This is a genomic window from Pseudomonas sp. P2S-1 (genome assembly GCF_057197725.1).
In genome coordinates this window covers 5,472,919-5,698,041 of record NZ_CM170068.1, presented here as the reverse complement: position 1 = coordinate 5,698,041, position 225,123 = coordinate 5,472,919, and the positions used below count along the sequence as shown (strand labels likewise).

Annotated in this window: 206 protein-coding genes, 1 tRNA gene and 4 pseudogenes (2 of these 211 cut by a window edge); 87 read left to right on the top strand and 124 right to left on the bottom strand. The window is 64.1% G+C overall.

The genetic code is table 11. The features are described from left to right. A protein-coding gene (gene pmbA, locus AC2CQI_RS25570; protein WP_075806608.1) for a metalloprotease PmbA crosses the window boundary here: on the bottom strand, positions 1–794 show its 5' portion. The gene continues 553 nt to the left of window position 1, outside the view; 794 of the gene's 1,347 nt are visible here — the first part of the coding sequence; the start codon lies at positions 792–794; its stop codon lies off the left edge, out of view. A gap of 108 nt (positions 795–902) precedes the next feature. Here pmbA and yjgA point away from each other — a divergent pair, with 108 nt between their 5' ends. Next, positions 903–1,424: a ribosome biogenesis factor YjgA gene (gene yjgA, locus AC2CQI_RS25565; protein WP_484578274.1), complete on the top strand. Its 522-nt coding sequence runs from the start codon at positions 903–905 to the stop codon at positions 1,422–1,424. A gap of 42 nt (positions 1,425–1,466) precedes the next feature. On the opposite strand, the gene tldD is transcribed toward yjgA, so the two are convergent. The 8 genes from tldD to mreB form a co-directional block, all read right to left on the bottom strand. Beyond that, positions 1,467–2,906 carry a metalloprotease TldD gene (tldD, locus tag AC2CQI_RS25560; RefSeq protein WP_484578273.1) on the bottom strand — a complete coding sequence of 480 codons (1,440 nt, stop codon included), beginning with the start codon at positions 2,904–2,906 and terminating at the stop codon, positions 1,467–1,469. 2 nt (positions 2,907–2,908) lie between these two features. Further along, positions 2,909–3,760, bottom strand: coding sequence for a carbon-nitrogen hydrolase family protein (locus AC2CQI_RS25555; RefSeq protein WP_484578272.1), 852 nt, complete (start codon positions 3,758–3,760; stop codon positions 2,909–2,911). 9 nt (positions 3,761–3,769) lie between these two features. Continuing rightward, complete coding sequence (locus AC2CQI_RS25550; protein ID WP_484578271.1) at positions 3,770–7,582, bottom strand: YhdP family protein; 3,813 nt, start codon at positions 7,580–7,582, stop codon at positions 3,770–3,772. Positions 7,583–7,661: 79 nt separating this feature from the next. Then, positions 7,662–9,119 carry a ribonuclease G gene (gene rng, locus AC2CQI_RS25545; protein WP_075806603.1) on the bottom strand — a complete coding sequence of 486 codons (1,458 nt, stop codon included), beginning with the start codon at positions 9,117–9,119 and terminating at the stop codon, positions 7,662–7,664. 83 nt (positions 9,120–9,202) lie between these two features. After that, the gene (locus AC2CQI_RS25540; RefSeq protein WP_484578270.1) at positions 9,203–9,811 is read right to left on the bottom strand and encodes a Maf family protein; all 609 of its coding nucleotides are present in this window, start codon (positions 9,809–9,811) and stop codon (positions 9,203–9,205) included. 37 nt (positions 9,812–9,848) lie between these two features. Next, positions 9,849–10,337 (bottom strand): rod shape-determining protein MreD, encoded by a 489-nt coding sequence (gene mreD, locus AC2CQI_RS25535; RefSeq protein WP_075806601.1) that lies wholly within the window; start codon positions 10,335–10,337, stop codon positions 9,849–9,851. Beyond that, a complete protein-coding gene (gene mreC, locus AC2CQI_RS25530; protein WP_484580667.1) occupies positions 10,337–11,350 on the bottom strand; it encodes a rod shape-determining protein MreC in 1,014 nt (337 codons plus the stop codon). Before mreC ends, mreD begins: the two co-directional genes overlap by 1 nt. Before the next feature lie 195 nt (positions 11,351–11,545). Continuing rightward, a complete protein-coding gene (mreB, locus tag AC2CQI_RS25525) occupies positions 11,546–12,583 on the bottom strand; it encodes a rod shape-determining protein MreB (protein WP_008371426.1) in 1,038 nt (345 codons plus the stop codon). A gap of 194 nt (positions 12,584–12,777) precedes the next feature. Here mreB and gatC point away from each other — a divergent pair, with 194 nt between their 5' ends. The 6 genes from gatC (at position 12,778) to AC2CQI_RS25495 (ending at position 18,020) form a co-directional block, all read left to right on the top strand. Then, entirely contained in the window at positions 12,778–13,065 is a 288-nt protein-coding gene (gatC, locus tag AC2CQI_RS25520) for an Asp-tRNA(Asn)/Glu-tRNA(Gln) amidotransferase subunit GatC (protein ID WP_075806599.1), read from the top strand. A gap of 15 nt (positions 13,066–13,080) precedes the next feature. Continuing rightward, positions 13,081–14,532, top strand: coding sequence for an Asp-tRNA(Asn)/Glu-tRNA(Gln) amidotransferase subunit GatA (gatA, locus tag AC2CQI_RS25515; RefSeq protein WP_484578269.1), 1,452 nt, complete (start codon positions 13,081–13,083; stop codon positions 14,530–14,532). A gap of 11 nt (positions 14,533–14,543) precedes the next feature. After that, positions 14,544–15,989, top strand: coding sequence for an Asp-tRNA(Asn)/Glu-tRNA(Gln) amidotransferase subunit GatB (gene gatB, locus AC2CQI_RS25510; RefSeq protein ID WP_484578268.1), 1,446 nt, complete (start codon positions 14,544–14,546; stop codon positions 15,987–15,989). Positions 15,990–16,151: 162 nt separating this feature from the next. Continuing rightward, positions 16,152–16,523, top strand: a complete 372-nt coding sequence (locus tag AC2CQI_RS25505) for a septal ring lytic transglycosylase RlpA family protein (protein ID WP_484578267.1) — start codon at positions 16,152–16,154, stop codon at positions 16,521–16,523. A gap of 65 nt (positions 16,524–16,588) precedes the next feature. Continuing rightward, positions 16,589–17,632 carry a calcium/sodium antiporter gene (locus AC2CQI_RS25500; RefSeq protein ID WP_484580666.1) on the top strand — a complete coding sequence of 348 codons (1,044 nt, stop codon included), beginning with the start codon at positions 16,589–16,591 and terminating at the stop codon, positions 17,630–17,632. Positions 17,633–17,642: 10 nt separating this feature from the next. Beyond that, the gene (locus tag AC2CQI_RS25495) at positions 17,643–18,020 is read left to right on the top strand and encodes a carboxymuconolactone decarboxylase family protein (RefSeq protein WP_484578266.1); all 378 of its coding nucleotides are present in this window, start codon (positions 17,643–17,645) and stop codon (positions 18,018–18,020) included. A 31-nt stretch (positions 18,021–18,051) separates the two neighbouring features. On the opposite strand, the gene AC2CQI_RS25490 is transcribed toward AC2CQI_RS25495, so the two are convergent. The 4 genes from AC2CQI_RS25490 to AC2CQI_RS25475 form a co-directional block, all read right to left on the bottom strand. Continuing rightward, positions 18,052–19,407 carry an amino acid permease gene (locus tag AC2CQI_RS25490; protein WP_484578265.1) on the bottom strand — a complete coding sequence of 452 codons (1,356 nt, stop codon included), beginning with the start codon at positions 19,405–19,407 and terminating at the stop codon, positions 18,052–18,054. A 54-nt stretch (positions 19,408–19,461) separates the two neighbouring features. Then, on the bottom strand, positions 19,462–20,403 hold the full coding sequence (locus AC2CQI_RS25485; protein WP_484578264.1) for an AEC family transporter: 942 nt from the start codon (positions 20,401–20,403) through the stop codon (positions 19,462–19,464). A 191-nt stretch (positions 20,404–20,594) separates the two neighbouring features. After that, positions 20,595–21,155, bottom strand: a complete 561-nt coding sequence (locus AC2CQI_RS25480) for a response regulator transcription factor (protein WP_075806591.1) — start codon at positions 21,153–21,155, stop codon at positions 20,595–20,597. Continuing rightward, on the bottom strand, positions 21,155–22,417 hold the full coding sequence (locus AC2CQI_RS25475; protein WP_075806590.1) for an ATP-binding protein: 1,263 nt from the start codon (positions 22,415–22,417) through the stop codon (positions 21,155–21,157). Before AC2CQI_RS25475 ends, AC2CQI_RS25480 begins: the two co-directional genes overlap by 1 nt. 204 nt (positions 22,418–22,621) lie before the next feature. Here AC2CQI_RS25475 and AC2CQI_RS25470 point away from each other — a divergent pair, with 204 nt between their 5' ends. From AC2CQI_RS25470 to AC2CQI_RS25430, 9 genes are all read left to right on the top strand, one after another. Next, a complete protein-coding gene (locus AC2CQI_RS25470; RefSeq protein ID WP_075806589.1) occupies positions 22,622–23,332 on the top strand; it encodes an SIMPL domain-containing protein in 711 nt (236 codons plus the stop codon). Positions 23,333–23,680: 348 nt separating this feature from the next. Next, entirely contained in the window at positions 23,681–25,306 is a 1,626-nt protein-coding gene (locus AC2CQI_RS25465) for an ABC transporter substrate-binding protein (RefSeq protein ID WP_484578263.1), read from the top strand. 247 nt (positions 25,307–25,553) lie between these two features. Further along, positions 25,554–27,149 carry an ABC transporter substrate-binding protein gene (locus AC2CQI_RS25460; protein WP_484578262.1) on the top strand — a complete coding sequence of 532 codons (1,596 nt, stop codon included), beginning with the start codon at positions 25,554–25,556 and terminating at the stop codon, positions 27,147–27,149. A 106-nt stretch (positions 27,150–27,255) separates the two neighbouring features. Then, positions 27,256–28,632: an OprD family outer membrane porin gene (locus AC2CQI_RS25455; protein ID WP_484578261.1), complete on the top strand. Its 1,377-nt coding sequence runs from the start codon at positions 27,256–27,258 to the stop codon at positions 28,630–28,632. A gap of 66 nt (positions 28,633–28,698) precedes the next feature. Then, positions 28,699–30,294, top strand: coding sequence for an ABC transporter substrate-binding protein (locus tag AC2CQI_RS25450; protein ID WP_484578260.1), 1,596 nt, complete (start codon positions 28,699–28,701; stop codon positions 30,292–30,294). A gap of 73 nt (positions 30,295–30,367) precedes the next feature. Then, on the top strand, positions 30,368–31,378 hold the full coding sequence (locus tag AC2CQI_RS25445) for an ABC transporter permease subunit (RefSeq protein ID WP_075806585.1): 1,011 nt from the start codon (positions 30,368–30,370) through the stop codon (positions 31,376–31,378). Between the two features lie 10 nt (positions 31,379–31,388). Further along, positions 31,389–32,306, top strand: coding sequence for an ABC transporter permease subunit (locus AC2CQI_RS25440; RefSeq protein ID WP_075806584.1), 918 nt, complete (start codon positions 31,389–31,391; stop codon positions 32,304–32,306). 10 nt (positions 32,307–32,316) lie between these two features. Further along, entirely contained in the window at positions 32,317–33,285 is a 969-nt protein-coding gene (locus AC2CQI_RS25435; RefSeq protein WP_075806583.1) for an ABC transporter ATP-binding protein, read from the top strand. Next, positions 33,285–34,253 carry a peptide ABC transporter ATP-binding protein gene (locus AC2CQI_RS25430; RefSeq protein WP_484578259.1) on the top strand — a complete coding sequence of 323 codons (969 nt, stop codon included), beginning with the start codon at positions 33,285–33,287 and terminating at the stop codon, positions 34,251–34,253. Before AC2CQI_RS25435 ends, AC2CQI_RS25430 begins: the two co-directional genes overlap by 1 nt. 180 nt (positions 34,254–34,433) lie before the next feature. Here AC2CQI_RS25430 and AC2CQI_RS25425 read toward each other — a convergent pair whose 3' ends face one another. Then, a complete protein-coding gene (locus AC2CQI_RS25425) occupies positions 34,434–35,333 on the bottom strand; it encodes a hypothetical protein (protein WP_484578258.1) in 900 nt (299 codons plus the stop codon). A 282-nt stretch (positions 35,334–35,615) separates the two neighbouring features. Between AC2CQI_RS25425 and AC2CQI_RS25420 the strand changes: the two genes are divergently transcribed. The 4 genes from AC2CQI_RS25420 to AC2CQI_RS25405 all read left to right on the top strand — a co-directional run bounded on the left by AC2CQI_RS25420 (position 35,616) and on the right by AC2CQI_RS25405 (position 39,396). Further along, positions 35,616–36,419 (top strand): helix-turn-helix domain-containing protein, encoded by an 804-nt coding sequence (locus AC2CQI_RS25420; protein ID WP_484578257.1) that lies wholly within the window; start codon positions 35,616–35,618, stop codon positions 36,417–36,419. Positions 36,420–36,485: 66 nt separating this feature from the next. Next, positions 36,486–37,892, top strand: coding sequence for an NAD(P)/FAD-dependent oxidoreductase (locus AC2CQI_RS25415; protein ID WP_484578256.1), 1,407 nt, complete (start codon positions 36,486–36,488; stop codon positions 37,890–37,892). Positions 37,893–37,918: 26 nt separating this feature from the next. After that, the gene (locus AC2CQI_RS25410) at positions 37,919–38,260 is read left to right on the top strand and encodes a cupin domain-containing protein (RefSeq protein WP_075806579.1); all 342 of its coding nucleotides are present in this window, start codon (positions 37,919–37,921) and stop codon (positions 38,258–38,260) included. Between the two features lie 56 nt (positions 38,261–38,316). Continuing rightward, entirely contained in the window at positions 38,317–39,396 is a 1,080-nt protein-coding gene (locus AC2CQI_RS25405) for a polyamine ABC transporter substrate-binding protein (RefSeq protein WP_075806578.1), read from the top strand. Positions 39,397–39,495: 99 nt separating this feature from the next. Here the strand turns inward: AC2CQI_RS25405 and AC2CQI_RS25400 are convergent, their stop codons facing one another. From AC2CQI_RS25400 to AC2CQI_RS25390, 3 genes are all read right to left on the bottom strand, one after another. Further along, positions 39,496–41,079, bottom strand: a complete 1,584-nt coding sequence (locus AC2CQI_RS25400; protein WP_075806577.1) for a peptide chain release factor 3 — start codon at positions 41,077–41,079, stop codon at positions 39,496–39,498. Between the two features lie 104 nt (positions 41,080–41,183). Next, the gene (locus tag AC2CQI_RS25395) at positions 41,184–41,513 is read right to left on the bottom strand and encodes a helix-turn-helix domain-containing protein (protein ID WP_075806576.1); all 330 of its coding nucleotides are present in this window, start codon (positions 41,511–41,513) and stop codon (positions 41,184–41,186) included. Further along, the gene (locus tag AC2CQI_RS25390; protein WP_484578255.1) at positions 41,510–41,866 is read right to left on the bottom strand and encodes a type II toxin-antitoxin system RelE/ParE family toxin; all 357 of its coding nucleotides are present in this window, start codon (positions 41,864–41,866) and stop codon (positions 41,510–41,512) included. Before AC2CQI_RS25390 ends, AC2CQI_RS25395 begins: the two co-directional genes overlap by 4 nt. A gap of 388 nt (positions 41,867–42,254) precedes the next feature. On the opposite strand from AC2CQI_RS25390, the gene AC2CQI_RS25385 reads away from it, so the two are divergent. Genes AC2CQI_RS25385 through AC2CQI_RS25370 form a run of 4 tightly spaced genes read left to right on the top strand, consistent with a single transcriptional unit; the run spans position 42,255 to position 45,691 of the window. Further along, on the top strand, positions 42,255–42,968 hold the full coding sequence (locus tag AC2CQI_RS25385; RefSeq protein ID WP_075806574.1) for an ABC transporter permease: 714 nt from the start codon (positions 42,255–42,257) through the stop codon (positions 42,966–42,968). A gap of 13 nt (positions 42,969–42,981) precedes the next feature. Then, a complete protein-coding gene (locus AC2CQI_RS25380; RefSeq protein WP_484578254.1) occupies positions 42,982–43,890 on the top strand; it encodes a glycine betaine ABC transporter substrate-binding protein in 909 nt (302 codons plus the stop codon). Continuing rightward, positions 43,887–44,540 carry an ABC transporter permease gene (locus AC2CQI_RS25375; RefSeq protein WP_075806572.1) on the top strand — a complete coding sequence of 218 codons (654 nt, stop codon included), beginning with the start codon at positions 43,887–43,889 and terminating at the stop codon, positions 44,538–44,540. Before AC2CQI_RS25380 ends, AC2CQI_RS25375 begins: the two co-directional genes overlap by 4 nt. Next, entirely contained in the window at positions 44,537–45,691 is a 1,155-nt protein-coding gene (locus AC2CQI_RS25370) for an osmoprotectant ABC transporter ATP-binding protein OsmV (RefSeq protein ID WP_484578253.1), read from the top strand. Before AC2CQI_RS25375 ends, AC2CQI_RS25370 begins: the two co-directional genes overlap by 4 nt. Positions 45,692–45,801: 110 nt before the next feature. Here AC2CQI_RS25370 and AC2CQI_RS25365 read toward each other — a convergent pair whose 3' ends face one another. From AC2CQI_RS25365 to AC2CQI_RS25355, 3 genes are all read right to left on the bottom strand, one after another. Further along, positions 45,802–48,246 carry a TonB-dependent siderophore receptor gene (locus AC2CQI_RS25365; protein ID WP_075806570.1) on the bottom strand — a complete coding sequence of 815 codons (2,445 nt, stop codon included), beginning with the start codon at positions 48,244–48,246 and terminating at the stop codon, positions 45,802–45,804. A gap of 82 nt (positions 48,247–48,328) precedes the next feature. Continuing rightward, entirely contained in the window at positions 48,329–49,300 is a 972-nt protein-coding gene (locus AC2CQI_RS25360; RefSeq protein ID WP_484578252.1) for a FecR family protein, read from the bottom strand. A 17-nt stretch (positions 49,301–49,317) separates the two neighbouring features. After that, positions 49,318–49,806, bottom strand: coding sequence for a sigma-70 family RNA polymerase sigma factor (locus AC2CQI_RS25355; protein ID WP_075806719.1), 489 nt, complete (start codon positions 49,804–49,806; stop codon positions 49,318–49,320). Between the two features lie 664 nt (positions 49,807–50,470). On the opposite strand from AC2CQI_RS25355, the gene AC2CQI_RS25350 reads away from it, so the two are divergent. Further along, on the top strand, positions 50,471–51,634 hold the full coding sequence (locus AC2CQI_RS25350) for a type III PLP-dependent enzyme (protein WP_484578251.1): 1,164 nt from the start codon (positions 50,471–50,473) through the stop codon (positions 51,632–51,634). Between the two features lie 144 nt (positions 51,635–51,778). On the opposite strand, the gene AC2CQI_RS25345 is transcribed toward AC2CQI_RS25350, so the two are convergent. Both AC2CQI_RS25345 and AC2CQI_RS25340 read right to left on the bottom strand, forming a co-directional pair. Continuing rightward, positions 51,779–52,528, bottom strand: coding sequence for a tetratricopeptide repeat protein (locus AC2CQI_RS25345; protein ID WP_075806568.1), 750 nt, complete (start codon positions 52,526–52,528; stop codon positions 51,779–51,781). Between the two features lie 3 nt (positions 52,529–52,531). Beyond that, on the bottom strand, positions 52,532–53,212 hold the full coding sequence (locus AC2CQI_RS25340) for a Fe2+-dependent dioxygenase (protein WP_484578250.1): 681 nt from the start codon (positions 53,210–53,212) through the stop codon (positions 52,532–52,534). 211 nt (positions 53,213–53,423) lie between these two features. On the opposite strand from AC2CQI_RS25340, the gene AC2CQI_RS25335 reads away from it, so the two are divergent. Both AC2CQI_RS25335 and AC2CQI_RS25330 read left to right on the top strand, forming a co-directional pair. Then, positions 53,424–55,769: a TonB-dependent receptor gene (locus AC2CQI_RS25335; RefSeq protein WP_484578249.1), complete on the top strand. Its 2,346-nt coding sequence runs from the start codon at positions 53,424–53,426 to the stop codon at positions 55,767–55,769. A 108-nt stretch (positions 55,770–55,877) separates the two neighbouring features. Next, positions 55,878–58,439 carry a PepSY domain-containing protein gene (locus AC2CQI_RS25330; protein ID WP_484578248.1) on the top strand — a complete coding sequence of 854 codons (2,562 nt, stop codon included), beginning with the start codon at positions 55,878–55,880 and terminating at the stop codon, positions 58,437–58,439. A gap of 101 nt (positions 58,440–58,540) precedes the next feature. On the opposite strand, the gene AC2CQI_RS25325 is transcribed toward AC2CQI_RS25330, so the two are convergent. The 21 genes from AC2CQI_RS25325 to trmJ form a co-directional block, all read right to left on the bottom strand. Continuing rightward, entirely contained in the window at positions 58,541–59,332 is a 792-nt protein-coding gene (locus AC2CQI_RS25325) for an amidohydrolase (RefSeq protein WP_484578247.1), read from the bottom strand. Next, positions 59,320–60,468, bottom strand: coding sequence for a pyridoxal phosphate-dependent aminotransferase (locus AC2CQI_RS25320; protein WP_075806564.1), 1,149 nt, complete (start codon positions 60,466–60,468; stop codon positions 59,320–59,322). Before AC2CQI_RS25320 ends, AC2CQI_RS25325 begins: the two co-directional genes overlap by 13 nt. A 159-nt stretch (positions 60,469–60,627) precedes the next feature. Beyond that, a complete protein-coding gene (gene der, locus AC2CQI_RS25315) occupies positions 60,628–62,094 on the bottom strand; it encodes a ribosome biogenesis GTPase Der (protein WP_075806563.1) in 1,467 nt (488 codons plus the stop codon). Between the two features lie 116 nt (positions 62,095–62,210). After that, a complete protein-coding gene (gene bamB, locus AC2CQI_RS25310; RefSeq protein ID WP_484578246.1) occupies positions 62,211–63,362 on the bottom strand; it encodes an outer membrane protein assembly factor BamB in 1,152 nt (383 codons plus the stop codon). Further along, positions 63,355–63,996, bottom strand: a complete 642-nt coding sequence (locus tag AC2CQI_RS25305; protein ID WP_075806561.1) for a YfgM family protein — start codon at positions 63,994–63,996, stop codon at positions 63,355–63,357. The genes bamB and AC2CQI_RS25305 overlap by 8 nt, the downstream gene beginning before the upstream one ends. Positions 63,997–64,032: 36 nt before the next feature. Continuing rightward, positions 64,033–65,322 (bottom strand): histidine--tRNA ligase, encoded by a 1,290-nt coding sequence (gene hisS / locus AC2CQI_RS25300; protein ID WP_075806560.1) that lies wholly within the window; start codon positions 65,320–65,322, stop codon positions 64,033–64,035. A gap of 28 nt (positions 65,323–65,350) precedes the next feature. Continuing rightward, complete coding sequence (ispG, locus tag AC2CQI_RS25295) at positions 65,351–66,460, bottom strand: flavodoxin-dependent (E)-4-hydroxy-3-methylbut-2-enyl-diphosphate synthase (protein ID WP_075806559.1); 1,110 nt, start codon at positions 66,458–66,460, stop codon at positions 65,351–65,353. 3 nt (positions 66,461–66,463) lie between these two features. Continuing rightward, positions 66,464–67,486: a RodZ domain-containing protein gene (locus AC2CQI_RS25290; RefSeq protein WP_484578245.1), complete on the bottom strand. Its 1,023-nt coding sequence runs from the start codon at positions 67,484–67,486 to the stop codon at positions 66,464–66,466. Continuing rightward, entirely contained in the window at positions 67,486–68,238 is a 753-nt protein-coding gene (pilW, locus tag AC2CQI_RS25285) for a type IV pilus biogenesis/stability protein PilW (protein ID WP_075806557.1), read from the bottom strand. Before pilW ends, AC2CQI_RS25290 begins: the two co-directional genes overlap by 1 nt. Before the next feature lie 13 nt (positions 68,239–68,251). Further along, positions 68,252–69,394, bottom strand: a complete 1,143-nt coding sequence (rlmN, locus tag AC2CQI_RS25280) for a dual-specificity RNA methyltransferase RlmN (protein ID WP_484578244.1) — start codon at positions 69,392–69,394, stop codon at positions 68,252–68,254. A gap of 28 nt (positions 69,395–69,422) precedes the next feature. After that, positions 69,423–69,848: a nucleoside-diphosphate kinase gene (ndk, locus tag AC2CQI_RS25275; RefSeq protein ID WP_075806555.1), complete on the bottom strand. Its 426-nt coding sequence runs from the start codon at positions 69,846–69,848 to the stop codon at positions 69,423–69,425. Positions 69,849–69,939: 91 nt separating this feature from the next. Further along, the gene (gene iscX / locus AC2CQI_RS25270) at positions 69,940–70,140 is read right to left on the bottom strand and encodes a Fe-S cluster assembly protein IscX (RefSeq protein ID WP_075806554.1); all 201 of its coding nucleotides are present in this window, start codon (positions 70,138–70,140) and stop codon (positions 69,940–69,942) included. A 14-nt stretch (positions 70,141–70,154) separates the two neighbouring features. Then, the gene (gene fdx / locus AC2CQI_RS25265; protein ID WP_484578243.1) at positions 70,155–70,496 is read right to left on the bottom strand and encodes an ISC system 2Fe-2S type ferredoxin; all 342 of its coding nucleotides are present in this window, start codon (positions 70,494–70,496) and stop codon (positions 70,155–70,157) included. After that, the gene (gene hscA, locus AC2CQI_RS25260; RefSeq protein WP_484578242.1) at positions 70,496–72,361 is read right to left on the bottom strand and encodes a Fe-S protein assembly chaperone HscA; all 1,866 of its coding nucleotides are present in this window, start codon (positions 72,359–72,361) and stop codon (positions 70,496–70,498) included. Before hscA ends, fdx begins: the two co-directional genes overlap by 1 nt. 42 nt (positions 72,362–72,403) lie before the next feature. After that, positions 72,404–72,925 (bottom strand): co-chaperone HscB, encoded by a 522-nt coding sequence (gene hscB / locus AC2CQI_RS25255; RefSeq protein ID WP_075806552.1) that lies wholly within the window; start codon positions 72,923–72,925, stop codon positions 72,404–72,406. Positions 72,926–72,933: 8 nt separating this feature from the next. Next, complete coding sequence (iscA, locus tag AC2CQI_RS25250) at positions 72,934–73,257, bottom strand: iron-sulfur cluster assembly protein IscA (protein ID WP_316919268.1); 324 nt, start codon at positions 73,255–73,257, stop codon at positions 72,934–72,936. Positions 73,258–73,285: 28 nt separating this feature from the next. After that, positions 73,286–73,672, bottom strand: coding sequence for a Fe-S cluster assembly scaffold IscU (gene iscU / locus AC2CQI_RS25245; protein WP_003248539.1), 387 nt, complete (start codon positions 73,670–73,672; stop codon positions 73,286–73,288). Between the two features lie 46 nt (positions 73,673–73,718). After that, entirely contained in the window at positions 73,719–74,933 is a 1,215-nt protein-coding gene (locus AC2CQI_RS25240) for an IscS subfamily cysteine desulfurase (RefSeq protein ID WP_484578241.1), read from the bottom strand. A 43-nt stretch (positions 74,934–74,976) separates the two neighbouring features. Continuing rightward, positions 74,977–75,465 carry a Fe-S cluster assembly transcriptional regulator IscR gene (gene iscR, locus AC2CQI_RS25235; RefSeq protein ID WP_009398503.1) on the bottom strand — a complete coding sequence of 163 codons (489 nt, stop codon included), beginning with the start codon at positions 75,463–75,465 and terminating at the stop codon, positions 74,977–74,979. A 167-nt stretch (positions 75,466–75,632) separates the two neighbouring features. Further along, positions 75,633–76,415, bottom strand: a complete 783-nt coding sequence (gene cysE, locus AC2CQI_RS25230) for a serine O-acetyltransferase (protein ID WP_075806549.1) — start codon at positions 76,413–76,415, stop codon at positions 75,633–75,635. After that, positions 76,416–77,177 carry a tRNA (cytosine(32)/uridine(32)-2'-O)-methyltransferase TrmJ gene (trmJ, locus tag AC2CQI_RS25225; protein WP_484578240.1) on the bottom strand — a complete coding sequence of 254 codons (762 nt, stop codon included), beginning with the start codon at positions 77,175–77,177 and terminating at the stop codon, positions 76,416–76,418. A 150-nt stretch (positions 77,178–77,327) separates the two neighbouring features. On the opposite strand from trmJ, the gene suhB reads away from it, so the two are divergent. Beyond that, positions 77,328–78,143: a type III secretion system regulator SuhB gene (suhB, locus tag AC2CQI_RS25220; protein ID WP_075806547.1), complete on the top strand. Its 816-nt coding sequence runs from the start codon at positions 77,328–77,330 to the stop codon at positions 78,141–78,143. Between the two features lie 172 nt (positions 78,144–78,315). Here the strand turns inward: suhB and AC2CQI_RS25215 are convergent, their stop codons facing one another. The 6 genes from AC2CQI_RS25215 to queA all read right to left on the bottom strand — a co-directional run bounded on the left by AC2CQI_RS25215 (position 78,316) and on the right by queA (position 84,402). Further along, positions 78,316–78,864, bottom strand: coding sequence for a glycine zipper 2TM domain-containing protein (locus AC2CQI_RS25215; RefSeq protein ID WP_075806546.1), 549 nt, complete (start codon positions 78,862–78,864; stop codon positions 78,316–78,318). 121 nt (positions 78,865–78,985) lie between these two features. Next, positions 78,986–79,897: a protein translocase subunit SecF gene (gene secF / locus AC2CQI_RS25210; protein ID WP_009399715.1), complete on the bottom strand. Its 912-nt coding sequence runs from the start codon at positions 79,895–79,897 to the stop codon at positions 78,986–78,988. Positions 79,898–79,906: 9 nt separating this feature from the next. Continuing rightward, a complete protein-coding gene (secD, locus tag AC2CQI_RS25205) occupies positions 79,907–81,772 on the bottom strand; it encodes a protein translocase subunit SecD (RefSeq protein ID WP_484578239.1) in 1,866 nt (621 codons plus the stop codon). Positions 81,773–81,832: 60 nt separating this feature from the next. After that, positions 81,833–82,174 carry a preprotein translocase subunit YajC gene (gene yajC / locus AC2CQI_RS25200; protein ID WP_075806543.1) on the bottom strand — a complete coding sequence of 114 codons (342 nt, stop codon included), beginning with the start codon at positions 82,172–82,174 and terminating at the stop codon, positions 81,833–81,835. Positions 82,175–82,222: 48 nt separating this feature from the next. Next, positions 82,223–83,338: a tRNA guanosine(34) transglycosylase Tgt gene (gene tgt / locus AC2CQI_RS25195; protein ID WP_178392087.1), complete on the bottom strand. Its 1,116-nt coding sequence runs from the start codon at positions 83,336–83,338 to the stop codon at positions 82,223–82,225. A gap of 14 nt (positions 83,339–83,352) precedes the next feature. Next, positions 83,353–84,402: a tRNA preQ1(34) S-adenosylmethionine ribosyltransferase-isomerase QueA gene (queA, locus tag AC2CQI_RS25190; protein WP_484578238.1), complete on the bottom strand. Its 1,050-nt coding sequence runs from the start codon at positions 84,400–84,402 to the stop codon at positions 83,353–83,355. A 112-nt stretch (positions 84,403–84,514) separates the two neighbouring features. Here queA and AC2CQI_RS25185 point away from each other — a divergent pair. Next, a tRNA-Leu gene (locus tag AC2CQI_RS25185) sits at positions 84,515–84,599 on the top strand. Positions 84,600–85,001: 402 nt separating this feature from the next. Here the strand turns inward: AC2CQI_RS25185 and AC2CQI_RS25180 are convergent. Beyond that, positions 85,002–85,499, bottom strand: coding sequence for a hypothetical protein (locus AC2CQI_RS25180; protein ID WP_484578237.1), 498 nt, complete (start codon positions 85,497–85,499; stop codon positions 85,002–85,004). Between the two features lie 486 nt (positions 85,500–85,985). On the opposite strand from AC2CQI_RS25180, the gene AC2CQI_RS25175 reads away from it, so the two are divergent. After that, positions 85,986–86,231, top strand: a complete 246-nt coding sequence (locus tag AC2CQI_RS25175; RefSeq protein ID WP_484578236.1) for a hypothetical protein — start codon at positions 85,986–85,988, stop codon at positions 86,229–86,231. A 71-nt stretch (positions 86,232–86,302) separates the two neighbouring features. On the opposite strand, the gene AC2CQI_RS25170 is transcribed toward AC2CQI_RS25175, so the two are convergent. From AC2CQI_RS25170 to AC2CQI_RS25160, 3 genes are all read right to left on the bottom strand, one after another. Next, positions 86,303–86,623 carry a transcriptional regulator gene (locus AC2CQI_RS25170; protein WP_484578235.1) on the bottom strand — a complete coding sequence of 107 codons (321 nt, stop codon included), beginning with the start codon at positions 86,621–86,623 and terminating at the stop codon, positions 86,303–86,305. Positions 86,624–87,034: 411 nt separating this feature from the next. Next, positions 87,035–87,586, bottom strand: coding sequence for a UDP-4-amino-4,6-dideoxy-N-acetyl-beta-L-altrosamine N-acetyltransferase (pseH, locus tag AC2CQI_RS25165; RefSeq protein ID WP_484578234.1), 552 nt, complete (start codon positions 87,584–87,586; stop codon positions 87,035–87,037). 145 nt (positions 87,587–87,731) lie between these two features. Next, positions 87,732–88,448, bottom strand: coding sequence for a DUF4339 domain-containing protein (locus AC2CQI_RS25160; RefSeq protein ID WP_484578233.1), 717 nt, complete (start codon positions 88,446–88,448; stop codon positions 87,732–87,734). 175 nt (positions 88,449–88,623) lie between these two features. On the opposite strand from AC2CQI_RS25160, the gene AC2CQI_RS25155 reads away from it, so the two are divergent. Beyond that, a complete protein-coding gene (locus tag AC2CQI_RS25155) occupies positions 88,624–89,343 on the top strand; it encodes an SDR family NAD(P)-dependent oxidoreductase (protein WP_484578232.1) in 720 nt (239 codons plus the stop codon). Here AC2CQI_RS25155 and AC2CQI_RS25150 read toward each other — a convergent pair. Both AC2CQI_RS25150 and AC2CQI_RS25145 read right to left on the bottom strand, forming a co-directional pair. After that, positions 89,284–89,802 (bottom strand): sterol desaturase family protein, encoded by a 519-nt coding sequence (locus tag AC2CQI_RS25150; RefSeq protein WP_484578231.1) that lies wholly within the window; start codon positions 89,800–89,802, stop codon positions 89,284–89,286. The two genes, AC2CQI_RS25155 and AC2CQI_RS25150, sit on opposite strands and share 60 nt — an antisense overlap. A 145-nt stretch (positions 89,803–89,947) precedes the next feature. Further along, positions 89,948–90,124: a hypothetical protein gene (locus AC2CQI_RS25145; protein ID WP_484578230.1), complete on the bottom strand. Its 177-nt coding sequence runs from the start codon at positions 90,122–90,124 to the stop codon at positions 89,948–89,950. 162 nt (positions 90,125–90,286) lie between these two features. Between AC2CQI_RS25145 and AC2CQI_RS25140 the strand changes: the two genes are divergently transcribed. Further along, positions 90,287–90,694 carry a RidA family protein gene (locus AC2CQI_RS25140; RefSeq protein WP_484578229.1) on the top strand — a complete coding sequence of 136 codons (408 nt, stop codon included), beginning with the start codon at positions 90,287–90,289 and terminating at the stop codon, positions 90,692–90,694. A 136-nt stretch (positions 90,695–90,830) separates the two neighbouring features. Here AC2CQI_RS25140 and AC2CQI_RS25135 read toward each other — a convergent pair whose 3' ends face one another. Genes AC2CQI_RS25135 through AC2CQI_RS25120 form a run of 4 tightly spaced genes read right to left on the bottom strand, consistent with a single transcriptional unit; the run spans position 90,831 to position 95,598 of the window. After that, positions 90,831–91,688, bottom strand: a complete 858-nt coding sequence (locus AC2CQI_RS25135; RefSeq protein WP_484578228.1) for an efflux RND transporter periplasmic adaptor subunit — start codon at positions 91,686–91,688, stop codon at positions 90,831–90,833. 10 nt (positions 91,689–91,698) lie between these two features. Further along, positions 91,699–91,899 carry a DUF1656 domain-containing protein gene (locus tag AC2CQI_RS25130; RefSeq protein ID WP_064302741.1) on the bottom strand — a complete coding sequence of 67 codons (201 nt, stop codon included), beginning with the start codon at positions 91,897–91,899 and terminating at the stop codon, positions 91,699–91,701. Continuing rightward, positions 91,889–94,075 (bottom strand): FUSC family protein, encoded by a 2,187-nt coding sequence (locus tag AC2CQI_RS25125; protein WP_075806524.1) that lies wholly within the window; start codon positions 94,073–94,075, stop codon positions 91,889–91,891. Before AC2CQI_RS25125 ends, AC2CQI_RS25130 begins: the two co-directional genes overlap by 11 nt. Beyond that, a complete protein-coding gene (locus AC2CQI_RS25120; protein WP_484578227.1) occupies positions 94,072–95,598 on the bottom strand; it encodes an efflux transporter outer membrane subunit in 1,527 nt (508 codons plus the stop codon). Before AC2CQI_RS25120 ends, AC2CQI_RS25125 begins: the two co-directional genes overlap by 4 nt. 185 nt (positions 95,599–95,783) lie before the next feature. Between AC2CQI_RS25120 and AC2CQI_RS25115 the strand changes: the two genes are divergently transcribed. Both AC2CQI_RS25115 and AC2CQI_RS25110 read left to right on the top strand, forming a co-directional pair. Beyond that, positions 95,784–96,731, top strand: a complete 948-nt coding sequence (locus AC2CQI_RS25115) for a LysR family transcriptional regulator (RefSeq protein ID WP_484578226.1) — start codon at positions 95,784–95,786, stop codon at positions 96,729–96,731. 74 nt (positions 96,732–96,805) lie between these two features. After that, the gene (locus tag AC2CQI_RS25110; protein WP_075806521.1) at positions 96,806–97,777 is read left to right on the top strand and encodes a 2-hydroxyacid dehydrogenase; all 972 of its coding nucleotides are present in this window, start codon (positions 96,806–96,808) and stop codon (positions 97,775–97,777) included. A 128-nt stretch (positions 97,778–97,905) separates the two neighbouring features. On the opposite strand, the gene AC2CQI_RS25105 is transcribed toward AC2CQI_RS25110, so the two are convergent. Beyond that, positions 97,906–98,808: a DMT family transporter gene (locus AC2CQI_RS25105; RefSeq protein ID WP_484578225.1), complete on the bottom strand. Its 903-nt coding sequence runs from the start codon at positions 98,806–98,808 to the stop codon at positions 97,906–97,908. 134 nt (positions 98,809–98,942) lie between these two features. Between AC2CQI_RS25105 and AC2CQI_RS25100 the strand changes: the two genes are divergently transcribed. Next, entirely contained in the window at positions 98,943–99,818 is an 876-nt protein-coding gene (locus tag AC2CQI_RS25100; protein ID WP_484578224.1) for a helix-turn-helix domain-containing protein, read from the top strand. Between the two features lie 165 nt (positions 99,819–99,983). Here AC2CQI_RS25100 and AC2CQI_RS25095 read toward each other — a convergent pair whose 3' ends face one another. From AC2CQI_RS25095 to AC2CQI_RS25075, 5 genes are all read right to left on the bottom strand, one after another. After that, a complete protein-coding gene (locus tag AC2CQI_RS25095) occupies positions 99,984–102,320 on the bottom strand; it encodes a TonB-dependent siderophore receptor (protein WP_484580665.1) in 2,337 nt (778 codons plus the stop codon). A 146-nt stretch (positions 102,321–102,466) separates the two neighbouring features. Then, on the bottom strand, positions 102,467–103,732 hold the full coding sequence (locus tag AC2CQI_RS25090) for a sigma-70 family RNA polymerase sigma factor (protein WP_484578223.1): 1,266 nt from the start codon (positions 103,730–103,732) through the stop codon (positions 102,467–102,469). 4 nt (positions 103,733–103,736) lie between these two features. Next, positions 103,737–104,063 carry a DUF3325 domain-containing protein gene (locus tag AC2CQI_RS25085; RefSeq protein WP_484578222.1) on the bottom strand — a complete coding sequence of 109 codons (327 nt, stop codon included), beginning with the start codon at positions 104,061–104,063 and terminating at the stop codon, positions 103,737–103,739. Continuing rightward, on the bottom strand, positions 104,063–105,640 hold the full coding sequence (locus tag AC2CQI_RS25080) for a PepSY-associated TM helix domain-containing protein (protein ID WP_484578221.1): 1,578 nt from the start codon (positions 105,638–105,640) through the stop codon (positions 104,063–104,065). The genes AC2CQI_RS25085 and AC2CQI_RS25080 overlap by 1 nt, the downstream gene beginning before the upstream one ends. Next, a complete protein-coding gene (locus AC2CQI_RS25075; protein ID WP_484578220.1) occupies positions 105,637–105,942 on the bottom strand; it encodes a DUF3649 domain-containing protein in 306 nt (101 codons plus the stop codon). The genes AC2CQI_RS25080 and AC2CQI_RS25075 overlap by 4 nt, the downstream gene beginning before the upstream one ends. A gap of 171 nt (positions 105,943–106,113) precedes the next feature. Between AC2CQI_RS25075 and AC2CQI_RS25070 the strand changes: the two genes are divergently transcribed. The 4 genes from AC2CQI_RS25070 to AC2CQI_RS25055 all read left to right on the top strand — a co-directional run bounded on the left by AC2CQI_RS25070 (position 106,114) and on the right by AC2CQI_RS25055 (position 110,729). Beyond that, the gene (locus AC2CQI_RS25070) at positions 106,114–106,617 is read left to right on the top strand and encodes a sigma-70 family RNA polymerase sigma factor (RefSeq protein WP_484578219.1); all 504 of its coding nucleotides are present in this window, start codon (positions 106,114–106,116) and stop codon (positions 106,615–106,617) included. Next, positions 106,614–107,537: a FecR domain-containing protein gene (locus AC2CQI_RS25065; RefSeq protein ID WP_484578218.1), complete on the top strand. Its 924-nt coding sequence runs from the start codon at positions 106,614–106,616 to the stop codon at positions 107,535–107,537. Before AC2CQI_RS25070 ends, AC2CQI_RS25065 begins: the two co-directional genes overlap by 4 nt. A 199-nt stretch (positions 107,538–107,736) precedes the next feature. Beyond that, the gene (gene fecA, locus AC2CQI_RS25060) at positions 107,737–110,061 is read left to right on the top strand and encodes a TonB-dependent Fe(3+) dicitrate receptor FecA (RefSeq protein ID WP_484578217.1); all 2,325 of its coding nucleotides are present in this window, start codon (positions 107,737–107,739) and stop codon (positions 110,059–110,061) included. Between the two features lie 281 nt (positions 110,062–110,342). Then, entirely contained in the window at positions 110,343–110,729 is a 387-nt protein-coding gene (locus AC2CQI_RS25055; protein WP_075801167.1) for an HPF/RaiA family ribosome-associated protein, read from the top strand. Between the two features lie 173 nt (positions 110,730–110,902). Here the strand turns inward: AC2CQI_RS25055 and AC2CQI_RS25050 are convergent, their stop codons facing one another. Continuing rightward, on the bottom strand, positions 110,903–111,268 hold the full coding sequence (locus tag AC2CQI_RS25050; protein WP_484578216.1) for a lysozyme inhibitor LprI family protein: 366 nt from the start codon (positions 111,266–111,268) through the stop codon (positions 110,903–110,905). Positions 111,269–111,291: 23 nt separating this feature from the next. Then, positions 111,292–112,203 (bottom strand): LysR family transcriptional regulator, encoded by a 912-nt coding sequence (locus AC2CQI_RS25045; RefSeq protein ID WP_075801169.1) that lies wholly within the window; start codon positions 112,201–112,203, stop codon positions 111,292–111,294. 95 nt (positions 112,204–112,298) lie between these two features. Here AC2CQI_RS25045 and AC2CQI_RS25040 point away from each other — a divergent pair, with 95 nt between their 5' ends. Continuing rightward, positions 112,299–112,778, top strand: a complete 480-nt coding sequence (locus AC2CQI_RS25040; protein WP_484578215.1) for a DMT family transporter — start codon at positions 112,299–112,301, stop codon at positions 112,776–112,778. Positions 112,779–112,782: 4 nt separating this feature from the next. On the opposite strand, the gene AC2CQI_RS25035 is transcribed toward AC2CQI_RS25040, so the two are convergent. From AC2CQI_RS25035 to hmpA, 9 genes are all read right to left on the bottom strand, one after another. Then, on the bottom strand, positions 112,783–113,148 hold the full coding sequence (locus tag AC2CQI_RS25035; RefSeq protein WP_075801170.1) for a YkgJ family cysteine cluster protein: 366 nt from the start codon (positions 113,146–113,148) through the stop codon (positions 112,783–112,785). A gap of 175 nt (positions 113,149–113,323) precedes the next feature. Beyond that, positions 113,324–114,556, bottom strand: a complete 1,233-nt coding sequence (alaC, locus tag AC2CQI_RS25030) for an alanine transaminase (RefSeq protein ID WP_075801171.1) — start codon at positions 114,554–114,556, stop codon at positions 113,324–113,326. A gap of 280 nt (positions 114,557–114,836) precedes the next feature. Further along, on the bottom strand, positions 114,837–115,724 hold the full coding sequence (gene cyoE / locus AC2CQI_RS25025; protein WP_484578214.1) for a heme o synthase: 888 nt from the start codon (positions 115,722–115,724) through the stop codon (positions 114,837–114,839). A gap of 11 nt (positions 115,725–115,735) precedes the next feature. Next, positions 115,736–116,071 (bottom strand): cytochrome o ubiquinol oxidase subunit IV, encoded by a 336-nt coding sequence (gene cyoD, locus AC2CQI_RS25020; protein ID WP_075801173.1) that lies wholly within the window; start codon positions 116,069–116,071, stop codon positions 115,736–115,738. Further along, on the bottom strand, positions 116,072–116,695 hold the full coding sequence (cyoC, locus tag AC2CQI_RS25015; protein WP_484578213.1) for a cytochrome o ubiquinol oxidase subunit III: 624 nt from the start codon (positions 116,693–116,695) through the stop codon (positions 116,072–116,074). 3 nt (positions 116,696–116,698) lie between these two features. Beyond that, positions 116,699–118,717 (bottom strand): cytochrome o ubiquinol oxidase subunit I, encoded by a 2,019-nt coding sequence (cyoB, locus tag AC2CQI_RS25010; RefSeq protein WP_484578212.1) that lies wholly within the window; start codon positions 118,715–118,717, stop codon positions 116,699–116,701. Positions 118,718–118,720: 3 nt separating this feature from the next. Then, positions 118,721–119,677 (bottom strand): ubiquinol oxidase subunit II, encoded by a 957-nt coding sequence (gene cyoA, locus AC2CQI_RS25005; protein WP_075801176.1) that lies wholly within the window; start codon positions 119,675–119,677, stop codon positions 118,721–118,723. A gap of 559 nt (positions 119,678–120,236) precedes the next feature. After that, a complete protein-coding gene (locus AC2CQI_RS25000) occupies positions 120,237–120,743 on the bottom strand; it encodes a disulfide bond formation protein B (protein WP_484578211.1) in 507 nt (168 codons plus the stop codon). Positions 120,744–121,037: 294 nt separating this feature from the next. Next, positions 121,038–122,219 carry an NO-inducible flavohemoprotein gene (hmpA, locus tag AC2CQI_RS24995; protein ID WP_484578210.1) on the bottom strand — a complete coding sequence of 394 codons (1,182 nt, stop codon included), beginning with the start codon at positions 122,217–122,219 and terminating at the stop codon, positions 121,038–121,040. Between the two features lie 161 nt (positions 122,220–122,380). On the opposite strand from hmpA, the gene norR reads away from it, so the two are divergent. From norR to AC2CQI_RS24975, 4 genes are all read left to right on the top strand, one after another. Further along, the gene (gene norR, locus AC2CQI_RS24990) at positions 122,381–123,907 is read left to right on the top strand and encodes a nitric oxide reductase transcriptional regulator NorR (RefSeq protein WP_484578209.1); all 1,527 of its coding nucleotides are present in this window, start codon (positions 122,381–122,383) and stop codon (positions 123,905–123,907) included. An 84-nt stretch (positions 123,908–123,991) separates the two neighbouring features. Continuing rightward, positions 123,992–124,891 (top strand): chemotaxis protein, encoded by a 900-nt coding sequence (locus tag AC2CQI_RS24985; RefSeq protein WP_075801180.1) that lies wholly within the window; start codon positions 123,992–123,994, stop codon positions 124,889–124,891. A 163-nt stretch (positions 124,892–125,054) separates the two neighbouring features. Continuing rightward, the gene (locus AC2CQI_RS24980) at positions 125,055–125,357 is read left to right on the top strand and encodes a hypothetical protein (RefSeq protein ID WP_075801181.1); all 303 of its coding nucleotides are present in this window, start codon (positions 125,055–125,057) and stop codon (positions 125,355–125,357) included. Beyond that, the gene (locus AC2CQI_RS24975; protein ID WP_484578208.1) at positions 125,336–126,106 is read left to right on the top strand and encodes a YkgJ family cysteine cluster protein; all 771 of its coding nucleotides are present in this window, start codon (positions 125,336–125,338) and stop codon (positions 126,104–126,106) included. The genes AC2CQI_RS24980 and AC2CQI_RS24975 overlap by 22 nt, the downstream gene beginning before the upstream one ends. A gap of 9 nt (positions 126,107–126,115) precedes the next feature. On the opposite strand, the pseudogene AC2CQI_RS24970 reads toward AC2CQI_RS24975, so the two are convergent. Both AC2CQI_RS24970 and AC2CQI_RS24965 read right to left on the bottom strand, forming a co-directional pair. Next, positions 126,116–127,102: pseudogene (locus AC2CQI_RS24970) on the bottom strand (methyl-accepting chemotaxis protein); the annotation flags it as partial. A 312-nt stretch (positions 127,103–127,414) separates the two neighbouring features. Beyond that, a pseudogene (locus AC2CQI_RS24965) lies at positions 127,415–127,696 on the bottom strand (PAS domain-containing protein); the annotation flags it as partial. Positions 127,697–127,928: 232 nt separating this feature from the next. Between AC2CQI_RS24965 and AC2CQI_RS24960 the strand changes: the two are divergent. The 7 genes from AC2CQI_RS24960 (at position 127,929) to AC2CQI_RS24930 (ending at position 138,085) form a co-directional block, all read left to right on the top strand. After that, on the top strand, positions 127,929–129,104 hold the full coding sequence (locus AC2CQI_RS24960) for an efflux RND transporter periplasmic adaptor subunit (RefSeq protein ID WP_484578207.1): 1,176 nt from the start codon (positions 127,929–127,931) through the stop codon (positions 129,102–129,104). Then, entirely contained in the window at positions 129,101–132,217 is a 3,117-nt protein-coding gene (locus tag AC2CQI_RS24955) for a multidrug efflux RND transporter permease subunit (RefSeq protein WP_484578206.1), read from the top strand. The genes AC2CQI_RS24960 and AC2CQI_RS24955 overlap by 4 nt, the downstream gene beginning before the upstream one ends. 9 nt (positions 132,218–132,226) lie before the next feature. After that, a complete protein-coding gene (locus AC2CQI_RS24950; RefSeq protein ID WP_075801186.1) occupies positions 132,227–132,901 on the top strand; it encodes a heavy metal response regulator transcription factor in 675 nt (224 codons plus the stop codon). Continuing rightward, the gene (locus AC2CQI_RS24945) at positions 132,876–134,258 is read left to right on the top strand and encodes a heavy metal sensor histidine kinase (protein WP_484578205.1); all 1,383 of its coding nucleotides are present in this window, start codon (positions 132,876–132,878) and stop codon (positions 134,256–134,258) included. The genes AC2CQI_RS24950 and AC2CQI_RS24945 overlap by 26 nt, the downstream gene beginning before the upstream one ends. A 237-nt stretch (positions 134,259–134,495) precedes the next feature. Further along, on the top strand, positions 134,496–134,720 hold the full coding sequence (locus AC2CQI_RS24940; protein ID WP_484578204.1) for a hypothetical protein: 225 nt from the start codon (positions 134,496–134,498) through the stop codon (positions 134,718–134,720). Between the two features lie 207 nt (positions 134,721–134,927). Then, the gene (locus AC2CQI_RS24935) at positions 134,928–136,262 is read left to right on the top strand and encodes an OprD family porin (protein ID WP_484580664.1); all 1,335 of its coding nucleotides are present in this window, start codon (positions 134,928–134,930) and stop codon (positions 136,260–136,262) included. A 314-nt stretch (positions 136,263–136,576) separates the two neighbouring features. Next, a complete protein-coding gene (locus tag AC2CQI_RS24930; protein WP_484578203.1) occupies positions 136,577–138,085 on the top strand; it encodes a sensor domain-containing diguanylate cyclase in 1,509 nt (502 codons plus the stop codon). A gap of 125 nt (positions 138,086–138,210) precedes the next feature. On the opposite strand, the gene AC2CQI_RS24925 is transcribed toward AC2CQI_RS24930, so the two are convergent. Next, positions 138,211–138,681 (bottom strand): ferritin-like domain-containing protein, encoded by a 471-nt coding sequence (locus tag AC2CQI_RS24925; protein ID WP_075801190.1) that lies wholly within the window; start codon positions 138,679–138,681, stop codon positions 138,211–138,213. Positions 138,682–138,890: 209 nt separating this feature from the next. Here AC2CQI_RS24925 and AC2CQI_RS24920 point away from each other — a divergent pair, with 209 nt between their 5' ends. Together AC2CQI_RS24920 and AC2CQI_RS24915 are read left to right on the top strand one after the other, a co-directional pair. Next, positions 138,891–139,115, top strand: coding sequence for a DUF3820 family protein (locus AC2CQI_RS24920; protein ID WP_484578202.1), 225 nt, complete (start codon positions 138,891–138,893; stop codon positions 139,113–139,115). 15 nt (positions 139,116–139,130) lie between these two features. Continuing rightward, the gene (locus AC2CQI_RS24915) at positions 139,131–140,327 is read left to right on the top strand and encodes an aminotransferase class V-fold PLP-dependent enzyme (RefSeq protein WP_484578201.1); all 1,197 of its coding nucleotides are present in this window, start codon (positions 139,131–139,133) and stop codon (positions 140,325–140,327) included. Between the two features lie 86 nt (positions 140,328–140,413). Here AC2CQI_RS24915 and AC2CQI_RS24910 read toward each other — a convergent pair whose 3' ends face one another. Genes AC2CQI_RS24910 through ptsP form a run of 3 tightly spaced genes read right to left on the bottom strand, consistent with a single transcriptional unit; the run spans position 140,414 to position 145,943 of the window. Further along, positions 140,414–142,138 carry a PTS fructose-like transporter subunit IIB gene (locus AC2CQI_RS24910; RefSeq protein ID WP_484578200.1) on the bottom strand — a complete coding sequence of 575 codons (1,725 nt, stop codon included), beginning with the start codon at positions 142,136–142,138 and terminating at the stop codon, positions 140,414–140,416. Next, positions 142,135–143,091, bottom strand: coding sequence for a 1-phosphofructokinase (gene pfkB, locus AC2CQI_RS24905; RefSeq protein WP_484578199.1), 957 nt, complete (start codon positions 143,089–143,091; stop codon positions 142,135–142,137). The genes AC2CQI_RS24910 and pfkB overlap by 4 nt, the downstream gene beginning before the upstream one ends. Before the next feature lie 2 nt (positions 143,092–143,093). Then, complete coding sequence (gene ptsP / locus AC2CQI_RS24900; RefSeq protein WP_484578198.1) at positions 143,094–145,943, bottom strand: phosphoenolpyruvate--protein phosphotransferase; 2,850 nt, start codon at positions 145,941–145,943, stop codon at positions 143,094–143,096. Positions 145,944–146,233: 290 nt separating this feature from the next. On the opposite strand from ptsP, the gene cra reads away from it, so the two are divergent. Both cra and AC2CQI_RS24890 read left to right on the top strand, forming a co-directional pair. Then, on the top strand, positions 146,234–147,229 hold the full coding sequence (gene cra, locus AC2CQI_RS24895; protein ID WP_075801195.1) for a catabolite repressor/activator: 996 nt from the start codon (positions 146,234–146,236) through the stop codon (positions 147,227–147,229). A gap of 1 nt (position 147,230) precedes the next feature. Continuing rightward, entirely contained in the window at positions 147,231–148,010 is a 780-nt protein-coding gene (locus AC2CQI_RS24890; RefSeq protein ID WP_484578197.1) for a TatD family hydrolase, read from the top strand. Between the two features lie 103 nt (positions 148,011–148,113). On the opposite strand, the gene AC2CQI_RS24885 is transcribed toward AC2CQI_RS24890, so the two are convergent. From AC2CQI_RS24885 to AC2CQI_RS24870, 4 genes are all read right to left on the bottom strand, one after another. Next, the gene (locus AC2CQI_RS24885) at positions 148,114–148,818 is read right to left on the bottom strand and encodes a methyl-accepting chemotaxis protein (RefSeq protein ID WP_484580663.1); all 705 of its coding nucleotides are present in this window, start codon (positions 148,816–148,818) and stop codon (positions 148,114–148,116) included. Between the two features lie 1,571 nt (positions 148,819–150,389). Continuing rightward, positions 150,390–151,223: a regulatory signaling modulator protein AmpE gene (ampE, locus tag AC2CQI_RS24880; RefSeq protein WP_484578196.1), complete on the bottom strand. Its 834-nt coding sequence runs from the start codon at positions 151,221–151,223 to the stop codon at positions 150,390–150,392. 3 nt (positions 151,224–151,226) lie between these two features. Then, positions 151,227–151,787, bottom strand: coding sequence for a 1,6-anhydro-N-acetylmuramyl-L-alanine amidase AmpD (ampD, locus tag AC2CQI_RS24875; RefSeq protein WP_484578195.1), 561 nt, complete (start codon positions 151,785–151,787; stop codon positions 151,227–151,229). Positions 151,788–151,867: 80 nt separating this feature from the next. After that, positions 151,868–154,060, bottom strand: a complete 2,193-nt coding sequence (locus AC2CQI_RS24870) for a DUF1631 domain-containing protein (protein WP_484578194.1) — start codon at positions 154,058–154,060, stop codon at positions 151,868–151,870. Positions 154,061–154,317: 257 nt separating this feature from the next. Here AC2CQI_RS24870 and nadC point away from each other — a divergent pair, with 257 nt between their 5' ends. Both nadC and AC2CQI_RS24860 read left to right on the top strand, forming a co-directional pair. Continuing rightward, positions 154,318–155,166 carry a carboxylating nicotinate-nucleotide diphosphorylase gene (nadC, locus tag AC2CQI_RS24865; protein WP_484578193.1) on the top strand — a complete coding sequence of 283 codons (849 nt, stop codon included), beginning with the start codon at positions 154,318–154,320 and terminating at the stop codon, positions 155,164–155,166. A gap of 313 nt (positions 155,167–155,479) precedes the next feature. Then, positions 155,480–156,874, top strand: coding sequence for an amino acid permease (locus AC2CQI_RS24860; RefSeq protein WP_484578192.1), 1,395 nt, complete (start codon positions 155,480–155,482; stop codon positions 156,872–156,874). A gap of 64 nt (positions 156,875–156,938) precedes the next feature. On the opposite strand, the gene trxB is transcribed toward AC2CQI_RS24860, so the two are convergent. Together trxB and AC2CQI_RS24850 are read right to left on the bottom strand one after the other, a co-directional pair. Further along, positions 156,939–157,901 (bottom strand): thioredoxin-disulfide reductase, encoded by a 963-nt coding sequence (trxB, locus tag AC2CQI_RS24855; RefSeq protein WP_075801203.1) that lies wholly within the window; start codon positions 157,899–157,901, stop codon positions 156,939–156,941. A gap of 119 nt (positions 157,902–158,020) precedes the next feature. Then, positions 158,021–158,620: a peroxiredoxin gene (locus AC2CQI_RS24850; RefSeq protein WP_042120946.1), complete on the bottom strand. Its 600-nt coding sequence runs from the start codon at positions 158,618–158,620 to the stop codon at positions 158,021–158,023. A gap of 257 nt (positions 158,621–158,877) precedes the next feature. On the opposite strand from AC2CQI_RS24850, the gene cysZ reads away from it, so the two are divergent. After that, entirely contained in the window at positions 158,878–159,612 is a 735-nt protein-coding gene (gene cysZ / locus AC2CQI_RS24845) for a sulfate transporter CysZ (protein WP_484578191.1), read from the top strand. On the opposite strand, the gene AC2CQI_RS24840 is transcribed toward cysZ, so the two are convergent. Continuing rightward, on the bottom strand, positions 159,613–160,254 hold the full coding sequence (locus AC2CQI_RS24840; protein ID WP_075801205.1) for a DUF1109 domain-containing protein: 642 nt from the start codon (positions 160,252–160,254) through the stop codon (positions 159,613–159,615). It lies immediately after the preceding gene. Then, a complete protein-coding gene (locus AC2CQI_RS24835) occupies positions 160,241–160,828 on the bottom strand; it encodes a sigma-70 family RNA polymerase sigma factor (RefSeq protein WP_484578190.1) in 588 nt (195 codons plus the stop codon). The genes AC2CQI_RS24840 and AC2CQI_RS24835 overlap by 14 nt, the downstream gene beginning before the upstream one ends. A 199-nt stretch (positions 160,829–161,027) precedes the next feature. Between AC2CQI_RS24835 and AC2CQI_RS24830 the strand changes: the two genes are divergently transcribed. The 4 genes from AC2CQI_RS24830 to AC2CQI_RS24815 are packed head-to-tail and all read left to right on the top strand — an operon-like array spanning position 161,028 to position 163,374. After that, positions 161,028–161,306 (top strand): BufA1 family periplasmic bufferin-type metallophore, encoded by a 279-nt coding sequence (locus AC2CQI_RS24830; protein ID WP_484578189.1) that lies wholly within the window; start codon positions 161,028–161,030, stop codon positions 161,304–161,306. A gap of 15 nt (positions 161,307–161,321) precedes the next feature. Then, complete coding sequence (gene bufB, locus AC2CQI_RS24825; protein WP_484578188.1) at positions 161,322–162,155, top strand: MNIO family bufferin maturase; 834 nt, start codon at positions 161,322–161,324, stop codon at positions 162,153–162,155. After that, positions 162,146–162,901 carry an HvfC/BufC family peptide modification chaperone gene (locus AC2CQI_RS24820; RefSeq protein ID WP_484578187.1) on the top strand — a complete coding sequence of 252 codons (756 nt, stop codon included), beginning with the start codon at positions 162,146–162,148 and terminating at the stop codon, positions 162,899–162,901. Before bufB ends, AC2CQI_RS24820 begins: the two co-directional genes overlap by 10 nt. Before the next feature lie 11 nt (positions 162,902–162,912). Continuing rightward, complete coding sequence (locus AC2CQI_RS24815) at positions 162,913–163,374, top strand: DoxX family protein (RefSeq protein ID WP_484578186.1); 462 nt, start codon at positions 162,913–162,915, stop codon at positions 163,372–163,374. A gap of 144 nt (positions 163,375–163,518) precedes the next feature. Here AC2CQI_RS24815 and AC2CQI_RS24810 read toward each other — a convergent pair whose 3' ends face one another. Beyond that, positions 163,519–164,832, bottom strand: coding sequence for a methyl-accepting chemotaxis protein (locus AC2CQI_RS24810; protein WP_484578185.1), 1,314 nt, complete (start codon positions 164,830–164,832; stop codon positions 163,519–163,521). Between the two features lie 179 nt (positions 164,833–165,011). Between AC2CQI_RS24810 and AC2CQI_RS24805 the strand changes: the two genes are divergently transcribed. After that, positions 165,012–166,229, top strand: a complete 1,218-nt coding sequence (locus AC2CQI_RS24805; protein WP_075801212.1) for a glycosyltransferase family 4 protein — start codon at positions 165,012–165,014, stop codon at positions 166,227–166,229. Here the strand turns inward: AC2CQI_RS24805 and AC2CQI_RS24800 are convergent. From AC2CQI_RS24800 to AC2CQI_RS24790, 3 genes are all read right to left on the bottom strand, one after another. Next, a complete protein-coding gene (locus AC2CQI_RS24800) occupies positions 166,198–167,301 on the bottom strand; it encodes an NADH:flavin oxidoreductase (protein WP_484578184.1) in 1,104 nt (367 codons plus the stop codon). The two genes, AC2CQI_RS24805 and AC2CQI_RS24800, sit on opposite strands and share 32 nt — an antisense overlap. A 211-nt stretch (positions 167,302–167,512) precedes the next feature. Next, positions 167,513–167,995 (bottom strand): glutathione peroxidase, encoded by a 483-nt coding sequence (locus tag AC2CQI_RS24795; protein ID WP_075801214.1) that lies wholly within the window; start codon positions 167,993–167,995, stop codon positions 167,513–167,515. 156 nt (positions 167,996–168,151) lie between these two features. Further along, positions 168,152–168,637, bottom strand: a complete 486-nt coding sequence (locus AC2CQI_RS24790) for an FKBP-type peptidyl-prolyl cis-trans isomerase (RefSeq protein WP_075801215.1) — start codon at positions 168,635–168,637, stop codon at positions 168,152–168,154. Here AC2CQI_RS24790 and AC2CQI_RS24785 point away from each other — a divergent pair. The 3 genes from AC2CQI_RS24785 to AC2CQI_RS24775 are packed head-to-tail and all read left to right on the top strand — an operon-like array spanning position 168,606 to position 171,945. Beyond that, on the top strand, positions 168,606–168,932 hold the full coding sequence (locus tag AC2CQI_RS24785) for a DUF3565 domain-containing protein (protein WP_075801293.1): 327 nt from the start codon (positions 168,606–168,608) through the stop codon (positions 168,930–168,932). The two genes, AC2CQI_RS24790 and AC2CQI_RS24785, sit on opposite strands and share 32 nt — an antisense overlap. 34 nt (positions 168,933–168,966) lie before the next feature. Further along, positions 168,967–171,063: a phosphate acetyltransferase gene (gene pta, locus AC2CQI_RS24780; protein ID WP_075801216.1), complete on the top strand. Its 2,097-nt coding sequence runs from the start codon at positions 168,967–168,969 to the stop codon at positions 171,061–171,063. A 3-nt stretch (positions 171,064–171,066) separates the two neighbouring features. After that, a complete protein-coding gene (locus AC2CQI_RS24775; protein ID WP_484578183.1) occupies positions 171,067–171,945 on the top strand; it encodes an acyltransferase in 879 nt (292 codons plus the stop codon). An 80-nt stretch (positions 171,946–172,025) separates the two neighbouring features. Here the strand turns inward: AC2CQI_RS24775 and AC2CQI_RS24770 are convergent, their stop codons facing one another. Together AC2CQI_RS24770 and AC2CQI_RS24765 are read right to left on the bottom strand one after the other, a co-directional pair. After that, on the bottom strand, positions 172,026–172,721 hold the full coding sequence (locus AC2CQI_RS24770; RefSeq protein WP_484578182.1) for a YiaD family glycine zipper/OmpA-like lipoprotein: 696 nt from the start codon (positions 172,719–172,721) through the stop codon (positions 172,026–172,028). A gap of 92 nt (positions 172,722–172,813) precedes the next feature. After that, the gene (locus AC2CQI_RS24765) at positions 172,814–173,458 is read right to left on the bottom strand and encodes an MBL fold metallo-hydrolase (RefSeq protein ID WP_075801219.1); all 645 of its coding nucleotides are present in this window, start codon (positions 173,456–173,458) and stop codon (positions 172,814–172,816) included. Between the two features lie 166 nt (positions 173,459–173,624). Between AC2CQI_RS24765 and AC2CQI_RS24760 the strand changes: the two genes are divergently transcribed. Both AC2CQI_RS24760 and AC2CQI_RS24755 read left to right on the top strand, forming a co-directional pair. Further along, on the top strand, positions 173,625–174,950 hold the full coding sequence (locus AC2CQI_RS24760) for an AAA family ATPase (RefSeq protein ID WP_484578181.1): 1,326 nt from the start codon (positions 173,625–173,627) through the stop codon (positions 174,948–174,950). Between the two features lie 6 nt (positions 174,951–174,956). Beyond that, on the top strand, positions 174,957–175,643 hold the full coding sequence (locus AC2CQI_RS24755) for a retron system putative HNH endonuclease (protein WP_484578180.1): 687 nt from the start codon (positions 174,957–174,959) through the stop codon (positions 175,641–175,643). Between the two features lie 33 nt (positions 175,644–175,676). Here AC2CQI_RS24755 and AC2CQI_RS24750 read toward each other — a convergent pair whose 3' ends face one another. After that, on the bottom strand, positions 175,677–176,603 hold the full coding sequence (locus AC2CQI_RS24750; RefSeq protein WP_484578179.1) for an AEC family transporter: 927 nt from the start codon (positions 176,601–176,603) through the stop codon (positions 175,677–175,679). A gap of 90 nt (positions 176,604–176,693) precedes the next feature. Beyond that, entirely contained in the window at positions 176,694–177,578 is an 885-nt protein-coding gene (locus AC2CQI_RS24745; protein ID WP_484578178.1) for a LysR substrate-binding domain-containing protein, read from the bottom strand. A gap of 148 nt (positions 177,579–177,726) precedes the next feature. Between AC2CQI_RS24745 and AC2CQI_RS24740 the strand changes: the two genes are divergently transcribed. Together AC2CQI_RS24740 and AC2CQI_RS24735 are read left to right on the top strand one after the other, a co-directional pair. Continuing rightward, the gene (locus AC2CQI_RS24740) at positions 177,727–178,119 is read left to right on the top strand and encodes an NUDIX hydrolase (protein ID WP_075801225.1); all 393 of its coding nucleotides are present in this window, start codon (positions 177,727–177,729) and stop codon (positions 178,117–178,119) included. A gap of 196 nt (positions 178,120–178,315) precedes the next feature. After that, entirely contained in the window at positions 178,316–178,600 is a 285-nt protein-coding gene (locus AC2CQI_RS24735; RefSeq protein ID WP_075801226.1) for a DUF6555 family protein, read from the top strand. Positions 178,601–178,707: 107 nt separating this feature from the next. On the opposite strand, the gene AC2CQI_RS24730 is transcribed toward AC2CQI_RS24735, so the two are convergent. Next, positions 178,708–179,199 (bottom strand): GNAT family N-acetyltransferase, encoded by a 492-nt coding sequence (locus AC2CQI_RS24730; RefSeq protein ID WP_484578177.1) that lies wholly within the window; start codon positions 179,197–179,199, stop codon positions 178,708–178,710. Positions 179,200–179,454: 255 nt separating this feature from the next. On the opposite strand from AC2CQI_RS24730, the gene AC2CQI_RS24725 reads away from it, so the two are divergent. The 3 genes from AC2CQI_RS24725 (at position 179,455) to AC2CQI_RS24715 (ending at position 181,593) form a co-directional block, all read left to right on the top strand. Then, positions 179,455–180,339 carry a DMT family transporter gene (locus AC2CQI_RS24725; RefSeq protein WP_484578176.1) on the top strand — a complete coding sequence of 295 codons (885 nt, stop codon included), beginning with the start codon at positions 179,455–179,457 and terminating at the stop codon, positions 180,337–180,339. Between the two features lie 365 nt (positions 180,340–180,704). Next, positions 180,705–181,016 carry a hypothetical protein gene (locus AC2CQI_RS24720; protein WP_484578175.1) on the top strand — a complete coding sequence of 104 codons (312 nt, stop codon included), beginning with the start codon at positions 180,705–180,707 and terminating at the stop codon, positions 181,014–181,016. Positions 181,017–181,257: 241 nt separating this feature from the next. Continuing rightward, positions 181,258–181,593, top strand: a complete 336-nt coding sequence (locus tag AC2CQI_RS24715) for a YceK/YidQ family lipoprotein (protein ID WP_484578174.1) — start codon at positions 181,258–181,260, stop codon at positions 181,591–181,593. 97 nt (positions 181,594–181,690) lie between these two features. Here the strand turns inward: AC2CQI_RS24715 and AC2CQI_RS24710 are convergent, their stop codons facing one another. The 4 genes from AC2CQI_RS24710 to AC2CQI_RS24695 form a co-directional block, all read right to left on the bottom strand. Further along, the gene (locus AC2CQI_RS24710) at positions 181,691–182,032 is read right to left on the bottom strand and encodes a hypothetical protein (protein ID WP_484578173.1); all 342 of its coding nucleotides are present in this window, start codon (positions 182,030–182,032) and stop codon (positions 181,691–181,693) included. 114 nt (positions 182,033–182,146) lie between these two features. Next, complete coding sequence (locus tag AC2CQI_RS24705) at positions 182,147–182,842, bottom strand: sensor histidine kinase (protein ID WP_484578172.1); 696 nt, start codon at positions 182,840–182,842, stop codon at positions 182,147–182,149. Then, a complete protein-coding gene (locus AC2CQI_RS24700; RefSeq protein WP_484578171.1) occupies positions 182,842–184,449 on the bottom strand; it encodes a response regulator in 1,608 nt (535 codons plus the stop codon). Before AC2CQI_RS24700 ends, AC2CQI_RS24705 begins: the two co-directional genes overlap by 1 nt. 246 nt (positions 184,450–184,695) lie before the next feature. Next, positions 184,696–185,895 carry a benzoate/H(+) symporter BenE family transporter gene (locus AC2CQI_RS24695; protein WP_484578170.1) on the bottom strand — a complete coding sequence of 400 codons (1,200 nt, stop codon included), beginning with the start codon at positions 185,893–185,895 and terminating at the stop codon, positions 184,696–184,698. A gap of 179 nt (positions 185,896–186,074) precedes the next feature. Here AC2CQI_RS24695 and AC2CQI_RS24690 point away from each other — a divergent pair, with 179 nt between their 5' ends. Beyond that, the gene (locus AC2CQI_RS24690) at positions 186,075–187,475 is read left to right on the top strand and encodes an aminotransferase-like domain-containing protein (protein WP_484578169.1); all 1,401 of its coding nucleotides are present in this window, start codon (positions 186,075–186,077) and stop codon (positions 187,473–187,475) included. Positions 187,476–187,738: 263 nt separating this feature from the next. Here AC2CQI_RS24690 and peaD read toward each other — a convergent pair whose 3' ends face one another. From peaD to peaA, 4 genes are read right to left on the bottom strand one after another with little or no spacing between them, the layout of a single operon-like run. Further along, complete coding sequence (peaD, locus tag AC2CQI_RS24685; protein WP_484578168.1) at positions 187,739–188,854, bottom strand: quinohemoprotein amine dehydrogenase subunit beta; 1,116 nt, start codon at positions 188,852–188,854, stop codon at positions 187,739–187,741. Between the two features lie 32 nt (positions 188,855–188,886). Continuing rightward, positions 188,887–189,210: a quinohemoprotein amine dehydrogenase subunit gamma gene (gene qhpC, locus AC2CQI_RS24680; RefSeq protein ID WP_484578167.1), complete on the bottom strand. Its 324-nt coding sequence runs from the start codon at positions 189,208–189,210 to the stop codon at positions 188,887–188,889. 1 nt (position 189,211) lies between these two features. Then, positions 189,212–190,642, bottom strand: a complete 1,431-nt coding sequence (gene peaB / locus AC2CQI_RS24675; RefSeq protein WP_484578166.1) for a quinohemoprotein amine dehydrogenase maturation protein — start codon at positions 190,640–190,642, stop codon at positions 189,212–189,214. Between the two features lie 46 nt (positions 190,643–190,688). After that, complete coding sequence (peaA, locus tag AC2CQI_RS24670; protein ID WP_484578165.1) at positions 190,689–192,266, bottom strand: quinohemoprotein amine dehydrogenase subunit alpha; 1,578 nt, start codon at positions 192,264–192,266, stop codon at positions 190,689–190,691. Between the two features lie 398 nt (positions 192,267–192,664). Here peaA and AC2CQI_RS24665 point away from each other — a divergent pair, with 398 nt between their 5' ends. Both AC2CQI_RS24665 and AC2CQI_RS24660 read left to right on the top strand, forming a co-directional pair. Further along, entirely contained in the window at positions 192,665–194,158 is a 1,494-nt protein-coding gene (locus AC2CQI_RS24665) for an aldehyde dehydrogenase family protein (protein ID WP_484578164.1), read from the top strand. A gap of 346 nt (positions 194,159–194,504) precedes the next feature. Continuing rightward, positions 194,505–195,361 (top strand): annotated as a pseudogene (locus tag AC2CQI_RS24660) (DMT family transporter). A gap of 334 nt (positions 195,362–195,695) precedes the next feature. Here the strand turns inward: AC2CQI_RS24660 and qhpG are convergent. From qhpG to AC2CQI_RS24615, 9 genes are all read right to left on the bottom strand, one after another. Then, positions 195,696–197,003, bottom strand: a complete 1,308-nt coding sequence (gene qhpG / locus AC2CQI_RS24655; protein WP_484578163.1) for a flavin-dependent monooxygenase QhpG — start codon at positions 197,001–197,003, stop codon at positions 195,696–195,698. Next, the gene (gene qhpE, locus AC2CQI_RS24650; RefSeq protein ID WP_075801241.1) at positions 197,000–197,665 is read right to left on the bottom strand and encodes a subtilisin-like serine protease QhpE; all 666 of its coding nucleotides are present in this window, start codon (positions 197,663–197,665) and stop codon (positions 197,000–197,002) included. Before qhpE ends, qhpG begins: the two co-directional genes overlap by 4 nt. Further along, positions 197,658–199,373 (bottom strand): ABC transporter ATP-binding protein, encoded by a 1,716-nt coding sequence (locus AC2CQI_RS24645; protein WP_484578162.1) that lies wholly within the window; start codon positions 199,371–199,373, stop codon positions 197,658–197,660. Before AC2CQI_RS24645 ends, qhpE begins: the two co-directional genes overlap by 8 nt. Next, entirely contained in the window at positions 199,373–201,268 is a 1,896-nt protein-coding gene (locus AC2CQI_RS24640; RefSeq protein ID WP_484578161.1) for a sigma-54-dependent Fis family transcriptional regulator, read from the bottom strand. Before AC2CQI_RS24640 ends, AC2CQI_RS24645 begins: the two co-directional genes overlap by 1 nt. A 210-nt stretch (positions 201,269–201,478) precedes the next feature. Beyond that, a complete protein-coding gene (locus tag AC2CQI_RS24635; protein WP_484578160.1) occupies positions 201,479–204,184 on the bottom strand; it encodes a helix-turn-helix transcriptional regulator in 2,706 nt (901 codons plus the stop codon). Between the two features lie 352 nt (positions 204,185–204,536). Next, positions 204,537–205,901: a DUF1329 domain-containing protein gene (locus AC2CQI_RS24630; RefSeq protein ID WP_075801295.1), complete on the bottom strand. Its 1,365-nt coding sequence runs from the start codon at positions 205,899–205,901 to the stop codon at positions 204,537–204,539. A 29-nt stretch (positions 205,902–205,930) separates the two neighbouring features. Then, complete coding sequence (locus tag AC2CQI_RS24625) at positions 205,931–207,832, bottom strand: DUF1302 domain-containing protein (protein ID WP_484578159.1); 1,902 nt, start codon at positions 207,830–207,832, stop codon at positions 205,931–205,933. A 321-nt stretch (positions 207,833–208,153) separates the two neighbouring features. After that, positions 208,154–209,836 (bottom strand): fatty acid--CoA ligase, encoded by a 1,683-nt coding sequence (locus AC2CQI_RS24620; protein ID WP_075801246.1) that lies wholly within the window; start codon positions 209,834–209,836, stop codon positions 208,154–208,156. A gap of 137 nt (positions 209,837–209,973) precedes the next feature. Beyond that, positions 209,974–210,600 carry a LysE family translocator gene (locus tag AC2CQI_RS24615; protein WP_484578158.1) on the bottom strand — a complete coding sequence of 209 codons (627 nt, stop codon included), beginning with the start codon at positions 210,598–210,600 and terminating at the stop codon, positions 209,974–209,976. A gap of 233 nt (positions 210,601–210,833) precedes the next feature. On the opposite strand from AC2CQI_RS24615, the gene AC2CQI_RS24610 reads away from it, so the two are divergent. The 5 genes from AC2CQI_RS24610 to AC2CQI_RS24590 all read left to right on the top strand — a co-directional run bounded on the left by AC2CQI_RS24610 (position 210,834) and on the right by AC2CQI_RS24590 (position 214,646). Beyond that, a complete protein-coding gene (locus tag AC2CQI_RS24610; RefSeq protein WP_484578157.1) occupies positions 210,834–211,409 on the top strand; it encodes an NAD(P)H-dependent oxidoreductase in 576 nt (191 codons plus the stop codon). Positions 211,410–211,423: 14 nt separating this feature from the next. Then, positions 211,424–211,780, top strand: a complete 357-nt coding sequence (locus AC2CQI_RS24605; protein WP_484578156.1) for a MerR family transcriptional regulator — start codon at positions 211,424–211,426, stop codon at positions 211,778–211,780. A 19-nt stretch (positions 211,781–211,799) separates the two neighbouring features. Next, on the top strand, positions 211,800–212,756 hold the full coding sequence (locus tag AC2CQI_RS24600) for a 2-hydroxyacid dehydrogenase (protein WP_484578155.1): 957 nt from the start codon (positions 211,800–211,802) through the stop codon (positions 212,754–212,756). 53 nt (positions 212,757–212,809) lie between these two features. Continuing rightward, positions 212,810–213,808 (top strand): methyltransferase, encoded by a 999-nt coding sequence (locus tag AC2CQI_RS24595; RefSeq protein ID WP_484578154.1) that lies wholly within the window; start codon positions 212,810–212,812, stop codon positions 213,806–213,808. Positions 213,809–214,061: 253 nt separating this feature from the next. Further along, positions 214,062–214,646 carry a TMEM165/GDT1 family protein gene (locus tag AC2CQI_RS24590; RefSeq protein ID WP_178391948.1) on the top strand — a complete coding sequence of 195 codons (585 nt, stop codon included), beginning with the start codon at positions 214,062–214,064 and terminating at the stop codon, positions 214,644–214,646. Between the two features lie 136 nt (positions 214,647–214,782). Here AC2CQI_RS24590 and AC2CQI_RS24585 read toward each other — a convergent pair whose 3' ends face one another. Then, positions 214,783–215,601, bottom strand: coding sequence for a M48 family metallopeptidase (locus tag AC2CQI_RS24585; RefSeq protein WP_484578153.1), 819 nt, complete (start codon positions 215,599–215,601; stop codon positions 214,783–214,785). A 91-nt stretch (positions 215,602–215,692) separates the two neighbouring features. On the opposite strand from AC2CQI_RS24585, the pseudogene AC2CQI_RS24580 reads away from it, so the two are divergent. After that, positions 215,693–216,997, top strand: a pseudogene (locus AC2CQI_RS24580) (cache domain-containing protein); the annotation flags it as partial. 63 nt (positions 216,998–217,060) lie between these two features. Then, entirely contained in the window at positions 217,061–217,903 is an 843-nt protein-coding gene (locus AC2CQI_RS24575; RefSeq protein WP_420057708.1) for a methyl-accepting chemotaxis protein, read from the top strand. Positions 217,904–218,026: 123 nt separating this feature from the next. Here AC2CQI_RS24575 and AC2CQI_RS24570 read toward each other — a convergent pair whose 3' ends face one another. From AC2CQI_RS24570 to AC2CQI_RS24560, 3 genes are read right to left on the bottom strand one after another with little or no spacing between them, the layout of a single operon-like run. Next, complete coding sequence (locus AC2CQI_RS24570) at positions 218,027–218,647, bottom strand: SOS response-associated peptidase (RefSeq protein ID WP_484578152.1); 621 nt, start codon at positions 218,645–218,647, stop codon at positions 218,027–218,029. A 10-nt stretch (positions 218,648–218,657) separates the two neighbouring features. Then, positions 218,658–218,918: a putative signal transducing protein gene (locus AC2CQI_RS24565; RefSeq protein ID WP_075801255.1), complete on the bottom strand. Its 261-nt coding sequence runs from the start codon at positions 218,916–218,918 to the stop codon at positions 218,658–218,660. Beyond that, the gene (locus AC2CQI_RS24560; RefSeq protein ID WP_075801256.1) at positions 218,918–219,100 is read right to left on the bottom strand and encodes a CPXCG motif-containing cysteine-rich protein; all 183 of its coding nucleotides are present in this window, start codon (positions 219,098–219,100) and stop codon (positions 218,918–218,920) included. The genes AC2CQI_RS24565 and AC2CQI_RS24560 overlap by 1 nt, the downstream gene beginning before the upstream one ends. 107 nt (positions 219,101–219,207) lie before the next feature. On the opposite strand from AC2CQI_RS24560, the gene AC2CQI_RS24555 reads away from it, so the two are divergent. Beyond that, positions 219,208–220,374 carry a 1-acyl-sn-glycerol-3-phosphate acyltransferase gene (locus AC2CQI_RS24555; protein WP_484578151.1) on the top strand — a complete coding sequence of 389 codons (1,167 nt, stop codon included), beginning with the start codon at positions 219,208–219,210 and terminating at the stop codon, positions 220,372–220,374. 156 nt (positions 220,375–220,530) lie between these two features. Here the strand turns inward: AC2CQI_RS24555 and AC2CQI_RS24550 are convergent, their stop codons facing one another. Further along, a complete protein-coding gene (locus AC2CQI_RS24550; RefSeq protein WP_484578150.1) occupies positions 220,531–220,791 on the bottom strand; it encodes a hypothetical protein in 261 nt (86 codons plus the stop codon). A 158-nt stretch (positions 220,792–220,949) separates the two neighbouring features. Between AC2CQI_RS24550 and AC2CQI_RS24545 the strand changes: the two genes are divergently transcribed. Continuing rightward, positions 220,950–221,156 carry a hypothetical protein gene (locus tag AC2CQI_RS24545; protein WP_075801259.1) on the top strand — a complete coding sequence of 69 codons (207 nt, stop codon included), beginning with the start codon at positions 220,950–220,952 and terminating at the stop codon, positions 221,154–221,156. A gap of 161 nt (positions 221,157–221,317) precedes the next feature. On the opposite strand, the gene AC2CQI_RS24540 is transcribed toward AC2CQI_RS24545, so the two are convergent. Further along, positions 221,318–221,902 carry a YajG family lipoprotein gene (locus AC2CQI_RS24540; protein WP_009405912.1) on the bottom strand — a complete coding sequence of 195 codons (585 nt, stop codon included), beginning with the start codon at positions 221,900–221,902 and terminating at the stop codon, positions 221,318–221,320. Between the two features lie 172 nt (positions 221,903–222,074). Here AC2CQI_RS24540 and AC2CQI_RS24535 point away from each other — a divergent pair, with 172 nt between their 5' ends. Then, positions 222,075–222,308 (top strand): hypothetical protein, encoded by a 234-nt coding sequence (locus AC2CQI_RS24535; protein WP_075801260.1) that lies wholly within the window; start codon positions 222,075–222,077, stop codon positions 222,306–222,308. A 606-nt stretch (positions 222,309–222,914) separates the two neighbouring features. Beyond that, complete coding sequence (mqo, locus tag AC2CQI_RS24530; RefSeq protein WP_484578149.1) at positions 222,915–224,420, top strand: malate dehydrogenase (quinone); 1,506 nt, start codon at positions 222,915–222,917, stop codon at positions 224,418–224,420. A 173-nt stretch (positions 224,421–224,593) separates the two neighbouring features. Here the strand turns inward: mqo and AC2CQI_RS24525 are convergent, their stop codons facing one another. Further along, on the bottom strand, positions 224,594–224,884 hold the full coding sequence (locus AC2CQI_RS24525) for a PA4642 family protein (RefSeq protein WP_075801262.1): 291 nt from the start codon (positions 224,882–224,884) through the stop codon (positions 224,594–224,596). A gap of 61 nt (positions 224,885–224,945) precedes the next feature. Then, positions 224,946–225,123: the final stretch of a hypothetical protein gene (locus AC2CQI_RS24520; protein ID WP_484578148.1), read on the bottom strand. The gene runs 290 nt beyond the window's last position; 178 of the gene's 468 nt are visible here — the last part of the coding sequence; its start codon lies beyond the right edge, outside the window; its stop codon occupies positions 224,946–224,948.

The window sequence follows — 225,123 nt, the reverse complement described above, 5'->3', positions numbered from 1 at the left end:
CCGCCGGAAATCGCCGACAGGAAACTGCCGAACAGACCACCGGCCAGTTCCGCCGAGAACAGCACCGGCACTTCGCAGGTCGGCACCGGCCGCGCACCCAGGCGGCTGGCAGCACGCTGGGCGGCGCGGATACCGATGGACGCCGGATCGGCCAGCAACTCGCCCTGGCGGTTCACGTCGTACCAGTAATCGCGCTGCATCTGCCCGTCGCCTTCGGCGATCATCACGCAGCTGAGGCTATGGCGGGTCGAGGCGTAGCCGCCGACGAAGCCGTTGCTGTTGCCGTACACACGGCAACCCTGGTGGGTATTGAGGGTGGTGCCATCGGCATTCTTGATCCGCGGATCGGCATCGAAGGCCGCCGCTTCACAGAGCAGCGCTTTCTCGATGGCCTGCTCCGGGGTGATATCCCAGGCGTGATACAGGTCGAAATCCTGCAGGTCGCGGGCCATCAGCGCCGGATCGGCCAGGCCTGCGCAATCATCTTCGGAGGTGTGCTTGGCAATCGCCAGGGCCGCCGCGACGGTTTCCCGAATGGCGTCGCTGCCGCTGGCCGAAGTGCTGGCCGAGCCCTTGCGCTGGCCAACGTAGAGGGTGATGCCGAAGCCCTGGTCGCGGTTGAACTCCACCGTTTCCACTTCGCGCTGACGCACCGAGGTGGACAACCCCTGCTCCAGCGACACCGCCACCTCGCACGCCGTGGCGCCCTGGCGTTTCGCCTCGGCGATGATCTGCTCGACCTGCTCCTGCAAGGCCGGCAGGGCTTGCGGACCTACGCTCTGCACTGCACTCATGGTTTTCTCCACTCAAATTCGGCGTTCGGCGAGGGTCATCGAGCGACCGGGCCGGACAAGCGGCCCCCGACTGGTTATCATGGCGGCGATTCTCAGCGGACTGCCCCCATGGTTGATTCTTACGATGCCTTCGACGAAGGCGAAAAAAGCAAAACCCAGATCAAGCGCGAGCTTCAGGCGCTGGTCGATATGGGCGAGCGCCTTACCACGCTCAAGCCCGACACCCTGGCCAAACTGCCTCTGACCGACGAGCTGCGCAAAGCGCTCGAAGAGCACAAGAAGCACACGGCCAACGAGGCCAAGCGCCGTCACCGCTCGTTCATCGGCAAGCTGATGCGCGACCAGGACCTCGAAGCCATCAACGCCTTGCTCGACCAACTGGACGCGTCTTCGCGCCAGTACAACGAGCGTTTCCACAATCTCGAACGCTGGCGTGACCGGCTGATCGGCGGCACCGACGAGGTCCTGGAAAAGTTCGTCCAGGAATACCCGGAAGCCGACCGTCAGCAACTGCGCTCGTTGATCCGCCAGGCCCAGCACGAGGCCAAGACCAACAAGCCGCCAACCGCCGCGCGCAAGATCTTCAAGTACATCCGCGACCTCGACGAGAGCCAGCGCGGCCTGCGCTGATTCACGCAACCGGGCGGGCACCCTGCCCGCCCGGTCTCACCTTCATGCGCCCGTGCCACCCACGGTGATCGCATCGATCTTCAGGGTCGGCTGGCCCACGCCCACCGGCACCGATTGCCCATCCTTGCCACAGGTCCCCACGCCGCTGTCCAGGCTCAGGTCGTTACCGACCATGGACACCCGGCTCATGGCTTCCGGACCGTTGCCGATCAGGGTCGCGCCCTTGACCGGGGCGGTGATCTTGCCGTCCTCGATCAGGTACGCCTCGCTGGTGGAGAAGACGAATTTGCCGCTGGTGATATCCACCTGGCCGCCGCCGAGGTTGGCGCAGTACAGACCGCGCTTGACCGAGGCGATGATCTCCGCCGGATCGCTTTCACCGGCACGCATGTAGGTGTTGGTCATACGCGGCATCGGCAGGTGCGCGTAGGACTCGCGACGCCCGTTGCCGGTGACCGCCATGCCCATCAGGCGGGCATTGAGCTTGTCCTGCATGTAGCCGACCAGCTTGCCGTTCTCGATCAGGGTGGTGCATTCGGTCGGCGTGCCTTCGTCGTCGACGCTCAGCGAGCCACGGCGGTCCTTCAGGGTGCCGTCATCGACGATGGTGCACAGGCTCGAAGCAACCATCTCGCCGATGCGCCCGCTGTAGGCCGAACTGCCCTTGCGGTTGAAGTCGCCTTCCAGGCCGTGGCCAACCGCTTCGTGCAGCAGCACCCCGGACCAGCCCGAGCCCAGCACCACCGGCAGCGTACCGGCCGGGGCCGGCACCGCTTCGAGGTTGACCAGTGCCTGGCGCAGCGCCTCGCGGGCATAGCCCATGACGCGATCTTCGGTGAAATAGCGGTAATCGGTACGCCCGCCGCCGCCATGGCCACCGCGCTCGCGACGGCCATTCTGCTCGACGATGACACTGACATTGAAGCGGATCAGCGGACGGACGTCTGCGGCCAGGCTGCCATCGGCAGCGGCAATCAGGATGCGCTCCCAGACCCCGGCCATGCTCACGCTGACCTGCTGGATACGCGGGTCGAGGGCACGGGTGGCAACATCGACGCGCTTGAGCAGCTCGACCTTTTCCGCGCGAGTCAGGACTTCCAGCGGGTTATCCGCGGCATACAGCGGGGTGATCGCCTGGCTCCTGAACGCCTGCACCGTGCCATTCTGCCCGGCCCGGGAAATCGAGCGGGCGGCCTGGGCGGCAGCGGTCAGGGCTTCGAGATTGATGGCATTGCTGTAGGCAAAGCCAGTCTTCTCGCCGGACTGGGCACGCACGCCCACGCCCTGGTCGAGGTTGAAGCTGCCTTCCTTGACGATGCCGTCTTCCAGTGCCCAGGACTCCGAGATCTGGCCCTGGAAATACAGGTCGGCCGCGTCGATGCCCGGCCCGGCCAGCTCGCCCAGCACGCTTTGCAGGCTGTCGAGGGTCAGGTCGCCGGGGGCCAGCAGTTGCTCGCTGACGCTGGTTAACAACTCGCTCATAGTCACTCCGAGGTGTGCGCAGGCCGCAAGGCGTCCTGCGAGAAAAAGCGCCGGTGCGAGGCCACCGGCATCCGCGCCCTGATGGACGCCTGTTCTGCGCTGTCGCGCGTGCCCAGCAGCACCGCTTCGCCGCGGGCCTGCTGCGCGAGAATCCGTCCCCAGGGGTCGACGATCGCCGCCTGGCCGTGGGTTTCCCGTGGTCCCGGGTGCATCCCGCCCTGGGCGGCGGCCAGCACATAGCACTGGGTTTCGATGGCGCGGGCGCGGATCAGCACTTCCCAGTGCGCCGCGCCGGTGACGGCGGTGAAGGCCGCCGGCGCCGTGATCAGTTCCGCCCCGGCTTCGCGCAGCGCGCTGTACAGCTCGGGGAAACGCAGGTCGTAGCAGACCGTCAGGCCCAGCTTGCCCACCGGGGTATCGGCTACCACCACATTGGTGCCGTGGGCATAGTCGTCCGATTCACGGTAGCGGCCACGGCTGTCGGCCACATCCACATCGAACAGGTGCAATTTGTCGTAGCGGGCGACCAGCTCGCCGTGCTCGTCCACCAGCAGGGAGCAGGCATGGGCTTTGGCCTCGGGCCGGTCGACGGGCGGCAGCGGCAAGGTGCCCGCCACTATCCATAACCTGAGGTCGCGGGCCGTCTGTTTCAACCAGGGCAGGATCGGACCTTCGCCCCGGGCCTCGGCCAGGCCAATGGCGGCGCTGTCGCGGCGGCCCATGGCGGCGAAGTTTTCCGGCAACACGGCGAGCCGGGCGCCCTGCTGCGCCGCCTGCTCCAGCAACGCGCGGGCGCGCTGGAGATTGGCGACGATATCGTCCTGGCTGATCATCTGGATGACGGCGAAGGTCATGGCCACGCTCTATCTGGATTTGTCGAAAGGTTTCACAAAGGTAATCTTAGGCTCTTTCACCGGGCCTTCGACCCGATAGTTGACGCTGGCATAGCGCGCCACCCGGTCACCCAGCAGCTTGTCTACCAGGAACAGCGCCCCGCCCACGGCGGGCGCACCGACGATCAACGCCGCCAGTGGCAGGTTGTTGGTCACCGGCAGGGTCACCATCAGATTGGCGGCGATGCGATCACGCACCAGGTCCAGGGTGCCTTCCAGCTCGAAATTGCTCGACGGGCCGGTGACGGTGATCGGCTCGCGGGTCACATAGACGCCGTCACTGGCCACCAGCAGCCCCTTGACCCGGTCGTAGCTCAGCCCTTTGCCCAGCAGGTCGGAGAAGTCCAGGCGTAAACGGCGCCCGATCGAGTTGAAGTTGAGCAGGCCGAACACCCGCAAGGCCTGGGCACTGCCGTCCACTTCGATGATCTGCCCGTCGCGCAGCGAGGCATCCATGCTGCCGGAGAAGCGCTTGAGGCTGACCCAGGCCGGCGAACCCGGCCAGCGGCCATCGGCGTCCATATGGAAATCGCGGCTGGTCACGGTCGGCGCGAAGCCCCAGGCCTTGAGCACATCGGCCAGGTTGCCGCCCTCCAGGCGTCCCTTGTACCAACTGCTGCTGGCACCGGGCGTACCTTCCCAGCCAGCCGAGCCATTGATCGCCAGGCCCTTGAGATTCAGATCGAGGTCGTTGAACGCCACGCCCTGGGCACCGGGCCGGGACTTGAGCGACACGCTGCCCATCAGGTCATCACCGCGGAACAGCTTGCCGATGTTCAGGTTCACCGCCGGAACCTTGCGCGGATCGGTCGACGCCAGCGGATCCGGGGCATCCGGCGCGGCTTCCGTCGCCGGGTCGGCGGCCGGCAGGCGCAGGGTCGGCAGGTCGACCACGATGGGCGCGGCCTTGGCATCGGGGATCCGGGCGTTGCCGATGACTTCCTGGCTGTCCAGGCGCAGGCCCCAGTTGTCGCTGTTGCGGTCCAGGCGTACCACCGCCTGGTTGAGCTCGAAGTTCCAGGCCTTGATCCTGCCGATGCTCAGGTCCACGCCACGCAGGATCTGCCGGGCACTGCCGCTGGGATCATCGCCGGTATAGCTGCCAGCCTTGCTTTGCCAGTCCTCGAGGTTCAGCTCGGCAATCCGGCCGCGCACGCGCAGGCCCTGGCTCGCCGGCAGTTGCGCGGTGCCACCGCCCAGCAGCAACTCGCCGCGCACCTGCTCGGTCTTGCCGGCAGGCGCAGCCATGGCCAGGCTCGCGAGATCGACGTAATTCGCATCGATACGCCGCTCGTTGCCCCCCAGGTTCATACGGAACTTGCTGGCGCGGGCCTCGCTGGCGTCTTTGCCGAAGGGCGCCGGAAGGTCGATGGCCAGGCCCTTGAGGTTCGACTCGACACTCAGCAGGTTGTCGCGACCCAGCACCACCTGCAACTGATAGGGAAGTTCGCCGGAGACCGGCAGCGCCTGGTTGAACTGCAGCCAGTCGGTCAAGGATTTCAGGGCAATCTGGCCATTGGCGACGATCCGCGTCTGCAACTGCCCCGGCTTGCCTTCGGCGAAGATCTCCGCCGTCACCGGCTTGCCGAAGGCCAGGGTGCTGATGCTCTGGCCGCTCAGACCTTTGTCCAGGTCAAAGCGGAAGTCACCCTTGAGCTTGCTCAGTTCGAGCACCGGTTCGCTGAGCTTCAGGCGCGCCTGTTCAGTGCGGAAGTCCACCACCACTTTCGGTTCGATGCCGTGGGCCAGCGGGATATCCAGTTTCAGCGAGCCCTTCAGGTCGCCCTCGCCTTCCCAGCCGGCGAAGGTGGGACCGGTGCCGATCGGCGCATCCTGGAGAATCTTCACCCCGTCCGCCAGGGTGCCGTCGAAATCGCCATCGACGAACAGATGACTGTGCTCGCCTGCCGGAACATGAGGGATATCCACCAGCACATCGCTGACCCTGGTATTGAGCATCTGCCCGGTGCTGGCCTTGATCCGCACGCCGTGGTCGTCGATGAACACATCACCGTCCACCTTGCTCAGCTGCGGCCAGCCTGGCTGGAAGTCGAGCGCTGCGTCGCGCACCTTGAAGAACAGGCTGATGCTGCGGGCATGGTCCGGCGCGCCGTGGTTCAACGAACCCTGGTACTGGAAATAGCCCTCGTCGACATCGCCCTTGAGAATCGCGGTGCGCAGCCAGTGATCGACATCGGGACTGAGCACTTCCGGGAGGTACTTGGCGGTATAGCGTCCGTCACCCTCGACCAGGCCGACCCGCAGGTCCATGTAGTCTTCGTGACCCGGCTCGAGATGAATACGAATGAGGAAGTCGCCGGCGATCTTGCCCTCTTCACCCAGCACCTGGAGATAGGGGGCGACCAGGGTGAAGGCTTCCTTGTCCAGCTTCCAGGTCAGACGCGCATTGGCCTTCAGGTAATGCCAGGGATCGGCGAAGATCGGTACCAGGTGCAGCATGAACTTGTCGGTGTCCAGGCGCAGTTCGCCATGCCCGAGATCGCCGCTGATGCTGCCGCTGACATTCCCCGCTGCCGGAGCGCCGTGATAGGCATCGAAGCCGACCCGGTCGAGGTTGGCGGCAAAGCTGAACAGGCGATCGCCCTCGACCTGGGGCCGCACGTCCAGCAGGACGTTGCGCAGGCCGCCGGTGACCTTGAGGCCATCGACCACCGCCATCGCCGGTTTCGGCAGCGGACCGAGGGCCTGGATCACCGGGGTCAGCGGGGTCAGGTCGACGCGGTCGGCCTGGATCTTCCAGAGCTCGCCGTCTTCGCCGGCATTCGACTGGTTGATCTGCACATGGGATTCCCAGCGGGTTTCGCCCAGGTTCATGGCCAGTGAATCGATAGTGAGCTGCAGGCCTTCATCGCCACGCCGCAGCCAGGCATTGAGCGCCAGATTCTCGATCTTCACCGGCTTGCGCTCAGCGTAGGCGCCTTGCAACTGCGGAGCATTCAGGCGAATCGTGGCACTTTGCACCTTGCCGTTGCCCCAGCCCAGCCAGACGTCACCCCCGGCGCGCAGCTCAGGCAGTTGCCATTGCCCCAGCAAACGCGCCGGCAGCCATTTCGCCCAATCGCTTTGCGGCAGGCTGGCATAGGCGTCGACCTCGGCGTCCTGCCATTTGGCCGGGCGAATCCGGCTTTTCAGGCTGATGGCCATGGGTTGGCCATCAGGCAGGGTCATGCGTGCATCCAGGCGCTGGCGCACGCTGCCGGTCTGCAGGCTCAGGCCGACATAGGTCAGGGTCATGGGATCGTGATCGAAGGGTTCCAGGGTGATCTGGCTATCGAGCACCGAGACTTTCGATACCACCTGCATACGCCGCAGCGCCTGCTCGACATCCAGTGGCTGGTCATCATCCTGCACCGGCAGGCCCTTGAGCGACCACTTGCCGCTTTCATCTTCATGCAGGTTGAGCTGCAGGCCGCCCAGCTCGACCCGGGCCAGGCGCACATCGCGGGCCACCAGGCTGGCCCACAGGTCGGGCACCACCTTGACTGTATCCAGGCGCAGGGCCGAGGCGCCCTCGCCCACCTGCACATCATGCACCATGAGAATCGGCGCCAGACCGCTCCAGCGGCCTTCCAGCGCACCAATATGCACCGGCAGGCCAAGGCTGGCCTCGGCCTTGTCCTCGACATCGGTACGGTATTCAGCGACCAACGGAATCAGCTCGCGACCGAGGCTGACGTAGAGCGCCACCAGCACCGCGATCAACGCGCAGGCGCCCAGCCCCCAGCGAGTCAGGGCAGCCAGAACGCGGATCAGACGCTCCATTGCTGTGGCCCCCGAGTCATCCAAGCCCTAACTATGGCCCGACATGCAGGGTTTGCCACCATCGACGGTTCAGGGCAGGTCAGAGCAGCACCACATCGTATTGTTCCTGGGAATACATGGACTCCACCTGGAAACGAATGGTTCGCCCGATAAAGGCTTCCAGTTCGGCGACATTCCCCGACTCTTCGTCCAGCAGGCGGTCCACCACCTTTTGATTGGCCAGCACTCTATACCCTTCGGCCTGGTAGGCCCGCGCCTCGCGAAGAATTTCCCTGAAGATCTCGTAGCAGACTGTTTCCGGGGTCTTCAGCTTGCCGCGGCCCTGGCAGCAGATGCAGGGTTCGCAGAGCACCTGCTCCAGGCTTTCGCGGGTGCGCTTGCGGGTCATCTGCACCAGGCCCAGCTCGGTCAGGCCGATGATGTTGGTCTTGGCATGGTCGCGTTCGAGCTGCTTCTCCAGGGTACGCAGGACCTGGCGCTGGTGCTCTTCGTCTTCCATGTCGATGAAGTCGATGATGATGATCCCGCCGATATTGCGCAGGCGCAGTTGCCGGGCAATGGCGGTGGCCGCCTCGAGATTGGTCTTGAAGATGGTCTCTTCAAGATTGCGATGGCCGACGAAGGCGCCGGTGTTCACATCGATGGTGGTCATGGCCTCGGCCGGGTCCACCACCAGGTAGCCGCCGGACTTGAGTGGCACCTTGCGCTCCAGGGCGCGCTGGATCTCGTCCTCGACGCCATAGAGGTCGAAGATCGGCCGCTCGCCCGGGTAGTGCTCCAGGCGATCGGCGATTTCCGGCATCAGCTCGGCGACGAACTGCGTGGTTTTCTGGAAGGTTTCCCGGGAGTCGATGCGGATCTTCTCGATCTTCGGGTTGACCAGGTCGCGCAGGGTGCGCAGGGCCAGGCCGAGGTCTTCGTAGATTTCCGTGGGCGCGCCAACGGTCTTGATCTGCGCGCCGATCTGGTCCCACAGGCGGCGCAGATAGCGGATATCCATGAGAATTTCGTCGGAGCCGGCGCCTTCGGCCGCCGTGCGCAGGATGAAACCACCGGAATCCTGGATGTTTTCCTGGGCCACGCAGTCGCTGACCACCTTCTTGAGGCGCTCGCGCTCGGCTTCGTCCTCGATCTTCAGGGAAATGCCGACATGCTTGGTGCGCGGCATGTATACCAGGTAACGCGACGGAATCGACAGCTGGGTGGTCAGGCGCGCGCCCTTGGAGCCGATCGGATCCTTGGTCACCTGCACCACCAGGCTCTGCCCTTCGTGGACCAGGGCACTGATGCTTTCCACCGTAGTGCCTTCGCGCAGGGAAATTTCCGAGGCATGGATGAAGGCCGCGCGGTCCAGGCCGATATCGACGAACGCCGCCTGCATACCCGGCAGCACCCGCACCACCTTGCCCTTGTAGATATTGCCGACGATGCCGCGGCGCTGGGTGCGCTCGACATGGACTTCCTGAAGGACGCCGTTTTCCACCACCGCCACGCGGGATTCCATCGGGGTGATGTTGATCAGGATCTCTTCACTCATGGCAATCTCTCGTCAAAGGGGCTTCGGGTAATCATGGATCGCCCGACACCGACTGGCGAGCGATAAAGGGCTTGGGTACATCCTCACTCGGCGTTGGGCACGCCCTGCCAGCAGGGGATGCCGAAGCGGGCCAGCAGTTCGGCGGTTTCCGCCACCGGCAGGCCGACCACGGCGGAATAGCTGCCTTGCAGGCCCTGGACGAACACCGCGCCAAGGCCCTGGATGGCATAGGCGCCGGCCTTGTCCTGCGGCTCGCCGCTGGCCCAGTAGCGACTGGCCCGTTCTGCGCTGATGATATTGAAGGCGACCCGGCTGCTGATGCACAGGCTTTCCGTGCGCTGGCCATCGCTGACGGCGACGGCGGTCAGTACATCGTGCTCACGTCCGGAAAGTGCGGCCAGCATGGCCAGGGCATCGTCGCGATCGACCGGTTTGCCGAGGATGCGCCCGTCGAGGACGACGGCGGTATCGGCACCCAGCACCGCCAGCGGTTCACTGGCGCCACTGGCGGTCAGCAGGGCCAGGCCGGCGGCGGCCTTGGCGCGGGCCAGGCGCTCGACATAAGCACCGGCCTGCTCGCCGGGCAGCGGGGTTTCGTCGATGGAGGCGCTGACGACGGTGAAGGGAATGCCGATCTGGGTCAGCAGTTCACGGCGGCGCGGCGAACCGGAGGCCAGGTACAGCGGGGTCATCTTGACTACTCCCTGTCAGCGTCGAAAAGCGAAGGTTTCAGTAGATACTCAGGCGGCTGCGCAAGCCGCGCAGGCCGAAGCTGATCCACGGCCAGAGCAAGGCACTGGTGACCGCCGGCCAGACCAGCGCCAGGGTCGGCTGGCGGTTGCCGGTCAGGGCACTGAGCCAGAGTTGCACCAACTGCGCGACGCCGAAAATCACCAAAATGGTCAGGCTCTGCTGCCACATCGGGAACATGCGCAGACGTTGCTGCAGACTCAGCACGAGGAAGGTGATCAGGGTCAGGACCAAAGCGTTCTGGCCGAGCAGGGTGCCGTAGAGCACATCCTCGCACAGGCCGAGGGCGAAGGCGGTGGTCATGCCGACCTTGTGCGGCAGGTTGAGGGTCCAGAAGGCGACCAGCAGGGCCAGCCACAAGGGACGGAAGATATCCATGAACGGCGGCATCGGCCAGACGCTCAGGAGCAGGCCGACCAGGAAGGTCAGCCAGACCACCCAGCCATTCTTGCCGTGGGTACTGACCATCAGTGTCTCTCCCGGGAAGGTGTGGTTGGCGCTGCGGGAGTCGCCGGGGCGGCGGCCGGAGCCGGCGTTGCCGCTGGCGCGTGGGGCGCCGCGGCAGGGGTCGCGGGAGTGGCAGGGGCCGGGGTCGTGGCCGGATGTGCCGGGTCGGCGCCTGGCGCCGGCGGGCCCATCTGTTCCGCTTCCTGGGCCTTGACCGCGTCGCTGGCGCGCTCTTCGGGCGTGCGGCCGTCAGAGAACACCAGCAGCAGGTAGCGGCTGCGATTGAGCGCCGCCGTCGGCACCGCACGCACGATGGCGAACGGCTGCCCGGAATCGTGGATCACTTCCTTGACCGTGGCCACCGGATAGCCCGCCGGGAAACGCTGGCCCAGGCCGGAACTGACCAGCAGGTCGCCTTCCTTGATGTCGGCGGTGTCGGCGACATGCCGCAGTTCCAGGCGCTCCGGGTTGCCGGTACCGCTGGCGATGGCGCGCAGACCATTGCGGTTGACCTGCACCGGAATGCTGTGGGTGGTGTCGGTGAGCAGCAGCACGCGGGAGGTGTACGGCATCAGCTCGACCACCTGGCCCATCAGGCCGCGGGCATCGAGTACCGGCTGGCCGAGCACCACGCCATCACGCTCGCCCTTGTTGATCAGGATGCGATGGGTGAAGGGGTTCGGGTCCATGCCGATCAGCTCGGCGACCTCGACCTTCTCGTTGACCAGCGCCGAGGAGTTGAGCAACTCGCGCAGGCGCACGTTCTGCTCGGTCAGCGCCGCCAGCTTCTGCAGGCGGCCTTGCAGGAGCAGGGCTTCGGTCTTGAGTTTCTCGTTTTCGGCGATCAGCTCGGTGCGACTGCCGAACTGGCTGGCCACCCCCTGCCACAGACGCACGGGCAGGTCGGTGATGGTGTAGGACTGCATCAGCACCAGGGACATCTGGCTGCGCACGGGTTTGAGCACGGTGAAACGGGCATCGACCACCATCAGGGCGATCGACAGCACCACCAGCACGAGCAGGCGCACGCCCAGGGACGGGCCTTTGGCAAAAAGCGGTTTAATGGGCCGCTCCTCGTGGACGACGGTTCATGAGGTCATTCATACGGCAACGCACCGACCTGGCTTGCGGATGAGTGGAATCGGCATCCCGGACGGACGCCGACCCGGTTTCGGACAGCACTGCGCAGGCTAGCCGAAATCCGGGCGACAGGAAGGCAATCCGGCGAATCACTCGCTGGAGAGCAGGTCCATGGTGTGCTTGTCCATCATCTCCAGGGCGCGACCGCCGCCACGAGCGACGCAGGTCAGCGGGTCTTCGGCGACGATCACCGGCAGGCCGGTTTCCTGGGCCAGCAGCTTGTCGAGGTCGCGCAGCAGGGCGCCACCACCGGTCAGCACCAGGCCACGTTCGGCGATGTCCGAAGCCAGCTCGGGAGGCGATTGCTCCAGGGCGCTCTTGACCGCCTGGACGATGGTCGCCAGGGATTCCTGCAGGGCTTCCAGCACTTCGTTGGAATTCAGGGTGAAGGCACGCGGTACGCCTTCGGCCAGATTGCGGCCGCGGACGTCGACTTCGCGCACTTCGCCGCCCGGGTAGGCGGTACCGATTTCCTGCTTGATGCGCTCGGCGGTGGATTCGCCGATCAGGCTGCCGTAGTTGCGGCGCACGTAGGTGACGATGGCTTCGTCGAAGCGGTCGCCGCCAACGCGGACGGATTCGGCGTAGACCACACCGTTCAGGGAGATCAGTGCGATTTCAGTGGTACCGCCACCGATATCGACGACCATCGAGCCGCGGGCTTCTTCGACCGGCAGGCCGGCACCGATGGCGGCGGCCATCGGCTCTTCGATCAGGAACACTTCACGGGCACCGGCGCCCAGCGCCGACTCACGAATGGCACGACGCTCGACCTGGGTCGACTTGCACGGTACGCAGATCAGCACGCGCGGGCTTGGCTGCAGGAAGCTGTTCTCGTGAACCTTGTTGATGAAGTACTGCAGCATCTTTTCGCAGACGCTGAAGTCGGCGATCACGCCGTCCTTCATCGGACGAATGGCAGCAATGTTGCCCGGGGTACGGCCGAGCATGCGCTTGGCTTCGGTACCTACCGCGACGACACTTTTCTGGTTGCCGTGGGTGCGAATGGCCACGACAGAGGGCTCATTCAGGACGATACCGCGCTCACGCACGTAGATAAGGGTGTTGGCAGTGCCCAGGTCGATGGAGAGATCGCTGGAAAACATGCCACGCAGTTTCTTGAACATGGGAAAGGGACCCTGGCAACGCGTGGGTAAAAAAGTGCGGCAAACTCTAACAATGGCGGGGATTTTGGGCAAGGCGCCAATATGTTAAATTGGCGGTTTTTCCGAGCAGGCCAGCACACGATCGGGCCTTATGACCGCGTGTATCCCGGCATGTTCCTCATCCCGGACAATTCCTTTTTTCCCAGGAGATCCCCATGGCGCTTGAACGCTGCGACGTGGAAAAGATCGCCCATCTGGCCCGTCTGGGCCTGAACGAGGCCGATCTTCCACGCACTACCGATGCCCTCAACAGCATTCTCGGCCTTGTTGACCAGATGCAGGCGGTCGATACCGACGGCATCGAGCCTCTGGCCCACCCTCTGGAAGCCAGTCAGCGCCTGCGCGCCGACGTTGTAACAGAAAGCAACCAACGCGACCGCTACCAGGCCATCGCGCCGTCCACGGACAGCGGCCTGTACCTGGTTCCGAAAGTCATCGAGTAAGGGAATAGCGCCAGCATGCATCAATTTACCCTGGCCGAGATCGCCCGTGGCCTCGCCGACAAATCGTTTTCCGCCGAAGAGCTGACCCGTGCGCTGCTGCAGCGCATCCACCAGCTCGACCCGCAACTCAACAGCTTCATCAGCGTCACCGACGACCTGGCCATCGCCCAGGCCCAGGCCGCCGACGCCCGCCGCGCGGCGGGCGAGAGCGGTGCCCTGCTCGGTGCGCCGATCGCCCACAAGGACCTGTTCTGCACCCTCGACGTACGCACCAGCTGCGGCTCGAAGATGCTCGACTCGTTCAAGGCGCCGTATGACGCCACCGTGGTCGCCAAGCTGGCTGCAGCCGGCACCGTGACCCTGGGCAAGACCAACATGGACGAATTCGCCATGGGTTCGGCCAACGAATCCAGCCACTACGGCGCGGTGAAGAACCCGTGGAACCTGGAACACGTGCCGGGCGGTTCGTCCGGCGGTTCCGCCGCAGCCGTGGCCGCGCGCCTGCTGCCGGCCGCCACCGGCACCGACACCGGCGGCTCGATCCGCCAGCCGGCCGCGCTGACCAGCCTGACCGGCCTGAAACCGACCTACGGCCGGGTTTCGCGCTGGGGCATGATCGCCTACGCCTCCAGCCTCGACCAGGGCGGCCCGATGGCCCGCACCGCCGAAGACTGCGCCCTGCTCCTGCAAGGCATGGCCGGCTTCGATCCGAAGGACTCCACCAGCATCGACGAACCGGTGCCGGACTACAGCGCCAGCCTCAACGGCTCGCTGCAGGGCCTGCGCATCGGCCTGCCGAAGGAATACTTCGGCGCCGGTCTCGACCCGCGCATCGCCGACCTGGTCCAGGCCAGCGTCAAGGAGCTGGAGAAGCTCGGCGCGGTGATCAAGGAAATCAGCCTGCCAAACATGCAGCACGCCATTCCTGCGTACTACGTGATCGCCCCGGCCGAGGCCTCCTCCAACCTCTCGCGTTTCGACGGCGTGCGCTTCGGCTACCGCTGCGAGAACCCGAAGGACCTCACCGACCTGTACAAGCGTTCCCGCGGTGAAGGCTTCGGCAGCGAAGTGCAGCGCCGCATCATGGTCGGTACCTACGCCCTGTCGGCCGGCTACTACGACGCCTACTACCTGAAGGCGCAGAAGATCCGTCGCCTGATCAAGAACGACTTCATGGCTGCCTTCGAAGGCGTCGACGTGATCCTCGGCCCGACCACGCCGAACCTGGCCTGGAAGATCGGCGCCAAGAACGCCGACCCGGTCGCCGCGTACCTGGAAGACGTCTACACCATCACCGCCAACCTCGCCGGCCTGCCGGGCCTGTCGATGCCGGCCGGTTTCGTCGATGGCCTGCCGGTGGGCGTACAGCTCCTGGCCCCGTATTTCCAGGAAGGCCGCCTGCTCAACGTCGCGCACCAGTATCAGCAAGTGACTGACTGGCACACCCGCGCACCCAACGGCTTCTGAGGAGCAGACACATGCAATGGGAAGTTGTCATCGGGCTGGAGATCCATACCCAGCTCGCCACCCAGTCGAAGATTTTCTCCGGCAGCGCCACCACCTTCGGTTCCGAGCCGAACACCCAGGCCAGCCTGATCGACCTGGGCATGCCCGGCGTGCTGCCGGTGCTGAACCAGGAAGCGGTGCGCATGGCCTGCATGTTCGGCCTGGCGATCGACGCCGAGATCGGCCAGCACAACGTGTTCGCCCGCAAGAACTACTTCTACCCGGACCTGCCCAAGGGCTACCAGATCAGCCAGATGGAGCTGCCGATCGTCGGCAAGGGCCACCTGGACATCGCCCTTGAAGACGGCACCGTCAAGCGCATCGGCATCACCCGTGCGCACCTGGAAGAAGACGCCGGCAAGAGCCTGCACGAAGATTTCGCCGGTTCTTCCGGGATCGACCTGAACCGTGCCGGCACCCCGCTGCTGGAAATCGTGTCCGAGCCGGAAATGCGCAGCGCCAAGGAAGCCGTGGCCTACGTCAAGGCGATCCACGCCCTGGTGCGCTACCTCGGCATCTGCGACGGCAACATGGCCGAAGGTTCGCTGCGTTGCGACTGCAACGTATCGATCCGGCCAAAGGGCCAGGTCGAGTTCGGCACCCGCTGCGAGATCAAGAACGTCAACTCGTTCCGCTTCATCGAGCGTGCGATCAACAGCGAGATCCAGCGCCAGATCGAGCTGATCGAGGACGGCGGCAAGGTCATCCAGGAAACCCGCCTGTACGACCCGAACAAGGACGAAACCCGCTCCATGCGCAGCAAGGAGGAAGCCAACGACTACCGTTACTTCCCCGATCCGGACCTGCTGCCGGTGGTGATCGAGTCGGCCTACCTCGACGACCTGCGCACCACCCTGCCGGAGCTGCCGCCACAGAAGGTCGAGCGCTTCCAGAGCCAGTACGGCCTGTCGGCCTACGATGCCAACGTGCTGGCGTCCAGCCGCGAGCAGGCGGAGTACTTCGAGAAGGTCGCGGCCATCGGCGGCGACGCCAAGCTGGCGGCCAACTGGGTCATGGTGGAGCTGGGCAGCCTGCTGAACAAGCTGGGTGTCGAGATCGACCAGGCGCCGGTGACTGCCGAGCAACTGGGCGGCATGTTGCTGCGCATTCGTGACAATACCATCAGCGGCAAGATCGCCAAGACCGTGTTCGAAGCGATGGCGGCGGGTGAAGGTGATGCCGACCAGATCATCGAGGCCCGCGGCCTGAAGCAGGTGACCGACAGCGGCGCGATCGAGAAGGTGCTGGATGAAATGCTCGCGGCCAACGCCGAGCAGGTCGAGCAGTACCGTGCGGCGGACGAAGCCAAGCGCGGCAAGATGTTCGGCTTCTTCGTCGGCCAGGCGATGAAGGCTTCGAAGGGCAAGGCGAACCCGCAACAGGTGAACCAACTGCTCAAGAGCAAGCTCGAAGGCTGATCGCTGCGCTTCTTCCTGTAGGAGCGTGGCTTGCCCGCGAAGGACCGCGCAGCGGTCCCAGAATCTTATGGCTGCCACTATTCTGGGACCGCTGCGCGGTCCTTCGCGGGCAAGCCACGCTCCTACAGGGGAAAGCCCAACTCCAACGGAGCACCCTGATCAATGTGGCGTCCCCTAAGCGCCCTGGCGCTGTTCACCCTCCTGGCCGGCTGTGCCAGCCACGACATCGATCCCCGCGGCTACGATGAAACCGGCACCGCTTCTTTCTATGGTTCCCGCCATCACGGCAAACGCACCGCCAGCGGCGAGCCGTTCAACCAGCATGGCCTGACCGCCGCCCACCGTACCCTGCCCTTCGGCACCCGGGTCATGGTGACCAACCTGAAAAACGACCGCAGCGTGGTGGTCCGCATCAACGATCGCGGCCCCCATACCCGTGGCCGTCTGATCGACCTTTCCAAAGCCGCCGCCCAGCAACTGGACATGATCCGTAGCGGAACGGCGCGAGTCCGGGTACAAAGCCTGAGCGACTGATTCTGTTCTACGGGAGCACGACCATTTTCAACCTGGCCGCTTTACCCACCTTCAGCCTGCTGCAACTGGCCAGCGGCCTGATCCTCCTGATTCTCGGCGCCGAGCTGCTGGTGCGTGCCGCCCTGCGCATCGCCGCCAGCCTGCACGTGCGCCCGCTGATCATCGGCTTGAGCCTGGTGGCCTTCGGCAGCAGCGCGCCGCAACTGACCGTCAGCCTGCAGGCCGCCTACACCGGCGCGCCGGACGTGGCGGTGGGCAGCGTGATCGGCAGCAATATCTTCAATGTCCTGGTGATCCTCGGCCTCGCCGCGCTGATCATTCCGCTGCGGGTCTCGCGGCAACTGGTGCGCCTGGATATCCCGCTGATGATCGGCGCCAGCCTGCTGGTCTACCTGCTGGCCCTGAACGAGTTCATCGGGCGCTGGGAAGGCGCGCTGCTGCTGGCCGGCCTGGTGGCGTACCTGGCCATGCTCTGGCATCAGTCGCGGCACTACGCTCGCACTTACCCGGCACCCAACCCGCGAGTCGATCGCGGCATCGGCTTCTGGTTCGGCAGCCTGCTGCTGATGCTGCTCGGCCTCGGCCTGCTGAGCCTGGCCGGGCACCTCCTGCTGGAAGCCGCGGTGGAAGTGGCGACCGACCTGGGCCTGTCGGAACGGGTGATCGGCCTGACCGTGGTCGCCGTGTGCACCTCGCTGCCGGAACTGGCCACCTCGCTGATCGCGGCGCTGCGTGGCGAACGGGAGATCGCCGTGGGCAACGTGATCGGCAGCAACCTGTTCAACCTGCTGGCAGTGCTCGGCCTGACCGCCGTACTGGCACCCGAGCCGCTGTCCATCTCGCCCAATGCCCTGGATTTCGACCTGCCGGTAATGCTTGGCGTCGCCGTGCTGACCCTGCCGGTGTTCTATTCCGGCTACCGGGTCACCCGCGCCGAGGGCCTGGTGTTCCTCTGCCTGTATCTGGCCTACGGCCTGCACGTGGTGGCCTTCACCACCGGCATGCCGCTGGCCAATCGTCTGGAGCAGTTGATGCTGTTCTATGTTCTGCCAGTGCTCGCTGTCTTGCTGACTTACACCACAGCCCGCGCCTGGCGCCGCCAACACTAAGGAAAACAACATGGGTGAGACGAAGAAAACCGGCGAGCAGGTTCGCCGCCAGGTCATGGGCGATGTGTTCGTCGATCGCGCGCTGGGCAATGCCACCGAATTCACCGCGCCATTGCAGGCGTTCGTCAACGAGCATGCCTGGGGCAGCGTCTGGAGCCGCGAAGGCCTGCCGCTGAAGACCCGCAGCCTGATCACCCTCGCCGCCCTGACCGCGCTGAAATGCCCGCAGGAACTCAAGGGCCACGTGCGTGGCGCACTGAACAATGGCTGTACCGTGGAAGAGATTCGCGAAGCCCTGCTGCATTGCGCAGTCTATGCGGGCGTGCCGGCGGCGATCGATGCGTTCCGCGCGGCCCAGGAAGTGATCGACGCCTGGCAACAGGACTGATCGAGCACTTCCCGGAACGGGTCGTCAGGCCTTAGGCGCGACGACCCTTGGTCAGTTTGTAAGCAATCCACAACACCAGCAGCCAGACCGGAATCAGCCCGACCGAGATGCGCGTGCCTTCGGTCATCGCCATGACCACCAGGATAAAGGCGAGGAAGGCCAGGCACAGGTAGTTGGTCATTGGGTAGCCGAGGCTCTTGTAGAAGGTCTCGTGCTTCTGCGCCGCCTTGGCCTTGCGGAATTTCAGGTGGGTGATGCTGATGATGCCCCAGTTGATCACCAGCGACGCGACCACCAGCGCCATCAGCAAGCCGAAGGCCTCGCGCGGCATGAAGTAGTTGATGACCACGCACAGCCCGGTGGCCAGCGCGGAAATGCCCAGGGCCACCAGCGGCACGCCCTTGTCATTGACCTTGAGCAGCGACTTCGGCGCATCGCCCTGGGTCGCCAGGCCGAACAGCATGCGGCTGTTGCAGTACACGCAGCTGTTGTAGACCGACAGCGCAGCGGTCAGGACCACCAGGTTGAGCACCGTGGCCACGGCGTTGGCGTTGAGGTCATGGAAGATCATCACGAACGGGCTGCCGCCATCGACCACCTTCTGCCACGGGTACAGCGCCAGCAGGACAGCCAGGGCACCCACATAGAACAGCAGGATGCGGTAGATCACCTGGTTGGTGGCGCGGGGGATGCTGTGGCGCGGGTTATCGGCCTCGGCGGCGGTGATACCCACCAGTTCCAGGCCGCCGAAGGAGAACATGATCACCGCCATGGCCATCATCAGGCCAGTGGCGCCATGGGGGAAGAAGCCACCGTGTTGCCACAGGTTGGCGACGCTGGCGTCCGGGCCGCCATTGCCGCTGAACAGCAGGTAGCCGCCGAAGCCGATCATGCCAAGGATGGCCACCACCTTGATCAGCGCGAACCAGAACTCCATCTCGCCGAAGACCTTCACCTGGCTGACGTTCATCAGGTTGATGATGACGAAGAACACCGCCGCCGTGACCCAGGTCGGAACGCCCGGCCACCAGTACTGGATGTAGACGCCGACGGCGGTCAGCTCGGCCATGCCCACCAGCACGTACAGCACCCAGTAGTTCCAGCCCGACATGAAGCCGGCGAACGGCCCCCAGTAGCTGTGGGCGAAGTGGCTGAAGGTCCCGGAAACCGGCTCTTCCACCACCATCTCGCCGAGCTGGCGCATGATGAAGAAGGCGATCAGGCCGGCGATGGCGTAGCCCAGCAGCACCGAGGGGCCGGCCATCTGGATGGTCTGGGCGATACCCAGAAACAGCCCGGTGCCGATCGCCCCGCCCAGGGCGATCAGCTGGATATGGCGATTTTTCAGGCCGCGATGCAAACGCTCGGGCGTGATCTGGTCTTGCATGAAGTGTCCTCGGACGTGAGAAGCAGTGTTGGTGTTGTTTTTTGCGCGAAGGATCTAGATCCAGCCGCCCCACTGCAATAGGAATATTCCGATATTGGTTGTCACAGCGGCGGCAAGGGTCGTGATCACGATGATCGATGCCGCCAGTTCATGGTTGCCGTTGGACGAGCGGGCCATTACGTAGCTGGCCGCAGCCGTCGGGCTGCCAATATAAAGGAACAGGATGCCCAGTTCCGCCCCGCGAAAGCCGCATAGCCAGCCGCCGAAGGTGAAGATCAGCGGCAGCCAGACCATCTTCACCAGGCTCGCACTCACCGCCATCCGTCCACTGGCGCGCAACGAGGCCAGGGACAGGGTGCCGCCGATGCAGATCAGCGCCAGCGGCAGGGTCATCTGCGCGATGTAGTCGGCGGAGGTGAGCATCCAGTTCGGCAGCGCCACCTTGGCGTAGGCCAACGGCGTTGCCAGCAGCACGCTGATGATCAGCGGGTTGCGCAGGATGCTCTTGAAGATGCTCCATGGGTCCGACTTCAAGCTCGGGCTGTACACCGCCAGCACTACCACCGACAGCGAGTTGTAGAGCAGGATCACCAGCCCGGCGAGGATCGCGCCGAGGGAAATACCGTAGTCGCCGTACATGCTGGCCGCCAGCGCCAGACCAATCACCCCGTTGTTGCCGCGGAACGCGCCCTGGGTGTAGATGCCGCGATCTTCCTTGGGGCAGCGCCAGATGGCAATCAACCAGGACAGGGCGAAACTGCCGAAGGTGGCGGCGATGAAGTACAGCAGCAGGCTGGGTTTGACGGCGGCGTCGAGGTCGGCGTGGTAGATGCCGAGGAACAGCAGCGACGGCATGCACACGTTGAAGACCAGCGACGAGGCGACCTGGATGAAGTTGTCGTTGATTGCATCGATGCGACGCAGCAGCACGCCCATGAACAGCATCGCGAAGACCGGGGCCGTGATGTTCAGGGTCTGGATGAAAAGGGCGAGCATGCGGGGGGATTTCCGTGGGCCTGTCGTTAGGTGGCTAATGATACGCCAGTGCAGGGCTCAGGGATGGGGGTTTGTGGATGAAATGCCAGAATTTCGGCGATTTTGAGGGCCTCATCGCTGGCAAGCCAGCTCCCACAGGACTTGTGGGAGCTGGCTTGCCAGCGATAGGGCCCTCAAGGGCAATAAAGAACTCAGCGCCGAACGGGCCGCTTCTGCAACTTGCGCTGCAACGTCCGCCGGTGCATGCCCAGGGCCCGGGCCGTGGCGGAGATATTGCCCTCGTGCTCGCTCAGCACGCGCTGGATGTGCTCCCATTGCAAACGGTCCACCGACATCGGGTTTTCCGGCACCAGGCTATCCAGGTCGCCATGCTGCGAGGCCAGCGCCGCCAGCACATCGTCGGCATCCGCCGGCTTGCACAGGTAGTTGCAGGCGCCGCGCTTGATGGCCTCCACCGCCGTGGCGATGCTGGAGTAGCCGGTGAGGATCACCACCTTCATTTCCGGGTCCAGCTCCAGCAGCTTGGGCAGCAGCACCAGGCCGGAGTCGCCTTCCATCTTCAGGTCCAGCGTGGCGTAGTCCGGAATATCCTGCTGGGCCAGGACCAGCCCCTCCTCCGCCGAACTCGCGGTGCTGACACGGAAGCCGCGGCGAACCATGGCGCGGGCCATCACCCGGGTAAAGGTCGCGTCGTCGTCGACCAGCAGCAGGTGCGGCAGGTCTTCACCTTCAGCCTGGATTTCATCACTCATCACACGTCTCCTCGCGCGTCACGGGGCAGGCGCAGCTCGGTCAGCGTGCCGCCCTCTTCGTGACTATAGAGTTTTACCGAGCCGCCAGCACGGGTAACGCTGGCCTTGCTCAGGAACAGGCCAAGGCCGAAGCCCTTGCCCTTGGTGGTAAAGAAGGGTTTGCCGATCTGCTCGGCAATGGCCACCGGCACGCCAGGACCGTGGTCGCGGATGCTGATGACGATATCGGTGGCATCCCAGTCCAGCCGGACCTCCAGACCGTCGGGGCAGGCATCGGCGGCGTTGTTCAGCAGGTTCAGCAGGGCCTGGGTCAGGTCCGGCGGCGGCGCCAGGTGCGGTACCAGGCCCTGGCCGAGGCGCTGGAAGCGGTAGCTGGCTTCCGGGCGCATCAGGTGCCAGCGGTTCAGCGACTCGTCCATCCAGAAGGTCACCGGCTGCTCTTCCACCGCCATCCGGCGATTGGCCTCGGCAGCGCGGACCAGTTGCTGCAAGGTGTGCTTGCATTGCTTGACCTGCTCCTGGAGCACCGCCAGGTCGTCCTGCAGCAGCGGATCGGTGTGGTCCTGACGCATTTCGTTGATCAGCACGCTCATGGTCGCCAGCGGCGTGCCCAGTTCATGGGCGGCGCCAGCGGCCTGGGTCGCAACAGCCAGCAGTTGCTGGTCACGCAGGCCTTCTTCGCGGCGCTGGGCCTGGAAGGCCTCCTGGCGGCGCAATTCCTCGGCCATCTTCGCGGCGAAGAAGGTAATCACCGCCGCCGCCAGGGCAAAGCTCAGCCACATGCCGTAGATCTGCATCTTTTCCCGGGCCATCGGGAAGGTATCAAGGGGATAGAACTGCACCAGCAGCAGGGTGTAGGCCACCAGCGCGATCCCGGAAAGGATCAGCGAATAGACCCACGGCAGCGTCACCGCGGCGATTGCCAGGGGCACCAGGTAATAGGAGACGAAAGGGTTGGTCGAGCCGCCGGAAAAATACAGCAAGGCACTGTGGATCAGCAGGTCGCAGGCCAGTTGCACCGCGTATTCCAGCTCGGTCACCGGCAGCGAGGCGCGCAGGCGCAGGGCGGTGACCAGGCACAGGACCATGGAGAAGCCGAGGGTGACGCTCAGCGCCAGCCAGGGCAGTGGCAGCAGTTCGGTCCAGTAGGCAACCGCGACCGAACCGGCCTGGGCAGCCAGCACCAGGGTGCGGATGAACGTAAGGCGCCAGAGGTTCTGGCGGGTAGCAGACAACATTTGCATAGTGACCGGGGCGAGCATGAGCTCTCCTGATGAGTGCTCCAGGTAAACCGGGGCGAAGTATACCGAAGCGACGTCCGCGACTGCAGCAATGCGGCAACTCGCCACACCGTGCCAAGGCTAAATGATAGCGATTTGGAACCTTGGTGCTACTTTCAAGGTCAGACAGGGTCTGCGTGGCGCACAGGATCGTACTGGCCACGCCCATTTTTCAAGGAGTCATGCATGAATACCCCACGCCGTAGCGCCAAAGCCCTGCTGGCCGCCAGCCTGCTGGTCAGCCTTCCCGTTCTGGCGGACGAGCCGCGTTACAACCAGATTTCCCTGCGTGCCGAAGCGAGCAAGGAAGTGGCCCGGGACCTGATGGTCGTGACCCTCTACAGCGAAGCGCAGAACACCGACCCGGCCAAGCTCGCTGCCGAGATCACCACCACCCTGAACAAGGCCCTGGAACAGGCGCGCCAGGTCAAGGACGTGAAGATCAGCCAGGGCAGCCGCAATGCCTACCCGATCTATGACGACAAGGGCCAGAAGATCACCGGCTGGCGCGAACGTGCCGAGCTGCGTCTGGAAAGTGCCGACTTCCCGGCCTTGTCCAAGCTGACCGGCGAGCTCCTGCAACAGCTGAAGATGGGCGGCATGGACTTCGCCATCGCCCCGGCCACGCGCAAGACCAGCGAGGATGCGCTGATCAAGGATGCGGTGGACGCGTTCAAGGCCCGCGCGCAGATCGCCACCGAGGCACTGGGTGGCAAGGGCTACAAGGTGGTCAGCCTGAACCTCAACAGCAGCGGTTATCCACAGCCGTACATGCGTGCGCCGATGATGATGAAGGCCAGCATGGATGCCGAGGCGGCGCCGTCGCCGCAGGTCGAGGCGGGGACCACCCAGGTCAGCGTCAATGCGGATGGCACCATTGAAGTGCAGATGCCCTGAGTGAACTTGGGCCGGTGCTTGACCGGCCCTTCTCGATTGCCTTTGATGGCCTCATCGCTGGCAAGCCAGCTCCCACAGTGACCGCGTGCACCGCTGAACCTGTGGGAGCTGGCTTGCCAGCGATGAGGCCCTCAAATTCAACACACATCTCGAAAATTTCGCCAATTCCCGCCAAGCAAACGTTCAACTCCGCAAAAGTTACACAATCGCGACATCCTTGTACGAACGTTCCGAAATTGCTGTCAGAAGCTATCCTCAACCGTTGCATCAGGTCCAGTACCTGCATAAGTATCCGCGGGTCGGCCCACAAGGCCGCCCTCAGATCACAATGACAACAATGAGGCCACCATGCTGAAAACCGCAGTCATTCCGTTCCTTGTCGGCGCAGGTTTGCTCGCCGCCACCCCGGCCGCCCAGGCCGCTTCCAACCTGGTCTACTGCTCCGAAGGCAGCCCCGCCGGCTTCGATCCCGGCCAGTACACCACCGGCACCGACTTCGATGCCTCGTCCGAGACCGTGTTCAACCGCCTGGCCCAGTTCGAGCGCGGCGGCACCCAGGTCATCCCCGGGCTGGCCACCAGTTGGGACGTTTCCGACGACGCCCTGACCTATACCTTCCACCTGCGCGAAGGGGTCAAGTTCCACACCACCGACTACTTCAAGCCGACCCGCGAGTTCAACGCCGACGACGTGCTGTTCACCTTCAACCGCATGCTCGACAAGGACATGCCGTTCCGCAAGGCGTACCCCACCGAGTTCCCGTACTTCACCGATATGGGCATGGACGCGAACATCAAGCAGGTCGAGAAGGTCGACGAGCACACCGTCAAGTTCACCCTCAACGAAGTCGACGCCGCGTTCATCCAGAACATCGCCATGAGCTTCGCCTCGATCCAGTCCGCCGAATACGCCGACCAGTTGCTCAAGCAGGGCAAGGCCGCGGACATCAACCAGAAGCCGATCGGCACCGGCCCGTTCGTGTTCAGCAAGTACCAGAAGGACGCGCAAATCCGCTTCAAGGGCAACAAGGACTACTGGTCGCCCGGCGAGGTGAAGATCGACAACCTGATCTTCGCCATCACCACCGACGCCTCGGTGCGCATGCAGAAGCTGAAGAAGAACGAGTGCCAGGTCACCCTGTTCCCGCGCCCTGCCGACCTCGAATCGCTGAAGGCCGACCCGAACCTGCAGATGCCGCACCAGGCCGGCTTCAACCTCGGCTACATCGCCTACAACGTGATGGACAAGATCAAGGGCAGCAACGAGCCCAACCCCATGGCCCAGCTCAAGGTGCGCCAGGCCCTGGACATGGCGGTGAACAAGCAGCAGATCATCGATTCGGTGTACCAGGGCGCCGGGCAGCTGGCGGTCAACGCCATGCCGCCGACCCAGTGGTCCTATGACGAGACCATCAAGGGTACCGAGTACAACGTCGAGAAAGCCAAGGCCCTGCTCAAGGAAGCCGGGGTCAAGGAAGGCACCGAGATCACCCTGTGGGCCATGCCGGTACAGCGCCCGTACAACCCCAACGCCAAGCTCATGGCCGAGATGATCCAGTCCGACTGGGCCAAGATCGGCATCAAGGCACGCATCGTCAGCTACGAATGGGGCGAGTACATCAAGCGCGCCAAGGACGGCGAGAACGGCGCCATGCTGATCGGCTGGAGCGGCGACAATGGTGACCCGGACAACTGGCTCGGCACCCTGTACGGCTGCGACGCGGTCAACGGCAACAACTTCTCCCACTGGTGCAACAGCGACTACGACAAGCTGGTCAAGGACGCCAAGCGCATCCCCGACCAGGCCAAGCGCACCGAGCTGTACAAGCAGGCCCAGCACATCCTCAAGGACCAGGTGCCGATCACCCCGATCGCCCACTCCACGGTCTACCAGCCGATGCGCGTGAGCGTCGAAGACTTCAAGATCAGCCCCTTCGCCCTCAATGACTTCTACGGCGTCAGCGTGAAGCCATAACCGCCTGCCAGGGCTGCGGCCGATGCCGCAGCCCTGGCCCTGAACAACAGCTGGTTGATGGCACATCGGTTACTTGTCCGAAATTTCCTCAACACAGTCGGAAAGCTCCCACCCCAACTTGCTCCCTGTGTACCTCGTCGGAAGCCCTGTCCCCACTTACCGTGGGAACGGTGCCCGTGCCCCGTCAGCGAGGATTCGCTGCGTGCCGCGGAAACTTCCAATAACGACTACAAGACAGGGAATTCCCATGCGTAAGACGTCTCTCTTCGCCGCCTTGCTAGGAGCCGGTCTGCTGGCCCATTCGCCCTTCGGCCTGGCCAAGGGCAGCCTGGTGTTCTGCTCGGAAGGCAGCCCTTCCGGCTTCGACACCGCGCAATATCAGAGCGGCACCGACAACGACGTGTCCGAGCCGCTGTACAACCGCCTGGTGGAGTTCGAGCGCGGGGCCACGGTGGTGGAACCGTCGCTGGCCACCGACTGGAGCATTTCCGATGACGGCCTAGTGTACACCTTCAACCTGCGCCCCGGGGTGAAGTTCCACAGCAACGCCGGTTTCAAGCCGAGCCGCGATTTCGACGCCGACGACGTGGTGTTCACCTTCAGCCGCATGCTCGACCCGACCCACCCCTTCCGCCTGGCTTACGGCACGGTGTTCCCGTACTTCAGCGCCATGGGCATGGACAAGACCATCGCCAAGGTGGAGAAAAGCGGCCCGATGAGCGTGACCTTCACCCTCAACCACCCCGACGCCGCGCTGTTGCAGAACCTCGCCATGAGCTTCGCCTCGGTGCTCTCCGCCGAATATGCCGAACACCTGCTGGCCCGTGGCACGCCGTCGGACATCACCGACAAGCCCATCGGTACAGGCCCCTTCGTGTTCACCCGCTACCAGAAGGACACCCAGATCCGCTATCGCGGCAACACCGAGTACTGGGCCCCGGAGCAAGTCAAGCTGGACAACCTGATCTACTCCATCAACGTCGATCCGTCAGTCCGGGTGCAGAAGCTGCGCAAGGGCGAATGCCAGGTGAGCATCCACCCGCGCCCCGCCGACCTCGAGGCCCTGCGCCGCGACGAAAACATCAACCTGATCGAGAAGCCCGCCTACAACCTTGGCTACATCGCCTACAACACCCGGCACAAGCCGTTCGACCAACTGGAGGTACGCCAGGCCCTGGACATGGCGGTGAACAAGGAGGCGATCATCAAGACCGTGTTCCAGGGCGCCGGCCAGGTGGCGGTGAACACCATGCCGCCGACCCAGTGGTCCTACGACGAGAGCATCGCCGACGCCCCTCGCGACCTGGAAAAAGCCAAGCAGATGCTGCGCGACGCCGGGGTCAAGGAAGGCACCGAGATCACCCTCTGGGCCATGCCCGTGCAGCGCCCGTACAACCCCGATGCCCGCCTGATGGCGCAGATGCTCCAGGACGACTGGGGCAAGCTCGGGCTGAAGGTGAACATCGTCAGCTACGAATGGGGCGAATACCTCAAGCGCGCCAAGAACGGCGAGCACGACACCCTGCTGATCGGTTGGACCGGCGACAACGGCGACCCGGACAACTGGCTCGGCACCCTGTACGGCTGCGATGCCATCGGCAGCCACAACCACTCCATGTGGTGCGACCCGCAATACGACGCCCTGATGAAAAAGGCCAAGGGCACCAACGACCGCGAGCAGCGCAGCGAGCTGTATCGCCAGGCCCAGCACTACATCAAGCAGAACGTGCCGATCACCCCCATCGCCCACTCCACCGTCGCCCAGCCGGTGAGCACGCGGGTGGAGGGATACCTGGTCAGCCCGTTCGGCAAGACCACGTTCCGCGACGTTGGCATCGACTGACCGGCGCAGTACGGATCACGGCCCACCGGCCGCGATCCGCAGCACTGGCCGACGGGTCCACGAGGCCCGCCGGTCCATCGAGAAGAACAAGAAAGGAAGTATCGCCTTGAAACGAATCACCACCGTAATCGCCCTTTCCCTTGGCGGCCTGTCCGGCCTAGCCCAGGCCGAAGCCACCAGCCAGGACTACCTGCCGCTGACCCTCAAGGAAACCAGCGCCCAGGCCGAATCCAACGGCTTCATCGAAGACCAGAGCCTGTCCGGCTGGACCCGCAACTGGTACGCCCGCGAGCGCGCGAGCAAGGGTCCGCTGTTCCGCTACTACAAGAGCGACGGCACCCGCCAGGCCACCCACAGCCGCGACAACTGGGTGCAGGGCACCGTGCTCGACTACAGCTCCGGTTTCACCCAGGGCCAGGTCGGTTTCGCCGCCCAGGTCGCCGGCTACCATGCCCTCGCCCTGGAGCGCGGGCGCGCCCGGGTCGCCGGGCCGAACAACCGCACCCTGACCCACAGCGACGGCGACGTCATCGGCCAGTGGAGCAAACTCGGCCTGGCCAACCTGCAGGCGCGGATCTCCAACACCACCCTGGTCGCCGGGCGCCAGTCGATCAACACCCCGGTGTTCGCCTATATCGGCAACCGCGCCCTGCCGTCGAGCTTCGACGGGGTCGCCCTGCACAGCGCCGAATTCGACAACCTGTCCTTCGACCTCGGCACCTTCGAGCGGGTCTCGACCCGTACCGAACAGGGCAAGAGCAAGTTCACCACCGAGTACTCGGCACTGGGCGTCAACGCCGACCGGGTCAGCCTCGCCGGCCTCAACTACCAGCCGCTGCGCAGCCTGACCACCAGCCTGTACCTCGGCCAGGTCGAGGACATCTGGAACCAGTACTACGTCGGCGCCTCCCATGACCTGGGAGACAAGGGCACCCTGGCCTTGACCACCGGCTTCAACTACTACGGCACCCGCGACACCGGCTCGGCGAAACTGGGGGATATCGACAACGACACCTTCAGCCTGTCCTTCACCCTGGCGCACCAGGCCCACAGCCTGACCCTGGCCTACCAGCAGGTGAACGGCGACGAGTACTTCGACTATGTGCACGACACCAACGCGATCTTCCTCGCCAACTCGCTGTTCTCCGATTACAACGGTCCCAACGAGAAGTCGTTCCAGGTCGGCTACGCCCTCGACATGGCCGGGTTCGGCGTGCCGGGGCTGCGCCTGAATGTCTATACCGCGCGCGGCTGGGGCATCGACGGCACCGGCTACAAGGGCAACGGCTACGATGTACGCAACCTCGATGGCGAACATCACCGGGAATGGTCGTTGGGTGCCAGCTACGTGGTGCAGGGCGGGCCGCTGGAGGCGACCAACATCCGCGCCTACTACACCGCACACCGCGCCAGTCGCGAGCAGATCGATGGCAATCTCGATGAATTCCGCATCGTGACCACCATTCCGTTCAACATTCTCTAATGCAGGTCTCCGGCGGCGGCGCAAACACGCCCGCCGCCGGGGCAGGAGCCGACAAAGGACATGCCGATGAACACACTCCCCCTGCACGCCGCTTTCGCAGCCCTGCTGCTGACTGCTTCGGCCAGCCTCTGGGCACGCCCGCTGGTGGTCTGCACCGAAGCCAGCCCGGAAGGCTTCGATATGGCCCAGTACACCACTGCCGTCACCGCCGATGCGGCGGCGGAAACCCTGTTCAACCGCCTGGTCGATTTCAAGCCCGGCACCACCGAGATCCAGCCGTCGCTGGCCGAGCGCTGGGAGATCAGCGACGACGGCCTGACCTACACCTTCCACCTGCGCAAGGGCGTCAAGTTCCACACCACGCCCTGGTTCACCCCGACCCGCGAGATGAACGCCGACGATGTGCTCTGGAGCTTCCAGCGCCAGCTCGACCCCAAGCATCCCTGGCACGCCAAAAGCAGCATCGGCTTCCCCTACTTCGAGGGCATGAGTTTCAGCAAACTGCTGAAAAGCGTGGAGAAGACCGACGAGCACACTGTGGTCTTCACCCTGACCCAGCCCCAGGCGCCGTTCCTGCGTGACCTGGCGATGGCCTTCACCTCGATCTACTCGGCCGAATATGGCGACCAGTTGCTCAAGGCCGACAAGACCGGCGACCTCAACAGCAAGCCGGTAGGCACCGGCCCGTTCATCTTCCAGCGCTACATCAAGGACGCCCAGGTCCGCTATAAGGCCAACCCGGACTATTTCCGCGGCGCCCCGCCCAGCGAAACCCTGGTTTTCGCCATCACCACCGACAACAACGTGCGCCTGCAGAAGCTGCGCGCCAACGAATGCCAGGTGGCGGTCTACCCCAAGCCGGACGACGTGCCCTCGATCAAGCAGGACCCGATGCTCAAGGTGGTCGAACTGGAAGCGCTGATCATCGGCTACGTGGCGATGAACACCGAACACCCGCTGCTCAAGGACGTACGGGTGCGCAAGGCCATCGATATCGCCTTCGACCGCCAGGCCCACATCGACCAGCTGTTCGGCAAGGGCAACGCGGTGCTGGCGGTCAATCCCTATCCACCGACCATGCTCGGCTACAACCACGACAACCACAACCCGCCCCGCGACCTCGACAAGGCCCGCGCCCTGCTCAGGGAAGCCGGCGTCCCGGAGGGCGCCAGCCTGACCCTGTTCACCCGCAACGGCGGCGGCATGACCAACCCCAACCCGCGGCTGAGCGCGGAAATGCTCCAGGCCGACCTCAAGCAGATCGGCCTGAAACTGGATATCCGCGTGATGGAATGGGCAGAAATGCTCCGTCGGGCGAAGAACGGCGAGCACGACCTGGTGTCCACCGGATGGGCCGGCGACAACGGCGACCCGGACAACTTCCTGACCCCGCTGCTCAGCTGCGAGGCGGTGAAGAACGGCGAGAACTATGCTCGTTGGTGCAATGAAAAATTCGATGCGCTGATCACCCAGGCTCGCCAGGTGATCGACCCGCAACAGCGAGAAGCGCTCTATAAGGAGGCCCTGGCCGTGTACGATGCGGACCGGCCATGGCTAACCATGGCCCATCCGAAGATGTTCACGGCCATGCGGCGGAACGTCGAGGGCTACACCATCAGCCCCCTGACCAACAATAACTTCGCCACTACCCAGGTGAAGTAGAACAAGAACGCCCGCCCACCCCACCCGGGAAAAGCGGGCACATGCCTTACCGGCTGACGAGGAACACCACACGATGTTGAGTTTCATTGCCCGGCGTCTGGGATTGCTGATCCCGACCTTTTTCGGCATTACCTTGCTGACCTTCGCCCTCATACGGCTCATACCGGGGGACCCGGTGGAAGTGATGATGGGCGAGCGCAGGGTCGACCCTGAAATGCACGCACAGGCCATGGAACGGTTGGGCCTGAACAAGCCCTTGCCCGAGCAGTACCTGGACTATATCGGCAAGCTGTCCCAGGGTGACCTGGGTGAATCCTTGCGCACCCGCGAGAGCGTGTGGAACGAGTTTCTCGCGCTGTTTCCCGCCACCCTCGAACTGGCCCTGGCCGCCTTGCTGTTCGCCGGCATCATCGGTGTGCTGGCCGGGGTCATCGCCGCCCTCAAGCGCGGCTCGCTGTTCGACCACGGGGTGATGGGGCTGTCCCTCACCGGTTATTCGATGCCGATCTTCTGGTGGGGCCTGATCCTCATCATGTTCTTCTCCGTGAGCCTGGGCTGGACCCCGGTCTCCGGGCGCATCGACCTGCTCTACGACATCGAGCCGAAGACCGGCTTCATGCTCATCGACACCCTGCTCAGCGACGAGCAAGGCGCGTTCAAGGACGCGGTGATGCACCTGATCCTGCCGGCCATCGTCCTCGGCACCATTCCCCTGGCGGTGATCGCGCGGATGACCCGTTCCTCCATGCTCGAAGTGCTGCGCGAGGACTACATCCGCACGGCCCGGGCCAAAGGCCTGTCGCCAGCACGCGTGGTATTCGTCCATGGCCTGCGCAATGCGCTGATCCCGGTGCTCACGGTGTTCGGCCTGCAGGTCGGCACGCTGCTGGCCGGTGCGGTACTCACCGAAACCATCTTCTCCTGGCCGGGCATCGGCAAATGGCTGATCGAAGCCATCGGTGCCCGTGACTACCCCGTGGTCCAGAACGGCATCCTGCTGATCGCCTGCCTGGTCATCCTGGTCAACTTCGTCGTGGATATCCTCTACGGCCTGGCCAACCCACGCATCCGTCACCAGCGCTGAGGCCACCGTCATGAATACGCCCGCTCCAACTCCGGCTCCAGCCATCGACCAGAGCCTGCTCTACCCGTCCCCGTACAAGGAATTCTGGCACGCCTTCTCGCGCAACAAGGGCGCGGTGGCCGGCCTGCTGTTCATGTGCCTGATCGTCTTCTGCGCACTGTTCGCGCCCTGGGTCGCACCGCACAGCCCCAGCGAGCAATACCGCGACTTCCTGCTGACCCCGCCGGTGTGGCTCGAAGGCGGCAACTGGCAGTTCATCCTCGGCACCGACGAACTGGGCCGCGACCTGCTCTCACGGCTGATCCAGGGCTCGCGCCTGTCGCTGCTGATCGGCCTGTCATCGGTGGTCATCTCGCTGATCCCGGGGATCATCCTCGGCCTGCTGGCAGGCTTCTTCCCCAATGCCCTGGGCGCTTCGATCATGCGCCTGATGGACGTGATGCTGGCCCTGCCCTCGCTGCTTCTGGCGGTGGCTATTGTCGCCATTCTCGGCCCTGGCCTGGTCAACACGGTGATCGCCATCGCTATCGTCTCGCTGCCGTCCTATGTGCGCCTGACCCGCGCTGCGGTGATGGGCGAACTGAACCGCGACTACGTCACTGCCGCGCGCCTGGCCGGCGCCAGCCTGCCACGCCTGATGTTCATCACCGTGCTGCCCAACTGCATGGCGCCACTGATCGTCCAGGCCACCCTGAGCTTCTCCTCGGCGATCCTCGATGCCGCTGCCCTGGGCTTCCTCGGCCTCGGCGTGCAGCCGCCGACCCCGGAATGGGGAACCATGCTGGCCTCGGCCCGCGACTACATCGAACGCGCCTGGTGGGTGGTCAGCCTGCCCGGGCTGACCATCTTGCTCAGCGTGCTGGCAATCAACCTGATGGGCGACGGACTGCGCGATGCGCTGGACCCGAAACTCAAGAATGCCGCCTGAGGAGAAGCCCATGTCACTTCTGCAAATCCGCAATCTCAACGTGCGCTTCGGCGACGCCACGGCCGTGCCGGTGGTGGATGGTCTCGACCTCAACGTGGACAAGGGCGAGGTGCTGGCCATCGTCGGCGAATCCGGTTCCGGCAAGTCGGTGACCATGATGGCGCTGATGGGCCTGATCGACGCGCCCGGACGCATCAGCGCCGACCAGCTCAGCTTCGATGGCAACGACATGCTCAGGATCAGCGGCCGCCAGCGGCGCAAGGTGGTCGGCAAGGACATGGCGATGGTCTTCCAGGACCCGATGACCGCCCTCAACCCCAGCTATACCGTGGGCTTCCAGATCGAGGAAGTGCTGCGCCAGCACCTTGGCCTGCGCGGCAAGGCCGCCCGCCAGCGCGCCCTGGAACTGCTGAAGAAGGTCGAGATCCCGGCCCCGGAAAGCCGTCTCGATGCCTATCCGCACCAGCTCTCCGGCGGCATGAGCCAGCGCGTGGCAATCGCCATGGCGATTGCCGGCGAGCCCAAGCTGCTGATCGCCGACGAACCCACCACCGCCCTCGACGTGACCATCCAGGCGCAGATCATGGAGCTGCTGCTGAACCTGCAAAAGGAACAGGACATGGCCCTGATCCTGATCACCCACGACCTGGCCGTGGTGGCGGAAACCGCCAAACGGGTCTGCGTGATGTACGCCGGCCAGGCGGTGGAAGTGGGCCAGGTGCCGGAGCTGTTCGAGGTGCCTGCCCATCCCTACAGCGAAGCGCTGCTCAAGGCGATTCCCGAGCACAGCCTCGGTGCTGAACGCCTGGCCACCCTGCCCGGCATCGTTCCCGGCCGCTATGACCGGCCCACCGGCTGCCTGCTTTCGCCGCGCTGCCCTTATGTGCGCGACAACTGCCGCCAGCAACGCCCCGGCCTCGATCCCCAGGCCCACAGCCTGGCGCGCTGCTTCTACCCGCTGAACCAGGAGGTGGCGTAATGAGCGTCGTACTGACCGCCCGTGACCTCACCCGTCACTACCAAGTCTCCCGTGGCCTGTTCAAAGGCCATGCCACGGTGCGCGCGCTGAATGGCGTGTCGTTCGAACTGGAGGCCGGCAAGACCCTGGCCGTGGTCGGTGAATCCGGCTGCGGCAAGTCCACCCTGGCCCGCGCCCTGACCCTGATCGAAGAGCCGTCGTCGGGCTCGTTGCAGATTGCCGGGCAAGAAGTCAACGGCGCTAGCAAGCAGGAGCGCAAGCAGTTGCGTCGTGATGTGCAGATGGTCTTCCAGAGTCCGTATGCCTCGCTCAACCCACGGCAGAAGATCGGCGACCAGTTGGCCGAGCCACTGCTGATCAACACCTCGCTGTCCAAGGAGCAGCGGCGGGAACGGGTGCAGGCGATGATGCAGCAGGTCGGTTTGCGGCCCGAGCACTACCAGCGCTACCCGCACATGTTCTCCGGTGGCCAGCGCCAGCGCATCGCCCTGGCCCGGGCGATGATGCTGCAACCGAAGGTGCTGGTAGCGGATGAACCGACCTCGGCGCTGGACGTGTCGATCCAGGCCCAGGTGCTCAACCTGTTCATGGATTTGCAAAAGGAGTTCAACACCGCCTATGTGTTCATCTCGCACAACCTGGCGGTGGTGCGGCACGTGGCGGATGAAGTGCTGGTGATGTACCTCGGCCGGCCGGCGGAAATGGGGCCGAAGGAAGCGATCTACGAGAAGCCGCTGCACCCCTATACCCAGGCGCTGTTATCGGCGACACCGACGATTCATCCGGATCCGACGAAGCCGAAGATCAGGATTGCCGGGGAGTTGCCCAATCCGCTGAATCCGCCGGAGGGATGTGCGTTCCACAAGCGGTGTCCGCATGCGATGGAGCGCTGTGCGAAGGAAGTGCCGGCGTTTCGCAGGGTGGAAACCAGACAGGTGGCCTGCCATTACGCGGAGCAGTTCCTCTAAAAGCATCGCTGGCAAGCCAGCTCCCACAGGGTTCCGAGTCGCCGCGGACCCTGTGGGAGCTGGCTTGCCAGCGATGAGGCCTTCAGATCAATGCATGAAGATCGCGATCAGGATGATCACAGGAATCGGTACACCCAGGAACCACAGCAGTAATGAACGCATGATGTCTCTCCTCTCATCTCAACGAATCGGCGCAGTCCGGGCCACATAACCCGCACCGTCGACTTCCACCCACTGCACCTGGTCACGACGACGACCACCATACAGCGCCGCCAGGCTGGCGAAGAACGCCCCGCACAGCAGACCGACGAAGGTCCACAGCGCCGTCCAGGCCGCCGCTTTCGCTGCCGCGTCCGCGGCCTGCTTGGCTTTCACCTTGGCCTGCTGAACCTGCGCGAATACCTGGTCGACACGAGCTTCGGCCTCGGCCTGGGTCAGCCGAGTGCGCTGCGCTACCAGTTGCGCCAGGTAGGCACGGTCTTCCGGCATCAGGCTGTCATCGACGATGGCCCGTCCGAGAATCCGTGCCGCCACGGTATTGGCCGCGTCATCGCTGACCGGCGCCGGGCCTTCGCTGCGGAACAGGGTGTCGACGAAATAACCCATCGGATCGGCGTTGCTGTTGCTGCTGGCGGCCGCAGTCACGGCGCTGCTACCGGCCATGGCACCGGCCTGAGCACCTGCACTGGCCAGGCTGCCCGCCGTACCCAGCACCATCGCCGCAGTGATCAGCGTGGCCACGGCCCAGGCCAGGAAGCCATGGGCGGTATCGCGGAAGTACACCTCGTCACCGTGCAGGTTGGCCCACTTCACCCGCAGCCGGCCGGCGATGTAGCCGCCGAGACCGGAGGCGATGATCTGGGTCAGCAGCAACCAGATGATCGTCGAGACGCCCAGCGCCTTGGCGCTGGCGCCCTCGTCGGCCCAGGGCGAGGCGGCGGCGAAGCCGAGCCCCGCGCCGAGCACCACGAGAATCAATGACAACGCCGCAGCGGCTGCGGCCCCGGCAAAAATCGCCGCCCAGGACACGCCCGAACGATTCGGGATGTCGAGGGTGGGTGAATAGTCGTTGGTGATCATCTGTTTGCCTCTCCGGTGAGCAATGGGTCCTTTCTCGGGAGAGGGAGGTGCAGCGGGCGTGCCAAATGTTTCAAATGATGACGATCAATGAATTCGGGGGTTTGCTGGGGGATGGGCGTCTGAGGACCGTGCAAAATGCGGGAAAGCCGTTCCGACAGATGGCTTTCTGCAATATTCACCGGCCTCATCGCTGGCAACGCCAGCTCCCACAGGGTCTGCGGTGCACACGAACCCTGTGGGAGCTGGCTTGCCAGCGATGAGGCCCTCAAGCACTATCCAGTAATGACTCTCCTCCCCGACGGCCCCACCCAGACCCCGATCACCGCCGACACCGTCCTGCGCTACCACCACTGCTGGATGCGCCGCGACCTCGACGGGGTGATGGCGCTCTATCACCCGGACGTCGAGTACCACGATTTCTTCCAGAACCGCGTCCTCGGCTACGACGAATTGCGCGACTACGTGCGCGTCTGCCTGCCCCACGAGGACGGCGAGGATATCGTCCACGGCGACCGTATCCGCGTCGATGGCTGCACCGCCTTCATCCAGTACCAGGTCACGGTCCAGGGCGGCGAAGGGCTGGTGGCCTTCCAGTCCAGCGAAGCGATCACGGTCAGGGACGGACTGATCTGGCGGGTCAACGAGTACGCCACGCTGATCCGCCAGAACGCCAAGGGCAGCACGCCCTCCGGCCCGCGGCCGGCCACCAGTCGCCTGGGCCTGTCGCCACGCCAGCTGAGCACCATGGCCCAGGACCTGGAACACTATTTCCAGCGCCAGCGCCCCTACCTCGACCCGGAACTGGATCTGCAACGGGTCGCGAAAGAGAGCGGCTACAGCCGCAACCAGATTTCCTACCTGCTCAACCAGGTCCTCGGCCAGAGCTTCTACCGCTACGTCAACCAGGCCCGCCTGCAGCACCTGCTCGGCGGGCTGGACGGCGGCGCCACCAGCGCGCCCATCGATGAACTGGCCTTCAACGCCGGCTTCAACTCCCTCTCCGCCTTCTACAAGTGCTTCCGCGAACACACCGGCCTGTCGCCCAAGGCCTATGTGAAGCAGATTTCCCTGCGTGCACGCACGTAAGACAGCCCGCCCCGCCCGCTACTAGGATCGGCTCCAGACCTTTAGCGGAAGTGGGAGCAGTACCCGATGCAAGCCTGGCGCACGATCAGCCTCTGGATGGACCAGCTCGACGAATCGATCGAGCCGCGCCCGGCGTTGAACCAGGACCTGGATGTCGATGTGTGCATCATCGGCGCCGGCTACACCGGGCTGTGGACCGCCTACTACCTCAAGCAGCAGGCGCCGCACCTGAGCATCGCCATCATCGAGGCGAAGTTCGCCGGCTTCGGTGCTTCCGGGCGCAACGGCGGCTGGCTGATGGGCAATATGCTCGGCGACGACCGCCTGCTCGCCACCCTGTCCCCGCAACAACGCCGGGACAGCATCGACCTGCTCCACGACATTCCCGACGAAGCCCGCCGTGTGCTGGATCGCGAAGGCATCGACTGCGACTACCGCAAAGGCGGCGTGCTCTACTGCGCGGCGCGCTATCCCGAGCAGGAAAAAAGCCTGCGCAGCTGGCTCGACGACCTCTATCGCCAGGGCATGACCGCCGACGACTACCGCTGGCTGCGCCCCGAGGAGCTGGAAGGCCAACTGCGGGTGAGCAATGCCTACGGTGCGATCTTCAGCCCGCATACCGCGACCATCCAGCCGGCGAAACTCGCTCGCGGCCTGGCCCGGGCAGTGGAAAGACTCGGCGTCACGATCTACGAAAACACCCCGGCCATCGACTGGAATCCCGGCCAGGTCCGCACTTCGCAAGCGACCATCCGCAGCCACTGGGTCGTACCGGCCGTGGAAGGCTATGCCGCCAGCCTGCCGCCGCTGGGCAAGCACCAGTTGCCGGTACAGAGCCTGCTGGTGGCCACCGAGCCGCTGGCGGATTCGGTGTGGGACGAGATCGGCCTCAAGGAAGGCCAGGCCTTCAGCGAAAACAGCCGCCAGGTCACCTACGGCCAGCGCACCCGGGACAACCGCCTGATGTTCGGCGCCCGTGGCGGTTACCGCTTCGGTGGGCGCCTGCGCGAGGACTTCAGCCTGACCACCGCTGAAGTGGACCTGCGCCGCTACCTGTTCGGCGAACTCTTCCCGCAACTGAAGAACGTGCGCATCACCCACTCCTGGGGCGGCAACCTCGGCATGGCGCGGCGCTTCCGTCCGCACATGCTCTGCGATCACCAGCGTGGCATCGCCCTGTCCGGCGGCTACGGCGGCGAAGGGGTCGGCGCGACCAACCTCGGTGGGCGCACCCTCGCCGCGCTGATCCTTGGCCAGCACAACGCCCTCACCGCCCAGCCCTGGGTCCACGACAACCGCGCGCTGTCCAGCCTCGCCAGCTGGCCGCCGGAGCCGTGCCGCTGGCTGGGCTACAACGCCATCATCCAGAGCTTCGTCTACGAGGACCGCACCCTCGCCAGCCCGGCCAGCCCGCCCTGGCGCCGGCGCATGGCCAGCGGTCTTGCGGACTTCATGCAGAGCTTCATGAACTGAATCACCTGAACGAGGAACCCGTGGTCATGAGCATCACCCAGTTCAAACACACCGACAGCGTCGCCCTGGAGACTTCCAGCCCGGTCGCCGTGCCCCTCGGCGAGCCCCTCGCGGTGACGTCGGTCACCTGCGTCGAGCGCAGCGATGGCGTGGAAACCGGCATCTGGGAGTGCACCCCCGGGCGCTGGCGGCGGCAGATCGTGCAACAGGAGTTCTGCCACTTCATCAAGGGCCGCTGCACCTTCACCCCCGACGGTGGCGAGCCGCTTGTCATAGAAGCCGGAGACGCACTGATGCTACCGGCCAACAGCACCGGCATCTGGGATATCCAGGAGACCGTGCGCAAGACCTACGTGCTTATTTTCTGATCCCGCTGATCGCCTGCTGCCTTCGATAACAACAGATAAAGAAAGGTAACCCGGACATGCGCACCCTCCTTGTTGCACCCCTGATGCTGGCCGCCTGCGTGGCCAGCGCCGCCGACTCGGTGAAGATCTACAACTGGTCCAGCTATATCGCCCCGGACACCCTGAAGAACTTCCAGCAGGCCAGCGGCATCGTGCCCACCTACGACGTCTTCGACAGCAACGAAACCCTCGACGGCAAGCTGATGACCGGCCACTCCGGCTACGATGTGGTGTTTCCCTCCAACCACTTCATGGCCCGGCAGATCCAGGGCGGCGCCCTGAAGAAGCTGGACAAGAGCCAGCTGCCGAACTGGAAGAACCTCAACCCGGTGCTACTCAAGGCCCTGGAGGTGAACGACCCGGGCAACCAGCATGGCTTCCCGTATCTGTGGGGCAGTACCGGCATCGGCTACAACATCGACAAGGTCAAGGCGGTGCTCGGCGACAACGCACCGGTGGACTCCTGGGACCTGATCTTCAAGCCCGAGTACATCGGCAAGCTGAAAAGCTGCGGCGTGGCGGTGCTGGACAACGGTCCGGAGCTGTTGCCGATCGCCCTGCACTACCTCGGCCTGCCGCACCACAGCCAGGATCCGAAGGACTACGACAAGGCCAAGGACCTGCTGATGAAAGTGCGGCCATACATCAGCTACTTCCACTCGTCGAAGTACACCGGCGACCTGGCCAATGGCGATGTGTGCGTGGTGGTGGGCTTCTCCGGAGATGTGCTGCAGGCGAAGAACCGTGCCGAGGAAGCGAAGAATGGCGTGAAGGTGGGCTATTCGATTCCCAAGGAAGGCGCGCCGATGTGGTTCGACATGGTGGCGATGCCGGCGGATGCACCGGATGAGAAAGCCGGGTATGCCTACATGAACTACCTGTTGCAGCCCGAGGTGATGGCCAATATCAGCGACTTCGTACAGTACGCCAACGGTAACCAGCAGGCGGATGCGCTGGTGAAGCCAGAGCTGAAGGCCAATCCGATGATCTATCCGAAGGACGAGGTGATGGACAAGCTGTATGCGCTTGAGGCGATGCCGGCGAAGATCGACCGGATCAGGACCCGGATCTGGACCAGCATCAAGGCGGGGAACTGATCTTGAGCTGCAAGCCGTAAGCTTCAAGCTGCAAGAAAAGGCGGGGCCAATGTGCTCCGCCTTTTCTTGTGGCTTATGGCTTGAAGCTTGCCGCTGCCCTTAGTGATGCTCGCGAGTAGCCCGGAATTTCACATCCGGCCAACGCTCTTCCATCAGCGACAGGTTGACCCGGGTCGGCGCCAGGTAGGTCAGGTGACCACCGCCGTCCACCGCAAGGTTTTCCAGGGCCTTGACCTTGAAATCCTCGAGCTTCTTCTTGTCATCGCAGGTGATCCAGCGTGCCGACCAGACGGTGATCGGCTCGTAGGCGCACTCGACCTTGTATTCCTCTTTCAGCCGGCTGGCGACCACATCGAACTGCAGCACACCAACGGCGCCGAGGATGATGTCGTTGCTGCGCTCCGGGAAAAACACCTGGGTCGCGCCCTCTTCCGCCAACTGCTGCAGGCCCTGGCGCAACTGCTTGGATTTCAGCGGGTCCTTCAGGCGCACACGGCGGAACAGCTCCGGAGCGAAGTGCGGGATACCGGTGAAGCCCAGGCTTTCGCCTTCGGTGAAGGTGTCACCGATCTGGATGGTGCCGTGGTTGTGCAGGCCGATGATGTCGCCGGCAAAGGCCTCTTCCAGTTGCTCACGCTCGGAGGAGAAGAAGGTCAGCGCATCACCGATGCGCAGGTCCTTGCCGGTGCGCACATGGCGCATCTTCATGCCTTTCTCGTACTTGCCCGAGCAGATGCGCATGAAGGCGATGCGGTCGCGGTGTTTCGGGTCCATGTTCGCCTGGATCTTGAACACGAAGCCGCTGAACTTCTCTTCCACCGGCTCCACGGTACGCTCGTGGGCAACCCGGGCCAGCGGGCGCGGGGCCCAGTCGACGACGGCGTCGAGCACATGGTCGACACCGAAGTTGCCCAGCGCGGTACCGAAGAACACCGGGGTCAGCTGACCGTTAATGAACTCGTCCTGGTTGAACTCATGGCAGGCGCCCTGAACCAGTTCCAGTTGCTCGATGAAACGCTCGTACTCGTCGCCCAGGTGCGCGCGGGCTTCGTCGGAGTCGAGTTTCTCGATGATCTTCACCTCGGTCCGCTCGTGGCCGTGGCCCGGGGTGTAGACGATGATGTAGTCACCGGACAGGTGGTAGACGCCCTTGAAATCCTTGTAGCAACCGATCGGCCAGGTGATCGGTGCGGCCTTGATCTTCAGGACCGCCTCGATCTCGTCGAGCAGCTCGATCGGGTCGCGGATATCGCGGTCGAGTTTGTTGATGAAGCTGACGATCGGCGTATCGCGCAGGCGGCAGACATCCATCAGGGCGATGGTCCGCGGCTCGACGCCCTTACCGCCGTCGAGCACCATCAGCGCCGAGTCCACGGCGGTCAGGGTGCGGTAGGTATCTTCGGAGAAGTCTTCGTGGCCCGGGGTGTCGAGCAGGTTGATCATATGCTCGCGATAGGGGAACTGCATCACCGAGGTGGTGATTGAGATACCGCGCTGCTTCTCCATTTCCATCCAGTCGGAGGTGGCATGGCGATCGGACTTGCGCGACTTCACCGTACCGGCAACGGCAATGGCCTTGCCCATCAGCAGGAGCTTCTCGGTGATGGTGGTCTTACCGGCGTCGGGGTGGGAAATGATTGCGAAAGTGCGGCGCTTCGCGACTTCGGCGGCCTGCTGGGTCATGGGAAATCGCCTGACTGGGGATTGAAAAAAGGGGCGATATCATACCTGAAGTCGGGCGGGGACCAAAATCGGCTCCCCTGATATGGATATTAAAGCGCGCAAATCTACTCGGCAGCCGACGGGCTGTCAGTGAAACCCTGTAGTTTTACCGGAGCGCGACCCGGCATGCAGGCGACCAGCTCCAACCGTCCTCCCAACGCCTCGACATAATCGCGCAGCGTCGAAATCAACATGTCGCTGCGGTTCTCCACTTTGGAGATATTGGCCTGACCCATTTCCAATCGCTCGGCAAGGCTTTCCTGGGTAACGTCCAACTGCCGACGCAAAGCCTGCAGGGTCAACTCCTCACGAATCAGCTCACGGGCTTGCTCCTCGACCCGTACCCTGCGCTCTGGAGAAAAGCTGTCCATCAAATCATCAAGTGTCATTGTCATTTCCCGGCACCTCCTGCCAGATACCTGTCAAACCGCTCATCCGCGCAAGCAATCAAGCCCTTGTAGAAACGCTCCTGATTGACGCCTGCCTTGTCACCTGCGACCAAAACCACGGCGCAGCGGGAGGGATCAAATGCGAACACCACGCGCCAGACGCAACCATTGGAAAAAAACCGCAGTTCCTTGAGGTTCTGATGGCGAGAGCCTCTCAAGGTATCCACTCTGGGGCGGCCCAACAGAGGACCGATTTCCCTCAACAGCATCAGATGCACCGCCAATTGCTCTTTGAACAATTGATCGGAACGCTGTACCTCTTCAGCGAACTCTGTACAAAACTTAACCGTCCACGGCATAAAATACCTCCGAAGGAATATTCCTTCAAGCGACTATTCGCAAGAAGTACGGAGGTAAATGCTGCCCCTCGCGACTAACGGCCCAACAGCAGGCAATTCAACGCCTCCCAGTAAGAATCACGCTCATTCCTCGTGCGAAATTTCGAACACCCGGGGGATTAGCGCTGGCCAAATGCCGCATCAGATGGGAACCTTTAAAGCGATGGAGGCGTCCATTCCCCTGCAATGACCGTTGGTCGGGGGTGGTTTCACCGGCAACACGAGCCTGACGGGGCTTCGCTCATGGCGCGCAGTTTTTGCCCGCCACTTTTCGCACACGGCTCGCCCGTCGCCTGGAATGGCGACCACACGGCAGCCGTGCGCCGACGATAAAAAAAGGAGTCCGCCTATGGCTGCACGCTATGGCAAGGGGCTGATGGGATGTGCCGCCGCGCTCGTCATCCTGGCCCTGCTGATCCACTGGATCGGCATCGATACGATCGCGCATTACCGCGCCGATCTCTGGTTCTACCTGCAGGCGCACCTGATGCTGGTGCTGCTGTCGATGGTGGCGGCGCTGGCCGTGGGCATCCCCGCCGGCATTGCCCTGAGTCGACCACACCGGGTCGACCGCGCCGAACGCTTCATGCAGGTTTTCAACATTGGCAACACCGTTCCTCCCCTCGCCGTCCTCGCCATCGCCCTGAGTATCCTCGGCATCGGCGCCGGCCCCGCGATCTTCGCGCTGTTCCTCGCCTCGCTGCTGCCCATCGTGCGCAACACCTACGAAGGCCTGAAAAACGTCCCCGCCTCGCTCAAGGAAGCCGCCACCGGCATCGGCATGACCCCGCGTCAGTCGCTGTTCAAGGTCGAGCTGCCCAACGCCGTGCCGATCATCGTCGGCGGTGTGCGGGTGGCCCTGGCGATCAACGTCGGCACCGCACCGCTGTCGTTCCTGATCGGCGCCAACAGCCTGGGCAGCCTGATCTTCCCCGGCATCGCCCTGAACAACCAGCCGCAACTGCTGCTGGGCGCGGCCTGTACCGCCCTGCTGGCCTTGCTGCTCGACGCGCTGGTCGCCCAGGGCAGCCGCCGCTGGCTGGAACGCGGCCTGACTCACTGACCGAGGGATCACCATGAAACGAATCGCCTTGCTCCTGGGCGCGGCCCTGCTGTTCGCGGGATTTGCCCAGGCTGCCGAAAAACCCCTGATCCGCATCGGCGCGCGGGTCTTCACCGAGCAGACCGTGCTCGCCGAAATCACCGCGCGCTACCTGCGCCAGCACGGCTTCGAGGTGCGCATCACCAGCGGCCTGGGCAGCAACCTGGCGCGTAGCGCCCAGGAAAGCGGCCAGCTGGACATGGTCTGGGAATACACCGGGGTGTCGCTGGTGTCCTACAACCATTTCGACGAACGTCTGCCCGACGCCGCCGCGACCTACACACGGGTCAAGGAACTGGACGCGAAGAAAGACCTGATCTGGCTGGCGCCCTCGCGCTTCAGCAACACCTACGCCCTGGCCCTGCCGCGTAACGTGGCCGAGGAGTACCCGCAGGTGCAGACCATCAGCCAGCTCAACCAGGTGCTGCGCGACGAAGCGGGCAAGACCCACGTCCTCGCCCTCGACACCGAGTTCGCCAACCGCCCGGACGGCCTCGCCGGCCTGACCGAAACCTACGACCTGCAGTTCACCCGCAAGGACATCCGCCAGATGGACGCCGGTCTGGTCTACACCGCGCTGCGCAACGGCCAGGTGTTCACCGGCCTGGTGTACACCACCGACGGCCGCCTCAGCGCCTTCGACCTGAAGCTGCTGGAAGACGACCGCCACTACTTCCCGGACTACACCGCGGCGCCGGTGGTACGCAAGGCTATCCTCGATGCCAACCCGGAACTGGCGACCCTGCTGAAACCGCTGGCCGAGCAACTGGACGACGAGACCATGCGCCAGCTCAACGCCAAGGTCGATGTCGAGCACCAGAGCCCGGGCAAGGTGGCCGAAGACTTCCTGCGTGAACACCCGCTGCAAGGAGGTGCGCAATGAGCCTGCTGGATACCTTCGCCCACCTCGACTGGGCGCAAGTGCTGCAACTGACCGGCCAGCACATCACCCTGGTCGGCATCGCCGTGACCCTGGCGATCCTCGTCGGCGTGCCGCTGGGCATCCTGATGACCCGCTTCCCGGCCCTCGCCGGCCCGCTCCAGGCCAGCGCCACGGTGCTGCTGACGGTGCCGTCGATCGCCCTGTTCGGCCTGCTCCTGCCGTTCTACTCGAAGTTCGGCCAAGGCCTCGGCCCGCTGCCGGCGATCACCGCGGTGTTCCTCTATTCCCTGTTGCCGATCATGCGCAACACCTACCTGGCCCTGACCAACGTCGAGCCGGGCATCCGTGAAGCCGCCCGCGGCATCGGCATGACCTTCGGCCAGCGCCTGCGCATGGTCGAACTGCCGATCGCCGTACCGGTGATCCTCGCCGGGGTGCGTACCGCCGTGGTGATGAACATCGGCGTGATGACCATCGCCGCCACCATCGGCGCCGGCGGTCTTGGCGTACTTATCCTGACCTCCATCAGCCGCAGCGACATGTCGATGCTGCTGGTCGGTGCCGTGCTGGTGAGCCTCCTGGCCATCGCCGCCGACCTGCTCCTGCAAGCCCTGCAACGCAAGCTGACTCCAGAAGGACTGCTCAAATGATCGAACTCCAGAACCTCTCGAAAACCTTCCAAAGCAACGGCAAGGAGGTCAAGGCGGTCGACTCGGTCAGCCTGACCGTCAACGAAGGCGAGATCTGCGTCTTCCTCGGCCCGTCCGGGTGCGGCAAGAGCACCACGCTGAAGATGATCAACCGCCTGATCGAGCCTACTTCGGGCAAGGTGCTGATCAATGGCGAGGACACCACCGACCTCGACGAAGTGACCCTGCGCCGGCGCATCGGCTACGTGATCCAGCAGATCGGCCTGTTCCCCAACATGACCATCGAGGAAAACATCACCGTGGTCCCGCGCCTGCTCGGCTGGGACAAGCAGAAATGCCACGAGCGCGCCCGCGAGCTGATGAGCATGATCCGCCTGGAGCCCAAGCAGTACCTGCAGCGTTATCCGCGGGAGCTGTCCGGCGGTCAGCAGCAACGCATCGGGGTGATCCGCGCACTGGCGGCGGAGGCGCCGCTGCTGTTGATGGACGAACCGTTCGGCGCGGTCGACCCGATCAACCGCGAGATGATCCAGAACGAATTCTTCGAGATGCAGCGGGCGCTGAACAAGACCGTGATCATGGTCAGCCATGACATCGACGAAGCGATCAAGCTGGGTGACAAGATCGCGATTTTCCGCGCGGGCAAGCTGATCCAGATCGATCACCCGGACACCTTGCTGGCGCATCCGGCGGATGAGTTCGTCAGCAACTTCGTCGGCCAGGACAGCACGCTCAAGCGCCTGCTGCTGGTGCGCGCAGAAGACGCGGCGGACAACGCGCCGTCGGCCAGCCCGGAGATGCCGGTGGCGGAGGCCCTGGAGCTGATGGACGAGCACGACCGCAAGTATGTGGTGGTGACCGATGGCGAGAATCGTGCGCTGGGTTATGTGCGACGTCGGGACCTGCACCGTCAGCAGGGTGTGTGTGCCGATTTCCTGCGGCAGTTCAATGCCACCGCTGCGCATGACGAGCACCTGCGCATCCTGTTGTCGCGGATGTATGAATTCAACCGGGCGTGGTTGCCGGTGCTGGATGCGGAGCAGGTGTTCCTTGGCGAGGTGACCCAGGAGTCGATTGCGGCCTACCTGAGTTCGGGACGCTCGCGTGGGGGCAAGACCAGTATCGTTTCCCCGGCTGAAACTGCTGTGTAACGGCTGATGGCCTCATCGCTGGCAAGCCAGCTCCCACAGGTATCGCGTGCACCGCTGAACCTGTGGGAGCTGGCTTGCCAGCGATAGGGCCCTCAAGAACACCCGAGAAATCAGAACCCTAGGCTGGCCTGCACATAGAACGTCCGCGGCTCACCCACATAGATCCCCGAGTTGTTGTCGCTGGAGCGCGTGTAGTACTGCTTGTCGAAGATGTTCTTCACCCCCGCCGCCAGCTTCAGGTTGGACAGCTCCTGGCCGAAGTCATAGCCGCCCCGCGCACTCCAGGTCACGTAGCCCGGGATATCGCCATACTGCCCATCGGCACTCGGCGCGGTGATGTAGTTGCCGGTGAAACTGCCGTCGGCATTCATCCCGGTCCCCGGCGCACGCTGCTTCGACTGGGCGAAGGCATCCAGATTCCAGGTCCAGCGGTCCACCTGGTAACGCAGCCCGGCATTGACCACCTGGCGCGAGTAGAACGGCAGGTCACGGCCCTTGAAGCCCGGGATCTCGCCTTCGTAGGTCGCACGGGTGTAGGTGAACCCGGCATTCGCACTCAAGCCGTCCAGCCGCGCATCCAGCCCGGCCAGGTCATACCGCACCGACGCCTCGATGCCCTGGTGCTTGGTCGCGCCCAGATTGGTCCAGCCCACATCGTTGCTGATGTATTGCAGCTCGTCGTCGAAGTCGATGTAGAACGCGGTCAGTTCGCCGCCCCAGTGCTCGCCGTTGTAGCGCGTGCCGATCTCGTAGGTCTTGGCCTTTTCCGGCTCCAGGCCGTTGGCGGTCGAGTCACCGACACCGCCCTGCCCCAGCTGGAAGTACTGCAGGCTGCCGAACGAGGTTTCATAGTTGGCAAACAGCTTCCACGCGTCAGAGACGTGGTACATCACGCTCAGCGCCGGCAGCGGTTCGTCGCTGCTGATGCTGCGGCTCTTGGCCTGGACCCGCACGCCGTTGGTACCGAGCACCGCGCGTTCGTGCCAGTCGGTATTGATGTGCTCGAAGCGCAGGCCCGGGGTGATGGTCCAGTTGCCGACGTCGATCTTGTCGTCGATGTAGTACGCGCTGGCCTCGGTGCCGCCGGTACGGTCCTGATAGACATGGCCGTCGGAAGTCGGGGTGACGGTCGGCACGTTGTTGATCAGCGCCAGGCGGCTGGCCTGCTCGTGCATCGCTTCCTTGAGGTAGCGGGCGCCGACGCTGACTTCCTGGGTCACATCACCGATGAAGAACTGCCGCGACAGCCGCGGTTCGATGGCAAAGGTGTGATAGCTGCGCGGGAAGGACGACAGGGTCTTCTGGTCGCGGGCGGCAATGGTGCTGCCACGGAAGCTGTCGGTGTAGTAGGTCTGCACCTCGAACTGGGTGACATCGTCGATCTGCCGCAGGTACTTCAGCGACACATCCTTGCGCCGGCCGCTGAAGTTGTCGTAGTCGCGGTCGGACTGGTACGGGTCGGCATCGTACTGGGCCTGGGTCAGGCCGCCGGGCATGTCGGCCGAGCCGTCGTAGTAGTGGAAGTTCAGCCACAGTTCGTCCTGGTCGGTCGGTGCCCAGTGGGTCTTGAACAGCACGTCGTCGATATCGTTGCCGTTGTTGCTGCGGCGGTAGCCGTTGCCATTGACCCCGGAGTACAGCAGCGCGGCGCCGATACCGTTGTCGGCGGTGCCACCGAGGAAGGCCGTGTCGATGTGCTTCCAGCCGCCGTAGCGAGAGGTTTCCAGGGTAGTGCCGATTTCCCCGGTGGCCTTTTCCGGGATCGCCCGGGTCACGAAGTTGATCACCCCGCCGACGTTCTGCGGCCCGTAGCGCACGGAGCCGGCACCACGAACCACGTCGATGCTGTCGAGGTTGCCGGAAGAGATCGGCGCCATCGACAGTTGCGGCTGGCCATAGGGCGCGAAGGCCGCCGGGATGCCGTCGATCAGCACCGTGGAGCGTGGCGACAGGCGCGAGGTCAGGCCGCGCACCCCGACGTTGAGCGACAGGTCGCTGCCGCCGGTACCATTGGAGTCCTGCACCTGCACGCCGGGAATGCCCTTGAGCACGTCGCGCACGTTCATCGCGCCCTGCTCGATCATCGCCTCGCGACGCACCACAGTGCGTGCGCCAGGATGGTTCTGCACCACCGCTTCCTGGGCATCACCGAGCCAGTCGCCGACCATGGAGATATCGGTCGGCGCCAGCTCCAGGGTTTCACCCGCCTGCGCGCCGGTCTGTGCCGCATGCAGGACCACGCTGCCCTGGGAAATCTCGTAGGTCAGCCCGCTGCCCTGCAGCAGGGCCCGCAGCGCCTGCTCCGGCGCCAGGTTGCCGGACACCGCCGGGGCCTGCTTGCCGGCCACCAGGTCAGGGCTGAAGAACAGTTGCAGCGAAGTCTGCTGACCCAACTGGTTCAGCGCGCTGGCCAGCGGCTGGGCCTGGATCTGGATGCTGGTCGGGGTCGAGTCGGCGTAGCTGTTGCCGATGCCGGCACTGACCGCCAGGGCCAGCGCCAGGGGCAGCCAGCGCGAACGGCCGGCGGAACGCGGAGCATGCTTGTTGTTGTTCACGTCTTCGGGACTTCCTGAGAATGAAAATGCTTGGCAGTTACAAGTCAGGCAGGAAGACGAACAACCGGGAAAATACCTGAATCTATTTTGAAATTATTTCCTGGGAGCCGTCGGCATGGGCCACCACGCTGACCGGCAGGATGCTCGGCAAGGCCCGCAGTAGAGCGTCCGTATCGTCGACGCGGAAGGTGCTGCTCAGGCGCAGCTTCGCCACTTTCGGTGCCACGTGCAGCGGATGCTGACGATAGCGCGAGACCTCTTCGGCCACCTGGGCCAGGGAGGCGTCGTTGAATACCAGCTTGCCGGAACGCCAGGCGGTCAGCGCGGCAGGGTCCACCTTGTACGCCGCGGCGACGTTGCCTTCTTCATCTATATGGGAACCGAGCCCGGCACTGAGCAGCGCCTGGGATTCGCGATGGCCCTGGACCCGGACCGAGCCCTGTTCCACCACCACCCGGGTCTGACCGGGGTCGCGGCGCACATCGAAGCGGGTGCCGGTGACGGTGACCGTGCCGTTGCCCGCATCCACCACGAATGGCCGCTCGCTGTCATGGGCGACACTGAACATCACCTCGCCCTGCTCCAGGCGGATATCCCGCTGACCGGCGCTGAAGCGCACTTCGAGGCGGGTACGACCGTTGATTTCCAGACGGGAGCCGTCCGGCAGCTCGACCTGGCGGTGTTCGCCAAGGCCGGTCTGCAACTGTTCATGATGGTTGAGCTTGCCGTCCTGCCAGGTGAACCAGCCGAGGCCGACGGCAGCAGCCATGACGCCCGCCGCCAAGGCCTGGCGAATGAAGCGACGACGGGGCAGGACGGCGACCTTGTCCTCGACACACAGGGCTTCAAGCCGCACACGCGGCAGCAGATCGCTGGCACGCCACAGGTCGGCCAGCAACGCGTATTCGTCACGATGGAGAGGATCCTGCGCGAGCCAGGCCTCGAAAGCCGCCTGCCGTTCAGCCGACAGCGGCCCGTCCTGAACACGGGCGAACCATTCGGCTGCCTGCTCGCGCGCGGCCTCCTGCGGGCCGGGACTTGCGTCCTGATTCATGAATACCTTCGCCTGACTCATCTGTTCGCCACATCCAGGTGCTCGCGCAGATGGCGAAGCGTGCGGATCATATACTTTTCCACCATGTTCCTGCTCAGGCCCATGCGCTCGGCGATCTCCGCCTGGGTCAGGCCCTCGAGTTTCTGCCAGACGAACACCTTGCGGCAGTTCAGCGGCAGCTCGGCCAGCGCCCGCTCGACGCTGTCGGCCAGTTGCAGGGCATTCATGAACGCCTCCGGGTCGTCGTCCAGCTGCGGGGCAAGCTCCAGGGCCTGCAATTCCAGGGACTGGCGGCGGTCTTCGCGGCGGTATCCGTCCACGGCGATATTGCGTGCAGTCTGGTGCAGGTAGGCGCGCGGCTGCGCCACCGCATCCTGCTGGGTTTCCAGGACGCGGACAAAGGCATCGTGCGCGAGATCCTCGGCCTGCTGGCGACTGCGCAGCTTGCGCGTCCAGGTGCCGATCAGCTCGTGGTAGTGGTCGAGGAAGCCTTTGTGTCGAGACACGATAGGAAGGTCGTCGTCAGGCAATGGAAAAGTGCGCGAATAGTAATATTTCTCGTTAAGCCGGGCAAATCCCTCCTTCAGGTGCCCGATCGAAGGTGCGCGAGGGTCGTCGACGCAAATTTTTTTCGCGCCGAACACTCACGAAACGAGTGGCCATAAATATGAACACCCAGCCCCCTCAAACAGCCATTCGAAGACACTCGACAAACGGTCATCCTTAATAAGTGAACAGCAACTTGAAGGGAAACGCGCCAATTGAAAGGCTGAGTGTCGAAGTTCTGGAAAAGTGAGCACTTCGCCAGCTATTCCACAATTTTTTACGCAAGGGCGATCTGACGGAACATATGGCTGTCACCTGAGTCGGTTATGAAAGGAACACGTCGACAACAGGCCGCCGAGGAGTACGAAAAGGCGACATTTTTAGTTGATCTTGAACCCCTCAGGTCCTAAAGTTCGCGCCGAACGTCCATGCTGGAAACGATCCATCCGGCTCAAGTACTGACGACGAGACAGCAAGGTCACCCGTAGCAGCAATGTATCGCGCGCGGTTGACCTTTTTGCTTTCGGCGACATGCCTTGGGAAGTAGGCGAACCAAAGTGGGGATACGGAGGGCGTTCAGTTGCAGCCACTTATTCATTCAGTTTGCCCATGGAGTTCCCAGGTATGTCGATTCAGGTCGAAGACTACTTTGCGCGTGAAACCTTCCAGAAAATGAAGGCGTTCGCCGACAAGCAAGAAACCCCGTTCGTACTCATCGACACCCAGATGATCAGCCAGGCCTACGACGACCTGCGCGCCGGTTTCGAGTTCGCCAAGGTCTACTACGCGGTCAAGGCCAACCCGGCGGTCGAGATCATCGACCTGCTGAAGGAAAAAGGCTCGAGCTTCGACATCGCCTCGATCTACGAGCTGGACAAGGTGATGAGCCGCGGCGTCAGCGCGGACCGCATCAGCTACGGCAACACCATCAAGAAATCCAAGGACATCCGCCACTTCTACGAGCAGGGCGTGCGCCTGTACGCGACCGACTCCGAAGCCGACCTGCGCAACATCGCCAAGGCCGCCCCGGGCTCGAAAGTCTACGTGCGTATCCTCACCGAAGGCTCGACCACTGCCGACTGGCCACTGTCGCGCAAATTCGGCTGCCAGACCGACATGGCCATGGACCTGCTGATCCTCGCCCGCGACCTGGGCCTGGTGCCTTACGGCATCTCCTTCCACGTCGGCTCGCAACAGCGTGACATCTCCGTGTGGGACGCCGCGATCGCCAAGGTCAAGGTGATCTTCGAGCGCCTGAAGGAAGAAGACGGCATCGAGCTCAAGCTGATCAACATGGGTGGCGGCTTCCCGGCCAACTACATCACCCGGACCAACAGCCTGGAAACCTACGCCGAAGAGATCATCCGCTTCCTGAAGGAAGACTTCGGCGACGATCTGCCGGAAATCATCCTCGAGCCGGGCCGTTCGCTGATCGCCAACGCCGGTATCCTGGTCAGCGAAGTGGTGCTGGTGGCGCGTAAATCCCGTACCGCCGTCGAGCGCTGGATCTACACCGACGTGGGCAAGTTCTCCGGCCTGATCGAAACCATGGACGAATCCATCAAGTTCCCGATCTGGACCGAGAAGAAAGGCGAGACCGAGGAAGTGGTGATCGCCGGCCCGACCTGCGACAGCGCCGACATCATGTACGAGCAGTACAAGTACGGCCTGCCGCTGAACCTGGCGATCGGTGACCGCCTGTACTGGCTGTCGACCGGTGCCTACACCACCAGCTACAGCGCGGTGGAATTCAACGGCTTCCCGCCGCTGAAGGCCTACTACCTGTAAATGAAAAAAGGGGCTGAGTGATCAGCCCCTTTTTTTTGTATCGCTCTTTCGGGCCTCATCGCTGGCAAGCCAGCTCCCACAGGTTCAGCGGTGCACGCGATCCCTGTGGGAGCTGGCTTGCCAGCGATGAGGCCCTCAAGGCCACTACACAAGCTCAGCCAGACGCTTCTTGTAAGCCCCCGCCATCGCCCGAATCTCCGGCTCAGCCGCCTGCTCCAGCGCCGGTCCGGCCACCCGCAGGAAATTGGCATTGCCGCCTTCCAGCGCCACCTGCAGCCACCTCAGCGCCCCCTCCAGCTCACCCTGCGCCGCCAACACCGCCGCATGACTGAACTGCCCACGGAAATCCCCGGCCTCCGCCGAACGCCGATACCAGTCCTGCGCTGCCGGCACATTCACCTGGCAATGCAAGCCCTCCTCCAGGTACCGCCCCAGCAGGTTCATCGACTTCGCATGCCCCATTTGCGCCGCGCGCCGGTAGCAGGCCAGCGCCAGCTCATGGTCCAGCTCCACGCCACGCCCGGTCGCCAGCAGGTTGGCCAGGTTGTAGATCCCCCAGTCCAGTCCGCCATTGGCCGCATGCCGGTAATGCAACGCCGCCTTGGGCACATCCGCCTCGCCGCCCCAGCCATGCTCCAGGCAACGCCCGAGCATGTTGTGAGCCATGGCGCTGCCCTGCTGCGCGGCAATCCCGAACCAGGTCCGCGCCAGCGCCGGGTCCCTCTCGATCCCGCGCCCGTCGAGGAGGATCTGCCCCAGCAGCGCCTGGGCCTCGACCACGCCCTTGCCCGCCGCCATCAACAGGGCCTGGGCCGCCTTGGCCGGGCTCTGTTCGAGCATCTGGCCGAATTCGTCCGAGCCCACCACTTCCTCACGCCGTAACTGGAACGCCATGCCTCAGACCTCCACCCAGCGCCGCAGCAGGTTGTGATAGGTGCCGGTGAGTTGTAGCAGCGACGGGTGATCCGGCACATCGGCGGTGAGTTGCTGGATGGCGCTGTCCATCTCGAACAGCAGCGCGCGCTGGCTGTCCTCGCGCACCAGGCTCTGGGTCCAGAAGAACGCCGCATAGCGAGCGCCACGGGTCACCGGGTTGACCCGATGCAGGCTGGTGCCCGGATACAGGACCATGTCCCCCGCCGCCAGCTTGACCCGTTGCATGCCGTAGGTGTCCTGGATCTCCAGTTCACCGCCGTCGTAGTCCTCCGGATCGCTGAAGAACAGGGTCGACGACAGGTCGGTACGCACCCGCTCCACACTGCCCTTGGGCTGGCGCACCGCGTTGTCGATATGGAAACCGAAGTTGCCGCCTTCGCGGTAGCAGTTGATCAGCGGCGGGAACACCTTGTGCGGCAGCGCCGCCGACATGAAGCGCGGGTTGCTCCACAGGCGCTCGATCATCGCCGCGCCGATTTCCTTGGCCAGCGGATGACCCTCGGGCAACTGCAGGTTGTGCTTGGCCTTGGCCGATTGATAGCCCGCGGTGATCTTGCCGTCGGCCCAGTCGGTAGCCTCCAGTGCCTCGCGAATGCGCAGCACTTCCTCACGGTTGAACAGGCCGGGAATGTGTAAAAGCATGGCGATCTGGCACCTGAGCGGAAAAAGTTGTCAATGGTATTGATTCTTATCCGTAGGTCACAAGCCCCAACCGAGGGGCGGCCATTGATCCTTGGCAAAATTTCGTGAAGAAAGGTGTAAAGAATGTAAATGCAAGCCTTTCTCAATTGTGAGTGCCAATCACTTGCTCTTATATTCCGCCCCCTCGAAACCTTGGGAGGGGGTCCACCTGATGTCGCGTCAATTCGTTCCAGCCACTGTCAGCTCACCGCGCTTGCTCGCATCCGCCATCGGTGTCGCCATCACCGCCATGTCCGCCGCGCACATGGCCTATGCCGACGAGCCAGTACCTGCCAAGCCGGCTGGTCCGTTGACCCTCGATGCCACCAGCATCAATGCCCAGGCCGCCGAGCAGGCCAGCACCGACTACAAGGTCGAGCGCGCCTCGTCGCAGAAATACACCGCGCCGCTGGTCGATACTCCGCGTTCGGTCACCGTGGTCCCGCAACAGGTCCTCAAGGACACCAATGCCCTGACCCTGCAGGACGCCCTGCGTACCGTACCGGGCATCACCTTCGGTGCCGGTGAAGGCGGCAACCCGCAAGGCGACCGTCCGTTCATCCGCGGCTTTGACTCGCAGAACGACACCTACATCGATGGCGTGCGCGACACCGGCGCACAGAGCCGCGAGCTGTTCGCCGTGGAATCCATCGAAGTCAGCAAGGGGCCGAACTCCGCAGTCGGCGGCCGTGGCGCCGCAGGTGGCAGCATCAACCTGGTGAGCAAGAAAGCCCATCTGGGCAACTCCTTCGACGGCGGCTTCACCTGGGGCTCCGACCAGACCCAGCGCTATACCCTCGACGGCAACTATCAGTTCACCGACACCATTGCCGGTCGCCTGAACCTGATGAGCCACGAAAGCAACGTCGCCGGCCGCGACAAGGTCAACTACGACCGTTGGGGCATCGCCCCGTCCCTGGCCTTCGGCCTGGGCACCGACACCCGGGTCAACCTCGACTGGTACCACGTCGAAAGCGACGACCTGCCGGATTCCGGCGTGCCCTACACCTACTCCGGCACCAACCGCACCTCGGCCAACCCGGACAAGCCTTATTCCGGCGGCGACCACAGCAACTTCTACGGCCTGACCGACCGCGACTTCCGCAAGTCGCGCACCGATATCGCCACCATTGCCATCGAGCACGACCTGACCGACGCGCTGACCATCAAGAACACCCTGCGCCACGGCAACTCGATGCAGGACTACATCCTGACCCAGCCCGACGACTCCAAGGGCAACGTCAACAACGGCAGCGTCTGGCGCCGGGCCAACACCCGGGTGGGCAACACCGCCACCACCACCAACCAGACCGACCTGTTCGGCGACATCTATATCGCCGGCTTCAAGAACAGCTTCTCCACCGGTATCGAGTTGAGCCGTGAAGAGAGCGAGCGTTCGACCTACGACGTCAACACCGACACTACCCCAGCGACCCCGATCACGCCGACCGTGCCGTCCAGCACCAACTGCACCCCGGCCATGATCGTCTCCAGCGGCTACAACTGCACCTCGCTGAGCAACCCGAACCCGGACGATCCGTGGAACGGCTCGATCTCGCGCAACTACGCCGGCACCACCACCAAGGGCAAGACCCGCGCGATCTACGTCTTCGACACCCTTGAGCTGACCCCGCAATGGCTGGTCAACATGGGCCTGCGTTACGACCATTTCGATACCGAATACCGCACCTACGGCGCCAACGGTGCCACCACCGTCAGCAAGACCGGCGTGCGCGCCGAGGGCAAGGACACCAGCGAGTTCGTTACTGGCCAGCTGGGCCTGGTGTGGAAACCAGCCGACAACGGCAGCGTCTATGTTTCCTACGCCACCGCAGCGACCCCACCGGGCGCAATGCTGGGTGAAGGCATGGAAGGCAACGTCCTGCCCAATAGCACCGACCGTAACGGCGTCCTGCTCGGCAGCGACATGGAGCCGGAAGAAACCACCAACTACGAAATCGGCACCAAGTGGGACCTGCTGGACAGCCGCCTGTCCCTGACCGGCGCGATCTTCCGCACCGAGAAGGACAACGCCCGCGTCCAGGTCAACACCAACACCTACGAGAACGTCGGTACCACCCGCGTTGACGGTATCGAGCTGTCGGCCAGCGGCAAGATCACCGAGAAATGGCAGGTCTTCGCCGGCTACGCCTACATGGAAGGTCGGCAGATCGACGGCGGCCCGCTGGGCAAGGCCAACGACGGCAACCAGTTGCCGAACCTGCCGAACAACTCGGCCAGCCTGTGGACCACCTACCAGATCACGCCGAAGTTCACCATCGGTGGCGGCGCCTTCTACACCGACGAAGTGTTCGGCAGCGTGGCCAACACCACCAAGGTCGACAGCTACGTGCGCTATGACGCCATGGCCGCCTACAAGCTGACCAAGAACGTCGACCTGCAACTGAACGTGCAGAACCTGACCAATGAGGTCTACTACGACAAGGCGTTCTCCACCCACTTCGCCAACCAGGCGGCGGGCCGTACCGCCCTGCTGACCACCAGCGTCCACTTCTAAGGTCGCTGTTTTCACCCCGCCCCGCTCATTCAGATGAGCGGGGCTTTTGTGTATCAAGGCATAATGCGCGACTAATTCGCATTCCCAGAAACATTCCAGGTGGTCGATGTGTTGAAAAAGACGCTGTTCCAACTGCACTGGTTCTTCGGCATCACGGCCGGGCTGGTGCTCGCGCTGATGGGCATCACCGGCGCAGCGTACTCGTTCCAGGATGAAATCCTCCGGGCCATGAACCCGCAGGTGCTCAAGGTCCAGGTCCGCGAAGGCGGCGTGCTGGCGCCGGCCGAGCTGGTGCGGCGGGTCGAGGAGACCGAGGGCAAGAAGGTCTCGATGATCTGGGTCGATACCAAAAGCGATGCCGCAGCGCGGATCTTCTTCATGCCACCGCCGGGGGAACGCCGTGGCCAGCTGCGCTATGTCGACCCTTACACCGGCGCCTTCCAGGGCGATGTGGTGGGCCAGGACTTCTTCAACCTGATGCTCAACCTGCACCGCTTCCTGACCATCGGCGACACCGGCCGGCAGATCACCGGCGCCTGCACCCTGATCCTGGTGTTCTTCTGCCTCTCCGGCCTGTATCTGCGCTGGCCGCGCCAGGCGCTGAACTGGCGCACCTGGCTGACCCTCGACTGGGCGAAGAAAGGCCGTGCGTTCAACTGGGACCTGCATGCGGTGTTCGGCACCTGGTGCCTGCTGTTCTATCTCCTGTTTGCCCTGACTGGCCTGTTCTGGTCCTACGAGTGGTACCGCGAAGGGTTGAACAAACTGCTCGCGGATAAACCACCGGCCGGCCAGCAACAGCAGAAACGCGGCGAAGGGCGCGGTGGTCACGGCGGCCCGCCCAAGCCGGATGCCAACGCACCGGCGCTGGTGGTGGACTACGACGCCATCTGGGCCAGCCTGCAAAAGGCCGCCGGCCCCGGCATGACCGCCTACAACCTGCGCCTGCCGCCGGTAGGCGGGCAGCCGGCGATGATCTTCTATCTACTGGACGATGCCGCCCACGAACGCGCCATCAACAGCCTGACGATCGACCCGGCCACCGGCGAGGTGAAGCGCCAGGAGATCTACCACGACAAGTCGTTCAAGGCGCAACTGCTGACCAGCGTCTATGCCCTGCACGTGGGCAGCTACTGGGGCCTGCCGGGGCGGATCATCGTGACCCTGGCCAGCGTGACCATGCCGCTGTTCTTCGTCACCGGCTGGCTGCTGTACCTCGATCGCCGACGCAAGAAGCGCCAGATCCGCGCCGCTCGCGGAGGCATGACCCAGGATGACGGCCAGGGCGACAGCTGGCTGGTGGGCTTTGCCAGCCAGAGCGGTTTCGCCGAGCAACTGGCCTGGCAGAGTGCCGGGCAGTTGCAAGCGGCCGGTTTGCCGGTGCGGGTGCAATCGCTGGCTTCGTTGAGCGAAGCGGACCTGCGCCAGGCCGGGCGCGCGCTGTTCGTGGTCAGTACCTTCGGCGACGGCGAAGCGCCGGACAGCGCCCGTGGCTTCGAGCGCAAGGTGCTGGGCCAGGCGCTGGCGCTGGAAGGCCTGAACTATTCGCTGCTGGCCCTCGGCGACCGGCAGTACCCGCACTTCTGCGGCTTCGCCCGGCGCCTGCATGCCTGGCTGGGTGAACGTGGTGCCCATGCCCGCTTCGCCCCGGTGGAAGTGGACAGCGCCGACCCGCTGGCCCTGCAACGCTGGCAGCAGCAACTGGCGGAACTGAGCGGCAGCGCCGTGATGCCGGCCTGGCAGGCGCCGGAATTTGCGCCCTGGACCTTGAACCGTCGCGAACTGCTCAACCCTGGCAGCCAGGGCTTGCCGGTGTTCCTGCTGGGTCTGACTCCGCCGACGCCTTCGCAATGGGAAGCGGGCGATCTGGTGGAAATCATGCCGCGTCAGGCACCGGCTAGCGTGGAGCGTTTCCTTCAGGGCCTCGGGCTGGACGGCAACACCCAGGTGCAACTGGCTGGCCTGAACGAATCACTGTCCGCCGCCCTCGCCGGCCGGCAACTGCCGGTCAGCCGCGAGCACCTGGTCGGGCTGCATGCTCAGGCGCTGGTGGATGCGCTGATTCCGATCGATGCGCGGGAGTATTCCATCGCGTCGATTGCGGCGGATGGTGTGCTGGAGCTGATCGTGCGTCAGGAGCGGCATGCCGATGGCAGTCTTGGGCTGGGTTCCGGATGGCTGACCGAGCATATGGCGCCAGGCAGCACTGTCAGCCTGCGCCTGCGCCGTAACAGCGGTTTCCACCTGCCAGCGGAGGCTGCACCGATGATCCTGATCGGCAACGGCACCGGGCTGGCGGGGTTGCGCAGCTTGCTCAAGGCGCGGATCGCGGCGGGTGAGCAGCGTAACTGGCTGTTGTTCGGCGAGCGCAATGAAGCCCATGACTTCCACTGCCGGGATGAACTGCAAGGCTGGCTGGCCAGTGGCGACCTGGCACGGCTGGACCTGGCGTTTTCGCGGGACCAGGCGGAGAAGGTGTATGTGCAGGACCTGTTGCTGCAGCGCGGCGAGGAGGTGAAGCGCTGGCTGGAGGATGGGGCGGCGATCTATATCTGCGGTAGCTTGCAGGGGATGGCGGGCGAGGTGGATGCGGCGCTCAACGGGTTGCTCGGTGAGGCTGCTGTGGAAGAGTTAATCGAGCTGGGGCGGTATCGCCGGGACGTCTACTGAGTATTTGAGGGCCTCTTCGCTGGCAAGCCAGCTCCCACAGGGATCGCGTGCACCGCTGAACCTGTGGGAGCTGGCTTGCCAGCGATAGGGCCCTCAAGAACTCAGTGAAGCTCGAAGGTATCGGCATCCAGGTTCGCCGGGAACCGCGTCCGGTAAGCCGCGAGATCCGCCGAACTCAGCTCGACGGTAAACACCCCATCCGCCTCCCCCGCGCTCAGCAGGCTTTCACCCTGGAAGTCCAGGACCTGGCTGTCGCCGGTATAGGCAAAGCCCTTGCCATCCGTCCCCACCCGGTTCACCGCCGCCACATAGCACAGGTTCTCGATGCCCCGTGCCGGCAGCAGCCGGTTCCAGTGCTGGCGCCGCGCCGCCGGCCAGTTGGCGGTGTACAGCAGCAGATCGGTGTCCTGGGCATCCCGGCTCCACACCGGGAAACGCAGGTCGTAGCAGATCAGCGGGCGAATCCGCCAGCCCTTGAGCTCGAACTGCACCTGGCGCTCGCCGGGGGTGTAGTGCTTGTGCTCACCGGCCATGCGGAACAGATGACGCTTGTCGTAATGCAGGATCTCGCCATCCGGCCGCGCCCAGAGCAGGCGGTTGCGGTGGCTGCCATCGGCAGCCTGGATGATCACGCTGCCGGTGATCACTGCATCGATGCGCTTGGCCTGGGCCTTGAGCCAGGCATACGTTGGGCCGTTCTCCGGCTCGGCAAGACGCTCGGACTCCATGGAGAAGCCGGTGGTGAACATCTCCGGCAGGATCACCAGGTCAGCGCCCTTGGCCTGGTCCAGCAAGGCCTCGAAGTGCTCGTAGTTGCCCTGGCGGTCCTGCCAGACCAGGCTGGTCTGGACCAGGGCAATGCTCAGGTTGGGCAGGTTGCTCAGATCGCGCATAGTTTTTCCGCTGCCTCGCGCAGCGTCTCCTCGCGTTTGGCGAAACACAGGCGCACCAGGCGCTGCTCGGGAATGGGTTGCTGGTAGAACACCGACACCGGAATGGTCGCCACGCCATGCTCGCGGGTCAGCCACAGGGCCATGTCGACATCGTTCAGGTCAGGCCGAATGGCCGAGTAATCCACCAACTGGAAATAGGTGCCCGCCGACCGGGTGAAGCTGAAACGCGACGGTTCGAGCAGGTCGCAGAACAGGTCGCGCTTGGCCTGGTAGAAGGCCGGCAATTCGTCGATATGCTCGGGATGCTCGGCCATGAAGTCGGCCAGGGCCCATTGCAGCGGTGTCACGCCGCAGAAGTTGACGTACTGGTGGACCTTGCGCAGTTCGGCACTCAGTGCCGGCGGTGCAATTACATAACCGGTCTTCCAGCCGGTGACGTGGTAGGTCTTGCCGAACGAACTGACCACGAAGGCGCGCTGGTACAGGGCTTCATGGCTCAGCACGCTGGCATGGGCGACGCCGTCGAACACCAGGTGCTCGTAGACTTCGTCGCTGATCAGGTAGATATCGCGGTCGGCGATCAGGGCCGCCAACTGGTCGAGGTCGGCCCGGGTGATCAGCGCGCCGCTGGGGTTGTGCGGCGAGTTGATGATGACCATGCGGGTTTTCGGGCTCAGGGCATCGCTGAATGTTTGCCAGTCGATGCTGAAGTCCACCGGGTCCAGCTGCACATGCACGCAACGGCCACCGGCCAGCTCCACCGAGGGCTCGTAGCTGTCGTAACTGGGGTCGAAGACGATGACTTCATCACCACTGCGAATCACCGCCTGAATGGCGCAGAAGATCCCTTCGGTGGCACCGGGCACGATGGTCACTTCATGGTCGGCATCGACGCTGACGCCATAGTGCCGGGCGATCTTCGCCGCCACCTGCTGGCGCAACGCGGGCAAGCCGGTCATCGGCGAATACTGGTTATGCCCGGCGCTGACATGCCGGCCCACCGCATCGAGCAGGGCCTGCGGGCCATTGAAGTCGGGGAAACCCTGGGACAGGTTCAACGCACCGGTTTGCACGGCGAGCTGGGACATGGTGGTGAAGATGGTCGTGCCGACATTCGGCAGCTTGCTGCTGATCATGAAGCCCTCTTTCCTGCGGACCCGGCCCGGGGGCGGTAAGCCATCGAGCATAGCGGATCGGACAGTCAGGAAAAAGCTTGTAACACGTAGCCGGCGGAGGGCGCTGACGGGGATCAACAAGGGATGCGGCGCAGGGTTTGCCCCTGCGCCGCAACGAGCTTACTTGCGCTTGTCCTTGCGCTTCTTCTCGGCCTTCTTGTGGTGCGACATCAACCGGCGCTTCTTGTTGACCTGGCGGTCGGTGAGGGTGTTCTTGTTGCCCTCGAACGGGTTGTCGCTACCCTTATACTCGATGCGGATCGGCGTACCGACCAGCTTGAGCACACGGCGGTAGGTGTTTTCCAGGTAACGCGAGTACGAACGCGGGACCTTCTCCACCTGGTTGCCGTGGATCACGATGATCGGCGGGTTGGCACCACCGAGGTGGGCATAGCGCAGCTTGATGCGGCGACCGTTGACCATCGGCGGCTGGTGCTCGCTGACCGCGTCTTCGAGGATCTGGGTCAGGCGGCTGGTCGGCCAGCGGGTGACCGCCGACTTGAACGAGTTTTGCACCGACTGGTACAGGTTGCCCACGCCGGTGCCGTGCAGCGCCGAGATGAAGTGGATGTCGGCGAAGTCGACGAAGAACAGCCGGCGTTCCAGCTCGGTCTTCACGTAGTCGCGCTCGCTCGGCTGCATGCCGTCCCACTTGTTCAGGGCGATGACGATGGCGCGACCGGCCTCGAGGGCGAAGCCCAGCAGGTTGAGGTCGTGATCGACCACACCTTCGCGGGCATCCATGACGAAGATCACCACGTTGGCGTCCTTGATCGCCTGGAGGGTCTTCACCACCGAGAACTTCTCGACTTCCTCGTGGATCTTGCCGCGCTTGCGCACACCGGCAGTGTCGATCAGGGTGTACTTCTCTTCGTTGCGCTCGAAGGGAATGTAGATACTGTCGCGGGTGGTGCCGGGCTGGTCGTAGACCACCACGCGCTCTTCGCCGAGCATGCGGTTGACCAGGGTCGACTTGCCGACGTTCGGGCGGCCGATGATGGCGATCTTGATGCCATCCTTCTCGCTCGGGCCCGGGATGCGCGTGGCTTCCTCGCCTTCGGCGACGTTTTCGTCGAGCGCGTCCTCTTCCTTGTCGCGCGGCACGTCACCCAGCACGGTTTCCATCAGTGCGTTGATGCCGCGGCCCTGGGAACCGGCCACCGGGATGGCGTTGCCCATGCCCATCGGCGAGAACTCGGCGCGGGCGGTGTCCGGATCGATGTTGTCGATCTTGTTGGCCACCAGGAACGACTGCTTGTTCCGCTTGCGCAGGTGCTCGGCGATCATCTGATCGGCGGCGGTCAGGCCGGCGCGGGCGTCCACCAGGAACAGCACGTAGTCGGCTTCTTCGATGGCCATGAGCGACTGCTCGGCCATCTTCTCGTCCATGCCCGCCTCGTCACCGGTGATACCGCCGGTGTCGATCAGGATGAAGGTACGACCCTGCCAGTGGGCTTCACCGTACTGGCGGTCGCGGGTCAGGCCCGAGAGGTCGCCGACGATGGCGTCACGGGTCTTGGTCAGGCGGTTGAACATGGTGGACTTGCCGACGTTCGGACGACCTACCAGGGCAATTACGGGAACCATGCGGCTCTCCATTGGGTAAATTCAAAAAATACAAAGGCCGCTGCGGGGCAGCGGCCGGAGTCTTGGGCAACGTCTCTCGACGTGCAGCCCGGGGCCCGGAGGCCCCAAGCATAGTCTTACTTGATCTTGTACGCCTCAAGGGCGCCGCTGTTGCCGTACACGTAGATGGTGTCGCCATCCACCAGCGGACGGGCACGCAGGCCATCGCTGTCGACACGCTCGCGACCGACGAAGCGACCGTCCACCTGGCTCAGCAGGTGCAGGTAGCCTTCGAAGTCACCCACCGCCACGTAGCTGGAGAACACTTCCGGCGCCGACAGTTGACGACGGGCCAACTGGTCGTTGCTCCACAGCGCCGAGGACGAACGCTCGTCGATCCCTTCGACGGTGCCCGAGGCCTCGCTCACGTAGACGTTGCCGAAGCCCTGGGCCACACCGGTGTAGCTGGAGGCATCACGCTGCCACAGCACACGGCCGGATTCCAGGTCCAGGCCGGCAACGCGGCCCTGGTAGGTGGCGACGTACAGGGTGCCACCGGACAGCAGCAGGCCGCCGTCGATGTCGACCACACGCTCCAGCTCCGAACGACCTTGCGGGACAGCGACGCGCTGTTCCCACACCGGTACGCCGTTGCTGGTATCCAGGGCAATCACCTTGCCGCTGGACAGACCGGCCACCGCCAGGTGGTTGGTCACGATCGGTGCGCCGGTACCGCGCAGGGTCAGGACCGCAGGGGTGCTGTCGTAGATCCAGCGACGGTCGCCAGTGGCGGCGTCGAGGCCGATCAGGCGGTCGTCCTGGGTCTGCACCACCACCACGTCACCGTTGGTGGCGGGCGGGGCCAGCACTTCGCTGGTCACGCGGGCCGTCCATTTCTGTTCGCCGGTGCTGGCATCCAGGGCGATCACTTCACCCTTGAGGGTGCCCAGCATGACCAGGCCGTAGCCTACGCCAACCGCGCCGGAGACCGGTTTTTCCAGGTCTTTCTTCCAGATCACGTCACCGTTCTGGCGGTTCAGCGACATGACCACGCCGGTCACGTCGGAGGCGTAGATGCGGTCGTTCTCGATCACCGGAACCAGCATGTTCCAGGTTTCGCCCTGACCATCACCGATCGAACGGCTCCATTGCTTCTGCAAGACCACCTCTTCGGTGAACTTGGTCAGCTCGGCCGGAGGCAGTTCCTTCTTGCTGTTGCTGCTGCAACCCGCGGCCAGGATGGCCAGGGTCAGCACTGCTGCATGTTTCCAACCGATCACGTCACGCATCCCCTTTGGCCAGGTCGTCGAGCTTGAGTTGCAGGCCACCTACCGCGTCGTCATCGGACAGTGCGGCCTTGGCTTTTTCGTATGCAGCATGGGCGTCGTCGGCACGGCCCAGTTGCACCAGCAGGTCGCCTTTCAGCTCCTCGCGGGTGGCAACGAATGCCTTGTCGGTGTCGCCGTCGAGCAGCTTCAGGGCTTCGTCGGCCTTGTTCTGCGCAGCCAGCACGCGGGCCAGGCGCTGACGGGCGATCTCGCCCAGGGTCGCGTCGGCCGGCTTGTCGTAGACGCTCTTCAGCTCGGAAGCGGCGTCGTCCAGCTTGCCGCTGTCCACCGCCACCTTGGCGACGAACAGGCTGCCGTACTGGGCGTACGCAGTACCACCGAACTCGCTTTTCAGCTTGCCCGACAGCTCGGCGACCTTGGCCGTGTCCGGCGTGCCGGTCGGCGTCAGGGTGGTTTCCAGCAGAGCCTGATAAAGGTTCGAGGCGCCTTGCGACTGGTTGGCCTGGTACTTGTGCCAGGCCTGCCAGCCAAAGACGGCCACCAGAGCCAGCAGACCGCCGGTTACCAGTGGCTTGCCGTTACGCTCCCACCAGTCCTTGAACGCGGCCAGTTGTTCATCATCGGTACTCGACACCCCAATACTCCTTTCAACAATTCGGCGGTGAGCGCTTCACGCCTGCGCGAGGGAAGCTTCCAGGTGCTCAGCCAGAGCATCCCAGGCAATGTTTTGTTGTTCGCCCTGACCACGCAGGGGTTTGAAACCTACCACTTGTTGCGCCATTTCGTCCTCTCCGAGGATGAGGGCATACAGCGCATTGCTCTTGTCGGCCTTCTTGAACTGGCTCTTGAAGCTGCCGCCACCGGCATTGACCTGCAGGCGCAGGTTCGGCAACCGGTCGCGCAGACGCTCGCTCAGTTGCAGACCGGCCAGCTCGGCGGCCTCGCCAAAGGCGCAGAGGTAGACATCGACCTGGCGGGAGATCGACTCCGGAACCAGTTCCAGGGTTTCCAGCAGCAGGATCAGGCGTTCGATACCCATGGCGAAACCGACGCCGGTGGTCGCCTTGCCGCCCATCTGCTCGACCAGGCCGTCATAGCGGCCGCCGGCGCAGACGGTGCCCTGGGCGCCGAGCTTGTCGGTAACCCACTCGAACACGGTCTTGCTGTAGTAGTCGAGGCCGCGCACCAGCTTGGTGTTGATCACGAACGGAATGCCGGCCGCGTTCAGGCGGGTCTTCAGGCCCTCGAAGTGCACGCGGGACTCTTCGTCCAGGTAGTCTTCGAGCTTCGGCGCGCCGACCAGGGCAGCCTGGGTGCCGGCGTCCTTGCTGTCGAGGATGCGCAGCGGGTTGCTCTTCAGGCGGCGCTGGCTGTCTTCGTCCAGTTGCTCGAGACGGGCCGAGAGGAATTCCACCAGGGCATCACGGTAGCGGGCGCGGGCCTCGCTGGTGCCCAGGCTGTTCAGTTCCAGGGTGACCGCGTCGCGCAGGCCCAGCAGGCCCCACAGGCGCCAGGTCAGGGCGATCAGCTCGGCGTCGATGTCCGGACCGTCGAGGTTGAACACCTCGATACCGATCTGGTTGAACTGGCGGTAACGGCCTTTCTGCGGACGCTCGTGGCGGAACATCTGGCCGATGTACCAGAGCTTCTGCACTTCGCCGTTGCCGGTGATGCCGTGCTCCAGCACCGCACGCACGCAGGACGCGGTGCCTTCAGGGCGCAGGGTCAGGGAATCGCCGTTGCGGTCGGTGAAGGTGTACATCTCTTTTTCGACGATGTCGGTCACTTCACCGATGGAGCGCTTGAACAGCTCGGTGAACTCGACGATCGGCATGCGGATCTGGCGATAGCCATAGGTATCCAGCAGGCCCGCCACGGTGCTTTCGAAGTAGCGCCACAGGGGCGTCTGCTCGGGCAGGATGTCGTTCATGCCACGGATGGCTTGCAGCGATTTGCTCACGAAAGGTCCTTAACGAAATCTGTAGCGGTCAACCGCGGGCAATCAGTGCCGCGTCGGCCTCGGCCTTTTCGGCCGCTTTCTGGCGGATGAGCTTCTCGAGGTCGTCCACCAGGTTGTCATTGGTCAGCTTCTGCGCCGGCTTGCCGTCGATGTAGATCAGGTTCGGCGTGCCGCCGGTCAGCCCGACATGGGCTTCCTTGGCTTCGCCGGGGCCGTTGACCACGCAGCCGATCACCGCGACGTCCATCGGCACCAGCAAGTCTTCCAGACGGCCCTCGAGCTCGTTCATGGTCTTGACCACATCGAAGTTCTGCCGCGAGCAGCTCGGGCAGGCGATGAAGTTGATGCCGCGGGAACGCAGGTGCAGCGACTTGAGGATGTCGTAGCCGACCTTCACTTCCTCGACCGGGTCGGCCGCCAGCGAGATGCGGATAGTATCGCCAATCCCGTCGGCGAGCAGCATACCGAGGCCGACCGCCGATTTCACCGTGCCCGAACGCAGGCCACCGGCTTCGGTGATGCCCAGGTGCAGCGGCTGGACGATTTCCTTGGCCAGCAGGCGGTAGGCTTCGACGGCCATGAACACGTCGGAGGCCTTCACGCTGACCTTGAAGTCCTGGAAGTTCAGGCGCTCGAGGTGCTCGACGTGGCGCAATGCCGACTCCACCAGCGCTGCAGGGGTCGGTTCGCCGTATTTCTTCTGCAGGTCCTTTTCCAGGGAACCGGCGTTGACGCCGATGCGGATCGGGATGCCACGGTCGCGGGCGGCATCGACCACGGCGCGCACGCGGTCTTCGCGACCGATGTTGCCCGGGTTGATGCGCAGGCAGTCGACGCCCAGCTCGGCTACGCGCAGGGCGATGCGGTAGTCGAAGTGGATATCGGCGACCAGCGGCACGCTGACCTGCTGCTTGATGCGGCCGAAGGCTTCGGCGGCGTCCATGTCCGGGACCGAGACGCGGACGATGTCCACGCCGGCGTCGACCAGGCGGTTGATCTGCGCCACGGTGGCGGCGACGTCGTTGGTATCGGTGTTGGTCATGCTCTGGACGGCGATGGGCGCATCGCCGCCGACAGGTACGTTACCGACCCAGATCTTCCGGGATTCGCGACGTTTGATCGGAGAGTGGCCGTGCATGAGTTACTGCCCCAACTTCAGGCGAGCGGTCTCGCCACTGGTGAACGGTGCGATATCCACGGCCTGGCCGTTGTAGCTCACCTGCGCGGCGCGGGCGACGCCCAGGCGCACGGCGAAGGGTGGCTTGCCGGCCAGCTCGAGGTTTTCACCCTTGCGCTTGATACCGCTGTACAGGACCTTGCCATTGCCGTCGGTGACCGACGTCCAGCAGTCGGCACTGAACTGGATGGCGACCTGGCTGCTGCCGGCCGGCGCGGCGACCGGGGCGGCCGGCGCTGGCGTGGCGGCCACGACGGGTGCGCTCACGGCAGGAACGGCCGGCGCAGGCGCGGCCGGAGCAACCGGCGCGGCAGGTGCCGGAGTCGCCGGTGCGCTGGCGGCGGGTACGGCTGGCGTGGTGGTCACAGGCGCGGCTGGCGCGGCCGGGGTCTGTACAGTGCTTTCGGTAAGCGGAAGCGCCTGCTCGGTAGCCGGCGCAGCCGCTTCAGGCTGCTGGCCTGCGCTCACGGCCTGGTCTTCCGGCTCGTCCAGCGGATGGATCTGGGTGGTGCCGTCGGCGCTTTCCACTTCGATATGTTCCGGCGCGGCACTGAACAGGTCACGGGTGGCGTTGGCGCTCTGGTCTTTCCACCAGACGAAGCCGCCACCGACCACGACCACCAGCAACAGCAGGCTGACGATACGCAGGATGTTATGGGACAGGCGCACCGGCTCTTCGATGCGGCCGAGGGCGTGCACGTCGCTGCCCTGGGCGTGGGTGCCGGTGCAGAGGTCGAAGGACTGCACCAGGGCGGCCTGGTCCATGTCCAGCAATTTGGCGTAGGCGCGGATATAGCCGCGGGCGAAGGTATGCCCCGGCAGCTTGTCGAAGGCGCCGGCTTCGAGGTTGTTCAGGGAACTCACGGTCAGATTGAGCTTGCGGGCCACTTCGGCCTGCGACCAGTCCCGGCTTTCACGGGCCTGACGCAGGATCTCACCGGGATTTTCGCGAGTCGCTGCTGCTGCTTCGGGATGCGCCGCTTTCATCATTGCTCCGACAGGTATTGCTGATATTCCGGCGTACCGGGATAAAGTCGTTGTAATTGCAGGCCCAGTTGGTCGGCCTTGTTGCGTTCTTCGAAGACCGTCGCCAGGCGATTGCCGAGCAACAGGCTGCGGGCGCTCGGTTCACTCAGGCGGCTGTGCCGGTCGTAGAACTCGCGAGCTGGCACATAATGCCTGTCTTCGTAAGACATCTCAGCCATTTCCAGCAACGCACGGGGTTGCTGGTGGTTGAGACGTAGAGCCTTTTCCAGGTAGTCCCGCGCCTGGTCGCGCTGGCCCATGCGCAGGGCCGTCAAGCCGAGGTTCTCGAACACCCGGGACCGCTCAGGATACAGGGTATCGGTCGAGGCTTGGCGAAACATCTGCTGCGCCTTGGCATATTGGCCCTGGGCGTAGAGAAAACTGCCGTAGTTGTTGCGGATCCGCGGGTCGTGGGGCTGGGCCGAGAGGGCCTGGCGGAAGTGCGTGTCGGCCAGGGCCGTCTCGCCTTCGCGCTGGAACACCAGGGCCAGCGCCGCGTTGACCGCGGCATCGTTGCCACCGAGGTCGAGGGCTTTCTTCAGGGGAATCTTGGCGCGCTCGGTATAACCTTGTTGCAAATACCCCAGGCCGAGCTGGACATAGGCCTGGCGGGCCTCATCGCGCCTGACCTGCGTACCGGAACTGCCGGAGCTGACGCAGCCGCACAGCAGCGTCGTCAGCAGGACCAGCGGCAGCGCGGCGCGCAGGGTCATGGCGGCCCTCGTCTCAGTTGCCCGCCACGCCGCTGGAATCGGCGTCGGCGTTCAGTTGCCGCACGGCGATGTAGCGCTCACTGCGACGGGTACGGTCCATCACCTGGCCGACCAGCTGGCCACACGCTGCGTCGATGTCTTCGCCGCGGGTGGTGCGCACGGTCACGTTGAAGCCGGCGTTGTGCATGTAGTCCTGGAAACGGCGGATCGCGTTGTTGCTCGGACGCTCGTAACCGGAATGCGGGAACGGGTTGAACGGGATCAGGTTGATCTTGCACGGCACGTTCTTCAACAGCTCGGCCATTTCCTTCGCATGTTCGAGCTTGTCGTTGACGTCCTTGAGCAGGGTGTACTCGATGGTCAGCACACGCTTCTCGCCGAGTTCCGACATGTAGCGCTGGCAGGACTCGAGGACCACCTTGAGCGGGTACTTCTTGTTGATCGGCACCAGTTCGTTGCGCAACGCGTCGTTCGGCGCGTGCAGCGAAAGGGCCAGGGAGACGTCGATGTGCTTGGCCAGCTCATCGATCATCGGCACCACGCCGGAGGTGGACAGGGTCACCCGGCGCTTGGAGATGCCATAGCCGAGGTCGTCCATCATCAGGTGCATGGCGGCGACGACGTTGTCGAAGTTCAGCAGCGGCTCGCCCATGCCCATCATCACCACGTTGGTGATGGCGCGGTCGATGGTGGCCGGCACGGAGCCGAACGACTTGTTGGCAATCCACACCTGGCCGATGACTTCGGCGGCGGTGAGGTTGCTGTTGAATCCTTGCTTGCCGGTGGAGCAGAAACTGCAGTCCAGGGCGCAACCGGCCTGGGACGATACGCACAACGTACCGCGCTTGCCCTGGGGGATGTAGACGGTTTCGACGCAACTGCCGGAAGCCACGCGCACGACCCACTTGCGGGTGCCGTCCGAGGAGATGTCCTCGCTGACCACTTCAGGGCCGCGAATCTCGGCGCAGCTCTTGAGCTTTTCGCGCAGGGCCTTGCCGACGTTGGTCATGGCGTCGAAATCATCGACGCCAAAATGGTGAATCCATTTCATGACCTGACCGGCACGGAAGCGCTTCTCCCCTATCGAGTCGAAGAACTTTTCCATTTCCGGCTGGGTCAGCCCCAACAGGTTAGTTTTGCCAGTAGATGTAGTCATGGATTCACCTTCACTCGAAAGCCGTGGCTTAGCGAGTGGTTACCTCGGTAGCAGCGAAGAAGTAAGCGATTTCGCGAGCGGCAGCGGCTTCGGAGTCCGAACCGTGGACGGCGTTGGCGTCGATGGACTCGGCGAAGTCAGCACGGATGGTGCCGGCAGCAGCTTCTTTAGGGTTGGTAGCGCCCATCAGCTCACGGTTGCGAGCGATGGCGTTTTCGCCTTCCAGAACCTGAACGACAACCGGACCGGAAGTCATGAAGGCAACCAGGTCACCGAAGAAACCGCGCTCTTTGTGCTCGGCGTAGAAGCCTTCGGCTTCGGCCTTGGACAGTTGCTTGATTTTCGAAGCGACGATTTTCAGGCCGGCGTCTTCGAAACGGGTGGTGATCTTGCCGATCACGTTCTTGGCAACGGCGTCAGGCTTGATGATGGAGAAAGTACGTTGAACAGCCATGGTGTAACTCCAGAAACAGTAAGTGATGCGAAAAATTAAACCCGCGAATTATACGCGGGTTCCGGGGGATTGCCTAACCTGCCGAGTGCGCTCAGTCGGCTTCTTCGATCCAGGCGGCCTGGATGGCTTCCAGGACCTTCTCGCCACCGCGTGCCGGATCGTCGCTGAAGTCTGGCAATGCCAGCACCCAGCGCTGCAGATCGACGAAATTCACGTAGCGAGGATCGACTTCCGGCTTGCTTTCGGCAAGCTGGATAGCAATTTCAAGTACATCAATCCATTTCAGGCTCATGGTCGGCTCCAGGATCAATGCGGCGCTTCGGCGGCGTGGTTGAGCGAATATTTCGGAATCTCGATGGTCAGGTCTTCGTCACCGACCTTCACCTGGCAGGCCAGGCGCGACTGCGCTTCCAGGCCCCAGGCCTTGTCCAGCATGTCTTCTTCCAGCTCGTCGGCTTCCTCGATCGCGTCGAAGCCCTTGCGCACGATGCAGTGGCAGGTGGTGCAGGCGCACACGCCGCCACAGGCGCTTTCGATCTCGATGTGGTGGTCATGGGCCAGTTCGAGAATGGAAGTCCCCGGTGCTGCCTCGACGGTCAGGCCGTCCGGGCAGAACTTCTCGTGGGGCAGAAAGGTTACCTGCGGCATCAGTTGTCCTCGATCTCATTCAGGTTGCGCCCGGCCAGTGCGGCTTTGACCGTCGAATCAAGGCGTCGGGCGGCAAAGGCATCGGTCACCTGCGACAGACGCTTGGTCTGCTGCTCGATGGCCGGGCCATCGGTGCCGTTCATCAAATCACGCAAGTCTTGCATCTGTTGCTCGATCGCGGCGCGCTCCTCGGCGTCCAGCAGGCGCTCGCCATCGGCCTCGAGGGCGCCCTGCACCGCTTCGAGCAGGCGCTCGGCATCAACCTGGTGCTCGCGCAGCTGGCGCGCGGCCTTGTCGTTGCCGGCATGTTCGAAGGAATCCTTGAGCATGCGCGCGATCTCGCCGTCGGTCAGGCCGTAGGACGGCTTGACCTGAATGCTCGATTCCACGCCCGAACCCAGCTCCCGCGCCGAGACGCTGAGCAGGCCGTCGGCGTCGACCTGGAAGGTCACGCGGATCTTCGCCGCACCGGCGACCATGGCCGGGATGCCGCGCAGTTCGAAGCGCGCCAGGGAACGGCAGTCGCTGATCAGCTCACGCTCGCCCTGGAGCACGTGGATCATCATCGCGCTCTGGCCGTCCTTGTAGGTGGTGAACTCCTGGGCACGGGCGACGGGAATGGTGGTGTTGCGCGGAATCACCTTCTCCATCAGCCCGCCCATGGTCTCCAGGCCCAAGGACAGCGGAATCACGTCCAGCAGCAGCAGTTCGCCGCCTTCACGCTGGTTGCCGGCCAGGGTATCGGCCTGGATCGCGGCGCCGATGGCGACCACCTGGTCCGGGTCGATATCGGTCAGCGGCTGGCGGCCGAACAGCTCGCCAACGGCACTGCGCACGCGCGGCACACGGGTCGAACCGCCGACCATGACCACGGCACTGACTTCGTCCAGCTCGACACCGCTGTCGCGCACGGCGCGCCGGCAGGCCTTGAGGCTGCGGGCGATCATCGGCTCGATCAGCGCGTCGAAGGCGGCACGGGTCAGCTCGGCCTGCCAGTCGCCGTAGCTCACGGTCACGGCTTCGGCGTCGGTCAGCGCTTCCTTGGCCGCGCAGGCGGTCTCCAGGAGGCGGCGCTGGGCGCTCGGGTCGAGGTCGGAGGACAGGCCGGCGGACTGCATGATCCAGGTGGCGATGGCGTAGTCGAAATCATCGCCGCCCAGGGCGGTATCACCACCGGTGGCCAGCACTTCGAAGACACCGCCGGTCAGGCGCAGGATGGAGATATCGAAAGTACCGCCACCCAGGTCATAGATGGCCACCACGCCTTCGGCGTTCTGGTCCAGACCGTAGGCCACGGCCGCGGCGGTCGGCTCGTTGAGCAGGCGCAGCACGTTGAGGCCGGCCAGACGCGCGGCGTCCTTGGTGGCCTGGCGCTGGGCGTCGTCGAAATAGGCCGGGACGGTGATCACCGCACCCACCAGCTCGCCGCCGAGGGTCGCTTCGGCACGCTGGCGCAGGACCTTGAGGATATCGGCCGAGACTTCCACCGGGCTCTTCGGCCCCTGGACGGTCTCGATGAACGGCATGTGCGACTCGCCGCCGACGAAGCGGTACGGCAGTTGCTCGCCCAGTTGCTTGACGTCCGCCAGGCCGCGGCCCATCAGGCGCTTGACCGAGAGGATGGTGTTCAGCGGGTCGGCCGACGCGGCCTCGCGGGCGCCATGACCGACATCGATGTGATCGGCGTGGTAGCGCACTGCGGACGGCAGGATCACCCGGCCTTCGGCATCGGGCAACGGAGCGGAAAGACCACTGCGTAGGGCAGCGACCAGCGAATTGGTGGTGCCAAGGTCAATACCCACGGCCAGGCGGCGCTGGTGGGGTTGAGGGCTCTGACCGGGTTCGGCGATCTGCAGTAGGGCCATGCTTATCTGAATACCAAAGGTGCCGCCAGGGGCGACACCGGGTTAATCGTCGAGGCGCTCTTCCAGCTGGCGCACTTCGTAGGCGAGCTTGTCGAGGAACTGCATGCGGCGCATCAGGCGTTCGGCCTGTTCACGCTGCGCAGCGTCGTTCCAGCACGCGGCGAACTCCTCGTTGAGGGCTTCCTGGGCGACTTTCAGCCGGCGCTTGAACGCGGCAACGCCATCGAGGTCGGCACTGTCCTGCAGGTCCTCGAGCTCTTCGCGCCATTGCATCTGCTGGAAGAGGAACTCGGGGTCGTGGACGGTGACTTCCTGCGGCACTTCATGACCGCCGATCGCCAACAGGTAACGCGCCCGGCGGGGCGCGCTCTTGAGGGTCTGGTAGGCCTCGTTGAGGCCGGCGGAACGCTCCAGCGCCAGGCGCTGTTCGCGCTCGCTGGCGTCGGCGAAGCGGTCCGGATGCACCGCGCGGGCCAGCTCGCGATAGCGGGTGGCCAACTGGTCCAGGTCCAGACGGAAGTCCGGTTGCAGGTCAAACAGGGCGAAATGACAAGGAGTACCCACGCGCAGCCTCAGACGTTGAAGCTTTCGCCGCAGCCACACTCACCGCGCACGTTGGGGTTGTTGAACTTGAAGCCTTCGTTCAACCCTTCCTTGACGAAGTCCAGTTCGGTGCCGTCGAGGTAGACCAGGCTTTTCGGGTCGATGATGACCTTCATGCCATGGCTCTCGAAGACCTGGTCTTCGTCATTCGGCTCGTCGACGAACTCCAGCACATAGGCCAGGCCCGAGCAGCCGGTGGTACGGACGCCCAGGCGAATACCGTCACCTTTGCCACGTCCTTCGAGGGAGCGCCGCACATGGTTGGCGGCGGCTTCTGTCATGCTGATAGCCATCGGGACTCCTTGACCTGCGACAGGCGGGTTAGATCAAACCTTTCTTCTGCTTGTAATCGCGAACGGCCGCCTTGATGGCGTCTTCGGCGAGTACCGAGCAGTGGATCTTCACCGGCGGCAGGGCCAGTTCTTCGGCCAGCTGGGTGTTCTTGATGGTTTCGGCTTCGTCCAGGGTCTTGCCCTTCATCCACTCGGTGGCGAGGGAGCTTGAAGCAATGGCCGAACCGCAGCCGTAGGTCTTGAACTTGGCGTCTTCGATGACGCCCTGCTCGTTGACCTTGATCTGCAGGCGCATCACGTCGCCGCACGCCGGAGCGCCGACCATGCCGGTGCCGACATCCGGGTCCTCGGCATTCATCTTGCCGACGTTACGCGGGTTTTCGTAATGGTCGATGACCTTTTCACTGTATGCCATGGTGCAATTCCTTCCTCATCAGGGAGCCGCTCTTGCTGGCGACTACTTAGTGCGCAGCCCACTCGATCTTGGAGATGTCGACGCCGTCTTTGAACATGTCCCACAGCGGCGAGAGTTCACGCAGCTTGGTGACGGCCTCGCAGACTTTCTGCGCGGCGTAGTCGATTTCTTCTTCGGTGGTGAAGCGACCGAACGTGAAACGGATCGAGCTGTGCGCCAGCTCGTCGTTGCGGCCCAGGGCACGCAGGACGTAGGACGGCTCGAGGGATGCCGAAGTACAGGCGGAACCGGACGAAACGGCCAGGTCCTTGAGCGCCATGATCAGCGACTCGCCTTCGACGTAGTTGAAGCTCAGGTTCAGGTTGTGCGGGATACGCGCGGTCAGGCTGCCGTTGACGTACAGCTCTTCCAGGCCCTGGACCTGCTTGAAGAAGCGGTCGCTCAGCGCCTTGATGCGTACGTTCTCGCTGGCCATCAGTTCCTTGGCCACGGCGAAGGCTTCGCCCATGCCGACGATCTGGTGGGTGGCCAGGGTGCCGGAACGCATGCCGCGCTCATGACCACCGCCGTGCATCGCCGCTTCCAGACGGACGCGAGGCTTGCGGCTGACGTACAGCGCGCCGATGCCTTTAGGGCCATAGGTCTTGTGGGCGGAGAAGGACATCAGGTCGACTTTCAGCTTCTGCAGGTCGATCTCGACCTTGCCGGTCGACTGGGCTGCGTCGACATGGAACAACACGCCGCGGGAGCGGGTCAGCTCACCGATGGCGGCGATGTCGTTGATGGTGCCGATCTCGTTGTTCACGTGCATGACCGAAACCAGGATGGTGTCTTCACGCAGCGCGGCTTCGACCAGGGCCGGGGTGATCAGGCCGTCTTCGCCCGGCTCGAGGTAAGTGACCTCGAAGCCTTCGCGCTCGAGCTGGCGAGTGCTGTCCAGGACCGCCTTGTGCTCGATCTTGGAGGTGATGATGTGCTTGCCTTTGGAGCCGTAGAAGTGCGCAACGCCCTTCAGCGCCAGGTTGTCGGATTCTGTGGCACCGCTGGTCCAGACGATTTCGCGCGGATCGGCGTTGACCAGGTCGGCGACCTGGCGGCGGGCGTTCTCGACCGCTTCCTCGGCTTTCCAGCCGAAGACGTGGGAGCGCGAGGCCGGGTTACCGAAGTTCCCGTCGACCAGCAGGCATTCGCTCATCTTCTGGGCGACGCGTGGGTCGACCGGAGTGGTCGCGGAATAATCGAGGTAGATCGGCAACTTCATTGAATATCTCCTATCAGGCAGGCACGTCGCTCGTTCGACACGGTCAATCGACGGCGGACGTTTCAATCTTGTCCAGTGGGGCGCGGCCGGCTACGCGGCGCTGATCCTGACGCAGGGCGACTTCCTGGACCTCACGGCGGGTCACGAGGTCGGCCAGGCTGATTCCGCTGAGGAATTCATGGATCCGGGCGCTGAGGTCGCACCACAGGTGGTGGGTCAGGCAGGTGTCACCGGCGTGGCAATCGCCGAGCCCCTGGCAGCGGGTGGCATCGACCGATTCGTTGACCGCATCGATTACCTGGGCCACCTGGATGCTTTCCATCACCCGCGAGAGCTGGTAGCCGCCACCCGGGCCGCGCACGCTGGAAACCAGGTTGCTGCGGCGCAGCTTGGCGAACAGCTGCTCCAGATAGGAGAGGGAGATGCCTTGGCGCTCGGAGATGTCGGCCAGGGAGACCGGCCCGTTCTGCGCGTGCAGTGCCAGGTCGAGCATGGCAGTCACGGCGTATCGGCCTTTAGTAGTCAGTCGCATGGCTATTTGATACCACGGGAGTTACGGGATGTGTGCGAGTATGCGATTCCCGAGCATTTAAGTCAACTATAAGACCTAGTGCTTTAGTCGGGATTGCGCCTGAACGGCGGCGCAGATCATAGCAAAGTCGGGGCGTGATCACACACCCCGATTTACCGAGCGGGCTGTCAATGCGTCGGCGCGTCGCTGCGCACCTCGCCCTTGACGCAGGCGAAGTCTTCTTCGTGCAGCGGTGGCAGCTCCTTGGCGCAGTAGTCGCTGCCGAGCTTGGTCAGGGCGCCGCACATACCTTCGAGGCGACCGTCGACCGCCTGCAGGTGGTCGAGCAACTGGCCGATGGCACGGGCGACCGGGTCCGGCATGTCTTCGCTGACGCCGTAGGCATCGAAGCCGATCTTCTCGGCCATGGCCTTGCGCCGGGCTTCCTGCTCGACATCGGTCTTGACGATGATCCGCCCGGGAATGCCCACCGCCGTGGCGCCGGCCGGCACCGCCTTGGTGACCACGGCATTGGAGCCGATCTTGGCCCCGGCACCGACGGTGAACGGACCGAGCACCTTGGCGCCCGCCCCTACCACCACGCCGTTTTCCAGGGTCGGATGACGCTTGCCCTTGTTCCAGCTGGTGCCGCCCAGGGTCACGCCCTGGTACAGGGTGACGTCATCGCCGATCTCGGCGGTTTCGCCGATGACGATACCCATGCCGTGGTCGATGAAGAAGCGCCGGCCGACCTTGGCTCCCGGGTGAATCTCGATACCGGTCAGCCAGCGCCCGAAGTTGGACACCAGGCGGGCCAGCCACTTCCAGTCCTTCTTCCACAGGCAGTGCGCCGCGCGGTGCAGCCAGATCGCGTGCATGCCCGGATAGCAGGTCAGCACCTCAAAGGCATTGCGTGCCGCCGGGTCACGGTGGAAAACGCTTTGGATATCTTCACGCAGACGCTCGAACATTTACTGATCCTTCCGCTTGTGCGCATCGCCCCGGGCCGCTTTCTGGGTTTCGGTGAGGATGCCGCGCAAAATACTCATTTCCGAACGATTCACCGCACTGCGCCCGAACAGGCGACGCAGACGCGGCATCAGGTGCTTGGGCTTGGCCGGGTCAAGGAACCCGATCTGCACCAGGGTGCTTTCCAGGTGTCCGTAGAACCGCTCCATCTCGTCCATGGTGGCCAGTTCCTCGACCACTTCGTCCTTGTCCGTCTTCACCACCTGCGGCTCACGGGCCAGCCAGGCAGTCCGAACCTCGTAGCTCAGCACCTGCACCGCCGCCGCCAGGTTCAGCGAGCTGAAGTCCGGGTTGGAGGGGATATGCACATGATAGTGACATCGCTGCAGCTCTTCATTGGTCAGGCCGGCGTGTTCACGACCGAAGACCAGGGCGACTTCCTCGCCTTGCGCCGCTCGTCCGATGGATTCGCTCCCGCATTCGCGCGGGTCGAGCATCGGCCAGGGCAGGCTGCGACTGCGGGCGCTGGTGCCGACCACCAGGGTGCAGCCGACCAGGGCGTCTTCAAGGGAGCCGACCACTTGCGCGGACGCCAGCACATCATCGGCGCCGGAAGCCCGGGCACTGGCCTCGGGAGCAGGGAAATCCGCCGGATTGACCAGCACGAGGCGCGACAGTCCCATGTTCTTCATGGCACGCGCAGCTCCGCCGATATTGCCGGGGTGACTGGTACAGACCAGGACGACACGAATATTTTGCAGCACGTCAGGCGCTCACAGACATGGAATCAGGGGGAGCAAATCTTACAGAAGGGACCGTCGCAACGCTACGTAAGCAAATGTTGCCCCACCCAGCCGGAACTTTTCTGATAGACTGTGCGGCTTTCATTTCTTTAAAACTCAGGTGAAACGTCCATGCAGCCCATGCTGAATATCGCGCTGCGCGCCGCCCGCAGCGCCAGCGAACTGATTTTCCGCTCAATCGAACGCCTGGATACCATCAAGGTTGATGAGAAGGACGCCAAGGACTACGTGTCCGAGGTCGACCGCGCAGCCGAGAAGGTCATCATCGATGCGCTGCGCAAAGCGTATCCGAACCACGCCATCCAGGGCGAAGAAACCGGTCTGCATGCCGGCAGCGGCGAAGGTGAAGACTACCTGTGGATCATCGATCCGCTGGACGGCACCACCAACTTCCTGCGTGGCGTTCCTCACTTCGCGGTCAGCATCGCCTGCAAATACCGTGGTCGCCTGGAGCATGCCGTGGTCCTCGACCCGGTTCGCCAGGAAGAATTCACCGCCAGCCGTGGCCGTGGCGCCCAGCTCAATGGCCGCCGCCTGCGCGTCAGCTCGCGCACCAGCCTGGAAGGCGCCCTGCTCGGCACCGGCTTCCCGTTCCGTGACAACCAGATGGAATACCTGGACAACTACCTGGGCATGTTCCGCGCCCTGGTTGGCCAGACTGCCGGCATTCGTCGCGCGGGTTCGGCGAGCCTGGACCTGGCTTATGTGGCTGCAGGTCGTTTCGATGCATTCTGGGAGTCGGGCCTGTCCGAGTGGGACATGGCTGCGGGCGCGCTGCTGATCCAGGAAGCGGGCGGCCTGGTCAGCGACTTCACCGGTGGCCATGACTTCCTCGAGAAGGGCCACGTGGTCGCGGGCAACATCAAGTGCTTCAAGGCGGTACTGACGGCGATCCAGCCGCACCTGCCGCCTTCGGTCAAGCGCTGAGTTTCGCCTGAAATGAAAAAAGCACCTTTCGAGGTGCTTTTTTTGTGCCCGGATTTCAAGGCCGCCGCGTACCCTGTGGGAGCTGGCTTGCCAGCGATAGCTATGGTGGATTCACTACAGCAATCGCTGGCAAGCCAGCTCCCACAGGTTAGGTGTCAGCCTTCAGACAGGATTACTGAGCCGGCTGAGCCTGCCCCAACACCAGGTTGCCCTGCTTATCCAGCGGAATCTGCGACCCCGGATCCCGGTCCATACGCACCTGTCCGGCCTTGTCGCCGATGGTGTACTTCACGTCATACCCGACAACCTTCTCGCTGACATCATTCACCGTGTTGCAGCGGGTCTGGGTGGTGGTGTAGGTATCGCTGTTCTGCATGTGCTCCTGCACCTTGTTGCCGGCATAACCGCCGCCGACCGCACCGGCCACGGTGGCGATCTTCTTGCCGGTGCCGCCACCAATCTGGTTGCCGAGCAGGCCGCCGGCCAGTGCACCGACCACGGTACCCGCGATCTGGTGCTGGTCCTGCACCGGTTTCTGGCGGGTGACCGTGACGTCCTTGCAGACTTCGCGTGGCGTCTTGACGGTCGTCTTGACCGGTTGCACGCCCGTTACCTGAGCGTATTCCGGCCCGTTGTTGACCAGGCTGTAGGTCGCGACAGCACCTCCGGCAGTCACACCGACAGCACCCAGTACCGCACCCACGAGCATCGACTTGTTCACGTGAACCTCCTGATTTACCTGCGGACCTCAATCCGCGCTTCTCCCAGCCTTGGAGCAAAAAAAAGGGCGCGAGTTCAACACTCGCGCCCTTCTCTTCCGCCAAACGGCGTAGGAAGAATCCTTATGGACGGTCGTCCACGCCTTCGGTTTTGGCCGGAGGAATCAGGTCTTCAGTGGTCAGGTTCAGCCAGATCAGCACCACGTTGGCGATGTAGATCGACGAGTAGGTACCCGCCAGAACACCGACCAGCAGCGCCACCGAGAAGCCCCAGAGGTTGTCGCCACCGAAGATCAGCAGGGCGGCGATGGCCAGCAGGGTCGACACCGAGGTGGCCACGGTACGTAGCAGGGTCTGGGTGGTCGAGATGTTGATGTTCTCGATCAGCGTCGCCTTGCGCAGCACGCGGAAGTTCTCGCGAACCCGGTCGAACACGACGATGGTGTCGTTGAGCGAGTAGCCGATGATCGCCAGGACCGCCGCCAGCACCGTCAGGTCGAAGGTGATCTGGAAGAACGACAGGATACCCATGGTCACCACGACGTCGTGGACCAGCGAGAGGATCGCGCCCACCGCGAACTTCCACTGGAAGCGGAAGGCCAGGTAGATCAGGATGCCGCCCAGCGCCATGAGCATGCCGAGGCCGCCCTGATCGCGAAGTTCCTCACCCACCTGCGGGCCGACGAACTCGACGCGCTTGACCGTTGCCGGGTTGTCGCCGCCGATTTTCTTCAGCGCGTCGGCAACCTTGTTGCCCAGCTGAGGATCATCGCCGGGCATGCGCACCAGCAGGTCGGTGGTTGCACCGAAGCTCTGCACCACGGCCTCGTGGAAACCGGAGTTGACCAGTTCCTCGCGAACCTTGCCAAGATCGGCCGGACGCTCGTAGGTCAGCTCGATGAGCGTACCCCCGGTGAAGTCCAGGCCGAAGTTCAGCCCTTTGTGGAACCAGCTGAACAGAGCCACCACTGTGAGGAGCATGGTGACGGCGAACGCAATATTGCGCACGCCCATGAAGTTGATCGTACGTAGCATGGCAGCCCCTTAAACCCACAGCTTCTTGATGTCGCGGCCGCCATAGATCCCGTTGACGATCGCACGGGTAACCAGAATGGCAGTGAACATCGAGGTGAAGATACCCAGCGACATGGTGACCGCGAAGCCCTTGACCGGGCCGGTGCCCATGGCGAAGAGGATGCCGCCGACCAGCAGGGTGGTCAGGTTGGCGTCGAGAATCGCCGTGTAGGCACGGTCGAAACCTTCGTGGATGGCGCGTTGCGCCGACATGCCATTGGCCAGCTCCTCGCGGATACGCGAGAAGATCAGCACGTTGGCGTCGACCGCCATACCCATGGTCAACACGATACCGGCGATACCAGGCAGGGTCAGGGTCGCGCCGAGCAGCGACATCAGCGCCAGCAGCAGGACCATGTTGCCCGCCAGGGCGACGGTGGCGATCAGACCGAAGAAGCGGTAGATGGCCATGATGAACAGGGAAACGAACAGCATGCCCCACAGGGATGCATCGATACCCTTGGTGATGTTGTCGGCACCCAGGCTCGGGCCGATGGTGCGTTCTTCAGCGAAGTACATCGGTGCGGCCAGGCCACCGGCACGCAGCAGCAGGGCCAGTTCGGACGATTCGCCCTGGCCGTTCAGGCCGGTGATGCGGAACTGGCTGCCCAGCGGCGACTGGATGGTCGCCAGGCTGATGATCTTCTTGTCTTCCTGGAAGGTCTGGATCGCCACGTCTTTTTCGACACCATCGACCACCTGCTTCTCGTAGCGGGTGACCGGACGCTGCTCGATGAAGATCACCGCCATGCTGCGACCGACGTTGCTGCGGGTCGCACGGCTCATCAGCTCGCCGCCGTGGCCGTCGAGACGGATGTTCACCTGCGGACGGCCATGCTCGTCGTAGCTGGCCTGGGCATCGGTAACCTGGTCACCGGTGATGATCAGGCCACGCTCGACCGGCGCGGAACGCCCGCCTTCACGGAACTCGAAGACCTCGGTAGTGGCTTTCGACGCACCAGGCTCGGCGCCCAGGCGGAATTCCAGGTTGGCGGTCTTGCCGAGGATACGCTTGGCTTCGGCAGTGTCCTGCACGCCCGGCAGCTCGACCACGATGCGGTTGGCACCCTGGCGCTGTACCAGCGGCTCGGCGACGCCCAGCTCGTTGACCCGGTTGCGCACGGTGGTCAGGTTCTGCTTGATGGCGTATTCACGGATTTCCGTGATCTTCGCCGGCGAGATCGCCAGACGCAGGACCGAGAGCTCGTTACGCTCGGTGGTGGTCAGGTCGAAATCGTTGAAATTCTTGCGGATCAGGTTGCGGGCCTGTTCGCGGGTCGCATCGTCGGAGAAGCCCAGCTGGATGCCACCATCCTGCTGCGGCAGGCTGCGGTAACGGACTTTCTCTTTGCGCAGAAGGCTTTTGACTTCGCCCTCGTAGACTTTCAGGCGCGCGGCCATGGCCTTGTCCATGTCCACTTCGAGCAGGAAGTGCACACCACCGGACAGGTCGAGACCCAGCTTCATCGGGTGAGCCCCGATGCTGCGCAGCCATTGCGGCGTGGTCGGGGCCAGGTTCAGCGCCACCACGTAATCATCGCCCAGAGCCTTGCGCACGACATCCTTGGCCGGAAGCTGGTCTTCCTGCCGGGACAGGCGCACCAGTGCACCCTTGCCGTTTTCGCCCAGGCTGGCGCCCTTCACTGCAATCCCTGCGTCGGCCAAAGCCTTGCTGACCCGGTCCAGATCGGCCTGGGTCACCTGCAGCGCAGTGCTTGCGCCACTGACCTGTACAGCCGGATCGTCAGGATAGAGGTTGGGAGCGGAATAAATAAAACCGATCGCCAATACCGCCAGGATCAGTACGTACTTCCATAGAGGAGTTTTGTTCAGCATCACGCCGCCCGTTCAAGACGCGGGGCGCCTTGCGCGCCCCGTCGATTGGATAAAAACTAATCAGATCGCTTTCAGCGTACCTTTCGGCAGGGTGGCCGCGATGGCGCCCTTCTGGAACTTCAGTTCGACCGAGTCGGACACTTCGAGCACCACGAAGTCATCGCTGACCTTGACGATCTTGCCGGCGATACCGCCGTTGGTGACCACTTCGTCACCCTTTTGCAGGGCGCTCAGCAGGTTCTTCTGCTCTTTGGCACGTTTGGCCTGTGGGCGCCAGATCATCAGGTAGAAGATGACCAGGAAGCCGACCAGGAAGATCCACTCGAAGCCGGTACCGGCCGGGCCGGCAGCAGCGGCAGGGGCTGCGGCGTCCGCGTAAGCGGCAGGAATCAGAAAGCTCATTTAGCACTCCAGTTGCAGAAGTTGGTTTTTGTCAGGATGGCAAATACATCAATCCAAAGGCGGTACGGGAAGCCCGCGCTTGGCGTAAAAGGCGTCGACAAAGGCGGCCAATGTACCTTGTTGAATAGCCTCGCGCAAACCAGCCATCAAGCGCTGGTAATGACGCAAGTTATGGATTGTATTCAACATGGCGCCGAGCATTTCGCCGCATTTATCCAGGTGATGCAGATAGGCGCGGGAGAAGTTCTGGCAGGTGTAGCAGTCGCAGGTCGGATCCAGGGGCGAATCATCGTGACGATGGAACGCGTTGCGGATTTTCAGCACGCCGGTATCGATGAACAGATGACCGTTCCGCGCATTGCGGGTAGGCATCACGCAATCGAACATGTCGACGCCGCGGCGCACACCCTCCACAAGATCTTCCGGCTTGCCAACACCCATAAGGTAACGAGGTTTGTCAGCGGGCATCTGGCCCGGCAGGTAGTCGAGCACCTTGATCATCTCGTGCTTCGGCTCGCCCACCGACAGACCGCCGATGGCCAGGCCATCGAAGCCGATCTTGTCCAGGCCTTCCAGGGAGCGCATGCGCAGGTCCTGGTGCATGCCGCCCTGGACGATGCCGAAGAGTGCTGCGGTGTTATCGCCGTGGGCGTTCTTCGAGCGCTGGGCCCAGCGCAGCGACAGCTCCATGGACACCCGCGCCACGTCTTCGTCGGCCGGGTACGGGGTGCACTCGTCGAAGATCATCACCACGTCGGAGCCCAGGTCGCGCTGGACCTGCATCGACTCTTCCGGGCCCATAAAGACTTTCGAGCCGTCGACCGGGGAGGCGAAGGTCACGCCCTCCTCCTTGATCTTGCGCATCGCGCCCAGGCTGAACACCTGGAAACCGCCGGAGTCGGTAAGGATCGGGCCTTTCCACTGCATGAAATCGTGCAGGTCGCCGTGGGCCTTGATCACCTCGGTGCCTGGGCGCAGCCACAGGTGGAAGGTATTGCCGAGGATCATCTCGGCGCCGATCGCCTCGATGTCCCGCGGCAGCATGCCCTTGACCGTGCCGTAGGTGCCCACCGGCATGAAGGCCGGGGTTTCCACGGTGCCACGGGGGAAGGTCAGGCGGCCGCGACGGGCCTTGCCGTCGGTGGCCAGCAACTCGAAGGACATACGACAGGTGCGACTCATGCTTGATCCTCGGGGCCGCGTGGCGCCGGATTGCGGGTGATGAACATGGCATCACCGTAACTGAAGAAGCGGTACTCGTTGTTCACCGCCGCCGCGTAGGCAGCCATGGTTTCCGGGTAACCGGCGAAGGCCGAAACCAGCATCAGCAGCGTGGACTCGGGCAAATGGAAGTTGGTGACCAGGGCATCGACCACATGGAACGGCCGGCCGGGGAAGATGAAGATATCGGTATCGCCGCTGAACGGCTTGAGCACGCCATCACGCGCCGCGCTCTCCAGCGAGCGCACGCTGGTGGTGCCCACCGCCACCACCCGGCCACCACGGGCGCGGCAGGCGGCCACGGCATCCACCACATCCTGGCCGACTTCCAGCCACTCTTTATGCATGTGATGGTCTTCGATGCGCTCGACGCGCACCGGCTGGAATGTCCCGGCACCGACGTGCAGGGTCACGAAGGCGGTCTCGACGCCTTTCTCGGCGATCTTCGCCAGCAGGTCCTCGTCGAAATGCAGGCCGGCGGTTGGCGCGGCCACGGCGCCGGCGCGCTCGGCGTACACGGTCTGGTAGCGCTCGCGATCGGCGCCTTCGTCGGGGCGGTCTATATAAGGAGGCAACGGCATATGGCCGACGCGGTCCAGCAGGGGCAGCACGTCCTCGGCGAAGCGCAGTGCGAACAGGGTGTCGTGGCGCGCAACCATTTCTGCCTCACCGCCGCCGTCGATAAGGATCTGCGTGCCTGGCTTGGGCGCCTTGCTGGCGCGCACATGGGCGAGGACGCGATGGCTGTCCAGCACACGTTCGACGAGGATTTCCAGCTTGCCGCCGGAGGCTTTCTGGCCGAACAGGCGGGCCGGGATGACGCGGGTGTTGTTGAACACCATCAGGTCGCCGGGGCGCAGGTATTCCAGCAGATCGCCGAAATGCCGGTGCGCCAGTGCGCCGCTCGGGCCATCGAGGACCAGCAGCCGGCTCGCCCGGCGTTCGGCCAGCGGATGACGGGCGATCAGGGAATCGGGGAGTTCGAAAGAAAAATCGGCGACGCGCATGGCAGTGGGGTACGGGTTCGACAGGGCCGGGAAGTTTAGCCGAAAGCGGAAAAATTGACCATGAAAGCTGATTGACCAACGGTAGGGGGCTCTTTATACTCCGCCGCCACATGCCCTGATGGCGGAATTGGTAGACGCGGCGGATTCAAAATCCGTTTTCGAAAGGAGTGGGAGTTCGAGTCTCCCTCGGGGCACCAAGATCGATGAGAAAGCCGACTTTTTAGTCGGCTTTTTTGTGCCTGGGATTTGGAGTTGGAGATGCGGTGCTGCATTTTCTCTGTGGGAGCGAGCTTGCTCGCGAAGGGCTCACCCCACATAGACTTCTGGCTCCCCGGAACCCCGGCCCATTCATCCAATGTGGTTGACACGAGTGTCACCTTCTATATCCTTGCATTTGAGGACTGCAACTGCGCATACGTCGGGACTGGGTACCAGCAACATCCCCCCCGCATTTTGGCAGCAGAGAAAGCTGGTTTCTCTGAAGTAGTGACGACGGACATTTTCCGCCGGATCCTGAACCCAAGGCCGTGAGACCGGGAGCTAAAGGATCGCTGCGACTACTCCTCAAAAATTCAAAAGGCGCCCACGTGGCGCCTTTTTTATTTTTGAGCTCGCTCAGAGTCTGCTGGCTCCCCCACCACGACTCTTCGTTGTCGAGGAATTTGTCCTACCAACGTGCCATGCACTCGACGCTGTGGATACCAGGTAACGACGTAATACCCAAAACCAGACGCCCGCTCATGGCGCGGCTCAAGAATCAGGCAGCCAGCAGATGTCCTAAGCACTGCGATACGGTTGCCCCCTCGCTGCTCCTTGAACTCACAATAGATCTGCGCCCCAGGCACAATCATTTTGGCGATGTGGTCAGCGACGCCATCAATGCTGATGCAACCATACCTAAGCAAATCAGCCTGGTGCGCCTCCCACACATGAATCACTCCAAACCCGCTGTTGACCCGGCGGTGAGCCCCTACACGAAGATAAACTTCGCCGCCGGGCAGACCGAACTTTGGCATATCGGGAATCGTGCCGAAACTGAACCCGCCAGCAGGATGTGGCACAAGAGTGTTCGGTTTAAGCTTGAGCAATTCAGACAAGCGCCCTCCCCAAGTTCATGACTCAAGGCGATGCGTTCTGCCATATCTGCTTGAGGTCTTGATCGCGATTCATGGTTTTCCTCGATGAGCGTTTAGAACAGCTCTGCCAGCACACGCCCGCTCCCAGCATCAGGAAATCCTACCGCTTCAAGAGGGAAGTAAAAGGTGTCGCATATAGCTACGAAAACCCTGCCATTTCCGACTTTCTTGTAGGCAATTTCCCAAGCATACTCCCGCCCACCTCCTGACGGTTGCGTCCTCTGGAAACGGTGCCTACGCTTCGCCGGTCGTTGCCAAATCAACGACCGGATTAGCAGTCCGGCCATGAGAGAAACCACCAGCGAGCGTTACGGCGGCTGTATGTGTGGGCACCTTCGGGTGCGCCGGGTTTTCTCTCATGTTCCGGTCTGCTAACCCACATACAGTCGCCACCATTCGTTTAGCAGCGACATGGAGCGACCCATCGAAACATGAGAGAGATACGTCATGAAGAAGATCGTTCCCGATCCACCACCCGTTCTATGCATTCGCGCGGGTATGTCTACCGAAGAAGCCATCCACAACGCTGAGAAGCACCTGCAAAGCGCGCTTTTCTCGCTGACCCGGTTGCCTTCACAACCATTGCTCGCTGATCAGACGAAAGTCAGCGCCGCTATCGTCAATCTGAAGATCAGCAGAACGTTGCTGACTGTCGCCCGGGCAAAATCAGGCGCCAGCGTGCCGATCCGCTAGCTACCTCGCCGCGGGCTTGTCCCGCGGCACTGCGCTTCCCCTCCTCTCGATCGTTACTCGCTGCCAGCCAGCTAAAAATCCTCCCGCTTCGCGCGCCGCCGCCGCACTCGCCTTCCTCTGTTGTCTTCCTCCAGCGCCGTATATGAAACCGACGAATCTTCGAGCGAGCGGAAGATCCGGTCCATCAGCCCCAGTTGCCAAAGCACGAGCATCAATGTCCTGGCACTGACCGACGGGTCTCCACACTCGATGCGGCGAAGCATCTTTTCAGGAACCCCAAGGCGGGCAGTCACATCTTTTTGTCTGACGTCCTGGGCGAGGCGCGAAGCCTTAACCATGAGCCCAATCTTCAAAAGGACCGTGGCGCAGTCGATGGGAAAATAGTCTTTCATAAGCGGCCTGATACTGTCTGGTTATCCACAAGATGCTGTGCGGTTAAGCATGCGGAGACTGACCGTTTAATTGATATAAACGGATTGAAACAGGCTGTTTATCTGGGCGCTGCTGGCGAGGAGGTAGCTCTTGGCGCGGGTCTCATTTTTAGCGAGAACCTTGTGATTAGCTGTGCTGCGAATGTAGGTAGATCAGCTAATGATCGCTGGTTGAGCGGTACATTTGGCAAGCGTTAAATGCCAGGCGGCGAAGCGCCCAGCGATCCAAAGATCTGCAATGCAAAAGCATGTGGTCGGTCAGATTAGCCACGCACTGACCATCGAGAAATGTATATCAGCAACTCGTGCTGGATGGTTTTGGGACCGCTGCGCGGTCCATCGCAGGCAAGCCAGCTCCTACAGGGGACTGGCTCACTTTCTGCTCAAGCGCTCGACCACCGCCAGCATTTTCGGCCGCTGCCCAGCCCACTCCTCCCGGGTGATGCCGAGCAACACAACATCAACCCGCACTCCATCTTTCTCAACATTCCTGCGTCGCACGCCCTCGATGGCAAACCCAAACTTCTGGTGCATCTTCACAACTGCCCCATTGCTGTCTAGCACTTCGCAATTGAGCTTCTCCAGCCCCGCCTCGCCGAACGCATGATCCAGCAGCCAGAACTCGACCAAGCTGCCGAGCCCTTGCCCCTGCAGTTCCGGATCGAGGTAGAAAGCCCAGTCGGCGGTGTTGTGCGTGGCGCTGATGCCGTTGAGCGAGACGATGCCCGCCACGCGGTCATCAAGGCAGGCCACAAACACGCGTTGGCGTGGATTGTCCATCAGCGAGACGAGCCAGTTCCGATGCTCCTCTGCAGAGATTTCGTGGCTGCTGTACATGAAGCGGCGCACATCGACATGGTTGCGCAACTCGCGGACACGGGCCTGAACGTCAGCCCCACAGTCGAGGATGTTGATGAAGTGCATGGGAAATCACCGGCAGACGCTGGCTGGAGACGAGGGAAAATCATACAGCCTTGCCGGCTTACTTGAGAGCCCTTCCAAAGCAGGAAGGGTGTCGGCAAAGCCGCTTCCACAGAGAGCGGCTCCGCCTTTCTGCCACGCGGGTGGCTTATTGCTCAGGCACACGCACCAGGATCTGCTTGCCCTTTTCTTCGATGGTGATGTCGATTTCGTTGCCGTTATCCAGCAGCGCGGTCGCGCGGTAGAAGCCGGTCTTCGGCTCATCGTCGATGGTCACTTTCACACACGAGGAGCCCTGGAAGAACTGCTTGTGGATGATCTCGGTCACCAGCGGGCAAGCCGCATCCTCGATATTCGCTTCAGCGCCCATGGCTCCCAGTACACCGGAAAGCAAGGCAGCCGGGAACCAGGCGAAGAAGTAGTGCTTCTTGTGACCTAGCAGGTTGGCACGTTTCCACAGGTAGACCGGCACTACCAGGCACCACCAGGGGCTCGGCGCCGGGTGCCCGCCCGCCTTCAGTTGCTTCGCATCCCCGATGCAGGCAGCGATGCACAGGCCGAGGTAACCGAAGGAGTAGTTTTTCCCGGTCAACAGTTCAAGTACACCAAAGGCCAGCACGCCGCCGATCAGCGTCCAGACGTAACGGTTGTCGACCGGCGCGGCAGCAAGCGGCGGCGGAGCGGCAGAACGGTGGCCTGTTGCTCCCAACTCGGTATCCTTCAACGACACCCAGTTACCCTTGCCGGGCCAAACCTGGGTGTCCGGGTGAATGGTGTTCGCGGTCACGAACTGCTTCATCTGATCGAGAGTAAAAGGCCCTTGCTGCGCGCCGTTCGACGCGTAATACCACGATGCTTCCGACATCCCTGTTCTCCTTGAGGCTTGGACTACCCACCTCACAAAGGAAGTGGCCATATGGCATTATCGCTATTGGATCCAGGAACTTGAAGCCTTGTTTTTACATCCAGATACATCGAGCGCTTTGCCATGACCTGCCCCCATCTGCTTGCATCCCCTAGCCAACACAAGGAGTGATGCGATGAAAACAATGGTAATCGGTGCCAGCAAAGGGCTTGGCAAAGCTTTGATGGAAGGACTGGGCAATAGCGGTGATCTGTTGATCGGCGTGTCCCGCACCCGTCCGCATGAGATGAAGCCCTTCCCAGGCGTCAGTCAACAATGGATCGAAGCCGACCTCGGAAACCCGGTAAACGCCGCCGATCTGCTCGCCCACTGCGCCGGCGAAACCGGCCTCGATACGCTGATCTACAACCTCGGTATCTGGGAGGACGCTGCATTCGACGAGCGCTATGACTTCCTCGATGATCGCGACGAGCAACTACAAGCCATCGTCAATTGCAACGTCACCGCGCCAATCCTGCTGATCAAGCGCCTGCTGCCGATCCTGCTGCGCAGCGAACGTCCCCGCATCATCCTCACGGGCTCCACCTCTGGCCTGCCGCAGAGCGGGCGTCCTGAAGTAACCTTCGGCGCCAGCAAATTTGCTCTGCGTGGCATCGCCGATTCACTGCGCGAGGGCTATCGCGACCAGCGCCTGGGCGTAACCTGCCTGAACCTAGGCTACCTGAATACGGAAGACGCCCTGACCACGCCCCGCGAACAAGCCGCGCAACGCGGCAACGGCGAACTGATTCCGGTACACGACGTGGTGCAGGTAGTACGAATGGCGTTGAGCCTGTCAGCCGCGAGCTTCGTCAAGGAAATCACGCTCCCGGCGATTCTCGACCCGCGCTTCTGACTCGCGCATCTCCCGCAACTGCCGCTTGATCACATGCACAGGCGGCGCATACAGGAAGCCGAACGACACGCTATTGCGCCGCCCTTTTATCGCATGGTGCATCAGATGCGCCTGGTACAGGCGGCGCAGATAGGGATGACGCGGCTTCGGACGCACCGGCCAGTGGCGGTGGACGATCCCGTCGTGAACGAACACATAGATGATCCCGAACGCCGCCACCCCCGCACCCACCCACTGCAACGGATCATGCCCGGCATTGCCCAGCACGATCAGGCTGATGGCGACCAGGGCGAGGATCAGCAGGTAGACATCATTGGTCTCCACAACGCCCAGGTGTGGCTCGTGGTGGGAACGATGGAGGAACCAGCCGGGCCCGTGCATCACGTACTTGTGCGCAAGAAAACCGACACCCTCCATGGCGACCAGGGTGCAGAGGAAGATGGCGAGGTGGAGGATCATGTGCAGCCGGTGCCGGGGATAAGGGGTGGGCGTCAGATTAGGGGAAGTGGCGGGGAGAATCCATGACGGGATTGTCATGTGGGAGATGCACTGACGGACTGTAGGACATGGACCGCGGGACTGCTCCCCGCGGCATCCTTGCGAATTATTTCGAAGGCTCGTTTTCTTCCTGCAAGGCGATCTGGGCTTCCATGCACGGGTGCAAGAGTTGGCTACTACGAGAGAAATCATCATCCAATTCAGGGATGTCGGAAAAATCGATGTCCTCGTCCTTCATGCTTGCGAGTCGGTCCCAGTCAGTCCTGGTTTCGTCTTTGCTCATAAAAACTATTTGTATTGATGGATGGAAAGAAAAATCTAGGTCACCAAAGCACGTTCCGCTCAGGCAAATCGAGTCGGAATATGTCGCCCGCAAAACCCGCTTGACCTCAACCTAACTAGAGGTCTGAAACTCCTCGACTCTTTCGTCCTACGGAGCTCCCCCATGACCGCCCCCTTCCAACTGATCAACCCCGAAGGCCTCTACGACCCAAGCGCCAATGCCTATTCCCACATCGCCGAGGTCAAGGCCGGGACGCGCTTGCTGTTTCTTGCCGGGCAAGGGGGCGAGGACCTGGGCGGCGCCCTCTCGCCGGTGTTCGCCGAGCAGGCGCGGCAGGCGCTGGAGAATGTGCGCACGGCGCTAGCGGCGCGGGGGGCGGGGATCGGGGATGTGTTCAAGCTGACGCTGTTGATCGTCGATCATTCGGCGGAGCGGCTGCGGGATTGGGTGCAGGTGGCGGATGAGGTGTGGGGGGAGCGGATGAAGCCGGCCTGTACCTTGATTCCGGTGCCGAGATTGGCGCTGGAGGGGATGCTGGTTGAGGTGGAGGCTGTGGCGGTCGGGCAATAACAGCAGATCCAAAAGCACCGCTAAACCCGTGGGAGCTGGCTTGCCAGCGATAAGGCCCGGCTGGACAACATCAGTGCAACTGATGGCCAAATCGCTGGCAAGCCAGCTCCCACAGGGTTTTGCAGTGTCTGTCAGATCACTTCTCAGGCCGCACGATCACCGTACAGGTCGTCCCCGCCGCCAGCAAAAACCCGTCCGGCACGTCATCGATATGAATCCGCACCGGCACCCGCTGCGCCAGCCGCACCCAGTTGAAGGTCGGGTTCACATCGGCGATCAGCTCACGGCTTTCGGGGTTGTCACGGTCATAGATCCCCCGCGAAATACTCTCCACATGCCCCTGCAACACCTCGCCACTCATCATCTGCAGTTCGGCAGGATCACCCACCCGCACATGGGGCAGCTTGGTCTCTTCGAAGAAGCCGTAAACCCAGAACGAGTCCTTGTCGACCACCGCCATCTTCGCCTCGCCAGTCCGCGCGTAATCGCCCCGGTGCACATTGAGGTTGGTCACATAACCATCGACCGTCGCCAGGATCGTGGTGCGCTTCAGATCCAGTTGCGCCGCCGCCAGTTGCGCCTGGGCCTGCTGGTAATCCGCCTGCGCCGAGTTGGCGATATTGCTGGCGTCATCACGGTTCTCTTTCGAGATCACCAGGTTGTCCATGTCCGCCCGGCGGCTGGCGTTGACCTTGCGCATTTCCCAGGTGGCCTTGCGCGAGGCCACCAGCGCTTCCGCCTGGCGCACCGCGACCTCGTAGTGCTCGGGGTCGATACGCATCAGCACATCGCCCTTCTTCACCAACTGGTTGTCCTTGACCGGCACGTCCACCACGTAGCCCGGCACGTCGGCGGCGACGTTGATGATGTCGGCGCGCACCCGGCCGTCCCGGGTCCAGGGCGTGGTCATGTAGTTGATCCACAGCTGCCGGCCGATCGCCACGGCGGCGGCCAGTACGAGCAAGGTGGCGATCAGGCTGAAAAACTTCTTCATCGACGGGCTCTCAACGGTAGACGGTCAGCGCCATGGCGCCGAACAGGCAAAGAAACAGGCACAGGCGCAGCAAGGCCGGGTGCCAGAAAAAACGGTAGCCATCGACGCTGGCGATAAACCGGTCCAGGCCCCAGGCCAGGCCCGCGGCGAACAGGAACATCAGGGTCACGGTGGGCATGTACAGGCCATGGAAGGCGATTTCACGAAGCATGCGGCTGTCCTGGCTGCGGACCGAGGGCGGCCAGCGGCGATTGAGGGTCGAGCAGGGAGGTACGGATGAAATGCAGGTAGCTCTGCACCCGGCGCAAGGCCGAGGTGTCGAAGTGTCGGGCGAACGGCTCGTCGGTGGCCTGCACGCGGCTGATCGCATGCTCCACCGCCACCAGGGCGCGCTCGTGGTTGCTCGCCGAGGGCTGCAGGAACAAGCGCGCCAGCGCCCGGCCCATCACGCGGATCGCCTGGCGCCAGGGCTGGGATTCGGCATAGGACGGGTGCACCGGGAGGATCGCCTGTTCCTTGCGCAACTCGATGATCGCGTGGCCGACCTCCAGCACCACGAACATCCAGCGCAGCAGGCGGCTTTGCACCAGCGGCTGGCCGACCGCCAGGCCATAGGCCTGGTGCAGCAGGTCGCGGGTGCGGCTTTCGAAACCTGAACCCAGGCCGCGCAGGCGCCCGCTGATGGCGAACAGCACTTGCTCGCGCAGGTCCTGCTCCAGGCGGCTCCACAACCAGCGGCTGTTGGGCGGCAGGATGATCGCGCCGGCCGCGGCACACACGAGCATGCCGATGACCATGCCGATGTAGTCGTTGATGAAGGTGTAGGGGTTGTAGACGGTGAGGTTGTTCGGCACCGAGCCGATGGCGAAGAACACCAGCAAGCCCAGGCCGTAACCGGCATAGGCCGGACGCGAGGCGAGGAAGGCGCCGAGCACGAATACCGGCGCCAGCACCAGGCACAGCAGCGGGAAGCCGTCGATCCAGGGGAAGACGAAGAAGGTTTCGAAGAAGCCGACGAAGGCGCCGAACAAGGTGCCGCAGGCCATCTGGAAGGACATGCGCTTGGGATTCGGCGAGGCCGCCGAGAGGCCCACGGTGACCGTGGCGATCAGGGTCATCATGCCGCCGCTGGGCCAGTTGCTCAGCAGCCAGTAGCTGCCCAGCAACAGCAATACCGCCGCCGCCCGCACCCCGGCCGCCGCCGATACCACCCAGCTGGTCTGCGCCACATAGGGCTCGTCCCACTGCTCGCGCTCGTGGTTGTGCGCGGCCAGGGAGGCGTGGGTCTCGGCGTAGTTGTGCATATCGTCGACGAAGCGATAGAGCAGCTCGTAGGCGGTGTGGAAATCCAGCAGGTCGGATTCGCTCGGGCCGGTTTCCTCGTAAGCCGAACGCAAGGCGCGGACCTGCGCCGGCAAGCCTTCCTTGTAGACCGCAAGTTCCAGGGTCAGGCGCAAGGCGTCGGCATCGGTCAGGGCGCGACCGACATAGGGATCGAGCAATTCGGCGAGGGTCTTCAGGCCCGGTTCGATGGCGCTGACGATCTGCAACGGCCCGCGCAAGCGCAGGCGCTCGAGCAACTGGTGCAGGGCGTTGTAGCGCGTGGTGATGGCCATGAATTCGCTGTTCATACGCATCAAGCGCCCGCTGCGCCGGCGCATGTGCGGGTCTTCGAAGGTGGTGACGCTGCGCAGGCTCTCCAGCCCCACCGCCTCGGCGATAAAGCGCACGTTGCTGGTTTCCAGGCGGTCGCGCTGGCTGTCGCCGCGCAGGCCTTCCACCACCACCCCGGCGAATACACCGAAGCGCTGGTACAGGGCGTTGCGCATCGCCGCACTGGCCGATTGCGGGAGGATCGCGGCGCTGACCAGGGTCGAGACGAAGATCCCCAGGCCGATCTCCAGGACCCGCCATACCGCCGCCATGAAGGCTTGCTGCGGCTGGTCGAGCACCGGCAGGCCTATCATCGCCGCCGTGTAGCCGGCAAGCACGAAGCCGTAGGCGCGGAAGGTGCGATAACGCATCGCCCCCGCCGAACACAGGCCGACCCACAGCGCCAGGCTGGGCAGGAACAGCTCGGTGTTCTGCGGAAAGATGGCGATCAGCGCCACCATCATCGCCGAGCCGGCCAGGGTGCCGAGCACCCGGTAGAAGCTCTTGGCGAACACATGCCCGCTCTGCGGCTGCATCACGATGAACACCGTGATCATCGCCGTGCGCGGCTGCGGCAGTTCCAGGCGCATGGCCAGCCACAGGGTGACGAAGGCGGCGGTGAGGACCTTGAAGATGTAGACCCAGGTCACCCCGTCGGTGCGCGCCCACTCGAGAAAGCCGCGGCGCCACTCCAGGGAGGCGAGCCAGCGGAACGGCAATGCCAGTGCGTTCATTGGTCGTGGCCGGGTTTGTCGAAGATCGCCAGGGTTTTCGGGGTGGATGGTGCGGCCAGGCGCTCGGCGTCGGGCACGTCGGCGCCAGCACCAAGGCCACCACCGAGCGCGGTTACCAGCCCGGCATGGGCACTCAGGCGCGCAGCCTGGACCTGCTGCTCGATCATCTGCTGCTTGAACAACAGGGTCTGGGCATTGAGCACGTTGAGGTAGTCGGTGAGGCCGCGCTGGAAGGCGATCGTCGCGATGTCGTAGGTCTTCTGCGCTGCCGCCACGGACTCGGCCGCGAAATGCGCCTGTTCCTTCATCGACTCGCGGCGGATCAGTTGGTCGGAGATGCCCTTGAGCGCCTCGACCACGGTCTGGTTGTAGTGCGCCACGGCGATGTCGTAGCCAGCCGAGGCAACGCCCAGCTCGGAGCGCAGGCGCCCGCCGTCGAAGATCGGCAGGCTGATGGCCGGGCCGACGTTGTAGTTGAATTTGCGTCCGGTGAGAAATTCCAGCGGACCGCCGCCGGTAGCCATGAAGCCGAGGCCACCGACCAGATCGACATTGGGGAAGAAGCCGGCATGGGCCACATCGATCCCCCGTGCCTGCGCCGCGACCTGCCAGCGGCTGGCGACCACATCCGGACGCTGCCCGACCAGTTCCGCCGGCAGCGCCGACGGCAGTTTCAGTGGTGCGCCAAGCGCCAGTCGCGGACGCTGGATCTGCGCGCCCTCCCCCGGACCTTTGCCGGCGAGCGCGGCAAGCTGGTTGCGGGCCAAGGCGATTTCTTCATTGAGCGCGTCGAGCTGACGATGGGTTTCCGGCAGCGGCGCCTGCGCCTGGCTGACTTCGAAATGGGTGCCGATGCCGCCGGCCAGGCGCCGTTCGGCGAGGCCGAGGATCTGCTCCTGCTGGGCCAGCTCGGCCTTGACCACATCACGCTGGGCAAAGTGCAGCGACAACTGGATATACACGCGCACCACGTTGTTCTGCAGCTCGAGTTGAGCCTGACGGGCCTGGGCCACGCTCATATGGGCGCGGTCCACGGCCTGCTCGCTGGCGTTCTCCTCGCGGCCCCAGAGGTCGAGGGCGTAGCGAAAGCCGAGGGCGGCGTTGTTGTCCCAGGTGTTGGCGCCGGACAGGGCGCCGGGGCCGTAGAACTGGTCTTCCGGCCAGTTGTGGCGCTTCAGGGTAGCGTCGCCATTGACCTGGAGCTTCTCCGCCGACTCGACCACGCCGGCCATGGCCTTCGCCTCACGCACCCGCGCCTCGGCCATGGCCAGGGTCGGGCTGCCGTGCGTGGCGAGGTCCATCCAGCGGTTCAGTTGCGGGTCGCCATAGGCCCGCCACCACTGCTGTTCGGGCCAGTGGGCATCGCGGGCGGCTTCTTCGATCGCCGCGTCGGTCGTCAGGGTATTGGCTTGCAGCGTCTTGCTTTGCGGGGCGATGCCCCAGGTTCCGATACAGCCGCTCAAGGTGAAGCAAAAGGCACAGACACTGAGCGCATTCAACGCTCTGATGATGCGACGCGGCACTGCTGCAAATTCCCGACGTAGGTGGATGAAGCCAAGCGTGCGCAATTCTAGGTGGGCGCCGGGATGGCGATAAGCGCGCATTCCTGTGAATCTTTGTTACCGATTCGGCGATAATCCGGCTTTAGTCTGAAGACCGGTCAAGTTACTTCATGTCACAATTCTGTCGTCTTCCTTGAGAGCGCCCCATGGACACCCTGCAAAACATGCGTGCTTTCAGCTGCGTCGCCCAGGTTGGCAGCTTTACCGCCGCCGCCGTGCAGCTGGATACGACCACCGCGAACGTCTCGCGGGCGGTTTCCAATCTTGAAGCGCACCTGCAAACCCGCCTGCTCAACCGCACCACCCGGCGCATCGCGCTGACCGAGGCGGGCAAGCGCTACCTGATGCGCTGCGAGCAGATCCTCACCTATGTCGAGGAAGCCGAGGCCGAGGCCAGCGACGCCCACGCCCGTCCGGCGGGGCAGCTGAAAGTGCACTCCATGACCGGGGTCGGCCAGCACTTCGTCATCGACGCTATCGCCCGCTATCGCCAGACCCACCCCGACGTGACTTTCGACCTGACCATGGCCAACCGCGTGCCGGACCTGCTGGACGAGGGCTACGACATCTCCATCGTGCTCGCCAGCGAGCTGCCGGACTCGGGCTTCGTCTCGCAGCGCCTGGGCATCACCTACAGCATCGTCTGCGCGTCCCCGGAGTACGTCGCCCAGCACGGCGTCGCGCAGAAGCCATCGGACCTGCTCAAGCATGCCTGCCTGCGCATGGTCAGCCCGGTGATCCCGCTGGAGAAATGGCTGTTCGACGGCCCGGAAGGCCAGGAAGTGGTGAACATCACCCAGGCGCCGTTCCAGGTGAACTCCGCCGACGCCATGAAGGCGGCGATCCGCAGCGGCATGGGCGTCGGCGTGCTGCCGATCTACTCGGCCATCGACGGCCTGCACGACGGCAGCCTGGTGCGGGTGATGCCGGCGTACCGCCTGCAGGAACTGAACCTGTACGCGATCTACCCGTCGCGGCAGTACCTCGACGCCAAGATCAAGACCTGGGTCGAGTACCTGCGCAACTCGCTGCCGGAGATACTCGCGGCCCATGAAGCCGACCTGAAGACCCACGAACTGCGCATGGCCAACTGAAATCTTGCTGCACAGCGGCGGCGGGGAATGATAGGTTGCTACCCATTCTCCCCCGCCAGCAGAGATTTGCCCCGATGAAAAAGACGGTACTGGCCTTCAGCCGCATCACCCCGCCCATGGCCGAGCGCCTGGAGCAGGACTTCAACGTCATCGTTCCCAACCCCAAGAACGGCGATATTGCCGCCCAGTTCGACGAAGCGCTGCCCGAGGCCCATGGGCTGATCGGTGCCGGGCGCAAGCTGGGCGCCGCGCAGCTGGACGGCGCGCTGAAGCTGGAAGTGGTGTCCAGCGTCTCGGTGGGTTACGACAACTACGACGTGGCCTACCTGACCGAACGCGGCATCGCCCTGACCAACACGCCGGACGTGCTGACCGAAAGCACGGCGGACCTGGCGTTCAGCCTGGTCATGAGCAGCGCCCGTCGCGTCGCCGAGCTGGATGCCTGGACCAAGGCCGGCAACTGGAAGGCCACGGTGGCGCCGTCGCACTTCGGGTCCGATGTGCATGGCAAGACCCTGGGTATCGTCGGCCTCGGCAATATCGGCGCGGCGGTCGCGCGGCGCGGGCGTTTCGGCTTCAACATGCCGATCGTCTACAGCGGCAACAGCCGCAAGCCGGAGCTGGAACAGGAACTGGGCGCGCGTTACCTGAGCCTGGAGCAGTTGCTGGCGGAAGCCGATTTCGTCTGCCTGGTGGTGCCGTTGAGTGCGCATACCAAGCATCTGATCGGTGCGGAGCAGTTCAAGCTGATGAAGCGCAGTGCGTTCCTGATCAATATTTCCCGTGGTCCGGTAGTGGACGAGGCGGCGCTGGTGGAAGCGCTGCAAAACGGCACCATTCGCGGGGCCGGGCTGGATGTGTATGAGAAGGAGCCGCTGAGCGAGTCGCCGCTGTTCTCGCTGAGCAATGCGGTGACCTTGCCGCATGTGGGCTCGGCTACAGCCGAGACCCGCGAGGCAATGGCCAACCGGGCGATCGACAACCTGCGGGCTGCCCTGCTGGGTGAGCGGCCTCGGGACCTGGTGAATCCGCAGGTCTGGAAGTAGTCCTTCAGGGCCCTATCGCTGCGGTGCGGCGGTCCGACAAGCCAGCTCCCACAGATTCAGCGGTGCACGCGATCCCTGTGGGAGCTGGCTTGCCAGCGATGAGGCCCTGACGACCAACAGAAATCCATCTACCTCAGCACCGCCTCGGCATTCACCACCTTGGCCTTGGGCTTCCTGAACACCAGCACATTCCCCATCATCACCAGCACCAGCCCCACCAGCGCTGGCGCCGTCCACTGATACCCCTCGACCACCGCCGACACATTCAGCGCCACCAGCGGGAACAGCACGGTGCAATAGGCCGCCCTCTCCGGCCCCATCCTGCCCACCAGGGTCAGGTACGCGGTAAAGGCAATCACCGACCCCGGCACCGCCAGGTACAGCAACGACCCCACATACTGCCCGCTCCAGTCCATGTCGAACGGCACGCCGCTGACCAGGCAATACACCCCGAGCATGCTCGCCCCATACAGCATGCCCCAGGCATTGGTGGTCATCGGCCGCAGCCCGGACTTCTGCTGCACGCTGGACAACATGTTCCCGGCCGAGAAGCACAAGGTCCCGAGCAGCCCCAGCCCCAGGCCCATCAAGGTTTCATGACTGGCCCCCTGCCCCGCCAGCTCCGGCCAGAACAGCAGCCCCAGCCCCGCAAGCCCCAACGCACCGCCGAACAGCACATTGGCGGCAATCTTCTGCCCGAAGAACACCCGGGCATTCAGCGCGTTCCACAGGGTCGCGGTGGAGAACACCACGGCGATCAGCCCGGTGGTTACCCACTGGCTGGCGGTGAGGAAGCACATGAAGTTCAGGCAGAACAGGCACAGCCCCTGGGCCACGCAGACCAGGTGCCCGCGCCGGTTCATCGGCTGCAGCTTGCGGCTGAGCAGCAGGAAGGCGAACAGCACCAGCGCCGCCAGGGCGAAGCGATAGACGATGGACACCGGAATGGCGACCACCCCGAGTTGCAGTTTCAGGGCGATCCAGGTGGTGCCCCAGATCAGGACGGTGAGCAGATACAGCGACAGGTTCATGGCGAAGGCTCCTACGATGGCCTTCAGTCTCCGGCTCATCCCGGTTCGGCCGCTTGCACAAACTTGCGCTTTTATCGGCTGCCGGGCTGTCAGACCCGTATCCACGGCGTAGGATGGCGTCGGAGGTAGCCATCATGACCGCGCTCGACCAATTGCAAGTGTTCAAGTCCATGAATGCTTCGCCCCACGCCCGCCTGGAAACCAGCGCGCTGCTGGGCGAGGGCATGGCGGCGGCATTGTGGAGCAACCGGCATGACGCGCGGGACTACGAGGCGCCGAACCATCACACCCTGTCCTGCTACATCGCCGACGGTACCGGCACCTTCCGCCGCGGCCAGCCCGAACGCAAGGGTGCGCCGGACAAGCTGTGCATCATGCCGGCCGGGTGCGTGTCGAACTGGATCGTCAACGGCAGCATCCGCCTGGCCCACCTGTATATCAGCGAGGAGCAGTTCGCCCTGGGTTGCGTCACCTTGCTGGATCGTGAGCCCCGGGAGTTGCAGTTGCGCGAGGCGGATTTCGTCGAGGATGCGCAGCAGGCGCAGCGCTTTCGCCAGTTGATTGCGCTGAACTGGGAGGAGCCGGGGGAACGCTTGCTGACCAGCAGCCTGGCGAACGAGATCCTCAGCCATGCAATTCTCAGTCAGGTCGGGTTGCGCGACGGGTTGCGCTTGAAGGGCGGCCTGGCACCGCATCAACGGCGGCAACTGGCGGACTACATCGAGGGGCATCTGGACGAGTCGATCGGGCTGGGTGAGCTGGCGGGGTTGTGCAGCCTGTCGGAGTACCACTTTGCGCGGATGTTCCGCGAGAGCTTCGGCTTGCCGCCGCATCAGTATCTGCTGGCCCGCAGGCTGGCCAAGGCCCGGGAGTTGCTGGCCGGTGGGGACCTGCCGCTGGGCGAGGTGGCGCTGATGTGCGGGTTTGCCAGTGCCAGTCATTTCAGCAACCGGTTCCGGCAGGCGGTGGGGGCGACTCCGGGGGCCTACAGACTGGCGCTGGGCCGCTGATTTTTGCTTTGGTTTTGAGGGCCCTATCGCTGGCAAGCCAGCTCCCACAGGGATCGCGTGCACCGCTGAACCTGTGCTGTAAGGCACAGCACAAATCCCCAGAGCACCGCTGAACCTGTGGGAGCTGGCTTGCCAGCGATGAGGCCCTGAAGGTCACTGCAAGAATCAGAACTCCAGCGTGCTCGACAGGCTGACCTGCCGCGCATCCCCGATCGCCACGAAGTACCGGTTCACCGCCGAGGTGTAGTAGGTCTTGTCGAACAGGTTCTTCACGTTCAACTGGAAGCGCACCTTGTGCTCGTCCAGCTTCGTCTCGTAACTGGCAAAGGCATCCGCCACGGTGTACGACGGCAGGTCGAAGTCATTCACCGCATTCCCCGCCCGCTCACCGACATACCGCGCCCCGGCGCCCATGCGCAGACGATCACCACCCAGCACGCTGCCGAAGTCATACACCGCCGACAACGAACCACTGTGCTTCGCCACGTTCTGCAGGCGATTGCCCTTGTAGTCCGGGTCCTTGGTCACTTCCGCGTCGGTGTAGGCATAGCTGCCGATCAGGCTCCAGCGCTCGCTCAACTGGCCGCTGACATCCATTTCCAGACCACGGGATTTCACCTCGCCCGCCGCGCTGTACAGCGTGTCACCGGTGCTGCTGTCGAAGTTGGACACCAGCACGTTGCGCTTGGTGATATCGAACAGCGCGACCGTGGCGCTGAGCGAATTCGGCAGGTCGAGCTTGGCACCGATTTCCCAGGACTTGCCCTCCTCCGGCGCGATCGCCGAGTCCAGGACCAGGCCACCAGTGAGCGGCGCGATGCTGGAGTTGGGCTTGAAGGATTCGCTGTAGCTGCCATACAGCGACAGGGTGTCGTCGACCTTGTAGACCACCCCGGCATGCGGCACCCAGGCCTGGTCCTTGTTGTCGGTGTTGGCCGTGAAGGGCCGCCCGCGCCCGGCGTACTGGTCGTAGGTCTGCCAGCGCGCGCCGGCCACCAGGATCCAGTGCTCGTCGAGGTGCAGCGAGTCCTGGAAGAACAGCGCATCGTTGCGCAGCTTGTCGGTCTGCGCGCTGTCGCTGGCGCGGACCGTGGTGCCCTCGACTTCGCGGCCATACACCGGATTGATGTAGCTGAAGGTACTGCGGCTGGTCTGGCGGATCAGGTCGGAGCGGTAGATCTTGCGGTACTCGCTGTCCAGACCGAAGAGCAGGTCGTTCTGCAAGCCGGCGACCTGCACCTTGCCGTCGAAGCTGAGGGTGGCGAACCGGTCGGTGCTCAATGCACCGTGGGTGCCATCGATACTCCGGGTCAACGTGCCGCGGGCAGCGTTCACCCCGGTCACCCGCACCTGACTGGCATCGTAGGTCTCGCGGTTGAAGCTGTAGCCGAAGTGAGCCTTCCAGTCATCGGAAAACTGGTGGTCGATCTCCAGGCGATACAGGTCCGAGCGCCCTTCCATATCGTTGAACGGCTCGTCGAGGCGACGCTCGGCGGGGATGTTCAGCGGGCGATTGGTGTTCGGGTCGATTGCAGTACCACGGTCGAACGGGTAGAGGAACTCACGGTGCTCATAGGCCAACTGCACCTGGGTGTTCTCGCCATACCAGGCCAGGGACGGCGCCACCAGCGATTCGCGGTGCACGCCGTAGTTGCGCCAGTAGTCCTCGTCCTCGTGGTCGAGCACCAGGCGATAGGCCAGGCCGCTGTCGCCCAGCGCGCCGGTGCTGTCGAGCCCGCCGCCGCTGCCGTTCTTGCCTTCGCCGTAGGTCGAACCGCGCAGGTTGAGGGCGTTGTAGCTCTGCAACTGCGGACGCTTGCTGACCACGTTGATCACCCCGCCCGGGTCCTGGATGCCGTACAGCAACGAGGCCGGGCCCTTGAGCACTTCGACCCGCTCGGTGGTGGCATTGAGGCTGCGGCCCTGCACGATGGGCATGCCGTCGCGCATGATCGAACCGTCGCGGTTGTCGCCGAAGCCACGCTTCATCACGGTGTCGGACGTGCCGCCGAAGTTGTTGCCCTGGGTGATGCCGCTGACGTTGTACAGGGCATCGTCGAGGTTGCGCGGGGTCTGGTCCTTGAGCACCTGCTCCGGCACCACGTTGATCGCCTGGGGAATCTCCATGCTCGACGCCGAGCCGCGCATGATCGAGGTGGTTTGCGGCTGGGCATAACTGCCGACACTGTCAGCCTGGGAGACGATGCTGGTGGCTTGCAGGTTGAGGGTGCCGTCCTGCGCCAGGGGTTCCAGGGTCAGGGTGCGGGCATTGACCCGGCGGTAACCGAAGCCGGAACCCTGCAACAGCCGCAGCAGCGCCGCCTCGGCACCCAGACGGCCATTCACGGCCGGCGCCTTCAGGCTGGAGAGATCGACGGTGTAGACCACGCTCTGCCCGGTGATCCGGCTGAACTCGGCCAGGGCCTGGGGCAGCGGCTTGCCCGCCACGTCGAACTGATAGACCTGCTCGACCTGCTCCGCAGCAAACGCCGGCAGCACCATCAGCCCCGCCGCCAAACCCAGTGAAACGCTATGTGCCTTCATGCCGATGAACCTGTGAATGAACCGTCATGTATGCGAATAAATCGCACTTCCATTCACTACACGGATGTCGCTGCGAAGTACCTCATCAATTTTTCAAAAAAATTTCAGCGCAACAGGGTGACCCGGCCCAACAGGGTGTGGCGCTCGAAGCCGGCCACCGCGCCGAGGGCATCGAGGGCCGCCAGCGGGTCGTTGCCGGGGAAGCTACCGCTGACCTTGCGCGCACCGAGTTCGCGGTCGAGCAGGATGATCCGCCCCGGGTAGTAGCGGGCCAGGTCGTCCACCACCTGGCTCAGCGGCACCTGGTAATAGTTCAGCCAGCCCTGGCGCCAGGCCAGGCGGCCTTCGCTGTCGACGCCGTGCACCGGCCCGGCATGGCCGTCGTGGTACTCGACCTGCTGGTTGGCGGTGAGCACCTGCTGCGCCTCGCCCTCGGCGGCGGTGACCCCGACCCGTCCGGACAGCACCGTGACCTGCGCCCCATGCGCCTGTTGGCGCACCTCGAACTGCGTGCCAAGGACCTCGGTACGACCGCCTTCGGTCTCGACGATGAACGGCTGGCCGGTATGGGTGACATGGAAGAACACCGCACCACGGCGCACCTCGATACGGCGCTGGCCATGGCTGAAATCGACGCTGATGGCGGTATCGGCATCCAGCACCAGTTGCGAGTTGTCGGCCAGGGTCACGGCGCGCAGTTGTCCCACCGGGGCCACATAGTCCGCGCCAAGGTCCCGCAGCCAGTCCGCCGGGTGCCAGCCGGCAACCATGGCGAGGATCAGGGCCACGGAAACGGCACCAGCCAGGCCGCCGAGCTTGCGGGCTTTACGCGACGGCACGGGCTCGCTGGCGATGCTCGCCTTGCAGGCTTCGAGGGCGCGCATCATGTGTTTTTCCACCGCGCTCTGGGAAAGTCCGACGCTGTTGGCGATCTCGCCGTAGGTGCGGCCATGCAGGCGGTTGAGCAGGAAGATCTGCCGGGTCCGCTCGGGCAGCGCATGCAGCGCCGCCTCGATCCGGCGCAGGTCGCTGGTGGCCTCGTGAACCGCCTCGGGCTGGCTTTCCAGCGGCAACTCCAGGGGCTCGGGAAGGTTGTCGTTGATCCGCTCGCGGGCGCCCTCGCTGCGCAGGTGGTCGATGGCGATATTGCCGGCGCAGCGCATCAGGTAGCTGTCCAGTGCCTCGATCTCGACCTGCGGGCGACGCCAGAAACGCAGGAACAGCTCCTGCACCAGGTCCGCCGCCGTGGCCCGGCAGCCGACCCGCCGGTTCACCAGGCTTTCCATGCGCCCGCGCTGGGCCAGGAATACCTGGAGAAAACGCGCCCGGGCGGACGCGTCGTTGGGCGGCAGGTCGAAGGGTTCGCTCATCGTTTCAGATCAGTCCCAGGGCAGAGAACGGCGCCACCACCAGGCTCGCCACGGCTAGGCCGAGCAGCCAGCGCGGGCGATAAGGCAGGGCGAAGACCCACAGGCACAGCCCGGCCATCAGCATGCCGAACAGCTCCGCCAGGCCCACGGCCCAGCCGCTGTGGTTGACCGCTGCCGTGAGGGCCAGGGCCATCAACAACCAGCCGATCACGCGCAGGCCAAGCAACTGCTCAGCCCGGGGCTTGCGTCCAAGCAGCTCAGTGAAATGCTTGTCCATGGCCAGGCACAGCGCCGCACAACCGGCAAAAGAAAACAGGGCGATCGCCAGCATCAGCTCGCCTCCGCTTCAAGGGTCGCAGTGGGTGCCGCCTTGGCCGGCTTTGGGGCGCGTTTGGGCGCCTGTACCGGTGGACGCAGCATCTTGCCCGCAGTCCAGGCGAACAGCAGGCCACAGCCCAGCACGGTCAGGTCGAAGCCGGCCATGGCCCAGTCGCCGGCCGGGATCGAGTGGTTCAGGCCCTGGCCGGTGGTCAGCCCGTTGAGCAGCGGCAAGGCCGCCCAGGCCAGCGCCGCCAGCGCCAGTTGCTCGCCCCAGGCGCGACGGCCCGGGCGCAGCACGGCATGCAGCAGGCTCGCCAGCCAGACCGCGAAGAACACCTTCACTTCCCACTGCGCCCGCCCTTCCAGGCCGAGCGGCAACAGGCGATTGGCCCAGAAGAACCCGGCCACGCCGAGGATCAGGCCGCTCATGCTGGCGATGTTCAGTACTTCCACCAGGCGCAGTTCGAACGGCTGGGTGCCGCTCTTGGCGTGCTTGAGCTGGCGCTTGCCGAGCCACATCACCAGGCCGGTGCCGATCACCGCCGTGCCGGCGAGGCCGAAGAAGAAGTACAGCCAGCGCAGCAGCGGGCCGGCGAAGGTGGCCATATGCAAGCCGTAGAAACCGCCGTTGATGATGCTGGCGACACTTTCCGGGCGCGCGCTCCAGGCGAAGCTGCCGTCGGCACCGTTGAAGCGCCAGCCGGCGCCGCGCTGCATCGAGACCCGTTCATGCCCATCGGGAATGAACAGCACCTGGGCATTGCGATCGCCCGGGCGCTGCACGTCGAGCCAGATGATCTTCGCCTCCGGTGCCTGCACCAGCACCCGCTGGTACAGCTCCGGCAGCGGTTGCAGAGGCACTTTCTCGCCCGAGGCCTTGACCGTGTCACGCCCGCCGAAGACTTCGGCGAAATAGCTGTCCTGGTTGTCGTAGCTGGCCAGGATCGGCGCCGGCATGACCATGTACATGAAGATCACCAGGCTGCTGTAGCTGATCATCAGATGGAACGGCAGCACCAGCACGCCGATGGCGTTGTGGCCGTCGAGCCAGGAGCGCTGGCCCTTGCCGGGGCGGAAGGTGAAGAACTCCTTGAAGATCTTCTTGTGGGTGATGATCCCGGTGACCAGGCCCACCAGCATCATCAGCGCGGCGAAAGTCGCCAGCCAGCGGCCCCACGGATAGGGCATTTCCAATTGGAAATGGAAGCGGTAGAAGAACTCGCCGCCGCGGGTTTCACGGGCGAGCACTTCCTCGCCAGTCTGGGCATCCAGGGTCTTGCGGGTGAAGCCACGCGGGCCGTCGCCGCCGCGCCAGCCGACCGTGACACCGGGGCTGCGCTCGTCCGGCACCTGGATGAACCAGCTCGGCGCCTCGGCGGCGTTGCGTTGCAGATACTCCTGGGCCTTGCCCAGGGCCAGCGGGATATCCAGCGCGCGTGCCGGCACTTCCGGCTGGCTCCAGCGGGTGATCTCGGGCTTGAAGTAGGACATGGTCCCGGTGAGAAAAATCGCGAACAGCAGCCAGCCGAAAATCAGCCCGGCCCAGGTGTGCAGCCAGGCCATCGCCTGGCGGAAGCCCTCTTTCATGGCATCGCCATCCAGTACGTCACTCCATTGATCACGCCCAGCACCAGGCTCGGCAACAGGATGCCCGCCCAGGCACGCCAGGCGCTGTGGGTGGCGAAGGCCCAGATGAACGCGCCGAGGTAGAACAGGAACGAACTCATCATGCCGAGCTGCACCGCTTCGGCCCTGGGCAGGGGCAGCCACTGGGCCAGGAGCATGCCCGCCATGGCCGCCAGCAGGTAGCCACCCAGCAGCGCGGCGAGGCAGCGGGAGGTCACGGCGAGGCGATAACTCAGGGGCAAGCCGGCGGCTCTGCTCTTCATCACGGGGTGTCCGGGGCGGAAAAGGCGCCCAATATAAATGATAAGGATTCTCACAATCAAAGCTGTCTGACGGGCCGCTGATCATTGTCCGATTGCCGGCACGCGGTTTACGCACATACAATGCGAACAATTCTTATTCTGTTGCGCATCCTGGCGCCCGGAGTGTGCACGGTGCGCAGCGCCCCTCCCTTGCTTTCGACTTCGCTGGAAGGCCTCTACCACGAGCATCACGGCTGGCTCACCGGCTGGCTGCGGCGGCGTCTCGGCTGCCCGCACAATGCCGCCGACCTGGCTCAGGACACCTTCATGCGGCTGCTTCAGGCCCGGGAAACCCCGGCGCTGAACGAGCCCCGGGCCTTCCTCACCACGGTGGCCAAGCGCGTGCTGTTCAACCACTACCGGCGCCAGGAACTGGAGCGCGCCTATCTGCAGGCCCTAGCACAGTTGCCCGAGGAAGTCGCGCCGTCGGAAGAAGAACGGGCGATCATCTTCGACACCCTGATGGAGCTGGATCGCCTGCTCGATGGCCTGCCCGCCCAGGTCAAGCGCGCCTTCCTGCTGGCCCAGGTCGATGGCCTGACCTACAACGAAATCGCTGCCGAGCTGGGCATTTCCCTGGCCACGGTGAAACGTCACCTGAACAAGGCGGCCATGCGCTGTTATTTCGCCCTGTGAACAACCCCGCCTTTTCCCCGCAGGTGGCCGAACAGGCCGTGCACTGGCTGATCGAGATCCAGGGCGGCACCCTCGACCACCGCCAGCAACTGGCCATGGAGCGCTGGTTGCAGGCCAGCGAAGAAAATCGCCAGGCCTGGGCGCATATCCAGCGGGTAAACCAGCGCTTGAGCGGGATCTCCTCGCCGCTGGCCCATGCCACCTTGCAGGCACCGGCTTCGGCGGGGCGGCGACGGGCGTTGAAGATGCTGCTGATCCTGGGCGCCGGCAGTGCAGTGGGCTTGGGTGTGAAGGTCAGCGACACGCCGTTGATGGCGGACTACCGCAGCCCGCTGGGCCAGCGCCGGAAGATGCAGCTGGACGATGGCAGCCAGTTGCAGCTCAACACCGCCAGCGCCGCCGATGTGCGTTTCGATGGCGCGCAGCGCCTGGTGCATCTGCTGAACGGCGAGATGATGCTGACGGTGGCGCAGGAGCAGCGGCCATTGCAGGTGCTGACGCGCAATGGGCTGATGGACCTGTCGGCCGGGCGTTTCAATGTGCGCCAGTGGGCCGGGCATACCGGCGTGGCGGTGTTCCAGGGACGGGCCGGGCTGGCCGGGGAAATGCTCGAGAGCGGGTATCAGGCGCGCTTCGACGAAGCCGGCTGGAGCGTGCGCACGGCGCTGGATGCCAACAGCGGGGCGTGGGTCGACGGGATGCTGGTGGCGGCGCATATGCCGCTGGTGGAGTTCCTCGAGGAGCTGGGGCGTTATCGGCGCGGGCAGCTCAATTGTGATCCGGCGGTGGCGCGGTTGCTGGTGTCGGGGAGTTATCCACTGGCGGACAGCGAGCGGATCCTGGATTTGCTGGAGGTGGCGTTGCCGGTGAGGGTCAAGCGCTTTACCCGGTATTGGGTGACGGTCGAGGCCAGGGCCTGACTTGAGGGCCTCATCGCTGGCAAGCCAGCTCCCACAGTGTCCGCGGCGCTGCTGAACCCTGTGGGAGCTGGCTTGCCAGCGATAGGGCCCGATAGAACCCCACAAAAATTATTTTCAAACCCGGTGAGCCGTTTTCCCCACCTCGCGTGACAGAGAAGACAGAACCCTTCCGCCCTGCCCTTCTCAAGGATCCTGTGCAATGCCCTTTCGCCCCAGCCCGCTTGCCCTCGCCCTGCTCCTGACCTTCGCCGGCGTCACCCAGGCCCAGGCCGCCGACACCCCGGCGCGCAGCTACCACATCGCGCCCATGTCCCTGGAGAGCGCCCTGAACCAGTTCGGCCGGGAAAGTGGCGTGCTGATCTCCTTCGGTTCGGAAGTCACCCAGGGCGTACAGAGCCGCGGCCTGAGCGGTGACTTCACCCCGGCCCAGGGCCTTGCCGCACTGCTCGAAGGCACCGGCCTGCAAGCCCGCGCCGAAGGCGACAACGCCTTCAGCCTGCAACCCGTAAGCCCCGCCGCCAACGCCCCGCTGGAACTGGGCGTGTCCAACGTGGTGGGCGACTGGCTCGGCGATGCACAACAGGACAACGTCTTCGAACACCCCGGCGCCCGGGACGTGATCCGCCGCGAGGAATTCGAACGCACCGGCGCCAGCAGCGCCCGGGAAGTGCTCAACCGCATCCCCGGCGTCAACGCGCCGGAGAACAACGGCACCGGCAGCCACGACCTGGCGCTGAACTTCGGCATCCGCGGCCTCAACCCGCGCCTGGCCTCCCGCTCCACGGTGCTGATGGACGGCATCCCGGTGCCCTTCGCGCCTTACGGCCAGCCACAACTGTCCTTCGCGCCAATCAGCATGGGCAACATGGATGCGGTGGACGTGGTGCGCGGTGGCGGCGCGGTGCGCTACGGGCCGCAGAACGTCGGCGGTATCGTCAACTTCGTGACCCGCGCCATCCCCGACGAGCCGACCGTCAAGGCCGGCCTGCAGACCCAGACCAGCCCGTCGTCCAGCCACGACGGCTTCAAGAGCAACGCCAACCTGCTCGCCGGCGGCACTGCCGACAACGGCCTGGGCGGCGCCATCCTGTACTCCGGCACCCGTGGCGGCGACTGGCGCGAGCACAGCGATACGCGCATCGACGACCTGATCCTCAAGGGCAAATTCCAGCTCGACGAAGCCAACAGCCTGCATGCCATGGCCCAGTACTACGACGGCGAAGCGCAGATGCCCGGCGGCCTGAGCGTGGCCGACTACGATGCTGACCCGTACCAGTCGACCCGCCTGGTGGACGAGTTCTGGGGCCGCCGGACGATGTTCAACGCCGGCTACGACTACAAGGAAGGCGAGCGCCAGTTCAGCGTCAACAGCTTCTTCACCAAGACCCTGCGCAGCGGCTACCTGCGCCAGGGCAGCTCGATCTCGCTGTCGCCGCGCGAGTACTGGGTGCGCGGTATCGAGACCCGCTTCACCCAGGGCTTCGCCCTCGGTGACAGCCATCACGAAGTCGGCCTGGGCTACCGCTACGTCAACGAGGCCGGGCACGAGCTGCGCTTCATGGAAGCGGTCAGCGCCAACCGCCTGCCCACCACCGGCAGCCGCAACGACCGCGACACCCGTGGCGCCACCGAAGCCCACGCGCTGTACCTGGATGACCGCATCGACATCGGCCAGTGGACCATCACCCCGGGCATACGCTACGAGATGATCGACTCGCGGCAGAACAACAATCTCACCGGCAAGGACTACCAGGGCAGCTACAACACCGCCCTGCCAGCGCTCAACGTGATGTACCACCTGAGCGAGAGCTGGAACCTCTACGCCAATACCGAAGGCTCGTTCGGCAGCGTGCAGTACAGCCAGATGCCGAACCGCGTCGACCTGGGTGAAGTGAAGCCGGAAAAGGCGCGCACCTGGGAAATCGGCACCCGCTACGATAACGGCAACTTGCAGGCAGAAGCCGGCCTGTTCCTCATCAACTTCGACAACCAGTACGAAAGCAACCAGACCAACGACAGCGTCATCGCCCGCGGTGAAACCCGCCATCAGGGCTTCGAGACCAGCGTGAAATATGCCCTCGATGACGTCGCCCCGGCGCTGGCCGGTTTCGATGTGTATGCCAGCTACGCCTTCGTCGACGCGACCATCCGCGAGGACGGGGCGAACAAGGGCAACCGCGTGCCGTTCTCGTCGCGGCACAAGGGCACCCTGGGCGTGGGTTACACCGAGGGGCCGTGGAAGCTGAACCTGGACAGCACCTACCAGAGCGACCAGTTCGCCGACAACGCCAACACCTCGCAGGAAACGGCCGATGGCGCCAACGGGCGGATCCCGGGGTACATGCTGTTCAGCACCCGCGCAGCGTATGACTTCGGGCCGCAATTGTCGGACCTGAACGTGGCGGTGGGGGTGAAGAACCTGTTCAATCGCGAGTACTTCACCCGGTCGTTCGATGACAACAACAAGGGCAAGTATGTGGGGGAACCGCGGACGGTGTACCTGCAGACTTCCGTGGCGTTCTGAAGATCATCGCTGGCAAGCCAGCTCCCACAGGTACAGCGCACAAGGCTGAAGTTTTGTGGGGACCTTGTGGGAGCTGGCTTGCCAGCGATGAGGCCGGTCCAGGCAACTTATCTCCCTGATCCTAACCCTATTTTCCAACCCACTTGAAACGAAATATTTTTATTTTTTAGGGGGTTGAAATCTGTTCCGATCTGCCCGAAGTTGTAAGCAAGAGACAACGAATTCCCAGGCAACCCAGCCTCCGGTGTCTCTTGTGAGCTAGCTGAATAAGGATTGGAATCATGCAAATCCAGGTCAATAGCGACAACCATATTCAAGGCAACATCCGTCTGGAGCAGTGGGTACGCAGCACGGTTGAAAGCACGCTCGAACGCTTCGACGACGGCGTCACCCGGGTCGAAGTCCACTTGAGGGACGAGAACGGCGACAAGGCCGGTCCCCACGACAAACGCTGCCAGATGGAGGCACGCCCAAAAGGCCATCACCCAATTTCCGTTACCCACAAGGCCGCCAGCCTGGAGCAGGCCGTCGAGGGTGCCGCACTGAAACTGAATAACGCCCTGGAGCACTTCTACGGCAAACTGCGCAGCAAACGCGCCGTCACCCAGCAAGAGATCAGCGCCAATGACGCGCTGCTGCAAGAGGAATTCCTCGAGCGTCTGGGCTGAACGTAAAACAGCAATGCGAGACGGTAAATGAGAAAGCCCCTGGCCTTGTGGTCAGGGGCTTTTTCTTTGCTCTTTCGGGCCTCATCGCTGGCAAGCCAGCTCCCACAGGTATCGCGTGCACCGCTGAACCTGTGGGAGCTGGCTTGCCAGCGATGAGGGCCTGAAGAACACCCTCAATACTTCGGCAAATTCTCCAGCTCCCCGGCCCGCTGTTTGGTCATATCCACCTCACAGCCAATCCCGTTGAGCTGGTCAATAGTCCCGCCCGTCATCGTGTAGTACATCCCGCAATTGGCATCCCGGTACGCCACCCACTTGCGCTGGGCATCGCGCAGCTTGCCCTTCTGCTCTTCCCCGAGGCTGCCCATGGCCGCCTTGTAGTGCTTGTTCAACAGGTCATCCTGGCGCTTGAGCTCGGCACCGGAGCATTCGCGCATCGACGCCGTGGTCATGGCGCCCTTCATGCACTGGCTGTAGCTGTCGGCCTGGGCCAGCGGGCTGGCCGCGAGCAAAGCCAGGGCGAGGATTCGAAGGTTCATCGGCAAACTCCATGTGGTGTGATTCAGGATTCAACGGGGTCCAGCAGGCAGGCGCGCATCACTTGTCCGCGCAGCCAGCGGTGAGCGGCATCCCCTTCGCGGCGCTCATGCCAGGCCTGCTGGAAGCCAAAAGCGCGGATCGGCAGCGGCGGTGCGAAACAGCGTAGCCCACGAGGCGGTCGCAACAGATTGCGCCGGGCCACGGTCAAGATCAGGTCGGTCCCTGCCAGCACCTCGGTCGCCGCGATCCAGTGCGGCATCGACAGTGCAACCCGCCGCTGCTCGCCCAGCGCCGCCAGGGCCAGGTCGATCTCGTTGTCGGTCCCGGGGCGCATCGCCACCAGCACATGGGGACGGGCCAGCCACTCCGGCAAGCTCAAACCGCCCCGGGCCGGCAGGGTGCCACGGTCGGCGAGGCAGGCGAAGCTTTCCTCGAACAGATTCTCCGCGCGCAAGGGCGCGACCAGGGTGGGAAAGACGCCGAGCGCCAGGTCAATCTCGCCATCGAACAGCTGGCTGAGCATGGCTTCGCGACTGCCCTGGGTCACCACCAGATCCACCTCCGGCGCCTCGATGCGCAGGGCACGAACCAGTCGTGGCAGGACGACCCGCGCGCCATAGTCCGACATCGCCAGGCGAAAACTGCGCCGCGCTTTTAGCGGATCGAAACCCGGGCTGCTGAGCAGGGCATCGAGTTGCTGCAATGCCTCGCGCAGTGGCTGGGCCAGTTCCAGGGCACGGGCGGTGGGCTGCAAACGCCCTCCCCGCCTCACCAGCAACGGATCGGCAAAGATCTCGCGCAACTGCGCCAGGGCATGGCTCACCGCCGGCTGGCTGCGATGCAGGCGCAGGGCGGCGCGGGACACATGCTGCTCGGCCAGCAGGGCATGCAGGGTGAGCAACAGATTGAGGTCGATACGCCGTAGATCATCCATCTTACGAATAGTCCCTGTGCAGATTTCGAATTTCCATCCAGCCTGTGGATAACCAAGACTGCCTTATGCCCATCGTGCGTATCAAGGAGTCCGCCATGAATCTCAACTTCGCCCCTGCCGTCGTACTGCTGCCGCTGGTCGCCCTGGTCGCAGGCGCTGCCGTGCCGTTCCAGGCCGGGAGCAACGCTGCACTCGGTCGATTGCTCGGCCATCCGTTGTGGGCCGCGCTGATTTCACTGTCGGTCAGCGTACTTATGGTGCTGCCGGCGCTATGGCTGATGCGCGCACCGCTGCCGCAACTCGGCGCACTGGCCCAGGCGCCGTGGTGGGCATGGTTCGGGGGTGTGGCGGGGGTGGTCTACATCACCGCGGCGCTGATCCTCACGCCGAAGCTGGGGGCGGCGGGCTTTATCGTCTGCGTGATCGCCGGCCAGGTGCTGTCATCGCTGGCCATCGACCAGTGGGGCCTGATGGGCCTGCCGGAACGCCCGGTGAACCTGGCCCGACTGCTGGGGGTCGGGCTGATCGTGGTGGGCATGCTGGTGGTGCAGTGGGGCACCCGCTCCAGCCAGTAGCGACTCAGGCCGCCGTCGAACCCATATCGAAATCGAACGGCTGCAACGGCGGCAGCCCATGGGCCGCCCGGGCGTCGTCACAGCGCGGGTTGTGCTCGCCATGCTCCCAGGAGGCATCGAACTCCCGGCAGGGGCTGGAGCGCTGTTCGTACATGGTGCAGGCCACCGCCTTGCCCACTTCGCCGGACAGGGAAATGCACCGCGCCGGCTTGGCGTCGGTACCGATCATCGCGACCCGGCTGGGGGTGATCTGCACCACCAGGTCGTCCGGCACGCAGCCGCCGGCCGAGGTGCACTCGCCCCAGAAGAAGGACACACGGAAATGCGCGCAGCAGGCGCCACAACTCAAGCAAGGATGGGTATCGGACATGATGTCGGGAGACGGGGGGGGAAGAATTGTTATGGGGAGAATCCCGTCGCCAATTCTATGCGTTGCAACGCCGTTGAGAAGGGGGTGACGAAAAGAAATTCCGGCGCCCGACCGACGGAATGCAAAAGGCCCGAAGCGCCCGTATGACGGGGCTTCGGGCCTTTTCAGGAGGGCCTCAGACCTTGGCCGGCCTGGCCGTCTTCGGCGGCTCGATGCCGTCGGCCCGGAACATCTGGCGGATGCCACGCACGGCCTGGCGGATGCGATCCTGGTTCTCGATCAGGGCGAAACGCACATGATCGTCGCCGTAGTCACCGAAACCGATACCCGGCGACACGCAGACCTTGGCCTCGGCCAGCAGCTTCTTGGAGAACTCCAGGGAGCCGAGGTGCTGGTACTGCTCGGGGATCTTGGCCCAGACGTACATCGACGCCTTGGGGTTCTCGACCATCCAGCCGATCTCGTGCAGGCCCTTGACCAGCACGTTGCGGCGCTGGCGGTACTGCTCGGCGATGTCGCGCACGCACTGCTGGTCGCCTTCGAGCGCCGCGATGGCCGCGACCTGCAGCGGAGTGAAGGTGCCGTAGTCGTGGTAGCTCTTGATCCGCGCCAGGGCGCTGACCAGCTCCGGGTTGCCGACCATGAAGCCGATCCGCCAGCCGGCCATGTTGTAGCTCTTGGACAGGGTGAAGAACTCCACCGCGATGTCCTTGGCGCCTGGCACCTGCATGATCGACGGGGCTTTCCAGCCGTCGTAGACGATGTCGGCGTAGGCCAGGTCGTGAATCACCAGCACGCCATACTGCTTGGCCAGTTCCACCACCCGCTCGAAGAAGTCCAGCTCCACGCACTGCGACGTAGGGTTCGAGGGGAAGCCGAGGATCATCATCTTCGGTTTCGGAATGGATTCGCGGATAGCCCGCTCCAGCTCGGCGAAGAAGTCCACGCCCGGGACCAGCGGCACCGAACGCACCTGGGCGCCGGCGATCACGGCACCGTAGATGTGGATCGGGTAGCTGGGGTTGGGCACCAGCACCGTGTCGCCGTGGTCCAGGGTGGCCAGCATCAGGTGTGCCAGGCCTTCCTTGGAGCCGATGGTGACGATGGCTTCGCTCTCGGGGTCGATCTCGACCTTGTAGCGTTCCTCGTACCAGCGCGAAATCGCGCGGCGCAGGCGGGGGATGCCTCGGGAAGTGGAATAGCCGTGGGTGTCTTCACGCTGGGCGACCTGCACCAGCTTCTCGACGATGTGCGGCGGCGTGGCCCCGTCGGGGTTGCCCATGCTCAGGTCGATGATGTCCTCGCCACGACGGCGCGCGGCCATCTTGAGTTCGGCGGTGATGTTGAAGACGTAGGGGGGGAGACGATCGATGCGCGCAAAGCGGCGCGGCGAACCTTGTTCGGCCATGATTTCCTCGAAGACGTAAGCGCCCGGAACCGTCCGAGCGACGCTGGCCACTCCTGTGGCCGAGGCAGAAAGATAGGGCCCGGCATGGATCCTTGTAAAGCGTTATTTCATGAGCCTTGTGCCGCTCTCACTGGCCCTATCGCTGGCAAGCCAGCTCCCACAGGGTCCGCGGCGCATGCGGTCCCTGTGGGAGCTGGCTTGCCAGCGATAGGGCCCTCAAGACAAACGAAAACGCCCCGGGACCTCTCGGCCCCGGGGCGTTTTCGTTAACCGTCGGTGCTTATTGCACGTAGGTCATCAGCACTTCGGCAGGCGAACGGGTATCCACCGACATCATCACGCTCAGGGCGGTGATGGTGAGGATGGAGAAGGCGAACACCTTGCGCGCCCAGAGGCGATCATCAGCCACCTTGTTGCCGTTCCAGGCCATGTACAGCCAGTACAGGCCCATGACCGCCGCGACGGCCAGGTAGCTCAGGCCGGCGTAGCCGCCAGCGGTGAGCATCAGGGTCGCGACCAGGAAGGCAACGATGTACCAGATGATCTGCTTCTTCGCCGCGGCCACGCCACGGGCGACCGGCAGGACCGGAATCGACGCGGCGCGATAGTCGTTGAAGCGGAAGATCGCGATCGCATACGAGTGCGGCATCTGCCACAGGCTGAACATCACCAGCAGGGTCAGCGCAGCCAGGTCGAAGGTGCCGCTCACGGCGCAGTAGCCGATCACCGGAGGCATGGCACCGGACAGGCTGCCTACCAGGGTGCCGTGCACCGATTTGCGCTTCAGGTACAGGCTGTAGAAACCAACGTAGATGATGAAGCCGATCAGGCCGAACAAGGCCGCCAAAGCGTTGGCCTTGAAGAACAGCAGGCCCAGGCCGGTCACCCCGAGCAGGGTGGCGTAGGCCAGGGCTACCGGCGACGAGATCGCGCCTTGCACCATCGCGCGGTTCTTGGTGCGCTCCATCTTGATGTCGATGTCGCGGTCGATCCAGTTGTTGAAGACACAACCGGATGCCACCACCAGCGAAGTACCGATCACCGTGGCGAGGAACAGCAAGAAATCGACATGCCCTGCCGCGGCGAGGAAGAAACCGCCCGCCACGGACAACACGTTACCGAAGATGATTCCCGGTTTGGTGATCTGGATAAAGTGTTTCAGGGACATGCCGTGTTACCTCACTTCGCCATCATGCTGGTGTGGATGCTGAACATGATCCACAGCGACAGACCGACCAGCAGTGCAATTACCAATGCAGTGAACAGGAACGACGTCACGCTGGAGCGTGCCGCTTTCGAGCTGTCCAGGTGCAGGAAGTAGTACAGGTGCACCACGATCTGGATCACTGCGAAGGCAACGATGATCAGCAGGGTCATGTCTTTCGGCAGGGTCGGGTTCATGACCAGGGCGAAAGGAATGACGGTCAGGATCACCGACAGGATGAAGCCGATGGCATACGACTTGACGCTGCCGTGGTTGGCTTCGTCGTGGCCGTGGTTGTTTGCGTTAGCCATTTACAGAACCCCCATCAGGTACACGACGGTGAACACGCAGATCCAGACCACGTCCAGGAAGTGCCAGAACAGGCTCAGGCAGCTCATGCGGGTCTTGTGGGTGGTGGTGATACCGTCCTTGTTGATCTGGTACATCATGATCGCCATCCAGATCAGACCTGCGGTCACGTGCAGACCGTGGGTACCGACCAGGGCGAAGAAGCCGGACAGGAAGCCGCTGCGGCTAGGACCGAAGCCTTCGCTGATCAGCAGGTGGAACTCGTTGACTTCCATGCCGATGAAGCCGGCACCCAGCAGCCAGGTGACGGCCAGCCAGCCCAGCACGCCGCCCTTGTTGCCCTTGTACATCTGCAGCATGGCGAAGCCGAAGGTGATACTGGAGAACAGCAGCAGCGCGGTTTCGACCAGTACGTAGTTCAGTTCGAAGATGTCATGACCCGACGGGCCGCCGGCAAAGTTGCCGGACAGCACCGCGTAGGTCGCGAAGATCGACGCAAACAGGATGCAGTCGGTCATCAGGTACAGCCAGAAACCGAAGACGGTCATCTCGCTGGAGTCGTGGTGGTGATCGTCATGCCCATGGTCGTGACCATGAGCATCTGCGTTGATTACATGACTGGACATTGATTAAACCCGCTCAAACGATTCGACACGTGCACCGTGAGGCGCACCAGTGGCCAGACCCAGGTTCTTCATGCGCTCACCTTCGATGCGCGCCACTTCCTCGGCCGGAACCATGTAGCCCTGGTCGTCACGCGCGGCGTGGCGAACGAAGACTGCAACGGTGGCGAACAGGCTGACGCCAACCAGCCACCAGATGTGCCAGATGAAGGCAAAGCCGAAAATGGTCAGGAACAGGCCCATGAACACACCGGTAGAGGTGTTGTTCGGCATGTGGATCGCTTCGTACTTGGCCGGAACCTTGTACGCAACGCCCGCTTCCTTGGCTTCGTGCCAGGCATCCAGGCCGACTTTCTCAGGCATGGTGGCGAAGTTGTAGAACGCAGGTGGCGACGAAGTCGACCATTCCAGGGTACGGCCGCCCCATGGGTCGCCGGTGACGTCCATGTTGTCCTTGCGGTCGCGGATCGACACGTACAGCTGGATCAGCTGGCAAGCGATACCGAACAGGATCAGCACGGCGCCGACCACGGCTACGTACAGGTACGGTTCCCAGGCAGGGTTGTCCGAGTGGTTCAGACGACGGGTCATGCCCATGAAGCCCAGCGCGTACAGCGGCATGAAGGCCACGTAGAAGCCGGAGATCCAGAACCAGAAGGCAGCCTTGCCCCACTTCTCGTTCAGGGTGAAGCCGAAGGCTTTCGGGAACCAGAAGGCGAAGCCCGCGATGTAGCCGAATACCGCACCGCCGATGATCACGTTGTGGAAGTGCGCGATCACGAACAGGCTGTTGTGCAGCACGAAGTCAGCACCTGGAACGGCCAGCAGAACGCCGGTCATGCCACCGATGGAGAAGGTGACCATGAAGCCCAGGGTCCAGAGTACTGGCGCGGTGAAGCGCAGGCGGCCCTGGTAGATGGTGAACAGCCAGTTGAACAGTTTTACCCCGGTCGGGATCGAAATCAGCATCGTTGCCAGACCGAAGAAGGTGTTGACGCTGGCGCCAGAACCCATGGTGAAGAAGTGGTGCAGCCATACCGCAAAGCCCAGTACCGCGATCGCGCCCGATGCGTAGATCATCGAGTGGTGACCGAACAGGCGCTTGCCGGTGAAGGTCGAGGTAACTTCCGAGAACACGCCGAACGCCGGCAGGATCAGGATGTAAACCTCAGGGTGACCCCAGGCCCAGAACAGGTTGACGTACATCATCGGGTTCCCACCAAGCTCGTTGGTGAAGATGTGGAAGTCCAGATAACGGTCAACGGTCAGCAGAGCCAGTGCAGCGGTCAGGATCGGGAACGAAGCCACGATCAGGACGTTCGCCCAGGTGCAGGTCCAGGTGAAGATCGGCATGTCCATCAGTTTCATGCCAGGAGCGCGCATTTTCAGCACGGTCACCAGGAAGTTCACACCGGTCAGCGTTGTACCCAGACCCGACAGCTGGAGTGCCCAGATGTAGTAGTCAACCCCGACACCAGGGCTGTACTGGATACCCGACAGCGGCGGGTACGCAACCCAGCCGGTCTTGGCGAACTCGCCGACGCCCAGGGAGATGTTGACCAGCGCAACGCCGGACACCAGCAGCCAGAAGCTCAGGGAGTTGAGGAACGGGAAGGCCACGTCACGGGCGCCGATCTGCAGCGGCAGCGCCAGGTTCATCAGGCCGGTGAAGAATGGCATCGCCATGAAGATGATCATGATCACACCGTGGGCGGTGAAGATCTGGTCATAGTGTTCAGGCGGCAGGTAGCCCTCGGCGCCACCGGTGGCGGCCGCGAGCTGGGTACGCATCATGATCGCGTCGGCGAAGCCGCGGATCAGCATCAGCATGGCGACGATGATGTACATCACGCCGATTTTCTTGTGGTCGACCGAGGTCAGCCACTCGGACCAGAGGTAGGTCCACTTCTTGAAATAGGTGATTGCCGCGAACAGCGCGATACCGCCGAGCGCGATCATGGCAAGCGTCACCATGACTATCGGCTCGTGGTACGGGACCGCGTCCAGACTTAATTTACCGAACATCTCTTACTCCTCTGCCCCAGCAGCTGAATGCATACTCACGTCCATCCCTTCGGTACCGGTAGTGACCGCTGCCTCTTTGTGCTCGGCCTTCTCGTGTACCACCGGCTTGCCGCGGTTCATGCCTTCGTACTTGTCGACGATGGTCTGGAACTGGTCGGCCGGCGCCACGCTGTACAGCGTGACCGGGTTGTTTTCGCTCGCTTTGGCCAACGCCTCGTACTCAGCCTTGTCCAGCTGCTTCGGCGATTGCTTGACTTCGTTCACCCACGCCTCGAAATCGGCCTGGGAGGTGGCGACTGCCTTGAACTTCATACCGGTGAAGCCGGCACCGCTGTAGTTCGCCGAGATACCGTCGAACTCGCCGTTCTCGTTGGCGATCAGGTGCAGCTTGGTGGTCATGCCGGCCATCGCGTAGATCTGGCCGCCCAGTGCAGGGATGAAGAACGAGTTCATCACGGCGTCGGAGGTCACGCGGAAGTTGACCGGAGTGTTGGCCGGGAAGACGATCTTGTTGACGGTGGCAATGCCTTGTTCCGGGTAGATGAACAGCCACTTCCAGTCCAGGGCGACCACGTCGATCTGCACCGGCTTCACGTCGGAAACCAGCGGACGATACGGGTCCAGCTCATGGGTGGTTTTGTAGGTGACCACGCCCAGGGCGATGATGATCAGGACCGGGATGGTCCAGATCGCCACTTCGATCTTGGTCGAGTGCGACCAGTCCGGGGTGTACTTGGCAGCCTTGTTGGAAGCGCGGTACTTCCAGGCGAACGCCAGGGTCATGCAGATGACCGGAACGACCACCAGCAGCATCAGGCCGAAGGCGATCAGGATAAGGTTCTTTTGCTCAATGCCGACCTGACCCTTCGGGTCGAGCAGGGTCCAGTTGCACCCACTGAGTAAAAGCATGCCTAAAAAGGGCAGAATGCCAAACAGTCTGGGGTAACGCTTTTTACTCATCTCACGACCTCTAGATCAGCTTGCTTCAATGCAATTTGTGTTTTGGTCGCCAACACTTCTTCCTGCCTGGTGTCAGCATTTACGGGCGAATAAGGCCATACCTTGAGGAGCGACGCTGCTCGGCATAAACCTTGGGTGGTGCGTGGTTATTGTTCTGACTTCGTGGGCAACAGGCCTGTATTTCAGACCAAGTCCATTTGGTGCGGAAAATCACGGAGGGGAGTCAGCCCGGCATCGCCGCAGGCGATGCTCGTCGAAGTCAGCAAGAAAGGCTGCGGGGCCTTTGAAACTGCGACTTGCAAGCAGTGCCGAACGGAAATTGGGGGCGATTGTAGATAGGTCGCCCCCCCTTGACTATGACTTATTGAGCAACAGTCTTTTACAGGAAGTGTAATAATCCGAGCTTAAAAGCCAGCTTCGCGACAGTTTGTCGCACCCGCTGCAATAGCTCTGAAACGCCCGTCCCACAAGGGCTGCGGGTTGACGCAAGTCAATCGCCCTGTGCGCACTGTGGGAAATTTCACAGCACAAGGGACTTGCGTCAAAACATGACTTTTGTCTAACCCCGGCGGCGGTTGCGCCAGATGCCCAGCGGCACCAGGACAGCGGTCAGGACGAAGGCTACAAGTGCCCATTGTGCAAGGGAAAGTCCCAATACAGGTGGGTATGGTGTGGAGCAGAAGCCGTCGACCTGGAACACCAGCGGCAGCACCGAAGCCAGGGGCAGGCCGTCGACGATCGGTTGCAGGGTATCGATGCCGCAACTGACGGACGGATTGGCAAGAATATAGGCGTGGTTGCCAGCAGCGGCGACGCCGCCGAGGGCGCTGAGCACCACCAGGCCTTCGAACACCGTTACGCTGCGCTTGCCCGGCATGGCTGCGCCGATGAAGGCGAACAGGGCGATCAGCAGCAGCGCATAGCGTTGCAGGATGCACAACGGGCAGGGCGCCTCGCCAAGGACGATCTGCATATAGAGTGCACCGCCGATCAGCGCCAGACAGATCACGCCCAGCAGGACCAGGAAGCGCCGTTCCCGATTCAGGCGCTGCGTTTGCTCATTCATTGCCATTCCCTTCACGTTGATTGGATCGACTCGCGGCCACGCGAAAGCCGCGGGGCGCACAAGATGACGGTGCGCCGGCGGAAAGTCTACAGGCAGACGAGGGGTAGAAAGTGAAGTCGGCGTGAAAAACGCGGGCGCAGGGTGGGAGTGAAGAGGAAGGGGATTAACAGGGAATTAATGTGTTGAAGCTGAGGGCCCTATCGCTGGCAAGCCAGCTCCCACAGGGTCAACACAGACCTTAAGCCTTGTGCAGTACCTGTGGGAGCTGGCTTGCCAGCGATGAGGCCCTTGAGATCACTCCAGAGCAGCAGCCGGCCCGAAGAACTCATAGCGGCTCTGCCCTTCCGGCACCCGCAGCGCTTTCAGGTGGCGCTTCACCGCCGCCATGAAGCCTTTAGGCCCGAGGAAGTACGCATCCAGGTCGCGCTCGACCGGCAACCACTGCTCCAGCTGATCCTGGCTCAACAGCCCCAGCGCATCCCCCGGCAGGCTCACGCCGTCATCCTCGTCATAGCAATAGAAGCGCTTGAGCTGCGGATTACGCGCCGCCAGGGCATCCACATGCTCACGGAAGGCATGCACCCCGCCGTTGCGCGCGCAATGAATGAAGTGGACCTGCCGCCCGCTTTCCAGGGCCTTGTCGAGCATAGCCAGGGTCGGGGTGATGCCGACGCCGCCACTGATCAGCACCAGCGGCTTGTCGCCGGCCGCCAGGGTGAAGTCCCCGGCCGGCGGGAACAGGTTGATGCGGTCGCCGACCTTGAACTGGTCATGCAGGTAGTTGGAGACCTTGCCCTGCGCCTCGCGCTTGACGCTGATGCGGTACAGGCGCCCGTCGCCCAGGGTCGACAGCGAATAGTTGCGGCGCTGCTCGACCCCATCGATCACCAGTTGCAGACCGATGTACTGCCCCGGCTCGGCCACCAGCACCGGCTGGCCATCCACCGGGGCGAAATAGAAGGAGACGATCTCGGCGCTCTCTTCGACGCGCTCCACCAGGGTGAAGGCCCGCGCACCGCGCCAGCCGCCCTTGGCCTCTTCCTTCTGCTGATACATACCCTCTTCGGCACCGATCAGGATATCCGCCAACTGCTGATAAGCCGCGCCCCAGGCCTTGAGCACTTCAGGGGTGGCGATTTCGCTGCCGAGCACTTCCTCGATGGCGCGCAGCAGGCACGCGCCGACGATCGGGTAGTGCTCCGGAAGAATCTGCAGGGCCACATGCTTGTTGACGATCTGCCCGACCAGCCCGCCCAGTTGCTCCAACTGGTCGATATGCCGGGCGTACATCAGCACGCCGTTGGCCAGGGCCCGAGGCTGGTCGCCGCAGGCCTGGTGCGCCTGATTGAACAGCGGACGCACCTCGGGGTACTCGCTGAGCATCATCTTGTAGAAATGGGTGGTCAGGGCTTCACCACCGCTTTCCAGCAGCGGAACGGTGGCCTTGATGATTGCACGGTCTTCGGCGGTCAACATGAAACGACTCCTGAGCCTGATGGGCTTCTGGTTAAACACTGACAGGGGTGTATTCAGAATCCATGCCAAGGATTAAACCCAATGAAACCGGGCACTTGAAGACACTACGAGTCAAATTGACACGAAACCTGCTAGAGTCATAACGACCACAAGGAGTCATTATGACCTCGAAACCGCTACTCACCGCCCTCCTCCCGCTGGTCAGCGACCTGTCCCGCGAGCTGCCCGAGCACGAGCGCTACCGTCGCCTGCTCGGTGCCATGCGTGCGCTGCTGCCCTGCGATGCCGCAGCGTTGCTGCGCCTGGACGGCGAATGGCTGGTGCCATTGGCGGTAGACGGGCTCAGCGCCGATACCCTCGGCCGGCGCTTCCGGGTCAGCGAGCATCCGCGCTTCGCCGCCATCCTCAGCCGCAGCGATCCGACCCGCTTCGCCAGCGACAGCGAGCTGCCCGACCCTTACGATGGCCTGGTCGAGGGCCTGCACCAGCAACTGGAAGTGCACGACTGCATGGGCTGTCCGCTGTTCGTGGACGAACGCCCCTGGGGCCTGCTGACCCTCGACGCGCTGGAGCCGGAAAGCTTCCAGCAGGCCGAACTGGATTCCCTGCAAGCCTTCGCCAGCCTTGCCGCCGCCACGGTCAACGTGGCCCAGCGCATCGAAGGCCTGACCCTGCGCGCCGAGGTCTACCGCCAGGCCAGCGACCAGCAGGCCAAGGAGCTGATCGGCCAGAGCAAGGCGCACAAGCGCTTGCTGGAAGAGATCCGCCTGGTCGGCGGCAGCGACCTGACCGTGCTGATCACCGGGGAAACCGGGGTCGGCAAGGAACTGGTGGCCCAGGCCATCCACCAGGCCTCGCCCCGCGCCGACAAGCCGCTGATCAGCCTCAACTGCGCGGCACTGCCCGACACTCTGGTGGAAAGCGAGCTGTTCGGCCATGTACGCGGGGCCTTCACCGGCGCGGTGGGCGAGCGCCGCGGCAAGTTCGAGCTGGCCAATGGCGGCACGCTGTTCCTCGATGAAGTGGGCGAGCTGTCCCTGGTGGTCCAGGCCAAGCTGCTGCGGGTGTTACAGAGCGGCCAGTTGCAGCGCCTCGGCTCGGACCAGGAACACCGCGTCGATGTGCGCCTGATCGCCGCCACCAACCGTGATCTTGCCGAGGAAGTCCGAGCCGGTCGTTACCGGGCCGACTTCTACCACCGCCTCAGCGTCTACCCGCTGCCGGTGCCTGCCTTGCGCGAGCGTGGCCGCGACGTGTTGCTGCTGGCCGGCTATTTCCTCGAACAGAACCGCTCGCGCATGGGCCTCAACAGCCTGCGCCTGAGCGCCGAGGCCCAGGCGGCGCTGCTGGCCTACGACTGGCCGGGGAATGTGCGGGAGCTGGAACACCTGATCGGGCGCTCGGCGCTCAAGGCCCTGGGGCAACACCATGATCGTCCGAGGATCCTGACCCTCGACGCGCCGGACCTGGACCTGCCCGGTGTCACTGCCCCGGCCAGCGCGCCGGCAAAGCCCGCTACTCTCCCCGAAAACGGCGGCGACCTGCGCCAGGCCCTCGACCACTACCAGCGCCAACTGATCGGCCAATGCCTGGAGCGCCACCAGCACAACTGGGCCAGCGCCGCCCGCGAACTGGGCCTGGACCGTGCCAACCTCGCACGGCTGGCACGCCGCCTTGGCCTGCGCTGATTTACGGATATGCTAAAGGGCTGCGTGCCGGGGTCGATAACCCGGCACAAGCTTCTGAATTCTCATCTACGCACGAAGGTTTCTATGTTCTCGCAAAAAGCCCGCGCGGACTCGCTGTCGCTGCTGCTCTTCACCTTGCGCAGCGGCAAGCTGATGGCGATCAACCTGCTCAAGGTCAGCGAGATCATTCCCTGTCCGCCCTTGACCCGCCTGCCCGAAGCCCATCCCCACGTCAAAGGCGTGGCGACCCTGCGGGGCAACTCGCTGCCGGTGATCGACCTGTCCCGGGCCATCGGCGAACGACCGCTGGCCGACCCCAATGGCGGCTGCCTGATCGTCACCGATATCAGCCGCTCCAAGCAGGGCCTGCATGTCCAGGCGGTGGCGCGCATCGTCCACTGCAAGAGCACCGACATCCGTCCGCCGCCCTACGGTTCGGGGGAAAAGTCGTTCATCACCGGGGTCACCCGGATCGACGACACCCTGGTCCAGGTGCTGGATATCGAAAAAGTCATCCACACTATCGCCCCGGTGCATCACCAGGACGCGCCGTCGCAGCTCAGCGAAGAGGACGCGACCATCCTCAAGGCAACCAACATACTGGTGGTGGATGACAGCCAGGTTGCCTTGCAGCAGTCGATCTACACCCTGCGCGGGCTGGGCCTGGAGTGCCACACGGCGCGCAGTGCCAAGGACGCGATCGCGGTGCTGCTCGACCTGCAGGGCACCGACCAGGAAATCGACGTGGTGGTCTCGGATATCGAGATGTCGGAGATGGATGGGTACGCGTTCACCCGCACCCTGCGCGAGACGCCGGACTTCCAGCATCTTTATGTGCTGCTGCATACCTCGCTGGACAGTGCGATGAACAGTGAAAAGGCCAAGGCGGCGGGAGCGAATGCGGTGTTGACCAAGTTTTCTTCGCCGGAGTTGACGGACTGTTTGATCGTGGCGGCGCGGACTGTGGCCTTCACCGAGAGATAATTTTTTGCTGCTGATGGCCTCATCGCTGGCAAGCCAGCTCCCACAGGGTCCGTGTGCGCCGCTGGACCTGTGGGAGCTGGCTTGCCAGCGATGAGGCCCGAAAGAACAATACAAAGAAGATCAGGCATACTCCGGCACTCAGCCCCAGAGGAGCCACTTCCCCATGAAAGCGCCCATCCTCACCCTGCTTCTGCTCGCCCCCCTCGCCCACGCCTCCAGCGACCAGGCCTGGGCCGAGCACGACAAGCAACTGCTGCGCGCCTGCACCGCGGCCAGCCAGCTCAAGGACGTCCGCGCCCTGGGCAAGAGCGCCGAGTTCGATGACCGCAGCGGCTATTCCGCCCTGCTCCTGCAAGGCCGCTACCCGCAAAAACACATGAACAACCGCAAGGGCACCGAACTGTGCCTCTACGACCGGCGCCAGAAGAACGCCTACGTCACTGAATGGACCCCGGGCAAACCGTGAACGACGCTTCCGACACCACCCACTTCCATTGCACCGGCTGCGGCCGCTGCTGCACCGGGCACCATGTCCCCCTGACCCTGGGCGAAGCCCGGTCCTGGGTCGACGACGGCGGCCAGGTCATCGTCCTGGTCGAAGCCTTCCTCGCCAACGGCCTCGGCCTGCCGCCGGAACAGCAGGACCACGCCCGTCGCCGCTCCTGCGCCGTGCCCTGCGGCGACACCGAAGCCTACGTCGCGATCACCTTCGCCGCCTTCAACCCGGGCCCGTGCCGCAACCTCGACGCCGAGCTGCGCTGCCTGATCTACGAGCGCCGACCACTGGTCTGTCGCATCTATCCGATGGAGATCAACCCGCATATCCCGCTGCGCCCGCAGGCCAAGGACTGCCCGCCGGAAGCCTGGGACAGCGGCGAGGCGCTGATTCACCGCGAGCGCGTGGTGGACCCGAAACTGATGGAACTGATCGAGCAATCACGCCAGGCCGACCGCGACGATATCCGCAACAAGGCCCTGGTCTGCCAGCGCCTGGGCATCGACACCAGCGCACTCAAAGGCAACGGCTTCACCGCCTATCTGCCGGACACGGGCGCGCTGCGACAGGCCATGCTGGAAACGGCCGCCGACCCGCAAGCGCTGCTCGCCGCGTGGGTTCTGCATGTGGAAGATGGCGACCTTGCCGGAAAACTGGACTCGGCAGGGGCCAGGGTCACCGGCACGAGCGCCGGGCACTACAGCTTCATCGGGTTCTGATCCGCCGCGCTACTGGCGCCGGCACCAGAACTCTTCGGCCAGGCGGCGCAGGTCTTCGGCCAGGCCGGCCACGTCGCTGGCGGTGGAATGCCCGCGCTGGCCGGCCGTGACGCTTTGCTCGCTGGCCTCGCGGATACTGATGATATTGCGGTTGATGTCTTCGCTGACCAGGCTCTGTTGCTCCACCGCCGAGGCGATCTGCAGGCTCATCTCGCTGATCTGGTTGACCCGCTGGCTGATGCCGTGCAGCGCCTGGGTCGCATGCTGGGCCTGCTCGACGCTCTGCCCGGCGTGATCGCTGCTCTGCTGCATGGCCTGCACCGCATCGCGGGCGCCGTTCTGCAGCATGGTGATCATGCGCTGGATCTCCCCGGTGGATTGCGCGGTGCGCTGGGCCAGGCCGCGTACCTCGTCGGCCACCACGGCAAAACCACGGCCGTGATCCCCCGCCCGCGCTGCCTCGATCGCCGCATTCAGCGCCAGCAGGTTGGTCTGCTCGGCGATGCTGTGGATAACTTCCAGCACCCCGGAAATTTCCTCGCTGTGGTTTTCCAGGGTGTGGACAACGTCGGTGGCCTCGGCCAGGGCATTGGCCAGTTGCAGGATGGTGGTACGGCTCTGGTCCACCAGTTGATGCCCGACCTGGGTCTCGCCTTCGGCCTGGTCCGCCGCCTTCGAAGCCTGCTGTGCGCTGCTCGCCACTTCCGCCACCCGCGCCGCCATGCGGTTGATCGCTTCGGCGACCTGGTCGGCATCGCCCTGCTGGCCGAGGGTGGTGGTGTGGCTGTGTTGCAGGTGGCTGGCCAGGTCGGCGGTGTGCCCGGCAAGGCGCCTGGAGGTGTCGCCGATGCGCCCGACCACCGCACCGATCTGCGCTTCAAGCATCTGCAAGGCAAATTCGATCTGCCCCACGGTATCCCGGCGACCGGTGTACAGGCGCTGGCTCAGCGGGTTGTCGGCGATATCGCGCACGCGCCGGCCGAGGCGCTCCAGGGGGCTCAGGGTACGCTGGATCATCAACGCGCCGAGCCCGACGGCGACGGCCCACTGCGCCACGCCGAGGTAAGGCAGGTCCGGCAGCAGCAGGCGGCTACCCATGACCAGCGCGAGCAAACCACCCAGACCCAGGCCCAGACGGGTGCCCATGCCCAGTACCGGCAGGCGCTCCAGCAAACTGCGCTGGCCGCTGCGCAGCTCGGCGTAATGCTGCTCCGCTGCCTCGACCTGCGCCCGCGTCGGCTTGGTCCGCACCGATTGGTATTCCACGGTCTGGCCATGACTGGTGATCGGCGAAACGAAGGCACTCACCCAGTAGTGATCACCGTTCTTGCAACGGTTCTTCACCAACCCCATCCACGAACGTCCCTTCTTCAGGGTCTGCCACATGTGCTCGAACGCCGCCGGTGGCATGTCCGGGTGGCGCACGATATGGTGCGCGCTGCCGATCAGCTCCTCGCGGGAAAACCCGCTGATGCGGATGAATTCGTCATTGGCGTAGGTGATTGCACTCGTCAGATCCGTGGTGGAAAGAATGTTCGCATCCACGGGGTAATCCACGTTTCGACCGGTCACAGGCAGATTGCTCTTCATCGAGAGGCGCTCGTCGTTCGGGTGGGGTTATAAAGCAGGGCGGAAATACTACGTTTGACCCCTTGCCGGAACCTTGACCCAGAGCAGCATTAAGGCCAATCGCCATCACCGCTCATCGATAATGATTCGCACCTGACAGCCGTGACAGCTAGCCGTCACGGTGCTGACCGGGTCTGTTCTATATAAGGGTAGGAAGCCCTTCTCCCTTCACTTCTGTCGGCGCCTTTGACGCATGCGAATCTCCAGCCCCCGAACGCTGCTTGTCCTCCTGGCCATCGTCCTGCTGGCGGGTGGCGCCTGGTTCGTCAACAAACGCCCGCAAGCCGCACGCCCGGTGACCTCCAGCGCCATCCCGGTCAGCGTGATCGCCGTGCAGCGCGAGGACGTCCCGCGGTTTCTCAGCGCCATCGGCACCGTGCAATCGCTGCATAGCGTGGTGATCCGCCCGCAGGTGGAAGGCGTGCTGACGAAGATCGCCGTGCAGGAAGGCCAGGACGTGAAAAAAGGCGACCTGCTCGCCACCCTGGATGACCGCGCCATCCGCGCCAGCCTCGACCAGGCCCGGGCCCAGCTCGGGCAGAGCCAGGCGCAAATACAGGTGGCGGAAACCGACCTCAAGCGCTATCGCCTGCTCAGCGAAGACAATGGCATCTCGCGGCAGACCCTCGACCAGCAACAGGCCCTGGTCAACCAGTTGAAGGCGACGCTGCTCGGCAACCAGGCGAATATCGCCGCTGCCGAAGTTCAGCTCTCTTATACCCGGATCCTTTCGCCGGTCAGCGGCCGGGTCGGCATCCGCAATGTCGACGAAGGCAACCTGGTGCGCACCACCGACACCCAGGGCCTGTTCAGCGTGACCCGCCTCGATCCGATCAACGTGGAATTCTCGGTGCCGCAGAACTGGCTGCCGACCCTGCAGCAACTCACCGCCAGCCGCGAGGCGGCGCCGATCCACGCCTACCTGGAAGGCGACGGCGATACCGGCGGCCAGCTGCTCGGCGAAGGCCGCCTGAGCCTGATCGACAACCAGATCGCCGCCGGCACCGGCACCCTGCGCGCCAAGGCCACCTTCAACAACCCGGATGCACGCCTGTGGCCCGGCCAGTTGGTGACCCTGCGGGTGCAGACCGGCATCGAGCGCGATGCCCTGGTGGTGCCGCCCGGCGTGGTGCGCCAGGGCGTGGACAAGCACTTCGTCTACCGCATCGCCGGCGACAAGGCCGAGGCGGTACCGGTCAAGGTGGTTTACCAGGACAGCAAGCTCAATGTGATCACCGGCGTCGAAGCCAATGACCGCCTCGTCGCCGACGGCCAGTCGCGGCTCAAGCCCGGCTCCACCGTGGAAATCCTCGAGGCAAAACCGGTGGCCAGCGACGTCGCCCGCAGCGAAGCGAGCGTGCAGCCATGAACGCGGCCCTGCCCAATGGTCGCGGTGGTCTGTTCGGCTGGTGCATCGACCGCCCCGTCGCCACCCTGCTGCTGACCTTCGCCCTGGTCCTGCTCGGGGTCGTGGCCTTCCCGCGCCTGCCGGTGGCACCGCTGCCGGAAGCCGACTTCCCGACCATCCAGGTCACGGCCACGCTCCCGGGTGCCAGCCCGGAAACCATGGCATCGTCGGTCGCCACACCGCTGGAGGTGCAGTTCAGCGCCATCCCCGGCATGACCCAGATGACCTCCAGCAGTGCCCTCGGCTCCACCAGCCTGATCCTGCAGTTCACCCTCGACAAGAACATCGACACCGCCGCCCAGGAAGTCCAGGCGGCGATCAACACCGCCACCGCCCGGCTGCCTCAGGACATGCCGAGCCCGCCGACCTGGCGCAAGGTCAACCCGGCCGACAGCCCGGTGCTGATCCTCACGGTCAGCTCCGAGCACATGCCGGCCAACGAACTCAGCGACTACGCGGAAACTCTGCTGGCCCGGCAACTGAGCCAGATCGACGGGGTCGGCCTGGTCAATATCACCGGCCAGCAGCGCCCGGCGATCCGCGTCCAGGCCCAGCCCGACAGGCTCGCCGCCCTCGGCCTGACCCTCGCCGACCTGCGCCTGGCGATCCAGCAGACCAGCCTCAACCTGGCCAAGGGCGCGTTGTACGGCGAGAGCAGCGTGTCCACCCTGGCGACCAACGACCAGTTGTTCCATCCCGAGCAGTACGCGCAACTGATCGTCTCCTACCGCGACGGTGCGCCGGTGCAGCTCAAGGACGTGGCCAAGGTCATCAGTGGCTCGGAGAACGCCTACGTCCAGGCCTGGTCCGGCGACCAGCAGGGCCTCAACCTGGTGATCTTCCGCCAGCCGGGGGCGAATATCGTCGATACCGTGGACCGGGTGAACGCCGAACTGCCGCGCCTGGAAGAAATGCTCCCGGCCACGGTCAACGTCTCGGTGCTGCAGGACCGCACACAGACCATCCGCGCCTCGCTGCATGAAGTGGAACTGACACTGGCCATCGCCGTGCTGCTGGTGATCGCGGTGATGGCGCTGTTCCTGCGCCAATGGTCGGCGACCCTGATCGTCTCGGCGGTGCTTGGCGTCTCGCTGGTGGCCAGCTTCGCCTTCATGTACGTGATGGGCTTCAGCCTGAACAACCTGACCCTGGTGGCGATCGTCATCGCCGTGGGCTTCGTGGTGGACGACGCGATCGTCGTGGTGGAGAACATCCACCGCCATCTGGAGGCGGGAGACAGCCGTCGCGAGGCGGCGATGAAAGGCGCGCGGGAGATCGGCTTTACCGTGGTCTCGATCAGCTTCTCCCTGGTGGCGGCCTTTATTCCGCTGCTGTTCATGGGCGGCGTGGTCGGCCGGCTGTTCAAGGAATTCGCCCTGACCGCCACCTCGACCATCCTGATCTCGGTGCTGGTGTCCCTGACCCTGGCCCCGACCCTGTGTGCCCTGTTCATGAACGCCCCGGCCCACGACAAGGAGAAGAAGCCCGGCCTCGGCGAGCGCCTGGTCGCCGCCTACGAACGCCTGCTGGACAAGGCCCTGGCCCACCAGCGCCTGATGCTTGGGGTGTTCTTCCTCAGTACCGCGCTGGCGGTGGTCGGTTATGTGCTGATCCCCAAAGGCTTCTTCCCGGTGCAGGACACCGGGTTCGTCCTCGGCACCAGCGAAGCGGCGGCGGATGTGTCGTACCCGGACATGGTCGCCAAGCACCAGACCCTGGCCGAAGTCATCGAAGCCGACCCGGCGGTACGCGCCTTCTCCCATTCGGTGGGGGTCACCGGCAGCAACCAGACCATCGCCAACGGGCGCTTCTGGATTGCCCTCAAGGACCGCGGCGACCGCGACGTCTCCGCCAGCGAGTTCATCGACCGCCTGCGGCCGAAGCTGGCGAAGATCCCCGGCGTGGTCCTGTACCTGCGCGCCGGCCAGGACATCAACCTCAGTTCCGGCCCCAGCCGCAGCCAGTACCAATATGTGCTCAAGAGCAACGACGGCCCGGCGCTGAACCTGTGGACCGAACGCCTGACCGAGCGGCTCAAGGCCAACCCGGCGTTCCGCGACCTGTCCAATGACTTGCAACTGGGCGCCAGCGTCACCCGCATCGAGATCGACCGCAAGGCTGCGGCGCGCTTCGGCCTGACCACCAGTGATGTCGACCAGGCGCTCTATGACGCCTTCGGCCAGCGGCAGATCAGCGAGTTCCAGACCGAGACCAACCAGTACAAGGTCATCCTCGAACTGGACGCGCGCCAGCGCGGCCGCGCGGAAAGCCTCAACTACTTCTACCTGCGCTCGCCGCTGACCGGTGAAATGGTCCCGCTGGCCGCCGTGGCGAAGGTCGAGGCACCGAGCACCGGCCCGCTGTCCATCGCCCACGACGGGCTGTTCCCGGCGGCCAACCTGTCCTTCAACCTGGCGCCGGGCGTGGCCCTCGGCGATGCCGTCAGCATCCTCGAACGAACCCAGCGCGAGCTGGGCATGCCGGCCTCCATCAGCGGCACCTTCCAGGGTGCGGCCCAGGCCTTCCAGAGTTCGCTGTCGAGCCAGCCATGGTTGATCCTCGCCGCGCTGGTGGCGGTGTACATCATCCTCGGCGTGCTCTACGAGAGCTTCGTCCACCCGCTGACCATCATCTCCACCCTGCCCCCGGCCGGACTGGGCGCGCTGGCCCTGCTCTGGCTCTGGGGCCAGGACTTCACCATCATGGGCCTGATCGGCGTGGTGCTGCTGATCGGCATCGTCAAGAAGAACGGCATCCTGCTGATCGACTTCGCCCTGGATGCCCAGCGCAACCAAGGCATGAGCCCGGAGGAAGCCATCCACAAGGCCTGCCTGACCCGTTTCCGGCCAATCATCATGACCACCCTCGCCGCCCTGCTCGGCGCCGTACCGCTGATGCTCGGCGCCGGGGCCGGGGCCGAGCTGCGCCAGCCGCTGGGGATTGCCGTGGTCGGCGGGCTGCTGGTCAGCCAGGCCCTGACGCTGTTCACCACGCCGGTCATATACTTGGCCCTTGAGCGCCTGTTCCACCGCCGCCAGCGCCCTGCCCCGGCGCCCCGGCCGCTTGCCCACTGAGAGCCGACCATGCGCGTGCTGATTATCGAAGACGAAGAAAAAACCGCCGACTACCTGCACCGCGGCCTCACCGAGCAGGGCTTTACCGTGGACCTGGCGCGGGACGGCATCGAGGGCCTGCACCTGGCGCTGGAGGGTGATTACTCGGTGATCGTCCTCGACGTGATGCTCCCGGGCCTCGACGGCTATGGCGTGCTCCGCGCCCTGCGCGCACGCAAGCAGACCCCGGTGATCATGCTCACCGCCCGCGAGCGGGTCGAGGACCGCATCCATGGCCTGCGCGAAGGTGCCGACGACTACCTGGGCAAGCCGTTTTCCTTCCTCGAACTGGTCGCTCGCTTGCAGGCCCTGACCCGGCGCAGCGGCGGGCACGAGCCGGTGCAGATCCAGGTCGCCGACCTCTGGGTCGACCTGATCAGCCGCAAGGCCAGCCGCGCCGGGCAGCGCCTGGACCTGACCGCCAAGGAGTTCTCCCTGCTCAGCGTGCTGGCGCGCCGGCAGGGTGAGATCCTCTCGAAGACGGCGATTGCCGAGCTGGTCTGGGATATCAATTTCGACAGCGACGCGAATGTCGTCGAAGTGGCGATCAAGCGCCTGCGGGCCAAGCTCGACGGACCGTTCGAAAGCAAGCTGCTGCACACCATCCGGGGAATGGGCTATGTCCTGGAAAACCGTGCGAACTAACTCCCTGGCCCTGCGCCTGAGCGCCCTGTTCACCGGGGTCGCGGCGCTGGTGTTCCTGCTGATCGGCTGGGCCCTGTACAAACAGGTGGACCGCAGCCTCGACCTGCTGCCCTCGGCGGAACTGGAGGCGCGCTACAGCGTGCTGGAATCCTCACTGACGCGCTTCGGCAACCAGGAGCACTGGGGCAAGGTCACGCGCAAGCTCGACCTGCTCGGCGAGGAAGACCGGCGTATCCGTTTCTGGGTGGTGAGTAGCGACAGCCGTTATGAATACGGCCATCCCGATGCGGCGATCCGGCATATCGCCGAAGGCCCGCCGGGGATGCGTGACGTGCGCCTGGGCGACAGTCCCTATCCGTTCAAGATCATGCTCAGCGAGTTGCCGGCCCTGGAAGAACGCCCGCCGCTGCGCTTTCTGATCGGCATCGACACCGACACCTTCTGGAACACCCAGCGCACTTTGCTCATCGCCTTGATCAGCCTGGCGGTGGTCGGCGTACTGCTGGCCTCGGCGCTGGGCTACTGGGCGGCGCGGATCGGCTTGCGGCCGCTGCGCCAGCTCTCCGACGAAGCCCAGCAACTGGCACCACCGCGGCTCAGCGGGCGGCTACGGGTCTCGGCGCTGCCGCCGGAGCTGGAGCAGTTCGCCCAAGCCTTCAATGCCACGCTGGAGCGGGTCGACCTTTCGTGGTCGCGGCTGGAAGCCTTCAATGCCGATGTCGCACACGAACTGCGCTCGCCGCTGACCAACCTGATCGGCCAGACCCAGGTCGCCCTGACCCGCGGGCGCAGCGCCGAGCATTACTTCGAAGTGCTGCAGTCCAACCTGGAAGAGCTGGAGCGGTTGCGCAGCATCATCAACGACATGCTCTTCCTCGCCAGCGCCGACCAGGGCAGCAAGGCCACGGCGCTGATCAGTACTTCGCTGGCCGAGGAAGTGGCGACCACCCTCGATTACCTCGACTTCATCCTCGAGGACGCCCAGGTGCGGGTCGAGGTCAGCGGGGATGCCCAGGCGCGGATCGAGAAGGCGCACCTGCGCCGGGCGCTGATCAACCTGCTGAACAATGCGGTGCAGCACACCCGGCCGCAGGAAGTGATCCGGGTGAACATCGACCGCGCCGACGGGCAGATCCGCGTTGCCGTGAGCAATCCCGGGCCTGCGATCGGCGACGAGCACCTGGCGCGGTTGTTCGAGCGTTTCTATCGGGTAGATGCGGCGCGCAGCAACAGTGGGGGTGGCAATCACGGGCTGGGGCTGGCCATCGTCAAGGCGATTGCAGTGATGCATGGCGGTAGTGTGTTCGTGCGTAGCCAGGCCGGGGCCAATACCTTCGGGATTCTTCTGCCCGCTTGAGGCCCTATCGCTGGCAAGCCAGCTCCCACAGGTTCAGCGGTGCACGTGATACCTGTGGGAGCTGGCTTGCCAGCGATGAGGCCCTCACTAACACCAAACCCCTCTAATCCGGCCCTTTCAACCTACTATTACTTAAACAGCAACAGTCCATCTCCAAAACCCGTCTTTTTCGTTCGTTTGCTAACGATTATTTTGAACACACCAAACAGATACTTGCTCTGCAAGAAGGTTGTTCAAATGTCCAACAGCATGGGTATTGCCAGCGTTTTCGTCCTGTCCTCCGTCCTGCTTTCGCCCCTGGCGATGGCCGAAGAATCCCAGGCGTTCGTCGCCCAGACCGCCCGCCACCAGGCTGCCATGGCGCAGTCCCGCGAGGCCTTCGCCAAACAGCAGCAGGACGCCAGCAAAGGCTCGGAACAGACCGCATCCAAGGCGAACCCGAATGACGCCAGCGACAGCTGATCGTCAGCACTGCCCTCTCGTTTTTCCCTCGACTTTCGCGCGGGTGACTTTTGTCCCGCTGCGTCTGTCATTGAAAGCCGCTGCCTGTCAGCGGCTTTTTTTTGCCTGGTGAAAAGTACCGGAATACGGCCGGATCCCGATAAGAAAAACACCTGCATCCAGAATAAAAACTGCCGCCAAAACCACCTCAAGGAGTTCATCAAGGTGATCAAGACCCCACGTTTTACCCCGTTATTTCTTGCACTGGCTGCAACGATGCCGTTGCACGCCCAGGCTGAAGACGACAAGCCCGAAGGCTTCATCGAAGGCGCCAGCCTCGATGTGCTGGCGCGCAACTTCTATGTAAACCGCAACCAGTTGCTGCCCGACGTGCGCGACAACCGCGAATGGGGCCAGGGCTTCATCGGCAAGTTCGAGTCGGGTTTCACCCAGGGCACCGTCGGCTTCGGCCTCGACGCCTACGCCATGCTTGGCCTGAAGCTGGACGGCGGTGGCGGCACCGCGGGTTCCAGCATCCTGCCGATCAACAGCCCGAGCAAAGCCGGTTATGACTACGGCAAGGCCCCGGGCGAGTTCTCCAGTGCCGGCGCCTCGATCAAGGTGCGTGCCTTCGACACCGTGCTGCGCGCCGGTGACCTGTTCCTCAGCAACCCGGTGATCGCCGGTGGCGAAAGCCGCATGCTGCCGCAGACCTTCCGCGGCTTCAGCCTGACCAACACCAGCTTCGACGACCTGATGCTCGAAGCCGGCCAGGCCAGCTTCACCAAGCCGTACAACCAGAGCGGCCACCGGCGCATCGACACCTTCTACGGCAGCCTCGCCGACGACCGCGACAGCCGCCACCTGAACTGGGCCGGCGCCGCCTGGACCCCGCTGGAAAGCCTGAGCAGCAACCTGTATGCCTCCGAGCTGAAGGACATCTGGAACCAGTACTACTTCGACCTCGACTACACCTGGCAGCTCAACGACCTGGTCAGCCTCAACCCGGGCCTGCACTACTACCACACCCAGGACACCGGAGACGCCCTGCTCGGGCATATCGACAACAACACCTACAGCCTGCACTTCACGGTGAATGTCGGTTACCACGCGGTCACCGCGGTGTACCAGCGGGTCAACGGCAACACCCCGTTCGACTACATCAACCAGGGCGACAGCGTGTTCCTCGACAACTCGCAGATCTACTCGGACTTCAACGGACCGAACGAGCGTTCGTGGAAGCTCAAGTACGACTATGACTTCGCCGGGGTTGGCGTGCCGGGGCTGACCACGTCGGTTTCGTACTCCAAGGGTGAGCTGGACCTGACCAAGGTCGATCCGACCGGGACCGGGTATGGCCATTGGTACAGTGAAGACGGCAAGAACGCCCAGCACTGGGAGCGCGACGTGGATGTGGCCTACACCGTCCAGGAAAGCACCCTCAAGGACCTCACCGTGCGCCTGCGCTGGGCCGCGCACCGGGGTAGCCAGGGGTATTCGGCGGTGGACAACGATGTCGATGAATACCGGCTAATTGTCGAGTATCCCGTGAATATCTTCTGATTCATCGCCAGGGCTGATGGCCTCATCGCTGGCAAGCCAGCTCCCACAGGCACCGCATAACCCTGTGGGAGCTGGCTTGCCAGCGATGAGGCCATCAGTCCCAACACAAGACCAACAGCCATACATCAGCCCTCACCACTAAATTCTTGTCCTACAATCCCCACCCCACCTAGAATACCCGCCGCCGCACGGGCGCATCGCGCGGCGAACCATGGAAATCCTTTACCCGCACCGTCCCCCGGAACAGTCCAGCCTGTTGCCGGCGCACGGCCTTATCCGTTTTCCGGCCCAACCGACGCCCAGGCATCGCGACCATGAACGCGCACACCCCGCCCCCGCGCTCCGGCCTGTACCGGAAGCATCCGGAGCTGCTCCTGAATCTGGGCAGTTGTCTGGCCGTGGGGGCGATCATCGCCATCGTCACCTTCCTGCTGATGCGCGAGCGGATGAACGTCGAGCAGACCGCGGTGCGCTCGGCCGGCAATATCGTCAAACTGATCGAGACCGACATCATCCGCAATGTCGAGCTTTACGACCTGTCCCTGCAAAGCCTGATCTGGGCCGTGCAACACCCGGAACTGCTGGGCATCCCCGCCCATATGCGCCAGCAGGTGCTGTTCAACCAGGCCTTCAGCAGCCCGATGCGTGGCGACATCCTCTGGCTCGACCGCGACGGCAACGTGGTCGCCGACTCCGCCAGCACCCAACCGCGCTCGGCCAACTTCGCCGACACCGCGATCTTCCAGGAACACAAGCGCAATCCCGCCTTGGGCCTGGTCATCAGCCCGCCGTTCAAGGCCCGGCTCGGCGACCTGGACTGGTGCATCAGCTTCAGCCGGCGCATCGACGACGCCGACGGCAACTTCGCCGGGGTGGCCGGCGGCGCCTTGCGCCTGTCACATTTCAACGACATGTTCAAGCGCCTCGATGTCGGTAGCGACAGCGCCATCAACCTGATGAACGTCGAAGGGCAGTTGCTGGCCCGTCATGCCACGGGCCAAAGCGTGCGTCCCAACGAGCAGATCGGTGACAGCTTCGCCAACCGGCCGAACTTCAAGCGCCTGCTGTCCGAAGGAAGCGGCAGTTTCATCAGTGCTTCCGGGGATGACGGCAAGCTGCGCCTGTACACCTTCGCCCGGGTGCAGGACCTGCCGCTGGTCCTGGTCGTGACCCAGTCGGTGAACGAGGTGTACAGCGCCTGGAAGCGCACCGCGATCCTGGTCAGCACGGCGACGGCGGTGCTCTGCGTGGGCATTCTCTGGCTGACCCTGCTGCTCGGCCGCGAGCTGAAGCGCCGCCGCAGTGCCGAGCGCAGCCTGGAAGAACTGGCCGCCACCGACAGCCTCACCGGCCTGGCCAACCGCCGGCAACTGGACCAGGTATTGCGCCGGGAATGGGCGCGGGCGCAGCGGACCCAGCGGCCGATCGTGGTGTTGATGATCGATGTGGATCATTTCCGCGGCTTCAACGAGCGACATGGGCATCATGGTGGCGACGAGGCGTTGCGGCGGGTGGCCGGGGCGATTGACGACAGCCTGCTGCGGCCGACCGATCTGGCGGCGCGCTATGGCGGCGAAGAATTCGTGGCGGTGCTGCCGGATACCGATCTGGCCGGTGCGCTGATCCTGGCCGAGCGGATTCGCCAGGGTGTCGAGGCGTTGCCGGCTTACGGCGGGGATGAGCGGCCGGTGACGGTCAGTATCGGGATCGGGGTGTATGAGCCAGGTAGCTCGATGGGGCTGGGAGAGTTGATGGCCAAGGCGGATGCGGCGTTGTATCGGGCCAAGGGGAATGGGCGCAATCGTGTAGAAGCCCCGATTTAAGTAGTGACTGGACTGGCCTCATCGCTGGCAAGCCAGCTCCCACACGGTCCCTGTGGGAGCTGGCTTGCCAGCGATGAGGCCATCAGCAACAGCAAAAATGCCCCGCCGAAACGGGGCATTTTTCATCAGGACTGAGCACGAGCGCTGTTGCGCAGCACTTTCACCTGGTCATGGTTGCGCTGCACCCCGTGGTACTGACGCTCCACCAGGCTGTACGCCGCCGACGCCGGGGCAACCTTGGCCAGCTTCTCCAGCGCTTCCTTGTAGGCCTTCAGCGCATGGTCTTCACCACGCTCCGCTTCGTTCAGCACCGCCTCGTCGTCCTTGCCGGTAACCATCGCCTTCAGGTCCACCCAACGGCGATGCAGGTCACCGCTCAGGCTGGTGGAGGTTTCCGGATCACCGCCCAGGCTGCGCACATGCTGCTGCAGCTCGGCCGCCGCACTGGCGCAGTCGCCGGAGCGCTGCAGGAAGTAGGTTTTCAGATCGGCACGCTTCACGTCCTCGGCACAGGTAGCGAAGCCCTTTTCGCCGTCCTTGCTGAATTCGATCAGGTCGTTCAGGACGGAAATCACTTCTTTGTTGGTGTCGGTCATGGCACAGCTCCTTTTGCATGAGGGAAGTTGCAAGGGATATCGCAGGCTTCATGCCAGCTCGACCGAACACATAAAAATCTTAAATATCAATTACTTATAAAAATACAACGAATCTGTATGCTCGCTTTCTGCATGATCTGTCCTTTGGCCTTCATGCAGATTGCCTGTATCGTCCAGCCATTCGTCAGCCTTTCCTGCAAGCCCGTCCTATGAATCCCGAAGCCCTCGTCCTGCTGGTCACCCGTGAAATGCCATTCGGTAAATACCAGGGCCGGCTGATCGCCGACCTGCCCGGCAACTACCTCAACTGGTTCGCCCGCCAGGGCTTCCCCAAGGGTGAACTGGGCAGCCTGCTGGCGCTGATGCACGAGGTCGATCACAACGGCCTGTCGGACCTGCTCGAACCGCTGCGCAAGAAATATCCCCGCCCCTGATAAAGCGAGACGCCCATGATCCCGTTGCCTGCATCCGAGTCCTCCCTCCTGGCCCGCGATGAGGGCTACTGGCGGGATATCGCCGCGAAGTACGACGTCGAGCCCGGGCCGATCAACCTGGAATACGGCTACTTCGGGCGCATGACCCGCAGCGTCAGCCAGGCCTACCAAGGCCATATCGAAGCGATCAACCGCTGCAACTCGCTGCCGGTGCGCCAGCATTTCGAGCAGATCGGCAGCGTGCAGGTCCGCGATGCCGTGGCAGGTCTGCTGCGGGTCCCGCCGCGCAGCGTGGCGATCACCCAGAGCGCGTCCGCCTCGCTGCAGGCGATCATCCGCAACTACAACCGCCTGCAACCGGGCGACGAGTTGCTGGTCAGTGACCTGGAATACGACAGCGTGCAAAACGCCATGGGCTGGCTGTCCCGCCACCGCGGCTTGAAACTGATCAACCTGGCGCTGCCGCACCCGGCGACTTTCGACACTATCATCGAAAGCTACCGTGATGCCTTCGTGCGCAACCCGCGCATCCGCCTGATGGCGCTGACGTACGTGAATCACCATACCGGGCTGGTCATGCCCGTTGAAGGCATCGCCCGGGTGGCCCGTGAGCATGGGGTGGAAGTGATCCTCGATGGCGCCCACGCCCTCGGCCAGATCGATTTCGACCTCGAACAGCTGGGCATCGAACTGGCCGGCTTCAACCTGCAGAAATGGATCGGCGCACCGCTGAGCCTGGGCGTGCTGTATATCGCGCCGGGCAAGATCGACGCGGTGGACGCGGACATGGGCGAGTTGCGTTATCCACAGGACGATATCCGCTCGCGGGCGCCGTACGGCACGCCGAACGTTCCGGCGTGGCTGACCCTGCCGACGGTGATCGAGGAACACCAGGCCATGGGTGGGTCGGCGGTGAAAGGCGCGCGGCTGAACTACCTGCGGGACCTGTGGGCACGGCCGGCGCGGGAAATCGAAGGGATCGAGGTGCTGACCCCGGATGATCCGCGGTTGTATTGCGGGATCACCTCGTTCCGCTTTACCCGACATCAGGATCAGGTGGCGATGGCGCAGCGGTTGTTGCGGGAGTTCGGGTTGTTCACGGTGGCGCGGGAGGGGTCGGCTTGCGGGCCTTGCATCCGGGTTACGCCGGGGTTTGTGACGACGCCGGAGGAGGTTGGGTTGTTGGTGAGGGCTTTGGAGAAACTGGCCTGATTGTGGTGTCTTTCAGGGCCTCATCGCTGGCAAGCCAGCTCCCACAGGGACCGTGTGGGGCTTGCCAGCGATGAGGCCCTCAAGCCTTACCCCTTGACCGGCTGCACCGCCAACTCCACCACCTCACTCTTCTTGATCAGCGCATACACCACCCCGGTCACCAGGCTCCCCGCCACGATCGCCAGCAGATACAACAAGGCATGGTTGATCGCATTGGGAATCAGCATGACGAACAGCCCGCCATGGGGCGCCATCAGCTTGCAGCCGAAGTACATCGACAGGGCCCCGGTCAGCGCGCCGCCGGCGATGCTGGCAGGGATCACCCGCAGCGGGTCCTTGGCAGCGAAGGGAATCGCCCCCTCGGAGATAAAACACAGCCCCAGCACCAGCGCCGCCTTGCCCGCCTCGCGCTCGCTCTGGGCGAACTTGCGCCGGGCGAGGAAGCTGGCGATACCGAGACCGATCGGCGGCACCATCCCCGCCGCCATGGTCGCCGCCATCGGCGCATAGCTCTGCGAGGCCAGCAGCCCTACGGAAAACGCATAGGCCGCCTTGTTCACCGGCCCGCCCAGGTCGACGCACATCATCGCGCCAAGGACGATGCCCAGCAGGATGGCGTTGGTCGTGCCCATGCTGTCGAGGAACTGGGTCAGCCCGGCCAGCAACCCGGCCACCGGCTTGCCCACCACGTAGATCATCACCAGTCCGGTGAACAGGCTGGCGAACAGCGGAATCAGCAGGATCGGCTTCAACGCCTCGAGACTGGTCGGCAGCTTCAGCCAGCGGGCGATGGCCCTGGCGCTGTAGCCGGCGAGAAAGCCGGCGATGATCCCGCCGATGAAACCGGCCCCCAGCGAACTGGCCAGCAGCCCGCCGATCATCCCTGGCGCCAGTCCCGGACGGTCGGCGATGGACCAGGCGATATAGCCCGCCAGCAACGGCACCATCAGCTTGAACGCCGCCTCGCCGCCGATCTGCATCAATGCAGCCGGCAAGGTGCCCGGCTCCTCGAAGGCCTTGATCCCGAAGACGAACGACAGGGCAATCAGCAGACCGCCCGCCACCACCATCGGCAACATGAACGACACGCCGGTCAGCAGGTGCTTGTAGACCCCGGCCTTCTCGCTGCGCGCCTCGGATGTCTGCGCCTCGCCAACCGCTTCTTCGCGAGCCTCGGCGAGGGCTTTGCTCAGGGTCGCCTTCGCCTGCTTGAGCGCAACGCCGGTGCCGCAGCGGTAGATGCGCTTGCCGGCGAAACGCTCGGTCGGCACCTCGATATCCGCTGCCAACAGCACAACGTCGGCCTCGGCAATGGCCGCCGCGCTCAGCGGATTGCGCGCCCCTACCGAGCCCTGGGTCTCCACGCTCAGTTGCAGGCCCATCTGCTGCGCCGCCTGTTGCAGCGCCTCGGCGGCCATGAAGGTGTGGGCGACGCCGGTCGGGCAGGCGGTGACGGCGACGATCTTCGTGCCAGAGACCGCAGTCGCCGTTTCGCTCGCTTGATGCACAACGGCGCGCTTCAGCGCCTCCCGCAGAAAGTTATCCACATCCCCCAGCGCCTGGGCCGGGGTGCTCTGGAACAGGCGCTTGCCGGCAAAACGATTCAGGTCCAGCGCGGTACTGCTGACCACCAGCACCCAGTCGGCATCGGCAATGGCCGTGGGCGACAGGTGCCGCTCGGGCCGGGCCGGATCGTGGACTTCCACGCAGGTGCTCCAGCCAAGGCGCTGGGCGGCGGCATCCAGCAGCCGCGCGCTGACCACGCTGGACACCTGGCCATTGGGGCAGGCGGTGATGATCGCGAGTTTCATTGGTCACCCTCTTGTTCTGCGACGGGGGTCTGAATGCGTACGTCCGCTTCGAAACGCGCCAGTTGCGCGCGGTCGTTGATGCCGAAACCGATCTGGCTGACCGCCTGGGCGGCGATGGCAGTGGCGCGGCGCAGGGTCTGCTGCGGCGCTTCACTGGCCAGCAGCCCGTGGAGCATGCCGGCCAGCAACGAATCACCCGCGCCGACGGTGCTGGCGACCACCACTTCGGGCGGTATGCCTTGCAAGACCCCATCGGCGCTGAACCAGTTGACGCCCTGTTCGCCCTGGGACACCACCACATGGGCGATGCCCTGGTCGAGCAGGTGTTGCGCGGCGTCGCGCTGCTGGACGAAGGTTTCCAGCGGCTGGCCCACGGCCTCGCCCAGTTCCTCGGTATTCGGCTTGATCAACCAGGGCGTGGCGCGCAGGCCGGCATCCAGGGCCGCGCCGCTGCTATCGAAAGCGACCTTCAGGCCCATGCCTTTCAGGCGCAACAGCAGTTGCTCCAGCCATTGCGGGCTGACACCGCGGGGCAGACTGCCGGCCACCACCACCGCGTCATGACCCGGCGCGAGCTGGTCGAGAAGCTGCAACAGCGCCTGCTTCGCCGCCTCGTCCACCTGCGGACCCGGGCCATTGATATCGGTGACCTGCCCGCCCGCCTCGACCAGCTTGATATTGCTGCGGGTCTCGCCGGGCACACGGATAAAGCCGTCGACAAAGCCGCGCTGGCTGATCAGCGCTTCGAACGGTCCCAGATTATCCACACCGAGAAAACCGCTGACACTCAACTGGTGCCCAAGGTCGGCCAGCACCTGGGCCACGTTCAGGCCCTTGCCGGCGGCATGGCTGTGCTGCGCCGAAGCGCGGTTGACCGCGCCGGTACGCAGGGCGTCCAGGCTGACGGTGACGTCCAGCGCCGGGTTGAGGGTCAATGTGAGAATCCTGGCCATCGTTACTTCTCCACCAGTGCCCGCACAGCGGCGGCACTGCCCAGGGTCAGCGCCTCTCGCGCCAGCCTCCGGGCCTGTTCAATACCCAGCGCGCGCACCTGCGCCTTGACTTCGGCAATGCTGCGCGCCGCCACGCTCAATTCATCCACATCCAGGCCGAGCAGCAGCGGTACCGCCTGCGGATCGGCCGCCAGTTCGCCGCACACGCCGACCCACTTGCCATGGGCATGGGCCGCGCGCACGGTCATGTCGATCAGGTTCAGCACCGCCGGGTGCAGGCCATCGGCCTGGGCCGAAAGGCTCGGGTGACCGCGGTCGATGGCCAGGGTGTACTGGGTCAGGTCGTTGGTGCCGACGCTGAAGAAGTCCACTTCCGCCGCCAGCACCGGGGCCAGCAGGGCCGCCGAGGGCACCTCGATCATGATCCCGACCTGCAGGTCGCTGACCGGAATCTCCAGCAGCAACCGGTCGACCATGCGCCGCGCCTCGCGCCATTCCTCGACCTGGCCGACCATGGGGAACATGATCCGCAGCGGGCGGTTGTCGGCGGCGCGCAGCAGGGCACGCAACTGGCTCTCCATGACCTGCGGGCGTTGCAGGGTCAGGCGGATGCCGCGCACGCCGAGGAAGGGGTTTTCTTCCTTGGCGATCGGCCAATAGGGCAAGGGTTTGTCGCCACCGACATCGAGGGTGCGTACCACCAGCGGCCGCCCGGCCAGACCGTCGAGGACGCGGCGGTATTCGGCTTCCTGGGTGGCTTCGTCCGGCAGTTGCGGGTGGGCCATGAAGATCAGTTCGGTGCGCAGCAGGCCAACGCCTTCGGCGCCCTGCTCCACCACCGCCTCGATTCCGGCGCTTTCACCGATATTGGCGAACACCTCGATGGCATGGCCGTCGGTGGTGATCGCCGGTTCGTGCCGGCGGGCATGGGCGGCACGCAGGCGCTGTTCGCGCTGTTCGCGTTCGGCCAGGGCCTTTTCCAGCTGGTCGGTGGCCGGATCGACCACGGCACGGCCACGCTGGCCGTCAAGCAGCAGCGAGGTGCCGGGTTCGATCAGCAACACCGCATCGCCCGCGCCGACCACCGCCGGGATGCCCAGGGCCCGCGCAACGATGGCGCTGTGGGCCGTGGCGCCACCACGGGCGGTCAGGATGCCGGCCACCCGCGCCGGATCGAGGCGGGCGACATCGGAGGGGCCGACTTCGGCCATCACCAGTACATAGGGCTGTTTCGGTTCGGGGGCTTCGCTGATACCGCACAGTTGCATCAGCACGCGACGGCCTACATCGCGCAGGTCGGCGGCACGCTCGGCCAGCAGCGCGTCCTGCAAGGACTCCTGCTGCCGTGCGGCGATATCGATCACCGCCAGCCAGGCGGCCGGAGCACTTTCGCCCTGGCGCAGGCGCAGTTCGACCTCATCGCCAAGACCCGGGTCGGCGAGCATTTCCTGGTGGGTGACGAAGATCTCGCGGATGGCGCCGACATCGCTACGGCGGATCAGCTCGTCGATATCGCTGCGTACCTGAACCAGCGCGGCGTCCAGGCGCTGGCGCTCATGGGCCGGGGATTCGCCGCGCAGGGGATAGTCGAAATGCTGCAACAGCTGGACATGGGCAGGGCCTGCGGCGATACCGGGGGCGGCAGCCACACCCTGGATAGTCGAACCGGAGGCCGGAGCGACCAGGACGCTTTCCATCGGCTCCGCCGGCAGCGGTGCCAACGGTGTCAGTGGCTCGACCTCCTCGCCCAGCCCGCCCTCGACCGCCGCCAGCAAGGCCGGCAGTGCGTCGGCGATGCCCGGCTCGACACTGAATTCCAGCACCTGCCCACGGCGGGCGCCGAGGCCGAGCAGCTTGCTCAGGCTCTTCACCGAGACCGGCGAGCCAACGCCATCGACCAGGCGCACCCGCACTTCGCCGTCGAATGCCTTGGCCAGTTGCGCCAGTACCTTGGCCGGACGCGCGTGCAGGCCGTGGGGGTTGGCCAGGGTGATCCGGGCGCTGGGCCAGTCACCCGGGACTTCGCCGCCGAGCAAGGCGAGCACGGCACGGATATCGCTGGCGCGCAGCAATTCCTGGCCGCGACCTTCGATCAGCAGGGTGCACAGGCGATCCAGCAAGGGCGCTTGTGCCTCGCCATGGGCGGCGAGGCAGAACAGGCCGTTGAGTGGCTGGTCGCGATGACGCAGCGGCTGTTGCGGGGTGACGAAGGCCAGGCCCGGCTGGCGCACGGCCTGGTCGCTGGCGGCCAGCCACAGGCCCTCGCCCAGCGGCAATGGCTCGGCCTGATGCAGATTCGAGGTGAACCCAGCGTCCACGCACTCGGCCCGGCGCAGCAGACGGCCGCCCTGCCAGAGCAGGTCGTCGAAATCGTCGGCGGAAACGCCCAGGCCAATGCTGCGCTCATCCAGCACCAGCTCCCGCGACGCCCCTTGCAGCAGTTGCAAGACAGCCTCGGCGCTGTCGGCCCGGCTCAGGGCGACGGAAAGATCACCTTCGCCAAGGGCACGGGTCAGTTGCTGGAGCAAACGCAGGTGTTCGTCGGAACGGGCAGCGATGGCGATCGCCAGATGAACGATCTGTCCGTCGCCCCAATCCACCCCAGCGGGAAACTGCATCAGGCGCACGCCGGTGGCGAACACCTGATCGCGGGTCTGCGGAGTACCGTGGGGAATGGCAATGCCCTGGCCGAGATAGGTCGAGCCCTGTTGCTCACGAGCCTGCAAGCCGGCGAGATAGCCGTCGGCCACGAGGCCGTCCTCGACCAGTCGGGCTGCCAGCAGGTGCAGGGCGGCGGATTTGTCCACAGCCTCTTGACCCATGGCAATCTGCGCCGTGGTGAATTCCAGCATCGTCCTCTCCTTTTGCAACGCCGGGGCGGCGCCGAGGTATTGTTGTGGGTACACAATCATAGGGCCAGTACGGCTAAGACCCCTTGGCAAGCGTCAGGTGCGGCAGCAAAATCGCTTGCTGAAACGATTAATCTTGAAATGACGAGCACGTTACTCGATAACCTGCGAACAAAGAAGCCCCTTCCTGTCTGACAATTGCGACAATGGTCGCCTGCGCCGCCAGCACAGGATCGGCGACAATGACCGGTCAGGCTTCATCGCCCGCCCCGGCATATAACAAGGAAAATCTGGTGAAACTCAGCGATATCGCCCGTCTGGCCGGGGTCTCCGTGACCACCGCCAGCTACGTCATCAACGGCAAGGCCGAACAGCAACGCATCAGCAATGCGACTGTCGAGCGTGTCCGCGCGGTGGTCGAGGCCCATGGCTTCACGCCCAACCCGCAGGCTGCCGGCCTGCGCAGCCGGCACACCAAGACCCTCGGCTTTATCCTTCCGGATCTGGAAAACCCCAGCTACGCGCGTATCGCCAAGCAGCTGGAGCAGGGTGCGCGGGCGCGGGGCTACCAACTGCTGATCGCCAGCAGCGACGACCAGCCGGACAGCGAACGCCAGTTGCAGCAACTGTTCCGCGCCCGTCGCTGCGATGCGCTGTTCGTCGCCAGTTGCCTGCCGCCGAGCGATGACAGCTACCGCGAGTTGCAGGCCAAGGGCCTGCCGATCATCGCCCTCGACCGCAGCATGGACCCCAAGGTGTTCTGCTCGGTGGTCAGCGACGACCAGCCGGCCAGCCTCGAGCTGACCCGCAGCCTGCTGGAGCTGAAGCCGGCGAATATCGCCCTGATCGGTGCCCGTGCCGAACTGAGCGTCAGCCAGGCCCGCGCCAGCGGGTTCGACCAGGCGTTGCATGCCTTCAATGGCAAGGTCAGCCAGTACCAGGGCGAGTCGTTCAGCCGCGAGTGCGGGCGCGAGCTGATGAGCCAGTTGCTGGCCGAGCAGGGCCGTCTGCCGGACGCCTTGGTGACCACCTCCTACGTCCTGCTGCAAGGCGTGTTCGACGTGCTCTCGACCCGCCCGGCCGATTCCCGCGCCCTGCATTTGGGCACCTTCGGCGATACCCAGTTGCTCGACTTCCTGCCCCTGCCGGTCAATGCCATGGCCCAGCAGCACGGCCTGATCGCCGAAACCGCACTGGAACTGGCCCTCGCCGCCGTGGAACAAAAGCAGTACCAGCCGGGCATCCATGCCGTGGCGCGGACCTTCAAGCAGCGGATCTTCAAGGGCTGACATGCGCCTGATCGACACCCACACCCACCTCGACTTCCCCGACTTCGACGCCGACCGCCGCGAACTACTGGCGGCGGCCCGGGCCGGCGGGGTGGAGAAGATGGTGGTGCTGGGGGTGTACGAGGCCAACTGGCAACGGGTGTGGGACCTGGTCAAGGCCGAGCCGTCGCTGTATGCGGCATTCGGGCTGCACCCGGTGTACCTGGATGAGCATCGGCCGGAGCATCTGCTTGCCCTGGGTGACTGGCTTACCCGATTACGCGGCGATCCGCAGCTGTGCGCCGTGGGCGAGTTCGGGCTGGATTACTACCTGGAAGCGCTGGACCGCGAGCGGCAGCAGGCGCTGTTCGAGGCGCAACTGCAACTGGCGGTGGATTTCGATTTGCCGGCCTTGCTGCATGTGCGGCGCAGCCATGCGGCGGTGATCGCCACGCTCAAGCGCTTCAAGCTCAAGCGCGGCGGGATCATCCATGCCTTTGCCGGGAGTTATGAAGAGGCGCGGGAGTACATCCGGCTGGGGTTCTGCCTTGGGCTGGGCGGCGCGGCGACCTGGCCGCAGGCGCTGCGGCTGCACAAGGTGCTGCCAAGGTTGCCGCTGGAGTCGGTGGTGCTGGAGACCGATGCGCCGGACATGGCCCCGGCGATGTATCCGGGGGTGAGGAACAGCCCGGTGCACCTGCCGGAGATTGCCGGGGCGCTGGCCGGGATCATGGGGGCCGAGGTTGGGGTGTTGGCTGAGGCCAGTACCCGCAATGCCTGCAGGATTTTTGGCTGGCCTTGATGGCCTCATCGCTGGCAAGCCAGCTCCCACAGGGACCGGGCGCGCCGCTGGACCTGTGGGAGCTGGCTTGCCAGCGATGAGGCCATCAAATTTCACACAAGACTCAGACCCTGAATGCCCCGATCAGCTGCTTCAACTCCATCACCTGGGCACTCAGCTGCCGGCTGGCATCCTCGGTCTGGTGCGCACCCTGGGTGGTGTGTTCCGCCGCGCGGTTGATCTGCACGATGTTCTGGTCGATGTCATGGGCCACCGCCGTCTGCTGCTCCACCGCCGCGGCAATCTGCTGGTTCTGGTCGACGATGCTGCCAATCGCCCCGAGGATGTTCTCCAGCGCCTGCTGCACCTGCTGCGACTGGTTCACCGTGCCCGAAGCCATCTGGTGACTGCTGTCCATCGCCCGCACCGCAGCGCCGACGCCGTTCTGCAGGCGCGAGATCATCTCGTCGATCTCCCCGGTGGACTGCTGGGTGCGCTTGGCCAGGGTACGCACCTCATCCGCCACCACCGCGAAACCACGCCCCTGCTCCCCCGCCCGCGCCGCTTCGATAGCCGCGTTGAGCGCCAGCAGGTTGGTCTGCTCGGCGATGCTCTTGATCACTTCCAGCACCCGGCTGATGGCCTGGCTGTCGCTGACCAACTGGTTGATCACCGACACCGACTGGTCGATCTCCCGGGCCAGCCCGGCAATGCTGCCCTGCTGCGACTCCACCAGGCCGCGACCGGTCACGGTTTCCTGGTTGACGCTGTGGGCACTGCTCACCGCCGCCGCCGCGCTGCGCGCCACTTCCTGGGCCGTGGCAGACATCTGGTTCATCGCCGTGGCCACCTGCTCGATCTGCCCGCGCTGGCCGCTGACCGCCTGGTTGCTGCGTGACGACACCTGATGCACCTGCTCGGCCTGGCGCTCCACCTCGCTGACGGTGTGCCCGACCTTTTCGATCAGGTCGTGGATGCGCCTCACCGTGCCGTTGAACATCTGCCCCAGTTCGCCCAGTTCATCGCGGCTCTGCACCTCGTAGCTGACGGTCATGTCCCCCGCCGCCACCTTGTCCATCACCGCGCCAAGGCTGTTCAGCGTATTGCGGGTCGAGGCGTAGAAGCCGCTGTAGAGGTAGACCACCAGCAGGAACACGCTGGCCAGGGCCACCACCAGCAGGATCATATGGCTGCGGTAATCCCCGAGCCGACCCTGCAATTGCTGGTCGAGGAAGCCGACGGTGGCGTCGTTCAGCTCATAGGTGCGGGCCATCAGGTCGCTGGTGCGCTGGTAGAACTCGGCCCAGGGTGCATCGAGGGTTTCCGCCACCACCACCTGGCTTTCGAACAGCTCCGAGGCCTGTTTCAGTGACGCCTGACTGGCGGCGGCGGCCGTGCCGAGACGGGCTTCGGCCTGGCGATCGGCGGACAGCGCCTCCTGGATTTTCATGGCGTAGTCGGCGGAGAGCTTCTCCAACTGCATCAGCAGGTCTTCGAAACGGGTGCTGGCGGTGGAGTTGATAAAGCCCTGGGCCAGGGAATAGGAACCCATGGCGCGGCCTTCGCCGAGGGTCTGGGTAACTTGCGGGGTGACGGTGACCAGCAGCTCGGTGAGCTGGCGCATGGCGCCGTCGACGTCCTGGCTCAGCCCGGACTGGCTGGCGACCAGCCGGGGCAGGTTCTGCGCCGGGGTCTGCAACTTGTCGAACAGCGCGACCTGGGCCGGCAGGGAGGATTCGTCGAGGGCGCTGCGCAGGGCATCGAGCAGCTCGTCGCGCTTGTCGGCGAAGGCCTTGGCCAGGGCTTCGTCGCTGTGCACCGGCTGCAGCGCACTGAGCTTGCCTTGCGCCTGCTGGCCGAGGCTGGCGATGCGCGCCTCGATATCCTCGGCCTTGCCGGACTGGCCGACCACGGCGTTGATCTGCACCAGGTTGCCGAGGGTCTCCAGGTCGCCGCGCACGGCCAGGGTGCCGCGCAGCAGGTCGAGGCTCTGCAGCTCGTCGCGGGTGGCATTGAACTTGGCGTAGGAATCACGCACCAGATAGAAGTTGGTCACCAGCATGGGCAGGAAGAACAGCACGCTGATCAGACTGAACTTCATGCCGAAGCTCAGGCGGTTCATCAGGGCAATAGCCGGACGCAACAGGCTCTTCACTGGTCGTCTCCTTCGATTTCTTATTGTTCTCGGCGCAATGGCAGTTAGCCATTGGCGGCGCTCCTGCACTTGTATAGCGCATATCGAAGGGAGGCTTTGTAACTTAAGGTAAATGACTAGTGAGTCATCTAGTGGCCTCTCGGGCCTCATCGCTGGCAAGCCAGCTCCCACAGGGTCCGAGTCGCTACAGAACCCTGTGGGAGCTGGCTTGCCAGCGATAGGGCCCGAAAATTCGCCAAGCAATATCAGCCAAGCACGGTCCACAGGGCAAAGAACGCATACCAGAGCACCGCCGACCTCAGCAGCAGCTCCCAGAGCTTGTCCAGCCCCGCCAGCCCTTCCTCGCCCGCAGGCGCGGTGGCCGGCAACTCCGCCGCTGCGTGCCCGGCAATACTGATCAGCCGCGACGCGGCGATGTGCCAGTTGAGCAGCTCATGCAGCATCACCCGGCTCACCGCCACGAAGTTGCCCACCAGGGCGAAACTCGCCGCCAGCACCCGCACCGGTGCCCAGTCGAAGGCATGGCGCAGTTGTCGGGCGCGCTCCTGCACCGCCGGAGTCGCCGCATGATCGGCCGTCAAGGCCAGCAGGCGATAGGCCAACGCCGCCGCCGGCCCCAGCAGCACGTACCAGAAGATCACCGCGAAGAAACTCTGGCAGGCATCCCACAGCAGATGCCCCTGGACCTTGTGCAGCAGGCTCTGCTCGTCATCGGCGATCACCTTCAGGTCGCGCTCGGCCACATGCACGGCGGCCTGCTCGTCACCGCGGCGCCAGGCATCGCGGAACGGCCCGAGCGACGCCTTCACATCCCCGCGCCCCAGGCTGTAGACCAGCACCAGCAAGTGCACCGGCAAGGCCAGCAGCCCGTAGGCCACCGGGTCCAGCACATGCAGGAGCAACGCCACCAGCGCCACCGGGCACAGCACCACGATCGCCAGCACCCACCAGGGCCGGACCCTGCCGTTACGCTCCAGGCGCGCCAGCTCGGCGAGGAAGAAACCATCACGTTGCAGGCGCGCACGCAGGGCCGAGAACTTCTCGATCCACAGCACCAGCAACAACACCAGGAAAGTCATCGATCAGTTCTCCTTGTCCTGCAGATTCGCCCGGTAACGCGCCCAGTCGAACGCCGGGCCCGGATCGGTCTTGCGGCCGGGCGCAATGTCGCTGTGGCCGCAGATCCGCTGGCCATCCAGGGCCGGCCAGGCCGCGCGCAGTTGCCGGGTCAGGCCATCCAGTGCCTGGTATTGGGCGTCGCTGTAGGGCTGGTCATCCGTGCCCTCCAGTTCGATGCCGATGGAAAAGTCGTTGCAGCCCTCACGCTCGCCAAAGCGCGACACCCCGGCATGCCAGGCGCGGTCGAGGCAGGAGACGAACTGGGTGATGCCGCCATCGCGCTCGATCAAAAAGTGCGCCGAGACGCGCAGGTCCTTGATGGTCTCGAAGAAAGGATGCTCCGCCGGGTCGAGGCGGTTCTGGAAGAATGCCTGAACCTTGCCGGTGGCGAATTGCGCAGGAGGCAGGCTGATGTTGTGGATCACCAGCAGGGCGATGGCCTCGCCATCAGGGCGCGCATTGAAGTTGGGAGAGGGGCAATGGGTGACGCCAGCGAACCAGCCTGTGGTGCGATCCAGCTGCATAAGAAGTCCGTAAACACGAGGGCAACCGCCGCAGTATGCCCCGAGCCGCCCCGCTCTGTATCGTTAAAAAGTGTGAGGGGTCAGTGACGCTTGCCCTGCAACTGGCCGACCACCGACTCAAGGGCGCGGTCGAACAGCAGGCTGTCGTCGAGCAGGCTCACTTCACCCCGTTGCAACGCCGCCGCCAGGCCCATCTCGGTCCATTCGCGGACCTTCATGCCGCTGCGATTGACGAAGACATAGCGGTCGCTGTCATCGAACAGGGCGATCAGCTTGCAGCGCAGGGTCTCGTCATCCTCGTGCAGCTCGATCCAGGCCCCCGGTTGCAGGCGGCGCACGTCGAGCAGTTCGGGATCGTCCTCGGACACCAGTCGCTCGCCATCCTGCAACGGCCAGTCTTCCGGCCCCTGGAGGATGATTTCATCGCGCACCAGCACCCTTTCGATGCCCGGCATCGCCTCGTTCCGCCCGCCCGGCGGGTCGAAGGCGCCAAGGTGCAGCAACTCCAGGGAGGCAAAGAATTCGCTGGTGGCGAACGGGTCGAAAACCGCGCCGCCCAAGCCGTCGCGCAGGGCCTTGAGCAGGCCCGGCACCCGCGCCAGGAGCAACTGGCGATCTTCCGGTTGTTCCAGGGGCCCGACACTCCACAGCAGCTCGTCCATGGTCAACAGCGCATCGCGCCACTGCGCCGAGTCCTCGCCGTGCTTGAGCCAGGCCAGCAACAGAACCTGGCTCCAGGCATCCTCCAGCACCCGTACCACGATGCGCGGCAACTGCTTGCCCTGCAGGCGGCAGTTGAGCTCGTGCTGCACCCGTGCGCGACCAAGCTCGGTGCGGGCGCGGCCTTCCTCGGCATCGCGGGTGCGTTGTTCGAGCAACTCGGTACGGCGACGTTCGTCGTTGTTGAACGCAAGAAAGTCCGCGAGCAGCTCGTTGAAGATCACCGGGTCGTCGCTGAAATCGTCGAGCAGGCGCTGCACCAGGCGGTCGACGTGCTGGTAGAGGCTGTCGCGCTGGTGGTCGTCGCGCTTGTCCCAGCCCATGGCCGCCGCCGCCACTTCATTGAGCAGGCGCCGGGCCGGGTGGGTGGCGCGGCTGAAGAAGCGTTTGTCGAGCAGGGCCACCTTGAGCATCGGGATCTGCAGGCGACCGATCAGCACACGCAGGGAATGCGGCAGGTTGCGGTCGTCGAGGATGAAATCGAAGAGCATGGCGATCAGGTTGATCACGTCCTCGTCGCCCGCATCGATACGCCGGCCATTGCCACTCTGCACGCTGAGACGGGTCAGCAGTTGTTCGAGGTGGTGACGCAGGTCGAAGTCTTCGTGTTCCAGTTCGACGGGGACGTACTGTTGCAGGTGGGTCAGCAGGCGCATGAGGTCGCGGCTGCTGATCGGGCGGATCGGCCCGCCAGCCATGCGCGGGGCCAGGCGGCCGCGTACCGGGCGCAACAGCGATTGCAGGGAAGAGAACACCGCCTGGGTGTTGGCGTCGATTTCCTCGGCGTCGAGGCTATCGTCCGCTTCGTTGGCAGGGGCGCGGTTTTCCAGGACGGTGCGGTCCTGCGCCCGGCGCCGCGGCGGGGCCTTGAGTTCGGGGAGCACGCCGCTGTCGACCAGCGATTGGTTGGCCTCGCTGTACAGTTGGTCGGCTTCGCGCAGCACGTAGCGTTCGAACAGCTTGAGCAGCACCAGCTTGACCTTGATGCCCACGCCGAGGCTGCGGCCAGCGCACAGGAAGTACTCGCAGAGCAGGGTCGGGCCCAGGGGGTTGTTGCGGTCGTCGAGGTTCTGCCGCAACAGGCTGTTGAGGCGCTGGGTGAGTTGACCGAGGGCGAAGCCATCACGGCTCAGTACCCGGGCGACCATGCCGTCCACCGCCACGGTGCGTTCCAGTTCGTCGCTGGCGACCAGGCTCAGGTTGTCATGGGGCAACGTTCGGACCGGCAGGGCGGTCAGCGGGTCGCCGTGGCCGAGCTCCATGAAGGCGGCGTAGAAACAGTCGAGGAAGCCGCGCTCGATACTCTTGCGCTTGTGCCGCAGGTCGCGCATGGCTTCGAACAGCAGGTTGCGTTCCTTGGCCCCGGCGGCCTTGTCGGCCATTTCGAACAGGGTGTCGTCGGCACTGTCGAACAACACCTGCAGCCACAGGCGCAATTGCAATGCCGCTTTGTCCCGCACCTGCAGGAGGGCGACCGGCAGACGAGCAGCAGACGCCGGCGCCGCCTGGCTGGCGACGCTGCGAAAGGGCAGCACCTTCCCGTCTTTTTGCATCCCGGTCTCCTTGCAGGGGGCTATTTCGAAATCGTCAAAAGCATGACGTCAAATAGTGGTCGCGCATTATCTTGAAATTATTTCCCGATTGCCAGAGGGGTCATGCGCACAGCTCCAGCACGGGGTAGACCGTGATTCCGGGTAAAACGCTCAACTTTCCCGACCAAAGGCTCGTCGTAGACGCATCGCCCACCGGCTGCTGCGCGCACGCCCCGGCCTGCCCTATAATCCCGGCCACTTTGCTTGTGGAGCTCGTCATGCCGAACCTACGCCTCGCCGATCTGACCGCCGAAATCGAAGCCAACGTGCGCCGTGCGTTGCTGGAAGATGTCGGCAGCGGCGATATCACCGCCCAGCTGATCCCAGCCGAACGCCTGGCCAAGGCCACCATCATTACCCGCGAGGATTGCGTGATCGCCGGGACGGCCTGGGTCGACGCAGTGTTCCGTCAGCTCGATCCGCGGGTGGCGGTGCACTGGCAGGTGCAGGACGGCCAGCGTGCCGTGGCCAACCAGGCGCTGTTCCATCTGGAAGGCCCGGCCCGTTCGCTGCTGACCGGCGAGCGCAGTGCGCTGAACTTCCTGCAGTTGCTGTCCGGCGTGGCGACTCATGCCCAGGCCCTGGCCGACAAGGTGGCCGACACCCAGGTGCGCTTGCTCGACACGCGCAAGACCCTGCCCGGCCTGCGTCTGGCGCAGAAGTACGCGGTCACCTGTGGCGGTTGCCATAACCACCGCATCGGGCTGTTCGATGCCTTCCTGATCAAGGAAAACCATATCGCCGCCTGCGGCGGGATTGCCGAGGCCATCGCGGCCGCACGGCGCATCGCCCCGGGCAAGCCGGTGGAAGTCGAGGTGGAGAGCCTGGAAGAGCTGCAACAGGCCCTGAACGGCGGCGCCGACATCATCATGCTCGACGAACTGAGCCTGGATGAAATGCGCGAAGCGGTGCGCATCACCGCCGGCCGCGCCAAGCTGGAAGCCAGCGGCGGGATCAACGACAGCACCCTGCGGGTGATTGCCGAGACCGGGGTGGACTACATCTCGATCGGGGCGATGACCAAGGATGTGAAGGCCGTGGACCTGTCGATGCGCCTGAGCATCTGACACTCTCTCCAGACCGCCACAAGTCCCTGTGGGAGCTGGCTTGCCAGCGATAGGGCCCGACCTGACAACATCATTGCTCAGGCTGGCCTCATCGCTGGCAAGCCAGCTCCCACAGGGTTTTCTGCACGCCTGTTCCATGTCGCAATCGGAAAGCCCCAAGCCGCAATCGGGTCAATTTGCCCGCCCCGCCTCGCGGTAAGGTAGCTCCGCCGGACCGCCTGAGCCGGCCTATAACGACACGCGTAGAGGCACGTCCCTTGAGCGTCGCTGCTTTGTCTCTGCCCCGTTAACTCCCTTCCAACAAGAGCAGAGTATGTCGAGCCCGAATGCCTCCCACGGTGGACAACTGTCCGCCGGTTTCAAGCCGCGCCACGTCACCATGCTGTCCATCGCCGGGATCATCGGCGCCGGACTCTTCGTCGGTTCCGGCCACGCCATCGCCGCCGCCGGCCCCGCCGTGATCCTTGCCTACCTGGCTGCCGGCACCCTGGTGGTGCTGGTCATGCGCATGCTCGGCGAAATGGCCGTGGCCAATCCCGACACCGGCTCCTTCTCCACCTACGCCGAGAAAGCCATCGGCGGCTGGGCCGGCTTTACCATCGGCTGGCTGTACTGGTGGTTCTGGGTGCTGGTGGTGCCGATCGAGGCACTGGCCGCCGGCTATATCCTCAACCAGTGGTTCCCCGGCATCGACAGCTGGATCTACGCCCTGGCCTCGGTGGTGCTGCTGAGCATCACCAACCTGTTCGGCGTGGCCAAGTACGGCGAGTTCGAGTTCTGGTTCGCCCTGCTCAAGGTCACCGCCATCGTCCTGTTCATCGGCTTCGGCGCCGCCGCCCTGACCGGCTGGGTGCCCAACCACGAAGGTGCCGGGCTGTTCAACGTGATGAAGGAGCACGGCGGCTTCGCCCCCAACGGCATGACTGCCGTGGTCGGCGCCTTCATCACCATCATGTTCAGCTTCATCGGCACTGAGTCGGTGACCATCGCCGCCGCCGAATCCGGCGAGCCGTCGCGCAACATCGCCAAGGCCACCCGCTCGGTGATCTGGCGCATCGGGGTGTTCTACCTGCTGTCGATCATGGTGGTGATTTCCGTGGTGCCCTGGAGCGATCCGCAACTTGCTACCGTCGGTTCCTACCAGCGCGCCCTGGAACTGCTCGACGTGCCACACGCCAAGCTGATCGTCGACCTGGTGGTGCTGGTGGCGGTGACCAGTTGCATGAACTCGTCGATCTATATCGCCTCGCGCATGCTCTACTCCCTGGCCCGACGTAACGACGCCCCGTCCGCAGCGGCAAGAACTTCAAGCAACGGCGTACCGCGCACGGCGGTGCTGGTCACGGCGGCGGTCGGCGCCTTCATCGCCGCGCTGAACCACTTCGCCCCGGCCAGCCTGTTCGACTTCCTGCTGTCCAGCTCCGGTGCCATTGCCCTGCTGGTGTACCTGGCGATCGCCATCTCGCAACTGCGCATGCGCCGCCTGCATGGCGATGCGCTGGTCCTGAAGATGTGGCTGTTCCCCTGGCTGACCTACGGCGTGATCCTGTTCATCTCGGCGGCGCTGGCAGTGCTGGTGGTGACCCCGGAGCATCGCGCAGAGGCGACCAGCACCCTGGCACTCGCTATGGCGGTGGCGCTGATAGGCATCGTGGTCTGCCGCAAGCGCGGCAAGGAGACGGCAGCGGGGCTTGAGCGGGTGTACTGAAAACTCGCGGAAATGAAAAAGCCGCGAAGGGCCTTGAGGCCCTTCGCGGCTTTTTTGCGTCAGATCAGAACGAGGCGTTCTGCAGGCCGTCGAGGTAGCGCTCGACGTCCAGTGCGGCCATGCAGCCGGCACCGGCCGAGGTAATCGCCTGGCGGTAGACGTGGTCAGCCACGTCGCCAGCGGCGAACACGCCTTCGATGTTGGTGGCGGTGGCGTTGCCTTCACGGCCGCCGGCCACAACCATGTAGCCGTCCTTCAGCTCCAGCTGGCCTTCGAACAGCGAGGTGTTCGGGGTGTGGCCAATGGCGATGAACACGCCGTCGACCTTGATCTCGTCGAAGCTGCCGTCGTTGTTCTTCAGGCGTGCACCGGTGACACCCATGTTGTCGCCCAGAACTTCGTCCAGGGTGGCGTTGAGTTTCAGCTCGATCTTGCCTTCGGCAACCCGGGCGTGGAGCTTGTCGATCAGGATCTTCTCGGCGCGGAAGGTTTCGCGACGGTGGATCAGGGTCACCTTGCTGGCGATGTTGGCCAGGTACAGGGCTTCCTCGACAGCGGTGTTGCCACCACCGACCACGGCGACCGGCTTGTTGCGATAGAAGAAACCGTCGCAGGTAGCGCAGGCGGAAACGCCCTTGCCCATGAAGGTTTCTTCTGACGGCAGGCCCAGGTAGCGGGCGCTGGCACCGGTGGCGATGATCAGTGCGTCGCAGGTGTAGGTGCCATTGTCGCCCTTGAGGGTGAACGGCTTCTGCTGCAGGGCCACTTCATTGATGTGGTCGAAGACGATTTCGGTTTCGAAACGCTCGGCGTGCTCCTGCATGCGCTGCATCAGCGCCGGGCCGGTCAGGCCATGGGGGTCGCCCGGCCAGTTGTCGACTTCGGTGGTGGTGGTCAGCTGGCCGCCCGCCTGCATGCCGGTGATCAGCAGCGGCTTGAGGTTGGCACGGGCCGCATAGACGGCAGCGCTGTAACCGGCAGGGCCGGAGCCCAGGATGATGACGCGGGAATGACGTACTTCGGACATGACACGCTCCTGTCGGGCTGGCGCTGAATGATTGCCAGCCCCGAAGAATAAAAAAGAACCTGCCGAGCCTTGGGGAAGACCTATCGCGACAGGTTCTGAAAACCGTTGCGGCGCAGGCCTTACAGGCTCTTGGCGTTTTCCGCCAGGTAATCGGCGACGCCCTGGGCGTCAGCCTTCATGCCTTTCTGGCCCGGACGCCAGCCGGCGGGGCAGACTTCGCCATGTTGCTCGGTAAATTGCAAGGCTTCGACCAGACGGATCATCTCGTCCACTTCGCGACCGAGCGGCAGGTTGTTCACCACCTGGTGCTGCACCACGCCTTGCTGGTCGATCAGGAACGACGCACGCAGGGCCACGCCATCATCGTGCTCAACGCCGTAGGCGCGGGTGATCTCGTGCTTGACGTCGGCGACCATGGTGAATTCCACCGCGCCGATACCGCCCTTCTCCACCGGCGTGCTGCGCCAGGCGTGGTGGGTGAACTGCGAGTCGATGGAGACGCCGACCACTTCCACACCCAGCTCGCGGAAGCGCGACATGCGGTTGTTGTGGGCGATGATTTCCGACGGGCAGACAAAGGTGAAGTCCAGCGGCCAGAAGAACAGCACGACGTATTTGCCGCGCAGGGACGAGAGCTTGAAGCTGTCGACGATCGAACCGTCGCCCAGTACCGCTGCAGCGTCGAAATCAGGGGCTTGCTTGTTGACCAGAATGCTCATGGGAACTCCTTGAGAACCGTGGATTCGAAGGCGTTGAAAAAGAATGTGCGCACTGTAGCGAGGGCCCGAAGATTAAGGAAATATCCTTAAACAATCCACCTTATAGACTGGCTCTATACAGGCTCTGAAGGTCCCGGCCTTTGCCTATGACCTATCCTCCAGAGGATTTGTTACACCCCGTTTCGCCGCCCCTGCGCGGCTTTCGTCGCGCCGACAAACTCGGTAAGGTCGGCGCGTTTTCCCTTCCGGAGCCTTCTATGCAAGCCCCTGTTCTGTCCGGCCCGCAATATCTGCGCGAGGGCCTGAAGCTGGTCCTCAGCCCCGGTCTGCGGCTCTTCGTGCTGCTGCCGCTGGCCATCAACCTGTTGCTGTTCGTTGGCCTGATCTACCTGGCCGGGCATCAGTTCGCCCTGTGGGTCGATGCCCTGATGCCGACCCTGCCGAGCTGGCTGAGCTTCCTCACCTATGTACTCTGGCCGCTGTTCGTGGTGCTGGTGGTGTTGATGGTGTTCTTCACCTTCACCCTGCTGGCCAACATCATCGCCGCGCCGTTCAACGGCTTCCTCGCGGAAAAGGTCGAGGTGGTGGTACGTGGCAAGGACGACTTCCCGGCCTTCAGTTGGGGCGAACTGGTGGCCATGGTGCCGCGCACGTTCGGCCGCGAGATGCGCAAGCTCGGCTACTTCCTGCCACGGGCCCTGGGCCTGTTCATCCTCTCGTTCATTCCCGTGGTGAACATCATCGCCGCACCGCTGTGGCTGCTGTTCGGGGTCTGGATGATGGCGATCCAGTACATCGACTACCCGGCGGACAACAACAAGATGAGCTGGCAGGACATGCTCGCCTGGCTGCGCGCCAAGCGCTGGCAGAGCCTGAGCTTTGGCGGGATCACCTATGTAGCGCTGCTGGTGCCGTTCGTGAATATCCTGATGATGCCGGCGGCGGTGGCGGGGGCGACCCTGTTCTGGGTGCGCGAACGCGACGGACGCTGACTACCAGCGCAACAGGCGCGGCCCCAGGGCCGCGCCGATCAAGGTGGGCAGCAGCATGCCGAGCAAGTACCAGATCCCCCAGAACGGAATGCCCATCTCCGGGCAATGCAGGCAATAGGCGAGTGTTGCCGTGCTGCCCGCCAGCAGGCCGCCTGCCGCGCCAGCCTGGCGCAAACGGGTTGGTGCCAGGCCGCGCAACGCCCAGAACACCGCGATGAAGGTCGGCACCGACAACAGCCCGATATTCAATGCACAGGTGCGCCAGGTACTGCCGAAGATCAGTGCGGCCCGGGCCTGCGGCGCAGCATCGGCAAGACTCAACGCGGCCCCGAGCCAGACCAGCAGCACCGGCAAGGCCAGCAGTACCCAGATCGCTCCGCCCTTCACTCCCGGTCGCGACAACCGCTGATTCAGCCAGATTGCCAGCAGCGCCAGACTGCCCGGCAAGGCCACCTTGCCCCAGAACAGCGGTGTCGGCGCGACCTGCGCAAGGTCGCTGCGCACGCCATACAGACTTGCCACCAGCAACAGCGCGAGAAGCGTTCCGCCCAGCAGGGCAAGCCCCATGCGGCGCAGCACGGCATGGCGCTGCACCGGGCCCTCGCCGCTGGCCAGCAGGTTGATCAGTTCATCGGTCTTCATCGTTACGCTTCCCTCGAATCATGCCCGCCAGCGCCTTCAGCCCGCGGTGAATGCCGACCTTGACGGCCGAGCCGGACAGCCCGGTCAGGCGCGCCGTCTCTTCCACCGACAGGCCCTCGACCTTGACGTGGAGGATCGGCAAACGCTGACGCTCGGGCAACTGCTCCAGCAGCTTGTTGAGGTCACGACGGGCATCGCTCGCCGCTTCATCGCCTTCGCCGAACAGTGCGTCCTCTTCGCCCAGCGGATCATGCAAGGCATCCCGACGGGCAAAGCCGCGGAAATGATCGGCCAGCTTGTAGCGGGCAATGGCCTGCACCCAGGCAGTCAGCGGCTGCTCCGCCTGATAGGTATGGCGGGCATTGTGCACCGCCAGCAACACCTCCTGCAGCAGGTCCTCGACCTCCTCCGGACGCTGCCCGAGTCGTCGGCGCAGGAAACCACGCAGGTGAATGGCCAGCGCCGCGAGGAACTCGCGGTAGGCCAGCGCATCGCCGGCCATCCCCTGCAGCAGCAGGGTCCGCAACTGCGTCTCGCGCTCGCTCAGCACCTCATATGAACCAGTTCGTTGCATTGGCCTGCCAGGTTACACCCATGGGGATATTTATTTTCCAGTCGCCGGGAAACACGGCTCGGGGTGGAACATTAGGAGAGCGCAGAAGGAATCTCAAAAAAATTTTCAACCCGCTGTAACCGTTGCCGATTCCCCGGCGAATTACTCCAGGAGCCGGCGGTAAATCACCGCGGCCATCCAACCCTGTGGAGACTGCACCATGAACAACCTCACCCTCGCCACCGCTGCCCTCGCCCTCGCTGCCCTGGCCGGTACCGTGCATGCCGACGACACAAAGGCCCAGGCCCCGGCCATGGAGAAATGCTACGGCGTGGCCATGGCCGGCAAGAACGATTGCAAGGCCGGTGCCGGCACCACCTGCGCCGGTACGGCGAAGATGGACTATCAGGGCAACGCCTGGAAGAACGTCCCCGCCGGCACCTGCACCTCGATCAAGACGCCCAACGGCATGGGCTCGCTGACCCCGCTGAAGTCCTGACCCGGAGCGCCGGCCATGAACCCGTGCAAGCACATCGGCGCAGGCCTCGGCCTCAAGGCGGAGCATTACGCCGAAGCCCTGGCCTGCACGGCCCCGGGCCTGTGGTTCGAGGTCAATCCGGAAAACTACATGGTCGGCGGTCCGCGTCGTGCCTGGCTGCAGCGGATCGGCGAACGTCATCCGCTGTCGCTGCACGGGGTCTCGCTGTCCCTGGCAGCGGATGCAGCCCCGGATGAAGCACATCTGGGCCGTCTTCGCGACCTGGTGGACCTGCTCGATCCGCTGCTGGTTTCCGAGCACCTGGCCTGGTCGGCCTGGCGCGGCACCTATCATCCGGACCTGCTGCCCTTTCCACGCACCAGCGAGGCGCTGGGGCGTATCGCCGACAACGTCCAGCGCACCCAGGAGGCGCTGGGCCGGCGTATCGCTGTGGAAAACCCCAGCCATTACCTGCGTCTGGACGGGCACGACTGGGACGAGGTCGACTTCCTCGGCGAACTCGCCCGGCGTACCGGCTGTGCCCTGCTGCTGGACGTCAACAACGTCCATGTCAGCGCCCACAATCTCGGCTACAGCGCCAGCGCCTGGCTGGAGCGAGTGCCTGCGGCGCTGGTCGCCGAAATCCATCTGGCCGGTTTCAGCGACGACGATACCGGCAACCTGCTGATCGACTCCCATGCCGCGGCCGTTGCCGAGCCGGTCTGGGCGCTGTACCGACAACTGATCCAGCGCATCGGCCCGCGTCCGACCCTGATCGAGCGCGACGACGCCATTCCCGCCTTCGGCGAACTGCTGGGCGAACGCGAGACGGCCCAGCGCCTTCTCGATCAAGCGGAGGAATGCTCATGAAACTCGGAGAATTCCAGGACGCCTTCGTCGCAGCGCTTTACCAGCGCCCGGCCCCTGCGTTGCTCGACCTGACCGCCCAGCCGGCATTCGCGGTGTACCGCAACACGGTGCTGAAGGGCTATGTCGATGCGCTGTGCGCCAACTTCCCCAGTGTCGAACGCCTGGTCGGCAGCGACTGGATGCACGCGGCAGCCAGCGCCTATGCATTGGCTTCGCCACCCGAGGATGCACGACTGGTGTTGTACGGGGCGAACTTCCCGGCCTGGCTCGCCGCCCTGCCCAACCTTGTCGAACTGCCCTGGCTGGCCGACGTGGCCCGCCTCGATCACGACTGGCTGAGCGCCTTCTGCGCACCTGACGACCCGGCACTCGACCTCGCTGCACTCACCGGCATCACCGCCAGCGACCTGGCCAACCTGAACCTGATGCCACGCCGTTCGGTGCGCTGGCGCTGGTGTAAAACCCACCCGGTCTACAGCCTCTGGCACTACAACCGCGAGGGGCTGGACTGGCACGACCAGGTGCCGTGGCAGGGCGAGGGCGCGCTGCTGGTCGGTGACCCGGACGGCGTCGCCCATCAGGCACTGGAGCCAGCAGGGTGCGCATTCCTCGACGCCTGCGCCGCCGGCGACACCCTCGATCACGCCTCGTCCCGGGCCCTGGCGATCCGGCCCGACCTCGATTTCACCGACCTGCTCGGACGCCTGCTGCGCGCCCGGGCGTTCCGCCCTCTGACGCTCGATTGAAGGAGTCCGTCATGGATATCAGTCAAACCACCCCGCACTGTTCGCGCTCGCTCTACAACCGTATGGCCGACGCGGCGCAACGGCTGCTCGACGACTCCGTCCTGAGCCTGGTCGCGCGCCTGGCCATCGCCGGGGTGTTCTTCCTGTCCGGGCGCACCAAGGTCGAGGGCCTGCTGACCCTGACCCCGGGCACCTTCGAACTGTTTCGCAGCGAGTACATGCTGCCGCTGGTCCCGCCGCACCTGGCCGCCTACCTGGCGACCTACGCCGAGCATCTGTTTCCGCTGTTGCTGGTCCTGGGGTTGTTCACCCGTGGCGCGGCGCTGGCCTTGCTGGGCATGACCCTGTTGATCGAGATCTTCGTCTATCCGGATGCCTGGCCGACGCATCTGACCTGGGCGGGATTGCTGTTGCTGCTGATCGCGCGGGGCGGTGGAGGCTGGTCGCTGGACCGGTTGTGGCGGGTTCGCTGAGGAGTTAGTTTCGGCGCAATCTTGTAGGAGCGTGGCTTGCCCGCGATGGACCGCGCAGCGGTCCCCAAAATGATGGCGACAACCCGATTTTGGGACCGCTGCGCGGTCCATCGCGGGCAAGCCACGCTCCTACAACCGGTACAGTTATCTCAACTGATTGGAGAACTGCCCCACCGCATTCACCACCTTCTGCGCGCCATCCTGGATTTCGGTAATCACCGTCCCGGTCTGCCCCGCCAGCTCCAACCCCTGCTCGGCCTGGCGCTTGCTGCTGTCGATGATGTCCACCGCGGCCTTGGCCAGTTGCTCGTTCTGCTGCACCACCCGGGCGATTTCCTCGGTGGCGGTGCTGGTGCGCGAAGCCAGTTGGCGGACTTCGTCGGCGACCACGGCGAAACCACGGCCCTGCTCGCCGGCACGGGCCGCTTCAATGGCGGCGTTGAGCGCCAGCAGGTTGGTCTGCCCGGCGATGTCGCTGATGGTCTTGATGATCGAGCCGATCACCTGGGACTGCTTGTCCAGCGCCTGGATGCCATTGGCGGCGTCCTGCATGTAGGACTCCAGGCCACGCATCACATCGACGGTCTGGGTCACCACCTCGGTGGCACGACGTGCGCTGGTGTCAGTGGCCAGGGAGTTGGTGTAGGCGATGTCGGCCGCCTGGGCGACGGCGTTTTCCTGGTTCACCTGCTCGGTGATCACGGTGGCGAACTTGACGACCTTGTAGAGCACGTCATGGGCATCGATGATCGGGTTGTACGAAGCCTCCAGCCAGACAGTGCGACCATGGGCATCGACGCGCTTGAAACGCTCGGCGATGAATTCGCCCCGGCGCAGCTTGTCCCAGAACGCCTGGTACTCGGCAGAGTTGTACTCTTCCGGCTCGCAGAACATGCGGTGGTGTTTGCCGCGTACCTGTTCAAGGCTGTAGCCCATGGTGCGCAGGAAACGGTCGTTGGCCGACAGCACTTCGCCGTTGAGGTTGAACTCGATCACCGCCGTGGAACGCATCAGCGCCTTGATCAGGCTCTCGTGCTCGCGGGAGGCCTCGATGGTCCGGGTCAGGTCGCTGGAGTGCATGGTGAAGTACTTGATGCGCCCGTTACCGTCCTTGACCGGTTGCAGGATCGAGCGCAGCCAGGCTTCTTCACCGTTGCCACGCAGCAGGCGGAAGGCGCCGTTGAGGTGTTCGCCACGGGCGATGGCCTGCTTCATGCGCTGGTAGAAATCCAGCGGCTTGACGTGGGCCGGAACGATCTCCTCGATAGACCGGCCGACCAGTTGCGAACTGCTCCAGCCCATCTCCTTCTCGAAATTGATGTTCGCCGACTCGATGCGCCCGCTCGGGTCCAGTTGCAGGACCAGCATCTCGCTGTCCAGGCTGTCCTTGACCTGTTCCAGGCTCAGCAGTCTTTCACGCAGTTCTTCGTTTTCTTTCTTCAGTTTGCTGTTGAACATCACCGCTCTCCTGGAGCGCTATCGTCATCGGGGAATGCCCACTGCATCGGCTGGCGGGGTGTCATTCTTGAGCAATAAAAGCGGAATATTTGATCGCGAAAAATGCCGGATATCGGGCGTCATGCAGTTGTCACCCGAGCGTCATCCAGGCGCCATTTGCCCGCCGGAGACTGGGCACCATGACGACACTCCCGCTGCACATCACCCTTATCAGTGAAACCTTCCCACCGGAAATCAACGGCGTGGCCAACACCCTTGGCCGCCTCAGCGACGGCCTGCGCCAGCGCGGCCACCGAGTGGAACTGGTGCGGCCGCGCCAGAACGACGATCCGCCCGGGCAGACCAACGCCGACCAGTTGCTCTGTCGCGGTTGGCCGCTGCCGGGCTATCCGGGGTTGCAGTGGGGCCAGGTGTCGATGCACAAGCTGTTGCGGCGCTGGCGCCGGGATCGCCCGGACGTGCTCTACATCGCCACCGAAGGCCCGCTGGGCCTGAGCGCCCTGCGCGCCGCCCGGCGCCTGGGGATCACCGTGGTCAGCGGCTTCCACACCAATTTCCAGCAGTACTCCAACCAGTACGGCCTCGGCCTGCTGGCCCGGGCACTGACCAACTACCTGCGCTGGTTCCACCACCGTACCCACAGCACCCTGGTGCCGAGCCCTAGCCAGCGCCTGTCCCTGGAACGGCGCGGTTTCGAGCGTCTGGCCCTGCTTTCCCGAGGTGTCGACAGTTGCCTGTTCAACCCGGCACGTCGCAATCCGGCGCTGCGCGAACAGTGGGGGTTGGGCCCTGACGATATCGCCTTGCTCTATGTCGGACGGCTGGCAGCGGAAAAGAACCTGGGCATGCTCGGGCGCACCCTGGAGGAGTTGCAACGCAAATATCCGAAGCAGCGCATGCGCCTGGTGATCGTTGGCGACGGCCCGCAGTGGGCGGCCTTGCAGGCGCAACTGCCGGACGCCATCTTCTGCGGTCCGCAGCGTGGTGAACAACTGGCCAGGCACTATGCCAGCGGTGACATCTTCCTGTTTCCGAGCCTGACCGAAACCTTCGGCAACGTGGTATTGGAAGCGCTGTCTTCAGGACTGGGCGTCGTCGCTTACGACGAGGCCGCAGCAGCCCAGCATATCCGCCATGGTCATAACGGCGCGCTGGCGATGCCGGGCGATGCCGCAGCCTTCATCGATGCCGCCTGCTGGCTGCTGGAAGACGGCGAGACCCTGCGCCGGGTTCGCCTCAATGCCCGCCAGCACGCCAGCCGCCAGGGCTGGCCGGCGATCGTCGAGCAGTTCGAGGAACACCTGCGCAGCGCCTGCGAGCCACTGCGGCCCGAGCCCGCCGTCAAGAGCGGGCCCGGGCTGCTGGTCAAACCAGGCTCGTCAGCGCCTCACGGCTGAACGGCAGGATCTCGCCCTCGCGGCCGTCGCGTACCTTGGCCGCCCACTGCGGATCCACCAGCAGCGCACGCCCTACCGCCACCAGGTCGAACTCCTCGGCGTCGAGGCGTTGCAGCAGGTTTTCCAGGCTGGCCGGTTGCGCCACCTTGTCGGTATCGACCATGAACTGCAGGAACTCGCCATCCAGGCCGACGCTGCCGACGGTGATGGTCGGTTTGCCGGTGAGCTGGCGGGTCCAGCCGGCCAGGTTCAGGGACGAGCCTTCGAACTCCGGCTCCCAGAAGCGTCGGGTCGAGCAGTGGAAGATATCCACACCGGCATCGGCCAGCGGCTTGAGGAAATCGCCCAGGGCTTCTGGCGTGGTGACCAGGCGCGCGCTGTAGTCCTGCTGTTTCCACTGGGAGAAGCGGAAGATGATCGGGAAGTCCGGGCCGACGGCGGCGCGGACCGCCTGGATCAGCTCGATGGCGAAACGCGAGCGGCCGGCCAGGTCACCGCCGTACTCGTCATCGCGACGGTTGCTGGCCTCCCAGAAGAACTGGTCGATCAGGTAGCCGTGGGCGCCGTGGATCTCCACGCCGTCCATGCCGATGGCCTGGGCGTCCTTGGCGGCCTGGGTGAAGGCGGCGATGACGGCCTGGATATCCTCGCGGGTCATGCCATGGACCACCACCTGGTCGTCCTTGAGTTTCTCACTCGGGCCGTAGCCCGGGACGCTGGCGTCCGGCTCGGTGCCGAGGCGACGGACCATGCCCACGTGCCACAGTTGCGGCACGATGCGCCCGCCCTCGGCGTGGACGGCGTCGACCACCTTTTTCCAGCCGGCCAGGGCATCTTCACCGTGGAAGCGCGGGACGTTGGGGTAGCCATTGGCGGCCTTGTGGTCGACGGTGGTGCCCTCGGTGATGATCAGGCCGACACCGGCGGCAGCGCGGCGACGGTAGTAGTCGACCACCTTGGCATGAGGCACGCCGCCGGGGCAGAAGGTGCGGGTCATCGGGGCCATGACCACGCGGGTCGGCAGTTCCAGGGCGCCCAGTTGGAAAGGCGTGAACAGTGCGGTGGCGGACATGTGGCGCTCCTCGGGATGAAAGGCGCCTGAGCATAGGATGGGTGAGGTGGGGGGACGAGTACTATTGATCCGGGTGATTGGGGAGCAAAGATTTTGTGTTGTTCTTCCGGGCCTCATCGCTGGCAAGCCAGCTCCCACAGGTTTCGCGGTGCACGCGGTCACTGTGGGAGCTGGCTTGCCAGCGATGAGGCCAGAAAGGTCACCAGAGAAATCAGGCCAATGCCTTCTCGATCGCCTGCACCACCGCCGGATCATCCGGCGCGGTCCGCGGCGAAAACCGGGCCAGCACCCGCCCGTCCTTGCCCACCAGGAACTTCTCGAAGTTCCAGGTGATATCCCCGGGAAACTCCGCGCCCTCGCCCGCCAGCAGGCGATACAGCGGATGCCGGTGCGCACCGTTGACCTCCAGCTTGCCCCCCAGCGGGAAGCTCACCCCATAGTTGAGGCTGCAGAACTGAGCGATCTCTTCCTCGCTGCCCGGCTCCTGCCCGGCAAACTGGTTGCACGGCAGGCCCAGCACGCTGAAGCCCTTGGCCTTGTATTGCTGATGGAGATTTTCCAGCGCCGCGTACTGCGGCGTCAGGCCACATTTGGAGGCGACATTGACCACCAGCACCACCTGGCCCTTGAACGGTGCCAGCGACAGGTCCTGGCCGTTCAGCGCTTGCAGTTTCAGGTCGTGAAATGCACTCATGACGTACTCCCCTCTACGACGGATCCCGGTCATCCCGGCGGCCGACCACGAACGCGGTCCACTAAAAAGGCGCCTGGCCTGCCGCATGCGCCCTTGCGGGACTGCACGACGGAAGGACAAGGCGCCTTCGCGACTCTCTGAGCTTAGCGCAGAAAATCAGTGGTGATGGCCACCTTCGCCATGGACGTGGCCATGGGCGATTTCTTCTTCGCTGGCGTCACGCACGTTGACCACTTTCACCTTGAAGTTCAGGCGCTGGCCAGCCAGTGGGTGGTTGCCGTCGACGGTGACGTCGTCGCCGTCCAGGTCACGAATGGTGACGATCTGCATCTGGCCGTCCGGCGCCGAAGCGTGGAACTGCATGCCGACTTCCAGTTGGTCGACACCTTCGAACATGCTGCGGTTCAGGGTGCTGACCAGCTCGGCCAGGTATTCGCCGTAGGCGTCTTCCGGCTCGATGGTGACGTCCAGCTCTTCGCCGACGCCCTTGCCTTCCAGGGCTTTTTCCAGGCCCGGGATGATGTTGGCGGCGCCGTGCAGATACACCAGCGGCGCGCCGCCGGCGGAGCTGTCGATGACCTCACCGGCGTCGTTGGTCAGGGTATAGTCGATGGAGACAGCCTTGTTGGCGGCGATCAGCATGGGGCGAGACCTTTTGCATAAGAAGTATGAAGGGCCAAGTGTAACCAACGCATCGGCCGAAAGCGAACGCAACCCGGACAAACGGGTCAGCCGGATCGAGGGTTTCCATCAGGACGAAGACGGCCATTGGGTGGTCGATCTGTCCTGCGGCCACACCCAGCATCTGCGCCACCAGCCGCCCTGGCAGTCGCGGCCCTGGGTGCTCGACGCCGACGAGCGCCAGCGCCGCATCGGCCAGGCTTTTGCCTGCGGCTGGTGCGCGAAAGGGGCCGATAGCGATACCCTTGGCAATTGACGCTTTTTGCACTCGCTCAATTCGAGAAGTCCGCATGCAAACTTTTTTCATCGCGCCGACCGACTTCGGCGTCGGCCTGACGTCCATCAGCCTCGGCCTGGTCCGCACCCTGGAACGGGCCGGCCTGAAGGTCGGCTTCTTCAAGCCGATCGCCCAGCCGCACCCCGGTGACACCGGCCCGGAGCGCTCCACCGAACTGGTCTCGCGCACCCACGGCCTGAAACCGCCCACGCCCCTGAGCCTGGCCCATGTCGAGCGCATGCTCGGCGAAGGCCAACTGGACGAGCTGCTGGAAGAAATCATCACCCTCTACCAGCAGGCCTGCGTCGACAAGGACGTGCTGGTGGTCGAGGGCATGGTCCCGACCCGCCACGCCAGCTACGCGGCACGGGTCAACCAGCACCTGGCCAAGAGCCTCGACGCCGAGGTGATCCTGGTCTCCGCGCCGGAAAACGACGTGCTTGCCGAACTCTCTGGCCGCGTCGAACTGCAGGCTCAGCTGTTCGGCGGCCCGCGCGATCCAAAGGTGCTCGGCGTGATCCTCAACAAGGTGCGCAGCGACGAGGGCATGGCCGAGTTCGCCAGCCGCCTGCGCGAGCACTCGCCCCTGCTGCGCAGCGGCGACTTCCGCCTGCTCGGCTGCATCCCGTTCCAGGCCGGGCTCAACGACCCGCGCACTCGTGACGTCGCCGACCTGCTCGGCGCCCAGGTGCTCAACGCCGGTGACTACGAAACCCGGCGCATGAACAAGATCATTCTCTGCGCCCGCACCGTGGCCAATACCGTGCCGCTGCTCAAGCCCGGCACCCTGGTGGTGACCCCGGGCGACCGCGACGACATCATCCTCGCCGTCAGCCTCGCCGCGATCAACGGCGTGCCCCTGGCCGGCCTGCTGCTGACCAGCGACAGCAAGCCCGACCCGCGCATCCTCGAGTTGTGCCAGGGCGCCCTGCTCGCCGGCCTGCCGATCCTCTCGGTGAGCACCGGCTCCTACGACACCGCCAACCAGCTCAACCAGCTCAACAAGGAAATCCCGGTGGACGACCGCGAGCGGGCGGAGATCATCACCGACTTCGTCGCCAGCCACCTGGATGCCGACTGGCTCAACCAGCGCTGCGGCACGCCACGGGAAATGCGCCTGTCGCCGGCGGTGTTCCGCTACCGCCTGATCCAGCAGGCCCAGGCGGCGAACAAGCGCATCGTCCTGCCCGAAGGCGCCGAACCCATGACCGTGCAGGCCGCCGCCATCTGCCAGGCCCGCGGCATCGCCCGCTGCGTGCTGCTGGCCAAGCCGGAGGACGTCCAGGCCGTGGCCCGGGCCCAGGGCATCAGCCTGCCGGAAGGCCTGGAGATCCTCGACCCGGACCTGATCCGCGAGCGCTACGTCGAGCCTATGGTCAGCCTGCGCAAGAGCAAGAGCCTGAACGCGCCGATGGCCGAGCAGCAACTGGAAGACCCGGTGGTGATCGGCACCATGATGCTGGCCCTGGACGAAGTCGACGGCCTGGTCTCCGGCCTGGTCCACTCCACCGCCAACACCATTCGTCCGGCCCTGCAGTTGATCAAGACCGCGCCGGGCTGCAGCCTGGTGTCCTCGGTGTTCTTCATGCTCTTCCCCGAGCAGGTGCTGGTGTACGGTGATTGCGTGATGAACCCGCACCCGAGCGCCGCCGAGCTGGCGGAAATCGCCCTGCAGAGCGCCGACTCCGCCGAGTCCTTCGGCATTACCCCGCGTGTCGCGATGATCAGCTACTCCAGCGGCGACTCGGCCACGGGCGAGGAAGTGGAAAAGGTCCGCGAGGCGACCCTGCTCGCCCAGGAAACCCAGCGCGCCCTGCAGATCGACGGCCCGTTGCAATACGACACCGCCGCCAACAGCGACATCGCCCGGCAACTGGCGCCCAACAGCCCGGTGGCCGGGCGTGCCACGGTGTTCGTGTTCCCTGACCTGAACACCGGCAACACCACGCACAAGGCGGTGCAGCGCAGCGCCGACTGCGTCAGCCTCGGGCCGATGCTGCAAGGCCTGCGCAAACCGGTGAACGACCTGCCGCGCGGGGCCCAGGTGGACGACATCGTCTACACCATCGCCCTCACCGCGATCCAGGCCAGCCACGCGGCGGAGTTCTGAATCATGGCCGACAAGCTGCGCGGCACCCTCGCCGCCCTGCTGCTGGGGCTCAACACCCTGGCCTGCTGCACGCCGCTGTTCATCGTCAGCCTGGTCAAGCTGTGCCTGCCGTTCGCGGCGGCGCAGCGGGTCACTGACGAACTCATGCGGCATATCCACGAAGCCTGGATCAGCAACAACAAGGGCTGGATGAAACTGCTCGGGCGTACCCGCTGGCAGGTCGAGGGGCTGGAGGGCTTCGACTACCAGCACAGCTACCTGATCACCAGCAATCACCAGAGCTGGGTGGATATCCTCGTCCTGCAATACGTTCTGAACCGGCGCATCCGCCCGCTGAAGTTCTTCCTCAAGCAGGTGCTGATCTGGGTGCCGGTGATCGGCCTGGCCTGGTGGGCGCTGGGCTTTCCGTTCATGAAGCGCTACAGCAAGGCGTACCTGGACAAGCACCCGGAGAAACGTGGCAAGGACCTGGAAACCACGCGCAGGACCTGCGCGAAATTCCGTGGCAAGCCAACGGCGATCTTCAACTTCGCCGAGGGCACGCGCTTCACCCGGGCCAAGCATGACCAGCAGCGGTCACCCTTCCGTCATTTGCTCAAGCCGAAGGCCGGCGGGATCGCCTTTGTGCTGGACGCCATGGGTGAACAGCTGGAGTCGATCATCGACGTCACCATCCACTATCCGGACGGCGCGCCCGGCTTTTGGGACCTGCTCTGCGGACGGGTGCGGCGGATCGTCGTGCAGTTCGAGGAACTGGCGATTCCGGAGGAGTTTCTCGGCAAGAGTTATGACCAGGACGAGGAATACCGGGTGGCGTTCCAGCAGTGGATCAACCGGTTGTGGGAGAGGAAGGATCAGCGGTTGGAGCAGTTGAATCGTTGAAACCTTGAGGGCCTCATCGCCGGCAACGCCGGCTCCCACAGGTATCGCGTCGGCATTGCCGGCGATGAGGCCAGCAAAGATTACTGCTGGTAGTTCTGCCCTGGAATCGGCTTCAGGTTCACTTCTACCCGGCGGTTCTGCGCCCGCCCGTTGGCATCGGCGTTGCTCGCGATCGGCTGGTCAGGGCCCATGCCGCGCACGCTCACGCGGGTCCCGTCCACGCCTTGCGAGGTCAGGTAGGTGCTCACTGCCTGCGCCCGGCGCTGCGACAGGTCCATGTTGTGCTGGCGGCTGCCGGTGCTGTCGGTGAAGCCCACCACCTCGATGGTGTTCTGGCTGAACTGCTTGAACGAGTTCGCCAGGTTGTTCAGCGGCGAGTAGAAGCTTGGGGCGATGTTCGCCGAGTCGGTGGCGAAGGTGATGTTGCCCGGCATGATCAGCTTGATCTGATCGCCTTCACGCTGCACTTCCACCCCGGTGTTGGCCATGCTCGCGCGCAACTCGGCTTCCTGCTTGTCGGCGTAGTAGCCGTAGCCCGCGGCCGCGGCACCCACGGCCGCCGCGCCGATCAGCGCGCCCTTGCCACGGTTGTTGTGATCGATGGCGGCACCGGCGATGGCACCGGCCAGCGCGCCCAGGCCGCCGTACTTGGCGGTCTTGCTCATCCCTGAGGAGCCCTGCGCCTGACCCTGGTTGTCATAGGGGTTCTGGCTGGCACAGCCAGTCATCAGGGCAGCGGCGGTAGCGACGATAATCAAGCGACGCATGGTGAACATGGACAAGCTCCTGCGAAATTCGTGTAGGTGGCAAACTGACTTGAGTTCGCCACCAGCCTTGGAGTGCGGCGGCGAGGAAAAATTCCCTTGGCTCATGCCCGAACGAAGGGGTTCTCACGCATTTCCTCGCCCAAACGGGTGTCAGGGCCATGCCCGGCCACCACGGTCGCCTCTTCATCGAGGCGATACAGCCGCTGTTTGATGGAACGAACGATAGTCGCCTGATCGCCACCCCACAAATCGGTACGGCCCACGCCACGGCGGAACAGGGTGTCGCCGGCGATCAGCAGCTTGGCGTCGGCGAACCAGAAGCTCATCGAGCCCGGGGTGTGTCCGGGGGTGTGCAGCGCGACGCCGCAACCGCAGGCCAGCTCCTCGTCATCCGCCAGCCAGCGGTCCGGCGAAGGCACCGGCACATAGGGCACGCCGAACATGCGGCACTGCATCTCCAGGTTGTCCCAAAGGAACTGGTCGTCTTTGTGCAGGTGCAGGGTCGCGCCGGTCTTTTCCTTCAACTGGCCGGAGGCGAGGAAGTGATCGAGGTGGGCGTGGGTGTGGATGATGCTGACCACCTTCAGACCATGGGCGTCGAGCTTCTGCATGATCAGGTCGGGGTTGCCGCCCGGGTCGACGACGATGGCTTTCTTGGTGATGGGGTCGCCGATGATGGTGCAGTTGCACTGTAGCGGGCCGACGGGGAAGGTTTCGCGGATAAGTGCGGTTGGGGCGGGATTCATGGTTCATTCCTTCAACAGGCAGGCCGCGATTTTAATGTTTATTCAAAAATTGAAAATCAACCCTCGACGGGCCGCTGCTACTATGCAGCCATTCGTCCTATCCCCTGAGTCCCTTCCTGATTCACTCAGGATATTCACGAAATAGTACTCAGCCAGAAGACCATCCATGAATCTGACCACGCTTAGCCTGAAAAACTATCGACGTTTTCCTGAACTCGAGATCGACTTCCATCCGACGCTGACGGTCATTGCAGCCCGCAACGGCCAAGGCAAGACTTCGGTGCTGGAAGCGATCGTGGCCGCATTGGGACCTTTTGTCGGAGCCTTCGATCACGGCATAGCAAAGCATATCGAACGCAGGGATGCCCGCTACGCGAAGGTCGGGGACGGCTACGAAAACGAACCGCAATTTCCCGTGGTTATCGATGCCGAGATGGAGGAGCCGGATGTCGCCTGGCAACGCGCGTTGAATGGCCCGAAGAACCGCACGACCACCCGGGAAGCTGAGCCCCTTGCACAGCAGGGCAAGGCGCTGCAAAGCCTGCTAAGAACGTCTTCCGAGGTCACACTTCCAGTGATCTGCTATTACAGCTCCCGTCGCTTGTGGGTCAGTCACAACGACAGCAATAGCAAGGCAGTGCTGACCGAAAGCCGCACGGTGGGTTACGAAGACTGCCTGTCGGTGTTTTCCAACTTTGCCCAACTGCAAAAGTGGATGGAACAGGCGACCTATGCCGTCTTGCAACAACAGCAACAGAGTGGCTACGAGAACTCGACGCTCGCTGCACGCCTGCAAGGCATAAGCAATGCCGTCAACGAAGTCATGAACGATGAAGGCTGGAGCAACTTTCACTACAGCCTGACGTTCAAGAAAATGTCGATGTCCCATCCGGATCATGGTGCCTTGCCACTTGATCTGCTCAGCGATGGCGTGCGGGCGATGATCACGCTTGTCGCAGATCTGGCGTTGCGCTGCGTACGCCTGAATGGCCACCTGCTGGACCGTGCTCCCCTCGAAACCACCGGGGTCGTCCTGATCGATGAAGTCGACCTGCATTTGCATCCAGCCTGGCAACAGCGCGTTATCACCAGCCTGCGCAACGCATTCCCCCGAGTGCAATTCATCGTCAGCACCCATAGCCCCCAGGTGCTATCGACTGTCCGCAGTGAAAACATCCGAGTGGTCTTCCAGGACCACGATGGACAATGGCATGCCACAAGCCCACTGCAAGAGGTCAAGGGTATCGAAAGTGCCGTGGCGCTCAACGAGATCATGGGGGTCAACCCGGTGCCGCCAGTGGATGAAGCAACCTGGCTGGCGGACTACACCGCCATGATCGAGGACGGCACCTGGCAAGACCATGATGGCCATGCCTTGCGAGACCGACTGATCGCGTTCTACGGGCCGCAGCACCAGGTCATTCTCGATGCCGACCGGCTCATCCGTTTTCAGGAGTTCAAGTTACGGAAGACCGCTAGCCGCAAGGATTGATTGAATATGCTTTCGCTGAATCGGACTGCCATCCACGCGCCCAACTGCCTTGCCGAGTACGACTACCGGATTCATACCTGGGAAACCTTCGGCCGCGAATGCAAACGACAACTTCGCCAGGCATTGGTACGCCTGCAGAACAACCCCGCCCTGGATGCCGATGTGCCGCATGAATACGGCGTGCGCTGCGCCTATTGCGAAACAGCCATCCAACACGAAGGACACATCGAGCATTTTCGAAGAAAAAACAAAACCCGCGGCTTTCCCGAGCTGACTTTCGAGTGGAGCAACCTGTTTCTTGCCTGCGGCTCGAACGATCATTGCGGACATTTCAAGGACCGGAAACAGGCCGAGCCTTACAACCCTGACGATCTGATCAAGCCTGACACGCATTCGGTGGATGACTACCTCTACTTTCACTCAACGGGCGAGGTCAGAATCCGAACGGGATTGAATGCGCAAAATGCTCACATGGCGACCGAAACCATCCGGGTTTTCGGTCTGGACAACAGCGCTCTTTGCGGGGCACGAGCCAATGCCCTGAGAGCCTACAGAAAACTCACGGACGAAGACCTCGAAGAAATCGCATCCTGGGATGAAGCAGACCGCAACGACTATTTTCAAGAGGAAATCGAAACCACCCGCTGGGATCCCTATGCCTCCACGATCAGGCATTTCCTGCAAGCACGTTGAGAGCTATAGCAACGGTGCTCCGGAGAGCCGCCCTCAAATCCACGGCAACAAGCTACTCACCGCCAACGGCAACGCCACCCCCGCCAGCAACGTCTGCCCGGCAATGATCCCCGCCATCAGCGGCGCATCACCACCCAGTTGCCGCGCCATGATGTACGACGACGAAGCCGTCGGCAGCGCCTGGAACAGCAGCGCCGCGATCGCCGCCTCGCCACTCAGCCCGAACAGATGACAGGCCGCCAGGGTCACCATCGGCATCACCACAAACTTCGCCACCGACGACATGCCCACCGGCCGCACCCAACTGCGCGCCGCCTTCAGGTCCAGCGCCGCGCCCACGCACAGCAGGCCCAGCGGCAATGACGCCTGCCCCAGCGCCTTCAGCAGTGGCTCGATCACCGGCGGCAGACCCAACCCGGTGGCATGCAGGAAGATCCCGCCGGCGCAGGCCATCAACAACGGATTGAAGGCCATCTGCCGGGCCACGCCTTTCCAGGTCATGCGCCCCGCCGCGCCATAACGGGCGAACACCAGCACGCAGAGGATATTCACCGTCGGCACGATGGCCGCGTTGGCCACCGCCGCCAGGGCGATGCCCTGGGTGCCGAACAGGCCCGCCGCCGCCGACACACCCACGTAGTTGTTGAACCGCACCCCACCCTGGAACACCGAGGTGAACGCCGCATCACTCACCGCGAAACAGCGCCGCGACAGCACCAGCAACATCGCCACCAGCACCGTGGATGACACCAGCGCCAGGGCCATGCCCAGCACCGGCACGCCGTCCAGCTTCGCCGTTGCCAGGCCATGCACGAACAGCGCCGGCAGCAGCACGTAGTAGCCCAGGCGCTCGGCCTGGGGCCAGAAGGCATCGGCGATGAACTGGCTGCTGCGCAACCAGGTGCCAAGCGCGATCAGCAGGGCAATGGGCACGAGGGCGAGCAGCAGGGCGAGGGTCATGGCAGGGTCCGGACGATCAGCAGATGACCGTCACGATAAAGACCTGAACGCTTGATTAAAAACGATGAATTATTGAGCCACCCTCAAGTTTTACTCATCGGTCAGCGCAGCCTGCCGGCGGATCGCCTGGGCCAGCGCCGCTGCCAGGCGGCCTCGGGGGCGATCCTCGCGTTCGATCAGGACCACCTTGCGGGTCCGCTGCGGGTCGCCGAAGGGGCGGTAGTCCAACTGGTCGAGCCCTTGGAGCACCCGATCCGACGACGGCACGATGGATACCCCCAGGCCGCTGGCGACCATGCGGATCAGCGCCTCCTGGCTATCCAGCTCCATCGTGGTGCGCACCCGCAGACGCATGCGCCGCAGCTCTCGCTCGATGGTGCGCCCGGCCCAGGCGCGGCGGTCGAAGCGGAAGAAGGGTTGCTCCTGCAGCAGCGTGCGCGAATCGACACCGGCCAATGCGCGTGGCGCGATGATCCAGAACCCTTCCTCGTACAGCACCGTGCTCACCAGTCCATAAGGATGCGGCTTGACCGGCTCGGTGGTGACCGCCGCGTCCAGTTCCCCCGTCTCGACCCGGGTCGCCAGCTCCGCCGACATTCCCGACAGCACGTTGACCCGCAGATGAGGGTGCTCGCTGCTCAGCGCGGCCAGCGCCGCCGGCAGGATGCCCGCCAGCGCCGTATGGATCGCCCCCACCCGCAGGCGCCCGCGCAGTTCGCTGTCCTCGCCGAGATCCGCCGCGATGCTGTCGTACAGCGCCAGGATCTCCCGCGCGCGCTCCAGGGCCAGGTGCCCGGCCTCGGTCAGCACCGGCAGGCGCCGCGAGCGATCGAAGAGCGGCGCGTTGAACTCTTCCTCCAGCCCGCGGATATGCAGGCTCACCGCCGACTGGGTGAGGTGCACCGCCTCGGCGGCACGAGCAAACGAGCCGTGTTGGGCAATGGCGACCAGGGTTCGCAAGGCACGCAGGGACATGGGTAAAAGTCCGTAGGAAATGATGAATGGTCTGTTCGGCGGCCTCGCTGGCACGCCAGATGCTTTCGACTTCGACTACGTTTAATTGAACCTGACCGGAAGTAAACAAGTCTCGGGAAAAAGAACACGGATTTACAGGATTGCACCCATGTCAGGAAAGGAACGCAGATACAAGGCCAGGGCCACGATCATCTGCCTGCGCAGCGGCAAGGTGTTGCTGGTGCGCAAGAAAGGCGGCAAGTGGAACTTCCCCGGTGGCACGGTCGAAGCCGGCGAGCAGCCGGTACAGGCTGCCGCCCGTGAGCTCGAAGAAGAAACCCGGCTGCGCTGCCTTGGGCTGTTGCAATTGTGCTCGGTTGAAGTGGGCAATATCGTCCATCACGTCTTCACCACCCAGTTCGACGACTACACCGAAGCGGTGGCCGACAACGAGATCGTCGCCTGTAAATGGGTACGTCGCGAACAGCTCGACGGCACCGCGCTCACCGCCAATGCCACGGCGCTGATGCTACGCCGGCTGCCTGCCCTCTGCGCCGGTTGAACCGCGCGTTTTGCACGGCCCGTCCGGGCCGGTCATGCAAAATGCACCGCCCCTCCTCCGCCCTCGCCAATGTTTGCTGGCTAAAACCCCTGTGACCAAACAGGCACGGCATTCGCAATGATCCCGTCACAATCCGATGCCTCGGCGCATCACGGCTGGTCAAACGGCTGGACAGCAAAACGGAGGGATTCCACCAATGGCAGGACAACAGTTGTACGTGATCGACTATGAGCTTCAGGGTCAGCCGCGCAGCTTTATCATTCGTCTGGAAAACATGGACAACGCCGAGGCCTGGCACTGGGCGAGCTGTGATGCCGGGGTGGGGGTGATTCCGCGCTTCGGGCAGCAGAAGATCAAGAAGGTCAGCCGGCCGATGGCCGAGCGCTACGGGATTACCAACGTGCGCTGGCGCGTGTCGGGCAAGGGCCCGGAGTTCAAGCCGATGCCGGTGGATATGGGGAAGTTTGCCGGGTCTGATTGAGCCAGAGTGGCCTCTCGGGCCTCATCGCTGGCAAGCCAGCTCCCACAGTGACCGCATGCACCGCCGGACCTGTGGGAGCTGGCTTGCCAGCGATGAGGCCCTGAAAGTCACCCGAGAACCTTGGCCATTTCCGCCGTTTTCTCCCACCCCAGCCCTTCATACACCGGCCGCCCCACCTCGGTAGCATGCAACACCGCAAACCCCAGCCCGCGCCGGGTGAACTCCGCCTCTCCCAGCCTCATCAACTTCGAAGCCAGACCCCGCCGCCGATACGCCGGCTCCACATACACATTCAGCACATACCCCCGCTGGTCCTGCTGCGGATGCGCCGGATGCGGTGGCCACTCGATGCTCATCAAGCCGATCGCCGCCGCAACCTTGTCACCATCGATCACCGCAAAACCGTAATAACGCCCATCGTCCAGGCGCGGCAGCAGCCAGGGCTGGAAGTTTTCACTCATCACCCGCAAGGTCGCCGGATCGCCACCGGCCTCCAGGAACATCGCCTCGCGATGCACGCAAATCACTTCGGCGTCCTCCGGCAGCAGCCGGCGAACGGTCAGCGGAGCGAAATCGATATCACCGGGAATGTCGGTCATCACACTCATACCTTGGTCGGAGGCGTCGATTGTGAAACCCGTCCCGGCAAAGCGTTAGACACAGATCCGCTTTGCCCTCGCCATACAGTTGCGCCCTGCGACCAAAGTACCGAGCCCACCGACGACAAAGAAAAACTTCTTTGCCCAAGCGTCAAATGCCCTCTATGAATTGCACATCACGCCTACTCGATCGCCACTCCATGCATCGAGCGCAATACGGGCGCAAAAGCTTTTCTACACACAGGCAACGTTGACATGAACAACAACAAGACGACGGATGCTGTACCGTTTTCCCCTTCCGCCCACTGGATCGGCCCGGCGCTGTTCGCCCTGCTGGCTTTCGCCGCCAACTCGATCTTCTGCCGCCTGGCCCTCATGCATGGCGATATCGACGCGCACTCGTTCACTGCCGTACGGCTGCTCAGTGGCGCGCTGTTGCTCTTCTGCCTGGTGCGTCTGCGCCAGCCTGGCCAGGCCCTGGGCGGCAGCTGGAAGGGCGGGCTGGCGCTGTTTGCCTATGCCTGGCTGTTTTCCATCGCCTATGTGCAGCTGGGCGCGGGGGTCGGCGCGCTGATCCTGTTCGGTGCGGTGCAGATCACCATGTTCGCCTGGTCCTGGTTCAAGGGCGACCGGGTCGAGGCGCGGGTGCTGGCGGGCATGCTGGTGGCCTTCGCCGGGCTGATCGCCCTGCTGCTGCCCGGGGCCAACGCGCCTGCGCCGCTGAGCGCGCTGTTCATGGTGGTGTCCGGCATCGCCTGGGGCGCCTACTCGCTGATCGGCAAGGGCTCGGCCGATCCGCTGGGCGGCACCGCGGGCAATTTCCTGCGCAGCCTGCCGTTGCTGGCAATCCCGGCACTGGTGGCCCTGCCTTCCGGTCAGCTCACGGCCAACGCCCACGGGCTGCTCTATGCCCTGGCCTCCGGCGTGCTTGCGTCAGGCGCGGGTTATGCGGTGTGGTATGGCGTGCTCAAGCAGGTCAGCGCGCAGCAGGCGGCCACCATGCAACTGAGCGTGCCAGTGATTGCTGCGCTGGGTGGGGTGGTGCTGCTGGGGGAACCGTTGTCACTGCGCTTGGCAGTTATTTCGGCAGTGGTTCTGGGTGGGGTGGGACTGGCGTTGGGTAGGCGGAAGGCGAAATAACACGGCCAAGATTGGCCATATTCGGCTACGAAACTTCACCGGTTTCCGACTTTCTTGTAGGCAATTTCCCAAGCATACTTCCGCCGCTTGTTTGCCGTTGCGTGCTGGGGAAACGCTGCCTAGTCTTGCTGCCGTCGCTGATGTCTGGCGACCGGCTTTGACAGGCTGAAGGTAAAAGATTCCCCAGCACCATCCCACCTTGCTCAAGCGTTAACGCGCCTATCGAAGTGTTATGGCGGCTGTATGTGGGGCGCACTCGTGCGCGCCGGGTTTTCCTTTTGCCTCGGTCTGTCAACCCATGTACAGCTGCCACCCGCCGTTTGACAGCAGCGTGTAGCAGCCCCTTTTCGCAAAAGGAAATGCTCATGAAGAAGATCGTCCCCGATCCACCCCCATCATCCCCCCGCGCTGTCACCGTCCACACCCGCTTCGCGGCCTGCAATGGCCATCATCCCCCGTTGTTTGCCGTATGTGCCGGCGCTGATGTGGACGAGGCATTGCTCCATCTCATCGTGCTGCTGCGCTCGGCCTATGAAACCAATCTGCAGGCCTGCGATGTAGTGAAGGACAATCATCTCGCCGGCATCCTCTGGGCGACCCAGCACACCCTGGAGGCATCGCAGGCGTTGGCCGAGTCGATGTTGAGCGGGATCGCGCAGCAGCAGGCTTCGGGTTGAGTCAGCACTGATTCCGTCGTTGCTGATGGCCTCATCGCCGGCAAGACCGGCTCCCACAGAGTTCTGCGGTGCACGCGGTCACTGTGGGAGCTGGCTTGCCAGCGATGAGGCCGGAACTGACAGAAGTAGTCCCCCGCCTACCCCAGCACCATTTCCCTCCTACCTTCCCCTCGCCGTCGGCTGATAGCCCGGCATCCGGCTCCAGCGATTAACTACCCGCTCTTCGCAAAGGAGTCACCCGATGACCATCCGCAACCTGCTCTTGATCTTCATCGCCCTGTCCCTGAACGGCTGCGGCACCTTCAACACCGTGGTCCGCGGCGACCAGGTAACGGCAAAGAACCTCCGGGAATGGCGCACCCACTGCGCCTCCCTGCCCCGGGTCTACAGCGGGGCGGTGTACAACTTCTGCCTGCTGAACGGCGAGCCGAACTATTCCACCCGCGCTCCCGGCTCGCCTGCCGGGATACCCTTCGCCGTAGTGGATATCGCCCTGTCCGGCGTGCTGGATACCCTGGCATTGCCGTACACGATCTATCGCCAGGTGGAGGACGGGAATATCGAGCTGCATCGGTAGGCGGTGCGCTTCATGGCGGCTGTACGGTAAGCGCTCTCGTGCGCGCCGGGTGCTCTCGCTACCGGTCTGTCAATCCACATACAGCCGCCACCAGCCTCTACTCCTGAGGCAGAACCTCCGGCGCCGGAGTTGCAGCCTGCGGCACCACCCCACCGGTCAGATGCCCGTTGCTGTTGATCAGCTTCGACACGCTGTCCAGCGTCCAGGTCGAGCTTTCTTCATCGCCCTCATTGCCTGCGGCATCATCACAGGAAACCGTCAGGGTGCAGACACCTTTGGGGCTTTCTATCGACATCGACTTGATGCATTTCTTGTAGGCAGAAGACCTGACCCACTGCTCATGACAGGCGTCCGCCGCCAGGGCATTGAACGACATCGCCACCCCACCCATCAGCAACGCGCCCAAGGTGATCGATGATAAGAAACTGGAACGGTTCATATCGGCTCTCCCGAAAAAGAAAATCGACGTGCACCGCTCACCTCGCACGGGTTCACGCTCACCCCGTGCGAAGCAGCTGTCAATTATCGGAAGTCATTAATCCGAAAGGCGGATCTACGGCAGATATAACCTGAACAACCCGCCCCCCAGCGCCCCGCCATTGGCAATCTCGATCCGCCCCGACACACCATTGCGCGCATGCAACGCCGCGATCCGCGCCGCGAAATACAACCCCAGCCCGGTACTCGCGGTGCTGTGCTCGATGCCCTGCACGTATTCGTCCTGCTGCGCGATCATCGCCGCCGGGAAGCCCGCGCCGTCGTCGTTGACGCTGATCACCAGCGCGTCGTTTTCCTCGCGCACGGTGACCAGCAAGGCATGCCCGGCATAGCGGGTGGCGTTGTTGATGATGTTGGAAATCACCGACTCCACCAGCTCGCGATCAAAGAAGCCCAGCGGTGTGGCTTCGTCGATTTCATAGCGGGCGACGATGCCGCGGCTGTCGAGAATTTCCTGGTAACCGGCCAGCAGCCCGCCGATGAAATCATCGAGGTCGTGGTAGCCCGGCAGCATCGGCAACTGGTTGATACCGAGTTTGTACAGGCCCAACAGCTGCACCAGCATGCCGTTGAGGTGCACGAACTCATGCTCGATCACCACCTGTTCCGGCCCTTGCTGGTGGCTCTCCGGCAAGCGCGCCAGCCACTGGCTGTGCGCCCGCATCAGCATGGCCAGCGAGTTCTTCATGTCGTGCACGGTGGAGGCGATCACCGTGGAAAAATCCAGCCCCGATTCCTTGTCCCTGGACATCATGACCCCACAGCGCGAATGCGCAATTTTCGGTAGCGCTCAAAGCGCGGATCCGTGTCGGGAATGCCGGCCACCTTGGCCAGGCAGTCGCGACACTCCTGCAGCAGCGCCGCCGCCGGACTTTCCCCGCCGATACGCAGCAGGGCCTGGGCGGTATTGAGGGCGATGCTGATGTTTTTCGGTTGCAGCTTGAGAGCTTTGCGGAACTGCTCCAGCGCTTCGCTCAACTGCCCGGCCTGATAACTGCGCACGCCCTGGCGGTTGAGGTCGACGGCTTCGTTGCCTGCCCGCAGGATGCTCGGGTCGTCGGTGAGCTTGGCGATGCTCTGCATCACCGCATTGTCATCGCCGTAGACCTCGACGCAGTTCTTCAGGATGTTTTTGCCGGCGTCTTCCTGGCCCAGTTGCTTGAGCTGGGCGGCGACGGCCAGGGCGGCCTCGGCGGAGAAGAACTGGTCCATGGTTTCCAGGCGGGCCATGGCCGCCTCGGTGAGCTTGGCGGCGGTTTCGGCATCACCGGCCTGGGCCACACCAGTGGCCTTGATCAGGCGCGCACGGACCTGCAGGCCCTGGTCTTCGCCGTACTCCTTGGCCACCTCGCCGAGCACCTGGTTGATCTCGACCCGGGTCCGCGCATCGAGGCCGTTGCCGGTGTTTTTCTGGATCAGTGCCTGGGCCAGGCCGAGGTTGCTTTCCGGGTCCTTGAAGCGCGAGTTCTGGCCCTGGCTGACCGCCTGGCGATAGGCCCGCGAAGCACCGTCGAAGTCGGCGTTGGCCAGGGCTAGCTTGCCCAGCAGCATCTGCCGCTTCACGGCCAGCGGCGAGAGGCGTACGGCGTCTTCCAGCACATGCTGGGCGCGGCGGTTGTCGCCCATCGACATCAGCACTTCAGCCAGGCCGTCGTACAGGCCCGGCATCACCGGGAAGGCCTTGATCGCCTGCTCGTAGATTTCCTTGGCCTGGGTGGCCTGCCCACGCTTGAACAGCAACTTGCCCAGCGCCGAATAGGCCCAGGGCGTCGGGCGGTTGGCGAGGATCGCCTTGAGAAAGCGCTCCAGTTCTTCATGGCGGTTCAACGCGGCCATGGCATCGGCGCGGTAGCGCAGGCACAGCGGGGCGAAACGCGGATCCTGGCGGCACAGTTGCTCGCAGGCCACCAGTACTTGCGCCGGGTTGCCGCGATCGAGGGCCTGGAGAATCGGCTTGAGCAGGGTCTTGCGCTGCACCAGCTTGTCCAGGCGCTGGGTCAGGCCGACGCGGTTGAAGGGCTTGGTCAGGTAGGCGTCCGGTTCGTGCTCCAGGGCACTGAGGACCACGGCCTGGCTGCTCTCGGCGGTGATCATGACGAAGATCGCTTCGTGACTGATCAGCTTGTCGAGCATCAGGTCTTCGAGCACCTGCTGGCCGTTTTTCTTGCCGTCGCCCATGTGGAAGTCATGCAGGACGAAGTCGTAGCGCTTCTGCCCGCACATGCGGATCGCCGTCTCGCCGCTCTCGGCGGTGTCGACGTCCTTGATCCCCACCTCGCGCAGCATGGAGCGCAGCGACGTGCGGAAATCGGTGAAGTCGTCGACGATGAGAAAACTCTTTTGGCTGTAGACCAGCATCCGCAGAACCTGTCTTGGAATTGAATGAAACGCACACGAACACACACAAGGACAGGCGCCTGGAAGGAACCAGGACGAAATCGTCGCCGCCGATCGTCGTAACGCTATCGGCAGCACGCGACAATTGCTTGAGCCGGCGAACGCCTGGGCGTCGACGGAGGTGAAACGAGGGCCGGGAGGGTGATGCCAGACAACAATAGCTAATTGCCACTATTGGAGTCCAGACTTCCGGCCCCGTGGTGTGCGCTAGTTCACTTGCGGGGCGGCGGCAGCCCTGCGCTGGCGGCTGTAGTTCAGCGCCCAGTGCGCCACCAGGCCGAAGATCAGGCCCCAGAAGGCGGCGGCCAGGCCGAGGAAACTCATGCCCGAAGCGGTGACCAGGAAGGTGATCAGTGCCGGCTCGCGCTGTTTCTCGTCGGCCATGGCGCCGGCCAGCCCAGTCATGATCGCGCCGAACAGGGCCAGCCCGGCGAGGGCGGCGATCAGCTCGCGGGGCAAGGCCGCGAACACCGAGGCCAGGGTCGCGCCGAAGGTGCCCATCAGGATGTAGAACAGGCCGCAGGCGATCCCGGCCATATAGCGCTTGCTCGGTTGTTCGTGGGCCTCGCGGCCGGTGCAGATGGCGGCGGTAATGGCGGCGAGGTTAAAGCCGTGGGAGCCGAAGGGCGCAAGCAGCACCGAGCCGATGGCGGTCACGGCGAGGATCGGCCGCGCCGGGGTGTCGTAGCCGGCGCTGCGCATCACCGCCATGCCCGGCACGTACTGCCCGGTGAGGCTGACCAGGGCCAGTGGCAGGCCGATATTGATCACCGCATGCCAGCTCCATTGCGGCGCGGTGAAATGCGGTTCGGCGAGGGCCAGGGTCAGCGCCGAGGCATTCAGTTCGCCGAGCAGGCCGGCCACGGCGCAGCCGACGATCAGCACCGAGAGGATCGCGTAGCGCGGCGACAGGCGCTTGAACACCAGGTAGCTGGCGAACATCGCCAGCACCAGCGCCGGCTGCAGCTTGATCGAGGTGAACAGCTCGGCACCGAAGCGGAACAGGATACCGGCGAGCATGGCCGCGGCGATGGCCTTGGGCAGGCGGCTCATCAGGCGGTCGAAGGCGCCGCTGAGGCCGACCACGGCGATCACCAGCGCGGCGACGATATAGGCGCCGACTGCTTCGGCCAGGGACACCTGCGGCAGCATCGAGACCAGCAATGCCGCCCCCGGGGTCGACCAGGCAGTGATCACCGGGGCGCGCAGGCGCCAGCTGAGCAGCAGGCCGGTCACCCCGCTGCCGATGGAAATCGCCCAGATCCACGACGACACCTCGGCCGGCGACAGCTGCGCCTCGCGGGCGGCCTGGAACACGATGATCAGCGGGCCGGCGTAGGAAATGATCACGGCGATCAGGCCGGCGACCACGGCTGATAGCGAGAAGTCTTTTCCCAGGGTGTCCATGTGGAGGTCTCCAGTGCGGAAGGGAAGCAAATTGATTCGATCTTTTTTCAGCCTATTCGATTCAATTGAATCAATTCAATAGACTCAATTAAACAATTTGAAATATTCTCACGTCATCCAAGGCCAATTGCTTCGATGTGATAGGCTCGGCCGCACTTGTTTCCATCGGTAGTACGTCCATGTGGGTCCCTCTGCTCAACGCCTTCAATCAACCTGTTTACCTGTCCATCGCCGATGCCTTGGCGCGCGATATCGCCAGTGGCCTGCTCAAGCCCGGCGAGCGTTTGCCGACGTTGCGCGAACTGGCGCAAGCGCTGCAGGTCACGCCGGGGACGGTCAACCGCGCCTATGGCGAAGCGCAGCGGCGGGGTTTGTTGCAGGGGGAAGTCGGGCGCGGGACCTATGTGCGAGCGGTGCCGGTGGCGGAGGTGGTTGCCGAACCGGAGCCAGTACAACAGCCATCGCCGCTGGCGGTGGTGCCGCAGGTGCTGGACCTGTCGCTCATCAAGCCCGCGGGCGATACCGCCTCGACCTGGCTGCGTGGCGCCCTGGTCGAACTGGCCAATGGCACCGACTTCGCCCAGGCGCTGGACTACGCGCCGGATGGCGGTCACCCGGCGCACCGTGAGGCGGGTGCGCAATGGTTGCGGCATTCGCTGCCAGAAGCGGTCTGGCAGCAGGTGGTGATCACGGCCGGGGCCCAGCACGGGCTGCTGGTAGCGATCAGTGCGCTGACCGAAAGCGATGACCTGATCCTCTGCGAATCGCTGTGCTATCCCGGGATCATCTCCCTCGCCCACAGCCTGCAACGGCGTTTGCGCGGCGTGGAGATGGACGAGGAAGGCATCATTCCGGCGTCGCTGCGCGAGGTGTGCCAGCGCGAGCGGCCGGCGATGCTGGTGTGTGTCGCCACCTGCCAGAACCCGACCACGGCGACCATGTCGCATCAGCGGCGGGCGGAGATTGCGGCGATTGCCGAGGAATTCGACTTCCTGATTCTCGATGATGACATCTATGGGTTCCTCGCCATCGACACCGCGCTGCGGCCGCTGGCCAGTTATGCGCCGGAGCGTTCGGTGTATCTCACCAGCCTGTCCAAATCGGTGCTGCCGGCGTTGCGTATCGGTTACCTGTATGCCCCGGCGCGCTTGCTCTCGCGGCTGACGGCGATGGTGCGCAGCAGCGTGTGGATGCCCTCGCCGCTCACGGCGCAACTGGCGAGCAACATCATTCACGAGGGGCTGGATCAGCGCCTGGTGAAGCTGCAACGGGAAGAGGCGGCACGACGTCAGGCGATGGCCCGTGAACTGATGCCTGGGATGGCGATCAAGGCCCAGGCGCACAGCTATCACCTCTGGCTGGAGTTGCCGGAGCCGTGGAATGCCGATGAGTTCGCTCATCTGGCGCGGGCGCAGGGGGTGAAGGTGCTCAGTGGCTCGCAGTTCCAGGCGGAGCGCAGTGGGGTCAGTCGCGGGGTGCGAGTGGTGCTGATGTCGCCGACGCGGGAGGATGAATTGCGCTTTGCGCTGACACAGTTGGCCAGTTTGGTGGGGGTTGGTGATCCGCGGCGGTTTTACTGAGGGTCTTGGTTGACCTTGAGGGCCTCATCGCTGGCAAGCCAGCTCCCACAGTGACCGCGTCGAATCGGGTATTGGTGGCTGGCAGACAACCTTGTGGGAGCCGGCGTTGCCGGCGATCTGGCCAGACCAGGCAGCCATTTTGTTTGGTCTGACCTCATCGCTGGCAACGCCAGCTCCCACAGGTTCACTGCCGTTCCTGAGAGCGGCGCAGTACCTGTGGGAGCTGGCTTGCCAGCGATGAGGCCCTCAAGAACGAAGCAGAATTACCTGACGAACACCTGCGCCGTAGTAATCGCCATATCCCCCCCAGGCAACGTGATCTTGCCCAGCGGTTTCAAATTGTCCGCATCGAAGATCGCCACATCGTTGTACGTCCCCGCGAGATAGATCCTGCTCCCCGCCTTGTTCATCGAGACGCAGTAGTACGAGTGATCCAGGGTCGCCGCCTTGACCAGTTTCTTCTCCTTGATGTCGTACTTCGCCAGCCGGTTCAGCACGCCATACACCACGTTCGGATCCTTCGGCGAGCGCATGCCGCTGAAGTAGATTTCCGTCAGCGGACCGAAGTCGACGGTCTGGGTCTTGCCGGTCTTCAGATCGATGTTGAAGAAGCCATAGAGGTTTTCCGCCGTCGCCGGATCCTGCTTGTCATCGGTGAATTTCGCCGTGGTGTAGAGCAGCGAGAAGTCATGCCGATAGGTCTGCTGGTTCCACACATAGAGCACGTCCGGCGCGCTGTAGTTGGGGCGCTTCCAATGCCGGCTGGGGACCAGCACGTCGAACTTGCCGGTCTTCACATCCACCTTGTAGATATCCGGCCCGGCCACGTACAGGGTGCCGTCATCACCGCTTTGCATGATGGTCAGCTGGCGCGGTGCGGGGAAACTGCGCAGCGGCTTGGCATTCAACCCGCCATCGGTGCCGTAGACATCGAGACGCGGCGCCTGCACCTCATAGTGGTCACTGAAGATCTTGGTGGGGTTGGCTACGGTGTAGATCTCCTTGCCGTCATGACTGACGGTGAAGGAGAACATCGAGCGCGCTTTTTCACCCGGCAGCTGGGTGATGCTGGCGTGGAACACCTGCTTGCAGTTGTCCAGCTCGACACCATAGATATCGGCGTAGTGATTGTTCAGCACATAGGCGATGCGCTTGTCCGGCGACAGCTGCACCGAACCCGGGCCGAAGGCGTCGGGCATGGCGCAGGTCTTGTAGAGCTTTTCGCTGTTGAGGTCGATGACGTGCAGGTTGTTCGGGTAGTTGGTGACCACCATGTATTCGTGGCCGGCATTCAGCGCCTTGCCTTCGTCGGCGGCCATCGCCGTACCGGCGCCAAGCGCCACCAGGGCGGCCAGGCCGCGGGTTGCCATCTGGAGCATACGGGTATCCCTCTTCTTGTTCGCCTGGGGGCTCATTTGTCGTCCGGGAACACGGTCCCGAGGTTGCGCCAGTTGTCACCGGAGGACTGCGCGTCCTTGTTCCAGTCCGGGAAGGTACTCATCATGTCCGGCACCTGGGCCGGCCACCAGCACGGATCGGAGCAGCCATAGAGGTCCGATTCCATCGGCTGGCACAACGACGAGACGCCGCCAAAGGCGTCGATTTCCCAGCCCGGGTCGGTAGTCGAGGCGCAGCCGGCGACCGAGTTCATCGCCACCACTTCCTCGATGCGGTTTTCCTCGGCGGCCTGGTCCAGCTTGAGGGCTTTGTTGTTGATCGGCTTGAGATGTTTCATGTCAGTGCACCTTGCGCGCAGTGATGTAGCGAGTGATGAAGGCCGGGTTCTCGGCCATGATCCGGCTGTAGACTTCGATGCCGAAGTCCACCCAGTCACGCATCAGTTCGCAGTAGTGATAGGTCGGATGAGTCGGGTCGCCATACCGGGCATAACTCTCGTGATAGCAGCCACCGGAGCACAGGTTGCGGATGCGGCAGCTGTCGCAACCGGTGTTGGTGCGGTCCAGGCGCTGTGACAGGAAGTCGTTGAGCTCGACCTGCTTCACCCCGCTGTGCACGTTGCCGAAAGTCGGCAGGCTGGAGCCGGTGAAGCGGTGGCAGAGGTTCAGCTCGCCCTTGTGGTCCACCGCCAACATCTTCAGCCCGGCGCCGCACGGCAGCGCCTTCTTGTGCCCCTCGTGGATATCGGTGAGCAACTGGTGCAGGTTGGAGAAGCCGATATTGCGATGCTCCAGCGCCGCCTCCAGGTAGCGCCGACCGAGGGCCTTCATGTTGGCGAAGACCTCGACCAGTTCCTCGCCGGTGAGGTTGTAGCTGCTGATATCCCCCGAGGTCACCGGGGCGAAGCCGACCTCGGCAAAGCCCATCTCGTTGAACAGGTGGTTCCAGATGGTCTCGATATCGGTGACCCCGGTGGTCAGGGTCACCCGCGCGCCCACCGGACGGCTGTCGTAGCGCGACAGCAGCATGTCGGCCTTGCGCCGCACCACGTCATAGGTGCCCTGCCCGCCCACGGTGATGCGGTTGCGGTCGTGCACGGTCTTCGGCCCGTCGATGCTCACCGACAAGCCGAAGCGGTGGGCATTGAGGTAGTCGACGATCTCCTCGGTGAGCAAGGTGGCGTTGGTGGTCATGACGAACTCGACGCGCTTGCCCGCCTCGGCGAAACGCCGCTCGCAGTAGTCGACCATGTACTCGATCAGCTTGCGGTTGCTCAGCGGCTCGCCACCGAAGAACACCACGGTGTAGACCGGTTCGTCCGGCGACTCCTTGAGCAGCATTTCCACCGAGGCCACGGCGGTCTCGACGTCCATGCGCTTGCCGGCCGACGGCTTGTCCAGGTCTTCCTTGTAGCAGTAGGTGCAGCTCAGGTTGCAGCCGGTGTTGACGTTGAGCACCACGGTGTTCAGCGCCGTGCGCTCGACCCGCCTGGCGGAGATTTCCGGGGTCAGCGGCGAGCCGTCGCTGACCAGTTCCAGGGCGATCAGCTCGCGCAGCACCTCGTTGACTTCCGCCCCATCGAAGCGCTCGGCCAGGCGTTGCACCAGCGTTTCGCTGGAGCAGCCGGCGCCGCGCAGGCTGTCGATGATTTCCCCGGTCAGGGCATCGCTGGCGAACAGCGAGCTGCTGGGGATATGGAACAGCATGCGGGCGTCGTCGACCCGCACTTCATGCAGATTGCGTTCTACCAGGTTCAGGATGGCACCCATCACAACCTCCTCGAAAACTCGAATGTGGCCAGGTCAAACCGCCGCCTCACGGGATGGGCGGGTTGTTCCAGCGCTGGATGGTCACGATCATCTGGCCCTCGCCGGTGCGCGCCGTGCCGGCGTCATCCACCGCGGCGATCACCTTGAGGTTGCCGGCGTTGTTGGTGGACATCTTGCGCGCCGGGTTCGGCCCGGCATCGCCCGGGGTGAACACGCCGGTATCGGCCTGCATCACACCGGCGAACTTGACGTCCTCGTCCTCGCGGGCGCGCTCGTCGAACGGCTCGACCTTCCATTTGGCCGGGAACACGCCGATGCGGTAGGCCTTGCCATCGGCGCCCTGGCCCCAGGCCTCGGCGTCGAAGCGACCCTGCACCTTCGGCGTCGATCCGCCGTTGTCACCGACCCGGGCGACCGAGAAGGCCGGCACCACCTTCACTTCGGCGATCTCGCGATAGACCGCCAGTTGCTGGCCGCCGAGCTTGCCGACGGCAACCTCCTGCAGACCGCTGGCAGCTTCGGCGGACGCTTTTACCTTCACCCGAATCCGTTGTGGCGTGTTCTCCAGCACCTCGACCACCTCGACGCCTTTGCCGAACGATGGCGTGCCGCTCAGGCCGCTGCCGACCAGGGTCAGTTCGCTTTCGCTGCCGGCCTTCACATAGCCCGGCTGCACCGCCAGCAGACGCGCACTGCCCTGCTGCGCGGCGGTGAAATCGAGGCCGCGTTCGTCGTGTGTCTTGTCGAACATGCGACCAGTGAGCTGGCCATTATTGGCGGCGAGCACCTGGCGCATGCTCACGCCGTCCACGGTGACCGTGCCACGCCATTCATAGCCGCTGTAGAGCACCGCCGAGCCGTCGCCCTTGAACGGCGTACCGTCGGCGTACTGGCCGTCGAGGCTGACCTTGAAGCGATCGCCGTCCTCGGCAGTGACCTTCATCACCCCGTTGAGCTCGCCCTTGCCCGGCAGATGGCCGCTGAAGCTCCAGTCGCCGGCCAGGGTCGCGGACTTCGGCATGGACTTCTGCCAGTCGCTCCAGGCCTTGCTGTCGAAGGGGTATTTCTGCGCGAGCAGCGGGACCATGTCCTTCTTCGCCAGATCGAACCAGTCGCGGTCGCGGGACAGCGCCTGATACTCCAGGGACGGCCACTGGCCGAGGTGGAAATTCACCAGCCGCTCCCATTCCTGGGCCGGCCGCCGCTGCAGGGCGATCCGCGCGCCGGAGTGGCAACGGGCACACATCTGCTGGGTCGGTTCCTCGATCTTCTCGACGGTGTTCAGGCGGCGTTCGAGGGCGTAGCGCACGCCATCGGTCTCGCTGGGGGCGAGGCCCTGGGTGTCGGCGAGGTACTTGACCAGGGTGCGACGGTCTTCGTCGCTGATCTGCAACTGGTGCATGGTCTGCATGCGGCCGATGGTCATCAGCCAGCCTTCCGGGGTCTTGCGCTGGTGGCTGATGCGGCTCAGGGCGTCGTTACCTTCGGGAAGGTGGCAACCCTGACAGGTCTCCATAAGAATCTGCTTGCCCTCGCGGGCCTCACTGACCTGCGGCTGCACGGCAAGGCCGACGGCCACTGCCAGCAGGCCACCGGCGCTGGCGAACCTGAGTGTTCTCTTCATCGATGACTGACCTCCCACGGGGTTCTTCTTATTGTTCGTACACTTCTTATAGGTCTCTTCCGTCGGCCGTACAGCGGCAGAGCGCGCACCGAAGAGCCGCTTGAGGGTGTCGATACATATTGTGTGCCAAGAGCCGCAAGCGCCGTTTTACGCGGCTTGCAGGCCACGGCAGGCGGGCCTTGCGGCGCTTTTCGCGACGGATGAGACGGCGTGAGACGGCTGTCTCAAGGCGCCGAGACTGTCTCGCCCGCTGTCGCACTTTGCGACGACCGGCATGAGACCGGGGTTTGCCGAACAGGTGCCCCGGCCTTGGATTGCATGGGCTGGCGCCGACATCCACGGGCTTGGCACAGCGGTTGCGATGGCCCTGGCAATCACTCACAAGAACGAGGTTTGCCATGTCCACCACTGCCCCTTTGCACCCGGCCGTCGAGGCTTTCGTCCGGCGTGCGCCGACCATGCTGATCGGTGCCGACTGGGCCGAGGCCGCCGACGGCGAACGCCTGACCCTGCGCAACCCGGCCACCGGCGAGGTACTGTGCCAGGTACCGGCCGCCACCCCGGCCGATGTGGCCCGGGCAGTGGGCGCGGCGCGCCAGGCCTTCGACGACTCGGCCTGGAGCCGCACCCGCCCGCGCGAGCGGCAGAACCTGCTGTGGAAGCTGGCCGACCTGATGGAGCGCGACGCCGAGATCCTCGCCCAGCTCGAATGCCTGAACAACGGCAAGAGCGCGGTGGTGGCGCGGGTCATGGACGTGCAGTTGTCCATCGACTTCCTGCGCTACATGGCCGGCTGGGCGACCAAGGTCGAGGGGCATACCGTCGATGTGTCCATGCCGCTGATGCCGAACGATGAGTTCCACGGTTTCGTCCGTCGCGAGGCGGTGGGTGTGGTCGGTGCCATCGTCGCCTGGAACTTCCCGTTGCTGCTGGCCTGCTGGAAGCTCGGCCCGGCGCTCGCCACTGGCTGCACCGTGGTCCTCAAGCCGGCCGACGAGACCCCGCTCAGCGCCCTGAAGCTGGCCGAGCTGGTGCTGGAAGCGGGCTACCCGGCCGGGGTGTTCAACGTGGTCACCGGCACGGGCGCCATTGCCGGCGACGCCCTGACCCGCGACCCGCGGGTGGACAAGCTGACCTTCACCGGCTCCACTGCCGTCGGCCAGCACATCGGCCGCATTGCCATGGACAACATGACCCGGGTCACCCTGGAACTGGGCGGCAAATCGCCGACCATCGTCATGCCCGACGCCGACCTCGCCAGCGCTGCTGCCGGGGCGGCCACGGCGATCTTCTTCAACCAGGGCCAGGTGTGCTGCGCCGGTTCGCGGCTGTATGTGCACCGCAAGCATTTCGACAATGTGGTCGCGGATATCGCCGGGATCGCCAATGGCATGAAGCTGGGCAACGGCCTCGATCCGAGCGTGCAGATGGGCCCGCTGATTTCGGCGCGCCAGCAGAAGCGCGTGTTCGACTACATCGAGCAAGGACGTGGCAGCGGCGCCACCATTGCCTGTGGCGGCGAGCAGTTCGGGCCGGGGTATTTCGTCAAGCCGACGGTGATCGTCGATGTGGACCAGAAGCATCCGCTGGTGCAGGAAGAGATCTTCGGGCCGGTGCTGGTGGCGATGCCGTTCGATGACGAGGCCGAGGCGCTGCGGCTGGCCAATGACAGTCCTTACGGGCTGGGGGCGAGTATCTGGTCGAATGACCTGGGCGCGGTGCACCGGATGATTCCGCGAATCAAGTCGGGCTCGGTCTGGGTCAACTGCCACAGCGCCCTGGACCCGGCACTGCCGTTCGGTGGCTACAAGATGTCCGGCGTCGGCCGCGAGATGGGCGCGGCGGCGATCGAGCACTACACCGAGGTGAAGTCGGTGCTGATCAAGCTGTAACGCAAATTCAGGTACCAGATGCCCAGTGGCTGATCGGGGCTGATCATCACATGCGAGGGCGGTCTGGTACCTGATCTATTTCTTGCACTTGAGATGTAGGAAATATCCCAGGAATATCCTTTAGTTAATGCAGGAAGATTCCTTCTACCGCCACGGGAATTTCCTGAACCATCCGCGCACAAACTGAAAAATAAAGACAAGTTACTGATATATAAACAAAATTAAATATCACCCAAGAAACTGCGGGCGTGGAACGATAGCACCCTGCACTTTTGATTTATCGGTTATCTGCGATTAGCTTCTAGCCCTCGATAATCTTTCATGGGGCCTTCCCTTGAGCGTTTTAATGGGGTTGTTGACTGCCTTGCTTTGGGGGGTTACGGACTTCCTGATAGGTATCAACGCGCGAAGTGTCGGAGTAAGACAAGCCGTTTTCTTCAGTCAGGCCTTTGGGCTGCTGTTGATGGTCAGCATCATCGTGGTGTCTGGTGATCAGTGGGCAGTGCTGACTCCGGCGCCCCTTTCGGTAGTGATCCTTGCTGTGACTGCCTCGATATTTACGGTGTCAGGCGCCTTGGCGCTTTCCAAAGCGTTCCAGCTAGGTAAAACGGCGTTGGTCGCACCGCTGGTAACGATGTACGGAGTATTCACCACTCTTCTGGCCTGGCTGGGAGGCGAAGTGCTTTCGGGGTGGCAGCTCTCAGGGATCCTGATTTGTGTTGTCGGCGTGTTGTTCGCCAGCGCCGGGCACAGCACAACCTCAGTTGAGGACAAGTCCCGTAGCAATGCCCCTTTCATGTATGCCCTGTTGGCAGCGATGCTCTATGGCACCAGCTTCTGGGTTCAAGGCAGTTTTGTCTTGCCAACACTTGGCCCGATAAACATGCTTGCCCTTGGGTACGCCGTTGGCGTTATCGTGTGATTCCGGAGAGCCTCAGAGTCCTGCGTCGATACAAAGCTCTAAAGCCGCTGGTATTCCTGAGTCTTGTCAGCGCAAGCGTTCTTAACCTGGGTGCGTTTTCCGCATTTTCCTGGGGAGTGGTACATGGCTCGATTTCAGTTGTAACGGTCATCAGCACCCTGTCAGGTGCCATTGCCGCGATTCTCGGATATTTCCTTCATCAGGAACGCCTCAGCGCTCTTCAGATATTCGGGATTGGTTTAGCATTGGCGGGAACAATGTCGATTCACTTCTATGGGTGACGAGCCCCGAAAAGTTGGCGGGCACTGAGGGCCTCATCGCCGGCAACGCCGGCTCCCACAGGGTTCTGAGACAGCCATAAAACTTGTGGTCGCCACAGACCCTGTGGGAGCTGGCTTGCCAGCGATTGGGCCCGACCTGACAACATCATTGCCCTTGCCGGCCTCATCGCTGGCAAGCCAGCTCCCACAGGGTTCGAAGCTAGCCATGGGCGTTGTGTTCGACGCGGACATTGTGGGAGCGGGTTTACCCGCGATTGCGGTGGTGGGCCCACTATTGCAATCGCGGCGGTTCGGCGCTCCGATGAACCCGCTCCCACAGGGTCCGCGCTCTGCTTCAGGGGCGGTAACCCTGGCTCAGGAGCCAGCTGCGCAGGTATCGCTGTTGCTCCGGGCTCAGATGAGCCAACACCTGCTCCGCCGGCTCGCTGTGCAACCGACTCACCAACGGCGCCAGCTCCACCCCATTCAAATGCCAGATCCCCAGCGGCTGATCCGGGCTGATCACCACCTGCGCAAGATCCACGAACCCATCCCGCAACACCGGCGCCTGCTCGACCCGCAGATCATCGAAACACGCCTCGGCATGCACTGGCTCGCCATCCGGCCACTGCCGCCGTACCTGCCAGAACGGCTCCTCGGCCCAGCGCCGTTCCTCCAGATAGAAATCCCGCCCCAGCCGGGCGAAACGCCAGAACAGGTGCTCGACCCGTTGCTGATGGAACCGCAACGCCAGCTCACGCCGCTCGGGATGAACCAGCAAGGTGTTGATCACCGCCGGCGCCTGCAACGCCGAGGACAGCGACTGGAAGATCCCATTGCCCGACAGCGGATCCACCGCCATCGCCGCATCCCCGACCCGCAGCCAGTTCTCCCCGCCACACACGGGCGTAAGGATCGCCGTGCTGCTCCGGGCATGCAGTTCGAGATCCTGTTCCTGGTCGTTGTCGAAGAACGCCTTGGCCAGTACCGATTCCCAGCGCCGCGCCCGGCAGAAATCCAGCAGCGCTGCCTTTTCCGGCAACGGCGTGGCGCCGACATCCAGGGTCCACTGCCAGTAGCAGCGGCCATCCGCCTGGCGGGCCATCCACATCCAGCCATCAGGCTGGCTTTCCACCGCACTGGCGCTTTTGCCGGGCGGGCCTTGCCAGCGATTGAGCAGGCTCAGCGTCTCCGGCCCACGGGCGGCACGGCCAATGGATTTATCGTGTTGCGGGGCCTGACGACCACGGGCTTCGACATGGAAATCGGCGACCAGGGAAGGCGCGCCATCCAGTTCGATCACGCTGCGTCCGTCCTCCTGCCGCACACCCAGCACCCGCGCTTCGACCAGGGCAATGCCCGCGGCATGCAGATCGTCCCGCAGCCCCTGATCGAAGCGCGGACGGTCCAGGAGGAATTCGACATTGCGATTCTGCGCTTCACTGTTCCACCGCGAATGCCGCCGCGACGGCTCACCCGCCACCGCCAGCGCATGGTTCAAACCCGCCCCGCGCAACGCCTCCAGCACCCGCTGGGAAACCCCTTCAAGCGCCGCGAAACGCCGCCATTCACTGACCACGCTGACCGGGTAGCCGAGCCGCTTGAGACCAAGGGCAACCGCCGCGCCCGCCGGGCCGGCACCTAATACGACAATGGATTTCAAGCACGTCCTCGATATTCACGACCACGGTAATGAGCGTTGTGCAGCAGCCAGGCCATGACCAGCGCATTGGTGGCATGGGGCTGGTCACGCAGGAACGCGGCGATTTGACCGGTCAGCGCCGCACAACCGAAACTGGCACCGGACAACGGACTTTCCTTGGCCCGCACGCAGGCGCCGAAGTCGGCCTGCGGGCTGTCCAGCCAGCTCCATTCGTCACGCTGGCAACGGGCATCGCCGGTGATGCGCAGCACGCCCGGATAGGCGGCGGGATAGACCGGCGCACCCTGCGCCGGTGTCGAGGCGCAGATCAGCACGCCGGCCTGCTGCGCCGCCTCGCAGGCTTCGCGCAACGCCGGGCGATCTTCGCGCAGGCCGAGGCTGAGGTTGATCAGGCGCACGCCGCGCATCACCAGCCATTCGATCCCGGCCGCCACCTGCAAGGCACTGGTCACGCCACGCTCGTCAAAGACCTGGGCGACATGGATCGGCATATCACCCGCCCCCGCCGCGATCAGCTCGACCACCGCACTGCCATGCCCCAGGGCATCTTCCCGCGCGGGTTGTTCGCTGACCCCGACCGCCGCCAACTGGAAGCGGCGCGACTCCGCTACCCGCTCCAACGGCGCGCCGCTGTCCACCACGCCGATCCGCACCTCAGACATGCCCCGCCTCCCGCTCGCGCAACTGGCCGTCCTGCAGGATCAGGTGCAGATCGGCATTGGCCAGGGTCGAGGGGCGATGGCTGACCAGGATCCGCGTGCGGTCAGAAAAGAGTTGGTCTATTGCAGCTATCACTTCGCGCTCCGTGTCTTCATCGACTTGTGAGGTGGCTTCATCCAGCACCAGCAGCAGCGGATTCTGGAGCAATGCGCGGGCAATGGCGATACGTTGTTTCTGTCCGCCGGAAAGTTGCTGCCCGCGCTCGCCCAGCGGGCTGTCCAGGCCCTCCGGCAAACTGGCGATCAAAGTGTCCAGGCGCGCCAGCCGGGCGACCTCGGCGATCGCCTCGCGGCTGGCGTCCGGAACGCTGTAGGCGAGGTTGTCGGCGAGGCTGCCGCGGAACAGCACGATATCCTGGCTGACCACCGCCACGCGCCGACGCAGGTCATGCAGATCGAGCTCGCGCAGATCGGTACCGCCCAGCAGGATCTGCCCGGCCTGGGGGTCGTAGAAACGTTGCAGCAGATCGATCAGCGTCGACTTGCCGGCACCGGACATGCCGCTCAACGCCACCTTGCGGCCATGGGGAATCTTCACCTCGACACCCTGCAATATCGGAGGCCGGCCCGGGTGGGCGAAGCACACGCCGCGCAGGTGCAGATCGCCACGCTCCGGCATCGGCCGGGTATCGGCGGGGCTTTCCACTTCCGGCGCTACGCCACGCAACTCCATGACCCGGCCAAGGCTGACGCTCATGCGCTGCATCGCCACATACAGCCCGAGCAGGCTCTGCACCGGGCCGACTGCCATGCCAAGGTAGGTGGAAAAAGCGATCAGCGCCCCCAGTTGCCAGGTGCCCTGCACCACCCAGTAGCCGCCGACCAGGAAGGCGCAGGCACGGGACAGCGAGGTCAGGGTGCCGGGCACCGCCTGGGTAAAGAACTCGGTGACCTGCAGGCGCAGCAACTGGCTCATGTAGCCCTGCCCCAGTCCGTCGAGCCGACGCGCCTCACGCTGCTGCTGGCCGGCGGACTGGATGAATTTCATCGCCGGCAGGGTCTCCACCAGGAACGACGAGACATCCGCCGAACGCTCGCGCAACTGGCGCACCTCACGCTCCACCTTGCGCCGCATCCAGCGCAGCCAGAGCACGTCGAGCGGGATCAGCAGCAGGGCCAGCAGCGACAGTTTCCACGACAACACCAGCAGCATGCCCAGCGCACAGACCAGGCCGATCACGCTGGACACGGCGGAGAACAATGAGTCCACGGCAAAGCGCTGGATCTCGGCGACATCGCCATCCAGGCGCGACATCAGGTCACCCAGGCGGCGCTGGCCGTAGAAGGTCGGCGAGAGGCGTTGCAGATGGCGATACAGCTCGTCGCGCAGGGCGAACAGGATGCGCCCGGACAGGCGGGTGTGCAGGTAGCGGTTGAGTCCGGACAACAAGGTGCCGAGGATACCGGCGAGGATCATCGCCCCGGCGACCAGCACCAGGGTCGGGAAGTCCTTCGCCAGCAGGCCGTCATCGATCAGCAGCTTGGTCAGCCAGGGCTGCACCAGCACCAAGGCCGTAGCGCACATCGACAGGCCGAGCAGCCCGAGGATCGCCAGGCGGTGGGGGCGGATGAATCCGTAGAGCCAGTGCAGGGCGTCATGCAGGGCGGGCCGGTCCTGATGCTCGATCAGGCGGCTGAGCAGACGCTGCATCACGAATTCATCTGCTTGAGCTTGCGGTACAGCGTGGCGCGACTGATGCCCAGGGCCGTGGCGGCCGCGGTGGCGTTGCCGTGATGGCGGTCGAGGGCCTGGCGGATCAGCTCCAGCTGGTTGTCGCGCAGGCTTTCCCGTTTCGCCGGTTGCTCGCCGGCGCGCAGTTCATCGAGCAGGTTGTCCGGCAGATGATCGAGGCCGAGCACCTGCTCGCCCTCCTCGCGCATGGCCAGCAGCAGGCGCAGGCTCATTTCCAGTTGGCGGATATTGCCCGGCCAGTGATAGCCGTGGAACAGCTGCGCCAGCTCGTCGGAGAGGCGCACGCCCTGGCCACCGAGACGCGCCAGCAGGCTGTCGATCAGTGCTGGCAGGTCGTCGCGCTCGCGCAGGGGCGGCAGTTGCACGCTGATGCCGTTGATCCGGTAGTAGAGGTCTTCGCGGAAATGCTGGTCCTGCACCTGGGCCTTGAGGTCGCGGTGGGTGGCGCAGATCAGGGCGATATCCAGGTCTTGCTCCTGGGCCGCACCCAGCGGCGCCACCTTGCGCTCCTGCAGGACCCGCAACAGCCGCGCCTGCAGGGCCAGCGGCATATCGCCGACCTCGTCGAGGAACAGCGTGCCACCATGGGCCTGTTGCAGGCGCCCGACCATGCCGCCGCGCCGGGAACCGGTGAAGGCGCCTTCGCGGTAGCCGAACAGTTCGGATTCGATCAGACCCTCGGGAATCGCCGCGCAGTTCACTGCGACAAAGGGTTTGCCGGCCCGGGCGCTTTCCTGATGCAGGGCACGGGCGACCACTTCCTTGCCGCTGCCGGTCTCGCCCAGCAGCACCACCGGCAGGTCGTTGGCCAGGCCCTGGCGCGCCATGCGCAGGGTGCGGGCGAAGCGGCTGTTGCCGGCGCCGAGGGTTTCCAGCGAAGGCGTGGTCGAGACGGGGCGGCTGACGACGGCCGGCACCGACAACGCCAACGGTCGCTGCGGCACATGCAGGGTCTTGTAGTGGAAGGCGCCCTTGGCGGTCTCGACGCTGTCGACCTGGCCCTGTTGCAGACGCGCCAGCCACTGCTCGACACGCAGGCCCAACAGGCTGTCGCAGCGCTGGCCGACCAGATTGCCGCGGTCGCTGCGCAGCAACTGGCAGGCCTGGTTGCTGGCGGCGAGGATGCGCCCGTCGAGGCTGACCGCAAGCAGGCCCTGCCAGCAGGAATCGAGGTATTGGCGACGGCTGTGGAAGGCGAGGACGATCTGTTCCGGGAAGCTGTTCCTGAACAGCCGGCTTTCGATCTGCATCACCGCCAGGGCCAGCAGCGCAGTACGGTCCGGCAGGCGGCCGAGGGGGCCCTGGCGGGTCAGGTCGAGGACCCCGAGCAGTTCGCCTTGCGGGCAGTGGATGGGCACCGAGGTGCAGGAGAAATCGCTGAGGCGTTCGAGGAAGTGTTCGCCGCAATCGATCTGTACCGTGCGTGCTTCCACCAGGGCGGTGCCCAGGGCATTGGTGCCGCGGGCCGCTTCGCTCCAGCAGGTACCGGGGGCGATATCGCCGAGGCCACGCTGCTTGAGCACGGCGGACTCGCCCTGGATAGTGAGGATGGTGGCGTCGGCATTGGCCAGGATCACCAGGCTGTCCTGGCCCTGGCGGGCGCCGAGGTAGTCGAGTTCGGCAGTGGCGGCGTCGAGCAGCGGGCGGTTGTTGGCCAGCAACAGATCGAGGCTGGCGGCGGACGTCAGGGCGACTTCCTGGCCGGCGTTACCGGTGACCCCATGATCAAGGCTGCGGCGCCAGGAGGCATCGATTTCGGCGCGCAGGAAACCGTCGGGCAACTGGCCCTCGATGGACAGGCGTTCCCGGGCAAGGCGTGGGTTCGAGGTCGGGGCGGTTTTTATTGTGCTCATCGGCGGCTCCGGATCGGGTATCCGATACAAGCAAGACCTGCGCCAGATCAGGCGGGTAACACTTCCCTGGGATCTTGGGTGTAGCTGATGGCCTCATCGCTGGCAAGCCAGCTCCCACAGGTACTGCACAGATCTCAAGGTTTGTGCTGACCCTATGGGAGCTGGCTTGCCAGCGATTGGGGCCACCACAGCAATCCGAGTATAACCCCGTTACAAAAGCCCCAGCGACTTGGCCCGGGCCACCGCCTGGGTGCGCCGCTCAACCCCGAGCTTGCTGTTGATATGGCTGGCGTGGGTCTTCACGGTATGCAGCGAGATGAACAGTTGCTCGCTGATTTCCTGGTTGGAGCACCCCTGGGCAATCAACTTGAGCACCGAATGTTCGCGGGCACTGAGGGTGTCCGCACTGGCCGCTTCCTGGCTCGGCAGCAGCCCCAGCAAACTGGCCTGCGCCGGGCTCGCCGGCTGCGCCTGAAGCTGTTCACGCAACCAGTCGGGATGCTCCGCAAGCAGGCGTTGGAACGGTTGCAACGCCCCGCCCCGCGCCGCTTCGAGCGCCTGGACAAAACGCTCGCGGGCCTCCGCCTGCTCTCCCTGCGCCAGCAACAAACCAACCTGCTGACACAGCGCGATCACACACAGCAACTGCCCACCACTGGCCTGCCCACGGTTGACCAGCGCCTGCAAGCGCTGCCCGGCCTGGGCGCTCCGCCCCTGGGCCTGCTCCAGCAAGGCCTGCTGCAACTCGATATGCAGCGGCAGCAACGGATGGAATTCCGGCGCCGCCGCAGCCTGCTGACCACCATAGGTCTGGCTCAGGCGCAGCAGCCAGGACTCGGCCAGGTCGTTGCGCCCCTGGGCCAGCCACAGTTCGCATTTCACCAGGGTGATCATCGCCAGGTAGAAGATCGGCGGCACGTCCCAGATATGCATCAGGCGTTCGGCCTCGGCCAGCTCGGCGAACGCTTCGGCGAAACGCCCTTCGCGCCCGTCCAGGGTCGCCAGCGCGCAGTGGCCGATCAGCACGCTGATATCGCGACAGGCCCGGGCCTCGATCAGTCCGGCTCGCAGACGACTGCGGCCGGCGTCGGATTGCAGACGCCCGACCAGCAGGTAGCCCTCGTACAGCATCAACCGCGCGCGTACCGCATACAGCCGCTGCGACGACAGCCCGCGTAGCCGATGCAGGCCCTGGCGCACTTCATCCATGGCCCGCAGTACTTCGCCCCGGGCATGCAGGACCCGGGCACGGTCATAATGGGTCAAGGCTTCGAACAGCGGATTGCCGACCCGTTGCGCCAGCTCCAGTGCTTCACGGTTCCAGCCCCGGGCGCGCCAGAAATCGGCATCGGCGATGGCCAGGTTGGACAGGGTCGAGAGGCACATCAGGCGTTGCCCGTAGCGCTTGTGCGGCAGGCTTTGCAGGGCCTGCTCGCAATAGGATCTGGTGCGCTCGCGATCGCCGCGCCCGCGGGCGATGATCCCGCTCAGCGCCAGCCATTGGGCGAGCATGGATTTCTGCGCGGTGGCCGAGGGTGCCGGAAGGAAGCGGCTGAGGTGGCTGGCCAGTTCCTCGGCCGCATCCAGTTGGCAAGCCAGGCCGAGGGCCCAACTGTACAGGACGATAAGCCGCGGTGTGCTGATCAGCAGGCTATCGGGCAGGTCCATCTTCCAGCGCAGGAGCATGCCGACGTTCTGCTCGGCCAGCAGTTGTTCTTCCGAAAGGTTCTGCACCAGGTTGGCGGCGACATCAAGATGGCCGGCACGCAACGCCTGTTCCACCGCTTCGTCGAGCAGGCCCTGGCCGTGGAACCAGCGGCACGCCCGCAGGTACAGGCTCGACAACGGCAAGCTGGCCTGGCGGGTGCGCAGCAGGTCGGAAAACAGATGGTGATAGCGGAACCAGTAACCGTGTTCGTCCAGCGGCACGAGGAACACCTGGTGCGATTGCAGGAAGCGCAGGATCTCGCTGCTGTCGTGGCTTTCCCGCAGGGCGTCGCAGAGGTCGGCGCAGAAGCGGTCCTGGCAGGCGGTGTCGTTGAGGAAGGCCTGCACCTCGGGCGGCAGGCAGTCGATGACTTCTTCCAGCAGGTAATCGCGGATCAGCCCTTCGCCACCGTGCAGGGCCTGGGGCAGATGGTGGTCGGCACCGGATTCGTTGGCCGCCAGCAGCCAGAAGCGCAGGCCGGCGACCCAGCCGTCGCTGCGCTGGACCAGGTTGTCCAGCGCCTGGCCACGCAGGAGCGAGGGATGCTGGCCGAGTACGGCGAAGGATTCGTCGGGGGTCAGGCGCAAGTCTTGCTCGGTCAGTTCCAGCAGTTGCCGCGACAGGCGCAGGCGCGCCAGGTGCCAGTCCGGGCGCAGGCGGCTGGTGACCAGCAGCACCAGCCCTGGCGGCAGGTGGTTGAGGAAGAATTGCAGGCAGCGGTCGAGCACCGGCCCCTGGGCCAGGTGATAGTCGTCGAGGACCAGGAGGATCGGCGCGCCGCCTTGCAGGTGCACGGCCAGTTCGTCGAGCAGGCCGTCGAGCCATTCCTCGAAGGCGAAGGGCTGGTGGCGCTGGCGCATCTTCAGCAGGCCGAGGGCCTGGGCGCCGAGGCTCGGGCAGTGTTGCTGGAGGCCTTCGAGCAGGCGTTCGAGGAAGCGACCGGGATCGGCATCACGCTTGCTCAAGCCCAGCCACAGGCTGCGCCATTGCGCGGGCAGGTTCTGGCAGAACTCAACCGCCAGGGAGCTTTTACCGAAGCCAGCGGGAGCATTGACCAGCAGCAGCCGACCACCGAGCCCGGCCTGCAGGCGCTGGCACAGGCGAGCGCGCGGCACATGCCCGTCAGGCAGCGGCGGCCGGTAGAAACGCCCTTCCAGCGCAGACACGGTCTGGCCGGGGAACCCTTGCGTGCTGGACAGATCGGTCATGGCCGGCTCGGTTGGTGGAAAGTCTCGGCGACAGGGATTGCCGGAGACTAGCGGTTTAGCCGGCACATTTGAAGGTGATTGCAGCAGGAAAGGAAAAAAAGACTACAACAAGAAGCAACAGAAACAACATTGATCAGGGGCAAGGGATGACTGCCTTGCAGGGAAGATTGAGGGTGCTGCTGGTGGCCTCATCGCTGGCAAGCCAGCTCCCACAGGTACAGCACAAGTCTCAAGGTTTGTGCTGTACCTGTGGGAGCTGGCTTGCCAGCGATGAGGCCCGAGAGACCACCACAAATCAAAACGCCCCGGCAAGGCCGGGGCGTTCTGGGGGATCACACGGAGTAACTGAAACTTAACGAATGCCCGACTGGCGCAGGGCCGCCGGCTGGAAGTCAGCCTTCGAGGCAGTGAAGCCGAAGTCGTAGGATTTTTTCTCCTCGTTCTTCATGCCCAGCGCCAGGTAACGACCCGATTGCAGGTCATAGATGGCTTCCAGGGTGTACCACGGCACTTGGACGTTGTAGTAGTCCTGGGCATGGGCCTCGGAAACACGCCACAGCTGGTCACGACCGTCGTACTGGTCGATCACCGCAGCCTGCCAGGTGTCCTCGTCGATGTAGAAGTCACGCTTGGCGTAGATATGGCGCTGACCCGGTTTCAGGGTGGCGACCACATGCCAGACACGGCGCAGCTCGTAGCGGGTCAGGTCCTGGTTGATATGCCCAGGCTTGATGATGTCCGCGTACTTGAGGGTCGGCGAGTCGAGCTTGTAGGCGTTGGAGGCGATGTACATCTCCTTCTTGCCTTCCAGTTTCCAGTCGTAGCGATCCGGCGCACCGTTGTACATGTCGAGGTTGTCGGAGGTACGCAGGCCGTCGGCGGCAGTACCCGGACCGTCGTAGGACACCTGCGGCGCCTGGCGCACCCGACGCTGGCCGGCGTTGTAGATCCACGCCTTGCGCGGTTCCTTGACCTGGTCGAGGGTCTCGTGGACCAGCAGCACGGTACCGGCCAGACGCGCCGGTGCGGTCACTTCCTGCTTGAAGTAGAACAGCACGTTGCCCGGGTTGGCGGCATCGTAGTCCTTCATGCGGTCACGGAAGACGAACTGGTCCTGGAAGTACACCAGGCTGTAGCTGCCGTTCTGCTGCGGCGTGGCCTGGGTCACCAGGCGGGTCACGCTGCCGCCGCGGTAGCGGGTGATGTGGTTCCAGATCACCTCGACACCGCTTTTCGGAATCGGGAACGGCACGGCGACCTGGAAGTTGTTCAGGCCGTTGCCGCCCTCGACCAGGGTGGTCGCGGTGGCGTTCTTCTTGATCGCGGCGAACACGTCGTCCGGGACGGTGGCGCCGCGGTGGGTCTTGTACACCGGCAGCTTGTAGCTGTCGGGGTAGCGCTTGAGCATGGCGATCTGGCCAGGGGACAGCTTGTCCTTGTACTGCTCGACGTTCTGCGCGGTGATGGTGAACAGCGGCTTGTCGCTGCCGTACGGGTCGGACAGGAAGCCCCGGGCATCGACGCTGCCGGCAGTCTTGGAGAGCGGCTCCCACGGGCCGATGGAGCCGTCGGCGTTACCGGCCTTTTCCGCGCCCATCGGGGTCAGGGTGGTGCCCAGTTTGGCGGCTTCGTCGGCGGAAACCGCGGCCATCACGCTGCTCGCCAGCAGGGACAGGCCCAGCACGCCGGCTTTGAGCAAGGTCTTGGTGTTGATCATGGTCATGTGCTTCTTCCTGAAAAATGCGCTTAGAAGTTCATGCCGAAGCTGAGGGCGACGAAGTCGCGGTCATCCACGGTGGTGTACTTGCCGTCGAAGAAGTTGGTGTACGACAGGTTGGCGGTGTAGGTGTTGAGGTAGTCGGCCTCGAGACCGAGACTGACGGCCTTGCGACCTTCCTCGAAGTTGCCGCCAGGGCCTGGCGAGTAACCATCCACGTCGTGGGACCAGGCCACGCTCGGCTTGAGGTTCACACCGGCGAACACGTCCGGGTAGTCCCAGATGGCACGGGCGCGGTAACCCCAGGAGTCGGAGGTGGTGAAACCGTCGTTTTCGCAGTAACGGGTCAGGTTGTTCTGTGGTCCGCCGGCCAGGGTGCTGCCGTTGAGCGAGGCGCAACGGCCATTCGGCAGCGGGCCTGGGCCGTAGACCGGGTCGCGGCCGTAGCGGGCTTCGGAGTTGCTTTCCAGGCCACCGACGTGGGTCCAGCCGACCTCGCCCACCACGGTCAGGCGGCTGGCGCCCATGACCTGATCGAAGAAGTGGGTGAAGGTGGTCTGCAACTGGGTGATTTCCTTGCGGCGGTAGCCCGGCTGATCGGTGCCCGGACGCCCTTGCAGGACGGACGCGGTCGGATCCAGCGGAGTCAGGCCGGAGTACAGGATATCGGTGGTGTTGAGCTGTACCGGTGCGTTCGGACGGTAGCTGATCTCGCCACTCCACGCAGTGCCGGTAGGCAGGGTGGTGGAGAAGCTCAGGCCGTACAGGCGAATGTCTTCAGGATATTCGACGTAGTAGCTGGAGTTGCCCGCCACCACCAGTGGCAACAGGCTTGGCGCCAAGGCGCTGGCCTGGGCCAGGCTCAGGCCGTTGGCCATCAACCGGCCAACCAGGTTGGCCGGACTGTATGAGCTGGCCGGACCGCCCTTGCCGCTGAAGATTGGCGCGCGGCTGTGGTAGTTCATGAAGTAACCACCGAACTCGGTGTTCAGCGGTTCGAACACATAGCGCATGGCGACACCGAACTGGCCGCTGTCACGGGCATCGCGGTCCGGGCCGCGCTTCACGATTACACCTTCGTCAGGCGAACCGTGGGTCACGCCCAGTTGGGTCAGGGCATTGCGCACAGCCGGGGAAGCGATGCTCGACTGCTTCGCCAGTACCGCCAGGTTGTTGTTGCAACCATCGGCGATCACGTCCGGCTGGGAGAAGAAGGTGCCGCAGTTGTCCACTACGGTCTGGTCCCATTCCAACTGGTAGAAGGCTTCGGCCGACAGGTTGTCGGTCAGGCTCTGGGACACGTAGAACATGTTGACCGGGATCAGGCCTTCCTTGATCTCGGCACCCGGACGGCGGAACGCGGACACGTCGATCGGGTTGATGGAGTTGATACCGCCACCGATGAAGGTACTTTCACCCCAGCTCACCACCTGCTTGCCCAGGCGCACGGAGCCCGGCTGATCGGCAATGGCGTAGTTGTGGTAGACGAATGCGTCGAGAATCTGCCCGCCGGATGACTTGGCGCCTTCCTTGCGGTTGGAGTCGCTGATGTCCTTGAATTCGCGGCCCTCGTCCTTCAGCTCGAAGTCGTACCAGTACTTGCCACGGACGAAGACGCCGGTGTCGCCGTACTTGAGTTCGAGGTCGTGGATACCCTTGAAGATCTTCGAGAAGGTCTCACCGCGCTTGAAGTTCAGGTGGCCATCGTCGGAGGTCTGCGACAGGCCGTGGCCGCCGTTGTTGACCCCGATCAGGTTCTTGTTCGCCTTCTCGGTGGACCAGCTCGCACCGACGGACAGCGACGAGTCGAAACTCCCCTCGATCTCCCCGATATTGAAACTGACCGCGAATGCAGGACTTGCAAGCGTAGAAGCGAGGCTGACGGCCAGGGGCAGTTTCGCCCGGCGCCAGAACAGATTTACTGATGTCATCGACGCTACTCCATGTACTTTATTTTTATGGCAGTGAGTCCTTCAAAGAAACGAGGCCGAGCGGTCGCCAGTTGGCAGGGCGTGTCGGTTGCGCTGGAGCGCCTTCCCCATTCCTCAAAATCCCCTGACCCGACTATAGCCAGCAGGTAGTAGTGCTTGATCCCTCTAAAGTGTGATTTGCACATCACCCTCGTCCGTGGTGCTGCCTGAGCGGACGACGCGAAGACTGGCCGGGCAAGAATGGCTGATTTTTTTCATTTCACAAGGCGGCGAAGCCTCTGGAATGCGGCTCGCACCGTGGAAGGTGCGAGCCGCTGCGGCCTACAGGGTGGAAAGGAAGGCGCTGTTGCTGGCCTGCCACTCGAGGATGTCGACGCGAATGCGCTTCTTGTCGAGCTTGCCGACGCTGGTCTTGGGAATTTCGGTAACAAGGGCGATCTGGCTGGGAATCGCCCACTTGTTGATATGGCCAAGTTCGACGAACGGCTTGAGGTGTTCCTTCAATTCCCGGGCATCGATGCTCGCGCCCTCGCGCACCACCAGCAGGGCGAACGGACGCTCGCCCCACTGCGGATCGGCGACGCCGACCACCGCCACCTCACGCACGGCACCGTGGCGGCTGATGAGGTCTTCCAGATCCAGCGACGAGATCCACTCGCCGCCGGTTTTGATCACGTCCTTGATACGGTCACGGATATCGATCACGCCCATGGCATCGAGGGTGGCGACGTCGCCGGTGTGCAGCCAGCCGCCGGCCCACAGTTCCTCGCTCTTCTCCGGCTCGCGGAAGTACCCCATGGTCAGCCATGGCGCGCGCAGCACCAGTTCGCCCTGGGACTCGCCATCGGCCGGGAGGAAGTTGCCGTTGCCATCGACGATCGCCGCCTCCACCAGAGGCACCGGCACTCCGGCCTTGATGCGGTAGGTGGTGCGCTCGTCTTCGCTGCCGGCCAGCAGTTCTTCGTTGAGGTGGGCGCAGGAGATCAGCGGGCAGGTCTCGGACATGCCATAGGCCGCCGTCAGCTGGATGCCGCGGGCCTTGGCTGCGTCGTACAGCGCGCGGTTCAGGGCGCTGCCGCCGATGATGATCTTCCAGCCGCCGAAGTCCTCGTCCTGCGCGGTCTTGCAGTTGAGCAGCATCTGCAGGATGGTCGGCACGCAGTGGGAGAAGCTGACTTTCTCGTCGCGCCAGAGCTTGACCAGCATGTCCGGCTCGTAGCGCCCGGGGTAGACCTGCTTGAGCCCGAGCATGGTGGCCACGTACGGGATGCCCCAGGCATGCACGTGGAACATCGGGGTGATCGGCATGTAGACATCGTCGGTGCCGAGCAGGCGCACGCTGTCGATGCTACCGGTAACAGTGGCCACGCCCATGGTGTGCAACACCAGCTGGCGGTGGGTGAAGTACACACCCTTGGGGTTGCCGGTGGTGCCGGTGGTGTAGAAGGTGGTGGCGACGGAGTTCTCGTCGAAATCCGGGAAGTCGTAGTGCGGGCTGGCCGCCGCCAGCAGTTGCTCGTACTCGCCGACCAGATTGGGCAGCTCGGCGGTTTTCTCCGGGCCGTCGGTGAGCAGCAGAGTCTTTTCCACCGTGGTCAGTTGCGGGGCAATGGCCTGGTAGAGCCCGACGAAATCGCTGTTGACCAGCACGACGCGGTCGTCGGCGTGGTTCATGGTGTAGAGGATCTGTTCCGGCGACAGGCGTACGTTGATGGTGTGCACCACCGCGCCGATCATCGGGATGGCGAACATGCATTCCAGGTAGCGATGGCTGTCCCAGTCCATCACCGCCACGGTATCCCCGGCCTTCACGCCGGCTTCGGTCAGGACGTTGGCCAGGCGCGCGATACGCTCGTTGAGGGTCGGGTAGCTGTAGCGCAGCTGGTCGCGATAGACGATCTCGCGGGTTTTCTCGTAGCGGCTGCCGGACATCAGCAGGCGCTTGATCAGCAGCGGGAACTGATACGCACCCTGGGCGGGAGCAATGACACGGGTCTGCAACATGGGAATCCCTTTTCTGGAGTTGCACGAGGCATTGGACAAGCGGTCCTTACTCTAGAACGGGGCCGCGGCGGCAAAATCAGCCAAAGGAATGATTTGGCCGCCTTTCGACCGAACGGTCATGCCGTCCGGCCCTCTGTTCAGCGCATTTCGCTGAAGGCGATCTTGATCCCCAAGGCGATCAGCACCGCGCCCATGGTGCGGTCGAACCAGTGGCCCATACGGGCGAACGCCGCCCGCACCCGGGCCTGGCTGAAGAGCATGGCGACCAGGCAGAACCACAGGCCGGTGGCCAGGGCCAGGTACACGCCATAGCCGGCCTGGACCAGCAGCGGGGTGTGCGGATCGATGACCACGGTGAACAGCGAAAGGAAGAACAGCGTAGCCTTGGGGTTGAGACCATTGGTCATGAAGCCGGCGATATACGCGGCGCGCGGGGTGCGCTCGACGGTGGAAACCTGGATCGACTCGCCGGCCGCAGCCGGCCGGGCGCGCAGAGCCTTGAAGCCGATGTACACCAGGTAGGCCGCAGCGGCCCATTTCAGCGCGTTGAACAGCATGATCGACTGCGACACGATCAGGCCGATGCCCAGCAGCGAGTAGCCGACGTGGAGGAAGATCGCGGTGCCCACGCCAAAGGCGGTCCAGGTGCCGGCGCGGCGGCCATGGGTAACACTTTCCCGCACCACCACGGCGAAGTCGGGGCCGGGGCTGGCCACGGCGAGCAGGTGGATGAGTGCGACGGTGAGGAATTCTGCCCAGTACACGAACGGGGGCTCCTGGTGAGGAAGTGGGTCGACACCTTAACACCTTGTTACAACTTGAGCTGGGAAGGTGACCTCACTGGCCTCATCGCTGGCAAGCCAGCTCCCACAGGGTCCGTGTGCACCGCGATCACTGTGGGCTTGCCAGCGATGAGGCCCTCAGCATCACCACAAAAACTTGACTCTCCCCCACAGGTCACATCCCAACCTGCCCGCTTTTCAGGCAGGAACCCACCATGACCCAACGCATCCTCATCCTCCTCGGTCACCCGTCCAGCGACAGCTTCTGCGCCGCCCTCGCCCGGCACTACCAGGACTCCGCCCGCCAGGCCGGCCACGAAGTCCGCACGCTCCATCTCGGCGATCTCGACTTCGACCCCATCCTGCGCCAAGGCTACCGCCAGCCCCAGCCCCTCGAAGCGGACCTGCTCGACGCCCAGCAAGCCATCACCCACGCCACCCGCCTGGTCCTGGTCTTCCCCATCTGGTGGGGCGGCATCCCGGCGCTGCTCAAGGGTTTCCTCGACCGCATCCTGCTCCCGGGCTTCGCCTTCCGCTACAAGCCCGGCTCGCCCTTCCCGGAAAAACTCCTGGCCGGGCGCCACGCCCACCTGCTGGTGACCATGGACACCCCGCCCTGGTACTACCGCTGGGTCTACGCCATGCCCGGCCTGCACCAGATGCGCCGCACCACCCTGGCCTTCTGTGGTATCCGCCCGGAAAAGACGCTAACGTTCGGCCCTCTTCTGTCGTCCACACCCCGGCAGCGCCAGGCCTGGCTTGAACAGGCCCGCACGCTGGCCCTGCGTTGAAAAAAGGATTTTCGATGTACATCGGCGAAGCCGCCCGCCTGTCCGCGACCACCATCAAGACCATTCGCCATTACGAAAGCATCGGCCTGCTGCCCCCGGCTTCGCGCCAGGGCAAGTACCGAGTCTATGACCAGCACACGGTCGAGTTGCTGGTGCTGATCAAATGCGCACAGAAGCTCGGCTTTACCCTCAGGGAGATGCAGGCTCTAATGGCCGGCGGCCAGACCAGCCGCGAGGGCATCCGCACAGCCATCGCGGCCAAAGGCGCGCAGGTGCAGCAGCGGATCGACGAACTGCAACGCCAGCTCGCCGACCTGCACGCCTTCGACGCCAACCTGCAGCAGGTCCCCGACAGCTGTTTCCATCTCTGAATTCCCCAGGAGCCTCGCCATGACCCACGCCGTCTTTCTCGACCATAGCTCGCTGGACCTGGGCGATCTCGACCTCAGCGACCTGCGCGACAGCTTCACCCACTTCGACGTGCACCCAGCCACCGCGCCGGAGCAAGTGGTGCAACGCCTGCAAGGCGCCAGCGTGGCGATCAGCAACAAGGTGCTGCTGGATGCAGCGGTGATCAAGGCCTGCCCGGACCTGAAGCTGATCCTGGTGGCCGCCACCGGCACCAACAATGTCGATCTGCAAGCAGCGCGCGAGCGCGGCATCGTGGTCTGCAACTGCCAGGGCTACGGCACTCCGTCGGTGGCCCAGCACACCCTGGCCCTGCTGCTGGCCCTGGCCACCCGCCTGCCCGACTACCAGCAGGCGGTCGCCGCCGGCAAATGGAGCCAGGCCAAGCAGTTCTGCCTGCTGGACTTCCCTATCGTCGAGCTGGAAGGCAAGACCCTCGGCCTGCTCGGCCACGGCGAACTGGGCGGTGCGGTCGCCCGCCTGGCCGAAGCCTTCGGCATGCGCGTGCTGATGGGCCAGTTGCCCGGTCGCCCGGCCCGCGATGATCGCCTGAGCCTCGACGAACTGCTGCCCCAGGTCGACGCCCTGACCCTGCACTGCCCGCTCAACGACAACACCCGCAACATGATCGGCGCCGCGCAACTCGCCCAGCTCAAGCCCGGCGCCTTCATCGTCAACACGGCCCGTGGCGGGCTGATCGACGAGCAGGCCCTGGCCGACGCCCTGCGGGCCGGTCACCTGGGCGGCGCCGCTACCGACGTGCTGAGCGTGGAACCGCCGGTCAACGGCAACCCGCTGCTGGCCGCCGATATCCCGCGCCTGATCGTCACCCCGCACAGCGCCTGGGGCGCGGTGGAAGCTCGGCAGCGCATCGTCGGCCAACTGACCGAGAACGCCCGCGCCTTCCTCGCCGGAGCGCCGTGCCGCGTGGTCAGCTGAGGCGCGCCGGCTTCTGCTAGAATTCGCCCCCTTTTTCTCAGGAGCCGCCGTCCATGGACCCGCGCAGTGAAGTGTTGCTTCGTCAGGCCGATCTGTTCACCGGCCCGCTGTTGCTCGCCGGGTTACCCGCCGACAGCCTGCTGGGCACTTTTCCACAGGCCCGGGGCTGGAGCTGGCATGCCGGCGACCAGGCGCTGCTCGACGCACGCTTCGCCGGCCGCAGCCATTACGGCGTAGAAGTGCCCGACGTTGCCTTCGATGCGGCCGTGCTGTTCCTGCCCAAGTCCCGCGACCTCGCCAACTACCTGCTCAACGCCCTCGCCTCGCGCCTGGGCGGGCGCACCCTGTACCTGGTCGGCGAGAAACGTGGCGGCATCGAGGGTGCGGCGAAGCAGCTGCATGCCTTCGGCAAGCCGCGCAAGCTGGACAGCGCCCGGCATTGCCAGCTGTGGCAGGTGACGGTGGATAACCCGCCGGCCGCGCAGTCGCTGGACAGCCTGGCCCTGCGTTTCGAGCTGCCGCTGAGCGATGGCCCGCTGCAGATCGTCAGCCTGCCGGGGGTCTTCAGCCACGGCCGCCTGGACCGCGGCACCGCCCTGCTGCTGGAACATCTCGACGGCCTGCCCGCTGGCCACGTGCTGGACTTCGGCTGCGGTGCCGGGGTGCTCGGCACGCTGATCAAGCGCCGCTATCCACAGAGCCGGGTCACCCTGCTCGACGTCGACGCCTTCGCCGTGGCCAGCAGCCGCCTGACCCTGGCTGCCAACGGTCTGGAAGGCGAGGTGATCAGTGGCGACGGGATCGACTCCGCACCTCGCCAACTCGACGTCATTCTGAGTAATCCGCCGTTCCATACCGGCGTCCACACCAACTACGCGGCGTCGGAAAACCTGCTGAAAAAATCCGCCGATCATCTGAAAAAAGGCGGGGAAATGCGCCTGGTTGCCAACAGCTTCCTGCGCTACCAGCCGCTGATCGAAGGCGCCCTGGGCAACTGCGAAACGCGTGCCCAGGCCGATGGATTCAAGATCTACCGGGCGCTGCGCGGCTGAAAAACAGCACTTGCGCAAACGAATCCGCGTAGGCAGAATCCGCTCCGTCCTAGGGGAGTAGTCTCCCGCGAGCGCCCTGCTCGCATGGTGCGACGTCAACATACTTGGTCCACAGACCATGGCGCGCACGACCCACGGTCCGCATCAGACGGATCCAGGGTTTGACAAGACCTATGACACGCACACCTTACCCGGGGCGGGGAGGTCGTACGTGTCATAGCCGTGTCGACCCGCCCCCGTAGGAATCCTGATGCTGGAATCGCTGCTCGTCCCCACCGGAATCGTTGCCCTCGCTGAAATCGGCGACAAGACGCAACTGCTTGCCCTCATTCTCGCCGCGCGCTTCCGCAAGCCGTGGCCGATCATTGCCGGTATCGTCGCCGCGACCCTTGCCAACCATGCCGCTGCCGGTGCCGTCGGGGCCTGGGTGGGCAGCTTCTTCAGCAATGTCACCCTGCACTGGATCCTTGCCGCGAGCTTCCTGGCGACTGCCGCGTGGACGCTGATCCCGGACAAGATGGACGATGACGAAGGCAGCACCGCCAAGCGCTACGGGCCGTTCCTGACCACCTTGATCGCGTTCTTCCTGGCGGAGATCGGCGACAAGACCCAGGTCGCCACGGTGATGCTGGCGGCACAGTATCCGCACCTGATCATGGTGATCATCGGCACCACCCTGGGCATGCTGATTGCCAACGTGCCGGTGGTCCTGGCGGGTAACTTCGCGGCGGAGAAACTGCCGCTGACCCTGATTCGTCGCCTGGCGGCGAGTGCCTTCGTGGTGCTGGCGGTGATTGCCGTGTATTCGGCGATGCAGGCCAGTGGCTGGGTGGGCTGACTCGGTCTAACAGACTACACAAAACCCTGTGGGAGCTGGCTTGCCAGCGATAGGGCCAGACCTGACAACCAGGTTGCCTGATATGGCCTCATCGCTGGCAAGCCAGCTCCCACAGGGTCCGAGTAGGCTGGGAGGTTTACTTCTTCGCCTGCTCGTAAAGTGGCATCACCTTCGGAATCGCCGCCTGCAACGAGGCGATCCGGCTGTCCGAAGCCGGGTGGGTGCTCATGAATTCAGGCGGAGACTCGCCTCCCGAAGCCTGGGCCATCTTGTTCCACAGGGTGATCGCGGCATTCGGGTTGTAGCCGGCGCGGGCCGCCAGCTCCAGGCCGATCAGGTCGGCTTCGTTCTCGTTGCTGCGGCTGTTGGGCAAGGTCAGGCTGTACTGCACGACGGTGTCGGCCAGTTGCAGGCTGTCTTCACCCAGCCCCAGCAAGGCGCCAGCGCCGGAGCGGGCCATCTGGATGCCATAGGCCTTGGACATCGCCTCGCGCCCGTGCTCGCGCAGGGCGTGGGCGATTTCATGGCCCATCACCGCGGCGATTTCATCGTCGGTCAGCTTCAGCTTGTCGATCAGCCCGGTATAGAAAATGATCTTGCCGCCAGGACCACAGTTGGCATTGAGCTCGTCGCTCTTGATCAGGTTGACTTCCCAGTTCCACTGCGCCGAATCCGGACGGAACTGCGGGGCCTGGGCGATCAGCCGGTCGGCGATGGCCTGGATGCGCTTGGCATTGGCGCTGGTCTTGTCCAGCACACCCTTGCCGGACGCCTCACCCAGGGTCTGCTGGTAGGACTGCGCATACATCTGGTTGACCTGGTCGGTCGACAGCATGCTGAACATATATTGCTTGCGCTCGACACCGACCGCCCCACCGCTGGTGGTGTTCACCGCCTGGCAACCAGCCAGCAGGATCGAAGCGCCCAAGGCACCGACAACAACCAATTTACGCATGTAAACACTCCCTTCTGACATGGGCCGTATCCTAGGACGGCGCAAGTGATCGCGCTACAGCCGCTGGGAAAGATTTCTCTCTGACCACCTCATGATTTACTGGTTTCGCGCCGATAACAGCGGGGCAAGGCGACTTTTCCCGGCGTTCGGAGCCCAACCCATGAAGTTCAAGTCGATCCAGTTTTCCGTTGCGGCCCTGGCGGGCGCTATCGTGTTGAGTATCGTCGCAGCACTGGTGCTGTATGCCGTGTTTTCAGGGGCGCGGACCCAGGACCTGGTAGAACGCCGGACCCAGGAACAGTTCGACGCGGTCATCGAGCAGCGCCTTACCGCCCTGGCCCAGACCCAGGCCAGCCAGATCCTGCGGCGCCTCGAAGCACCGCTGTTGATCGCCCGCGGCGTCGCCACCACCAATGCCCAGATCGGCATGAAGGACGAGGCCGGCAATCCGCGCCTGAACGTCGATCGCGCGCAACTGATCGGCCTGCTCAAGCAGACCCTTGTGGATAACCCGCTGGTGCTGGGCACCTATATCGCCTGGGAGCCGAATGGCGTCGACCGCAACGATGGTGGCTATGTCGGCACCTCGGTCGAAGGCATCGACCCGGCCAACGGCCGCTTCCAGCCCTGGTGGTACCGCAATACCGACGGCACCCTCGGCCTGGAAAAACTGGTCGACCTGAGCAACAACACCCTGCTCTCCACCGGCGTACGCGCCAGCGAGTACTACCTGTGCTCCCAGGAGACCAAACGCGCCTGCGCCATCGACCCGGCACCTTACAAGGTCGGCGACAAGATGGTCATGCTCGCTTCCTTCATCCAGCCGATCCTGATCGACGGCAAGTTCCAGGGCATCGTCGGCGCCGACCTGTCGGTGAACTTCATCCAGGACCTGCTCAAGGCCGCCGACGCCCAGCTGTATAACGGTGCGGGCGAGCTGGCGCTGATCGCCAACAACGGTCGCCTGGTCGCCTATACCAAGGACGAAAGCAAGTTCGGCGAAAAGGCCAGCGAGGTGCTGCCGGCTGCCGAAGCGGCCGGCCTGAGCAAACTCAGCGGCGATACTCTGCGCTATGACCTCGACCGTGAGGCCGGTCAGATCCGCCTGTTCCTGCCCTTCCAGATCGGCGAGACCGCCCAGCGCTGGACCCTGCTGATCGACCTGCCGCTGAGTGCGGTGATGGCCGACGCAGAGAAAATGCAGAACGAACTGAGCGAACAGCGCCGCACCGACATTACCGGCATGACCCTGGTCGGCCTGGCCATCGCCGCCCTCGGCCTGCTGGTGATCTGGCTGCTGGCCCACGGTATCGCCCGTCCGCTGCGGCAGATGGTGGCGATGCTCGACGATATCGCCCAGGGCGAAGGCGACCTGACCCGCCGCCTGCACAGCGACCGCGCCGACGAACTGGGCTCGATCGCCAAGGGTTTCAACACCTTCCTGACCAAGCTGCAGACCATGATCAGCCAGGTGGTGACCTCGGTGCAGAAGGTCAGCGACTCGTCGGAGCACACCGCCGATATCGCCATCCGCACCAACCAGGGCGTGCATAAACAGATGGCGGAAATCGACCTGGTGGCCACGGCGGTACATGAAATGACCGCCACCGCCCAGGACGTGGCGCGCAATGCCACCCACGCCGCGCAGGCCGCGAGTAATGCCGACCAGGCGGCCAACCAGGGCCTGTCGATCGTCCGTGACACTTCGCAGTCCATCACCGCCCTGGCCGACGAGATCGGCCGCGCCGTGGGCGTGGTGCAGACCCTGGCCCGGGACAGCGAGAACATCAACGCCATCCTGGTGGCGATCCGCGCCATTGCCGAACAGACCAACCTGCTCGCGCTTAACGCTGCCATCGAGGCGGCCCGGGCCGGTGAACAGGGCCGTGGCTTCGCCGTGGTCGCCGATGAGGTGCGCAACCTGGCGCAGAAGACCCAGCAGGCCACCGAAGAAATCCAGCAGATGATCCAGCAGTTGCAACAGGGCACCCGCGATGTGGTGCGGGTCATGGAGGACAGCCAGGGCAAGACCGATATCAGCGTGCAGCAGGCGGCCAAGGCGGCGGATGCGCTGGAAAGCATCACCCGTGCGGTGTCGGTGATCAACGACATGAACACCCAGATCGCCAGTGCCGCCGAAGAGCAGAGCGCGGTGGCGGAGGACATCAACCGCAACGTGATCAATATCGGCCAGGTGGCCAACGAGGTGGCGGGCGGTGCTGATGAGTCGAGCAGCGCCAGCGCCGAGCTGACCAAGCTGGCAGAGCAGCAGCGCCGGCTGATCAACCAGTTCCGCGTTTAACGCATTGGGGCCGCTTTGCGGCCCTTCGCGAGCAAGCTCGCTCCCACAGGAATTTGAGCCAGTTCTCTGTGGGAGCGAGCTTGCTCGCGAAGGGCTGCGAAGCAGCCCCAAAATGCTGAAACATCACGCCGGGGTCAGGCACTCCGGCGCATTGAGTTTCGGATCATTGACGAAGCTGGCCAGTACCCGCTCGCGCAAAGCGGCGGGAGGGCTGGCCAGAAGGGCATGGAGGTCGGCCAGCGGGGTCTCGGGATCCAGCCAGGCGGCCTGCCCCGCCGCATCGAGAATCAGCGGCCGGCGCTGGGTCATCGCCGCCTGGGTCACCACCGCCGTACTCAGCCAGACTTGCTCCTGCACCGGATACGCCTCCCAGATCGCCGCGAAGAACAACGACGAGCCTTCCCCCGGCGTCAGCCAGTACGGGCGCTTGCGCGCATTGCCGCGCCATTCGTAGAAGCCGTTGGCCGGCAGCAGGCAACGGCGCTTGGCGAAGGCTTCGCGGAACATCGGCTGGTCGGCGAGGGTTTCGGCACGGGCGTGGGCCGGGGTGCGGGTCAGGTCGGTCAGCCAGGGCGGGGTCAGGCCCCAGCGGGCGCGGGCCAGGGTCAACTGGTCGTCTTCCCGGCGCTGGATCAGCACCTGGGCGCCAGGGGAAATGTTCCACTGCGCCTTCTGGTCAGCGGGAAAGCCGGGCAGCGCGGCGAAGGCCGGCGACCAGCGAAAGAGAGCGTAGCGTCCACACATCAGGCAAAACCTAGCAAATCAGAACTCCGGGGAAACTCTCCGGCTCATCGCCAGGAAGCGGCAAGGCGGCATTGTACGCGGCGATCAGCTCCCGTGCGTACTCGGCCTGGTCATCCGGCACGGCCAGGCCGAGCAGGCCCTGCAACGGCAGCTCGCCGATACCGCCCATCAGGTCGCGGCCGACCAGATGGACATCGACGCCCTCGTTGCCGAGCATGCCCAGCAGGACTTCGGCTTCCAGCAGGTTTTCCGGGTCATAGATTCGCCGCATCACTCATTCTCGCTTTTCACATCGAGCATCCATTCGTCACCGTGCACCTGCAGAATGAAGGTAATCGGACGACAACAGACGGCGCAGTCCTCGATATAGGTCTGGTCGCCGCCGGAGAGGTCGATGGTGGTCTCCACTTCCTCACCGCAATAGGGACAATCGTAGAACGCAGTTTCGAGCATCGCGGCCTCCACGGTCACTTGTGCGTATAATTGCCGGTCCTGCGCCCCGAGCCCGGATTTGCGGCGCAACCCCACCCTTTACCCTAGTCGTTTCACAACAAGAGAGCATGATGGGCGAATTCGATGCCATCCGACCCTATGACGACGCTGAAGTCCCTGCCGTTCTGGCACGTTTGCTCAGCGATCCGGCATTCCTCGATATCCTGACCCGGTTCCGCTTCCCGCGGATGGCCGACAGCTTCGGCTGGCTGCTCAAGCCGCTGATCGCCCGGCGCCTGCGCAAGGAGTTCGCTGGGGTGAAGTGCGTCGCGACCCTGCAGGACAAGGTCGAGTTCTACGTCGACCACACCATCGAGCGGGCCACCGACGGCGTCACCTATACCGGCGTCGAGCAGTTCAAGTCGGGCAACGCCTATCTGTTCCTGGCCAACCACCGTGACATCGTCATGGACCCGGCCTTCGTCAACTACGCCGTGTACCACGCCGGCCTGCCGACCCCGCGCATCGCCATCGGCGACAACCTGCTGCAGAAGCCGTTCGTCAGCGACATGATGCGCCTGAACAAGAGCTTCATCGTGCACCGCTCCATCAGCGGCCGGCGCGAGAAGCTGGCGGCCTACCAGTTGCTGTCGGCCTATATCAATCACTCGATCCGCAACGACCGTGCCTCGATCTGGATCGCCCAGGCCGAGGGTCGGGCCAAGGACGGCGACGACCGTACCGATTCGGCGATCCTCAAGATGTTCCACATGAGCCGCAAGGACGAGCCGTTCGGCGAGGTGATCCAGTCGCTGAACCTGAGCCCGGTGTCGATCAGCTATGAATACGACCCGTGCGACCAGGCCAAGGCCCGCGAGCTGTATATCCGTGCGACCACCGGCACCTATGCCAAGGCGCCGGGCGAGGACGACCTGAGCATCGGGTTGGGCATCACCGGCTACAAGGGCCGGGTGCACATCAACTTCACCGCGCCGGTGACCGCCGCGTTCGAGGACACCAAGCAGCTCGCCGCGCATATCGACAAGCAGATCCTCGGTGGCTACCGGCTGTTCCCGGTGCATTACCTGGCGTATGCGCAATGGGCGGAGGCAGACCCGGAGCTTCAGGTTCCGAAGGCGAGCGAGGTGTTTGGCAGCGAAGAGCTGGCCAAGGCCCAGGCGGAATGGCAGCGGCGGCTGGAGGCTTGCCCTGAGGAGCACCGGCCGTACCTGGTGTTGCAATATGCGATGCCGGTGCGCAATCAGTATCGGGTCAAGGCCGGGCTGCCACTCTGACCCCAGACACACGCGCTCTTCTTGTAGGAGCGTGGCTTGCCCGCGAAGGACCGCGCAGCGGTCCCAAGATCTCATTGCCAGCACCATTTTGGGACCGCTGCGCGGTCCTTCGCGGGCAAGCCTCGCTCCTACAGGGTCAGCGGTGCCCCTACGGGCTCAGATCCAGGTACTGACCCACGACAACAGCATGGCCATCGCCAGAAACGCGAAACCCATGCTGTAGTGGAAGCGGTTGACCCGCTGGGTCAGCAGGTCGATCGCCGCTTCACCTGCCGGCAGGCTGTCCATGGCCCGTGCCGCGCGCCGGCGGGCGCCGTGCAGGAGCAGGCCCGCCGGGCAGGTGAGCACCAGGGCGAACAGGTTGATGAGTTTGGCCGGGTGGGCAACGAACAGCCCCCAGAGCATTTGCAGCGACATCGCCTTACCTCGAATTGACCACGATTGCATCGAAACGCGCGCATTCTACCCAAGCCTTCCGTTCGCGCTCGTGCTTTGCGACCAAATGACGGTCGCTTTCATACATTCGTCATCAACTCAAGCCACCCTGTCGCCCTCGCAACGCACCGGAGCTTGTCATGCTGCACGCCGAAAACCAGGATCGCCTCTATCTGATTGCCCAGAGCGAGGAGCAGGAAGCGCTGATCGACGGTTTGGCCTTCAACGTCCAGGACCGCCAGTGGCTGGTCTATTGCGCCCTGGGCGGCCATCACCATGATCATTGGCCGGAAGTGGACAGCCAGACCGGCATCAGCGTGCTCGATTTCTACGTCGAAGCAGCCTGACAACGCGGACCCTGTGGGAGCTGGCTTGCCAGCGATTGCTGTAGTGAATTCACCGACGCCATCGCTGGCAAGCCAGCTCCCACAGGGTCCGCGCAAGCCGCAATAAAAAAAGCCCGCGCCCTGAGATCAGGACGCGGGCTTTTTTATTGCGGAGGTAACGCTTACTCGCCCAACACCTGACCGATGGTCGGGTCCTTGAACAGGCGGGTCAGGGCATCGCTCAGCACGTCACTGACCAGCTTGGTATTGGTTTCCTGGTTCGGCGCCATGCCGAAGCGCTGGTCCAGGGAAGCGCCATAACGGCCGCTGTAGCGACGGTTGGCGTTGTTCACGTCAGCCTTGAAGGTGGCGCCGATGGTCGCCTCGGTGACGTACATGCCCTCTTTCGGCGACTGGTACTTCAGCTCGGCCAGGGTCACGGTCAGCTGTGGCGCGTTGTAGGCATTCGGCGTCGGGGTGAAGCCAAGCAGACGCACGGCCGCTTCGGCCTGGGCCTGCAGTTTTGGCAGCACGTCATTGCCGGTCACGGTAATGGCGCTGGTTTCCGGGTACAGACCGCCGCGGGTACCGAGGGTCTGGGTGCCACGTCCGTCCACCACCCGTACCACCACCGGCTGGCCATGGCCCACGGGCGCTAGCTGGGCAGTGAGTTTCGGCTGCGGGCTGAGTTGTTGCGGGCTATGGGCGCAACCCACCAGGGTCAGGCTGGTCACCGCGATCAAACCGAACAACAAACGTTGCAACATGCGCATCTCTCCTGGAATGGCGGCAAAGGTCGCCAGTATACCCAGCGCCCATGGCGCCAGTCATCGGATCCCTGTGCTGTAAGACCCTTCTTTCATGCTCGGATTCCCCTTGTCATACGGACTTCATCATCGCCGGCTTATCCTTGCGCCAGCCCCCACAAGGTACTTCGCCATGAACAGCTTCTGGTCCCTGCTTTTCAAGCGCCAGCCACAACGTCATTTCGCCCGCCTCGATGCCAAGGGCCTGTGCCAGGCATTCAAGTGCTGCGAACAGCCGCCCGTCGGGGCCGGCTGGGTCGAAGTCAACGAATCCGGCCTGCACTGGCTCAACCGTCCGCTGCCCGCCAGCGCCCGGTTGGTGCCGCGTCGTCGCGGCAATCTGCTGCAACGTGCCCTCGCCGCCTGACGGATGCGCAAGAAAAACCTGTAATAAAGGCCATTTCTGCCCGCGACATCGTTATAATCTGCCCCCGATTATAAGGACGTCTCCTGATCGGGCCCCGCAACACCGCCAATGCCCAGCATCGGCACCTACCACCATCGCCCACAGAGAGCCGTTCACACAGGTCTTGCGCAGCCGGTGTGCCCGCTTTTCTCGGCCCTCCACGCTCTGCACTGAACCTGACGAGCCTGCCCTGCACGGCTCCTTTTTGAGGTTCACGACTCCAAAAGAGCGTGAAAAAACGGGTTTTCACAACTTCACAAGAGTGTGGCGAGCATGAACAGTCTGGTATGTGCAAAAGCATCATCAGTGTCCCTGGCAGCTTCAAGCAGTGGGTATCGGTCCTCATCCGAGGTGCACGACTGAGACCGGTCCACAGCGCACGACGGGCGCCTCGACCATAAGTCGAATTGCCGCACCGGCCGCGAAATGCGTTCATATGCAACGTAGAGAGCCCGGTTGGCAGTGTCCGTGAACGTTGGAAAAACTGTGAAGTAGCGGATATGGCGATTCCGGCGAGCCGGGATCCTATGCTGTCAATTAGGTGCTGATGATTTTGGAGATGCGTTAATGGCGCAGAACGAAGCAGTCGATGTAGTACTGGTAGGCGCGGGCATCATGAGTGCCACCCTGGCCGTGCTGCTCAAGGAACTCGACCCGGCGATCAAGCTGGAAGTCGTCGAGTTGATGGATTCGGGTGCCGCGGAAAGTTCCAATCCGTGGAACAACGCGGGTACCGGCCATGCCGGGCTGTGTGAACTGAACTACACGCCTCAGGCTGCCGACGGCAGCATCGACATCAAGAAAGCGGTGCACATCAACACCCAGTTCGAGGTTTCCCGGCAGTTCTGGGCCTACCTGAGCAAGAAAGGCGCGTTCAGCTCGCCGCGGGCGTTCATCAACCCCGTGCCGCACCTGAGCTACGTCGAGGGTGACAAGGGCATCGCCTTCCTCAAGAAGCGCTACGAGCTGCTCAAGCAGCACCATGCCTTCGCCGACATGGAATACACCGAAGACCAGGCCGTGATGAAGGACTGGATGCCGCTGATGATGCCGGGCCGCCCGGCGGATCAGAAAATCGCCGCGACCCGCGTGATGAAAGGCACCGACGTCAACTTCGGGGCCCTGACCAACAAGCTGCTCAAGCACCTGGGCAACGCTGCGGACGCACAGGTCAAGTACTCCAAGAAGGTCACCGGCCTGCGCCGTAACGGCAGCGGCTGGACCGTGTCCGTCAAGGACGTCAACAGCGGCAGCAGCCGTGACGTCGACGCCCGCTTCGTGTTCCTCGGCGCCGGCGGCGCGGCCCTGCCGCTGCTGCAGCAGTCGGGCATCCCGGAAGGCAAGGGCTTCGGTGGCTTCCCGGTCAGCGGCCAGTGGCTGCGTTGCGACAACCCGGACATCGTCAAGCAGCACCAGGCCAAGGTCTACAGCCAGGCGGCGGTCGGTGCACCGCCGATGTCGGTTCCGCACCTGGACACCCGCGTGGTCGACGGCAAGAAGTCCCTGCTGTTCGGGCCATACGCCGGCTTCACTACCAAGTTCCTCAAGCACGGGTCGTTCCTCGACCTGCCGCTGTCGGTACGCATGGGCAACATCGGCCCGATGCTCGCGGTAGCCCGCGACAACATGGACCTGACCAAGTACCTGGTCAGCGAAGTGATGCAGTCGATGGAGCAGCGCCTGGATTCCCTGCGCCGCTTCTACCCCGAGGCGAAAGCCGAGGACTGGCGCCTGGAAGTGGCCGGTCAGCGTGTGCAGATCATCAAGAAGGACCCGAAGAAAGGCGGCATCCTGCAGTTCGGGACCGAACTGGTGGCTGCGCAGGACGGCTCGCTCGCGGCACTGCTGGGCGCTTCGCCGGGTGCTTCGGTGACCGTGTCGATCATGCTGGAGCTGATCGAGCGCTGCTTCGCCGACAAGACCAAGGGCGAATGGGCCGAGAAGCTCAAGGAAATCTTCCCGGCGCGGGAAAAGGTCCTGGCGGACGACGCCGATCTGTACCACAAGATCGCCGCGTACAACGACGAGGCCCTGGGCCTGGTCGAAAGCAGTCCGGCGCCTAGCTACGCCTGATCTGCACCCATGAAAAAACGCCCTTCTGGGCGTTTTTTTATGCCTGGGATTCGTGGAGACTTCATCGCTGCGGTGCGGCGGTCCGACAAGCCAGCTCCCACAGGTACTGCACAAGTCTCAAGGTCTGTGCTGACCCTGTGGGAGCTGGCTTGCCAGCGATGAGGCCCGAACGATCAGCCCCGAGCCTTGTCGATGATCTCGACATACTCCGGCGCATTGCGCTGGTCGGCGATCACCTCGACGAAGGTCTTGCCCTGCTCGTCCTTGCCGTCCAGGTCATAGCCTGCTTCGACGAAGAAACCGACAAAACGCTCGAAGTCGTCGATGCGCAGGCCACGGTAGCCCTTGATCAGCTTGTGGTGCGAGGGCGAGGTCAGGCCATCGGCCGGCTCGAACTGAAGGAACGACTTTACGTAGTCGTCGCTGATCTCGTCGCCAATCACCTGCTTCTTGTCTTTACGCATTACCGACTCCAACTGAACCATCAAGGACATTTTCCGATGGGCCGGGAGTGTACCCCGCCACTCAGCGCGTGCGAAGGGTTCCGGTATGCAGATCGGCCCAGATATGCCCGTTGGCGTAGCTGAGGAATTGCACATAGACGGTGTCGTTGCGCAGCAGGTCGAGGATCACCTGGTATTGGGCCGGCGCGAAATTCAGGGTCAGGGTACGGGTCGCACTGTCAAAGGCCGGCTTGCGCAGG

Excerpts from the sequence above, each read along its gene's own strand:
- AC2CQI_RS25350 (WP_484578251.1), top strand. The coding sequence starts at position 50,471 with ATGTCGATTCAGGTCGAAGACTACTTTGCGCGTGAAACCTTCCAGAAA.
- mreB (WP_008371426.1), bottom strand. The coding sequence starts at position 12,583 with ATGTTCAAGAAACTGCGTGGCATGTTTTCCAGCGATCTCTCCATCGAC.
- AC2CQI_RS24550 (WP_484578150.1), bottom strand. The coding sequence starts at position 220,791 with ATGTCGCTGCAAATGCTCTGGGGGCTGTTCGTTGCCCACCCGGCCAAA.
- AC2CQI_RS25320 (WP_075806564.1), bottom strand. The coding sequence starts at position 60,468 with ATGATCAGCAGCAAGCTGCCGAATGTCGGCACGACCATCTTCACCACC.
- AC2CQI_RS25405 (WP_075806578.1), top strand. The coding sequence starts at position 38,317 with ATGCGCACCCTCCTTGTTGCACCCCTGATGCTGGCCGCCTGCGTGGCC.
- iscA (WP_316919268.1), bottom strand. The coding sequence starts at position 73,257 with ATGGCTATCAGCATGACAGAAGCCGCCGCCAACCATGTGCGGCGCTCC.
- AC2CQI_RS25115 (WP_484578226.1), top strand. The coding sequence starts at position 95,784 with ATGGACACCCTGCAAAACATGCGTGCTTTCAGCTGCGTCGCCCAGGTT.
- rng (WP_075806603.1), bottom strand. The coding sequence starts at position 9,119 with ATGAGTGAAGAGATCCTGATCAACATCACCCCGATGGAATCCCGCGTG.
- AC2CQI_RS24745 (WP_484578178.1), bottom strand. The coding sequence starts at position 177,578 with ATGTCCCTGCGTGCCTTGCGAACCCTGGTCGCCATTGCCCAACACGGC.
- AC2CQI_RS24665 (WP_484578164.1), top strand. The coding sequence starts at position 192,665 with ATGTCCACCACTGCCCCTTTGCACCCGGCCGTCGAGGCTTTCGTCCGG.
- gatC (WP_075806599.1), top strand. The coding sequence starts at position 12,778 with ATGGCGCTTGAACGCTGCGACGTGGAAAAGATCGCCCATCTGGCCCGT.
- AC2CQI_RS24980 (WP_075801181.1), top strand. The coding sequence starts at position 125,055 with ATGAAAGCGCCCATCCTCACCCTGCTTCTGCTCGCCCCCCTCGCCCAC.
- iscX (WP_075806554.1), bottom strand. The coding sequence starts at position 70,140 with ATGAGCCTGAAATGGATTGATGTACTTGAAATTGCTATCCAGCTTGCC.
- AC2CQI_RS24750 (WP_484578179.1), bottom strand. The coding sequence starts at position 176,603 with ATGACCCTCGCCCTGCTGCTCGCCCTCGTGCCCATTGCCCTGCTGATC.
- secD (WP_484578239.1), bottom strand. The coding sequence starts at position 81,772 with ATGCTGAACAAAACTCCTCTATGGAAGTACGTACTGATCCTGGCGGTA.
- peaD (WP_484578168.1), bottom strand. The coding sequence starts at position 188,854 with ATGCTCCAGATGGCAACCCGCGGCCTGGCCGCCCTGGTGGCGCTTGGC.
- ispG (WP_075806559.1), bottom strand. The coding sequence starts at position 66,460 with ATGCACGGCCACTCTCCGATCAAACGTCGCGAATCCCGGAAGATCTGG.
- iscR (WP_009398503.1), bottom strand. The coding sequence starts at position 75,465 with ATGCGACTGACTACTAAAGGCCGATACGCCGTGACTGCCATGCTCGAC.
- AC2CQI_RS24775 (WP_484578183.1), top strand. The coding sequence starts at position 171,067 with ATGGCCGACAAGCTGCGCGGCACCCTCGCCGCCCTGCTGCTGGGGCTC.
- AC2CQI_RS24975 (WP_484578208.1), top strand. The coding sequence starts at position 125,336 with ATGGACCCCGGGCAAACCGTGAACGACGCTTCCGACACCACCCACTTC.
- ampD (WP_484578195.1), bottom strand. The coding sequence starts at position 151,787 with ATGCAGCTGGATCGCACCACAGGCTGGTTCGCTGGCGTCACCCATTGC.
- AC2CQI_RS25290 (WP_484578245.1), bottom strand. The coding sequence starts at position 67,486 with ATGAAAGCGGCGCATCCCGAAGCAGCAGCAGCGACTCGCGAAAATCCC.
- AC2CQI_RS24885 (WP_484580663.1), bottom strand. The coding sequence starts at position 148,818 with ATGTCTGCCACGGCCCAGGAAGTGGCGCGCAGCGCGGCGGCGGCGGTG.
- bufB (WP_484578188.1), top strand. The coding sequence starts at position 161,322 with ATGAACCCGTGCAAGCACATCGGCGCAGGCCTCGGCCTCAAGGCGGAG.
- AC2CQI_RS24610 (WP_484578157.1), top strand. The coding sequence starts at position 210,834 with ATGACCCAACGCATCCTCATCCTCCTCGGTCACCCGTCCAGCGACAGC.
- AC2CQI_RS24785 (WP_075801293.1), top strand. The coding sequence starts at position 168,606 with ATGGAGACAGCCTTGTTGGCGGCGATCAGCATGGGGCGAGACCTTTTG.
- AC2CQI_RS24860 (WP_484578192.1), top strand. The coding sequence starts at position 155,480 with ATGTCGAGCCCGAATGCCTCCCACGGTGGACAACTGTCCGCCGGTTTC.
- cyoC (WP_484578213.1), bottom strand. The coding sequence starts at position 116,695 with ATGTCCAGTCATGTAATCAACGCAGATGCTCATGGTCACGACCATGGG.
- AC2CQI_RS25130 (WP_064302741.1), bottom strand. The coding sequence starts at position 91,899 with ATGCTTCGTGAAATCGCCTTCCATGGCCTGTACATGCCCACCGTGACC.
- yajC (WP_075806543.1), bottom strand. The coding sequence starts at position 82,174 with ATGAGCTTTCTGATTCCTGCCGCTTACGCGGACGCCGCAGCCCCTGCC.
- AC2CQI_RS24595 (WP_484578154.1), top strand. The coding sequence starts at position 212,810 with ATGGACCCGCGCAGTGAAGTGTTGCTTCGTCAGGCCGATCTGTTCACC.
- AC2CQI_RS24915 (WP_484578201.1), top strand. The coding sequence starts at position 139,131 with ATGATCCCGTTGCCTGCATCCGAGTCCTCCCTCCTGGCCCGCGATGAG.
- AC2CQI_RS25485 (WP_484578264.1), bottom strand. The coding sequence starts at position 20,403 with ATGCTCGCCCTTTTCATCCAGACCCTGAACATCACGGCCCCGGTCTTC.
- cyoB (WP_484578212.1), bottom strand. The coding sequence starts at position 118,717 with ATGTTCGGTAAATTAAGTCTGGACGCGGTCCCGTACCACGAGCCGATA.
- AC2CQI_RS25420 (WP_484578257.1), top strand. The coding sequence starts at position 35,616 with ATGACTCTCCTCCCCGACGGCCCCACCCAGACCCCGATCACCGCCGAC.
- AC2CQI_RS24700 (WP_484578171.1), bottom strand. The coding sequence starts at position 184,449 with ATGCTGGTCTACAGCCAAAAGAGTTTTCTCATCGTCGACGACTTCACC.
- AC2CQI_RS24765 (WP_075801219.1), bottom strand. The coding sequence starts at position 173,458 with ATGAATCCCGCCCCAACCGCACTTATCCGCGAAACCTTCCCCGTCGGC.
- hscA (WP_484578242.1), bottom strand. The coding sequence starts at position 72,361 with ATGGCCCTACTGCAGATCGCCGAACCCGGTCAGAGCCCTCAACCCCAC.
- gatA (WP_484578269.1), top strand. The coding sequence starts at position 13,081 with ATGCATCAATTTACCCTGGCCGAGATCGCCCGTGGCCTCGCCGACAAA.
- AC2CQI_RS25175 (WP_484578236.1), top strand. The coding sequence starts at position 85,986 with ATGAAGAAGATCGTTCCCGATCCACCACCCGTTCTATGCATTCGCGCG.
- AC2CQI_RS25400 (WP_075806577.1), bottom strand. The coding sequence starts at position 41,079 with ATGACCCAGCAGGCCGCCGAAGTCGCGAAGCGCCGCACTTTCGCAATC.
- AC2CQI_RS24940 (WP_484578204.1), top strand. The coding sequence starts at position 134,496 with ATGTCCAACAGCATGGGTATTGCCAGCGTTTTCGTCCTGTCCTCCGTC.
- AC2CQI_RS25095 (WP_484580665.1), bottom strand. The coding sequence starts at position 102,320 with ATGGTGCTGCCGGCGTTTGCTGCGGAGCAGGTCGAGCAGGTCTATCAG.
- AC2CQI_RS25450 (WP_484578260.1), top strand. The coding sequence starts at position 28,699 with ATGAACACACTCCCCCTGCACGCCGCTTTCGCAGCCCTGCTGCTGACT.
- AC2CQI_RS25090 (WP_484578223.1), bottom strand. The coding sequence starts at position 103,732 with ATGAGCGAACCCTTCGACCTGCCGCCCAACGACGCGTCCGCCCGGGCG.
- AC2CQI_RS24535 (WP_075801260.1), top strand. The coding sequence starts at position 222,075 with ATGAACAGCTTCTGGTCCCTGCTTTTCAAGCGCCAGCCACAACGTCAT.
- pseH (WP_484578234.1), bottom strand. The coding sequence starts at position 87,586 with ATGCACTTCATCAACATCCTCGACTGTGGGGCTGACGTTCAGGCCCGT.
- cysE (WP_075806549.1), bottom strand. The coding sequence starts at position 76,415 with ATGTTCGAGCGTCTGCGTGAAGATATCCAAAGCGTTTTCCACCGTGAC.
- AC2CQI_RS24945 (WP_484578205.1), top strand. The coding sequence starts at position 132,876 with ATGTCCTGGAAAACCGTGCGAACTAACTCCCTGGCCCTGCGCCTGAGC.
- AC2CQI_RS24735 (WP_075801226.1), top strand. The coding sequence starts at position 178,316 with ATGGCAGGACAACAGTTGTACGTGATCGACTATGAGCTTCAGGGTCAG.
- AC2CQI_RS25390 (WP_484578255.1), bottom strand. The coding sequence starts at position 41,866 with ATGCCGTGGACGGTTAAGTTTTGTACAGAGTTCGCTGAAGAGGTACAG.
- ptsP (WP_484578198.1), bottom strand. The coding sequence starts at position 145,943 with ATGCTGGAATTCACCACGGCGCAGATTGCCATGGGTCAAGAGGCTGTG.
- hmpA (WP_484578210.1), bottom strand. The coding sequence starts at position 122,219 with ATGTTGACCGCCGAAGACCGTGCAATCATCAAGGCCACCGTTCCGCTG.
- pilW (WP_075806557.1), bottom strand. The coding sequence starts at position 68,238 with ATGACCCTGCGCGCCGCGCTGCCGCTGGTCCTGCTGACGACGCTGCTG.
- AC2CQI_RS25430 (WP_484578259.1), top strand. The coding sequence starts at position 33,285 with ATGAGCGTCGTACTGACCGCCCGTGACCTCACCCGTCACTACCAAGTC.
- AC2CQI_RS25425 (WP_484578258.1), bottom strand. The coding sequence starts at position 35,333 with ATGATCACCAACGACTATTCACCCACCCTCGACATCCCGAATCGTTCG.
- AC2CQI_RS25345 (WP_075806568.1), bottom strand. The coding sequence starts at position 52,528 with ATGGCGTTCCAGTTACGGCGTGAGGAAGTGGTGGGCTCGGACGAATTC.
- AC2CQI_RS25140 (WP_484578229.1), top strand. The coding sequence starts at position 90,287 with ATGACCGCCCCCTTCCAACTGATCAACCCCGAAGGCCTCTACGACCCA.
- AC2CQI_RS25155 (WP_484578232.1), top strand. The coding sequence starts at position 88,624 with ATGAAAACAATGGTAATCGGTGCCAGCAAAGGGCTTGGCAAAGCTTTG.
- AC2CQI_RS24805 (WP_075801212.1), top strand. The coding sequence starts at position 165,012 with ATGACGACACTCCCGCTGCACATCACCCTTATCAGTGAAACCTTCCCA.
- AC2CQI_RS25480 (WP_075806591.1), bottom strand. The coding sequence starts at position 21,155 with ATGAGTGATGAAATCCAGGCTGAAGGTGAAGACCTGCCGCACCTGCTG.
- AC2CQI_RS24710 (WP_484578173.1), bottom strand. The coding sequence starts at position 182,032 with ATGAACCGTTCCAGTTTCTTATCATCGATCACCTTGGGCGCGTTGCTG.
- AC2CQI_RS24955 (WP_484578206.1), top strand. The coding sequence starts at position 129,101 with ATGAACGCGGCCCTGCCCAATGGTCGCGGTGGTCTGTTCGGCTGGTGC.
- cyoD (WP_075801173.1), bottom strand. The coding sequence starts at position 116,071 with ATGGCTAACGCAAACAACCACGGCCACGACGAAGCCAACCACGGCAGC.
- AC2CQI_RS25375 (WP_075806572.1), top strand. The coding sequence starts at position 43,887 with ATGAGCCTGCTGGATACCTTCGCCCACCTCGACTGGGCGCAAGTGCTG.
- rlmN (WP_484578244.1), bottom strand. The coding sequence starts at position 69,394 with ATGACTACATCTACTGGCAAAACTAACCTGTTGGGGCTGACCCAGCCG.
- AC2CQI_RS25335 (WP_484578249.1), top strand. The coding sequence starts at position 53,424 with ATGTCGCGTCAATTCGTTCCAGCCACTGTCAGCTCACCGCGCTTGCTC.
- qhpE (WP_075801241.1), bottom strand. The coding sequence starts at position 197,665 with ATGTCTGAGGTGCGGATCGGCGTGGTGGACAGCGGCGCGCCGTTGGAG.
- pfkB (WP_484578199.1), bottom strand. The coding sequence starts at position 143,091 with ATGGCCAGGATTCTCACATTGACCCTCAACCCGGCGCTGGACGTCACC.
- AC2CQI_RS24695 (WP_484578170.1), bottom strand. The coding sequence starts at position 185,895 with ATGGACACCCTGGGAAAAGACTTCTCGCTATCAGCCGTGGTCGCCGGC.
- AC2CQI_RS24725 (WP_484578176.1), top strand. The coding sequence starts at position 179,455 with ATGAACAACAACAAGACGACGGATGCTGTACCGTTTTCCCCTTCCGCC.
- AC2CQI_RS24835 (WP_484578190.1), bottom strand. The coding sequence starts at position 160,828 with ATGCAACGAACTGGTTCATATGAGGTGCTGAGCGAGCGCGAGACGCAG.
- AC2CQI_RS25080 (WP_484578221.1), bottom strand. The coding sequence starts at position 105,640 with ATGAAAGAGGGCTTCCGCCAGGCGATGGCCTGGCTGCACACCTGGGCC.
- cyoA (WP_075801176.1), bottom strand. The coding sequence starts at position 119,677 with ATGAGTAAAAAGCGTTACCCCAGACTGTTTGGCATTCTGCCCTTTTTA.
- AC2CQI_RS25415 (WP_484578256.1), top strand. The coding sequence starts at position 36,486 with ATGCAAGCCTGGCGCACGATCAGCCTCTGGATGGACCAGCTCGACGAA.
- AC2CQI_RS25360 (WP_484578252.1), bottom strand. The coding sequence starts at position 49,300 with ATGAATCAGGACGCAAGTCCCGGCCCGCAGGAGGCCGCGCGCGAGCAG.
- AC2CQI_RS24910 (WP_484578200.1), bottom strand. The coding sequence starts at position 142,138 with ATGAAACTCGCGATCATCACCGCCTGCCCCAATGGCCAGGTGTCCAGC.
- der (WP_075806563.1), bottom strand. The coding sequence starts at position 62,094 with ATGGTTCCCGTAATTGCCCTGGTAGGTCGTCCGAACGTCGGCAAGTCC.
- AC2CQI_RS24740 (WP_075801225.1), top strand. The coding sequence starts at position 177,727 with ATGTCAGGAAAGGAACGCAGATACAAGGCCAGGGCCACGATCATCTGC.
- AC2CQI_RS24555 (WP_484578151.1), top strand. The coding sequence starts at position 219,208 with ATGATGGGCGAATTCGATGCCATCCGACCCTATGACGACGCTGAAGTC.
- AC2CQI_RS25100 (WP_484578224.1), top strand. The coding sequence starts at position 98,943 with ATGACCGCGCTCGACCAATTGCAAGTGTTCAAGTCCATGAATGCTTCG.
- AC2CQI_RS24925 (WP_075801190.1), bottom strand. The coding sequence starts at position 138,681 with ATGACCGACACCAACAAAGAAGTGATTTCCGTCCTGAACGACCTGATC.
- ampE (WP_484578196.1), bottom strand. The coding sequence starts at position 151,223 with ATGACTTTCCTGGTGTTGTTGCTGGTGCTGTGGATCGAGAAGTTCTCG.
- AC2CQI_RS24540 (WP_009405912.1), bottom strand. The coding sequence starts at position 221,902 with ATGTTGCAACGTTTGTTGTTCGGTTTGATCGCGGTGACCAGCCTGACC.
- AC2CQI_RS24820 (WP_484578187.1), top strand. The coding sequence starts at position 162,146 with ATGCTCATGAAACTCGGAGAATTCCAGGACGCCTTCGTCGCAGCGCTT.
- iscU (WP_003248539.1), bottom strand. The coding sequence starts at position 73,672 with ATGGCATACAGTGAAAAGGTCATCGACCATTACGAAAACCCGCGTAAC.
- AC2CQI_RS24755 (WP_484578180.1), top strand. The coding sequence starts at position 174,957 with ATGCTTTCGCTGAATCGGACTGCCATCCACGCGCCCAACTGCCTTGCC.
- AC2CQI_RS25460 (WP_484578262.1), top strand. The coding sequence starts at position 25,554 with ATGCGTAAGACGTCTCTCTTCGCCGCCTTGCTAGGAGCCGGTCTGCTG.
- AC2CQI_RS25440 (WP_075806584.1), top strand. The coding sequence starts at position 31,389 with ATGAATACGCCCGCTCCAACTCCGGCTCCAGCCATCGACCAGAGCCTG.
- AC2CQI_RS24920 (WP_484578202.1), top strand. The coding sequence starts at position 138,891 with ATGAATCCCGAAGCCCTCGTCCTGCTGGTCACCCGTGAAATGCCATTC.
- secF (WP_009399715.1), bottom strand. The coding sequence starts at position 79,897 with ATGCTACGTACGATCAACTTCATGGGCGTGCGCAATATTGCGTTCGCC.
- AC2CQI_RS25550 (WP_484578271.1), bottom strand. The coding sequence starts at position 7,582 with ATGGAGCGTCTGATCCGCGTTCTGGCTGCCCTGACTCGCTGGGGGCTG.
- AC2CQI_RS25470 (WP_075806589.1), top strand. The coding sequence starts at position 22,622 with ATGAATACCCCACGCCGTAGCGCCAAAGCCCTGCTGGCCGCCAGCCTG.
- mreD (WP_075806601.1), bottom strand. The coding sequence starts at position 10,337 with ATGGTCAGTACCCACGGCAAGAATGGCTGGGTGGTCTGGCTGACCTTC.
- AC2CQI_RS24715 (WP_484578174.1), top strand. The coding sequence starts at position 181,258 with ATGACCATCCGCAACCTGCTCTTGATCTTCATCGCCCTGTCCCTGAAC.
- AC2CQI_RS24545 (WP_075801259.1), top strand. The coding sequence starts at position 220,950 with ATGCTGCACGCCGAAAACCAGGATCGCCTCTATCTGATTGCCCAGAGC.
- AC2CQI_RS25125 (WP_075806524.1), bottom strand. The coding sequence starts at position 94,075 with ATGAACGCACTGGCATTGCCGTTCCGCTGGCTCGCCTCCCTGGAGTGG.
- AC2CQI_RS25105 (WP_484578225.1), bottom strand. The coding sequence starts at position 98,808 with ATGAACCTGTCGCTGTATCTGCTCACCGTCCTGATCTGGGGCACCACC.
- cysZ (WP_484578191.1), top strand. The coding sequence starts at position 158,878 with ATGCAAGCCCCTGTTCTGTCCGGCCCGCAATATCTGCGCGAGGGCCTG.
- AC2CQI_RS24575 (WP_420057708.1), top strand. The coding sequence starts at position 217,061 with ATGATCAGCCAGGTGGTGACCTCGGTGCAGAAGGTCAGCGACTCGTCG.
- AC2CQI_RS25340 (WP_484578250.1), bottom strand. The coding sequence starts at position 53,212 with ATGCTTTTACACATTCCCGGCCTGTTCAACCGTGAGGAAGTGCTGCGC.
- AC2CQI_RS24730 (WP_484578177.1), bottom strand. The coding sequence starts at position 179,199 with ATGACCGACATTCCCGGTGATATCGATTTCGCTCCGCTGACCGTTCGC.
- AC2CQI_RS25075 (WP_484578220.1), bottom strand. The coding sequence starts at position 105,942 with ATGAAGAGCAGAGCCGCCGGCTTGCCCCTGAGTTATCGCCTCGCCGTG.
- AC2CQI_RS25370 (WP_484578253.1), top strand. The coding sequence starts at position 44,537 with ATGATCGAACTCCAGAACCTCTCGAAAACCTTCCAAAGCAACGGCAAG.
- alaC (WP_075801171.1), bottom strand. The coding sequence starts at position 114,556 with ATGGCCGAACAAGGTTCGCCGCGCCGCTTTGCGCGCATCGATCGTCTC.
- AC2CQI_RS25385 (WP_075806574.1), top strand. The coding sequence starts at position 42,255 with ATGGCTGCACGCTATGGCAAGGGGCTGATGGGATGTGCCGCCGCGCTC.
- bamB (WP_484578246.1), bottom strand. The coding sequence starts at position 63,362 with ATGCGTGACGTGATCGGTTGGAAACATGCAGCAGTGCTGACCCTGGCC.
- AC2CQI_RS25145 (WP_484578230.1), bottom strand. The coding sequence starts at position 90,124 with ATGAGCAAAGACGAAACCAGGACTGACTGGGACCGACTCGCAAGCATG.
- AC2CQI_RS25085 (WP_484578222.1), bottom strand. The coding sequence starts at position 104,063 with ATGCTGGCGATCGCCCTGTTTTCTTTTGCCGGTTGTGCGGCGCTGTGC.
- AC2CQI_RS24625 (WP_484578159.1), bottom strand. The coding sequence starts at position 207,832 with ATGACATCAGTAAATCTGTTCTGGCGCCGGGCGAAACTGCCCCTGGCC.
- norR (WP_484578209.1), top strand. The coding sequence starts at position 122,381 with ATGACCTCGAAACCGCTACTCACCGCCCTCCTCCCGCTGGTCAGCGAC.
- cyoE (WP_484578214.1), bottom strand. The coding sequence starts at position 115,724 with ATGTCCCTGAAACACTTTATCCAGATCACCAAACCGGGAATCATCTTC.
- AC2CQI_RS24635 (WP_484578160.1), bottom strand. The coding sequence starts at position 204,184 with ATGACCGATCTGTCCAGCACGCAAGGGTTCCCCGGCCAGACCGTGTCT.
- AC2CQI_RS24690 (WP_484578169.1), top strand. The coding sequence starts at position 186,075 with ATGTGGGTCCCTCTGCTCAACGCCTTCAATCAACCTGTTTACCTGTCC.
- AC2CQI_RS24815 (WP_484578186.1), top strand. The coding sequence starts at position 162,913 with ATGGATATCAGTCAAACCACCCCGCACTGTTCGCGCTCGCTCTACAAC.
- yjgA (WP_484578274.1), top strand. The coding sequence starts at position 903 with ATGGTTGATTCTTACGATGCCTTCGACGAAGGCGAAAAAAGCAAAACC.
- AC2CQI_RS25000 (WP_484578211.1), bottom strand. The coding sequence starts at position 120,743 with ATGAATGAGCAAACGCAGCGCCTGAATCGGGAACGGCGCTTCCTGGTC.
- AC2CQI_RS25135 (WP_484578228.1), bottom strand. The coding sequence starts at position 91,688 with ATGAAGAAGTTTTTCAGCCTGATCGCCACCTTGCTCGTACTGGCCGCC.
- peaA (WP_484578165.1), bottom strand. The coding sequence starts at position 192,266 with ATGAAGAGAACACTCAGGTTCGCCAGCGCCGGTGGCCTGCTGGCAGTG.
- AC2CQI_RS25490 (WP_484578265.1), bottom strand. The coding sequence starts at position 19,407 with ATGCAAGACCAGATCACGCCCGAGCGTTTGCATCGCGGCCTGAAAAAT.
- AC2CQI_RS24840 (WP_075801205.1), bottom strand. The coding sequence starts at position 160,254 with ATGAAGACCGATGAACTGATCAACCTGCTGGCCAGCGGCGAGGGCCCG.
- AC2CQI_RS25475 (WP_075806590.1), bottom strand. The coding sequence starts at position 22,417 with ATGCTCGCCCCGGTCACTATGCAAATGTTGTCTGCTACCCGCCAGAAC.
- AC2CQI_RS25035 (WP_075801170.1), bottom strand. The coding sequence starts at position 113,148 with ATGTCCGATACCCATCCTTGCTTGAGTTGTGGCGCCTGCTGCGCGCAT.
- AC2CQI_RS24570 (WP_484578152.1), bottom strand. The coding sequence starts at position 218,647 with ATGTGTGGACGCTACGCTCTCTTTCGCTGGTCGCCGGCCTTCGCCGCG.
- qhpC (WP_484578167.1), bottom strand. The coding sequence starts at position 189,210 with ATGAAACATCTCAAGCCGATCAACAACAAAGCCCTCAAGCTGGACCAG.
- AC2CQI_RS24645 (WP_484578162.1), bottom strand. The coding sequence starts at position 199,373 with ATGCAGCGTCTGCTCAGCCGCCTGATCGAGCATCAGGACCGGCCCGCC.
- tldD (WP_484578273.1), bottom strand. The coding sequence starts at position 2,906 with ATGAGCGAGTTGTTAACCAGCGTCAGCGAGCAACTGCTGGCCCCCGGC.
- AC2CQI_RS25110 (WP_075806521.1), top strand. The coding sequence starts at position 96,806 with ATGAAAAAGACGGTACTGGCCTTCAGCCGCATCACCCCGCCCATGGCC.
- AC2CQI_RS25465 (WP_484578263.1), top strand. The coding sequence starts at position 23,681 with ATGCTGAAAACCGCAGTCATTCCGTTCCTTGTCGGCGCAGGTTTGCTC.
- AC2CQI_RS25505 (WP_484578267.1), top strand. The coding sequence starts at position 16,152 with ATGTGGCGTCCCCTAAGCGCCCTGGCGCTGTTCACCCTCCTGGCCGGC.
- AC2CQI_RS24720 (WP_484578175.1), top strand. The coding sequence starts at position 180,705 with ATGAAGAAGATCGTCCCCGATCCACCCCCATCATCCCCCCGCGCTGTC.
- AC2CQI_RS24600 (WP_484578155.1), top strand. The coding sequence starts at position 211,800 with ATGACCCACGCCGTCTTTCTCGACCATAGCTCGCTGGACCTGGGCGAT.
- tgt (WP_178392087.1), bottom strand. The coding sequence starts at position 83,338 with ATGTCCTTCGAGTTGCTGGCCACCGACGGCAAGGCCCGTCGCGGCCGC.
- suhB (WP_075806547.1), top strand. The coding sequence starts at position 77,328 with ATGCAGCCCATGCTGAATATCGCGCTGCGCGCCGCCCGCAGCGCCAGC.
- AC2CQI_RS24640 (WP_484578161.1), bottom strand. The coding sequence starts at position 201,268 with ATGAGCACAATAAAAACCGCCCCGACCTCGAACCCACGCCTTGCCCGG.
- AC2CQI_RS24795 (WP_075801214.1), bottom strand. The coding sequence starts at position 167,995 with ATGAGTGCATTTCACGACCTGAAACTGCAAGCGCTGAACGGCCAGGAC.
- queA (WP_484578238.1), bottom strand. The coding sequence starts at position 84,402 with ATGCGCGTCGCCGATTTTTCTTTCGAACTCCCCGATTCCCTGATCGCC.
- pta (WP_075801216.1), top strand. The coding sequence starts at position 168,967 with ATGCAAACTTTTTTCATCGCGCCGACCGACTTCGGCGTCGGCCTGACG.
- AC2CQI_RS25435 (WP_075806583.1), top strand. The coding sequence starts at position 32,317 with ATGTCACTTCTGCAAATCCGCAATCTCAACGTGCGCTTCGGCGACGCC.
- AC2CQI_RS25495 (WP_484578266.1), top strand. The coding sequence starts at position 17,643 with ATGGGTGAGACGAAGAAAACCGGCGAGCAGGTTCGCCGCCAGGTCATG.
- AC2CQI_RS24770 (WP_484578182.1), bottom strand. The coding sequence starts at position 172,721 with ATGTTCACCATGCGTCGCTTGATTATCGTCGCTACCGCCGCTGCCCTG.
- AC2CQI_RS25325 (WP_484578247.1), bottom strand. The coding sequence starts at position 59,332 with ATGCGCGATCTGAGCAACCTGCCCAACCTGAGCATTGCCCTGGTCCAG.
- fecA (WP_484578217.1), top strand. The coding sequence starts at position 107,737 with ATGCCCTTTCGCCCCAGCCCGCTTGCCCTCGCCCTGCTCCTGACCTTC.
- AC2CQI_RS25045 (WP_075801169.1), bottom strand. The coding sequence starts at position 112,203 with ATGGATGATCTACGGCGTATCGACCTCAATCTGTTGCTCACCCTGCAT.
- AC2CQI_RS24585 (WP_484578153.1), bottom strand. The coding sequence starts at position 215,601 with ATGCGTAAATTGGTTGTTGTCGGTGCCTTGGGCGCTTCGATCCTGCTG.
- AC2CQI_RS24810 (WP_484578185.1), bottom strand. The coding sequence starts at position 164,832 with ATGTTCAACAGCAAACTGAAGAAAGAAAACGAAGAACTGCGTGAAAGA.
- AC2CQI_RS25555 (WP_484578272.1), bottom strand. The coding sequence starts at position 3,760 with ATGACCTTCGCCGTCATCCAGATGATCAGCCAGGACGATATCGTCGCC.
- AC2CQI_RS24950 (WP_075801186.1), top strand. The coding sequence starts at position 132,227 with ATGCGCGTGCTGATTATCGAAGACGAAGAAAAAACCGCCGACTACCTG.
- AC2CQI_RS25055 (WP_075801167.1), top strand. The coding sequence starts at position 110,343 with ATGCAAATCCAGGTCAATAGCGACAACCATATTCAAGGCAACATCCGT.
- AC2CQI_RS24870 (WP_484578194.1), bottom strand. The coding sequence starts at position 154,060 with ATGCAAAAAGACGGGAAGGTGCTGCCCTTTCGCAGCGTCGCCAGCCAG.
- AC2CQI_RS24705 (WP_484578172.1), bottom strand. The coding sequence starts at position 182,842 with ATGTCCAGGGACAAGGAATCGGGGCTGGATTTTTCCACGGTGATCGCC.
- AC2CQI_RS25150 (WP_484578231.1), bottom strand. The coding sequence starts at position 89,802 with ATGATCCTCCACCTCGCCATCTTCCTCTGCACCCTGGTCGCCATGGAG.
- AC2CQI_RS25050 (WP_484578216.1), bottom strand. The coding sequence starts at position 111,268 with ATGAACCTTCGAATCCTCGCCCTGGCTTTGCTCGCGGCCAGCCCGCTG.
- trxB (WP_075801203.1), bottom strand. The coding sequence starts at position 157,901 with ATGTCCGAAGTACGTCATTCCCGCGTCATCATCCTGGGCTCCGGCCCT.
- AC2CQI_RS25540 (WP_484578270.1), bottom strand. The coding sequence starts at position 9,811 with ATGACCCCGCTGTACCTGGCCTCCGGTTCGCCGCGCCGCCGTGAACTG.
- AC2CQI_RS24605 (WP_484578156.1), top strand. The coding sequence starts at position 211,424 with ATGTACATCGGCGAAGCCGCCCGCCTGTCCGCGACCACCATCAAGACC.
- AC2CQI_RS24930 (WP_484578203.1), top strand. The coding sequence starts at position 136,577 with ATGAACGCGCACACCCCGCCCCCGCGCTCCGGCCTGTACCGGAAGCAT.
- AC2CQI_RS24960 (WP_484578207.1), top strand. The coding sequence starts at position 127,929 with ATGCGAATCTCCAGCCCCCGAACGCTGCTTGTCCTCCTGGCCATCGTC.
- AC2CQI_RS24790 (WP_075801215.1), bottom strand. The coding sequence starts at position 168,637 with ATGCTGATCGCCGCCAACAAGGCTGTCTCCATCGACTATACCCTGACC.
- AC2CQI_RS24890 (WP_484578197.1), top strand. The coding sequence starts at position 147,231 with ATGCGCCTGATCGACACCCACACCCACCTCGACTTCCCCGACTTCGAC.
- AC2CQI_RS24630 (WP_075801295.1), bottom strand. The coding sequence starts at position 205,901 with ATGATCAACACCAAGACCTTGCTCAAAGCCGGCGTGCTGGGCCTGTCC.
- AC2CQI_RS25410 (WP_075806579.1), top strand. The coding sequence starts at position 37,919 with ATGAGCATCACCCAGTTCAAACACACCGACAGCGTCGCCCTGGAGACT.
- ndk (WP_075806555.1), bottom strand. The coding sequence starts at position 69,848 with ATGGCTGTTCAACGTACTTTCTCCATCATCAAGCCTGACGCCGTTGCC.
- gatB (WP_484578268.1), top strand. The coding sequence starts at position 14,544 with ATGCAATGGGAAGTTGTCATCGGGCTGGAGATCCATACCCAGCTCGCC.
- peaB (WP_484578166.1), bottom strand. The coding sequence starts at position 190,642 with ATGGGTGCCATCCTGAACCTGGTAGAACGCAATCTGCATGAAGTGCGG.
- AC2CQI_RS24985 (WP_075801180.1), top strand. The coding sequence starts at position 123,992 with ATGTTCTCGCAAAAAGCCCGCGCGGACTCGCTGTCGCTGCTGCTCTTC.
- AC2CQI_RS24560 (WP_075801256.1), bottom strand. The coding sequence starts at position 219,100 with ATGCTCGAAACTGCGTTCTACGATTGTCCCTATTGCGGTGAGGAAGTG.
- AC2CQI_RS25445 (WP_075806585.1), top strand. The coding sequence starts at position 30,368 with ATGTTGAGTTTCATTGCCCGGCGTCTGGGATTGCTGATCCCGACCTTT.
- AC2CQI_RS24830 (WP_484578189.1), top strand. The coding sequence starts at position 161,028 with ATGAACAACCTCACCCTCGCCACCGCTGCCCTCGCCCTCGCTGCCCTG.
- AC2CQI_RS25170 (WP_484578235.1), bottom strand. The coding sequence starts at position 86,623 with ATGAAAGACTATTTTCCCATCGACTGCGCCACGGTCCTTTTGAAGATT.
- mqo (WP_484578149.1), top strand. The coding sequence starts at position 222,915 with ATGGCGCAGAACGAAGCAGTCGATGTAGTACTGGTAGGCGCGGGCATC.
- AC2CQI_RS25040 (WP_484578215.1), top strand. The coding sequence starts at position 112,299 with ATGAATCTCAACTTCGCCCCTGCCGTCGTACTGCTGCCGCTGGTCGCC.
- AC2CQI_RS24850 (WP_042120946.1), bottom strand. The coding sequence starts at position 158,620 with ATGAGCATTCTGGTCAACAAGCAAGCCCCTGATTTCGACGCTGCAGCG.
- AC2CQI_RS24800 (WP_484578184.1), bottom strand. The coding sequence starts at position 167,301 with ATGTCCGCCACCGCACTGTTCACGCCTTTCCAACTGGGCGCCCTGGAA.
- AC2CQI_RS25380 (WP_484578254.1), top strand. The coding sequence starts at position 42,982 with ATGAAACGAATCGCCTTGCTCCTGGGCGCGGCCCTGCTGTTCGCGGGA.
- AC2CQI_RS24620 (WP_075801246.1), bottom strand. The coding sequence starts at position 209,836 with ATGTTGCAGACCCGTGTCATTGCTCCCGCCCAGGGTGCGTATCAGTTC.
- nadC (WP_484578193.1), top strand. The coding sequence starts at position 154,318 with ATGCCGAACCTACGCCTCGCCGATCTGACCGCCGAAATCGAAGCCAAC.
- AC2CQI_RS24525 (WP_075801262.1), bottom strand. The coding sequence starts at position 224,884 with ATGCGTAAAGACAAGAAGCAGGTGATTGGCGACGAGATCAGCGACGAC.
- AC2CQI_RS25240 (WP_484578241.1), bottom strand. The coding sequence starts at position 74,933 with ATGAAGTTGCCGATCTACCTCGATTATTCCGCGACCACTCCGGTCGAC.
- AC2CQI_RS24760 (WP_484578181.1), top strand. The coding sequence starts at position 173,625 with ATGAATCTGACCACGCTTAGCCTGAAAAACTATCGACGTTTTCCTGAA.
- AC2CQI_RS24565 (WP_075801255.1), bottom strand. The coding sequence starts at position 218,918 with ATGCGGCGAATCTATGACCCGGAAAACCTGCTGGAAGCCGAAGTCCTG.
- AC2CQI_RS25395 (WP_075806576.1), bottom strand. The coding sequence starts at position 41,513 with ATGACAATGACACTTGATGATTTGATGGACAGCTTTTCTCCAGAGCGC.
- AC2CQI_RS25160 (WP_484578233.1), bottom strand. The coding sequence starts at position 88,448 with ATGTCGGAAGCATCGTGGTATTACGCGTCGAACGGCGCGCAGCAAGGG.
- fdx (WP_484578243.1), bottom strand. The coding sequence starts at position 70,496 with ATGCCGCAGGTAACCTTTCTGCCCCACGAGAAGTTCTGCCCGGACGGC.